Origin of the sequence: Piscibacillus salipiscarius (genome assembly GCF_042685285.1) — a bacterium.
GTDB lineage: Bacteria > Bacillota > Bacilli > Bacillales > Alkalibacillaceae > Piscibacillus > Piscibacillus salipiscarius.
Window position 1 is genome coordinate 57,672 of sequence record NZ_JBHUMZ010000019.1, and the last position, 230,686, is coordinate 288,357.

Genomic DNA, 230,686 nt, shown 5'->3' on the forward strand with positions numbered 1-230,686 from the left:
GCAGGTGAAGTGGCGGGTGGTCTGCATGGAGGTAATCGCCTTGGCAATAACGCCTTATCTGAGTGCCTCGTTTTTGGTGCTCGTGCTGGACAGAAAGCTGCAGCGTACTCACAAAATTCCAATAACATTTCGTTGGAACCATTACATCTAAACCTTAAAGGTGAACATCGCCCGCATGAAATCAAGTCAGAAATTCAAAGAGTGATGTCCGATTATTTTGGGGTGATTCGAACGAGTGAAGAATTAACTACAGCTTTATCAGAGATTAACACCATCAAGCATAAGCTTAAGGATGTGCATATTTCATCTATTAAGCCTTACTCAAGGGAAATCATCGACTACATTGAGGCTACCCATATGACCCTTACAGCTGAAGCAATGACTTTATCGGGCATTCACCGTAAGGAAAGCCGAGGAGCACACTTTAATTCAGATTTTCTAGAACAAATGAGTCCTGCCCACCATATTTTGGTTCGGTTGGGGAACAATCAATTGAAAGTTCTGCATAAGGAGGTCAAGTCTGATGAATCTTCACGTCAAAATTGATCGCGGTTCGCATGTGAGTGAGTACCATGTCAATTGTCCTAAAGTTATGACTGTGTTAAATGTTCTAGAAAAAATTTATCAGGAACATGACCCTAGTATCGCTTATCGTTTTTCATGCCGAACAGGGCTTTGCACAACATGTATGATGATGATTAACGGCAAGCCTGACTTAAGCTGCCAGAAAAATGCTGAAGCCGGGAGTGACGGTTATTTAACATTGGCTCCCCTACCGAAAGGATACACAATACGCGATTTAGTTAAAGAATATTAAGTTTAGTTACTAAGCAGATGATTTTATGTTAAGCCACTTACATTTTACAATTGCATTTGAATAACCTTTGAAGCTACACACATATTAATAACATGAATTTAAAATGAGGTGACAACATGAAAGCAATAGTCATGAATGAATATGGTCATAAAGACGTTTTAAAAGAACAGAAGTTTGAAAGGCCAACTCCTGAAGAGGGACAAGTCATTGTGAAGGTGAACGCAACTTCCATTAATCCAATTGACTGGAAACTACGCGAAGGTTACCTAAAAGATATGGTGCCTTTTGAATTTCCTATTATTTTAGGATGGGACGTAGCAGGCGTCGTGGATGAAGTCGGTGAAGGCGTGAACGATTATCAAGTCGGAGATCAAGTCTTTGCCCGCCCTGAACTGACAAATCGCGGAACATATGCAGAATATACAGCAGTTGACGCTCACTTGCTTGCGAAAATCCCAGAAAACGTAAGCTTTGAAGAAGCTGCAGCAACGCCACTAACAGCGCTAACGGCATGGCAGTGTCTATTTGAACACGGCAGCGTTAAAGAAGGCGACAAGGTGTTAGTCCATGCAGGCTCAGGCGGGGTCGGTTCCTTTGCAATCCAACTTGCTAAAAACGCCGGTGCATATGTCGCAACAACTTGCAGCACGAAAAACGTGGAGCTCGTCAAAGAACTTGGTGCCGATGAGGTCATTGATTACACCAAACAAAACTTTGAAGAAGAATTAACAGACTATGATTTCGTCCTTGACACGTTAGGCGGAGATATTCAAGAGAAAAGCTACAAAATCTTGAAGTCAGGCGGCGAACTTGCGTCAGTTGCTGCACCACCAGAAGAAGAAAAGGCTAATGAGCACGGCGTCAAAGCATTCTTCGTATGGTTAGAACCAAAAGGCGAACAGCTTAAACAAATCGCGAATCAAATGAAAGAAGGTAACCTCAAGGTCATTATTGGCCACCGCTTCCCGCTAACGGAACAAGGAATTCAGGATGCACACGAACTAAGCGAAACCCACCATGCGAAAGGGAAAATTGTTATCAATGTTGAATAAATTTAAGAAGGCATCAAGCTAGAGCTTGGTGCCTTATTTATGGGGAACTAACAAAGCATCCCTTACTTGATCGAGAATTTTTCTTTGAAAATCGGACTTAGTTCACTCCAAACGTCGAACTTATTTCCATCTAAATCTGAAAACACAAAGTTTCTACCTGGATGTCCGCGATCTTCAATTTCTCCAACCTGCACTCCGCGATCTTTTAAATCACTATGTAAAGAACTTAAAGCTTCCAAACCGTTTACTTCAAATGTTAACGAAAACCACTCGATCCCTTTGTAATCTACAAAATTAGCGCTTTGGTTTTCCTCTGATTTGACCAAAAACAGACTCTGATTGGCAAAGTTGATAATGGCTTTATCGTGGTCTTGATAACTCAGTTCCGCTCCTAGCTTTCCAACATACCATTCTATTGATTGTTCGACGTCCATTACAGGTATATAATTCGTACCGACTCTAACCAGCTCTTTCATCATTCTTGCGCCTCCTCAACATCCACTCTTGTATTTAAATCAATTTGAATGCATTCTAGCGTAGGGTTATTTAATAGTTTCATAGCCAGCTTTTCATTGCCGCCCAAAATAGAGAAATCAGAATCGTAATCTGTATACAAACACCAACTTCTCTCATTGTCCCACAAGTAAGTTGGAGAACCCAATCCGGCGCGGTTGCCACTGTTGTACACCTTTAAAACATTACTTAATAACCCGTTATATAGTAGCCCATCCTTGTAGTCTTGCAAATCAGGAACTTCATTTACCAATTTTAAAATGTCGTAATAAAAATGACATTGACCCTGGTCCGTAAATGGCATCAAGACTGAGGTTAGCTCGTAGCAGGATTTCTCATCCAAACTCCCCTCTTCACCTAAAATTAAATATCTCGGATAACCGCCTAGCTTTCTCGCAATTTCTGCTGAACTATACTCTTTCGAATATGTGAGTCCATATTTCTTAGCTAGTTCTCGATGATAGATTCTCTCGCCAATAACAGGCTCAAATGTATCTGAATCGAATTCACTGTATAGCAGCCACTCATCTTGAATACTTAAATCTCGGTAAATTTGGGTGTAGTACTTTAATATAATGACTATACGTATTAGGCAAAAAATTCGAAACTTGAACCCCATTCGATTGATTTAAATCGATCGTTTCGTCCTTAATCCATTGTAGATTCTTTAGAACATCCCCTTCTAACAATTTTATACTCTCCCAAACCGTTTTAATAATTTATATCGATCGACCGTTAAAATGCCTTGCCAATACCGTCTTGAGATGGCAAATTCATTCGGATACTGCCCCCATTCCCAGGAGATATCCCAAATCCCTTCATCAAGCAGATCCTCAATAAAGAAATTTAGATTCTTCTCAATCAGCGAACCAAACTCCTTTGCAAGCGGATCATCAGGACTTTCTACAAAATCTAATGGAAAAGGTTGATAACTTGTCCCCCACTTCGATGGGTCTTGCTCGACGGTCTGTAAAATAAGGTTATCTACTTTTCTACTAACCTCTTCAAATGCGTAACCTGTCTGCTCTTTAAACTGAGCTTGATTAGATTCAAGTAACTTAACCATCTGATTAAAATTGCTAATCTCATGAAAGTCCATGTCTTCTGCACTCATAAGACGCCTGCAAGCCTTAGTAAGCGAATCCCAGCCAACTTGCCAAGCTTCATCTTTTTCGTTAGACCAATGTACTAAGAAAGCGGCTAGCTCTGCACTCGGGTTAAACATCCAGTTATTCTGAGCATCTTCTGAATAGCCCCACCACGGTGCATGAGGGTAGTCGTTGTTTTCTGGTATTACTGATGCCCACATACCAAGGTCCTTATCATACGTGTTGATTAAGTACGAGATCGTAGATTGCACCATGTCGTGATTAGCCCGCACATCCAAATCTATTAAAATTTGCCCTGCAGCCCACGTCGCCATCGCATTCGAGTGTGGCACCCAGAAATCAGGTTCTATACCGTGCCCAAACCCTCCGTCTTCATTTTGAAATGCCTTTAAATGTTTTAAAACCTCATCCTTCGTTCCATCCTCAAACTTATAAGCCCATCTCGCCGCCTCTAAAGGCCTCGCATGACGCTTAATCCATCTAGAAGATACTTCAAAAGCCTTCGTTTTTACATCTAACATAAACTAACCCCGCTATTACTTTTATTTACTAATACATAAGTTCGACAACATTTTATTTAATCCTTTTATCTTGTTTTTAAGCCACACACCCTTCCATCACATTTGATATACTAGCCTTAATACAAGTTATATTTGAAGGTGAAAATATGTTTAAACTACTCATCATTGAGGATGACGAGTCCCTTTTTAATGAAATCAAAGAACGACTTACTCAGTGGTCTTATGATGTTTATGGGATACAAAATTTCGAGAAAGTTATGGAAGAATTTACAGGCATCAAACCAGACTTAGTTGTGATCGACATTCAGCTTCCTAAGTATGACGGGTTTCACTGGTGTCGAATGATTCGCTCGCATTCGAACGTGCCCATTATTTTCCTATCATCACGCGATCATCCAACTGACATGGTTATGTCGATGCAGCTAGGCGCTGATGACTATATTCAAAAGCCGTTTCATTTCGATGTACTCATCGCGAAGGTTCAAGCGACGCTTAGGCGGGTATATAATTACAATACCGATCATGTTCAGCTGAAAACATGGTGCGGGGCCACGATTGATTACGAGAAAAATGAAGTGACTAATGACCAAGGCAGCATTGAGTTAACCAAAAATGAAACATTTATTTTAAAGAAATTAATTGAACATAAAAATAAAATTGTTAGCCGGGAGTCCCTGATTAACAGCCTATGGGAAGATGAACGGTTCATTAGCGACAACACGCTTACTGTAAACGTTAACCGTTTACGTAAGCGACTTGGTGAAATTGGTTTAGGTGATTACATTGAAACGAAAGTTGGACAAGGCTATATCGCGAAAGAAGGAACACCCTAATGTTGATTAAGTTTTTAATCGAACGTATTAGTTGGATTCTAATGATTTTATTCATGCATGGCCTTATTTTATTCATTGCGTATGTAGATTCAGCAATTGCAATTCAATCCATTTTATACTACACATTTTTATCTAACTTAGTGTTTTTGCTCTTTTTCATCATTCGTTATAAACGAGAAACAGACTTTTACAAAAAGCTGAACGACCGGGCTAATTTATTAGATGAATCTGAACTACCTGAACCAAAGTCGCCATTTGAAAAGATTGTGTCACAAAACGTTACGAAACAAACCGAACAATTAAAACAAATCGAATCTAACAACCGAACGAACTTAGAACAGGAAAAAGACGAGTTACTGTCGTGGATTCATGAAGTTAAAACACCTCTAACCGCTATGCAACTCATTATCGACCGAATTGAAGATCAGGCGCTTAAAACCAGTCTAGATTACGAATGGCTTCGGATTCACCTCCTTCTTGACCAACAATTACACAAGAAGCGAATGGCGATTATTGAAAATGACCTTTACATTGAACAAACAAATTTAGAACCAATTATTTATCAAGAAATTAAAAATCTAAAATCATGGTGTATTCATAAAGGAATTGGGTTTGACATTGACTTAAACGAACCTAAAGTATTAACAGATGGTAAATGGCTTGCCTTTATGGTGAGACAGTTACTCTCTAATAGTGTGAAATACAGTGAGAACTCAGATATTCTCATACAAAGTTTTGAACAAAATGGACAGACCAAACTCAAGGTGCAAGATGATGGTCGTGGAATTGATGATAAAGACTTACCACGTATTTTTGAAAAAGGATTTACATCTACGGCTAAACATCAGGATAATTCAGCTACTGGAATGGGATTATATTTAACCGAGCAAGTAGCTAACTCATTAAAAATAAAACTAAATGTCGAGTCTTCAGTAGGAGAAGGATCGACTTTTACACTAACGTTCCCAAAGAAAAATGACTTCGTTCAGATCGCAGGTGACTTATGATTAGATTAATCACATGTATCATCATCTCACAACTTTTATTTGTCACATTAATCCCAGTTTGGGAAGAACTAATTGAATATCTTAATATTCTCGTCATAGCTGTTGCGTGGCTAAGTATCACCACTATCGGTATTATTTTCGGATTGCTTTGGAGTAAAAAGAAAATCAACCTTTCTGTCACGACTGTTCATGTTGGCATGTTATTTTACACAGCAGGCTTAATCATTTTGCTCTTTTTCAGACCAAACGGACCAGGCGCTGACAATATTAATGTCATCCCTTTTGAAACGATTAAACTCTATTTGTCAGGAAACGCCGAGCCCTTAGTCGCTTTATATAACATTGGAGCAAACATTGTCTTAACGATTCCGCTTGGGATCTATTACAGACTCGTTGCTAAAAAACCTAGTCTGTTAACCTTATTGCTCATTGCTGTTTTATCTATTTCTATTATTGAAGTTTCTCAACTCATTTTAGGCCGCGGCAGCATGGATATCGATGATTTAATCCTTAATACAACAGGGTTTATAGTAGGGTACCTTTTAACTCCTCTTATCCAAAAAACGCTTCACATAACACGCATGTGACGAAAATGTCACATGCTTTTTCTAATTGTTAGGTAAAATGAAGGAAAAGAATCCCATACCCCATTTACAATGAATTCAGATGAACGGAAAGGAGTTTTTAACATGAGCCTACTTAAAGCTCACAAAATCCATAAAAGTTACGGAAACAAATTTAACAGACAAGAGGTCTTAAAAGGAATCGACCTCACACTTGAGCAAGGTGAATTCGTTAGTATTATGGGGGCATCTGGTTCAGGTAAAACGACGTTACTTAACGTCCTATCTTCCATTGATCAAGTCAGCCATGGGACGATTGAAGTAGAGGGTAACCTCATCACAAGTATGAAGTCGAAAAAACTTGCGGAGTTTCGTAAGCATCATCTCGGGTTTATATTCCAAGAGTATAATTTACTCGATACATTAACGGTTAAAGAAAATATTTTACTGCCTTTATCCATTCAAAAAGTATCAAGGAAAGAAGCGAGCGAACGTTTTGAATCACTTGCTAATGAATTAGGTATTTTAGATATTCAAGATAAATATCCTAATGAAATATCAGGCGGTCAAAAACAGCGGACATCAGCAGCAAGAGCTTTCATTCATGAACCAAGTATTATTTTTGCCGATGAACCAACAGGAGCACTCGATTCAAAATCCGCTTCCAACTTATTAAATAAATTAAGCGATTTGAATGAAAAACTAAAGGCAACGATCATGATGGTCACGCACGATCCCGTAGCCGCCAGCTACAGTAAACGGGTCATTTTTATAAAAGATGGGCAAATTTATACTCAATTAAATAAAGGCAATGAAGACAGGCAAAGCTTTTTCCAAGACATTATGAAAACGCAAGGCGTATTAGGTGGCGTTCAGTATGAACATTAATCAGCTCATCATTCGTAACCTTAAGAAAAACTTAAGTAACTACTACCTCTACGTCTTTGCCCTAATCTTTAGTGTCACAATTTATTTTGCCTTTGTCACATTACAATACGACCCATCCATGGACCCTGCAACTGGGACGATCAAAGGTCAAGCGGGGGTCAAAGCGGGCTCTGTTGTATTAATCGCAATCGTTGGGATATTCTTGATCTATGCGAACAATTTATTTATCAAAAGAAGAAGTAACGAAATTGGACTTTTTCAGTTAATCGGCATGACTAAAGGACGTATTTTTCGTATATTAAGTATTGAAAATTTCATCCTTTACTTTAGCTCAATGCTAATTGGTATTTTGCTTGGATTCTCAGTTTCAAAATTAATCGTCATGATTGTGTTTAAAATTACAGGCGTTGAAGCTGTTGCGACATTATCATTTTCACAAGAAGCGCTCATTCAAACTATACTTGTTTTTCTAGGCATTTATTTACTAATTATGCTGACGAACTATCTATTTATAAAAAAACAAAGCATTCTAGCTTTATTCCAAGTTCGGTCTTCAACAGAAGTCAAAGTCAAACGTTTGTCTATTTGGCAGGTCATAATAGGAGTCTTAGGCATTGGATTAATCGGAACAGGATATTATGTATCTCAGAAGCTATTTGATCTAGCTTTTTCCTCTATTAATGGAATGGCTTTTGCCATGGCGTTCATTCTAGGTTCCGTCATTATAGGCACTTACTTATTTTACAAAGGATCCGTTGCGTTTATTTTCCAGCTCATCCGAAGACAACATAAAGGCTACCTCAACATCAATAAAGTTATGTCGTTATCTTCCATTATGTTTAGAATGAAATCAAATGCATTATTGCTAACCATTATTACGACTATCTCAGCTCTTGCAATCGGATTTTTAAGCTTAAGTTATATCGCTTATTATTCGGCAGAACAAATGGCAGAAGACTATGTGGTTCACGACTTTGCATTAGTTAATGAAGAATCCGTAGATAAGTTTACAACAGCCTTAGAAAGTAACGATATTGATTACTCTATGAAACAAGTTGAGGTCATTCAGTACGTGGCAGATGCCTCAGACATTCTCGATTTAAATATGGATCAAGATGACGCTATTATGGTTGATCCTAGCCAGTATCAAGTACCAGTCGTTAGTGATGCAGATTTTGAACAAATCAATGTTGAAAAAAATGAAGCACTATTACACGGCTACTCTGATCTTACGATGAGCTTTATGAAAATTAAAGACTCAGGAACTCTAATTTTTAAAGGTCAATCGGAAAAGTTTGAACTTCAGCAAATTGGCCTCAAGCGTGAGCACCTTGTTTCGTCATACTTTAGTGGAGGCGGTTTGCCATTAGCTGTCGTTGATGACTCAACTTATGAAAAACTAAAACAAGACTTAAACCCAGACATCCAAATGAGCACTAAATTGTTCACAGGAATTGATGTAAGCAAAGGTGACTTACAGAAAGCCAATGAATTATACATCAGTCAGAATTTAGAAGAATGGGCTGGCAATGATTCACAACTGAAGTCGAGCCAAGATCAGAAAATGAACATGGGGCTAATCATGTTTATCGTGGGCTTCCTTGGACTGACTTTCCTTGTCACGTCGGGCTGCGTCCTGTATTTTAAACAAATGGACGAAAGTGAAAGCGAACAGCCCAGTTATACAATCTTAAGAAAGCTTGGATTCACTCAGTTTGATTTATTAAAAGGTATTCAGCTTAAGCAATTATTTAACTTTGGCATCCCGCTCGCAATCGGACTTCTGCACAGCTATTTTGCCGTTCAGTCAGGTTGGTTCTTATTCGGATCAGAGTTGTGGACTCCAATGCTCCTCGTCATGGTTCTTTATACAGCTCTATATTCGATCTTTGGCATCCTGTCTGTCATTTATTATCGTAAAATCATCGGCAATGCGCTGTAGCCTGAGGGTTATGAGGAAAAAATTCATTTTATGAGGAAAACGGAACACCCTTGCTCAAAAGGTGTTCCGTTTTTTCTCTTTTTGATATACTTGAGTTTAGTATTTTGCACTGAAAGGAGGTTATCTATGATTAGAAAAATTGAAATCGGCGTTCTAGCTATTGGCCTATTAATCTTTATCTTAGATTATACATATGACGGGTTTACACTTTCAGACACGAACTTATTCTTACTCATTGCTGTCGTTACAGGTGTATCCGCACTATCGGCATACAAAGAAGGTAAAAAATCGTTCAGTTATATCTACTTTCTGTTCTCTTCACTTTGTCTTGTCACCTTTATTGTTTTGATATTAAATTAACTTCACAAGTCCGGCCGCGACTTAAAACCGGCATCACTTTATTCTTCGTCCACACACCAAGGGCTATAGAAATAACCAATTCTATAATCCGAATGAGTTCATGATCAATCCCAACCAAAGGATGAATTAATGAAAACATAATTAAATATATAAACGTAAACAACGCTATTAAAAATGAATTAAGAAAACAAATCATGTTAACCACCTCATACATGATTGTATCACAGAGGGATTACGCTGCCTTCCAATACGTCTTGAAACCATTATTGATTAAGCGACCCTTCTTTGGTACCTGGGTCATAATCAAATAAACATTCAGCATGTCGACACATGAAGCGATCGCATTAAACAAAATGAGTACCTTCATAAGTGGAGTCAGCATACCTACTAAACTTAAAACAATTGGCAATAAGATTGATAGAACGATAAACGGCGCAAATGAGATCACCAAGAATCTAGACCTTGAAATAATATCCTCTGTTAAAACAAACCCTGCCTGCCAGGTAATCCCGATATAAGTTTTCTTAGACTTTATAAAATGAGGTACAAAGATTAAATGAATAAGTTCATGTACCACAATCAAACCAAGTAGCCATAATAAATGACTCCCATTAATACTGATTGTGACACTTGAATCTGTAACCCCAAAATCTTTAAGTGACAAACCAGAGGTAGCTTCTATAACGACCCAACAAATAATTAGATTAATCAGCATGAAAGGAATGGACAAAAGTGAAGCCAACCCTATACTTTTTGGCTCCTTAAGTGGTGTCCACTTGTCCCCAATTAATTCCTCATCAAATGTTGGGTCTTCTTTCGGTAAACCAAATTTTATTTTCAATTGAGATCGTCTCCCTTAGGATATCTTTAATCAATTATACGAACAGGAAAACCAATAAGTTTCATAGAAGTAAGACTAAAAGAATCTGAAAGGAGATTGTCTATGAAAAATATTGGAGATCAAATACAATTTGACATCTACAAAAACATGAGAAACCCAGATCCTGACAGACTTCCCGTTTCATATGAGGAATGGGAAAAGGCAGCACGTCACAAACTGGAAGACGGTCCTTTTTATTACGTTAAAGGTGGTGCAGGTGGAGGCCGTACCATGGATGCTAATGTCTCAAGCTTTAATCGCTGGCAAATCGTACCTAGAATGCTCAACAATGTAGATGAGCGTGACCAATCCATTCAGTTGTTTGGCCAATCATTCCCATCACCTATTTTACACGCCCCAATCGGAACTCAGTCGGTCATTCATAAAGAAGGCGAACTTGGTTCAGCAAAAGCTTGTGCGGAATTAGGCATCCCGTACATTGCAAGCTCTGCCTCAACTTTTCCAATGGAAAAAATCGCAGAAGCTATGGGAGATGCACCTCGTTGGTTCCAGCATTACTGGAGCCGAGACCCGGAAATTGCCGCTAGCTTCGTCAAAAGAGCCGAGGCCTCAGGCTACTCTGCTATTGTGGTCACACTCGATACTCCTATGATGGCATGGCGAGAGGATGATTTACGGAACGTATATTTACCATTTCTCATTGGAGAAGGTGTTGGAAACTACTTCACGGATCCAGCTTTCCTAAGTAAACTCGACCAATCACCTCAAGATGATCCAGAAGCAGCGGTCATGCACTGGACGAAAGTATTCGGAAATACAGGACTTACTTGGGATGACCTAGCTTTTCTAAGAGAACACACCAACTTACCAATCTTATTAAAAGGAATCCTCCACCCAGAAGATGCTGAACTTGCATTAAAATATGGCGTCGATGGAATCATTGTCTCTAATCATGGCGGTAGGCAGGTAGATGGAGCCATTGCAGCCATTGATGCATTGCCGCTTATTACTGATACGGTTCAAGGTCGAATCCCGGTATTAATGGATAGTGGCATTAGGCGTGGTTCCGATATCATTAAAGCCATGGCATTAGGTGCTAAAGCCGTTTTAGTTGGCCGTCCAGCCATGTACGGACTAGCAGTAGATGGTCAACGCGGCGTAAAAGAAGTCTTACAAAACCTTGCAGCGGACCTAGACATTACGTTAGGATTAATTGGGAAGAACTCTGTCAATCAAATTGACGAATCCGTAATTGTTGAAGCACAAAAATTTAGATTGAGGGAATCAGTGAAGTAAGAGGTTAGTAAAATGAAGAAACTCTTTAGTATTACCACGATCATGATTGTCGCCATCATAGGTCTATTTGTTTGGTTTCAAAGTCAGAATCAAACATGGGCATTTGAATATGTAAATTTAGACCATGATAATCTACCATTATCTGAAAAACATGCCCTCACAGTCGCCAGCCGTCATGTAGAAGGGCGTATCAATACTTATCTACCGAATCAGGAGTCACCATGGGACACACCATCTGGAGTAAATTGGTCAGATGAACTACGAGAAGAGATTGATGTCGTAACAGACAAAGAGGATCACTTCGTAGTAGAGTTTAGGCATCGAGGCGACTTTTGTGATCAAAAATTTGTTTATGTTAAGAAAAAGACAGGTCACGTTATAAATGTACAAAATGGTTATAGTAAACACGAAGCCTGTGAATAAACAAACCCACTACGATTGGTGTAGTGGGTTAAATTAATAAGCTTTCTTTTTCAAATGGAAAATATCTTCATCGTGATCCATTAATTTATGTTGAATATACTCGGCCTTTTCGTTTAAACTATCAAGTCCTTTTTTAAGTTGACCTTGTCCTTCTTTTAGTTCATTAATGCTCTCGGTGTTTTGCTCGACTTTCTCAGATAAACCTTTGACTTCGCCTTCTAGACCATTTACCCTTTCAGATAAACCATCGACTTTTCCTTCTAGATCATCTACTCTTTCAGTTAAAACATCAACCTTACCTTCTAGACCATCTACTCTTTCAGTTAAAACATCAACTTTTCCTTCTAAACCTCTAAACTGACCCGACAATTCACGAATGGCTTGCATAATCATATTAAATTGTTGTGTTTCCAATTGAGGTTCCTCTCCTTCAATCGATTTACTAAGAATATTATACAACGGAACCTCCAAAACATAAATAGTTAAAATTCGACATAGACAGGTAGAGCTTCATCATTCAAACAGGCCTCAATTCGCTCTCTAAAGTTTTTATACTCTACCATTTTTAATGCCTCTTCAATCGGAAAAAATCCAACCTCTAAGCTTTCTGGACTCGTTGTTGGCTTACCACCTATTGACTTACACAAAAATAATGTATTGCAAATCGAACGCTCAACATTTTGAAAAATACCACAAAATTTCAAGACTTCAACATCTATACCAGACTCTTCTTTCGTCTCACGAATCGCAGCTTCACGTGGTGACTCACCTTCTTCAACTTGTCCACCTGGCATTTCCCAGCCTCTTAATGGGCCCTTGATTAACAACAATTCATTATGATCATTTAAAACGACCGTTGCTGCAGACACGATGTGCTTCGGTGGGTTCATCATGCTTCCTCCAGTTCCTATGTATGAACTTTTTGCTCAAGACTAAAACCATTCTCGACGTATTCCCGAATCTTTTTCCACTCGCCTTGTTCTTGGCGAAACGTTTCAGCGAATAACAATTTAGAGTTGACTAATGATCCATCCAACTCAAACGTTACTAGGAAAACCGCAACCCCTTCTTGCTGACTATTAATATCAATAAATAGATCTTCAAAGTGCCATTTAGGATTTCTGCCTTCAAACTGCTTGTAAGCCTGATACCAGCCTTCTTTTGCAGCATCAGCACCCCAGTCTGAGACTTCCGCATCGGGATTTGCCCAGCGGACAATTAGATCCTTTGATTGATGGGCTGACATCCTTTCAGCATCCAAGCTATTCCATGATTCACGGTATTCCTTTAAGAAACGTTTAAAATCGTTTAGTAAATTTTGATCCATAAAGATCAACCTCCTATTACTAACAATTCTATTAAAGTAAAAATATTCCTTTGAAATTTAAAAACTACTAAATTCATTAAACTATATCACTTATTTTATGAAGTGAAATACCAGAATCTTCTAAGTCAGTTGTGATGTGCTTTGCAAAATCTAATGCATGGGGCCCGTCTCCATGAATACAAACCGTTTGTGCTTCAATCAATACATCACTGCCTTGAATGGACACTACTTTACCTTCTGTGATCATTCTTTTTACCTGATTAACAGCCGTCTCATGATCTTTAATTAGGGCGTTCTCGTGACGTCTAGACGTTAAAGAACCATCCTCTTGATAGGTTCGGTCTGAGAACACTTCGCTCGCTGTTCTTAAACTTGCTTTTTTACCTGCATTAACTAGTTCACTACCCGGCAAGCCGAATAAAATTAATTCAGGGTCGACTTTGTATACTGCCTCTGCGATGGCTTCAGATAAATCCGCATCTTTCACAGCCATATTAAAGAGTGCTCCATGCGGTTTTACATGCTGAAGCTGACCGCCTTCAGCTTTTACAAATCCATATAATGCTCCAATTTGATAGACCACTAGATCATAAGCTTCCTGAGGCGAGATTTCCATCGGTCTACGCCCAAATCCAACTAAATCCGGCAGTCCAGGATGAGCTCCAATCCCAACATTTTTACCAAGTGCTAAACGCACCGTTCTTCGCATAGTGGCAGGGTCTCCTGCATGAAACCCGCATGCAATATTGGCAGATGTTACATAGTCAAGGATTTCTTTGTCTCGACCCATCTGATAAGCGCCAAAGCTCTCACCCATATCACAGTTTAAATCGATCTTATTCATGTTAGCCCTCCTTTATCTTGTTAAAAACTGAATTCTTAAGCTGAAGAAGTTCTTCTTCTCTTTTAAGAAAATCACGCTGTGCTTCTTCGATATTTACTTCTTTAAAATTTACCGCCATTCCCGGCTTCAGCTGGGCAACCTTTGGCAAATCAGCAGATGCCACTTGCGCAACCTTAGGGTAGCCTCCTGTCGTCTGCCGGTCTGCGAGTAAAATGATTGGCTGACCGTCTGAGGGTAGTTGAACCGTCCCAAAGCTAACCGCTTCTGATGCCAGTTGAATTGGCTGTTCTAATTCGAGAGGTGGACCTTCTAATCGGTACCCCATTCGATCAGACTGTGGAGTAATTTTAAAGGGTTGGTCAAAAAGAGCTTCTTTACTCTTTTGATCTAGTAAATGATACTGCTTTCCTGGAATTACCCGAACTTCAGAATTCTGATTCACATAATTGGTAAACTTAGACGTTACGGCCCAGTTCACTTCATAGAATTCTTCATAAGAGACTTTTGATTCTAACCTTGTAAAAAACATTTGCGAAGTTATAGAAAGTTCCTTTATCTCAAGTTGATCACCTTTTTGAAGCGCGCGTCCATTAAAGCCACCTATACCAGCACGTAAATAAGTTGACTGGCTCCCCATCACCTCATCTACTTTCAGGCCACCAGCAATGGCTAGATAGGCCCTACACCCTGTCTTCGTTCCTTTAAACGATAGAACGCTCCCTTTCTTAACGATGATCGGACGCCACGTTTTAATGGGTTGTCCATTTATTTTCGCTGTTAAATCACCGCCGCAAATCGCAATGAGGTGATCATGTTGAAATTCTAATTCAGGTCCAAGCAAAGTAAGCTCAAGGGTTGCTTCAATTTCCGAATTACCCACTAATAGGTTAGCGATACGATGAGCTAATAGGTCCATGACTCCGCTTGCGATCACACCATACTTCTGATACCCGATTCTTCCTAAATCTTGAACATTCGTAAGGAGGCCAGGCTTTTGAACTTCAATCATTGCTCTGCCTCCTTCTCTAAAAACTCATCATAAGAAATTGGCTTAAACTTAATTTTGTCCCCTGCTTGAAGCAAGGTTGGTGGAGATTGTTCAGGTTTAAAAAGCTTCAATGGCGTTCGTCCAATCAACTGCCAACCTCCTGGGGTCTCAATTGGATACACACCCGTTTGGTTATTCGCAATCCCTACTGTTCCATCTGGAATTTTTAACCTTGGGGATTTTTGACGAGGTGTGGCAATTTGTTGATCCATCCCACCAATAAACGGAAACCCTGGTGCAAAACCCAGCATGTACACTAAATAATCACCATTTGAGTGGAGCTCGATTACCTTACTGGTTGATAAACCATTGTACTCGGCTACATATTCCAAGTCTGGCCCGAACTCACCACCATAGCATACAGGAATATCCACAACTCTAGGTTCGATTTGTTCCTTAACCTTTACATCTGCTAAAAGGACCTTGAGTTGATCACAAACATAATCATATGGTAACTGACCCTCTGCTTGTTTTGATACTTTTAAGATGTCATAAAATACCGTCACCGAAGCGTAAGCAGGAATATATTCAATCACCCAATCAATGGATACTTCTTCAAAATAAGCGACCACCATTTCAACTTTTTGGTGATTCTCTATATTAATACTTTGACCTAACTCAATCACAACAGCCTGGTCACCTAACGGTTGCAGTCGAAAATCCATATTATCTCCCTTTAAAGTCTGAATTTAATGATAATTAATACTAATTATATTCCAATTATTCTACTGATTCAATTTCCTATATCATGTTGGGATATTATCATCCTCAATTGTAAATATATCGACCCCACAAAAAACACCCTAACCACAATTGGTTAAGGTGTACTTAAAAATTCCTTTAGTCGATGTTCAACGCTTTTGACGTCCTGATAACCCTGATTATAAAGTGATGTCAGTTTATTTTTATTCCGCTCAACTCGTCCTACTTTTAATTTCTCTGATGGGCAAATTACAAATACGTTCCCTTTCTTCTCTTCATCAAATATGTACTGAAGCGTTTCGTTATAAACGGCGTGACGTTTTTCCATTGCTTCAATTAACCCTGGAAAATCAGCATATTTCTTTCGTAAATATCGCATAAATGACTGCGGCTTTTTAACATACCCACGATTCCGCGTTAACACGATCACATTCTTTGTATTACCATCCCTTTCCGATTGTTTAATTGGAATGGGGTCTGAAATCCCGCCGTCCATCAAGTACTTTCCGTCAAATTCAACCATTGGCGCGAACATTGGTAGTGAACTCGAGGCCCGAAGTAACGTCACGGCATCTGTTGGATACTCTGATTTTTTATAAAATAATGCCTCACCTGTTTTACAGTCTGTCACCCCAATGACAAACTCCTCATCCGCTTCATAATAAGCATCAAAATTAAACGGCGCGAGCTTATTTGGTAGCGTATCAAATAAAAAGTCCATCCCAAATATCTGCCGCTTCTCAATCCAATTTCTAAGCGATAAATATTCAGGGTGATCCACAAAATCAATGTTGACGGTTCGATTTCGGTCAATTTGCCGCGCGATATAAGACGATCCATTACAAGCACCCGCCGAAACCCCAATCGTATATGGCAGGTATATATTTTGTTCCATTAAATAATGAAGGACGCCTGCCGTGTAAACACCCCGGCTGCCTCCACCTTCTAGCACTAATCCAGTCTGTGTCATGACATCCCCTCTTGTTTTTGTACTACATACGTTACTGCATTTGTTTTTAATAAAATAGGTACACCATTACGTTCTATGTTATATTCTAAAGGTTTAACGAGGTGTTTAACCAGCTTCCAGCCTTTAAAAACTGGATTTAATTCATGAATCATATCATAGGTTGACAGGTTAACTTCTATTAAAGCATCTAAGCTCTCTCCAGTATGTAAATCGATCTCTGTTACCTCAGTATTAATAACTAAGCAAACTAACCCTCCAGGTTTAGTGCCCTTTTCCATATCCGTTAACACTCTCTTTAATGTCAATTCTGAGCTCACATGTTCTAGGCTTGAGACAGCAACCACAAAATCGTAGCTTTGTTCCCTAATTTCAAAACCTTCGATATCCGATAAATAAGGTTCAATGACCTGTTCAACTTCAAACTGTTTGCTATAGCATAGAAGATTCTCAATAGCAGATTCTAATAAATCTACACATACAACTTTCCCTCGATTTGATTTAACAGCTTCGGCAATTGGAATGCTGTTTCGCCCAACTCCAGAACCTAAATCTAAAACATTAGGATTCTCGATCTCTTTTATTTTAGGCAGCATTTCTAAAACAGTCTGGACAGGTTTATACAACCAAGAGCCTTTTTCAAATAACTTATGTTGCTTATAACACTCATCATGGTACTTCTTCTCTTCAGCTCGTATCATATCTACTCTTTTCATAACTTCTCTACCACTCATACCCTTCAGCTTTCAGCATGTCCGTTATGATGTCAACAGGATTGGGCCCTCCTTCGATGTCATACACACGATCCATAATCAGCCGATCTGTCCCTACTTCGATAAAAAACGTCTGGTTCGAATAATGATTCTCCTCAATTTCCTTTTGGTAAGTGAAAACTAACCGAAACCTGGTCTGCATACTTAACTCATTCGTTTGTTTAACCTCAGTCGAATCAATCTTACCGATTAACTCTTGTATAAACGACTCATCAGAAATGGAAAAACCCTTAATAGGCCTAGAAAATTGGCTACTATTCTTACCCTCTCTAAACACTTCGACACTTAATTGTTTAAATGTCAAACTATCATCCACTCGTTCATCAACTAACTCCCCAATAGTTGTATGTTTCTCTGCCTGCACATAAATGTAAAGGCCTAGTACGGATAAAATTACTACCGCAGTAATCACATTCTTCTTCATTTGTTCCCCCTATGTAACAACACCATCTTGCCTGCTGCATACCTGTTTTTGCAAACCCAATGTTTTCCATGAGAATGCATTTTGAATCAGCTCCTTAAAATAATGGTTGTTTACGATTAGTGAATCTTATTAGATAAGGGATAGGTATTATTGTCATGAGTAACATGGCAATAAGAATAAGTAATTGTAACCAAAAATCAATCGGTAGTATCCAAATAAACACAATCGCAATCAAGTCATAAATCAATAAGTAGGAAGTCATTTTAATAGAATCCGATGTCACATATTGCATCTCCTGACAGTTTGGACATCTCTTTTTCCAACCTAAGATGAATAGCAACTCCGACCATTTAAATTGAAAATCACAATTCCAACAAGTTGGTAACTTCATCTAATCACCCCCAACTTAATTATACCATTATATGTAAGAATTTTCAGTTAAGTCGCAAAAGATCATCTGTGAATTTAGGTGATTTTGTTCCCACGAAGAGTTGAATTGTTCGCATTTCACTGAGGTCTGTTCGCATTAGTCGGAGATTTGTTTGCATTTCAGAGAGAATTGTTCGCATCAGACGAGAGACTGTTCACATTTCTCGGAAATCCGTTCATGTCAGACGTGGATTTGTCCGTATTTCGAAAAAATTCACCTTGCAGCACTATACTTCATTAACTATTAGTTTTAAAAACTAAAATTTTTAGCCATGTTTTCTACTAATATGATTTCTTTTATTAATAAAACCCCGGCTCAAGCCGGGGTCTCCTATTAACCTTCTATAATTGGTAAAATAATGTGAGATGCATAATCTGCGCCCATATGAAGCGTTTGGTTAGCATTAATTATTTTAGTTGTATCAAGTAGTGTGTCTCCTGTGTTAGGGTTTGGGTCATACATAGGGAAGTTACTCGAAGTAACTTGAACACGGAGTGAATGTCCTTTCTTAAACACTTGACTGGTTGACCACATATCAATCTCATACTCGTAGACTTCACCCGGTTTAAGTGCACCGTGTATGGTGTTTGTTCGGACGATTCCTTCTGTCACATTAATAGATTTACCGTCTGGTAGTACGTCCGTTAATTTAACCACAAAATCAGTATTCACTACATCTGTTGAAGCGTATAATTTAAACTTAACCGGACCTGTTACTTCAATGTCTTCGCCTAAAGGAGCACTAGTATAAACTAGAACATCCTCTCGCTTTTCAACCTCTCTTTGATCTAATGGTCCCGTATTTATACCATGAATGAATAATGATGGTCCACCTTTTGTCGGAACAGGGTTGTCAGGATCATAAACGTAAGAATCGAGCGCAGACTCTGTCGGTTTGTCAAAACTTAATTGACCGTGATTGTGTAAATACAATGGCTTATAGTTCGTACGCGCTAATGGCCACTCATACTCGCTTCTCCACTCATTTGCCCCCATCACGAATAGTTTAATAGGTGCATCCTCTTCAAAAACCTCAGTCTGGTCATCTTTTAGCCAGTGATCAAACCATTTCAAATGAAGGGATGTGACATCATCAACTCCATCAATTAAGTCCCCAGAGGCTTTAAGACCAAAGTATCGTTCACCAAAGTAAGGAGTGAACACGCCATGTCCCCAAGGTCCAATAATGAGCTGCTGATCGTCCTTTCCTTGCTTTTCTAATTCAGAAAAATTATGAATCGTTGCTTGTAAGAAGCAGTCATACCATCCTGCCATATGAAAACCAGGTACGTTCACATCACCGATCGATGCACGGTCATTTACTGATAACTCACCATAAATATAAGCTTTATACAACTCTTGTAATTCTGGATGTTTCATGACAGGTGACCAGTCTTTAAATGGAAAATGACTGTGCCAATCTAGTATGTGATCTAAGTCTGCAATCAGCTCTTGAGACGTTTTCTGAAAAGTCTCTGAATCTTGTATTCTCTTCAAGTAGTCTGGCGCAACCGAATCTAGCATCCACGTCTCAAGCTTTGCTAGCTCATAGGCACCACCTCGCTTAGATAAATCACGATCAATATTGTGACCTGTAAAAGCTGGGAAAATTGCTTTAAGTGAAGGAGGCTTAGCCATGGCAGCAAACATCTGAGTAAAACCATAATACGACAGGCCGAACATTCCCACTTTGCCATTACTATAAGGAAGAGATGCTGCCCATTCTACAGAGTCATAGCCATCTTCTAATTCTTGTGCGAATGGTTTAAAGTCACCTTCAGAACTAAATCGCCCTCGCACGTCTTGAATGATGACGACATAACCATCCAACGCCATTCGAATTGGATCAATATAACGATGGGAGAAATTTGGTAGATTTTTATTGTAAGGAAGGCGAGTTAACAGAACTGGGTATTCTCCTTCACTCTCAGGCCGATAAACATTTGCATACAAAGTTACTCCGTCCCTAAGCTGACACGGGACATCACGTTCGATAACGACTTGTTCACTCATTAAAATCCCTCCAAGTAGCAAAAGGCCTGCATCTTATGGATACAGACCTTTCATCAAATATTACTTACCTAACATTTTGTTAACTTTATCTTGATTATTATCAATCCACTCTTGTGCAACTTCACGCGGATCTTGTCCATCTTCAATTTTAACAATCATTGCTTCTACATCTTCTAAAGGAATACTCCAGTTTTGTAAGAACTTATATACATCTGGCGCTTTTTCTTTTAAGTCTTTATTTGCTAAAACATGAACGTCAGAAGGTGTAAAGTAACCATAGTCATCTTCAATCACTTTAATATCGAATTTATTAAACATTGTGTGTGGTCTCCAGCCATAGAAAATAACTGGATTATTTTGACTCATCTCTCTTTGAGCTTGAGCTAACATTCCACCTTCTGATGATGTTACAAGCTCTAAGTCAAGATCAGCCTCTTTAATTAAATCACGCATCATTTTAGTCGCACTAGCGCCTTCTTCAATGCCATATATTTTATTACCAAACTCATCTTCACGACCCTTTAAGTCACTTACTTTCTCAATACCTTCCACGTAAGTTGGAATAACTAGACCTGAATCAGCATCTTTATAGCTAATGGAGACTTTTTCGATAGAATCTTTATATTCCTCATATTGATATTGGTGTGCTGGCATCCATGAATCCATGAATACATCTAAATCACCACGTGAAAGCCCAACAAATGTCGAACTTACATCTGCCTGAGTTTCTTCAACTGTATAACCCATTTCTTCAATAATTAGTCCAGCCACTTTAGTCGGTGGTACAGTACTAGTCCATGGCGTTACCGCAAATGTAATTGTTCCTTTTTCCTCAGCTTTATCGCTACCTTCAGCACTGCTACCTTCTTCATTATTAGAACCGCATGCTGCTAATACAACTAGACTTACTGCCATTAATGTTAATATAAACTTTCTCATGTAATCTCCCTCTCCTAATTTATTTATGCTTTACCTTGACCTAACCCTTGAGTGATCCGGTCAAGAACAATCGCTAGTACAACAATTCCTAAACCACTTACTAAACCTAAACCTATGTTCACTCGAGAAATAGCTGTTAAAACAGATGCACCTAGACCTGGCGCACCGATCATCGAAGCGATAACCGCCATCGATAATGACAACATAATCGTTTGGTTAACCCCTGCCATGATGCTTGGAACAGCTAGTGGAAGTTGAACTTTAAAAAGTAACTGACTTTTAGTTGAACCAAACGCACGTGATGCCTCAACAACTTCTTTAGATACACTGCGAATACCTAGATTGGTCATACGAACTGCAGGTGGTGCTGCGAAAATAAACGTCGCAATAACCGCAGGTACACCTCCAAGACCAAATAATAGTACCGCAGGAATTAAATAAACAAAGCTTGGTAATGTCTGCATGAAGTCTAAAACTGGTCGAACCGTGTTTTGTACATGGTTATTAAGTGCACTAAATATCCCAATCGGAACACCGACTACTAATGACACAAATGTTGCCACAATAACAATAGATAATGTTTGCATCGATTGTTCCCATATGTCGACAGATCCAATAAATAGAAAACCTATTACGGTAAAAAACGCCATACCTTTTCCTGCAAATCTCCAAGCAATGATGGCTAAGATTAACGTAAATAATTCTGCAGGTATGAATAAAAGGACATCTGTCACACTATTGATGAAAGCATTCAACCCATTACTCATGGCATCAAATGTATTACTAAACGTCGGCAAAAACCAACCATTTACAAACTCATTCGTCCATTTTTCTAATGGTAAGTAAAAGTAATCCATTAGCTTGTCACCTCAGCTTTCTCTTTTCCAAGAACGAGTCCTGAAAGAATAGAGACTCGAGATACAATCCCTAAGAGTTTACCGTCTTCTACGACAGCAATTGGATACTTAGCATCTGCTGCAACACCGATTAAATCGTTAAGCGGCGTCTCAGGCGTTGTTTGATGGACATCCGTAACTAAAACTTCTTCCATCGAAATATCATTCTTATAAGCATTAATCGCATCATCAATCGTAAGTAAACCTTTAAAGTTATCTTCACGATCTACCACAAAAATACTTGATGCCCCTACTTCCTCCATTTTTCTAACGGCCATACGCGGGCCATCTTTATAAGTCGTTAACACTTCTGGCTTTCTCATAACAGCCTGCGCATCGAGCACCTTAGAACGGTCAACGTCTTTAACGAAATTGCTGACATATTGGTTAGCAGGATTCTCAAGGATTTCTTCTGAAGAACCAACCTGAACAATCTGTCCATCTTTCATGATCGCAATGCGGTCACCTAATTTTAATGCTTCATCTAAATCGTGAGTGATAAATAAGATTGTTTTATCTAATTTATTTTGAAGCTTAAGTAACTCATCCTGCATTTCTTTACGAATAAGAGGATCTAATGCACTGAAAGCTTCATCCATAAGCAAGATATCCGTATCATTCGCAAGTGCCCTCGCTAAACCAACTCGCTGCTGCATACCGCCACTCAGTTCATTCGGGTAGCTATTTTCATAGCCTTTTAAGCCAACATCTTCAATCGACTTCTGTGCTCTCTTTTCACGTTCCTCTTTACCAACGCCTTGTATTTCAAGACCATAAGCAACGTTTCCGACAACTGTACGGTGTGGGAATAACCCGAAATTTTGAAATACCATTCCAAGCTTTTGGCGACGTGTTTCAATTAATTGGTCTCGTTTCATTTTCGTAATATCTTCACCGTCAATTAATACCTCACCATCAGTCGGCTCAATAAGGCGATTAACTAAACGGATTAGGGTAGATTTACCACTACCAGATAGACCCATAATGACGAAGAACTCACCGTTTTTAACTTCAAATGAAGCTTTGTTAACTCCAACAGTGTTACCGGTTTGTTCTAAAATGTCGTCTTTTGAATATCCTTCTTCTAACATTCTTAAGCCCTGTTTTGGATGTGATCCAAAGACTTTTGTTAGATTTTTGATTTCAATATTACTCATAAACATTCTCCTTTTATGTACAAGCAAGAAGGAGAATTACTTCCTGCGAATCCCTATAACTCTCCCTGCCTGTTTCGGTTTTTCTAAATGTTCATGCTCTCTCCAAACGTCATCTATCTTTTCTTGAATAAATGATAAAAATGGCGCAGGCTTTCCTTGACCTTGATCCATGCCCATGAGCATTTGTTCACTTGTTGCGACCAAGTCACCATTTGTGTTTTTCATGGAAAAGAAGGCATGGAGCCTTTTAACATCATGGTCAAGTAACTGCCATTCAACCGTTAACGATTCACCTTGGTGAACCTCATTTAGATAACATAGATGCGTTTCTAATGTAAAAATCGTATATTGTTTTTCTTGAATTACTTCTTCAGTAATGCCGAGGTGGCCCATCAAGGCATCCACAGCACGACTGAATACTTCTGCATACGCGGCGTCATTCATATGGCCGTTATAATCGACCCACTGCTCTATGACGCTTACGTTATATTTAAAGGGGGTAGACATAACTTTCACCTCTTAAGGCCAATAATCTTCAACTAGATCAATCAATTTCACTAAAAATTCATTACGTTTACATTCAAGCTCTGCAACTGAACGATCATCTGCGAAGCTCTCGCATCCGTTAATAACACGCTCTTTAAGTTCATCTGTTAACTCAGGTGCTTCAAGCTTCGTCCAAGGTAATTTTAATGCAGGACCGAACTGTTCAAGCATGTGGCGCATCCCTTGGTCTCCTCCAGCTAAGTGAAATGTCATAAACGGCCCCATCTGAGCCCATCTAAGACCTGCTCCATACGTAATTGCTTTATCTACTTCTTCAGTTGTCGCAATACCGTCATTAACAAGGTGTAACGCTTCACGCCATAGAGCTTCCATTAAACGGTCTGCAATGAAGCCTTCAATCTCTTTATCTATAATCATCGGCTTCATTTGCGCTGATTCATAAATCTTATAGGCTTTCTCAACCGTTTCTTGACTCGTAGACTCTCCGCCTACAATTTCAACTAACGGCAAAATATATACTGGGTTAAAAGGGTGTGCAACGACTATCTTTTCAGGATTTTCTAATGTTTCTTGAAGTACAGTCGGCTTAATGCCTGACGTACTAGAACCTATTACAGCATCTGATTTCGAACTTATATCTATATCTCTTAAAACAGATTGCTTTAGCTCAACACGTTCTGGGACGTTCTCTTGAATTAGGTCCGCATCTTGAACTGCTTCTTCTAAAGTCGAAACAAATGTTAGACGATCCTTAGATGCGCCTTCTTTAAGTCCAAGAGCTTTAACTGATTCCCAAGCACGCTCTACTGTATCTCTGGTTCTTTCTGCCGCTCCTTCAGCCGGGTCAAAAGCGACCACGTCAAAGCCATTTGCTAGAAAACGCGTAATCCAGCCATTTCCGATGACGCCAGTTCCGATGACCGCAACTTTCTTTGATTCACTTGCCATTCGCCTGACCTCCTATTTCCTTAAGTTGTAAGCCTCTCTTGCCTCGGCAGGAGTCATGACTTCAATATTATTTGTGTGTAATTGTTTAACGGCTTGTTCAACGAGTGATTCGTTCGAAGCTAGAACACCTTTCTTAAGGTAGATATTATCTTCTAACCCCACTCGAACGTTTCCACCTAAGAGCGCCGTTTGAGTCACCATCGGAAGCTGCATACGTCCAATACCAAATGCTGACCAATGTGCGTTCTCAGGAAGACGGCTTTTCATATACGAAATTGTCTCAACATCCGCTTCAGCTCCCCAAGGAATACCCAGGCAGAACTGATACATCGGACCGCCATCAATTAAACCTTCTTTAACTAACTGATTCGCAAAACGAACATGCCCCGTATCAAAGCATTCTAATTCCGGCTTAACGCCACTGTCTTGTACTAATTTCGCTTGCTCTCTTAACCAGTCTGTCGGGCTCATGTAAATCATGTTGCCAAAGTTCGTACTTCCGCAATCAAGTGTGCACATCTCCGGCAAAAGCTCCCCAACTGGCTCATGACGTTCAGATGGCGTCTGAATATCTGTTCCATCTCCTCCAGCTGCAGGTGTATCAAGACTTGGAATAAAGTCACCACCACCGCCAGATGTAATATTAATAATCACGTCTGTTTCAGATTCACGAATACGATCCACAATTTCACGGTAATGATCAATGTTATGACTGATACCACCTGTCTCAGGATCACGAGCGTGAACGTGAGCAACTGTTGCTCCAGCCTTCGCAGACGCAATCGCTGATTCTGCAATTTCTTTCGGAGTTACTGGAACGTTTGGATTTTTCGTAGTTGTATCCCCAGCGCCTGTAACCGCTGCTGTAAGCATCACTTTTTGACTCATGCTGAACCTCCTAAATGTTAAAAATCGCGCTACTTATTACTATACCGTACGGACGGTTTTTCAATCCGTTTGTTACTATACCATCTAGACGGTTTAATATCAACACTCTTTTTAAAAACAATTATTTAATCAAGTATTTAAGACATAAAAAAGCCCGCATTTAGCGGGCTTTTAAGCATCAATAATATAAAATTAAAAACTGTATTTACAGTCTAGTTTTCTTCTTTTTTCTTCTTCTCAGCATCTAAATAAAGATCCTGAATCCATTCATGTAGCCGTTTATAAACAGCCTTTTTCTTCTGATCATCGATATTGTAAAGCTCCAATAATTCAGCTAACCAAATCCCATCTGTCGCAAGTCGAATAATCGTCGCATCAATAGGATCTAAACCGTCGTTCTCAATATTCGTCTGCCACTCCTCGTAAGCCTGGTATAGCGGTAACATCAACTTAGGATTAACAGCCTTCGCCGCAAGTAAACCCGCATGCATATCCTTATTCGGATACCCCTGATTAAACGTTACATTTAAGAACGCTCTTGTCCATTTACCACGATCTAACGGGTCATCTTCTACATTCCGAGCAATCTTACTACGATAGTTATGCGCTAAGTGTTCAACCATTCCCTGAACAAGCGCCTCTTTAGAGGGAAAGTGGTACAAAAGCCCACCTTTACTAATCCCAGCCTCTTTCGCAACAGCCTCTAACGTTAAATTAAATATACCTTTTTCACTCACAATTGACGAAGCCGCCTCTAAAATCGCGACTCTCCTTGATTCCTTAGCCAATGTCATCATCCTCAGCCCAAAAGATTAATTCTACTAAAGGTTACTATACTATCTGGACGGTATAGAATTCAATACATACGCAAAAAATAATATAAAAGTATTACACCAATCGTATAACATCATAAACTTATTGTAGCTTTGCAAAGCTTATTTATACTATGTACACGACTTACGTACCTCTATCGTACCACGTTTCATCTTAATTTTCCGTCATTATTGGTAAAATATAGTATTACTATTTTAAAAAAAAAAGCCCAAAACCAACTACGGCTTGGACGTTTGGGCTTATTTGATCAATTAGAAGTTCTACCTAAACTTTTCAGGCTTATCCACTTTCATAGATGACACCTCACCACATTGACTACAAAACGTCAACGTCATGAACGAACTCCCCATGACCTTGTTCAAAGGCGTTACCGCAGTCGTCCCATTCCCCAATCTCCCTTGATTGAACTCATCATTCCCACATTCCTTACAGACTTCTGCCATACAAAATCCCCCTCTTATAAAATTTTATCGGTCGGTTTCTCTGATTTATCTTGCAGTTTTTCTCCAGTCATTGAAAATGATACGGCCCCTTTTCGAAAACTTACGGCCTGTTTTCAAAGATTAACGGCCTCTTTTTGAGATTTATCGGCCCTTTTTTGAAATTTAACGGCCTGTTTTGCCAACTTTTCGGCCCCTTTCTCAATTTTTACGGCCAGTTTGTCTACACATTTATCCAACAGCCCTTCTTGCTAATTGCTGAGTTTAACCTTATGTGGGAAGAAGATGATGACCAACGGAAACATGAGCACAAATAGAACGTCTATATAACCTACTGTCAAAAACCGCTGCGTAGTACTGGATATGTACTGTCGCTCCCCGCAGTTCGCACATTTCTTCCCATCCTTTGACCAAACTCCTGACCAGATATCTTTCCTTGGCCACTGATACTGATAACCATTACATTCCGCCAAAATATTCTTCCCCTAAATTGTCGAAAATCCCATATTTAGATAAACAAATAATACAATGGCAGAGCCCACCGCAAAAGCGAAGTAGTTCTCTTTCCTCGATTCAGAATCTTTCTTACTAATATGAAAGATCACCAGTAGGGCAAAATTAAGTGCATTCATCAATAAAGCGTAAAAAATCACATCAAGAAGTAGATTAGAATGCGGATCTGTCAAGCTTGCACCAAGCAACAACATGAGTATGAAAAACAAATGAGCTGGTAGACTTGCTAAATTGGCAATTAAATAAACGCGTTTAATTGGAATAATCAGCACCTCACTTATTCAAACTTAACCGTACGGCTAATATCAACTCTATATCTAAACGTAATTTTAAGTGTTTCATTGGCAGCGACGGTTTCGTTATACTCTATTTCTCCACTATTGAGCTTTTCATACTTGTGACTTGACTCAACCATTTCCCAGCCTCGCTTATAAATCGAATGGTTAATTTTCATCTGGGCCTCTTCATCTTTATGATTGTTAATGACATACTCATATTCTTTATATTCATAGATTCCGTGTTTATATGCATCCACCTCGCGGCTTTTGCATTCAATATCAAACGCCTGACCAAGGTTCAGTTCAATATCTGTGTTTTTGGCTTGATGGTCAATGAGGTCTTCGCCGATCAGCTCTAAGCTACCATCCTCTTGGTCTTCGTCATAAACTTTGACCTTACCAGCCGGAAAAGGCATACCTAAGTGTTGTTTTTCACCATTATGAAATTTCAGCATGATATCTGCCTTTTCATCGTTATAAGAATACCGATAATACCTCTCAAACGGAACTTCTGCCGCTTCAAATAACGTAATTTGTTTCTCTTGTTGATTCTTCAAAGTTGTTTTCCCTTGAAGAGTGTATAGGTGAAAATCCGAGAAGCTCTTTTCCTCAAAAGCAGGCATTTCAGCATAAGAATATAGTGAATTTTCTTGTACAGGTGGTAATGCGATAACGTCCTCAACTCGATTAACATCACCTGCAATGAGCTTCAAACGAACATTTTCAAAGTTCGTCCCTGACTGATTATGTAGTAACACCCAAGCCGTTAAATCAAACGAGTCCCCATTTAAATGAATCACATAATTCGCTTTCCACTTAAGACCACCAGTCGTATACGTCACATGAACCTCATCAACGTCAGCCTTCTCAACCTCCCAAATCAATGAAGGCTTAATAATGAGTCCATTTGGTAGTTTCGGCAAAGTCAAATTCTCCTCAGGTGGATTTAATATAATCTCTCCAGTCTCAAGGTGCTCAAGTACTAGCCCTTGCTCCGCACTTAAAAGACGATAAAATTCTTTGTGTTTAGACTTTGGGTCCACTAACTGAACCATTTCCCCGATGTACTTCTTAAGCAGCTTCACCTTATCGACCAGATCGTGGTCATAATTAAGCTCTTTAATCTGAAGTCCATCTACTATAATGGAATCCGTTTCAATCTTCTCAGACACATCTTCAAATCGGATTTGAGTCTCTTTGTTATATCCTTCGAACGAACGCTTGTCTTTTACCACTGCGAAGTTCTGGTTATAAACTGTTAACGCTAAATCTTTAGAATCCTGACCTTTAGAAATGAACATGTCTGCACCTCCCATTACTTTCCAATTCCATATTGAAACAGGAAATCCTCTTTTTTATAAAAATACTTGGAGCCAAATTAACTCCAAGTTTTGTTCATTTCATATCCATTGTTTTCATTTGATTTAATTCACGCTCTCTTTTAGATTTTAAAGATGATCTTCCATTTGCCCAAATCGAAAGTAAGATGATTGTTCCTAGAATTATAACTCTTAAAAATTCACCATTAGTTATATCATTTAAACCATATTCTTGTTGCCACAAAATAAAGATACTCACCACATACACTAATGGAATAATGCCACCAAAATATGCATTTTCTGTTCTTGACAGAAAATATTGAGTTGCCACAATAATTAAGGCTATCAACACTCCAATCGTATAACTCACTCACAAATCCCCCTTTTCTTTTCTATACTTATCTATTATTAACTTAGCTGCTTCAAGACTTACCTCATCATCAATAGATAACTTTTTAATAAATTCTACAAACTCATCGTCCTCCCTACTCTCACTTACCTCAATTTTTTGTATCATACGATCTAATCTAAGTCGAACGGTAGGGTAGGAGACATTATATAGTTTTGCAACTTCCTTCAAAGAGCCTGAGTTCATTGTAAACTTCTTAATAAACTCTAGATCTTCATATTCAAGCGCAAGGATCCATTGTGGTACATCTCTAGCTTCCATGTCTGATCCTCCTAAATATTTTATAATATTACATTAACATAAACTTTAATTTTATTAAAGTATTATTTAATATTATTAAACAAAAAACTTGGAGCCTTTAATAATACTCCAAGTTCTAAATCATACTCTATTAATTTTTCGGTGCTAATTCGACACCTTGCCTGATCGCTTCAATTAAACTTTTTTCATCTGTAATACCTTTACCTGCTATGTCACACACAGTTCTATAATCAATGCTTATTCGTATGGTCAGTAAACCGACAATAATATTTAAGCCTGCCTCTATTCAATTTTTACTAACGAAAATCTACTAAACCATCATTAATTGACTTTGTCTGGTAGTATACGTTCTTATATAGATCAAATAACCTTCGATACTTCTCAACATTTTCTGGAATAGGCTTAATCTCATCCTTAACCTCTATTAAATTAGAAGCTCCTTCCAATAGACTTTGATACCATCCGAGTCCATACCCTGCTAGTAGTGCCGCACCCATGCCAGGACCTTGTTCACTTGTCAGTCTTACAATATTAGCATTAAAAATATCCGCTTGAATTTGTATCCACTCTTGATTTTTAGCCCCTCCGCCAATGGAGTAAATTGTGTCTATTGTTTTCCCTCGTTCTCGGAACATCTCTATGGTTTCGTTTAGCGAAAACGTGATGCCCTCCATAACAGCTCTTGCGAAATCTTTTATTTCGTGAGAGCTATCCATTCCGATAAAACTCCCTCGAATCTGAGCATCTGCATGAGGTGTACGTTCTCCGACAAGGTAAGGGGTGAATAATAGTCCTCGACTTCCAACGGGAACTTGATCAACATCAGCTAATAAATCTTCAAAACTTAACTCCTTGGCAAAGGTTTCTTTAAACCAGTTAAGACTGTACCCAGCTGATAAGGTCACACCCATTGCGTAGTATGCTTCTTCCTTACCATGGTTAAAAAAGTGAGCTTTTCCATCATAAGTCGCTGTCGAATCGTCTTCATAAGATAATACGACCCCTGATGTTCCAATACTACACATCGTTTTACCTTCTCCTAATATTCCTGACCCAATAGCCCCACACGCATTATCAGCACCACCAGCAAATACTTTTGTTTTAGCACTCAACCCTGTCTCCTCTACAAACTCTTCATTCAACTGACTAACATATTTGTGTGAGTGGACCAATTCCGGACATAAACTTTCATCAAGACCAACTGCGCTAGCAATTTCAGAACTCCATTCACCTTTATTTAAATCTAGCATCCCTGTTCCCGCTGCATCTGAATAGTCCATATGAATTTGACCAGTCATTCGGTACCTCAAATAATCTTTTGGCAAAACGAACTTCGCTGCCTGTTCAAATATATGAGATTCATTCGACTTCACCCATAATATTTTCGGCAACGTGAACCCTTCCAAAGCAAGATTTTTAGTTAGCTCTATGTATCGTTCCTTACCGACTAAATCATAGATTTCTTGGCATTGTTTAGTTGTTCTCGTATCATTCCATAAAATGGCGTTCCTAAGTACTTGACGATTTTCATCTAATAAGACTAGACCGTGCATCTGTCCGGAAAAACTAATTCCTTCGATTTGTTCACTAGGCACTTGAGCTTGTTTAACTAATTGAGCTAAGGCTTTCTTAGTCCCACTAACCCAATCCTCTGGTTTTTGCTCACTATACCCTGCCTTTTCTTGAATTAATGGGTAATCACAAGAGGACTCCGAAACGACCTCACCTTGCCGATTCACAAGTAAAACTTTTACAGCGCTTGTTCCTAAGTCAACTCCAATGACATAACTCATGTTGATCCCTCCTCTAAAAATGTGAAGGCTAACCCAATTAGGTTAGCCAACATATTAGGCGAATGCCGTTAGTAGATACTGGTTAATCTTTGCTCTGATTTGTTCTACATGATTTGATTTATTTTCAATTTGGTCATGTTCTAACGCATACTCATACAATTTCTTAAAATCTGTTTCTCCATTAACTATGTCTTTGCCAATCCCTTTTTGGTAGCTAGAATAACGGTCGTCAATAATCCCTTCTAGCACTCGATCCTCAAGTAGTTTATGAGCTACTTTGAGGCCAACTGCGAAACTATCCATCCCAGCAATGTGAGCGTGGAATAAATCCTCATCAGCTATAGATCCACGTCTTAATTTGGCATCAAAGTTAAGACCACCTGTACCAAGCCCGCCGTTTTTCAAGATCTCATACATAGCTAAAGTCGTGGAATATAAATCAGTTGGAAATTCATCCGTATCCCAACCTAGAAGTAAATCGCCTTGGTTCGCATCCACCGAACCTAAGAGTCCATTTGCACGTGCATAATGTAGTTCATGTTCAAACGTATGACCAGCTAATGTCGCATGGTTGGCTTCAATATTAAATTTAAAGTAGTCCTCTAATCCATAAGTTCTTAAAAAAGCAAGACCAGAAGCGACATCAAAGTCATACTGATGTTTCGTCGGCTCTTTCGGTTTTGGCTCAATTAAAAATTGACCGTCAAATCCAATTTCTTTAGCATAATCAACCGCCATATGGAAAAAGCGTCCCAAATTATCTAACTCAAATTTCATGTCCGTATTAAGGAGGGTCTCATAACCTTCACGCCCTCCCCAGAACACGTAGTTTTGACCGCCTAATTCTTTACCAATCTCTAAACCCTTTTTAACTTTAGCTGCCGCAAAGGCAAACACATCTGCATTACTAGACGTTGCTGCTCCATGAGTAAAGCGGGGGTGTGTAAACATGTTTGCTGTATTCCACAACAACTGGGTACGGCTATTCTTCATGTATTCTTTAATCATACCTACGATTTCATCTAAGTTATCAAACGTTTCCTTTAATGTATCGCCTTCTGGAGCCACATCAATATCATGAAAGCAAAAGTAAGGAACCTGCATTTTCTCAAAAAATTCAAATGCCGCTTCAACACGCGCCTTAGCACGGTCCATTCCATCCAGGTGATCCCAAGAGCGAACCATCGTACCTGCACCAAATGGGTCTTCACCATTAGCTGTAAATGTATGCCAATAAGCAACGGAGAATCTTAACCACTCTTCCATTGTCTTGTCGCCAACTCGCTCACCTGGATTATAATATTTAAAAGCATATGGATTTTGGGACTGAATACCTTCGTATTTTACTTGTGGAAATTGTTCAAAATAACCCATTACTCATTCTCCCTTTCTATTAAATAAATTTTTCACTAGTTCAAAATTTCGATATAATAGTTAAAAGACTTCTAGAAAATAAAGGGGATTCCAAGCGATGAAACAGTTTATTCAATCAATCTACCAACTGACTAATTGGATTATGAGCCTTGTGTATATGAACCTTTTATGGGCTGTATTCACCTTATTAGGCGGAGTGGTGCTTGGAATACTCCCTTCAACTGTTACGCTTTACGCCATATCTAAAAAGTGGATTCAAGGCGATTATAATTTCAAATTACACCAAGAGTTTTGGAAGCATTATAAGTATGTTTTCTTAACCTCAAACAAACTCATTTTAATCGTACTCCCTCTCATATTAATAGCATTTATTAACCTATTATTTATTGTCGAGCAAGGAGCTTTTCAATTGGTACATCTACCTTTTTGGGGAATCTCTTTCTTAGTTGGCATGACATTGTTATATATCATACCAACTTATAACACTTTTGATCTGCCACTATTAGGTATCTTAAAAAACGCTCTATTCATAATGCTCATCAGTCCGATTCAAAATCTGTTATTACTACTTAGTTTAGGTTCTTTACTTGTCATCTACTATTTCATCCCTGGCATTGCTTTCTTTTTTAATGTTAGTGTCTTTGCCTGGCTCAACACGTTTTTTGTCATGGATGCTACGAAACAAGTTTTGGTGAAAAAGCAATCAGTTTGACTCATCCAACCACAGAATACTTGTCACACCACGCGGATAGTATTTACTTGCGGATATTTCACCATTTATAATTTGATCACTCCAACTCCAAATGGATAAGGTAGGATGAGTTAACCATTGAACATGAGCGCGGTCAGCGGCTTGACCTTTTTCATCCCAAGATAATCCTAATATTTCCCTTGCAATATACTGATTAAGGTAAATCTTACTCAACCAAGAGTTTTGACTTGTTGAAGAAATCTTCCATCCACCATCTTCAAATAGACAGACACCTTTAACTAAAACAGTATTCAGATGACGTTTTAAGGCTTTAATATATTGACCGAACTCACCTTCTTCGCTAACAGCATCTGTATCCCCTATATAGTAAGGGTAAACAAGTCCTTCTATGGCAGGAATAATTCTAGATTGATTGTTTTTCTCGATGACAGCTGGAATGAAGCCTTCGTCAGTCACATGAGATACGATTGTATTTGAGCAATTTAAAGCTTGATCTTGGGCAACTTTTGCCAGTTCACCTTCCTCAAATTGTTCGAATAAATTTTTAAGCAAAACATAAGCAGCCCAAGTTTTACTTGCTAAGTAAATGTTGTTGCGACTTTGCCCTAATGAAATATCTAAACTATCATATGTCGTGATTTCCGCACCATTTTTCGTACGGGAAGAATCTAACCCCATAATACCGTTTCGTTTAAACTCTTCTGGGTGATCACGATTTAATAGGCTTTCTAAGCACTCCTCAAAAACGACCTTTTTATCATTGAACCATTCAACATCATTGGTTTTAATAACATATGTGGCAGCTGACAATACCCAATTAAGCAGCTCTTCATGCGTCATATGAGAAAAGCAACCATCAATGTTATATAACTCATATACTGAATACTCAGGACGAGAAAATGTATTTGCGACGCCCATATCATGAGTAAAACTTCTCCCACCTGGGTGACTTTCATTTGAGTCCGGATATTTGACTTCGTCTACGTAGCTATAACGTTCAACATATAAGTCTAGAACATTTCTCATTACCCACGGATTCATCTTCAGCTCATAGAATAACTGATCAACCGTCAAATCAAATGTATTCATCATGCGGTATTCGCCTTCATTGACCACCCATAAAGGCTTTCCATCTCGTTCTAACAGTTGTGTATTCCCATAGTAACTACGAATAGCGTGCGCCATCATAAATTTCTGATCATTATTTAAGGTAGAAGATTCAATTAATTGATTAGATTCTAAACATCGTTCTTTGAACTCATCAAAATGCTCTAATACATAGCTGGATACATCTTCAATATTATTAAATAACTTTGTGTAATAATATGTTGTATCTAAGCCTACCGTTGCCCAACCATCCCTAAAAAATGAAATACAGATTGGATACGTTGCCACTTCACCAGCAGGAACATCAAATATAAGAGCACCTACTGTTCCAAGCCCAAATGTCCAATTGTCCTCATCACTTTCTAGCAAAATATCTTCCATACTAAAATGCATTGCAGATGTCGCTTGAGAGTCGTTTGTTGAGATGGCTGTCAATCTCCCTTGACCTACACCAACCAACGAACTTGTGTCATCTAATCGTCTCATTGAACTGTACGGATCATTTCCTTCATATCCAAAAAACGCTCGTCTTGGTTTCTTACCATTTCGGTTATCAATCTTAAGTTCAGCAAAAACCGCTGGCACAGTCACCTTCTTAAGCTCATCTTCTGAAGCATGATTAGGCTCTGGAATTGGTTTAGCCTGAGTATAAACCGTAAAAGTTAAATCTCCTGCTTTCCAAGTATCGGACCCTAAGTTAAAATCACGTTTAATCTGATCTTTTTTAAACGCTTTAATGACATCTGGTTTATCTGGGTTAGGATCTGGATTTTCGATATCAAATCTCAGACTCTCATCTTCCTTACCCTCAAAAAATGGAAGAGTATCGTATCGGTTCTCGTCTTCTAACGATTCCAGCCCGATAAACACACTTTTTCGAGGAGGTTTTGCCATCTCTAAATCAAAACCACCGCCTGCTCCTGGGAAACCTAGAGTAAAACTTGCAAAAGACCCAATAGGTGAATGATGTGCATTAAAAAACATATTTTCTGGCATATTTCACTCCTCCTAACCTTTTAAAGCGCCTGCTGATATACCATCAATGATTTTGTTACTGAAAAAGATAAATGCAATTAAAATTGGAATAACACTAATCATTAAAGTTGCACCAATAGCTCCCCAATCTGTCATATACTGACCGACAAAGTTTTGGATTCCTACGGTTAATGTTTTAAAACGATCAGAGCTAATAAATGTGTTAACAAAGACATATTCGTTCCAGTTAAAAATCATATTTATAATTACTGTCGTTGTAATAACAGGTGTTGTTAAAGGCAGAATCACAGTAAAAAACATTCTATTAATAGAACAGCCATCCACAATGGCTGCTTCTTCAATCTCTCGAGGTAATGTGTAGTAAAAACCTAGCAAAATCATCACTGTGATTGGTAGGTTGTAAGCTGTATATGTTAGAACAATTGATAACGGATGGTCGATTAAGTTAACTTCTAAAAACATTTTAAATAATGGAATTAAAGAAGAATGTACTGGTATCATAAGACCTACCATAATAAGCCCTAATACCACACCATTTAACTTCCATTTCATTCTTGTAATCGCAAACGTCGCCATACTTGCAATTAAGATAGTTAATATAATAGAAGACACTGTAATCCAAACACTGTTAAAAAAGTAGACACCAATATTCCCATCTGTCCATACCTTTAAGTAATTCTCCCATTTCGGATCTTCCGGAAGAGCAAATGGAGATTTACCAAAGATTTCGTTAGTATCTTTTAGCGAGAACTTTAATAACCAAACTAACGGATAAATCTGAAAGACAGCCACGATTGCTAAAAATAAATATAGTAAGAAATACAATATTTTACGCATAGTAAAGTTCACTCCTAATATTGAACTTCGTCGTTTTCATGAGAGGTCAGTTTTCTTATGATATACGTCGTGATGAGCGTGATAATCAGTAAGAAGAAAGCTATCGCACTACCATAGCCAAAATTATTACTACTAAAAGCTTCTTTATACATGTAAGAGGCCATAACCTCACTATGACCATTAGGACCGCCACCAGTCATAACCCAAATTAAGTCGAAATACTTTAATGACCCGACAATAGCTAAGACAATGGTGACCTTAATAATCCCAGCAATTAAAGGCAACTTGACCTTAAGTGCGATTTGCAGAGGTGAAGCCCCATCAATACGGGCTGCTTCAATTAATTCATTAGGTACATTCTTTAATGCCGCATAATAAATCAAAATGTAAAAACCAGCGTACTGCCATAAAATTGGTATGAAAATGGCATATAGGACAATCTGTGGGTCAGCTAACCAATCTGGTGTATTCTCTATTCCAAAAAAACCTAAAAAACTATTTAACATCCCATTGGAAGGATGGTAAATCTTCAGCCACAACTGAGCGATAGCTACTGATGATAACAACATAGGAATCAAATAAACTTTCCTTAAAAAATCGCTACCCTTAATTTTAGAATCTAGAATCATTGAAATTAGTAGATAAATAACTAAGCTGGCTGTCGAGAAGACAGCTAATAAAAACGAATGAAAAACACTGTCCCAAAACTTTTTATCCACTAATAATTCTTTATAGTTTTCAAGCCCAATGAAAGTCATTGACCCTATTCCACTCCAATCCATCAGACCATAATACCCAGTCAGTACGATTGGAACGAAAATAAAGACTGAAACCATAAGAAGTGCCGGTAGGATATAGAGAGCAATCATTAATTTGTTCGACATAACTTTATCCATTAGGAATCGCCCTTCTTTTATGTATTAGTGGAAAAGGAACATACCAACTTTGGCATGCCCTTTTCAATATTATTCTTACTCCATCGCTGCCTCATGTTCTTCTGCGAATTCTTCAGGTGATACTTCGTTACCAAACAGTCCCTGAATAAGATCTAGATGTGTCTGAGCTGCATCAGGTGACATTTGAACATCAGCAAATAATGTAATATTACTTGCATTATTTAGGTCATTTAATACATCAATGTACATTTGATGTAATTCAACTTCATCTGTGTCAACTTTTGTTGCTGGAATAACACCCGCATTTGATACAGCATCTTCTCCCCAGTTTTCAACAAAGTACTGAACAAATTCTTTCGCTTCATCTTTAACTTCGGAATTTTCAGATACAAATAACCCAACACCTGGACCACCTACAAAGCTGCTTGGATCTCCGTTTCCATTAACCGTAGGAAACTTGAAATAATCAATTGAATCCCTAACTTCTTGCGGAACATCTTCACTTGTTGTGTAATTAGGAAGATCCCACGAACCAATTAAGTACATGGCAGCTTGTTCATTGATAAACATGCTCTTCGCTTCTTGGTCACCTAATCCGTTATAACCTTTAATGAACGCATTCTTATCAACTAAATTCTGAATTTCTTCAGCTGCACTAACAAAGGCTTCATTCGTAAAGCTTTCATCACCATTAATGGCATCTGTTAATAATGTTGGTCCACCAATTCGATCAGCTAAGTACATGTACCACAATGAACCTGTCCAGGCATCCTTATTTCCTAAAGCAATTGGTGCTACGTCATTTTCCCTTAACACCTCAACGACATTTACGAACTCTTCATAGGTCTTTGGCGCCTCTAACCCATGCTCTTCAAAAATTGCCTGGTTATAAAAGACTGGAGCGATGTTTAATTCTAAAGGCAGACCATAAGCCGTGTCCTCAAAACTATAAGCATCAACAGTACCCGGAACAAATAGGTCACCAAATTCACCATCTAAGATATCGTTTAAGGATGCGAATTGACCTCCTTCAACAAATGGTTCCATGTAACCTGCAGCCCAAGTCATCCCGACATCAGGAAGTTCATCTGATGATGATAATACTTGAACTTTTTCCTTATACTGTTCATTACTTAATACTTCTAAGTCAATCGTTACTCCAGGATTTTCACTTTCGAAACCTTCTATGATGTCGTTAACAATATTGTGATGAGCCGTTGAATTCCCTTCAGGCCATAAATGCATAAATTCAATGACTTTCCCATCACCATTACTTTCCTCTCCCTCATTCGAACAAGCAGTTAACACTAAGAAGCACGACATAATCAAAACCATCAATGAAACCGCTTTCCTTTTCATCCTAAAAAAATCCCCCTTGAAAAAATTCTGAATTTTAACTAAAGTATAACAATACCAACTTAGTTTGTCTAGTGGCTAAACAAAGTTATTTAAATATTTTAAATTTGATAGTATAATAAGCATTAATCAAAGTTGTTAAAGGAGATTAACATGTATAATTTCAGTAGTAAGACGTTTAATCAATATGAAGTCAAAAAGGGAAACAAATCACTAGTGCTTGAGGCAATTAAAAACTATTCCCCCATTTCTCGGGCATCCATTGCAGAAAGAACTCAACTTAATAAAGGAACTGTCTCTTCTTTAGTTAACGAACTAGTGGAAGATAAGATCGTAACTGAAACAGGTCCAGGGCAATCATCTGGCGGCAGACGTCCGATTATGCTTCTATTCAATTCAAACGCTGGCTATTCAATAGGAATAGATATCGGCGTAAATTATTTATTAGGTATATTAACCAATCTAAATGGTGAGATCTTGACTGAAAAGAAAATTACCCTAAACGACCACGATTTTAAAAACGTCATGGCTCAAGTTCGTTCCATTGTTGATCACCTTAAAACTAGTATACAGCCTACTCCTTACGGTTTAGTTGGAATTGGTGTCGGTGTTCCTGGCGTTGTTCACAAGAACGGAACTGTATTATTAGCTCCAAATCTAGGGTGGAGTAACGCTCCATTAAAAGAGCATATGGAAAGTACATTCAAGGTTCCTGTAACGATTGAAAACGAAGCAAATGCTGGCGCATACGGAGAAAAAATTTACGGCGTTGGGAAAGGACACGATAACATCGCCTACATTAGTGCAGGAATCGGTATTGGAGTTGGACTCATTATAAATGGTCAGCTGTACAAAGGTGACAACGGCTTTTCTGGAGAGATGGGGCATATGACCATTGAGTTAGATGGTAAACTGTGCAGATGTGGTAATCGTGGGTGCTGGGAGCTTTACGCTTCAGAACAAACAATTATCGAAAAAGCGATGGAGTCAGGAATTTCAAAAGAAGAAGCAACACTTGAAAATCTCACACATTTAGCAGAACAAGGAAACGCCATGGCTAATCAAATCTTTTCTGATATAGGTGAACTGCTCGGAATAGGAATTACTAATATTATCAACACGTTTAATCCAGAACAAATCATTATCGGTAATCGCTTAGCTATGGCTAACAATTGGATCAAGCCTTCATTGGACCGAAAACTAAAGCACAACTTACTCTCTTTTTTCCATGACGATCTATCGCTTCAATTTTCAACATTAAATAGTTATTCTGCTTCACTGGGAGTCAGTGCTTTTACCATTGAAAATTTTCTAATGATTAGTTTAACGAACGGGACAAATATGACATTTGGGTGGTAAATTATGGAAATCGAACAACGAAACGTTCTCAATAAATGGACGGAGTATACATTGACCAATGACCATGGAATATCAATTAGTCTTTTGAACTATGGTGCCACTATTACCAAATGGTTAGCTCCAGATCAAAACGGAAATCTCAAAAATATTGTTTTAAGTTATGATGATTACGAAATGTATGAAGAGAACCCATTATTTTTAGGGGCTGTCATCGGAAGAGTCGCAGGTCGCATTAAGGAATCAACTTTTTCAATAGGCAATAACACTTATAACCTTGAGAAAAATGATGGTCAACATCACTTGCATGGTGGAAGCAAAGGATTGCACCACCACTTGTGGGAGGCAACGTCTTTCGCAAAAGAAAATGCCGTTAGCGTTAAAATGAAAACTAAAGCAAATAGATCAGAAGACGGATATCCTGGGAATGTTGATATAATAGTGACTTATACGCTTTCAAACGACAATCAATTAACGATTGAATACGAAGGACATCCAAATCAAGAAACACCAATAGCTTTAACTAATCATACTTATTTCAACTTAACGGGCAATGCGAAACAAACGGCCGAGAATCATCATGTAACGTTCACTTCTTCCAAGATGCTTGAACTAAACTCAGACTTAATCCCAACAGGGCAATTACTCGATGCTAGTAATACCTTTGATTTCACCCAAGGTCGGACTTTAAAAGAAGGAATGTTGTCTAAGCATGAACAGCATCAAATAGCTGGTGGAGGCTATGATCACTACTTTATATTTGATGAGAACCCAACTATTCAAGTTGTAGAACCACAATCAGGACGTCGGTTGTTAATCGAGACAAATCAGCCAGGAATGATTTTATACTCTGGAAATAATATTGATGATCAAGTTCAGGTTAATCAACAAACTGGCAAAAAGTATTTAGGTGTATGCTTTGAGACACAAGCACACCCCGCAAGTCTACATGGGGCACCATTACCACCGATCTTGACTTCACAAAGATACTATCAACGAACTACTTATACAGTTCTAACTAGTTAAATAACACTATTACAATTGACTTATTTTTATAAAAACTTTGTTCATCCAATGGACAAATTAAGTTTCGCCAGTATAATGAAAAATAGATTTAGACAGAAAATTTCGATAAACACCTCTCTTCATAAGGGCTACTTTAATATGAAAGGAGGTTTATTTTGCAGCAATAATGTAAGCCCTTTCATAACTTTAAAAGGAGTTGTTTTGATGCACAAAAGGATCAAAAAGACTTTTATAACTACAATGGCTTTAAGTTTAGTACTGCCATTCAGCATGAACCACATCACGACTGCTGATTCTGCACCTCACGGATTAGAGGTTGAACCTTTGAAAGAGCGTTATGAAGATTCATTTGAGATCGGTGCAGCTGTTGAACCATATCAATTAGAAGGAACACATGGCGAAATGTTAAAGCACCACTATAACAGCATTACCGCTGAAAACGTTATGAAGCCCATTAATATCCAACCTGAAGAAGGAAAATTTAACTTTGAAGAGGCGGATAAAATTGTTAAATTCGCAAAGGAAAACGACATGAAGCTCCGCTTTCACGCACTCGTTTGGCACAGCCAAGTTCCAGAATGGTTCTTCTTAGACAGGAAAGGAAACCCAATGGTTGAAGAGACTGACCCTAAACAACGCGAAAAAAACAAAAAATTACTTTTGAAACGACTAGAAAAGCACATTAAGAAAATTGTTTTGCGTTATAGAGACGAAGTAGATTACTGGGATGTCGCTAACGAAGTCATTGATGAATACGCTAGTAATGACAGAGGGTTACGTGAGAGTAAATGGTATCAAATTACTGGAACTGACTACATCAAAACTGCATTTAAAACAGTAAGAAAATACGCTGGAGAAGATGCCAAACTGTATATCAATGATTACAATACACACGCAGGTCAAAAAGCAGATTTACTATATAACCTTGTAAGGGATTTATTAGAACAAGGCGTTCCAATTGATGGAGTTGGTCATCAGTCCCATATACAATTGGACTGGCCACAAACGGATGAGATCATAGAATCAATGGAAATGTTTGCAGAGTTAGGCTTAGATAACCAAATTACAGAATTAGATGTTAGCATTTACGGCTGGCCACCAACTGGAGCTTATCCAACTTATGAAGCTATTCCAGAAGAAGTCCACTTAGCCCAAGCCGAACGGTATAATGAGTTATTCCAAGCTTTTGAAGAACATGATGATATTATTAGCAATATCACTTTCTGGGGAATTGCAGATGACCACACTTGGCTAGATGACCGAGCAGAAAACTATAATGACGGTATTGGTAAAGATGCCCCGTTTGTCTTTGACATTAATTTCAATGTAAAACCAAGTTACTGGTCTATTATAGATTAAGCAAAACCACCCGTGCGAACGGGTGGTTTGATAGTTTATTACTGCTAAGTATAGAGAGAGAATCTAGCACTATTTAATGATTTTTAAATAGTATAAAAGAACACAACTACCGCGACCAACTGAGCTACAAAACTGACCTGCATGTAAATAAAAGCCATCTTGGCATTATCTTTCTTTCTAGCGTAGTGTCGACTAACTAGCCAAGCGACACCTGCTAATAGCACTAATAAAAGAAATAATATCTTCAGTGGTTCCATTTAACATGCCCCCTTTACGAATTTATAGTATATTCTTATTCGCCTTAGGCACTAAATATGGTGGCATTTTTTCTCTAAGTTCCCAGATGAAGAAAGTAGTAAAAACCCCTACTAGTCCTAAATATCAATTATTCATCCCTTATATATTTAAACAACCTATATTCAACAGGGTTTTCTAGCAACATATTCATATGCACAACTGGTATCTCTTTTCCGTGTTTATCCAACATACGATCTTGTATCACGGTAGACTTATCTGGTTTTGCTCTACCTAAATAATAAAAATCCTTACCTTCATCATCATCTTTTTTGATGAATATATGGATATCAAGACCATTCTCTTCAGCTTGTATGATCTTCTGAACTTCTTTGGATTCTAAGGTTCTATTACTACGCGTGTACCATTTGAAAACTTCCGGACTAATTAATTCATCACCATAATCGATACTAGATTCAACGTCTTCTTTGTGGTAAGTAACAAATATTGGGCATGTTCCGTGCTTCACTTTATAACCATAAACTGTGGAACTTTCATCTTGCTCCCAATTTAAGAGTTTACAGGCATCTTTCCTTGAATATTTTTCATATAAAGTAAAAGGCTCATCACAGCGGTACCCTTTTGATTTCTCTTTTGATGTATTCAAAATGTCCAACACTAACTTTCTAAAGTATTCATTGTTATTGATAGCTCTTGAGAGTGTAGAGTTAAGTGTTATAGCTTGTCCATTAAATTCTAAAATGGACTCGCCACCGTACTTTTTAATATCGTTACTCTTGAAAAAGGATAAGCTATATATACTTTTAACGGATTCAATTGAGTCTTGATCTGTCTGACAACCCAGCTCATGAAGTCTATTAATATAGGTACTTTCATTTATCTCACCGCTTCTTATTACTAATTCAAGTAGAGCTATTTCATGAAGTCGTTTACCATTAATCAATTCTTTAGACAACATGGTTAACACTTGATATTCATGTATATCTATAGGCGGCAGATCCTTTTCTTTAACCTTTAATAAAAAGTCATAGTAATTATCATATTTATCAACTATCACCTCTGGATCAATAGAATTGTTCTTCCAAAAGTCAATTAAATAAGGAGTTTCACCTAACTTGTTCTTCAGTTGTTGGAACTCGTCTTTTAGTATTTTTAGTTGTGATAAGTTTTCATTATTAATAGAGTCATAGATTCGTTTCTTAGCAACCTCTTCAAAGTTAATTGTTGACACACCAGTAATGTAACTTGTATCAACTGTTTTACGCCTTATATTATCCTTGTTTTGCGAACGATCCCCAGAGAGGGCAACTGGGATTAGGTAATTCTTTTTGTAATTACCAATAAAATCAATAATTGTGACAAACTCTTTAGTATCATGCTTTCTCAAACCGCGTCCTAATTGTTGGACAAAGATTATACTCGATTGAGTCTGTCTTAACATGACAACTTGGTTAATACTTGGGATGTCTATACCTTCATTAAAAATATCAACCGTTAAAATGTAATCTAACTCTTCATTTTCCAGTTTTTCAACACAATCAAGTCGATATTCTTGTGAATCATCTCCCGTTAGTGCTACCGTTTTTAAACCTCTGTCATTCAACGATTCTGAAAGTTTATTGGCTTCATCTTTTCTGCTACAAAACATTAAACCTCTAACTTTCTTACCTGAATATCCATAGTAATTAACTTTATCTAGTATGTGATCAACCCGCTCATTAGTTACAAGTTTAGCAAGCTGTGTTGTTTCATCAATTGTTTCACCATTAATTTCAAAATCCGTCACACCAAAATAATGAAATGGACAAAGCATATCCTCTTCCAAAGCTTCTTGTAACCGTATTTCATATGCAATGTTGTAATCAAATAACTCATAAATATTAAAATCATCGGTTCTCTCTGGAGTCGCAGTCATCCCCATCAAAAACTCTGGTTCAAAATATTCTATGACTTTTTGGTAAGACTTCGCACCTGCTTTGTGTACTTCATCAACCAATATATAGTCAAACGAACTCGGATCAAGAGAACTTAAAGTTTCATCTTTAGAAATCGATTGAATCGTGGCAAATAAATATCTAGCATTAAGGTCCTTGCTTGAACCACTTAAGAATCCGTAATCCTCGTCTTTACCACCCAATATTGTTCTAAAGTCCTCTTTGGCCTTCTTTAAGATTTGCTCTCTATGAACAATAAATAGCATTCGCTTTGGCGCATATTTTCTTACATCAAAAGCAGATAAAAACGTTTTCCCAGTTCCTGTTGCTGATACGACTAATCCTTTATCATGCCCAGCATCTCTTACTGCTTGAATCTCACTTAATGCAGCAACCTGCATTTTATTTGGTTTTATTTCCATGGATTTCTCAATTGAATTAACTTGATAAGCTTCAGGCAACTCTATGACTTTATCAACATACTCTTCTTTGGACATAGGTTTATACTGCTTCTCATAACTTTCAATCCACTCACTTGTTAGAGGTTGAGCACAATTCCATATCTCCTCAAATTGGTTTTTAAAGTGATTAATTAAATCACCATTATCATAAGAAGTTAGTTTCACATTCCACTCATGGTTAACCTTCAACGCTTGAGCTGTTAAGTTTGAGCTTCCTATGATCAGTGAGTGATACGAGTCATGCTCGAATATGTACCCTTTCGCATGGAAACCTTCCACATCTGTTAGTCGCACCTCAACATTAGTAACTTTTAATAATTCTTTAAAAACTTTTGGTTGATTAAAGTGTAAAAACGTAGATGTGAGGATTTTTCCATTTATACCTTTTCTTTTAAGGTCCAGCAGCAATGATTTCAGTGTTGCTAGACCACTTTCTGTTATGAAAGCAACAGAAAATATAAACGTATTACAGTTCTCTAACTCCTCATGAAACGTAGAAAGAACACTTTCTTTACTCTTTTGATTATTTATTAATAATTGCGGTTCATATCTATTCGTACTCTTTACATTCCGATCTATAAACCCTTTTCTTAAAGAACTTTCAATATCTTTAATCAATTCCTCCATTGCACTATCACCCTCACAAACCTAGTACTTTTCAATTATAAGTTGATCCCGTTCAATTTTCTTTATTGCTGGTATATCTGCAGGTGCCCAGTCCAATTTAGAAAGTTCCTCAGGTTTTAACCATTTAATACTTTCATGTTCTGTTAAAATTGGTTCACCACTAACAAGTTTGCAGTAGTACGTGGTTAAATGGACAATTCCAAAATCATATTCATATACCGTTTGTTCAACCTTTTCTCCTATTTCTACTTCACATTTGAATTCTTCATTAATTTCACGAATCAGTGCATCTTGAGGAGACTCATTTTTTTCAATTTTACCACCTGGGAATTCCCACTTTAATGCAAGGGTCGAGTCAATCCCCCTTTGTGCGCATAAAATATTACCGTCTTTTATAATTACTGCCCCAACCACAAATATGTCTTTTTTCATTTTTATTCCTCCGAACTTAATTAGCAGTTAATACCTTGTCTTATTATAACAAAATGTAAATATTAAGATAAAACAACCATTTTTCCACTGTTTTACCGATTTCAACCCAAATTATGTTAAAATAATGTCAACTTATGTTAGAAGGTGACGTTTATGGCACAGACCGTACCAGAGGTAATTAAACGAACAGCTACAGCTGGTGAGCGTCTATTATTTCATACATTAAAAAATTACTTACCAGACGACTATCTGGTTTACTACGAACCTGAGATTCACGGCAGACGACCTGACTTTGTCATTATAGGCCCTGATCTTGGGTTAATTGTGCTTGAAGTTAAGGACTGGACGTTAGGAACGATTGTCCAGGCGACGAAAGACGAATGGACTATATTTGGAAAAAATCAGCAACAAGCTTTCGAGAAAAATCCATATAAAAAAGCAGAAGAATTCACTTACCATATTATGAACTTCTTAAAACAAGATACGAATCTCATCCAAACTGAAGGCCGCAATATGCATAAGTTAAAATTCCCTTGTGGATATGGGGCTGTCTTTACAAGACTACATACGACTGATATGACAAAGCATTCGTTATACAACGTGATCAGTCCACAATTCTGCCTGGCACGTAATGAAATTGACCCTGACAATGAAGATTTTTCGGAAGAAGTGATAATTGAAAAAATCATTAATATGTTTAAAATTCCATTCAGATTGCGTGAACCTTTAAGTAATGATGATATTAGTGCTATTAGAGGAAATCTACTTCCTGAGGTTAGAATTAGCGCTGACTATCGGGATCCCGTTCCACATCAAGACCAAATACTACTTTCAATGCACAACCTTAAAACGATGGATATTCACCAAGAGAATTACGCAAAAAACATTGGTGATAAAAATAGACTGATTCGTGGTGTCGCAGGCAGTGGTAAAACGCTTATCCTTGCAACCCGCGCAGCCTTATTAGCAAGAGAAAACCCTGACTGGAACATCTTAGTACTATGTTACAACATTTCACTCTCAAGATACCTTCAACAGCTGATCGATATAAAAGTCAAGGAAGTGCAACACGAAGGTGCACAAGCGTCACTATTTGAACCAGACGAAGAACAAACATCTGAAGGTAAAATTGACGTTTATAACTTTCACTCTTTACTTAAAAACAAGCTTAAGGTTAGTGAACAACAACTACCGAATCTAATTGAAACATTAAAGTCTAATAATCAACTAATTGAAAAGTACGACGCTGTGTTAATTGATGAAGGGCAGGACTTTAAACAAGAATGGCTTCAGCTTGTGAGTTATCTCCTAAACCCTAGAACCCAGTCCCTATTATTAGTGGAGGATCGGGCCCAAGAGATTTATAAACGAAAACGTTCTTACGTCCAAGATACAGGACTGAACTTCCGAGGACGATCTAAAATCTTGTCAATCAATTACCGTAACACTCAACAAATCGTTCGTTTCGCATGGGAATTTTACCAAAGAAACTCTACGCTAAAAGACAAAGTTGTGGAACAAGGTTTTGAAGGTGAAATCATAGCACCGAAGACGACGCCTAGAAAAGGGCCCGAGCCATTTATCTATAAAGCTAATAACTTTAAAGATGAAATGCAAAAGGTCACTCAAATTATTAAGAAGTTACACGATAAAGAAAAAGTCCCTTATGATGAAATGGTCATATTATATCGCGTAAAAAGGCTATCATCTAAGGATTATATTGGAACCATCCAACACACCTTAAAGCAACAAGACATACCACACTATTGGATCAGCGAAAGTCCAGAAACTAAACGTAATTACGTCAAAAACGACCAACAAGTCAAAATTAGCACCATCGAATCCAGTAAAGGACTAGACTTCCAAGCCGTTTTCATCGTTAATGTTGATAATATGCCTTTCTTTTTAGAGGAAGATGAGAACCGAGAAGCGTCATTATTGTACATTGCCATGACACGAGCACATAAATTCCTGTCACTCAGTTATTCCGGCGAATCGAAGTTCACAAAGTATTTGGATGAGATAAAAGATGAATTGAAAAAGGAAAAAAAAGATAGTGTGTGAGGAGGTGTTATATGCCTAAATATAACAAACTTATAAGAGACAAGATCCCTGAGATTATGGAGAAGCAGGGATTAAATTATAAAACAAGAGTTTTAAATGATGATGATTACGAACTAGAGATTAAACGCAAGTTATCTGAAGAAGTAAATGAATATTTTGATTCTGAGGAGAACCATAATTCTCTAGAAGAACTGGCAGATGTGCTGGAACTCCTCCATTCACTTTCTGAAATTCATGGCGAAGATATCTATAAAGTTGAAGAAATTAGAAAACAAAAAGCCTTAGAACGTGGTGGGTTTAAAGAAAAAATCTATTTAATAGAGGTTGAAGATTCGTGAGAATTTTTCTACTCCACAAAGTTTAATTTTGTGGAGTAGTTTTCTATTGCTGCTTATAACTAATGGTATAAGACTAACGATTATTAGGCACCCAAATCTCATCAAATCCATTTCGGATAGAATAGTCGTATAGCATTATAATCTTTTTATCTTTATAATTATTTAACACTTTCTTTGACTCATTTACTTTCTCTACTAATTCTTCATTTCGGTCAATGATAGAGTTTAAATAACTCCGTTCAGGCAGTTTATCTCTCTTTGAATTATTACAGTTCCTACATGACAGAACCAGATTCCAAATCTGATCGGACTGAACAAACGACCAAGGGATAAAATGGTCTACTTCAGTTTGACTGTTGCTCTTTGAAAGATCTTTTCCACAATAAAAGCAGCTAGCTTCAAAATAATGAAGCAGGATTTCTTCAAAAGGTTTTAAAGAGCTGCGTTTAGCGATAGTCTCCACTTTTTCTAAAAGATAATTAATATTAGGTACTTCGTTTAACTCTTCAATCATTCTTGCCATATGATAGTTTGTTAGATTTGTCAAAAGTAGCTGGTATCTTAACATAAATTGATGAACAGCAGGTTTAAGCCTGAAGTACTCACGTTTATGGTCAAAAGCATAGAATTGACCTTTTGTATCCCCATACAATGCTCCAAATACATTTGTTTTCATCACTGACTTAATTTTTGACACTAATTTTAATTGGAGCCTATCATTTATTTTATCGAAGCTAAACTCACTTGGTATCGCATGTTTCATCTGAAACTCTAATATGTCAGTGACTGCTTTAGCATTTCCATTACCTCTGTTCTGTTTGACTAAGTCATGGTGAACAACTAAATTCCAATAAACTTTCGTGAAACCGTAAGCTAATTGGTCATAAGTTAATTCGAAATCATCATTAACTTGATATAAATTTTCAATAATAGATTTAATTAATGCGTATTTATACGTTGAAGACTTCACCGATTTAGGAGATAACACTATCGTTAAAATTCTCCAAACATCTTCATCTGTAAGGTACTCTTCATTTAATTCTCCGACCTTTAATTTATGACTCATGTTATCACTCTCAATTTGCGTAAAAATTTCCAATTATTTATTCTGCTTCTATTTTACCACTAGAAAAACCTTTTTCAAAAACCTCCCCCAAACATATAGTCATTTTTCTCTAATACCGTTATACTAATATTTGGAATAGTTAGCAAATATTATTTCGTTAATCGAAAGACTTTTAACTTTTTAATTTAGTGTTTTATATAAATAGGATGAACGAAAGGGCGAACGGTATGAAAAAGGTTAAACAAACCATCATCACCACATTAACAATATTGCTTTCAGCTTGGATTCTATATGGACAGCTAAACGCCAGTTCACAGCCTCATGAAGCTGTAGAAAAGGCTGCTAAAAAGGAAGGTATTCACTTAAATGAAACGGCCATCACGCATTTAGAGGATAATCATGCGTATACATTATATTATACGGATGATTCTTACGGTTTTGCCTTAACGGAGAAAAATATGTTTGGATGGAAGGTCGTGAATTTCATTGAAGGGCTACCACTAACGGAGGCTCTTGCGAATTACGGTTACTCATTCAGTAATGGTGTGATGCACGGGATTGTGACGTCATTTGTCTCAGGTGTTCAAATTGGGGAACAAGGTTCTAACATTCAAAATGTCCCTGGTCAGAACTTACGCGTATGGTATAACGTAAACGTAACACCTGAAGATGCGAAAAGTATAAAATTTATTAGTAAGAATGGTTTGGAGTTTTAATAACTTAAGAAACCGAGGTGAGATTATGTGAGCAAAATTTTGCTGCATTTAGAAGGACTTACGGTACTTGTTATTAGTTTGTACATCTATAATGAACTAGATTTCAGTTGGATCATGTTTATCATTCTATTATTAGCACCCGACCTTGGTATGTTAGGTTATTTAATAAACCCTAAGATTGGTTCCGTGATCTATAACTTATGTCATACTTACCTCACCCCAGCTTTACTACTAGGCGTAGCACTCATTTTTTCATCCTCTTTCATGCTTGCCATTTCCATCATATGGGTTGCCCATATTGGAATGGACCGCGGAATTGGGTATGGACTCAAGTACCCTAGTAGTTTTAAAGATTCACATTTAACTAGAGTTTAGGAGCTTGTTTATGATTCGTTTTCTATCTATTTTCGTCATGTTAGTACAACTAGTGATTATCTATTTCTGGATCTTTGATTGGACCAAGCTCGTTACTACCATCGGCTTGTCCTTTTGGGGCGGGGCTATTATATTAGGCGTGACATTTTATTACTTTGGAAAAGGTAAAATGAAGCGTTTAATTCTATTTACGACTCTGATTACCATTTTCTTTGCAGCTGTTGCTATTTTCATCGAACTTGCGACGAGTTCGATGCCTTAATAATTGCGATGTTACAAACTACGGAGGGCACCATGGACAAGCTTAAAATTGTACAAGTATCGAAAGAGTTCGATGAAGATGCTAAAGCTCATATTTTGGAAGGTTTTTTAGAGCACTTCGGATACATCGATCATTCTCTAAACCCTGATTTAAATTCCATCACCGATTATTACTCGAGACGTGGTTACATATTTCTCATAGGTTTTATTGATCAAGAATTAGTTTGTACAGGTGCTATAACGAAAGAAGGTTCTCATACTGGCAGAATTGAGCGAATGTCGGTTAAGAAAGCCTTCAGAAGGCGCGGACTGGCAAACAAAATGCTACAGCAACTCGAGAGGTACGCATTAGATATGAAATACACTAAGTTAGTTTTAGAAACCAACCAGCACTGGCAAAACGCGATTCAATTCTATCAATCAAATCACTTTATTGAAGAGAAGCGAGACCAACAAAGAATTCATTTTGCGAAGCGCTTAATTCATGTTGAAAATGATTCTTTATAAATAAAGCCATAATATATAAGCTGCCCCAAACATATTCAATAAAGAAGCAATCGTAAACAACGTAACATACTTTTCTTTTTTCATTTTAACCATCTCAATCGCTTGAACACCCATAAACAGTCCTAGCGAAAAATGCATGGCTACTTGGATTGGAGTTACGGCTGTTTTGAGCAGTAATAAGTAAACAAGAGAAGTAGCTGCTAAGAGGAAAGTTACAATCATAAGTACAATGCGTAAAGTTTTGAATGGATTAATGCTTTCACTAATTTTCACTATTAAAACACCTCGTTAGCTAATAATTATTTATTCGTCTTTATACCATCTAACATGGTCATGCCATTATACACTTAAATAACAGTTATCATTGGATTCTCCTTTTGTTTATTAGAGTATAATTTCCCCTAAAAACTACGACTAATGACCTCTCCTCGAAACTCTATAGCATCCCTGACTCTAACTTGTTGTATTTCACCCAATTCATCAACAGGAAACCAATTATAATCAGAATGTTCGTGGCTGAGTCTAATCTCCTCGCTTTCTGGCAATGAACAACGGAACATGGCAACTTGTGAATTGTTAACACTATGATAATAAAAACCAGTTAAAGTCACAGATTGTACTTCTAAACCAAGTTCTTCACGGCACTCGCGATATAATGCCTCATGGATTGTTTCCCCTGGTTCAACACTACCTCCGGGAGTACTCCAGCCCTTATTTCCATAAGTGCGTTTCAATAGGAGCATGTGACCTACTGAGTTTAGGATCCCGGCATGGGCTCCGAAACGATATGTATCATGGTATGCCACCTTAATCACTCCTACTAAACCAATTATAGATATTTCTCTTTATTAATTTCTTCTTTTAAATGAAAGCATTCTTCTAAGTCAATGTCATACACATTTGCTAAACCAATGACATAATAAAGCACATCGTATAATTCTTCTTCAATTGTCCCTTTTATAGAGTCCGACTGCTCTATTCGCTTATTTTTTCGCAAGACCTCAGAAAGCTCACCAACTTCTTCTATTAACTTATGAAAGTAAGTATGCTTTAAATCTGGCTTAAAATCTTTAGCTTTTATATACTTCTGTAAGTCTTTTACTGTAATACTTTCTAAATAGGATTCGTGTTCTTCATCGGAAAACATCTGCCTCACACTCCTACAGTTCATGCTTAAACACATAACTTACTTTATTGTAATCCATTTTTTCTTCATAAAATCTGTGTGCCTCTTCGCGCTGCAAACCTGAAGATAATGCTACACTTTCTAAACCTTGGTCCTTTGCCCATTTATGGACGTAGTTAAGTAGCTTCTCTCCACAACCTCTTGATCGATTATGTTGATCCGTTACTAAATCACAGACCCACACAAACCGGCCGTAATACAGTGTGGTCATGATCTTAAAGCCTGCTACAGCAACAATTTCACCTTGGTCTATTAATGCATACAACTTGTATCGGTCTTTTTCTTTAGCTTCTAACACCAAATCAAGATAACTTTGTTCATCAAGGTGTGTTCTTAGTTGCTTCATAATGGGGTAAGCCTTTAGTATTTCTTCATGTGAATTGAGCTCTTTAATAGTTGCGGAAGTCATAGAGTTCTCCTTTACTTAAAAAATTTCTCCTATTTCTATCCGATTACCATCTGGATCATGAAAAACAGCAATTTTACCCCAATCAAATGTTAATTGTTTATTCGAAAAATCAACGCCAGCTTGATCTAAATCACTTACCACTTGATCTAAAGAATCGACATCAAAACGTAGAACAGTGGGGTTTTGGTCTCTTGTTTTTTCTATACCCAAGCCTACTCCGCCTTGTTCGACCATTAAATAACCTTGTGGAATTTCGAATTTTACAAGTGTGTCTTTTATATTCAATACATTTAATTTTAATACATCTCGATAAAATGAAATGCACTCATCGTATTTTTCAACAAACAAAATTAAACCAAATTCTTTGAAATGCATGTTGTCACTCCTTATTAAGTATCTCAAGTATTGATGGAATCTCGTTTAGGTGGTTTATACAGTAATCTGCTATGACGTCAGTCCACTCTTCACTTTGTTTCCATACGCTAAGCATACCTACATTCTGAGCTGCTTGAACGTCTTTTTCTGGATGATCACCTACAAACATACTTTCATGGGGTTCCACATTTAATTCACGCATCGCTTTATTAAATATTTCTGGATTTGTCTTTTTAATACCTTCCCACTCCGAAATTAGGATGGTGTTAAAGAACTTCTCAATTCCAAGTCCTTTTATGTTATTCATTTGAAACTGCCCTTTTCCGTTGCTGATTAATCCTAGAGTGAGGTTTGTGTTCACTAACTCATCTAACATGGAGGTTAAGTCCTGAAAAGGAATGACGTTGTTTTGAAATTGAGTAATATAATCTTGAAGTAGATCTTCCCAAGTTATGTTGGCAATCCTAAATTCATCCACTAATACTTGATAAACTCGGTCTTTCCAAACATATCCTCGTTGATCTAACTCTATAAATCTATTTATATATGTATCTTTTGGAATGTGATTCATGAATTGTATGTATCGGTCGTACTGATTGTGAATGAAGCTTTTAACAGACTCATCTCGATTCAATAACGTGCCATCTAAATCGAACAGAACAGCTTTTATCATATTGGTACCTCTAAATTTATTCTATATATTTCCAACGTTATTTTAACATAAATAACATATGTACTTTTAAAATTTCATGTGGAGGTTGTGATCTGAAGGAGACTTTTCTAATTTTGATGTCAGACTTTAGCAAGTTCTTTCTTGCTTTATTTGACCCTAAAATTTTTTAATATTACAAAAATGTGAAACAAATGAATCCATCATACGTTATGTAAGTAGAGGAGTTGATAACATGATCAAGAAAAGTTTCGTTTTGCTATCATTCATTTTATTAATAGCTGGTTGTGCCACCAGCGAGGAAAAGAGTATTCAAGACATTGAAAAGTCTATTCAAGAATCTGGTAATGTTAATATACAAATCATTGAACCTGAGGGGTTCGAGGTCAGTGTAGCTAGTGTTCTTGGCCAGCCTGGAGGACAGAAAAATAGAGAAGTTCGTATAGGTTTTGACAACAAGGTATCTGACTCTAAATTAATGTCAGAGGATGAAATTGAGGACAAAGAAGATCAACTGAATATTGATTATATCTATGGGCCATATTCAGACAACCCTAATTTTGAACTTATTTTAACTTCGGAATCGATGCAGACATTAATTGACCCAAACCTAAATTTCGAACCAAAAACCATTTCGGATAGCACGGTACTTTACCAGGAGCGTCCTGCCGACAATTTATTAATCGTTCAGTACCCTTATGAAGGTGGAGTTATTCGCTTAGATGCAACGCTGAGTGATGACGTTTCAAAAGAAGATGTTTGGGGTTACGTGGAAGAGTTATTGGGTGAATATAAGTCTTTAATGGATTAATTTCTAAATAAATAATAGGTTCAATATAAGTTTTACACAAGTTATCCACAATTTAAAACGCTGATTAATTTGTTGGAGAGGTGATTGAAGCAAGAGCATACGAACAGTTGATCTCATCGAAGGGCGTGTGTACCTAACTTAGTTATTAACCCTTAATACTTGTTATTAATTCACACTTGCTTGTTGATAATTCTAATAAACTTGTAGATAAATTCGCCAAACCTGTTGATATATACTGAATATATGTTGATATCTATTTAAAACCTGTTGATAAGTTAAAAAGACGCTTGGGGTCACTTCAACCCCCATGCGTCTTTTTTTATTAACCTAACACAGCACGGTCACTTTCAATCGTTTTACCTCTAATGCGCTGGAACTCATCTAACAAGTTTTGAATCGTTAGCTTTTGTTTTTCTTCGCCTTTTACATCAAAAATCACTTGACCTTTATCCATCATAAACAGACGGTCCCCGAGGTCTAGTGCTTGCTGCATGTTGTGCGTTACCATTAACGTCGTTAGGCCGAACTTCGAAACGACATCTTTCGTAATTTCTGTAATGAGTTCTGCTCGTGATGGGTCGAGTGCTGCAGTATGTTCGTCGAGTAACAATATATATGGTTCAGTAAACGTCGCCATAAGGAGGGACAAGGCTTGACGTTCACCACCGGATAAGAAACCGACTTTGGCGTTCAGTCGATCTTCTAATCCTAAGTTCAAAGTCTCAAGGTATTCTCTAAAGTAATCTTTTCGCTTTTTACTCACACCTGGAACTAAGCGGCGCTTTTTATCTCGCGCGTAAGCCATGGCTAAGTTTTCTTCAATTGTCATAGATGGCGCGGTGCCAGCCATAGGGTCCTGGAATACGCGGCCAACCATTTTCGATCGTTTATATTCTGGTAGATGCGTCACATTCTTCTCGTTAATAAACACCTCACCGACATCTGGAAGAAGACTGCCCGAAACCACATTCATAAGCGTTGATTTCCCTGCTCCGTTACTTCCAATGACCGTTACAAATTCACCTTTATTTAGTTGTAGGTTAATCCGCTGTAAGGCTTTCTTTTCATCTGGTGTGTCTTCATTAAATGTCATAGAGACATCTTCAATTTTAAGCACTGGCTTCACGCTCCTTTTGCTGGGCTAGGGCTGTGCGTTTGGCGATGCGGCGTTTCCTTTCGCGCTGTGCTTGTAAGGCTTTTGGCGCAACTAAAGCTGCGATTACAAGAACTGCTGTGATGAGCTTAAGGTCACTTGACTCAAGGAATTCGACCCTAAGGGCAAGAGTGACGACAATTCGGTAAATAATAGCACCTAAGATGACTGCCAGCGTCACCCTAGCGATTGTCTTTTTACCAAATAGAGCCTCACCGATAATGACGGATGCCAGTCCAATCACGATCATCCCAATTCCCATGTTTAAGTTCGCAAAACCTCCAAGCTGTGCGACAAGTGCACCTGATAAAGCAACAAGAGCGTTTGATAATCCAATTCCAACAATAATCAGGAAGTTCGTATTCGCTGATAAACTGCGAATCATTTTTTGGTTATCACCTGTAGCGCGAATGGCTAGGCCAACTTCTGTTTTGAGGAAATAATCTAATAAGAATTTGATTACCACTGTTACAACAGTCATAACAATTAAAATGGACCATGTGGTTGGAACACGATCTGCACCAAAAAGTTGAAGCATGCCGTTTAAGGCTGAATCCATCCCTGTTCCACCTAAAAACGAATGGATTTGACTAATTAAAGTAGATTCGTTTAATAGCGAAACAGTCGGTTGCCCCATGAACCGTAAATTAATCGAGTAAAGTGCGATCATCATTAGAATACCTGCTAGCAAGGCATTAATTTTACCTGCTGTATGTAAAAGTCCAGTAATGCAGCCAGCTATGAATCCAGCTAAAGCTCCGATTAATGTTGCGAATACGGGTGATACTCCATTTACGATTAACATGGCAGAAATACCTGCGCCTGTTACGAAGCTGCCATCAACAGTCAGGTCCGGAAAGTCCAACACCCGAAAAGATAGGTAGACACCTAGGGCCATGATGGCATAGATCACTCCTGATTCGATTGCACCGAATAATGCGATTAACATAGCGTCCTCCTTCTCGGCTTATGTATGGTTGTAAAGCAGGCCGAGGCCTGCTTTACTTTTTTATTCTGCCGCTTCTACTAACTGCGCTTCTTCATCCCATTCGCTCTTCCATTCAACGGCTTGCTCTTCCGCAGCGCCTTTGTTGATAAACAGCTGAATTTCAGGCGGATATTCTGGCTTAATGTCACTAGGTGATTTTTCACCTTTTAGAATTTGAGCTGCCATTTCACCTGTGCGGTATCCAATTGTGTGATAATCAATTCCAAATGTTGCAAATCCACCTTTTTTAAGTGAGTCAGGCTCGCCGACAATAAGCGGGATATCCTGCTCATTGGCAACACCGACGACACTGTCTAACGCTTCAACAACTGTGTTATCGGTAATAATGTAAAATACGTCAATTTCACTTACTAGTGATTGAGATGCTTGCTGAACTTCTGCTGCGTTCGCAACGGTACGCTCAACGATGGATAGGCTCGTGCCTTCAACGGCTTTTTTCACATCTTCAATTTGTGAAACCGAGTTAGGCTCACCTGCGTTATAGATCATACCAACTGTTGCACCTTCAAAATTTGCATCGATAAACTCGACCGTTTTGCTAATCGCATCAGGGTGTAAATCAGATACACCAGTAATGTTCTCCCCCGCTTCATCCATTGATGGAACTAAGCCCGCATCGACTGGATCTGTAACAGATGTGTAAACAATTGGAATGTCACTTGTTGCATTTAAAGCGCCAAGCGCACTCGGCGTAGAGTTCGCAAAAATTAAATCCACATTATCTGCGACGAAGCCATCTGAAATTGTTTTAACGTTGTTCTGATCCCCTTGGGCACTGCTGAAATCATATTCTACATCAAGACCTGCATCTTTTAACGCCTCTTGGAACCCTTCATATGCTCGGTCTAAAGACGGGTGCTCAACAATTTGAGTCGCACCTACTAAATAAGTTTCACCATCTCCTCCAGACCCACCAGACTGAGATCCACTCTCTTCACCACATGCGGCTAATAGCCCTAAACCTATGACTGCCACACTCATCAACTGAAACATCTTTCTCATAAAATGTTCCCCCTCATTTTTTGATATAAAATGATTCTCTGGCTCGTCACTCAAGTTGTTTAATATAAGATGATTCTATATACCTATCCCAAACTCCTTTTAGAAATGTGAGTTTTTATATTTAAGAGCAACTTGCTCTTGTTTTACTTCTAGGTTACTTTTAACTGCAAAATGCGTCTGGTATGTCTTTTATTTTCTTTGTATGCTGCTCTATTTAGATTTATTTTACATTGAATGCTTCCCTATTTTAGCCCTCTAGACGTTCACCTTTTTTCGGCTTGGTGGTTGATGAATAGCTTGACCTGTTAGGGCTTCAACTGCTTCGAGCAAACCTTCGTCCATACTTGGATGGGCGAAGTTCGGGAACGTGACGTCTTCTTCCTTTGCTGCCATTTCAAGTAACTGTACGAAGTTACTAGATAATTCTATGGCGCCTGCACCGATCATATGAATGCCGAGAACAATTTCGGTGTTAGCATCGCTAATGACTTTAACCAATCCTTCTTTCTGCCCTGATAACATCGCATAGCCGTTCGCTTTCAGTGAGAACTCACCTGTTCGGTATTCAATGCCGCTTTCTTTTGCATCAGATTCGGTCATGCCAACTGATGCTACAGGTGGCGTTGTATGAATAATGGTTGGTAAAAAGGTTAGGTCCACTTCTGGATAGCCTTCTGCGATTGCCTCAGCTGCGACCTTCCCATGCTTAATCGCTTTGACTGCAAGGTTTGGGCCTTCTGCTGTGACATCCCCGACTGCGTATATATCAGGGTTTGAACTTTGCGCCATATGATTAACCACAACACGTCCGTCATCTGCCTGGTCAACTCCGAATCGATTAAGGCCTAAATCTTGAACATTAGGCTGGCGCTCACCACTCGTATATAAGTAAACCGCTTCAATAGATTGAGATTTTCCTTTATCATCCACCAATGAAACTAGTATTCCTTGGTCGGTCTGTTCTGCTGAAAATTCTTCTGCTCCTTTAATGACTTTGACCTTTTTCTTCTTAAATACTCTCATCAGCTCTTTTTCAATTGAGGCATCAAGGCCTAGTGAGTCTGGTAAAATCAACGTCACTTTACTGCCGAACTCTGAATAAACAGATGCTACTTCGAGTGCAAGTTCGTCGCTCCCATATACGATCAAGCTCTCAGGGATTTCTTCAAATTCGTACAATGCGTCTGATAGAATCACGTTTTCTCGCACATCAGATAATTCCCCCGGCAATACAGGCGTGCTTCCGGTTGCGATAATGGCCTTTTTAAATTGATAGATATCAAACTGATGGCCGTTCTCAACCCCAATTTTATTGTCACTCGTAAATGTTGCAGCACCTTGAATCACCTCAACTTGGTTGGCTGAGCACAGTGCTTCAACACCTTTTCGAAGCTGAGTCGTCACTTGATCTTTGTATGCTAAAAGCTTCCCGAGGTCGAGTCCGGATTCTACTAAGTCAAAACCTAAGCTTTCCATATGAGGAATCTCTGATTTTTTCCGTGCAGCATACGCCCAAACTTTAGAAGGAATGCACCCTTTGTTTAAACAAACTCCGCCTAATACGTCTTTTTCGATCAGTGTGACCTTTTGCCCTAACTGCGCTGCACGAATCGCAGCCGTGTAACCTCCTGGACCTCCGCCAATAATGACAAGGTCACGTTCTTCGATCATTTCTCCGACAACCATTTATATCATCTCCAGCATGAGTTTACTCGGATTTTCTATTAAACTTATAAAGCGGTTTGAGAAGGCGACTCCCGTTGCCCCGTCTGCTACCCTGTGGTCAAATGATAATGATAGATTCATCATTTGGCGGATGACGATTTCATCGTGTTCGTTAACAACTGGGCGTTTTTTCGTTTTATGGAACGCAATCAGTGCTGTTTCTGGATAATTAATGATTGGTGTTGCCCCTGTGCTGCCGAGTGGCCCTACGTTACTCATCGTAAACGTGCCGCCCTTGTAATGCTTCGCTTCAAGCTTACCTTCCTGAGCTTTTTTAGTAAGACCTTTAATTTCCTTATGAATCTCCTGAATTGATAACTGACCTGCCCCGTGCAGTACGGGTACAATCAATCCTTCTTCAACATCTGTCGCAAGACCTATATTGTAATCTTTCTTTAGTTTAATCGTTTCGTTTTCTTCATCCAGTTCCGCATTAAAGATTGGGTAATCTTTTAATGCAAAGACTAAAGCTTTAACAAAAAAGGCTGGGACAGATACTGAGATACCGTCTGCTTTCAGTTCTTCACGAAGTTCCATTAGTCGCGTCAAATCCACTTCGTCAAAATGAGTGACGTGCGGAATCGTGTATATTGATTTCGTCATTTTGGTTGCGATCTGTTTGCGCACGCCTCTAAACGGAATTTCATCTGGCTGCGATTCTCTTACCGGCTTTGCTTTCGGTGGCTCTTCCGCTTCTGGTTCCTGATTCATAAATTGATAGACATCTTCCTCCGTCACACGTCCTGACGGGTCCGACGCTGGCACTTGTTCAATATCGATGCCATTTTCACGAGCAATTTTCCTCGTATATGGAGTCGCTAATACTCGATTAACCGTAGTTATCATTCGTCTATTAGTTAACTCTTTTGTTTGAGATGGTGCTGGCGTTTCATCTTGTTTCTTAGTTTGAGCTTCCTCAGCCTGAGTTCCTTCACCTTCAATCATTAAAAGTGTTGTTCCTACTTGTACGGTTTCGCCAACGGGTACAACGATTTCTTTAATGGTTCCGTTTCCAGGTGACGGGAGCTCGGCAACCATTTTATCGGTTTGAACTTCAACAAGTGGCTGGTCCGTTTTAACGGTATCGCCTTCTTTGACGAGGTAATGAACGATTTCACCTTCCGTCATCCCTTCGCCGATATCGTGTAATTTGACTTCTAGCATGCTAGCATCCCCCCTTTAGAAATGGACTGCTTTCTCGATACTTTGCAGCACTCGTTTTGGTGTTGGCAGCTGATGGTCTTCCAGCGCAAAAAATGGCACTGGCACATCAAAGCCTGTTACTCGCTCGATTGGTGCGCGTAAGTATAAAAAGGATGTATCGTTAATGACGGATAAAAGATCATTTCCGAGCCCGCCTGTCGATTGTGCTTCATGAACAATCACGCAGCGACCTGTTTTTTGAACCGACTCCGCAATTAGATCTCGATCAAGTGGGTATAACGTTTTAAGGTCTAATACATCACATGTGATGCCCTTTTGCCCGGCTTGTTCAGCAGCCTGCTTAGCAACTGGGACCATCGCTCCCCATGCAATGATCGTAATGTCGTCACCTTCCCCAATTTTTTCACCTTTGCCAATTTCAACCGTATATTTTCCTTCAGGGACATCCTCGCGCTTAGCCCGGTAACTTCTCATCGGCTCCATGAATATAACTGGATCCGGGTCTTCAATCGCAGCAATTAGCAGTCCCTTCGCATCATATGGTGTCGCTGGACAAACGACTTTAACTCCAGGCATATGGGTAAATAATGCCTCTGCACTATCCGAATGAACCTCTGGCGCGCGAATGCCCGCTCCATATGGCGCACGAATCACCATTGGCACTGAAAAATGCCCCATCGTTTTCATACGGATTCTCGAAACGTGCGTCATAATTTGATCGTAGGCTGGGTAAATAAATCCCATGAACTGCATCTCAGCAACAGGTTTGAACCCATTAACGGCAAGACCTACTGACGTTCCGACAATTCCAGATTCTGAAAGCGGTGTATCTACGACACGGTCTTCACCGAAAACCTCTTGTAGTCCTTCAGTTGCGCGGAACACACCGCCGTTTTTCCCAATATCTTCACCGAGTAAAATCGTTCGCTCGTCTTCTTCAAGCATCGTTTTAAGCGCGTCGTTAACTGCTTGAACTAATGTTAGCTGATTTGTTTTACTCGTTTGATCAACCTTTTGTTCCATTTTTACATCCATTAAGAATCCCTCCCTAGAAGCGCTAGATAGGATTGTTTCTGTTCTGATAGCTGCTTTGGCATGTTTTCAAAAACATGATCGAACAAGTCTTCTGGATTCGGCTTCGGATACTGCTCCATCGCTTCAACGGCTGATTCGACTTCATCAGTTAATTCACGTTCAATTTGCTCAACCCAAGCTTCATCCCAGAAATCGTTATTTTTCATAAAATGCTCTAAACGCTCAACCGGGTTCACCACATCTTCACCTTGACCATCTGGACGATACTTCGTTGGATCATCCGCTGTTGTATGGGCACCCGTTCTCCACGTGACCGCTTCTATTAAGGTTGGCCCTTCGCCATTTCGCGCACGCTGAGCTGCTTTTTTTGTTTCAAAATAAACTGCGAAGACATCATTTCCATCAACTCTTACACTTGGAATATCGTAAGCTAAGCCTTTTTGCGCAATCGTCTTCGAGTTCATCTGTTTTTCAAACGGAACCGAAATCGCGTAACGGTTATTTTGGTTAAAAAAGACCGTTGGCGTTTGGAACACACTTGCGAAGTTTAATCCTTCATGGAAATCACCTTCTGATGTCGCCCCATCACCGAAGAAGCAGAGCGCAATATTATCGGTTCCTTTACGCTTTTCTGCCCAGGCTGAGCCAACTGCGTGCGGGATTTGCGTTGCGATTGGTACCGCTGCTGGAAAAATATTTTTTCCTTCTGGCGGGACACACCCTTCCGCACGGCCATTCCAATACAAAAACGTGCGAACCATGTCAGCGCCAAAAGTTAAGGTCGCGCCATGATCACGGTAAGTCGGGAATACCCAGTCATGTTCACCTAGTGCCATCACGCTTCCGACTTGTGAAGCTTCCTGCCCTTCAAACGGTGGGTACGTTCCAATGCGGCCTTGACGCTGAAGGCTAATCGCTTTTCGGTCAAATATTCTTATCCTTAACATATGACGATAAACCTGTTTAACCAGATCTTCGTTAATGTTCTCCATGCTCGCTTGATCGACAACGTTGCCTTGATCATCCATCACTTTGATGATGGGAAATTGCTCTTCCATCCTGCTTCCCCCTTAGCGTATATTCCACTTCGGTTTATCTGAGCGTGTAAAGAAGCTATTTCGCTTCTCGCGTTTAGCCATTAAGTTATCGCAATACTGATTAGCTGCTTCAACAGTTGAAATGTTTTGCGTTTTGGCTGTTTTATAAACTTCCATCATCGTGTTATAAATCTCTTTTGTTTTAAGTAAAACACGCTCTTTATTAGGTCCATATAGCTCATCGGTTACTTGTATCAAACCACCAGCATTAATAATGTAATCAGGTGCATATAAAATGCCTCGATCAGCAAGTTCGTGTCCGTGTTTTTCTTCAAGTAACTGATTATTCGCAGCTCCTGCAATTGCTTTAAACTTAAATTGCTCTATTGTTGTCTCGTTAATAATTCCTCCAAAAGCACAAGGCACAAAAATATCAGCATCAGCTAAGTAGATGTCATTCGGTTCAACGATGTGCAGTTTACCTGGTAAACCTTTTGCTTCTAATTGAATCGTTTCGATGTTTTCAGTGCTAATGTCTGATGCGTAGACCGTTGCGCCTTCTTCTAATAAACGCTTCGCTACTTTAAAGCCAACTTTTCCGAGTCCTTGAATCGCATACGATACGGCGCTTAGATCTTCATGGTCAAAAAGCATGTGACATGTTGCTTTTAAACCATAGATTACACCTTGTGATGTCGGGATTGACGAGTCTCCACCACCTCCGTATGCTTCAGGAATTCCTGCAATGTTTTTCGTTTCTTTATACGCATGGACGAAATCTTCTAACGTCGTCCCCATATCAGTTCCCGTGTAAAATCGCCCGTTAAGAGAATCAACGAACTGGCCAAATGCGCGGAATAATTCAGGTGATTTATCTGTTTTAGGATCGCCAATAATAACGGATTTTCCTCCACCAAAATCTAAATCAGCCGCGGCACATTTGTAGCTCATACCTTTAGATAGTCTAAGCACGTCTTCTAATGCATCATCAAACGTTTCATAAGGATGCATGCGGCAACCACCAATCGCCGGACCAAGTTTAGTGCTATGTATGGCGATGATTGCTCTGAGTCCTGTTTCCGGATCATTACAGAAAATGACTTGTTCATGCTCCATCATCTTACTCATGAGGTCGTAGCTTTCGTTTCGATCGTTCTTTGACGATGTTTTTAAAAAACTCATAACCATCCTCCTCAATCGGATTTAATTTTTATAAAACTAAACTTCAGGGTGACTTAACTAGTTTGCGGTGAGATTTTTTGTTCAATTAATTCTTTCGGTAAAATGACTTGCTTGACTTCGCCTTTACCGATTAATTGCTCATTATTGTAGGCTTCAACGGATGTGGTTACTTGTGGGTGTTCATATTTCGTAAGTGTTGCTGTTAACGTAACTTTTGAGTTAGCTGGAGCTGCGTCGACGTGCTTGACTTCAACGGCTGCTCCCATACCTTCTTCATGTTCTTCTAAAAATGGCAAAATGATTTTTCGCGAGACCCATTCCATGTGATAAACCATGGCAACAGTTGAATACACAGGATGAACTACTTGCCCTTCAAAGCTCGCAAACATATCATCAGTTACATCGATTTCAATTGTTTCTTGTCTACCAAGATCCATTCCTTGCTTCATGCCATCGCCTCTTTTTATTAAAAATATCAGCTCTAATTAAAGCGCTTACATGATTCAATAAAAAATTTTTATATAACGTTATTACAACGCTATTTTATCATTGCGTCATAAAACAGTCAATTTGATTTTAGAATTTTTAGAATATTAACTCGTTAAGTTAATATTCAGAAGCTCTTTAGCTTTTGCAACCTGCTGAGTCGCTTCATTCATCATGCCTGTTAAAAGCTGCTGAACGGTTGGTACATCTTGAATGAGGCCGCATACTTGACCACCATTTAAGAATCCATTTTCTAAATCACCTTCAAGCGCTCCTTTGCAGTGGTGATCTTCTGAAGTCAAGGTGCGGTAATCATCCTGACTCATGCCGACTCTTTCAAGATCATGTAACCTCTCTGCATAAGGTGTTTTTAAAATTCGGCGAACCTGCCCAACTGAACGCCCGACAATCACAGTGCCTGTTCCATTATCATCAAGTAGCTTTTGCTTATAATGGATATGAAAAGGTGCCTCCTGAGTCGCAATGAGTCTAGTGCCCATCTGAACGCCGTTTGCTCCTAACATAAGTGCAGCAGATAACCCTTTTCCATCACCAATACCTCCAGCTGCGATAACAGGAACACTGACGTTTTCTGCAATTTGCGGAACGAGTGTGAACGTCGTGAGTTCGAGGTTCGAATTGATCCCAGCCGCTTCATACCCTTCAGCTACTAGAATGTCAGCTCCTGCTTCTTCAGCTTTCTTCGCATGTTTAACAGACGCAACTAACGTCATGACTTTGATACCATGCTCGTGAAAAACTGGGATAAACGGAGCAGGGTTACCCGCAGACAGCGACACAACTGGAATGTCATGGTCAATCACTAATTTGACGAGCTCCTTCACATGAGGTGTGACACCAAGGGCAATGTTAATCGCAAACGGCTGATCGGTTAGCTTTTTCGTCTCTAAAATTTTGAGCTCGACTTCCTCAGGCGTCATCGTGCCGCAGCCAAGTGTTCCGAGCCCCCCCGTATTAGAAACAGCTGCTGTTAGCGGGGCATTACTGATATTCCCCATTCCGCCTTGGACAATTGGATATTTAATGTTAATTAAGTCACAAACTGGGTTCATAGTTAGTCCTCCTCGGTTCTGATCAATCACTTACATTCTCAATGATGGTCGCAATCCCCTGTCCGACACCTACGCACATGGTTGCTAATCCATACTTCGTTCCGCGTTTTCGCATTTCGTGAATAAGAGTGGTTAAAATACGAGCCCCACTTGCTCCTAGAGGATGCCCGTAAGCAATTGCTCCTCCGTTAACGTTTACAATCTCTCGGTTCATGCCAATTTGTTTAATACACTCTAATGATTGTGAGGCAAACGCTTCGTTCAATTCGACTAATCCTAAGTCATTTACAGTTAAATTCGCTCGTTTTAACGCTTTAGCCGTCGCACCAATTGGTCCAAGTCCCATTACGGCAGGTTCTAACCCAATCGTTGCTCCTGAGTTGAATTTTGCTAAAGGCTTGAGGTTGAGTTCTTTCGCTTTTTCAGCGCTCATAAGCAATAGCGCAGATGCTCCGTCATTAACTCCTGAAGCATTTCCGGCTGTAATTGTACCTTCGCCGAATATAGGTCTTAAATTTGAAAGCTTTTCTAATGTTGTCGTTGGCCTAGGGTGTTCATCTTGATTGACCACAATTTCATTCCCTTTTCGGTCGTGGTAAACAACTGGAACGATTTCGTCTTTTAACCTACCAGATTCCATCGCTTGCTTTGCCTTCATTTGACTTTCAAAAGCAAATTCATCCTGTTCTTCTCTGCTTATCCCGTACCGTTTGGCGACGTTCTCTGCCGTCTGAGGCATAGAGTCTGAACCATACATGTTTTCTAACTTTTTGTTCGTAAAGCGCCAGCCAATCGTCGTATCAAAAAGCTCTCTATTACCACGCGGAAACTCTTGGTCTGGTTTAGCCATGACTAAAGGAGCCCTCGTCATACTCTCAGTACCACCCGCTATGTATATATCACCATCACCAACCACAATCGCACGTGCAGCCTGCATAACAGCATCCATGCCTGATCCACAAAGCCGGTTAACGGTTACACCTCCGACTTCAACCGGAAGCTCCGCTAATAAAGCAGACATTCTAGCGACATTACGGTTATCCTCACCAGCCTGGTTCGCATTGCCTAAAACCACTTCTTCGATTTCACTTACAGGCACACCGGGCTGCCTTTCTAATAATGCCTTTATGACAATCGCCCCAAGATCATCAGGACGAACATGTTTTAGCCCGCCTTTATAGCGGCCAATCGGTGTTCTGACCGCATCTACAATGACAACGTCTTTCATCGTAATCACGCAACCTTCTTAAGTTATTGAATGTAAATTTTCTATGGGTGTGTTTCACCTTCCTACGGGTGTGTTTCCCAATCCTATTGGCGTAACCTCCACCCAATAGGCGTTAACCCACTTTTTTATCAAAACATGGTCGAGACATAATATGCCTCGACCATTTCATTACTTTAAACCCCGAAAGGATTGAGTGGTTTTGGACCGTAGTAAGATAATACGCTCTTATCTTCCATGTATAAATCAAGTGTTTCAACAGTAAGCTCACGGCCAAAGCCTGATTGCTTATAACCACCGAATGGTGTGCCTGGGAATGCTGAGAATGGGCTATTCACCATAACAATTCCGGCTTGAATTTGGTGCGCGACTCGGGTTGCACGACCTTGGTTTGTCGTCCAAATCGCCGAACCTAAACCGTATTTCGTGTCATTCGCGCGTTTGATGACATCTTTTTCATCAGAGAATTTTTCAACGACCACTACCGGTCCGAAAATTTCTTCTTTTACTGCCTTCATATCAGGTGTGACATCCGTAATGACGGTTGGCTCATACCAATGACCATTTTCAAAGCCTTCAGGATACATCGGCTTTCCGCCTGTCGCAATCGTTGCTCCCTCGTCAATCGCAGACTGAACATAGCCATCAATGACTTCTAACTGCTCTCGGCTAATAATTGAACCGAGATGAGTTCCTTTATTTAATGGGTCGCCAGTTTGGAGCTTCTTCGTCTTTTCAATAAACTTCTCCATAAACTCATCGTAAATATCTTCATGTACGAACATTCGAGAACGTGCTTCACACGACTGGCCTGTGTTGAAGAAAATACCGAATAATGAACCTGCAACCGCTGCTTCCATATCCGCATCTTCAAAAACAATGTTTGGCGACTTTCCACCAAGCTCTAGTGTAATGCGTTTTAACGTTTGAGATGCTTTTTCCATAATATCTTTACCAGTCGGTGTTGAGCCGGTAAACGCGACTTTGTTAATGTCTTCGTGCTTCACTAAGTAATCACCAACAACAGCACCAGAACCTGGAACGGTATTCACAACCCCTTCAGGAACGCCCGCTTCATGACAGATTTCATTTAAGATAATCGCTGTAATTGGCGTAAGGGATGCTGGTTTAATCACCACTGAACACCCAGCTGCGATCGCTGGAGCTATCTTCCACGCCGCCATCATCATCGGGTAGTTCCAAGGAATAATCTGCGCACAAACACCAACAGGCTCTTTATGCGTATAGTTAAAAAATCCATATGGCATGTTGTTCACTTCGCCGCGGTGACCAACAATCGCACCTGCATAAAACTCAAAGTCTTCAATGGATTGGTTGACTTGAACCTGCGCTGCTCCAATTGATTTACCACTATTTAAAACTTCCATTTCTACTAATTCGTTGAAACGTGAACGCATAATTTCAGCAATCTTATTTAACACACGAGCACGTTTGCCGACTGGATATTTGCGCCACTTTCCATTATCGAATGCGTTACGTGCTGCTTGAACCGCTTTTTCCGCATCCTCTTCATTTGCTTTAGCAATAGTTGCAATTGCCTCGCCCTTAGCTGGATCAAAAGTATCGAAAGTCTCACCTGAACTGCTCTCAACTCGCTCTCCATTAATAATCATCGAGTAATGATCACGCTTCATGTCTCCTACTTGTTTAATCGCTTCTTTAGTCATTTCCATGATTGATTCACTCCTTTACTATTTTCCGATAAATGTTGGTTTTCGCTTCTCCTTAAACGCCTGAACGCCTTCGTGATGATCCTCTGAAAGGCCCGCGATCCTCTGTGCAAATGCTTCTTTTTCTAAGAATTCATCGAACGACTCATTCATGCTATCGATCATGTACCGTTTAACGAGTTCAATTGACTTTGTCGGCATACTCGCTAAATGTTGCGAGAAAGCGTCTACCTTTTCATCCCACTCATCAGGCTCGATTAGTTCCGTCGCTAAACCAAAGTCATAAGCTTCTTCCCCTGTAATTGGTTTACCTAAAATCGTGACTTCCATCGCTTTCGCGTAACCAATCAACCTTGGAAGTAAATATAAAAATCCAGAATCTGGAACCAGGCCAATTCCTACAAAAGCGCTAACAAACTTAACGTTTGGCTGAACCAACCTGAAATCTGCTGCTAAAGCAAGGCTCATACCAGCACCTGCTGCTGTTCCGTTAACCGCAGCTACAATCGGTTTCGGCGTAGCCTTGATCGCCTTCATCATGGGATGATAACGAGAACGCAAAAACTCAGCATGGTTCGTATCGTCACCAACGTCTTGTAAGTCCTGACCCGAACAAAAGGCCTTTCCTTCCCCCGTAATCACAATGCACCTTATGTCATTGCTTTTATTTGCAACCTTCAGTGCTTTCGTAATCTCTTTATTCATGACTTCAGTAATAGCGTTGTACGCTTTTGGCCTGTTCAGTGTAATCGTTGCCACACCTTGATTTTCACTGTACTTAATCGTTTCAAATTCCAACCGCTACACCCCCTTAAAGTGTGGAGGTCGTTTTTCAGCAAAAGCTTTCATGCCTTCAGTTTGATCTTGTGAATCAAACGTTAAGTAAAAATTCTTCCGTTCTAGCTTCATCCCCTCTATTAAAGGTAAGTCTTCGGCTGCTTTAACCGATTCTTTAATGAGGCGGAGCGATATAGGCGCCTGTTTTGTTAGTTGATGAGCGACCCGCATCGTTTCTTCCTCAACGAGCTCAGGTGCAATCACCCGGTTAACAATGCCCATTTCGTTCGCTTGCTTCGCGGTCATTGACTCACCTAACCAAATCCACTCAAGAGCCCTTCTTGACCCGATTGCTTTGGTTAAAAGTTGTGTGCCACCAGCACCAGGCATAACGCCTAACTTCACTTCAGGGAACCCAAACTTTGCTTCTTCACCCGCGATTATCATGTCACAGTGAAGTACAAGCTCAAACCCGCCACCTAAGGCAAACCCGTTAACTGAAGCTAAAATTGGTTTGTTAATGAGCTGTATTCGGTCCCAGACGGCAAAAGGATCTGCAAGTTCTAATGATAGAGGGGATTCGTTCATCATCTCTTCAATATCAGCGCCTGCCGCAAAGACTTTTTGATTTCCTTTCACCACAATGACTTTTACTTTTTCATCACGGTCGTACATCTCAAGTGTTTCAACGATCTCATCTACCATTTGCCGGTTCAGTGCGTTTAACACGTCAGGGCGGTTGAGTTGAACCACCCCAACTGAGTCTTCAATGTACGCATTAATGTACTTTTTCGACATTGACTTCTTCACCTATGACAAGTGTGACGAGATCACCGGCAAATTGCATAACGTCTTTTCCTGATGCTTTTCCTTCGTCTGTTTTCATGGCAGTTTGTAGGGATTCGTGGTCGTCGTAGAACATCTCGCATAGCAAGTAGTAATCGGTTTTACCCATTGGCGAGCCGACGATTTTAGTAACTTTCATGTCGCGTAGGCCCGGGATTTTTTGTGTGAGTGGTGTGTGTGTGTTGAAGTAGTGCTCATCGAACTTCTCCGGATCTTCCGGTTGTTTGTAAATCGCGATTAATTTAACCATTTGAAAAACTCCTTTATTATAGTCTTATTTGAGAAATCCACTCCCTTTCCGTGGGCGAACCGCGAGCCTCCTCGGGCTCATGCCCTGCGGGGTCTCACCTGGTTCGCTGTTCCCACAGGAGTGTCGTGGATTTCTCACCTTTTTAAACAAAAACCGTTCTCCTTAACTTCCTACATTAATCAATACACATAATCCACAACTGGTTTCATGGCTTCGAATGGGTTGCGGCAACTTGTGCAGTAGAGAATGCTGCGGCATGCGGTTGGACCGAATACGTTTTCCATTGATGTATAGTCCGAGCCGCAATACGGACAGTCAACCGTCCATTCTTCACCAGGTTGGTAGTTCTCTGGTGGCGGAGCGACTCCGTGTTTTTTGAGCTGCGTTTTGCCTTCATCTGTAATGGCGTCAGTAGACCACTTTTCTTCAAATGAAAAGTGAACCTCACAGTCCGATACCCAAGGCAAATCACCAACTGCCTTTTGAACATCTCGCTTAATAAAATCTAAAGCTGGGCATCCTGCAAAAGTCGGAACCATCGTGATTAACACTTGGCTTCCAATCACCTTCACGTCGTGCACCATTCCAAGGTCAAACACGCTAACAGACGGCAATTCTGGGTCGTCTACTGTTTTTAACACAGCTTCGATTTCCTTAAGATGTTGATTCACTCCATCTCACCTCCTACCAAACAGCATCTTTGTCACTTTCATACACTTCAGCTAAAATCTCTAAAGCTTGGTTTAAGTCTGGCGTGTGATCACCATCCCTCCCGCTTCCATACTTCTTGCCAAAGTTTTTCGCTGGCAGTTCTGGTATGGTTTTGGATAACTCTTCTAACCAGCGCTCTCTTAAGGTGTCTTCACTCACCACAATTCCTAAGTGCTCAAGCTCCGCTGCATGTGCTCCTAGTTCAAACACATCGCCGCACTGTTCCCACGCTTCTTCAAGTCTTTCTTGCAATCTATTTCGGGCATCATCAGTCGATTGATAGAGTTGTTTAAACCAAATTCTCCAGTGAGCTAAATGATATGGCTGTTCCATTAATACTTTTCCAGCGACATTCGCAAGCGGTTTATACGAACCTTTTGTAATCGCTTCCAACTTAACCTTTTTAAAAGATTCATAGAAGAAGTTACGAACAACCGTCAAGGCCCAGTCGTAATAAGGCTCTTCTGTATAGTGGCCTTCACCATTTTTCTTCTCAAAGTAAATGGCATTCTTTCGTTCTTCAGGCTTACGCTCATGGGCAAGGAAATCCGCTTCTTGATCCCCTAACTCTTCTAGTAGATTATAAAACATCAGCGCGTGGCCCATCGTGTTTTGCGTAATTGAGGAGAACGCGACATCTTCTTCAATGTGAGGTGCTAACCCGAGCCATTCAGACCCGCGGAAAGAGATCAGAAAATCATCATCAGCGAGTTGGTATAACAAGTCTTTTAATGCGTTCAAGTAAGTTTGATCTTGCTTTGCTGCTTCTGCTGATTCCATCATTTCTTCTTCACCTCTTTCCAAGACATAATTTCCTTCTCATCTAACATGCCTTGTTCTTTTTCCTTCCACTTTTGTCTTAAATAACCGTAACCTTTTGTTCTACGGTAATCTTTATTGTCTAAGCGCTTTGTCCAGTTCATGCGCTCTTCACTCGTCATCGCCCGGATGTTATCGCGTTTTACCACCCAAACATCTAATACATCTTCTCGGCGCATAAAGTTCTCCATGGCCATAGATAGAGCCATTTCTTCATTTGGCGCAAGAAGGCTAAATTGATGCTGGATCGGTGCTTTCACACTTTTTTTACTAAACACTTCGTATTCTTGATAAAAACTCGTCTCGTTTGTCTCTTCCAATCCCCTCGCTCCTTCCTAAGAACCGATCGCTTCTTTTGATAACGCCTGACGCACCCAGCGGTTATTCTCGTAAGCTACTTCTCTTAGGCGTAAGCGTTCTTTTGATCTTGGACCTTTATTTTTAATTATTCGTTTAAACTCATCCCAATCAGGCTGCTGATAAACCCAGCGCTCTTCTTTTTCATCGTAGTGTACCGTCTCATCTGGCACCGTTAATCCTAGTGAAAAGACCCGTGGTAAATACTTATCTAAGAAAGCCTGGCGCAGCTCCTCATTATTACTTTTACGAATCTTGTATTTAATCATAATGTCCTGCTTTGATGATCCTGTTGTATCAGCTGATGCCGGGCCGAAAAACATGAGTAGTGAAGGCCACCAGCGATTGAGTGACTCTTGTAAAATAGCACGCTGATGCTCTGTTCCTTCTGCTAAAGCCATAATAATCGCCTCACCATGCTGCGCGTGAAAAACTTCCTCTTGGCAAATCCGCTGAAGTGCTCGTTGGTACGGGCCGTATGAAGCATCTAGCATATTCGTTTGAGATATAATCGCTGCTCCATCCACTAACCAGCCAACCATGCCGGCATCTGCCCATGTTTTCGTTGGCATGTGAAAGACATTATGAAACTTTAAATCTCCTGATAATAGATCTTCCATAAGGTCTTTACGTGTCTTGCCATAAGGCTTCATGAGATCCTCTGCGACACGAAGCAGTAACTGTCCGTGTCCCATTTCATCCTGCACCTTTGCCATAATGCCTAGCTTCCGCTTCATCGTAGGAGCTTTAGGTGTCCACTCTTTCTCTGGAAGCGCTCCCATAATTTCGCTAATGCCATGCATGGATATCAGTTTAATTAAAGCAACACGGTATTCCTCTGGCATCCAGTCATCCGCTTCAATCTTCTCCCCCGCTTCAATTCGTTCCATAAAGCGATCATACTTCTCTTGATCATCACGCGGACCATCTGTTGGACCATACTCAATGTAATGATACATATAGTCACCTCATATCATACGTTTATTTAACGTAATCGTATCAAATCGTTATACATTATTCAATAAGATTTTTTAATTTTCAAACATTTAATTCTTTAGTCACTAAAGTTTATGTTGTCATAACATGTGTCATTCGTGCATTTCTTTAAAATAAATGCGTGAATAATTTATTTGTTTATAGTAAACTAGTCTCAAATTGATACAAATGAAGAACGGAAAGGATCATCAGAAATGGACAAACAGTTTAACACACGGTCTATGATTTTTACGTTATATGGAGACTATGTCCGCCATTACGGGAGCGTGATCTGGATCGGTAGTTTAATAAAATTATTAAAAGAATTCGGGCACAATGAACAGGCCGTGCGCGCAGCTATCTCTCGTATGAGTAAGCAGGGGTGGGTAAAATCTGAGAAACGTGGTAATCGAAGCTACTATTCTTTAACTGAACAAGGAAAAGCACGCATGGAAGAGGCCTCAAAACGCATCTATAAATTCGAGTCCCAAAAGTGGGATGGATACTGGCGTATGCTAGTCTATAATATCCCAGAAAATAAACGCAGTTTGAGAGACGAACTTCGTAAAGAGCTTGTTTGGAGTGGATTTGGAAATCTATCAAATAGCTGCTGGATTACCCCTAACCCACTTGATGAACAAATACATAGGTTAGTTGATAAGTATGAGATTGCGGATTACATTACCTATTTCAAATCGACGTATGAAGGTATGAGCACACCGCAGAGCTTAGTCGATAAATGTTGGGACCTAGAGGATGTCAATCAAAAGTATTCTGATTTCATTAAGGAATATAGCGAGAAGTATTATATTGATAAAAACTTAATCGAAAAAGGTGCGATCAGTGACGGGGCATGCTTCGTAAAGTGCGCTTCTCTCGTTCACCAATACCGGAAATTCTTATTCATTGACCCAGATTTGCCTGAGGAATTACTTCCTAATCAATGGTTAGGAAATTCAGCCGCGACATTGTTTAATGACTATCATGATTTGCTTCAGCCTCGTGCGACTCAGTTTTTTGAAAGTGTGTTTGAATAGAACTGTCGTTTAGCGGTGCTCGATTATCGTTTCGGGAACCAAGAATATAGTTTAATAAATCTCGTCTCGTAATTAGATAATAAAATGAAAAAATAGATAATAAAACTTCGATTTTAGATAATAAATATTAAAATCAGATAATAAACTACCGATTCTGGATAATAAAAACAAAATTTAGATAATAACCATAAAGCCCAACCACTCAAGGTTGGGCTTTTACCTTACTTAATTCTTTCAAATACTTCTGGGTCTTGAAACTCACGACCCTTATTGGCATAAGTATTAATCGTCTCTTCAATCATTTCTAGATCCTGATCGGTTAGATCACGCACAACTTTACCTGGTGAACCGAGCACGAGTGATCGTGGTGGAATAACCTTGCCAGATGGAACCAAACTGTTCGCACCGATAATAGAATACTCACCTATCTCAGCTCCATCTAAAACAGTTGCTCCCATACCTACAAGTACACCTTTTTTAAGTGTACAGCCATGCACAATGGCGTGTGACCAATGGAAACCTCATCCTCCATGGTTAATGGAAACTGTTCGTATAAATGGCACATCGAGTTCTCCTGAATATTACAACGCTTGCCAATTCGAATGGGGCCCTCATCACCGCGGATGGTAACGTTGAACCACACACTGGAACCTTCGCCTATTTCAACATCTCCAATAATCTTAGCATCATCTGCGATAAACACTGAGTTGTGAATTCGTGGGGACTGGTCTTTGTAACGATAAATCATTTTACCCCTCCCGTTTAGTTTCTATTTTTAATATAACATAAATTAAATAATGCGTTTTAAAAGCATAATATCTGTAACCTTTAAACCCATCAATCGACTAAACTACTGGAGGGATTCCAATGAAACGATTATGGCTTATAATCGCAACCACCTTCTTGATGGCCTGCCACCAGTACCCTGGTGAGGGTTATGAAGGTGCCTTAACCGTAAATCAAGTCCTTGAGTTAAACCCCGATGCTAAATATTTTGAATTTAATAACCGAGTATACACAAAGGTGAACTGGGCTAAGGATCTTCAGTTAACTAAATGTGAACAAATTGGAGAAATCGAAAAGGGTATGTCAAATCATTTACCAATTGGTACTAAAATTTTCGCCCCCAAAGAGAGGCGTGATCTTTTAATAGTAGAACAAAATGGAGTGCAACATTACTACCTGGTTGCTTATGGAGAGTAATTATATAGATATGAATCAACATTACATAAGAAGTCCCATTAAAACAATCCAATGTAACTGCACTAAAGAAAATTAGCCCTACCTTATTGCATATCTAAAATTTTATGTTATAGTTTCCTAAAGGAAACATTCGGTCTCAAATGAAACTTTTATGTAAATATAAGCACGCTTTTTAAATAATAGGCATATCATTAAATTAGATTTTGCAGTTACTTTTTTTTAGTCAAAAAGTTTCCTAAAGGAAACATATTGTCCACCATGAAAGTGTAATTAGAACAGGAGGAACCAACTATGACAGAGAACTTATTACTTGCTTTTGGGCTAACATTGATGGCGGGGCTTGCAACAGGTATCGGCAGCCTGCTTGCATTCTTAACCACCACCACAAACACGAAGTTTTTATCATTCACACTTGGATTTTCTGCCGGGGTGATGATTTACGTATCGATGATTGAAATATTTTTTAAGGCTCAAGAATCACTAGTAGCTGCGATGGGAGAAGTCCAGGGTAACTGGCTAACAGTTGCAGGATTTTTCGGAGGAATCTTACTGATTGCTCTAATTGACCATTCTATCCCGAAACAAGGAAATCCACATGAATTGAAGAAAGTTGAAGATATGAATAAAGAACCAAAAGACCCTGCCTTACTTAAAATGGGGACTTTCACAGCTATTGCGATTGCAATTCACAACTTTCCTGAGGGGATTGCGACATTCACTTCTGCTTTGCAAGACCCTGCGCTAGGACTTGCGATTGCTGTAGCAATTGCGATTCATAATATTCCCGAGGGAATCGCTGTCTCCGTTCCCGTTTATTACGCAACTGGCAGTCGTAAAAAAGCCTTTAAATTATCGTTTTTATCTGGCTTATCAGAACCAATCGGAGCATTAGTTGCGTTTTTAATTTTGATGCCGTATTTAAATGACATTATGTTCGGGATTATTTTTGCTGGAGTCGCAGGGATTATGGTGTTTATTTCTCTTGATGAACTACTTCCAGCCGCTAAAAAGTATGACGAAACTCATGTATCAATTTACGGAGTCATTAGTGGAATGGCTATTATGGCCTTAAGTATTTTATTATTTATTTAAAAACTTGTCCGTTTAATCTAAAATAAAGATAAAGAGATCGTTAAAGGAGGAAGCTGTTTGGCTACAACACCCAACATGGAGGATTACTTAGAGATTATCTATTTGATGTTTGAAGAAAAAGGCTACGCACGCGCAACCGATATAGCAGAACACCTAGATGTCCTACCTTCCTCTGTGACTAAAATGATGAAACGATTGGATCGTCAAGGTCTTGGCGTTTATGAAAAATATCGCGGATTTGTCTTAACGTCAAAAGGCAAAAAAATAGCTAAAGACATCGTGGATAAACACCAGACTCTTGAAGATTTTTTCCGTGTGTTTGAAATAGATTCTGAAAATATTTACGAAGAAGTAGAAGGGATTGAGCATCATATCGGAAAAGAAACGACCTTCTGCATTTCATCGCTCATTCGCTTTTTCGAGGATCACCCAGAGATTAAAAAACAATATTTCAAATATCGCGAGGATTTAGATGATTGATTGGACTATCACCATGGATGCCAACAACTCATGGTGAGCTTTATAAAAAACACGAAGGTGAATTTGTCGACCTAGGACCAGCTTATGAAGGTGCAAAAATTGGTTTAGCCGTTCCAGCTTATATGGATGTCAAGTCTCTTAAAGACTTTGAACCTGCGGAATAATTAAGTAGTTTCTATATTAAAAACTCCTCTTTTTACGAAACGGAAAGAGGAGTTTTTATATTTATCGATTTTTAGAAGGCGCACCTGGTGGATGGTAAAAAGGCGGAACCTTTAACCAGCCACGTTTTCGCATTAAACTTTTTGCCTTCATACCTAACGATAATTTATCAATATGAAACTTTAAAAACATAAGGCCAACATCCGTCCTCACACTTTGACTTGCAGAGCCACTACATAAATTACTCGCATATACAAAATTAATACTGAGGGTATTCATAATTTCATTCTCCGTCATTCTAGCACCCTCTGGCACAGCTTCTGGTTCTGATTTCGGTTTATGTTCAGGAGCTGCAGGAAGTGTAACTCCCTCATCAATCATAAAGCTTCGCAGTTCTTTTTTATGAGAGTTAGCTACTTTCAAAGCTTCATTCACAAAGTCAACAACTTCTTTATTTTTTGTCATGTTTAAACTAATTTCTTCATAAACAATAATACTTTCAACGAACGCAAGGTAAGTCCAGCATGCCATTGCTTCGCCTACATGTATATCTTCTTTTTCACCATCTGTTAAACTCTTTAACGTGTGTAAGGAGGCTTCAATCCATTTCGGAAAATTATTTCCCACCTACGTTCACCTCTACTCAAATTTAGTTAAAATTATTTTTTACTAAATGAGTAGAAATATTCTTCCTTAAGTAAAACGTGTGACAAGCGCTACTAAAATCAATAAAATTAAGCCGATATAGATCAGGGTTTTCATACGATCCACTCTGAACTTCTCCTTTTTTTATTAGCATGCGCTACGTCACTCTAGATTATGTTACTGAGTAAAGTTTTCTGGCATAACTACTGCCACAACTGATCCTGAAGCGACTTTTTCTTCCCCAGCAAAAACATCAATATCCGTTTTAAATTTATGTTCCCGAACTTCTTCAACTTTTCCCACAGCTTTTAAGACCTTTCCTTGAGGTGTTGGTTTTGTGAATTTAATTTCTAAAGAAGCTGTCACAAACCTTGGAGCATCCACTCCGTCACCTGGTTCATTCCCCTTTTTGCGATGAAGTGCTAATGAAGCTGAACCTGTCCCGTGGCAGTCCATGAGAGATGCAAGAAACCCTCCATAGACAAACCCAGGAATAGCCGTGTATTTCTTATCAGGCTCATAATATGTAACGGTCTGATCTCCTTCCCAGCCAGTTCTAAATTGATGCCCTTCTTCATTTAGCCGTCCACACCCGTAGCAATGAGCAAAACTGTTCGGGTAATCATCTTGAATCGCATGTTTAATATGTGTCACCTGAATCCACCTCTGTTTTTTAAATTTTTCTATAATTTTAGATTATCATACATCGTATAGCTGTGCATGAGGTCTTGAGATTAGGTCAAAATACAATTAAGACAGCTTAAGGAGCCTTATTTATGGATGAAACTTTAAAAGAAACATTGATTGTACTTGGAAGAATTATAACGATCTTGCCACTTTTATTATTGGTCACGATTTTTATGGGGAAAAGAGCAATAGGTGAGCTCCCTATATTTGATTTTTTAATTGTCATTTCACTCGGCTCTTTAGTAGGTGCGGATATAGCTGACCCATCCATTGAACATTTATACACAGTCGTTGCACTAATCGCAATTGCTATGTTGCAAAGGTTAGTAGCTAAACTCAAAATAATGAACCGAAAAATTGGCCGCTACCTAACTTTTGAACCTACCGTAGTAGTCCAAGACGGCAAGCTGTTAAATCAAAATCTAAAACGCATTCGCTACTCAATTGATAACATCCTTCAGCTGCTAAGAGAAAAAAACGTGTTTGACCTAAATGATGTCCAAACAGCCATCATCGAATCTGATGGAAGTTTAAGTGTGTTATTAAAACCATCAAAAAGGCCCATTACAATTGAAGATATGCAGCTTGATGGAGGCCAGCCTAGCATATCATTACCTGTCGTTATGGAAGGGGAAATTTACACAAGTATTTTAAAATCATTTAGTTTGAATGAAACGTGGTTAAAAGAAGAACTGGCTAAGCGTGGTATTTTAGATGTACAGGAAGTTTTTTATGCCGCTATTAACTATGATTTAGAACTTCACATTTCTCTTAAAAACGAGAAAGGATTATATGTTCCAAGGTTTTATCATTAGACCCTAAAGATTTTATGATTTTAGCTACAACTTCAATAAAAATAAAATTTATGGGACATCAGAAACCTTTTATGAGACATTTGTAAACGAAATGCGGAATCGATTTTTGTCGAAAAGGGGCATTAGACTTAATTTATAAGACATTAAAGCCGATTTATAGGACATTTCGGCAAATATATGAGACATTGCATTAGAAAAAGCTTTTGCACCCAACATAGGCGCAAAAGCTCACAGAAATTAATATGCCTTTTTCGGCGCCCACTGACTTTCCTCTTCTGGTAGTAAATCTATGAATGACCACATACCACAGAATGAATCTCCTGGGCCGAATGGAGCTGATGAGTATTGATAAATCTGACCATCTTCGTCTTTTTTCAGAATGGATACGCCAGGCTGAGGTGCACCATCTGAAGTTTCAAAACCTAATGCTTGTTTGAATTTAGATTGTGCAGTAGAAACTAGTTTAAATCGCCACTTACGCTGATCCGCAAATTCAGCCATGACATCAGGTTCGTCGGATGAAGCCAAAACAACCGGCGCCACGCTTTCTAAATGGTGAAGGATTCCATTGATTTCATCCGCCCAAAGCATACAATAATTACAAGACTTACCCATATTCTGAATAACATATAACGTGTCAGCATCACCAAATAGCTTATCGACCGTCACTTTGTTACCTTCCCTGTCCAGTAACTCATAATTATCAATGACCACTTTTCCCTCTTGCTTCATCAGCTCAAATAATTCCTTCTTTTTAGCAGCCAACTCTTCGTGAAGACTATTAATCCTCTGTTCTAAAGTACCCGCATCAGACATTCCCATACCTCCTAAAATATTTGTTATGTTTTAATTCTACAAAGATATGGAAAAACCTCTTATTGCTATGTGCAATAAGAGGTCTTTTTTAACAGAATGAATCTTTTGGTTTTGGTACGGATAATCCGAATAGTGGTCTTAGATATAATGCGATAAAAGTACCGGCTAAAGCCATGATTCCCCATACATAACCGTGTAAACTAAATGAAGCAATACCGCCGAAGTAAGCACCAATATTACAACCAAAGGCTAAGCGTGCGCCGTAACCCATTAGTAGACCACCAATGATTGCTGCCGTCACATTTCCTTTAGTAAGGTTAGAAAACTTAAATAAACCTCCTGCAGCTGACGCTAAGAAAGCACCTAAAATAACACCAAAGTTTAACACAGTTGTTGAATCCGCAAATATAGATGCTTCTAATGCCTGAGCATTAGCACCTTGCCAGTAGCTCCAGCTAGCGACGTCAACCCCAAAGAAGCTTGCTGCTTTAGATCCCCATAAGGCAAATGCCGACGTAATGCCCCATGGATTGCCTCGCGTCATAAGTGTTAACGCGTTTAACACAGCAAGCGCGATCGCAGCTGCAAATAGAGGCCAAGAACCACGGAAAATACGTTTCCAACCTGATGTTGTTGGTAGTGGCGCCATTTTCGGAGCCTTTTTCTTACGTTCTACGACAAGCGTAATCCAGGCAATTAATCCAAATAACGCAATCGACACAGCCCAGGCACCTCCGTACCCTAGACCAGTTGATGTCGCAATTGAGAAAGCTTCCATCGAAGGCAGCTCCTCTGTCCAAAATGGTAAATGCGCAGCTCCTACCGTTGCACCTACGATGAAAAATAGTAACGTGATGAGCATCACCGTACGCCCGCCACCAACAGCGTATAGCGTACCAGATGCACAACCGCCACCTAGCTGCATGCCGATTCCGAACATGAACGCACCAACTAATACGCTAATCCCTACAGGTGCGACATAGCCGGCTGCACCTGTTCCAAAGAACGAAAGGCCAAATGCCAAGATTGGAGCAAACAACGTTACGGCCACTCCAAGCATCAACATATGTGCCCGAAGTGCCTGACCGTTTCCAACCGATGCAAGGCGGCGAAAGGCTGACGTAAAACCAAATCTAGCATGGAATAGCGTGTAGCCTAGTAATAAACCAAGTATTAATAGTACGGGCTGCATGGATGATTGGGTCATCATCAAATACACCATAAGTATAGCTGTAACAGCTAACCCACCTATGATTAATTTAGTTTGCGGTTTATTTAAACCTGTGTCTTTAGCTTTCACAGGATCTTTAACTTCGTTGACAGGCTGTACTCTTGTTGTTGTCGCCATATTAATTCTCCTTTTTCTGATAAATTTTGTCGGAATTAATGACATACATTATCATATTAAGGATTGAACGCTTTGTCAAAGGAAAAACTTACAAACTATCAAAATGACTTTCTCTAGTACTCATTAACCATATTATTTCGATTAACGAACTATCATACTATAGTAATACTCCCTCTTAACAGCTTAGTATAATCACTTTTCCCAGTTGTGATTGCTTTATTTCTAACACTAAAGTGCTATTATTTTAATTTTCTAAATATAATAATAAATCATCATGACAACCTAATTCTTCCAATCTATAATATCTATTAACTATAGATTGGGAGGGGTTATTTTATGAAAATGCGTAAAGCAACATCCGTTGTCTTAGCATCAACGTTAATTTTGGGTGGTTTTCAAACAAGCCACGCACTCATCCAAGGAGATGTACAAGCTCCGAATGTTATGGCACAACAACAAACGAAAGACTTTAAGGATCATGTTCCTATCTTTGTTAAGGAAATGCAGAAAGAACGCTTTTCAAAGAGTAGCGTTAAAAATGCCAAAGCCTATTTAAACAAGCATAAAGATAAACTTAATATAGAGAGCGCTCAGCAGGAGCTCCAGGCTAAAAACGTTGAAAAAGACGAACTAGGCATGACGCATATCCGATTTAATCAGGAGAAAAATGGAATACCAATTGAAGGCACCGAAGTCATCGTTCACTTTAACAAACAAAACGAAGTTGTCGCTGCGAATGGTCATGTCAGCCAAGATACGGACGTTAATCAATTAAATACGAACCCAAAACTATCTGAAGGAAAAGCTATTGATATTGCGAAAACAAGTGTCGAAGCACCAGACCAATTAAAATATGAACCAAGATCTGAACTAGTCATTTATCCATTTGAAGGGGAGCAATATCTAGCTCATAAAGTAAACGTGACGTTCTTATCGGACGAGCCAGGTAACTGGTTTGTGTATGTCGATGCACATACAGGAGAAGTCATCGATCAATTTAATGCATTACACCCACTAGAAGAATATAAAATGGAAGATCACACAGGAGTTGGAACAGGTGTTCACGGTGAACTTCGAGGAGATTTACACATGTCTCGAGTTAAAGCAGATGGAGACAGCACTCATTTCATGCTTGCCGACCACTCCCATGAGGGCCTAGAAGGCATTCTAACATATGATTATAAAACAGGTGAGCTCGTCACCAATAACAGTGCAGCTTTCAACAGTGAGGAAGATGCACCAGGAGTTGATGCGCATTATAACTCCGAACAAGTATATGATTACTATAAAGAAGAACACGACCGAAACTCTTTAGATGATGAAGGAATGGCCATCGTCTCTTACGTTAACTTTGGAAACAACTACAACAATGCCTTTTGGAACGGGCGTAACATGACTTACGGTAATGGAGATGGTGACTTTATGGTTCCGCTATCTGCTGGACTTGATGTCGCCGCACACGAGATGACTCATGGCGTTATTTCGAATACGGCTAACCTGGTTTATAGAGGTCAATCAGGTGCGTTAAACGAGTCGTTCGCAGATATTTTCGGAGCTATTATTGATGATGAAAACTGGGAGTTAGGTGAAGATATTATGGGACCTGGTGCTGTTGAAGACGGACGAACTGCACTTCGTAGCCTAAGTGACCCAAGTAAATTCCCAGTTAACGAGGCCTATGTGCCATATGGAAATGGTGACGGTATGTATCCATCACATATGGATGAATTTTATGATTTACCTTGGTACCTTGATAATGGAGGCGTACACATTAACTCATCCATTATTAACCATGCCGCGTATTTAACCGCACAGGAAATCGGACGAGAAGCGTTAGGTAACATTTATTATCGTGCTCTTGTTCATTACCTAACACCAAACTCTAACTTCCAAGAGGCTCGCCAAGTCATTGTTCAGTCGGCAATTGACTTATACGGTGAAGGAAGCGAAGAAGCCCAAGCGACAGCAAGTGGCTTTGATCAAGTTGGGATTAATGAAGAATAAATAAAATGAAGCCTTCGCAGGTGTGCGGAGGCTTTATTCATAATGATACTGCCAATTAAACTATTTGTTACAACCATTAATTCTTATTATCTGAATCAATATCTCTATACCTTTTTTTATATTGATAATAATGAACTGTCTCTTCAGTTTCAAAAGAATATTGACTCCAAGAATTATTCAATTCTTGAGTTTCATCTGTAATAACCAACTTAATTTCTTCTGGTTCTAATTTCATAATATGAGACTCTATAACCTCTAGTTCCTCTTCTTGCCTATTAAAAACTCTAAAACTTAATTGCACTTCTTTTGATTGATCGAAATTATTTTTAACATAAAATACATTTGCATAGCTATCACAAGTATACCTTGGTCGAGTGCTTTCTGCTCGCAAACAATTGCTTTCTGAAGAAGCTAAAATAACAGCAATATCCTCATCTTTCTCATTCAACTTTTCATAGGCAAAATTGAGATCTCTAACGTATTTCATTTTCTCTCCAGCAGGTAGAAACCAAATTATAATGGTCAGCATGACTAACATGAATACCCCTATGAATTTCCACATTAGGGTAGGATTATGGTAGTGTGTTCTTCCTACTTTTAAAGTAGTTATGATATTGGCTAAGGAGAAAACTCCTCCAATAATTAAAACCGTTATTAAAGCTATACTTGCAGAATGAAGGTTGATGAAGATTGGGATGTTATATCTAATGTTTAAATATATTGCATGGATTAAAACTAATAATGCAAGAGTTAAAAAGAGCTTTAATGGCCCTTTCCACTTAACTTTGGCTATTTTACCTCTTTTATAGTCTACAACCGAGAATAATAACCAAATTAGTGGTACGGTTGTAATTAAAATAACAAGTAAAACCATTAACATATTTATTTACCCCTAAACTCAAACTAAACATTTGAATTATATTCTTTATTCTTAATTGATTCTAGATGCCTTTTTCTCATAGTAGGTACTCCTGTCGCTAATACAACAGCTGTAATTAAAGAAGCATTTGAAGCTGTACCATTAATTAATTCAACAAGCGTAACAGGTATATAGATACCGTATGTGAAAATCATTAAAAACAGATAAAGTCGTCTAATACTTTTTTCGGATTTAAACATATTTACACCTCAATTAGATTTTTTAAAACTTATATATTCTCCTACTAACTAAATTTCTTCTTCTTCAAACTCAATATCATATTCTTCTTCAAACTCTACAATCTTGTTTTCTACTTCTTGAGTTAATTCATCAAACTCTACCATTAATTTATCGATTTCTTTTGAAGCTTCGTTAGCTTCTTCCTCAGTCATTTCACCATTAGCCAACTGACCTAATATATCCACTTCAAGTTTCATAGCTTCATGCCAAGCAGTTATTTGTTTCTTTCGTAAATCATGATACTCTTTTACACTTTCTGATTCCGGGTCCTTAGATTCAAGGTTAGTTAGCATTTTCCCAACAAGGTCGGGTAACTCTTTCTGAATCTCATAACTCTCTTCTACAGTTGCAGCTGTTTCTGTTTGTTGTAGGACTTCTTCAATTTCATTCAGTACTTCATCGTTAAACTCAGTTAAATCATTATGGTAACTAATAATCTCTTCCTGCTCCTCAGAACCGCTACATGCAGCTAATACTAATGATAATAACAGAACTAACACTGAACCCTTCATTAAATTCTTCATTCAAATTCGTCTCCTATTCTTCTAAATTAATTGTTTTTGGATTTCCCCATATATCCTCTAAAAAATCAATTTTAGGTCCTGAGGAGTTTTGATACACATTATCTTGAAAATTCTCAATAATATTGCTATATGTTGTGGCCGTAAACTCTTTAGAAGCCTTTACATGAAATCTATTATTCTTAATTTCCAGTTGAGCATCTTCTAATAGTCCATCGTTCTTTTGAATAGTACGTTTAATACTTCTAATGACTTTTTGTTTATCCACTCTACTTTCCAAGAATCCCTCAAGTTCAACTCGATAGTCTGAGCTATTTAATTCTTCATTTAAGACCTGATCAAATGCTTCTATTTCTATCTCTCTTAAAGACCATCCAACATATCCACCTGAGGTTTCTAGATGTTCTTTACGGTTAGAGACTTTTTCTTCAAAGTCTTCGAAAAAAGCATGTAAAGCTCCTTCTAATGTTTCCTCTTCATACTCGTCGATAGCGTTTCTTACCTCTTCGTAAAAAACACTAGTCGCGACCATACTCGCTTGTTGTGCAATGGAAGCAGATTTTTCCTTCGTCGCAAACACACTTCCTAAATTTAGAACAAAGACGAACAACACCATATTTATTATAAGAAGGCCTAATACAAATATCGCAATGTTTCCACGTTCATTATTCAATATCTTCTTCATCACTCAATCACCCTACTATGAGCTTCAGCTGTAAAATTAATCGTAGGCGTTTGTGTTCCAAAAATTTGTTCCGGTAAGAAAATCAAACGAATACTTGCATTAACCGTCGTCGAGAACTCTCTACTTGTAGTGTCAGTTCTACTAATTATTCCTCCTAGATAATTAGTAGAGTCTAGGATTGATTCAGCTGCGATTTTCGCTTCACTGTTATTTTCTGTAACAGAATACACCTTTGCATACTCATTTGCTGCTGATTGCGCTACAATCACACCATGAACACTCACGATGAACTGAATCATGATTGCTAGTAGGATAAAAGCTAATGGAACAATCCCTAAAAATTCAATTGTCGCCGAACCTTCTTCAGATTTAATTTTATTCATTAGCTATTATCCTCCTTAATTGGTTATAGATTTCAAGTGTCTTCATTTCTGCTAATTAAAATATTGTAATAGGCCTGTAGGGTACCTTAATTCTTTTATTGTTTCTATATTCGATTTCCTTTGCCTTTCAATGTGTTCTTCAATATAAGCTGCTATATATTCATCTCTGTTACTTATGTTTGTTGTATCTATTTGAGTAACTTCATTTAATTCACTTATCATTTTTTCCTTATCTTTAGTAAATTCAGAGACATATCGTCTAACCTCATCTGTAAACAATTCTGGCTTATCTTTAATTACTTGTTCTAGGTCTTTAAAATAGTCTACAGAATCAATGGATAAGTTGATTTGTTGATTCTGTATATAATCTAACTCTGCATTCATCTCTAACACTGCATCTACATCTTCCGCTTCATAGATATTATTAGGTTCTTTTGATTGGATAAAGTCATTAAATCGCTTCATTAAGTTAGACAATTGATCTTGCAAATTGAGCATTTCTTTCAACATATTAATTAAAGCATTAATAATACCCTGCTCTTTTTCTGTTAGGTTTCCTTCTAGTAATGTTTCCAAGTGTGTTCTCGTTTTTTGAAACCCTATCATATTTATATTTTTTCTGTACGTGCCATGCCTTTTGGTAGAAGAAATTCTCGAGACTAAAAGCACATAAGATTCAAAAGCCTTTAAGTACTCATCTTTATCTATGTGTTGATCATCCACCGAAAAAAACACTCCGCCCGTATCTTTCCCAAATCTACTATAAAAGGCCATATGATATAAGTTTCCATTATAAGATAATTTTTTATCATCGACCCATGAAGTTTCAAAAAGCTTTTTATGCTGTTTTACTATTTTTTTTACTGCTGGTTGCGAATACAAAAGATCACCCTTTCTCAATTTATAAAACTAAGCCCTTAATAACAATCAAAATTCCTAGCCTTACATTTTAATTTACTTAAATACCTTTGTTGCATCTCTTTATAGCTATCTTTAAATGCTCGGATATGCTCTTCTCTCATGAAGTCTTCTTGATCATCAAAGTAAGTAATCTTACGTATTTCTCGCTCAAGTCTATCTTTGCTTTTTGAAAACTCCTTAATATACCTTCTAACTTCAGCAGTAACATAACCTCTTAATAGGTTATTAGAATGTAACTCATCATAAATTATTGTAAATTCATCACAAGTATTAAGTTCATTGTTTAGCTGTTGGAATTGTATATAATCTAACTCTGCCAAAATAGTTTGTATGTGATCAACATCTTCTGGGAAAAACCGATTCCCATCTACTTCACGTTTTTTCTTCATAAATGATTCATACTCTTCTACAAGTTCAATACACTCTGTCTGTAAATTCAAAGTACTAGTAATTGTATTTAAACACTTATCAAAAACTGGTTTATTAATCGTGCCGGTATCCCTAGCAATGTCTTTCAAGAAAGATTTTGTCTTTTCGTAAGCGATCATATTTATATTTTTTCTTTCTGTGCCATTTCTTTTAATACTTGAAGCGTTAGTTAGAAAATAAACTAGTAGCTCAAAGGCTCTATGGTATTCCTCTTTAAAAGCGTTATCAGGTGATGTTAGTATCATTTCTGTGTCTTTTTTGAATCTTCTATAAAAAACAAAGTAAAAATCTTTCCCATTCAATTGAAGAAAGTTAGGGTTAATCGTGTACTTTTCAAAAACTTTTTTATACTTTTCTGCTTCTTTAATTATCTTTTGAGGAAACATCTTTTCACTCCTACAAGTTGTGAGTGATTAGTCAAGGTTTCTTATGTCTTCCTTCAAGCCTTGAAGATAAGTTCGTTGCATTTCATTATATCTTTCTTTGACTTTATCTATATGTTCTTCCTTTGTTAACTTATCTTGTTCTTTAAAATAAGTAATTTTTTGAATTTCTTGATGCAGTACCTCTTTATCCTTTGAAAATTCTTTTATATACCCTTTAACTTCTGGTGTTACATATTCTTGCACTCTACTATTAGTGTTTAAATCTTCATTGATATAGGAGAAATCATCAAAACCTTTTATAGAATTACCCAATTGTTTATACTGTATATAATCTAATTGAGCTAAAATAGATTGTACAAAATCTACATCATCAGGAAAGAATCTATTATTATCCTCACCACGCTTTTTATTAATGAATGAATCATATTGATCCACTAAATTAATTACTTCCTTTTGTAAATTCAAATTTATTGTTAAGATATTGTAGGTATTCTCATAATACGGTTTTATATCTTCGTTCAAAACATTTCTGTCTAATACTTCCTTTAGAAAAGCCTTTGTTTTTTCAAATCCTACCATATTAATTTTTTTTCCTTGAGTTGCCGTTATCAACTATACTAGCACCATTATTTAAGAGGAATACTAAGTATTCGAGTGCTCTATTATAATCTGCTTGATCGGCTTCATTTGTTGTCGCAGATACAATTAATTCGCTTTTTTTGCTATAAAAACGAGTAAAAAATACTAAATAAAAATCGGTACTATTTAAGTGAAGATAAAAAGGGTGAACCCAGTATTTTTCAAATAGCTTTTTATGTTTTTTTGCTTCTTGTAATACCTTTAACGGAAACATTATACTTCTCCTATCACTCCATTAACTACAGCATTTATAACCAGCTAATACTTAATTGTTTTGTTTTTACATGACCTCTAATAACCCTTTTGGATACCTTAAGTCTTTTAGTAAGCCTTTATTTAGTTCTCTTTGTCGATCAACATGCTCTATTATATAAGCATTAATATAATCTTCTTTACCATTAATATTTGATGTGTCTATTTGTGTAACCTCTTTTAGGTTTTTTATCATTTTTTCCTTATCCTTAGTAAACTCAGAAACATATCGTCTAACTGCAGTTGTAAACATGCTTGGTTTATTCTTAATAACCTCTTCAAGTTGTTTAAAGTAGTCAACCGAATCGATAGATAAATTACCTTGTTGATTTTGTATATAATCTAGCTCCGCATTCATCTTTAATAAAACATCTACGTCTTCGGGGTGATAAATGTTATTGGGTTCTTTTGACTTAAGGAAACTATTAAATCGATTCATTAAATCTGATAGCTGGTCTTGCAAATTAATCATTTCCCTTAACATATTAATCAATATGTCCATAAGTTTCTTTTCATCTTCAATAAGACTTTCACGTTTTAATAATGCTTTTAAGTGAGCTTCTGTATTTTCAAAACCAATCATACTTGCTTTGTTTTTATAATTTCCGTGTTCCTTGGTAGAGTTTGTTCTAGTTATTAGAAGCACGAATAACTCAAATGCTTCTAAGTACTCTTCCTTAGTAATATTTTCATCGTTTGGTGTGAAAATGATTCCACCGTTGACAGTGTTATACTTCTTATAAAACACTTTATGGTAAATGTTACCTTTATAAGAAAGCTTTTTATCGTCAAGCCAATATGTCTCAAAGAGTTTTTTAAACTGTTTAGCTTTTTGTTCTACTATTAAAAGAGAATCATCATACATAGGAAATCATCCGCGCCATTTAAGAAAACCAACCTTTCACTTTACTGATGGCATTACTAGCCTTATCTTTAGCACCATTCCACATAGATTTTGCAGTTTCTTTAACGCTACCTTTCCAACGTCTCGCTATAGCTCCAGTTGCCTTTGATCCAAGCCACACTACGGCTCCAGTTGCTACCATTCCAGCACCTACTAACTGCCCTCCAGGAACTGCAGAGGCTATAACACCAGCATTCATCAAGGTACTACCTACACCTTCACCAACTTTAGCACCTGCAGCTGTGAGTTCAGATCCAGTAGCACCTGAACCACTTAAGTCGTTAAAATTGGCAATACTCCCTGCAGTATCCAATATTGAAAATCCTGTCCCCACTGCAGCCCCTGCAATATTCAATTTAGTTAGAGCACCAAAAGTAGGTGAGGAGGCGGTAATACTTGCAGCCGATCTCAGATCACCGATTCCACTAGTGGTTTGTGTAACATTTTGAATATCTCTAAATTTCTTTATTCCCTCTACACCTAATGCTACTTTTTCTCCAGTTTCATAAGCATCAAAGAATGCATGACCATCATACTTAAGTTTTAATCCGTTTATTAAAAGATTGGTACGAAATCCTGTAACTGAACTTAGGCCAAACTTCGAAGTTCCGCCAGCTTCTACTATGGCTTGATGTTTTAGAAAATCACCAGCAAGCTCGACTTGACCTAAGACCACATCTTTAGCTACATACTTTCCAACTTTATAACCATCACTCTGTAAAAAATCATTTAAGTTCCACGAGTCACCAGTTGTTAATTTACCTGTAGTTTCAATACCACTGAATGGAGCACCCGTTATTCCATTTAACACCCACGGATTACCTTGAGTCCCAGTTCCGTTAAACCCACTCTGTAACCATGGATTTCCGGTTGTTACAGAGCCATTAAATCCATTCTGCAACCATGGGCTTCCCGTTGTTCCGGAGCCATTAAAGCCATTCTGAGACCATGGATTAGCTAAGTATCCGTTTGCTGTCCAACCTTGTAAATGCCATGGCAGGGTTTGCCACTGGTTACCAGGATTGAAACTCTGCATGGGATTACTATTCCAGCCTTCACCTTGTGTTCCTTCACCATTCCAAGTTTCGCCTTCTGTCCCGTTGCCTTCCCATGGATCACCTTCCCACTGTAAGTTCGACCCATCCCAAGTCTTACCTTCCCATGGATCGCCTTCCCATGTATCTCCTGTCCACGGGTTACCAGACCAAGAGTCTACCGCAAAAGCAACAGGAGTAAATAATGGGTAAAACGCAATAATCGCAACGATTAAAGAAACAAAAACTCTCTTTAATTGTCTAAACACATCTACACCCCTATCTCACTTTTTTCACCGCTAACGTCAAAGGTCTCCAGTTGCTCACGCCATTTAATGATTAGCGATGTCATCCACATAATTAAAAATGGAAAAAACAATAGATTGATTGTCATCTGGGTGATCATCTGTGCTGCAAATGATGATGTTATATTAAATAATTGGTAAGTAACAAAAATACCAAATAATAACTCAACCATCCCTAAGAGAAACAGCATTAAGGATATTTTAAGAAAGCGCTTTTTACCAATACGAAAACCTTCCTTAAATGATTTCCAAGTAGACTTCTCATCAAAAATGCTTAAATAAGGCACCGGGAAGACTAATGCTAGTAAGATTAATCCCGGAAGTAAAAATAACATAAAGCCAATGGTCGTCAGAAATGCGGTGATGCAGGCAAATATGAAAACCGTGAACCCGTTCGCTAAAAAAATGAAGATTGAATTTCTTAAACTGTGGTCTTTACCCATATGTTCGTTGTAAACAAATCGTATATATGGAGTTTGCGCATATAAAAATAACAACAACGTCAAAAAACCATTATAGATATCTGCAACTGAATAAATTGAAAAGCTTGGTGTTATAGCATATATGTAGTTCGTTGCAAACGAGTGTATGAGAAGTAAAGGCAATGTTGTAGTGAGCATGAGTACTAATATTTGTTCAAACTTACCAGTATATAATTCCCATGTATTTTTTAAAGGGTGATCCATTTTAACCTCTCCAACTTTTCGCTAGACTTTTAGCTTAATAGACTTCCTACTGTTTGCTTTCTTCCATCAGTTCATCTAGACGATTTATCGTTTTTTCATATTCTTCTTCCATTAGGCTTTTAAGCTCTTCAAATTTATTATCATTAAACTCCGATAGTTTATTTGACCTATCATCTATAAGCTGTTTTAGCTCGTTCTCAGTTTCTTCATCAATTTGTTCAGTTTGAACCAAGAGTTGTATGGCGCGGTTATATAATCTACTTTCACGATTAACAAGGTCACGAAACTCTGAGGAAATATCATTTAGCTCATTGTTTTTATCGATTTTGTCCCAGTTAATGTCTGTTTTCTCTAATGCACTCCAAATATTATTACCCGCTTCACGAACGGCTTCATTTATATTTTTAAGGGCAGCATCGACTAAACCTTCACCGGATTTAACATTAGTGAATTCACCACCGCCCGCTTCAGCTACTGCCTTTAATTGTTGTTGGGCCTCATTCCCAACATCAAAGCCAATGATATTCACAGCTGTTGCAATTCCTGAATCATGTAAGTTCCTTGCGGCTTTGACAGGGTCTCCTCCACAGGTCTCTTCCCCATCACTTATGATATAGACTGTATTTTCCACATCATCATTAGAATTTTCTAATAAATCCTTTTCTGCAGCCTCTATGGATGCTGCTAAAGGAGTCCAACCAACAGGTTTAAACTTGGATAAAGCCTTATCAAATTTTTTACTGTCATAGTGATTTAATGGGTAAACAACTTCCGTACTAGAACATGACAGCTCTTGATCTGCATCTCTACTACTTCCCTTGTGTCCATATACTCTAAGCATTATTTGCGCGTCTTTAGGTAACTCGGAGACAAACTCTTTCAAAGCTTTTTTGGCAGATTGCATCTTAGTCTCACTACCAACATAAGCACCCATACTGCCACTTGCATCCATCAATAATGCTATATGTTTTCTTTTTTCTTCTGACTCTTCACTTTCTTCAGCGCTAGCCCCCTCAGGTGCTCCTTCAATCGAGAACGTCGGATCAAAGTTTTCATATTTATTTAATGGCGAACTGTAGTCGGCTGCTGTTAACTGTGTTAAGAAAGCGTATATCTCATCCGGTGTGGCTTCATCTGGGAGTTTTTCAACCTTCTGTTTTAACTCTGCTTCTTTAACCTCTTCCATTAAAAACAATTCTCCAGGTCCTTCTTTAATCATCCCTTCTGCATCAGTTGCTGCCACTGGTACATCAATAGATTCTCCTGCAACGTCTTCTTGATTTTCCTCATTTGAAGATGCATCATGCGATTCATTAGAACAACCAGTTATCAATATAAGTAAGATAATTGAAAAGCTTACCCAACTCTTAAACAAACTCATTGAACTCATCTCCCAAAGTTATGAACCATTTATATCTGGATACCTTAAACTTTTTACCATATTTGCGGATAACGTAATAAGTTTAAACTATCATTTACCCTTTGATTCAATCCCTCTCTATAATAAGTGTTCCATTTTTCATAAATAGTTTCATAAGTATCTACACTTGTTATGTTAATGTTCTTTGTAATTTTATTTATTGAATTATTCAATTCATCATAAATAACATCAGTAATCATACTTTTTAAAATTTTATTATCAAAACTTATTTCAGCTTCATCGAACACTTCTCGATGCTTATAAACAAAATCGAAATCTTTACTATTTTTAAAACGAGTATGCAACTGTTTGTATTGTATTAAGTTAAACAAAGGCAGATATTTAATGAGTATTTCAAGATCATTATTACTGAAAAAACCTTTATTATTTATTTCTTCTAGCAAACTATTAGCTTCTTTCCATCTTTCTTCGAATTCTTCCTGTAGTTGAAACATGTCATTTAAAACTTCATATGCATTTTGGAAAATTTCCCTTTGATTTGGATCCAATATATCTAGACTAAGAACCTTATTTAAATAGTTTTTTACGGTCGAGTGTGAGTTTAGCTCAACCTGTGTTCTTTCACTTAAATTTTTGATGTTGTTAACAGTCACTGCAAACATCATATGAGCAGTAAACACATTTTTAGCTTCATCTTTACTAGTATGTCCGTTTGGATTAATTAGCGCATAACCTTTAACATTTCCTATTAATATATTTTTGTATAAAACATAGTAAAATGTTTCTTCGCCATTACAGAATGCACACGGGTTAATTTTTATCTTCTCTAAACCTTTTTTATAATTCTTGCTTAATTTATTTACTCTGTTATACATATCCAATAGAAATCACCACAGTTATTCTAGTTTCACACGAATGTTTATATTTAAGAAAATAACCCTTTAACTTTACTAAAGGCTTTGGTAATTGAGCTCTTAGTAGAATCAACAACTTTTTTGCCAATACTTTTTGAGGTACTTAAGATATCACCTTTCCAATTGCGTGAAAATAATTGTACCCCTTTAGATATACCATAAATTCCCGTACCAATAGCAGCTATTCCAAGGCCTAACGCCTGGCCCCCAGGGATAGCCATCACTAAGGCTCCTGTACTAGCAATTGTTTCACCTACATTAGCACCTATCTCTGCTCCAGCAGTAGTTTTAACTGTGCTTTTTGCACCTTCACTTAATTGTAAAAATGCTTTTATACTCTCACCAGTTTTATAAGCAGACACAAAAGAATTCAACCCTGCTATACCAGCATTAAACTTAGATAGCGCCCCCATACTGGCCCAAGTCTTTTTAACGTTTTGAAAGTCCGCATTTTGTAATAAGTCCTTAGCAGATTGCTTCACTAATGAGCTGTATTTATTTAAACCTTTTCTATTTAATTCATCGGACATACTTACATCTGTACTATCTACAGCTAGTGCTTTAATTTCTTTTACAGAATTAAAAGCTTCATAACTATTAGATGCAGTATCATAAATGTTGACAGCTGTATTATTATCATCTAATAATAACTTGGAGCCATTAAGGGCAATATTATTAGCAAACCTTCCTAAACTAAGTTTGCCATCAGATAATCCAAATGGGTTATCTGATAAATTTATACTGCTGTATATTAGACCGTTTAATATAAAGTCTGCTGATTTAAAAGCACTACCTTCATAGAAAGCTATCGAGTAACCAGCCCTGCTGTTCCAATGGTTTAATTCACTATCACTAATACTTAAACTAGAAAAACTTCTAGTCATTAATTGATTCCCATATGGGTTCCAGGGAGAACTAGGCGGCACACCAAACTCTGTTCCATTGATTTTCGTATCAGTTTCTTCGCCTTCCCACTGAAGATTAGATCCATCCCAAGGTTTACCTTCCCATGGATTTCCTTCCCATGTATTACCAGACCATGGACTAACAGCGTGGAGAGCCGGAATTAATAATGGAGATAACGTTATATACAATTGATAAAATAACACTCTTTTTGAACCACTTTTTCATCTAACCACCCCGTAAATTTAATTTTCGGGGTATTTAACGCTATCTTTATAAGTGTTTGATATCACTCTTCTGATGTTTGGGATTTATATTTTTGTTCAACCATTTTTTTAGCTTCCTGTAACGATTTTTCACTGATTTCTTCCATATCTTTTTCAAGTTGGTTTCCTGTTTCTTCGATTTTTTCCATAACTGTACTAATTCTGTTTTTAAGTTCCTTGCTTTGTTCATAAGTTATGAATTCAATTTCCTCTAATACATCAGCAAAGCTATGCAAATTATTATCTACGCCTAATGTAGTGAAATACCAATCGTTACTTATACCAAGGATGTCAAAGTAATTATCGGTTTCCTGAACTTCTATGTCATACATAGCATCATCTTTCCATTGATTCCATGACTCTAACACCTTCTCAGCTCTATCGAACTCTTTTTGTAGTTCTTCCTCATTACTTGCAGAAGCGAAGATTCCACCAGAAACTTCGGCCATCATCTCGAGTTGTTTTTGTGCTTCGGCATCCGTTTGGAAACCAATGATGTTGATAATAGGCTGAGCATTAGACTTAGATAGTTCTTTTGCTACAGCTATAGGGTCTCCATCACATGTTTCGATCCCATCACTTACTACATAAATTAAATTGGTATTCTTTTTAGCATCAAATTGACTTAGTGCTTCTTGCGATTGTTTTAGAGCGTCCGCTAAAGGGGTCCATCCCATTGGTTTGAATTGATTTAAAGATTTTTTGAATTTATCTTCATTGTAAATATTAAATCCATATACCTGTTCAATCGCATTACATGACATTTCTTTATCACTATCTGCTCCTGTCCCTTTGTGCCCATAAACTCTAAGAGACACGTTGGCTTCTTCAGGAACTTCGGACAAGAATTCTTTAATAGATTTCTTAGCTACATCCATCCTAGTTCCATTACCAGCTGGATTCGCCATTGATCCACTCGAATCTAATATAACTTCAACATTATAATTCTCTTTAAAATGAAACTTAGTATCTGGTAAGTCAGGGTTACCAAAGGAAGCAAACTCCCACTTTTTTATTACATCCTCAGGATTTGGATAATCCTGAGCCACTAACCAGTACATTTTTCTTAAAAACCTCTCATATTCTTCATCAGTTGGGTTTTTACTCATCGGGCCAACGTCTTGCATAGCTTCTTTTATCTCTTGATCTAGATCATAAATACTATCTGCGTTTGCAAATCTACCTGGTGATTGACTAGCCAGCCCTTCCACATTCGTTGGAATTGGGTCAAGTTCTTCTAGTGTTATTTCAGGCTCTTCATCTTGACTTTCTTTAACATCCTCTGTCTCATTACTCTCTTCTTGGTCTTGATCAGAAGTAGTTACAGTTTCATTCTCAATTTCAGGGTCAGAATCTTCAGGATGAGGCTTGGTGCTATCACTGTTACTACAACCTGAAATGAATAACACTATTAATAGAACATACAATGGTTTAAGTTTCATCATTACTACCTCTTTATTAAAAACTAATCATCCTGTGTGGTTTGTTTATTATATTTCTCTTCAACAATTTTTCTTGCTTCTTCTAAATTTTTATCTCTTAACTCTTCGAGATCTTTTTCAAGTTGATCAACTGTAGAATCTATCTCACTTATTACAGTATCTATTCTGCTTTTCATTTCAGAAAGTTGATCAATTGTGAAAAAACCTAAATCTTGGGATACATTTACTACCGCTTTCATTTGATTACTTGTCGACATCGTTGTAAATGACCACTCATTATGAAGCCCCATAATGTCGAAGCTACTATTGACTCTTTTTGCCTCTAGATCTTGCATAGCATCATCTTTCCAGTCTTTCCATGCGTCTAATACTTCTTCTGCACGCTCGAACTCCTCTTGTAGTTCTTCTTCATTGCTTGCTGAAGCAAAAATACCGCCAGAAACTTCGGCCATCTTTTCGAGTTGTTTTTGTGCTTCGGCATCCGTTTGGAAACCAATGATATTGATAATCGGCTGAGCATTAGACTTAGATAACTCTTTTGCTACGGCTACAGGGTCCCCATCACACGTTTCGATTCCATCACTCACAACATAAATTAAATTCGTATTCTTTTTTGAGTCAAATTGACTCAAGGCTTCTTGCGACTGTTTCAAGGCATCCGCTAAAGGAGTCCATCCCATTGGTTTGAATTGATTTAAGGATTTTTGGAATTTGTCTTCATGGTAAGTATTAAACCCATATACCTGTTCAATCGCATTACACGACATCTCCTTGTCACTGTCTGCTCCTGTTCCTTTGTGCCCATAAACTCTAAGAGATACGTTTGCTTCTTCAGGAACTTCGGATAAAAATTCTTTAATAGATTTCTTAGCTACATCCATCCTAGTTCCATTACCTGCTGGGTTAGCCATGGATCCACTCGAATCTAAAATAATTTCAACATTATAATTCTCTTTAAAATGAAACTTAGAATCTGGTAAATCCGGACTTCCGAAAGATGCAAACTCCCACTTTTTAATAACATTCTCAGGGTTAGGATAATTTTCTTTTACTAGACTATAAATAAAACGCAAGTACTTCTCATATTCTTCATCAGTAGGGTTTTCACTCATTGGACCTAACTGATTCATTTCCTTCTTAAGTTCATCTTCTAAATCATATACACTTTTTGGGTCAGCAAACTTTCCGCTGGTTTGTTTAGCTAAACCTTCAACATCTGTTGGTATGGGTTTAAAGTCATTTAAAGTCAAGCCTTCTTCTGCTTCTGCTGCTTGTTTATCAGCTGCTTTTTCTTCTGTTTGATTCTCATCATTTTGGGGTTCGCTTTCACTGTTTTCAGTTTTCGTCTGGTCATTATCACTATCTGAATTTTTAGGAGTATCATCTTCTTTATTACAACCTGTAAATACTATTAAAATAATCAGAATTAATGTTAACCAACGCATTTTTTTTGTCATATTTTAAAAATCCCCTGTTCTAGTGCAAATTTAGTATCCAGTAAGCATATTGAATACTATTAATTTCCTGACCCTATTTTTTCAATTAAATTCCCAAACTTAGTTACCAAAGTATCACCAAATTTCCCCTCACTAAACGCTTGCGAAATCACTCCTACTAAAATCACAATTACTGCCGCAATACCAATCCACTCTAATGTCTGTGAACCTCTTTCATCCTGCTTAAAACCTTCCACCTTGTTCATCATTCTAGTGTACATACCTACTAAAAAGTTCATTTAAAATTCCTCCTTATATTTTTTAAAATAAATTAAATATGCTATTATCACCCATCAACATATTCATGATCATTAGCCCTGCAATGATCAGTATGGAAACGGGTGCTATTAAAAAAGTTGTCACTAAGGTTACTTTTGGCGATGCCTTAGCAGCAAGTTCTTTTACCTGTTCTTGCCTAATTTGTCTAAGGTCATCGGCTTGCACTTTGAAGGTTTGGGCTATCGGAATTCCTAGTTGCAAACCTTGAATTAACCCCTTAATTAAAGATTGGAATTCATCATTATCATTCCGTTTAAGTAATTCTCTGTAAGCTTTCTCTCTTGGAACACCTAAATCAATTTCTTGGTTGAACCTTGAGAATTCTTCTCTGATTGGCCCATCAAAGTGAAGGATGACTTCTCTTAATGCCTGGTCCAGACTCACACCAGCTTGCAAACTTGTGCTAATCGTATCCATAAAGTCTGGTAAGTCACGTCTAATCGCTTGCTGGCGTTTTTTTACTTCTCTTCTAATCAAAATAATTGGTAAAAAATAACCAAGCACTGGGTTAAACACCAACATATATTGAGAAAATGGTAGCCCTATTAGAACGGCAAGAACCCCTGAAATAAAACCGATTATTAATAGAAAAATCTTTAAACCTTGAAATCTAGCAACTGTCAGTTTTAAAGGGTTCCCTGATTTTCTGAGCCATTCTTCTACCATGAAATTTTCACTAAAGAAGTTAATGCGCTGTCCTAGATCAGAAAATTCATCTGCATACTTTGTCATGAATTGAAAGAGTTCAGCTCTTCTATTTTTCTTTTTCTCTCTTTTCTCGAACGGGTCTGTATCTGTTACATCCGATACATGATCTAGCACGTCTCGTTTATTATTCAGAAACGACCAATAATGCTTTAAAAAGAGCAATGTACAAAACCAAAACGCTATTATTGAGAGTATGATTAATGCATCCATAGGCTACACCTTTATATCCGTAATTTTTCGTATGAGAACAAACGATAGAACAATTGATCCAACGAATAGGAAGAGCATGACGAGTCCGAACCCCGACCAAAGTGGATCAATGAATCCCTCGATGACGTTGTTCATAACGAGTAACAAAAATACTGGAAGAGCTGGAACGATAAATGAAATATATTTTTGTTCAGATGTCATGGTTTTGATAATTTGGTTTAATACTTTGCGATCTTCGAATGTATTGGCCATTGTTTCAAGTGTGAGAGCGAGATTTCCGCCTGTTTTCTTCTGAATTAATAGAGTTGCTATAAAGAGATTAAAGTCTCGTGATTTATTTCTTTTCTGAACTTCTCTAAGTGCTCTGTCTAATGTGACTCCCATTTTGAGTTCATTAGAAATTCTTTTGAATTCTGCTCCTGCTGGTCCGCTTAATTCTCTTGCGACTATGTCGATTCCCTGGTTGACCGTTAAGCCTGACCTCGCTGCGTTACCGAGTAACCTACATACTTCACTCAGTTGCTCATTAAACCTTGCTTCGTAACTGTTTTTTCTAAAATAGAATAATAGATAGTTAGCAATAAATAAGAGTAATATTGGAAGAAGCAAGCTGACTTTAAGCGACATGCCAAATATAGAAGACATCATGACAAAGAGTGCCATGTAACCAACAATTAAGATTCCGAGATATTCAGAAGGTAAAAGTTTCAAATTCGCATTATGTAGTTTATCTTTGAGGGCTTGGGAGGACTCTCTTTCATCAAAGCGATCTCCCCATTTACTGATAAAACTTTTACGTTCTTCTTCTGGAAACCATTCTTTTACTTTCATATTCCATTCTTTCTTTTGAGACCTAAACCCTAGGAAATAGTAGCCAGCCATAAGCAAGGATAAAATAGCTAAGCTATAAAGTATAGACACTGCTATGTTCATCGCTATAAACCTCCCTCGTCTCAAAGAAAGATGGGCTGATTTCAATTCCATGAACTCTTAAATGTGGTAGACATTTAGGTATAATACCAGTTGGTGTAAATTGGCCAATAACGTTGCCTTCTTCATCCATACCAGTACGTTGGAATTTAAATATGTCTCTTACTTCGATTTTCCCACTAGCTGTTTTTTCAACTTCTGATATATTCATGATTTTACGTGTACCATCTGTTAACCTTTGAACTTGAACGATATAATCTAGAGCTCCCGTAATGTAATCTCGAATAACTCCTGTTGTTAAATCCATTCCTGCCATAATAACCATGCCTTCCACACGATTAATAGCATCAATTGGCGTATTAGCGTGAACGGTTGTGAGTGAACCTTCGTGACCTGTATTCATGGCTTGCAGCATATCAAATGCTTCAGGGCCACGGACCTCACCCACGATGATTCGGTCTGGTCTCATTCTTAGAGAGTTTTTAACCAATTGTCTAATGGTGATTTCGCCTTCACCTTCAACGTTTGGCGGGCGAGCTTCCATTCCAACTGCATTCGGCCTTTCTAACCTTAACTCTGCTGAATCCTCAATGGTAATGACACGTTCTTTTTTCGGGATGGATTTTGCTAAGGCATTGAGGAGTGTCGTCTTACCACTACCCGTTCCTCCAGAGATTAGGACGCTTAGTTTTGTTTTGGTTATGGCTTGCATGAATTTAGACATCTCATCAGTAAATGTCCCAAATTCCTGTAGATCATCCATTGTAAACGGAGTTTTACGGAATTTTCTTACTGACAATAGTGTTCCGCCTAAGCTAATGGGATTAATAACTGCATTCACACGACTACCATCTGGTAATCTAGCATCGACCATTGGTGAACTCTCATCAATACGTCTACCAAGTGGCGCTACGACCCGGTCAACAATGTGACGAACGTGATCTTCATCCTTAAAGGAGACATTTACTCGTTCAAGTTGACCCCGTCTTTCCACGTATACTTCATTAGGGGCATTGACTAGTATTTCTGTTATATCCTCATCTTTTAGTAAAGGTTCCAGTGGTCCAAAACCAACACTTTCATCAATTAACATTGAAAGCATTCGTTTTTTATCTTGCTTAGGGATGACTACTTTTTCTTCAGACATAAACTGGTTAACCAGTCGCTCAATTTTTAAACGTTTATCAGAATCACTTAAACTTGTAATTTGTTCAAGGTTCACCTCAGTTAGTAAACGAGATTTATAGTGTTCGACCAATTCTTCAATATAGCCGAAATTTGATCGGACGTTGGACTCCAGTTCGTTCTCTAACTTTTCTTTTGATTCCCTTTGAAAAAGCGACATACTTTCACCCCTTTCACACTATTTCAGCATAGAGTTAACCCATTTATGTATGTCTTTAGAAAATGGCGTTAACTTCTTTTCTTTAGGTTCTTTACGTAACGGTTCACCATGATTAATTTTGGCTTGAATGTTTTTATAATCTCTTCTAATTTCTGCTGCTACTGGGTAAGATACGAATCGTTCCAAGTCTTTCTTTGTTAACTCTGTATCCTTGCTTTTCATATTAATCACGACTTCCAGTTTTTCTTTAGTATTAATGCCTAGTCGTGTAAATAGGCTTTCCACACTCTTTAACACGCGCATTGATACGGTATTAACATCCATTACATAATAGATTCGATCCGATTCTTCCAATGCCATTAACGTCTTTTCATCCATCCAGTTTGGTAAATCGATAACGATGAAATCAAAATTTCGCTTACTTGCTCTAATTAGCCTTAAAACAAAATCTTCAGTAATTTTTTCTGCCATCTCAGCATCTTTAGGACTAATTAGAACATTTAATTCAGAATGTGATTCTCGTTCTGATACATTTCTGATGTGGTGTTCCCCTAGTTCATTAATAACTGGAAGTAAGTCGATGATGGTACGGTTACTTTCGATACCAAGATAAGTTTCAGCCCCGCCGTATTGAAGATTGAGGTCAATAAACAATACTTTACCAGTTGACTCAAGCTTTAGTGTTTGTGCGTAAGTTGCACTGATTAACGATTTGCCTGTTCCTCCAGAACCACTATAAAATGCAAAAACCTTCCCGCCACCTCGTTTAAAACCTTCTGACTCGTTTATAGATAAATCTCTTCTAGCATAATCTTGCGCTAGTTCTTCGAGCCTTTCCTTGAGAATGAGTTCTTCACCAGGTATCACATAAAAATCTGTGACACCTAGACGGTTTAAACTTCTAAGCAAATCAAAGTCTTCAACTCCATTGACGCAAACAACTGAGGCACTTGGAAACTCTGCTAATGCTGACTGAACTAAGTCAACTGTTGAATCATCTTGATTAGCGACTATGATAATTTGAGCATGGATCTTCTTAAAATCATTTATCGATACTTCTAATAGGTTAAAAGATTCACTGATTTGTTGACGCAGTGTATCTTTAAGTTCTGTATGATTTCCAATTACGTAGAGATCGTTAACTTTACTCATAAGGCTCCTCCAACGACTATTATTCTATTCTTCACTTGAATCATTTTGATTGGTTTCTTCTTGGCTTTTTTCTTGGTTCGATTCGTTATTATTCTGTTCATTGTTCGTTTGTTCACTTTGTTCGCTTGATTCATTTTCCTCACTTGACTCTTCACCTTCAGATTGTTGCTGAGGTAGTGAATCTTGTATGTTTTTACCAACACTTGCCCTAACAATCCTTAGGCTATCAGCATAATTCTGTAAATGAATTAGTTCGGTAACTCTATCAAATGGGATTTCAACACGTGCTGCTAAGAAGTTATTAGTCTCATCATCTTTTGACGTTTGGATCACATTAACATTTTCCATAAATACTTCTGTGACAGGTTCATTATTAAATTCATGTGATACAACGATATCGACTCGATCTCCTGGAGCGAGTGCTTCATCGAAAAAGATTCGTTCAGATTGTATGAGTGTGATTAAACGTGTATTCTCACTAGTTATAGCTGATGCTTCTTTTAACATCGTGTCGGTTATAATATCGCCTTCTGTTAATGGGACTAAAGATACCATGTTTGTTAGTTGAGACTCTGAGGTTATGTAATCATCTCTTAAATATCTTTGCGGGATTTGTTCTGTAGTAACATCTGAGGCTGTGATAATCTTTCTTGATGCAATGTCTCCGTTTGCTTTATAAACCGTTACAAACGTCCCTAAATCTTCGTTTAAAGATTGGACCTTCTGGAGTATCAAGTAGCCTGATGTAGCTGCTAGGATAATAGCTAATAATAGAAATATGAGTGCTTTTCGTTTCGATTCCAGCATGACTTTTGACCTTCTTTCTGCTTTGCCTCTTTTAGACTATTATGTTTTTTCCAAATAAAAATACCTTGAATTCAAGATAACCTTAGAGTAACAAGGGATTGACAATTTCTTTAACTATCATGTTACCAAAGTAGGAATATTTTTCTATAAATCTAATTCCCCAATTACTCATAACTATAAACGGGTCTTTTGGACTATTTTTCCTTTTCTTTTCAAATTTTATAGTTAAATAGTATTGTTTTTCTGTTAATTTTAATAAATGTTTAGTTACTTTATGTAAGTTTATATAAAAAAAGCCCCAACTGATTGTTTATAAACAACACAATTGGAGCTATATATTAATTGGTTTTCTCTGTCTGTTCCTTATAGGCCATTACGGTATTCATTTTATGGTTACGAACTTCAAGCTCAATTACACTAAAATCTTCTTTGTTTCTTAACATCTGTATAATAGATTCATGTTCTTCAATTGACTTCTTCGCTCTTTTCGGATGAAACGTTGAGCCCGTCACCCTGATCGAATCTATTTTCCGCCATGTATCTCTTATGGATTTAACTAAATATAAATTGGGGCAGCTTTTGTAAATTTCATCATGAAACTGACGGTTCGCATCCCCAAATTCGGCAAAATCAAACTCTTCAAGTGCTTGTTCCATTTGGTGGTTAATTTTTTCTAATTGAATCAGTTTGTCTTTATCCATGAAGTCCTTGCTTAAAGCTGTTGCGTAGCCTTCCAAAACAGCTAAGACTGATAACGTTTCAATATACTGACTGTCATCAATAGGTGTTACGACAGGGCCGATGTTATTTTGATATTCAATCAGCCCTTCTGCTTCAAGTTGGCGAACCGCTTCACGTATCGGAATTGCGCTTGTTTCTAATTCTTTAACTAATTGATTGATGACAATGCGCTGACCTGCTACATAAGTTCCTTCTAATATTCTTGATTTCATATAATTATACGCTTTTTGTTTCTTGTTCATACTGCACTTCTCCATTGATTAGCTAGATTTTGTTAAATAGTCTACTCCTAATATACCAAAAAGTGAATGGTGAGTTCTATTTATTCATCATATCTGGTAGAACGGTTACTAAATCAGGTATTACAATAAGAACTGCAACGCAAATAACCATTGCCACAATCATCGGCATGACACCTTTGAATATGGTCTGTATTGGAATGTGAGGTGCAGCCCCTTTAATTACATAGACACTGATACCAATTGGTGGCGTTAACGAACCAATGTTAATAGCCATAACCATGATAATTCCAAACCAAATGCCATTAAACCCTAGTTCAGTAATGATCGGATATACAATTGGAAGAGTTAAAACAATTAATGATAATCCTTCTACAAAGCAACCAAGTAAGAATAAGGCTAGTAAGATAAAAACTAGAATAATATAATTGTTTAACTCAAGGCTACCTACAAATGATGTTAGTTCTTGCGGTATTCTACTGATCGTTATAAACTGCCCGAACAAGGTCGCGCCGATTAGTATAAGGAATATGTACGCTGTTAACCTTACTGATTCATTAAACGAATCCAAGAACCTTTTCCAGTTAAGTTTTTTACTGATCAGTGCAACTAAAATGGAACAGAAAGCACCTACACCTGCGGCCTCGGTCGGGGTGAAGAAACCAGCATAGATTCCTCCTATTGTAATTAAGAAAAGAAGTAGGAATGGCCAAATTTTGGCTACTGATTTAAATTTTTCACTAAAGGATACTTTTTCTGTTCGAGCAGGTGCCAAGTTTGGCTTTCTCGAAACTAGAATAGCAATAGTTATCATAAACAAGATGACTTGTAAGATCCCCGGAATAATACCTGCTATTAGCAATGCACCAATTGGTTCTCTAGTCAGAATTCCATATAATATTAAAATGACACTAGGTGGGATTAATATTCCTAACGTTCCTCCTGCAGCAACACAAGCAGTCGAAAGACTAGATTTATAGTTATACTTTTCCATTTCGGGAAGAGCTATTTTTGAAACAGTTGCCGTGGTCGCATTAAGTGAACCTGATATAGCAGAGAAAATACTTGAAGTTCCGATTGTTGCCATAGCTAGACCACCACGAAGGTGACCAACCCAATGGTCGACAGCTTTGTATAAATCACTTCCAATACCAGTGTTTGATAAGACCATCCCCATTAAAATAAATAATGGAATTACACTCAAGGAATATGACGAAGCTGTATCAAAAGGTGTACGGCCCAATTGAGAAAAGGCCACATCCCATCCTCTAATCATACTGGTCCCAATAAACCCGACTATAATTAGAGATATACCTACTGGGATTTTCAACATAAACAATATAAGTAAAACAACAATACCTATAACACCTAACATCTCAGCTGTAATCATTTTCTTATCACCTTCTGTCTATACCTAAGAGCTAAAACGACTGCCACTAACGCAAACATAACAGTTCCAATCACACTAAATACTGCAAATATAAACATCGGTAACTCTATATCACCAGTTACAGTGTTTGAGTCTAATAGTCTTTGTGCATTGTTCCACATACTCCATGAAATCAAGATCATTAATATTGCAATAACCACATTAATAATTATTTCAACGACATACTGCAATTTTTCAGGAAATTTCTCAACAACAAAATCAACTGTTATATGTTCTTCATTTAGATGTGTGTAAGCAATACTTGCGAAAATAACAACGATTAACCCTACTTCTACTACATCTACCGTTCCTGTGATAGGTGCTTTAAAGAATTTACGACCTATGACATCGAGCGTCACCATTAACGCCATTATAAATAAAACAAATTGGGCCACATATTGTAGCCCTTTGCAAACGAGTCTCACTATTTTTTCCACAGTGAACACAACCTTTTAATTGTATTACTCTTTAACTTCTTCTTTTAGCTCTTTCGCCCGTTCATATATCTCTTGACCTGGAAGCCCTTCTTTTTCCATATCTTGAATCCAGCCTTGTGTTACATCTTTTAAGGCGTCCTTCCACGGCTTAAGTTGTTCATCTGTTAGCTCAATGAATTCTGCACCGTTTTCTTTTGCTAATTCTTTACCTTTTTGACCGTCAACATCAAATACTCTACCTGCTTCAGCTGAACGTTCTTCGCCAACTAAGCCCTTCAATAACTCTTGATCGCTTTCGCTTAAATTGTTGTACGTATCCTTATTCATAACCGAGAAGAATGGGGTAGCTGAAAAGTTACCAACGGTTATATATTTTGCAATCTCATGAAAACTGTAATTATATAAGGTTTCTAAAGGAACCATTGCTACATCAACTGTGCCTCTTTCTAAAGCTTCGTATACATCACCCATAGGCATTGACACAGGTGCAGCTCCAAGCGATTCTAAAATTTTATTACCTAGTGGAGATGGCGATCTTACTCTCAATCCTTCTAAGTCTTCTGGTGACTCAATTTTATGATCAATACTAATTAGTTGGGCTGGTTCAGCTGTAAATAAAAATAATGGCTCTGTTTCGTTATGTTCTTCTTGTATTTCAGGGAATTCTTTGTATAGATTCCATAGAATTTTAGAGCCATGCTCGGCTGTTTCGGCTAAGAATGGTAATTCTAAAACTGAAACCGAAGGAAAACGACCTGGTGTATAACCATAAACACTTAATGCAATATCGGCTTCACCTGTAACAGCCATATCGTATTGTGATCCAGCATCACCTAAGGCATTAGCCGGATATAATTCGTATGTAATTCTTCCATCTGTTTCTTCATTCATTGTGCTACCGATATCTTCAAATACTTGCGTTTGAATAGGGTGTTGTCCTGGTAAGAAGTGAGAAATAACTAGGTTCTGTTCCCCTCCCTCTCCTGAGGATCCATCTGCACTTTCAACACAAGCTGAAAGCAATGTCATCAACAATAAACTCGTAATCACAACCAATAGACGCTTCATATTTTCTCCCCCAATTCGTATTGTTAACGCTTTCATATTCTTACTTACTGTAATTATATATAAAATAATATATAATTTCAATAATATATTTAAATATTAAAATAATTTAGTTATTTCAAAAACTGATAAATAAAGAGGTGCTCTAAAACACCTCTTTATACCACTTGGTAACTCCCATATTTACCACTAAAAAAAGCTAAAGGACTACCATCTGTTAGTTTCAACTCTAGTACTTCCCCAATAAATAAAGTGTGATCACCAGCTTCGACACTTTTATCTACTTCACATATGACTGATGCTAATGAGTCTTGGATAATAGGAATCCCATATACCTCATCAAAGCTTACGACATCTGGATTGTCTTTTTGTCCTGCAAAATGCATCGAGACTTCTTTTTGTTCGTCTTTTAAAATGCTAACAGCAAACTTCCCAGATTCTTTGATATAATCTAGCATTTTTGCATTATTGTCGATTGATATTGTAATGAGCTGAGGATCTAATGATACTGACATAAATGCATTTGCTGTCATCCCATGTGTTTGATCATTTACTTTAGTTGTAACGATCGTTACCCCCGTTGCAAATTTTCCCATTGCATCTCGAAATGTACGGTTCTTCATCTGTTTGCCTCCTTCATATCAAACTTTTCGTTTATGGCTCTATAAAACTTAATTTCAGCATACTGTTCACAAAGTAACTTCTTACCAAACGTTTCTAAAAAATGGCCATCTGATGAATGACTTGTTTTCTTATAGATAGCTGGTATTTTATTTTTCCCTTGTATAATCATTACGTCGTAGTAGGTATCTTTTAGACAGTTTAAATAATCAGGTACCTCTAGCTTATAGACACCTTCTTTCTCTGTTGATTGAACAACTGGTTTAATAGAATATTGATTCCCTAAATAATACGGAATCATCTCAACCGCACCACTACTAATCAATTCTCTTATTCTAGTTGAACTTATTTTTTCATTATTAACTTTTTTCTTATCGATCACTGATAATTGATAGTCATACTGATCTTTTAATTCTCCTAGTAACTTGGCATTACCTGATGCTTTAAAACCGAATGTAAAATCAAATCCCACAACGACATGTTTAACAGTTAGTTTACATATATAGTTCTCTATAAAGTCCTGAGGTGAAAGAGAAGCGAAATCCATATTAAACGGTACTATATATAATCGTTCAACTCCGAGTGATTTCAACTTATCGATCTTTTCCTCAAGTGTCATAATATATTTGATGGAACCTCTACCTTTAATGACTTCATTTGGGTGAGGGGTAAAGGTCATCGCAGAAAATGTTAGATTGTTTCTCTTAGCTTGTTTATTCGCTTCATTTAAAAGCTCTTGATGGCCTAAATGAACACCATCGAAAAAACCAATGGCCATTGACTGAGGTGACATCTCTAAAAAATCCTCTTTATACTGTAAATACACCATTTCCATCTTGGAATACCTCCAGTCGAACTAAACTTTTAGCTCTTGCTGTTCTGGGTTAAACCATGTGTTAGATGTCCAACCATTCAAATCATAGTCACTTAAAGCATCATCTACAAATTGTTTAAACAGGTTCATTTGACCATTAGATTCTGCGATCTTCAAGTTATCTAAACGTATCGCATCCTGATTACCAGCATAATTAATCTCATAAAGTTCATTTCTTCCACCAAATTCAGTTCCTATTGCATCCCAAACCATTTTTAGTAATTTCACTCTCTCTTCAGCTGAAATACCTCCAGACCCTTTATAATACTGGTCAAGATATGGGCGTAGTTCAGGGTTTAAAAAGTCTTTAGAACTTGATGGCAATTGTATTAAACCTCCTGCGACAACTTGTTCAAAAACTTCTTTAACTTTAGGCCAAACCATCGGGGCAAATGTACGATAAGCTGTAGCATACGTTTTATTAGGTAAGACGTAGCCTCCTGGGGCCTCTTCAGGATCAGTTGCCATTGCAGTTGAAATAGACCAGAACATATTTCTCCAGGCAATGACTTCACCAATTGCGGCCTGAACTCCTCTAAAGTTATTTGAGCCTGCAGATTCAGTCGCTTTCATTAACAATCCGACCATGAAATCCAGTTTTACTGCAAAACGTGTGCAGCCTTGGAAGGTATAGCGGTTTAACCAACCTGTTTGAGGTCTAAAACCATTTGTAATCTCAATATTTTTATAGGTTAAAACGTCTTCCCAAGGAATAAAAACATTGTCTAAAACGATAACTGCGTCATTTTCGTCAAATCGACTTGAAAGTGGATAATCAAAAGGTGATCCAGCTTTAACGGCAATTTCTTCATATGATTGCCTGCTGATGACTTTAAGACCTTGTGCATTCATTGGAACAAAGAATATTAAAGCGTGACTATCGTCACCTGGCATTAACGGCGCAAAATTAGCTACAAAGTTATAATGCGTTAATGCAGCTGATGTACCTACCATTTTGGCACCGCTTACAATTATGCCATCATCACGCTCCTCAACTGCACGAACAAAAACGTCTTTATTTTTTTCAAGAGGTTCACTTCGATCCAATTGAGGATTCACAATGGTATGATTACAAAACGGAACTTCAATTTGGCCTTTCTTATACCAACGTCTTGCATTGTCCTCAAAACCTTCATAGAAATCTGCAAAAGGGCCGAGTGACCCTAAAAATGCGGCTTTATAATCAGGAGTTCTGCCCATAAAACCATAACTAAGCTTAGACCATTCTGCCATCGCGTCGCGTGCTTCCAATAATTCTTTTGAATTTCTTGCCGCTTTGAAAAATTTATGTGTTTTCGTACCATAGTCTGAATCTGTTGTTAAAATGTCTTTCTTATCAGGAGCATGTAAAGCATCATATAATAAAGAAACTGATTTAGCTGCATTTCGATAAGCAGGGTGCGTCGTTACATCTTCAACTTTTTCACCGTTTAAATATACTTCACGGCCGTCTTTAAGACTTTCTAGATATTCTTTACCTGTGTACATCCGATAACCTCCTAAATATTTAGAAAATTCTAATTAAAGGTTATCAAATAAACACCCTTCATTCTACGACATAAAATGTTCAAGTTAGGTCATTTAATCAAACAGAAATTGTCTAACCTATAATTCGAGTTCACCCTCACTTATTAAAAATTGCAAAGTGATGTAAAGTTGATGAGTGATTTCTGGGTTGCGTAAGTTATGTCCAGTAAGTTGTTCAATTCGTTTAACTCTATAACGAAGTCCACTCAGTGATAATGATAAGTCTCTCATGGTCTGCTCTAAGTTCCCTCCATTAGATAAGAACACATATAATGTTTTAAGGAGTTCACTTGAATGATGTTCTGCATGATATATAGGGTCTAGGAGTTGTTTAGCCTTAAATCTAACCGCATCTTTATTTGAAGAATCTAGTAACAGTCCAATGACACCTAGTTCGTCAAACTCTGTTACTTTGTTATGACCTTTTGTCATTTGCAAAGCCACCTTAGCTTCATGGTATAGATGGCTGGCTTGTTCAATTTGGTTATCTATTGTGCTAATTCCTATTGAATAACTTAATTCGGGTTCAGCTTGCTTTAAGTAACTAATAAGTGAGGAGAACTTTTCATAAGGTTCAGATTGAACCAGAACAATGATTTCACTTCCTTTTTGACCAATCAGTATATCTTTAGATTTTTTAAAATAGTCTCTGACCCAACTAATTAAACGATCATTTAATAGTAAATCGTGATCCTCAGCAGTCTGGATGTTTGAATATTTTAGAATGGCGATTTGAAATGGTTTGCTTAAGTCAATGCTTATAAAGGACCCACGTTTTAATATTTCTTGTTTAGTTAATGCTTGACCCGAAATAATCTGTTCTAAAAATTGACCTTTTACGCGTTCTGTTGCTTCAAACGCATTTTTCTCATTTAATAAATATAAAGAACAAACAGTTGCTACCCTTTCTAATATCATTTGGTCGGCCTTTGATAATTGCACTTGATCTTCCTGAATGAATGAACAGTAACCTAAAAGTTGTTCTTTTAAATAAATAGGAGTGACCATCCTGCAATGACTTCTTGTTTCTATGATCTCTGTTTGATCGTATTTTTCTACTATCTCATGTTCATAAATTTCTATAAGTCTGTCTTCCTGAATTCCTGAGTAAGCTATCGGATTAAAATGGACATCTTCTATTAATAATGGCACTTTCGTTTCATTATGTACGACACTCGCCATGTCTTGGAGGTCACTACCGTTAGCAAGTTCATCTGTTAGCAGTTTATGAATATGAAAACTACGAGATATAATGTTTTGTTCTTCAATTAGTTGTTTATACGTTTTTTCTAACTCTTTTACGATAGCTTGATCTTGGTAGTATCTTAGCTCCTCCTTAATATCTTCCCCCCACTCTTGCAGGGTTTTTCCTACATAAGAACAATGGGAGTCTCCCATTCCTTTACAGCTTACTTCTTTAAAGTAAACGGACTTTTGACAGATTTCAGAGTAATACCCACTTGCATAACCAACTAGTGTGTGACATACCGGAGAATTCGAGCAGCCAAACTGTTTAATGTATTCTTCAGCCTCATATGAATTTAGCCATTTACCTTCGACATGTATACATTGAACAGATTGATCTGAATTATAGTCAATACTAAAATGAGTTCTAACTACCTCTGTATAACCACGCATCATATGCAAAGTGGGGCCTTTTTTTAAATGATTCTCTAGTGATAGCTTGTGATTTTTCTTCATTTTTTTAGCGTCATTGACTCCTAAGTTCCATCCATATCGAATCATAAACCCTTTCATTCTCGACTCTGAAATGTTTTCTGATAAATCTTTAACCAAAGTTCCAAATACTGAAGGAGAAGTCAAGATCATACGTTCACCATCAACCATAATCTCTCCACGTTTATTAGATGTCATCTCAAGTTTATTATTACCCAAACTCAAACTCCCCCTATTCTTAATTGGCTGGCAAGAAATTGTGAACTTTCAACTTTATAAATAAAAATAAAATAATCGGTATTATAATTAAAAACAGTGATGATACTCCATACATCTCGGCAAAACCTAAGCTCTTTACGATAAAACCTAGCATCACTGAACCTATCGCCATCCCTAAATCCATGCCTGTTAAGAACATTACATTTGCAGTACCCCTCTTCTCTGCTGAAACTGTACTAACCGCGAACGCTTGCAGAGTAGGGTGCATAACTCCGTATGCGAATCCGTAAAATGCTCCCGCAACAACTAAAAAACCAATCGAGTCTACGGACATTAATATAGCTAAGCCTAAAAACCCTGTTAGACTCGAGATGTAAATAAGTTTAATTCCATAACCACGATCGAATAATGAACCAGCGAAAAGCCTAGCTCCGATTATTAGTGCAACAAATGAAACAAAAAACCAAGTGATTTGGTCCTCTAAGTTTATTTCTCTACCTAAACCTTCTATAAAATTGAAAACACTACTAAACGTTATACATAACAAAAACATAAGCGCGCAAGGCAGTATAGCCCGCTTATCAAACAACATTGTTAATTTATTATTTAAGGACTTTTGAGTTGCTGGGGTCTGAAAAGACTTTACGAAAATTAAGAACACAAGCATTAATACTACCAATATTGTAGTCACGATGATTACTGTATTGAACGAACTAGAATGGAATAACATTATGGCAAGCGCCGGACTTAAACTAGCACCTAAAGTCGTAGCTAATGCAAAATAGTTAAATCCCTTCCCTGTTTGTTTGGTTGGGATTATATATGAAACTTGTGTGGCTAAGATCGTGGAAATGATACCAAAATTGACTCCTTCGATGAATCTAATTAAGAGTAAAAAATAAATAGACTCCCGATCATAGCTCAACATAAGGCATATAAATAATAGAATGAGATTCAATATGATTGTTTTTCTAAAATTAATATTCAAAATATACAAGGATAAAACAAATCTAGTTACGATCGCGGCGGACATAAATGCAGTTAACATTAATCCTGCAATGGTAGGATTATTTGAAAAGCTCATGACATAAATAGGAAACACTGAATTAATAACATGTATCGAAAGAAAAAATAGAAGTGTGATAGAAATGATAACGATATATTGTGGTGTCCAGAGCTTACTGTTAGTCATGATCATAACCTACTCTCAAACATTCTTTATATGTATAAAAAGAAGCGGATTTTCATCCACTTCCCTATAACCCTAACGAAATATATTTCGTCTCCAAGTATTCTTCTATGCCGTAATACCCACCTTCACGACCTAATCCACTTTCTTTGAAGCCACCAAAAGGAGCTTGTGGTGTCGATGGTGCACCATCATTTAATCCGACGATTCCAAAGTGTAGGGCTTCGCTAATTCGGAAAGCGCGGCTAATGTTTTCAGTAAATACATATGATGCTAAACCGAACGGAGTCTGATTCGCACGCTTGATCACTTCATCTTCAGCTTGAAAAGTAGTGACTGGTACTAGTGGCCCGAAGGTTTCATCATTCATGCACACCATGTCGTCATTTACATTTGATAGAACAGTTGGCTCAAAGTAGAACCCTTTGTTATCCTCGATTTTGGATCCACCTATTTCAAGTTTCGCACCTTGATTGACGGCATCCTGAACATGTTCATCTACTTTCTTCATTGCATCTTCATCAATTAATGGGCCAATGTCGGTTCCGTCGTCTAAGCCGTTGCCTACTTTTAGCTGTCTCACTTCTTCTTTTAATAGTTCTAAAAAGTCTTGTTCGACTGATTCATGTACATATACACGGTTAGCGCAAATACATGTCTGACCTGCATTTCTGAATTTCGACTGAATAACACCCTTAACGGCTTTCTTTAAATCAGCATCTTCCATGACAATTACTGGAGCGTGACCACCAAGTTCTAGCGACACTTTTTTCATCGTGTTAGCCGCATCACGCATAAGTAACTTCCCTACTTCCGTTGATCCTGTAAATGTCAGTTTGCGAACTCTGGAGTCATCTGACCAGGCTTTTCCGATTTGACTCGAACTACCTACAACTATATTGATGACGCCTTTAGGAATGCCTGCTTTTTCAGCAAGTTCTACTAGTTTTATAGCCGTTAGCGGTGTTTGAGTAGCTGGTTTAAACACAACGGTACAACCTGCTGCTAATGCTGGTGCCACTTTTCTTGTGATCATGGCAGCCGGAAAATTCCACGGTGTAATCGCAGACACCACGCCGACTGGCTGCTTTTGAACCAAGATTCTTTTGTTTGGATGTGAGGCAGGGATAATGTCACCATAAATTCGCTTACCTTCTTCGGCATACCATTTAATAAAACCATTCGCATACTTTACTTCACCGATGGCTTCTTTAAGAGGCTTACCTTGTTCTTCCGTCATGAGCTTACCTAACGTTTCCCTCTCATCGTCTATTAATTGATGCCAAGTTTCTAAGTATTGTCCTCGTTCTTCCGCTGTTAACTTTGACCAACTTTCTAAAGCCGCTTCTGCAGCATCAACAGCTTTAACGGCATCATCCTTTCCCGCTTTAGGTACCTGAGCAATCACTTCCTGGGTTGCAGGGCTCACGACATCTATTTTGTCTAGGTCCTGACCAAACCACTTTCCATCAACATAAAGCTCATATAACTTCGTCAATTCTCTCACCCTTTCTTTTTATAACGTTCATGAATATTATTTTTCTTATAGGTCGGAAACGTAAATTCATAGAGTTCTAGTGAAAAAGCTAAGTACCGTTCATCAAATAAATGACCGAGTTCTTTGGTAACAACATTATAAATCTCATCACAGAGTAATTTCTTCTCATCATCAGTTCGCCCCGTGCCGAGCTTAAGCGTACCGTGAATAAAGGCATCATTCTCTTCCCCATCTGCAACAACATAATGAGACAGTTCAATAGCTCTTGATCTTAGGCCTCCGATTGGAACGATATGGTCATGTTTAAGAAGTGCTTGATTGATTTTTAATAAAAGGCTTGATACGTCGATCTCTTCTTTTAGGTTATTCGTATATTCTAAAGTGAAATGCGGCATGGGATCACCCTCCTTCTGCCTTATTCGCCTACAATCGTATTGACCAGTCTTCCGATTCCTTCTACTTCCGTTACGACTTCGTCTCCTACTTTCGTGTCTACCGAACCTTTTGGTGTCCCTGTTAAAATTAGGTCACCTTCATTTAATGTCATAAAACTACTTAAGTATTCGATTAACTCGGCCACACCTAAAATCATGTCTTTTGTGGAGCCTTCTTGAGTTTTTTGACCATTCACAAACGTTCTAAGCTGCAGGTTCATAGGGTCGTCAATATCATCCTTCTCAACCATCCATGGACCAACCGGCGTGCAGCCATCACGGTTCTTCACTCTTAAGTTCGGGCGAAAATAGTTTTCTAGATAATCACGAATCGCATAGTCATTAGCGATGGTGTAACCTTTGACGTAGTCTAATGCATCTTCTTTGTTGACATTCTTAGCACTTTTCCCAATCACAACTGCGAGTTCACACTCGTAGTGCATAAACTCGACATCATTCGGTCTAACAGTTTTTCCAAGGTGACCGTTTACCGTATTTTTACCTTTAAAGAATACAAGCGGTTCTGGTAAGGGACTCGTAAATGAAAGTTCCTTGGCGTGATCAGCATAATTTAATCCAAGCGTAAAAATCGTTTGCGGTTCTACGGGTGCTAACCATTCGACTTCCTGTTCATCAAGTAATCTACCATCCCGTAATTGTACTTTCCCATCAACTTCAACGACATCGTGCACTCTTGATTCATACATTACCCTACCGTACTTCATCTGCACTCACCTCACGTGTATAAACATCGCTCTCTTTTACGACGTCATGTTCTAAAAAACCTACGTGTTCAACTTCAATTTTTACTCGGTCTCCTAGCCTCGCATACGGCTGATGTTCGGGAACCCCTACAAGCAGAACATCTCCTTCATATAACGTCATAAACTCAGTCACGTCTTCTAATAATTCAGGAATAGTTCGAATTAGATTATTTGTATTGTTTTCTTGTTTTAACTCACCGTTTACCCACACTTTAGTGGTTAATTGGTGCGGATCTTTTATTTCATCCCGTTTAACAATCCACGGCCCAATTGGGCAAAATCCATCTCTTGCTTTTTGCTTAATAGCTGGCCTGTAAACACTTGCAAAAGGCAAACTGACATCATTAACGACCGTGTAGCCCTCAATGTAATCAAGTGCGTCTTCAGCTTTAACCTTTGTCGCCGTTTGTCCAATGACTAACCCTAATGCAGCTCCAATTTGAACTTGCTCTTCTCCCTCAGGTAATGGAATGGGCTTCTGATGCGACGAAAATGTATTAACAGGTTTAATATAAAGAACCGGTGCCTCAGGCGGTTTTTGGTATGGCTTTTCATCCATTTCGGGTTTTAATAGCTCATATTCCCCTTTATAGTTGAGGACCGTTCCGTATAATGTACCTGATATGGGATTATCAAATGTTAATTGATTTATAGAATAGTTTTGGCCATTTAGTATCACTTGTGAGTTATCTAAATCTAATTTGCCTTCTTTTATTTGAGGAAAGCCTTGAAGCTTGAATTTTATGCGTGTCATTGAATGATCACCTCTTTCACATTATGTAAAAACATTTGAGGTAAGCAGGCTAACCTTAGCCAGCTTACCTAATAGTTTAAATTAATTTATAATCCTTTAGCGTCTGACGAATATCATCTTGAATACTTTCAGATGGTAGATCCATCGGCAATCTTAAGACAGGTTCAATTTTACCCATCATACCTAATGCCGCTTTAACTGGCGCAGGGTTGGTATCTTTAAATAACACGTCATTTAATCGCATCAATTCATAATGTAATTCTTGCGCTCTTTTTACGTCACCATTAAACCATGCATCGTGCATTTCGGCCACTTTCTTTGGCTCAACGTTCGCTGTTGCACTAATGGAACCTGCTCCGCCTATTGCTAGCATTGGATAACAAAGTAGCTCGATTCCAGAGAATAATAGAAAATCTCTTCCGCAATTCAGGAGCACTCGGTTAACATGTTCAAAGTCCTTATTCGATTCCTTAACACCTATAATATTTGGGCAATCCTTCGCAAGCTTAGCTAACGTTTCAACCTCTAAGTTTTTCGCGGTACGACCCGGTATGTTATAGACAATAATCGGAATGTCTACTGAATCCGCTACGGTTTTAAAATGCTTATAAAGCGCCTGTTGATTTGGCTTATTGTAATATGGAACGATTACCATCGCAGCATCTGCGCCCATTTCCTGCGCTTTCTTTGTTAAGTACATCGTCTCATCGTGGTTGGTTGACCCTGTGCCAGGCGCAAAAGGCACACGACCATTAATCGTTTTAGCTGCATTTTCCATAACTTGAACGCGCTCTTCAATCGTTAATGAACTTGGTTCCCCAGAGGTTCCTGTTACTGAAATAGCATGCGTCCCATTTTCTAACTGGTACTCGATCAGTTCTGATTGTTTTTCAAAATCAACTTCATAATTCGATTTAAAAGGGGTAATAACGGGCGTAATAGACCCTCTTAATTTCTGCTTAATCTCTTCATATTGCTTTGACATACTTAATCCTCCTAACTAGTGTTAAATCATAAATTGAGGTTTGGTCTTTTTAAGCTTCGGCTCACCTGTTTCAACCGGCTCTTCCGTGTGGACATCTAAAACAATCGACGCTTCATCAAACCAGCTATCAGGCGCTTCATGTCCCCAGAACGTTTGACGTAATGGGTCATTTAAGTCCCACTTAATTGGTTTAAAATCAGGATCACTGGTTAAATAATCTCCATTGTAGAGTTCAATGCGGTGACCATCAGGGTCTCTTAGGTATAAGAAAAAGGCATTTGATAAACCGTGCCTACCTGGTCCACGTTCAATGTTTTTCGCATAGCCCATTGAAGCTAAAACGTCGCAACCATCGATTAAACTCATTGGATCTTTCAACCAGAACCCAATGTGGTGTAAACGCGGGCCAACTCCGTTCATAAACGCCACATCATGTACACTCGGCTTACGATGAAGCCATGCTGCCCAAATTTGTTCTTGATCATCAACGGTATATTCCGAACAAGCAAAACCTAAGTTATTAATGTAATAATCATAATTTTCTTGAACGTTTGTTACGGCACAGTTAAAGTGATCAATGCGTTGTACTTTGGCACCTTTATATAAGTCATAGCGTTGTAGTAGCCGATCAACTGAATCCATCTCAGCATAAAACTCTACAGGCAAACCTTGAGGGTCTTGAATGCGGAAAGAACGACCCAAAGCGTGCTGAGTTCCTTTTTCAAGCCATCTAACTTTTGTGCCTTCGTTTTCGAAGTAGTTTGCTAGTTTATCGAGATCCTCATCTGAATAAACCTTATAGCTCATGACTTCAAGCACAGGTTTTTCACGCTTTTTTAGGAGTAAACTATGGTGATTGTGTTCTTCAAGTCCTCTTAAAAAAACGCTTTCAGAATCAAGTTCAGTAACGATAAAGCCTAATGCTTCATAAAATTCTTTTGAACGCTCTAAGTCAGTTACGTGTAAAACGGCACGGCCACAACGAATAATATTTGAATTCATAACACTTTCTCCTTCCCTGTTTTTATTTACCAAACTGCGGAATATGATGGTCTTTGACTGAAACATGAATAATCTGAGTCTCAGTATAAAATTCGAATGCGTAAAAGCCACCTTCACGGCCAATCCCACTATGTTTAGAGCCACCAAATGGCGTACGTAAGTCACGAACATTTTGTGAGTTCACCCACAACATCCCTGCATCAATGGCTTGAGCAACTCGGTGACCACGCTGAATATCTTTAGTCCAAACGTACCCTGCAAGACCATAACGGACATCGTTGGCTTTTTCGATGACTTCTTGTTCATCTTTAAACGTCATAACGGCAATGACAGGTCCAAAAATTTCCTCTTGGACAACTCGCATATTTTGATCAGCATTTAAAAGTAACGTTGGCGCAACGTAATTTCCTCTACTAAACTCTTCAGGGACCTTTCCACTATAAACCTCACAGCCTTCTTCTTTAGCAAGGTCAATGTAACCTTTAACATTATCGTAGTGATTACGATGCACTAATGGGCCAACTTGAGTGTCAGGGTCCATTGGGTCACCGACACGAATGTTATCAACACGTTGTTTAAGTTTATTAATGAAATCATCGGCAATATCTTCATGAAGATAAACTCTAGAGTTAGCCGTACAACGCTCACCATTAAAGGAGAATACTCCCCATGTACATGCGTCTAGTGCACGCTCTAAGTCAGCGTCATCAAAAATAACAATTGGCGACTTCCCGCCTAACTCCATCGAGAATTGTTTTAGTGCATCTGCACCATTTTTCATAATTTCTGAACCTGTCGTTGTTTCACCTGTGAATGAAATTAACGGAACATCTGGGTGTCTAACTAAAGCAGCACCCGCCGTTTCACCATATCCGTGAACGACGTTAAATACACCTTTTGGTAGACCTGCTTGATCAATCACTTCAGCAATGCGGTTGGCCGAAAGTGGCGACCACTCAGCTGGTTTTAATACGACTGTATTACCTGTTGCTAATGCCGGGGCGATTTTCCAAGTTTCAAGCATAAATGGCGCATTCCAAGGTGTAATAAGACCTGCCACACCAACGGGCTTGCGCACCGAGTAATTAATAAATTCATCATCAACTTGATAAGCTTCACCGTACAGGTGACTTTTGACCATATCCGCATAAAATCTAAAGTTTTTAGCTGAACGGGCTATCATTTTTCTCGTCTGACTAATTGGTAAACCTGTATCATACGACTCTAGCATCGCGATCTCTTCACTATGTTGTTCAATTAAATCACCGATTTTGTAAACGTAATCCAAACGCTCATCTAGTTTAAGCTGGCCCCACTCACCGTGAAAGGCATCATTAGCAGCAGCTACAGCTCGGTCGATATCCGATGCATCCCCTGATGCTACTAAATTAATTTTTTCATTTGTGTAAGGACTTAAGTTTTCGAAAGTTTCCTTGCTGCTAGCTTCGACAAACTCACCGTTAATGTACACCGAAATATCGTCGAGTTTCTGTTGTGCTGGTGCTTGATATTGAGTCACACGATCCTCTCCTTTTAATTGTTTGACAATTCTAACTATTATTTAAGTGTATTATATATGAAATTATATATGATTTCAACTTTTTGTTTAGTTATTAAGTAGTGCGAATAAGTTGGGCATAAGAGTTGAGCGCAGGTGACGACTCCAGGTCGGCTAAAAGCAGCCACCGAAAGCGAATTACAATATATGCAAGGAAAACTAATTAACATAAAGAAATGCCCAGCTCAAGCGGGTGTTTAGATTAGAATCCCGCTTAATGCTAGAGCATTTCCTTTTCACTTAAACAGGTTGATAACTCCCATACTTACCTTCAAAAAAGGCTAATGGGTTCCCGTCTGTTAATTTAATTTCTAACACTTGACCGATAAATAACGTGTGGTCACCAACTTCAAATGATTCTGCGACATTACACACAACGGCTGCAAGGGCATCGCGAATAACAGGAATCCCACTAATATAATCAAATTCAACAACACTTGGGTCATCTTTTTGCCCAGCAAAATGCATGGAAACTTCCTTCTGTTCATCCGTTAAGATGCTAACAGCGAACTGACCTGACGCCTTAATTCGCTCATACATTCTGGCGTTATGATCAATTGAAATAGTAACTAGCTTTGGATCTAATGATACGGACATAAACGCATTAGCGGTCATGCCATGAGTATCATCACCGACTTGTGTTGTTACAATCGTGACACCTGTTGCAAAACGTCCCATCGCATTACGAAATGTACGATCATCCATTGTCATCCTCCTCAGTCAGTTTTTATACGTTCAGTTTATTGCCAATGGCACTTGGTCTTGCGATATCTTCACGCTTCAAGAAATCTTTAACCATGTCTTTGTATTTTTCTTTATCATACTGATCAAAATAAGCCATCCCCATTTTGACCGGATCTCCGAAGAAGTAATATTCGTAATGAGTTTGGCGGCTACCAAAGGCACTCATTGTTAAATCCCAAGCTAAGCGGAAAATTTGAACGCGTTCAAAGCCTTCCACATTTTTACCTTGCATAGCGCGGTGTAAAATCGGTCCAATTTCTTCTGAGTTGAAGTCATCGTAGCTTGGAATACCCATCATGCCTGAAGCACCAAGGATTCTTAAAATTTCAGCTAATCGAGGGTACACTCTTGGGTACCAGTTACGAGCTGCATTTAACGCTTCAAAGTCTGGAGTCATCACACCCCACTGGTCCAGTTTAGCGTTGTGTTCAGCACGGAATAAATGGGATTTCATGTTCTCTAACGTCAGCATAATTTCAGTACCCTTGTCTTTGACATGCTGGAATCCATCAATTCCAATCGAGTCCATTAATGTTAATACAACACCTAATAAGAACTCTGTTTTAGCAATGTCTTTTGCTACTACCTGATGCGTCATGTGTACAACTGCATTTGTTTCAGCAAAAGCCCTGTTACAAATGGTTGAATCTTCTAATATAAAAATACGATCCCAAGGGACTAGCACATTGTCAAAGGCAACAATCGTATCTCCTTCTTCAAATTTAGAGCCTAACGGGTGATCATAGCTGTTTTTACCATAATCAAACGTCTCACGACTTAAGAATTTTAAGCCTGGCGTATTATTTGGAATCGCAAAAGCTAATGAATATGGATCATCTTTTTCTCCAGCTTTTTTTACTGTTGAAGGAAACACCATAATTTCATCCGTAATACCACCTTGAGTTGCAAGTAGTCTAATGCCATCCACAACTACGCCGTCATCGTTTTTCTCAACAACATGTAAGGCGACATTGGCATCTTTTTGTTCAGCCTGAATTTTTGCCCGGTTAACCTGCGGGTGGATTAATGTATGCGTTAAGCTTATGTCATTCTCTCTTGCGTACTCTGCATACTTTCTAGCATTTTCAGCGAATAGTGGATTACTTTGACCGTAAAATTCATAGGCTGCTTCCATCGTCATGACTTCTGCATTTAAGTAGTCTGGAGATCGTCCCATGACACCTTTTGTGAAGTCTTGCCACTCCATAATCGCTTCCCTTCGTTCGATTAAGTCGTCAATCGTTTTTGGAAGCATAAACGTTTTACTGACTAAATCGCCTGTCGTCGGGGATTTATACAACATTTTTTCTGGTTTTTCGTGTTGAATATCGTAAAGTTTAGCCATTGATTGGACAACGTTTTTGAAGGCAGGATGTTCCGTCACGTCCTCTACACGTTCTCCTCCGATATAAACATTGTTTTTAGCTTTTTTAAGTCGTTCGATATACTCTTTACCCGTTTTTGCTGGCATAAGATCTCCTCCTCAAAACTTTGTAAGCGCTTTTAATACTTTATATTTTGAATATTAGCACGACTTTTGGTATATTAAAAATATCAATTATGTTATATATCTATATAAAAAATATATGGGAGCTGAGTTAATCGATGGATTTCAAACGTTTAAAGTACTTCCATACGATTGCAATAGAGGGTCAAATTACGAAAGCCGCAAAAAAACTTCACATTCAACAACCTCCCCTAAGCAAAAGCCTCAAAGACCTTGAAAACGAACTAGGAGTGACTTTGTTTGACCGTCAATCTCGCAAACTTGTTTTAACTGAAGCAGGTGAAGTTTTATTTAGAAAAGTAGAAGCAATTTTTTCGCATATGGATGATGCTGTAACAGAAGTTCGGGATGTAGGAGAAGGTTATGCTGGCCAGCTTGCGGTCGGCTGTGTTAAAACTTGCTTTTCTTATATTCCAGACAAACTTAATTTATTTAGGTCACAATTCCCAAACATTTCGTTCAGGTTAAAAGAGGGCGATTCTTATACTCTAGCTGAACATCTATTGAATCATGAACTTGACTTCGCCATCATAAGACTCCCATTAGACCTTGAACCTTTTGACTACCTGCACTTACCCGATGAAAATTACGTAGCTGTTTTACCAGAGGAATGGAATGAGCTCCATGATGCGTCTATAACGATGCAGCAATTATCAGAACATCCATTGATGTTATTGCACCGCATTAAAGGGGTAGGCCAATACGAAGTGATTTTAGATAAATTTAAAAGGCGAGGACTAAATCCTAACATTATATTGGATTGTCCAGATGTGGATATGATTCTAGATTTGGTTCGCTCAGGAGTTGGTGGAACCATAATTCCAGAATCGACTTATCACCATAAAAATGTTAGCGGGATTAACATGTTAAAAATTGAAGATGAGGAAATCCCGTCTAAATCAGCAATTATTTGGTCAAAGGATCGTTATTTAACGAAAAGTGCAAGGCGTTTTATTGATATGTTTGAAATGGATACAGCTCAAATAAAAATATAACCACACACAAGGGATTCGTTCACCCTTGGGCGCGGCTTAAACTTGACGTAAAATCATTAAAACTTGACGATTATTTTGAAAAACTTGACGTAAATCTCTAAAAAGTTGCCGATACAATTAAAAAACTTAACGATAACTTGCGAAAAGTTGACGTAAATTCTGCAAAAGTTGACGTAAACCTACCAACCAATCTTATCTAAATCTACAAAAGTAGGAATTAAAGAGTCATCATAAACGTCTCTAATATGGTTCGCTACTTCTTCTGTTTGATAAATGTCTACGATTTTCTGGTACGTTTCATTGTCCGCTTCACTCGACTGCGCGGCAATGATATTAATGTAAGGTGTCGCTGTGTCGTCCTCGACAAAGATTGAATCGTTAACAGGGTTGAATCCCGCTTCAACAGCTACCCCATTATTAATGACAGAGATTGCAACATCCGGTAATACTCTTGGTGTTTGAGCTGCCACGACAGGTTCAAACTTGAGATTTTTCGGGTTTTCTTGAATTTTATCTATGGATCCATTCCCGTCAAAACCTTCTGGAAGTCCGATCAAACCAGCCTTTTCTAGTAATAGCAAGGCGCGTCCCATATTCGTCGCTTCTTTTGGAAGGGCTACGGATGCTCCTTCTGGAATCTCTTCAACACTTTTGTATTTTTCAGAGTATATCCCCATTGGCGCAATGAGCGTTGCCGCAATCGGCTCTAAGTCTAAATTACGCTCTTCAATAAATGCATCAAAGTAAGAAACCGTTTGGAAAGCGTTAAGGTCAATATCTCCGTCAGCTAATGCTAGATTTGGTCTAACATAATCCGCAAATTCTACTAACTCTATTTCTATGCCTTCTTCAGCAGCTAGTTCTTTTACTTTTTCCCATATAGGAACACCAGAACCGTTTAACCCTACTTTAACTGTATCATCTGAATCAGACCCTGAACCGCACCCTGCTAAAACAATTGCCGATATTATTAATGCTAGTGTGATGTTAATTAATTTTTTCATGAATGTTTCCCCCTAAAGTTATAATCTTCGTAGTTTTTTTGATAAAAAGTTTCCAATCATTTGAACGAATTGCACAAGGACAACGAGTAGTACGACCGTCACAATCATAATATCTGTTTCAAACCTCTGATAACCGTATGCAATCGCTAAGTCACCGAGGCCACCGCCTCCAACGAAGCCAGCCATAGCTGAAGCCCCAACTAGTCCGATTGTTGCAATCGTTAAATTTAAAGTAATTGAGCTTAATGCTTCAGGTATTAGAACTCGATAAATAATTTGCCAGTTGGTCGCACCCATCGCTTGAGCCGCTTCAACCACACCTGTATTCACCTCAAGCAAACTACTTTCAACTAGTCTTGCGACGAATGGTGCTGAGAAAAACACAAGCGGAACGACAGCCGCCGCAGTCCCAATAGATGTTCCTACTATGAATCTAGTAACTGGCAAAATGGCAACGAGTAAGATAATGAATGGGACTGACCGAAATATGTTTACAATGACATTGAGTACATTAAAAACAGGTCCATTTTCTATAAGCCCACCCTCTCGAGTAACGACTAACGCAATGCCGAGTGGTATTCCAATTAAACATGCTAGAGCTAGAGATATAAACACCATTAGTAACGTTTCATTTGTTGCTTCAGCAATTCTTGGCCACATTTCAATAATATTAACGTCCATCTGACTTCACCTCCTGGATGATCACTTGTTGTTTGATATATTCTAATGCTCTTTGGATCTCATCATCATCACCTTGGAATTCGACGATTAAATTCCCGAACGGTGAGTCCTGAAGTTCCGTAATTTGGCCGTAAAGCACGTTCACTTCTAAGTCAAATTGTTTCGCTACATTGGATAAAACCGGCTGACTTGCTGATCCGTCCGTGAACGTCACACGGTAGATATAGCGTGTTTCAACTTGGTCTAAAATAGATTTTGGTATTTCGTCATTCATCACTGTCTGAACAAATTTTTGTGTTGTCGGATGTTTTGGTTGTGAAAATAGGTTAAAAATCGATCCCGCTTCAACCACTTTTCCATCCTCCATCACGGCTACTCGGTCACAAATTTCCTTAATAACATTCATCTCATGCGTAATTATTAAAATAGTTATGTTGTATTCATCACGAACTTTTTTTAATAAATTAAGAATGGATTTTGTTGTTTCAGGATCAAGAGCAGATGTTGCTTCATCACAAAGTAAAATACTTGGCGATGTCGCTAAAGCTCTAGCAATTCCGACGCGCTGCTTTTGCCCGCCAGATAACTGGTCAGGATAATGATTCGCGCGGTCGCTTAAACCAACGAATTCGAGTATTTCATTGACCCTTTCTTTGACTTTTCTTTTCGGTGCCCCAGCAAGCGTAAGTGGAAATGCGACATTGTGAAACACCGTTTTCGTCTCGAGTAAATTAAAATGTTGAAAAATCATTCCGATTCCGCGCCTAATGCTACGAAGTTTTCCTGATGATACTTGAGACATATCTTGGCCATCAATTAAGACTTTTCCAGAACTCGGTCGTTCTAATTGGTTCACAAGCCTAACTAACGTACTTTTACCTGCACCACTGAAGCCAATCACGCCAAAGATTTCACCTTTTTGAACCTCTAAATCTACCTGATTAACCGCCTTAAATGATGTTCCTTCGTGGTCAAATGACTTGGTGACTTGATCAAATCGAATCATCTATGTACCTCCTAAACAGTAAAAAACCCTCTCCCCTTATCCAATAGGAATAAGAAGAGAGGGTTGCCATCGTGTATGTAGCCCAGCTCTTCTTATCTTTCAAGCATTCACGACATACTTGCTGGAATTGGCACAGTGTCTGATCGTCATCAGACCCGCTGCCGAGGTTTCAAAGGGCCAGTCCCTCCACCTCTCAGGATAAGAAGAATATATATTTCGGTTTTCGTTATTTAATTTGTGATGTTATCCATCATAATCTGAATTTTAATCACTGTCAATATTTTTTTAAAAATTATGTCGAAGCTATTCCGTTTGGGGTATACCAACAACAAGGATATCTACCCCGTTTTTCAGTTGATCTACCCCATTTAAAAATATATCTACCGTGAAATTTGTCGACGGAGTAAAAAACGCTTTTTAATCCACCCTATATAGCGAGATACTAACCGAAAGATAAAAAACTCCGCTCAGTGCGAAGTTTTTTCTAGTATTTATTTACTCTTAGAGAGATAATCTACAATTCCCATGGCGCATACTTGAAGATCTAAGCTTAAATACTTATAAACCGTATGGCTGCTTGGTATGTTGTGTTCAACTAGATGCGTTGTGACAATATTGCTTAAACCATCTTCTACAAGTTTAGTTTTTTCTTCAAAAGAAGCATTAGGATGATCTTCAAAAACCTTTTCCCCAACCCCAACAAAACGCGGTAACCAAAAACGGATTTGTTCATACACATGTTTCGGGTCTCGAGACCTACCGAAGTGACCGAAATATATTTGATCCACATTTAGGTTTTCAATTTTCTTAAGTGATTTTAGCATAGCGTCAGGGTCGAATTGATTTGGTGATGTCGATGGTAAAACAAAGTTTAGCCCTTCTGCTTGAGGATAGTGAACCCCTATCGTATCACCAGTAAAAATGCCGTTACTTAATGAATCATGGATACTTAAGTGATGCTTAGCATGACCAGGAGAGTCGTAGAACGTAAGCACTCTTCCTCCTATATCTAGTGTGTCACCCTCACCCTTCTCCACTAAACGTTCTTCAGGAACAGGTACGATTGGATCAAACAGTTCATCAAACTGATCACCATAGACTGCCTTAGCCCCTGCAATTAATTTCGCCGGGTCTGCTAGGTGCCTTTTACCTTTTGGGTGAACGTAAACTGTCGCATTTGGACAATGTTCTAAAAAGAGCCCTACACCGCCCGCATGATCTAAATGAATGTGAGTTACAATAATGTGCTTTACATCTTTAGGGTCAAGATTTAAATCTTCAAGCCCTTTTAACAAGTGAGGAACAGACGGGCTCGCACTCGTCTCTACAACCGTCAGTTCATCTGCGTGTAAGACGTAAGCCCCCGTACGTTCTGGCATACTTAAATCATATAAATCTATCAACGTCATATCATTACCTAAATCAATTGGATGTGTCATAATAACCTCCTGTTTGTTTAGTTCTCTATTAAACCTACTTCGATTTATAATAGAAAAAACCTTCTTTTTTTAATTTCAGATAGTAGTATAATAACGATAAAAAGGACTGAAAAATATGGAATTTATTAAAGATCATGTATTCTCAGAGGAGCGATCAATCTCATACACGCTATTAAAACAAAAAAGCCACAAACTTGCTATTGTATTGCCTGGCGCTGGGTATACAAGTCAGGCCCCATTACTTTATTATTCTACTGGTTTGTTTGTGAGTAAGGGGTTTGACGTTCTTCATGTGAATTATTCATACTCGGAAAATCAGCTTAAACAAATAGGTGCTGAAGGGTTGGGCCAAGATGTCAAACGAGTCATTAATCAAGTTGTTCAATTTTACGATGAAGTGATGGTTTGCTCTAAATCATTAGGAACTCTAGCTTTATCTCAAATTGTAGATGATTATAAACCCCAACTGTGCATCTGGCTTACCCCACTTCTGCAAAGGGACGATGTTTTCCATTGTCTTAAAATTAGTGAATTTGCAGGCCTTGTTGTTATTGGAGACCAAGACCCTTGTTATATAAAAGAACGCTATTCTGAATTAGAGCATAACCCTAACTTAAATATGACTCTAGTGAGTGGGGCTAATCATAGTTTGGAACTACAAGACAAGCACCCCACTGAGTCTATCAACATCTTAAAAAAATACCTTGCTCAATTAGAAGGAATACTAAATGCCTAATTATTTGACCTGTTTGGTTTAAAAACTTAAACTAAAATAATAGTAATTTTGGTAAAAGGAGTGATCGTATGGCTACAGAACGCCAACAATTCTTCGAAAAATTTAATGAAGCGTTCATGACGGGTGATCTTGAGTTTATTTTAAACAGTGTAACAGATGATGTACGATGGGAAATGGTCGGCGATGACATGATCGTAGGTAAAGAAGCACTTAAAGAGGCTTTAGGTGGTATGAACACGAATGACACGTTTAAATTAAACATTCATCATACGATCACTCATGGAACAGCTGCCTCTGTGAATGGTGTGATCACCTTCACTACCAATGAAGGCGAAGATAAAAAGTACGGCTTTTGTGACGTTTATCAGCTCAACAGCTTTAAATCCGGGAAAATTAAAGAGCTTACATCCTATGTAGTTGAAATGGATTAACAAAAAGGCTTTTGCGAGGTTTCGCGAAAGCCCTTTTTATTGAAACTGGAATTGTGACACAAAATCTATAAATTCTGCTTCTAACGTATGATCGTATTTCGTGATAGCATATGTACTTACAATTGGTAATTTTAATTCAGGAAGATCTACTTGCACAATCCTGCCCTCCAGCACTTCCCTTCTAATGGTTGACTTCGGTAAAAAAGACACCCCAAGTCCACTAACAATGAATCGTTTCGTAATATGGTTCTGCGATACTTTCATTGTTTTGGTGCGTGGGAAAAGCGTCTGAATATCAGAAAGTAATGACTCCCAATAAACGGGATGATTGTGCGTTAGAAGGTAATAATCCTGTAGAACGTGCTCTGCCATTAGCCCAGGCGCCACCTCAGCATCGAACCCATCATGTGGTACGCAAAGAACAACTGGATCATCGTAGAGCTTATGTTGATGCAGCTGATCATCTTTAGTTTTTTGTAAAGTAAATCCGATATCAACCTATTCACTCATTACAGCATCATCAATTTGATTAGACTCCATAATTTCCACAGAAATTTCAACTTCAGAGTGATTCTCTAAATACTTCTTCAAAACAAAAGGCATGATCGTGTCAGCTATGAGTGGCGAGATGGCAAGTTTTAGACTTTTTCTATAGCCTTGCGCATACGACTGAATCTTCTTCAGCCCTTCTTGGTGTAATTCGAGTAATTGACGTGCTTGTTTTAAATAGATTCTTCCTTCTTCTGTTAACCGAACAAATCGTTTCCCACGTTCTAAAAGCGACACACCGAGTTCTTTTTCAAGAGACTTGATATGAACGGTCACTGTTGGCTGGGAGACATATAAAGCTTCAGATGCTTTTCGAAAATTCCCTAATTCCGCTACCGTGACAAACGTCTTCATCCATGATAGTTCCATATTTCGCACCTACCATTAATATTTTTAATTAAATTAATTAAATATATTTAATTTTATTAATTAATATTACATCATATACTAAAAGTAGACAATGTAAGGAGGTATGAAGATGATCTATAAAGGACTAAAGGGAGTTGTGTGCACAGAAACGAAACTTAGTAAAATTGATGGAGAGCGCGGGAAACTCATCTATGCTGGTTACTCAGCTAAAGACCTTGCCATATCTCGTTCATTCGAAGAAGTTGCATACTTATTTTGGTACGGTCAGTTACCAAATGAGAAAGAATTTAAATGGATTCAGGATCAATTTAAGGACAATCGAGAATTACCGTTTCATTTAAAAAACATCATCAAAAGCTTGCCACCATCACTAGAGATGCTTGATGTACTAAGAACTGCCATTTCAGCTGTAGAAGTAACATCTAATGAGAGGCCTTCTATTGACGATTCGATTAAGCTTACTTCTCTTATTCCAAGTATAATCGCTTATCGTTTGCACGCATTAGGAGTTAGATCATTTCCAAGTATACAACGTGATTTAAATCATGTGGCTCACTACTATTACATGGTGACAGGAAGGGAACCTAAGCAAGAATATATTAAACCACTTGAAACGTATATGATTTTGACCATGGAACACGGGTTAAACGCATCAACCTTTTCAGCCAGAGTCACAACTTCAACCGAATCTGATTTAGCATCTAGTATCGCATCAGCTATTGGCACAATGAAAGGTCCGTTACATGGCGGTGCACCGAGCGGGGTTATAGAATTCTTGAATGAGGCTTCTCAATCTGACGATATTTCAGATTTAATTCGGCATAAAGTTAAAAGTGGGGAAAAGCTCATGGGCTTTGGTCACAGGGTCTATCAAACATTGGATCCACGCGCTATGGCTTTAAAACAAATCGTTCATGAAAATCAGAAAGCTGACAAGTGGTTTGAGTTAGCGTTGAAAGTAGAACAAGTTGCGATTGATGTACTAGCTGAACTAAAACCCGGAAGAAACCTTTATACGAATGTAGAATATTATGCAGCCGCCGTCATGAAAGCTCTAGACATTGATTCATCGTTGTTCACTGCTACTTTTACAGCTAGCCGAATAGTTGGTTGGACTGCCCACGTAATAGAGCAACGGCAAGATAACACCATTTTTAGACCAAAAGCTAAGTACGTAGGACCAACATTATAGAAAGCTTACCTGCAGGTTCACATGTTTTTCCTGCAGGTTTTTTTGAGTTTACCTGCAAGTTTTAATCTTTCTTTTAAAACAATTTGAATCTAATTTCAGACGATTATTAAACTTTTAGATAATTATACATATTTTTCTGTTACAATTGTGTTAAATTGGGAAAAAAGGATAATATAGGATTAAGGAAACTAAAACTGAGGTGGTTCCATGTCCATTAAGCTTGATTTAACAGACTTAGAACGTCGTAAACTAAGAAGTGCCAAGATTAAGATTGCGGATCTTCATTTGCTCCGTCCTGATGAATTAGCTAAAGCCATTCAGTGCACTGCTGAAAGGGCTAGGTTTTTGACTGGTCTAGCGACGTTCCAGCAAATCCCTTCCATTGGTTACCGAATGGCTTATAACTTAGTTTACTATTTATACATCTACACTCTACACGAAATTAAAGATCATGATCCCCAAGAATTGTTTGATTGCCTGGAGCAACGAGCAGACGAGAAAATTGATCCATGCGTTGAGGATCAGATTCGTTGCGTTGTTTACTACGCCAACCACCCAGATAGCACCAAACAATGGTATGATTTCACCGAGCAACGTAAAGCTGACCGGCTAGCTTAATTAAAGAATTTTACTTAAGAATGATTGAGTACGTGGGTTTTGTGGGTTATCAAAGATTTGATTCGGATCGCCTTCTTCCATGATGACACCTTCGTCCATAAAGAATACGCGATCGCCAACTTCTTTCGCGAAGCCCATTTCGTGTGTTACAACAACCATTGTCATACCTTCATTAGCTAAATCTTTCATAACTTCTAGCACATCACCAACTAACTCCGGGTCTAATGCAGAAGTAGGCTCATCAAATAACATGACTTTTGGGTCCATCGCGAGTGATCTCGCAATCGCGACACGTTGCTTTTGCCCACCTGATAAGCTTTCTGGATAAGCCTCGGCTTTATCACCAAGACCCACTTTTCCTAATAACTTAGCTCCGTATTGTTTAGCTTCCGCTTCAGGCATGCCTTTAACTTTAACAGGTCCAAGCGTCACGTTTTCTAAAACCGTTTTATGTGGGAATAAATTAAAGTGCTGGAACACCATTCCGACTTGTGAACGCACTTTATTGATATCCACTTTGGGATCCGTTAATACATCTCCGTCAATTTCAACTTCTCCAGAAGTCACATCTTCTAATAAATTTAAACAACGTAAAAACGTACTTTTACCTGAGCCAGAAGGTCCAATAACGCATAATACTTCTTGAGATTTTATTTCCGCATCGATCCCCTTTAGTACTTCATTGTCACCAAACGATTTGTGTAAGTCTTTAACGGTAATCATTTATACATCAAGCTTCCTTTCTACATTACGTAAAATAATTGATGTTGGAATGGTAATAATTAAGTAAAAAATACAAACCATGATTAATGTTTCAAAAATTTCAAAGGTTGAATTATAATACTGTTTTGCCATATAAAGTACTTCACCAACAGCAATTACCGAGAATAATGATGTATCTTTTAAACTGATAATGAACTGGTTTCCTAAAGGTGGAATCATACGTTTAAAAGCTTGTGGCCAAACGATATAACGCATTGTCTGTTTCTCTGTTAACCCAATGGCACGGCCTGCTTCGTGTTGTCCCTTGTCTATTGAGTGAACGGCACCACGCACAATTTCTGCAATATAAGCACCGGCATTTAACGTAATGGCGATAATCGCAGATGTTAATGCGCCAATATTAACAGCTGTTAACCCATAGTAAATGAATAACACCTGAGCTAAGATCGGAGTACCTCTAATTACCTCTACATAAACGGTACTGATCCATCTAAAAATATTGATTTTAGAAAGTCTTCCAAGCCCTGCAATGGAGCCCAAAATAAAACCAAGGAAAACACCCACTACGGTGATATATAAGGTTAATTGAATACCTTCCCATAAGTAGGGAAGTGATCTATAATAAGCTGAATCTAAAAAGCTTTCTATCATTGTTGTTAGATCTCTCCCTTTTTATAAACTATGTCTAACAAATTTTTCTTCTTAAATAGGAAAAATAGCGTAACAAGGTAAAACTTGTTACGCCTTGATTTCTGTTAGTCTAAGTGGTTATTCTTTTGGCGGTGCTTCACCAAACCATTTTTCGTAAATTTCTGCATAAGTTCCGTTTTCTTTCACATTAGCTAAGCCTTTGTTAATAGACTCAAGTAATTCAGGGTTTGAATCCTTTGGCATAGCAATACCATAAGGTTGACCTTCTAATACATCGCCAACAGTTTTCAGGCTGTCTGAAGCTTGTTCTTTAATATAAAACTGAACGTTAGGTAAGTCATATAACACCGCGTCTAAACGACCACGCTCAAGATTCATATAAGCTGTTACGATTTCAGGATAAGCTGTAATCTCTGCATCAGTGTTGTCTTGTAGATAACTCTCACTTGTTGACCCTTGACGAGCCCCAACGTTTTTACCTGATACATCTTCAATTGATTCAATATCTGAATCTTGTGGAACAGCTAAAATTAAACCAGAATCATAGTAAGAGTCTGAGAAATCAATGAATTCCTTACGTTCTTCTGTGATTGAGATTCCAGCAATACCTATGTCGTGTTTACCTGATCTCATTGAAGCTAGAAGTCCATCAAATTGCATTGTTTGGAATTCAACTTTAAACCCTTGATCTTCCGCAATAGCTCTCAATAATTCAATATCGAACCCTACCATTTCACCTGTATCTGGGTTCTTATACTCAAATGGTTTGAAGTTAGCATCAGTTGCGACTGTGTATGTAGGCGTTTCTTCGCCACTACCACCGTCACCACTATTACCACTATCTCCATTACTTCCTTCACTTTCTGATGTACCGCATGCGGCTAATACACTAATCATAAAAGCCGCTATTAATAACAACATAAACTTTTTCATGTCCAAAATTACCCCCTGAAGTTTTTAATCTTACTATTAATATATTTTCTCATGTTCACAAATAATTCGAAATTCAGATAATTCATGAAAAAATTGAGTTATTTAACATCTAGGCGAGTTTATTCCACTAGAACTCTTTCATTTATACAATATCTAATAAATAAGTCCTAAAACTTAAAATCCTTCCAGATTTAGTCCCTCTAGTTAGCGATAATGGTTTATTTAAAACTCTTAGAAACTATAGGAGTATATTTTTTATTAGATAAATAGTATTGGTTCAATATAATTAAAATTTAATCATACGAAAAATCACTATTCAATTTCGCACAATGTTTGTTAACCTATAATTAAATAGAGGTTAACAATAGGAGGAGATCTTATGAATTATCAGAGTAAAAATCTAAAAATTTTTATCAATTGTGTAGTTTTTGCAGTCATAACTGCTGTTTTAGCCCAAGTTGAAGTTCCTCTACCGTTAGTCCCGATTAGCGGACAAACACTTGCCGTCGGGTTAACAGCAACTATACTAGGAAGCAGCCAAGGTGCATTAGCTATGATTTGTTATGCTACACTTGGTGCTATTGGTTTGCCAGTATTTGCAGGGTTTAATGCAGGAGCAGAGGTTCTAACTGGACCAACGGGAGGATACATTATAGGTTTCATAGTTGCAGCCTTCTTAATGGGGTACATACTTGAGCGCACATCATTCCGGCTAACGATGGCAATGGTGGCTAACACCGTTGGAATGGTGGTCATTTTACTGTTCGGTATGATTCAACTGAAATATGTTACTGGTTTAGGCTGGGGTGAAGCTCTTGATGCCGGAGTCTACCCGTTCATTGTGGTAGGTCTGATTAAAGCCTTCCTCGCAAGCTGGATTGGTATAGCTGTAAGAAAAAGGCTAGTTCAATCCCGATTGATCAATCCTTCTGAAAAAGCTGCAGCATAAAAACAAAAGGCCTGAGTTTATAATAATTAGTTTTAACTTCATTTAATAAATTCTATAACTCTAATATTTAAAGTCCTTCCAGATTCAAATCTGGAAGGACTCTTTTTATTAATCTATTACGGATTTTACAAATTTAAGTTTTTGATCTGCGTACGACTTAACATCATTCACGTATTGCTCCGCTAAATTCACTTTCAACCGTTCATATTCTTTAGCTAATTGTGGGTTGTCATTTAACCGGTCTCTGAACTGTAAATGCTCGTGCCACCACTTACCGTCATACTCTACAACATGCAAGAAGTGCGTTTTTATATAATTCTCCTCTTCAATCTTAGGAAATTTGGCAAAGACTACTTTATCTTTCACCTCTTGCTTTTTTAACCTGAAATATTGACCTTCTTGCATTGTTCTCATCTCTAAATCCTTTGCGTTGTCTAATGGTTTAAGACTGACCATGATGTCTACATCGGTTTTGCCTTAATTCCATAAATCGCTGTACTTCCAATGTGCTCAATACCATCTATGTGTTTACCAACTAGCGACTCTAATAGCGCTTTTTCTAGCTGAAAGTTTTGCTTCCATTCTGGGTTGTGTGGAACTAACTTCACTTCATCTTTTTGTAAACCTAACACAAAATCCCTCCCCATATGGTATCTCTCTATGGTAAAGGGGTACAGGCAAAAATAGTAGTCTAAATTTTCTTTAAAATTTATGGTATAATAGAATTGTAAAATGATTCATGTTCTCTTGTAATGACCTTCGCTGTTTAAGGGTCATTTTTTCCTCTTCCTATCGGCTGATCCCTCTTTTCCCAAACGCTTTCGCTTCTTTTATGGCTTCACTTATAAAAAACTTATGAATCAATTCGTTCATATTAATCCAGACACCCATTTTCCACGATTTGCTAATCTATGGTTAACAATATACAATGTTAATCATTATCTGAAAATAACATACCATTGTCTTATACATATCTTGGAGGGATTAAATTGAATAAAGCATTATTTTATGGCTTAGTTATGTCACTAATTGCTATAGTTGCTGGACTGGTGACAACTAGTTTAGATTTGACGTTTTTAGTTAGTGGAGTATGCGGAGTTGGGGCTTTATTATTTTCTGGTATGCTAACGGGTGCATTTGTGAGTGGCGACCGAAACCGGGCCAATTATCATGCATCGACCAATGAAAGCAAGCAAGATCGTCATAACTTGATGGTCAATGCCTTATGGTTTTCCTTACCTAATATTGTGACTGCTGCTGCAACCCTCGGTATATACTTAAGTTTCAATTAAGGAGAAAATATGAACATTAGACCCGTTACACAACAAGAATACGAATTTATTAATGAATTGTGTGAATTAAGTTACCATAAACCTTCGCAATGGATTGGATATCCGAGGGTTGAGAGCGTGGATGTTTTAAAGGCTGAGGTTAGCGAATATAACAACACGGTTGATAACTGCGTTAAGGTAATTGAACATCAATTGAAACCTATTGGGTTTACAGGTTATTTACATGAAGTTGGTGATGACGAAGCTTATATCATCGGACCCGTATTTCTAGAAACTTACCATACTATTAAAAACGTCAAAGAAATACTAACAAAACTTCAGATGGAGTCGCCTTTTAATCTATTAAGAATAACAACACCTTCAAATAATACCGTAACTAATGCTGCTATTGATGGGCTATGTTGGAAGCAAACTAGTCAGCAACTAGAAATGGTCTATGAATTAAACCAATATGAAAGTTCAGACCACCATCTAGATGTAAAACCCATAGAAGACCAACTGATTCCTGATGTGGCAACACTTTTTGAAAACGTATTTAATTGGCACGAATCCCAAAATCAATTGAAGCATTATTTGAATGAGTTTGGAATGGATGCGGCTTGCATTTTCGAAGGAGAGAAGCTTAAAGGCGCGATCCTTTGGGATGCTGTTGAAGAGACTAACTTTGTTAGATTAGAAGATGTAGCCGTTGTGCCTGAAGCTAGACGACAAGGTATTGCGACAAAATTGATTGAACACGTCATACAAGACGCATCTTCTCAATCAAAAGAGGATATATTTTTAGCCGTTGATTTAGATCACGTAAATGCAATTAAACTTTATGAAAAAATTGGATTCAAACGTAATATGATTAATGTTTCATATGAAATAAAGTCCTAGACCACCAAACACGTTCTAGGACTTTTTCTATTAATAAACTTTCTTTCGAGTTAAGGCTTGATTTAATGTACTATACGATTCCATCTTTTCAAATCGAACACCTAGATTGACCATTGTTTGAGCAACCTCAGGACGAATTCCGACTAATACGGCGTGCGTTCCGACTAGCTCCATCGATTCAACTATTTTAAAAATGTGACTGGCTACCATTGTGTCAATAACTGGTACCGCTGATAAATCAATGAAAAGCTGAGATAAATCCTGGCGGTTCGCTTCTGAAAGGGCAGTATTAAGTAAGATCTCTGCTCGCTCAGTGTCCACATTACCAACAACGGGTAACACTGCGGTTCCATTTCCTAATGGAACGACAGGTGCTGATAAGACTAAGAAATTGTCATGAGCTTCTTGAATTTTTGATTTATAAGAATCAATAAAAGCTGAAGTAAATGAGCGAATGCCTTCATCCATAAGCGGATCTAACCTATGTATTAAAGCAAAGACTGTTGATGCAGAGAAGTTTTGCTCTATGACAAAAGATTCGACTTCGTTCCAAATAGTTAATCTTAAGAAAGCAACTCTATCTAACACACTGGATAATTCAGCTCCATTTTCAATAGCCCAGTGACCTGTATTTTGTCCCCACCTAGTCATTTCGTTAAGGCTATCATCATAAGCATGACAAGCTTTAGCAAAAAAACCAACTAACTCGGCCCGAAGCTCTAGTGCTTCTGCTGTATCCTCTTCTTCAGATTTCATATTTCTGGCAATATTATACTTATTCTCCTCTAACATGTCTCCAACTTGGAGGACCTCTTGTTTAACCGATTGAGTCATTCTTGTACCACCTTTAACTATGATTACTTAATTATAAACGAAATTTCCACAATAGAAAATAGACGACCCATTCATGAGTCGTCTATTTTATTCTCCAGATGAATCGTGGCCACCTGAGTCACCACTACCAGATGAAGAATCACCCTCTACGTCTAGCTCTATATTAACATTTTCGCTTTCCTGCTGGTCATCACTTGATGTGTTAAACATCGGAAATACATAATAAATTAAGAAAAATAGAATTAGTACGGTGATGATTAGAATTGATATCCATTTTATAGCTGTCGCTCCTGTACGATGCGGTTCTTCATGCCTTATACGTTGTTCTTCTCTTCTTTCATCAACCATGTTAACCCTCCTTTTTGAGTGTTGTTAAACAGTTCCCCATTAATATTTTTTCTAAACATTTCGTAAAAGGAGTAAAGCACATTAGCCCAACTTTTTGAATACTTTAGCTATGAGGAATAAAGGAGGATTAGTAATATGAATTATCAAAAAAACCCTAAAAAACATTCTTACTATAAGAATGAGAGCTTTTTAGACCAACCAAAGATGAATTACCCCTATATAAACACTAACTCTAAACTTATGTCCCAGCAATTAGACCACCATAAGAAAAACATGTTCGATCTATGTCAAAAACATCATTTATATCTCGTACAAGTAGAAACAGTTGATGGTCAAACCTTTGAAGGGATTGTTGATGAGTTTGACGAAGATGGCGTGACTTTGCTCGTACCTTCTGGGGAAAATGAACGCGGAGATGGCTTTGATGATGTTGGATTTGGGCCTGGTCCAGGATATGGTATGGGGTATGGTTATGGACCTGGGTTTGGTTCACCTTATGGGTACGGATACCCTAGGAGATTCCGCAGGTTCAGACGTTACCGCTATCCATTTTTTAACTTAAACCGAATTTTCTTTCCATTCTTTTTCTAAACACATGGTAACAACCCATGCAAGCCCGCTGCTTCTATCATTTAATGATAAGAGGCAGCTTTTTTATTTAACAAGAGAAATCCCCATTCCAAAATTGGGCAAGCACTAGGTTGTCTGCCTATATTGATCCCTTAAGGAGGGAGATTATGAATGATTTTATTGTATATAAAGCAATTGGCGATTCACTAACAGTTGGAATTGGTAATTACTTCTCAAAAGGCTTCGTCAATCGCTATGCCCAAAGAGCTGTTGAAACACTACAAGTTCCAGTTCGTACAGAGGTTTTTGCTAAAAATAAAATAACAAGCGGAGACTTATTATATAGAATACAAGACGAAAAAGTTCAATCACGACTCATGACGGCAAACATCATAACTATTACTGCAGGAGGAAACGATTTACTTCAGGCTAACAGAACATTTATGTATACCTATGACCCAAGCGTTTTTGATGAAGTAACAGTAGAGTTTTACCAAAACATGGCATCGATCCTATCAGAAATACATTACTTAAAATCACTGCATCCTACTCCTTATATGATACGACTAATCGGTCTTTATAATCCCTTTCCACACCTTTCATATAGTGATTTCTGGGTGCAACGGTTTAATAACATTTTGTTATCTTTCAGAGATGAACGCACGCAATTTGTTGATATTTATTCTTACTTCATATATGGCGGGGAGCACTTATTTAATTTTGGCAGGCTTCACCCGAACAAGTACGGGTATGAAGTTATCGCAGAAGCAACGGCCTCGTGTGGGTTTGAACCACTTAAACAGGAAATCGAATCTAATCAAAAATGAAAACTCCACGGCCGAACTAAGCCGAGGAGTTTTCTTACGATTGACAAGAACCATCGTCACAGTATTCAGTTTTAGCTTGGTTATTGAGAACTTGAATTTTTGGCTGTTTTTTCTCTTCTTCGTGTACTTTTGATAATACATCTAAAAATACGTCAGTCGGCTGCGCCCCAGATACTGCGTATTTTTCATTGAATACGAAGAAAGGAACTCCTTGAACTCCAATTTGAGATGCGTCATGCTGATCTGCTTGAACCTTTCGTTTATACTTAGCTGATTCTGCAATTTCAAGCGCCTCTACTCGGTTTAAACCGACCTCTTCGGCTAAATCCACTAGCACCTGATGATCTCCTACATCTTTACCTTCTGTAAAATAAGCACGCATTAAGCGTTCCATCATGTCATACATTTTACCTTGCTGATTAGCAAAATGGCTTAATCGATGAGCATCTTCAGTGTTAGTAGGAATAACCTGATCAAAGTTAAAGTCCAAACCTACTGTTTTCGCTTGTTCAGCCATTTGATCATTCATCCGTTTTCCTTCTTCATATGGCACACCATACTTAGTTGCTAACATTTCATGAATATCTGAATGACCACCTTTTTCAGCATTAGGGTCTAATTGATAACTTCTAAAATGAATTTGAATATTTTCCTGTCCAAATTGTTTCATGGCTTCTTCAAGACGTCTTTTGCCGATATAACAAAACGGGCATACAACGTCTGACCAAATTTCAATCTTCATATGACGACCTCCAACATTTTGCATCAGGGTCATTATTATATATTTCAATCTGAATTTCAATCAATGTGCTTTATTTCGAATTAATATGTCTCGAATCGTTCTCCTTAAGGTTTAATGCTTTTTTCCGATGAACAAACAATCGATTAAGCCCCTTATATAATAAGAATGCGGCTGCCATAAGTACCATTAAGGTTACAACATACATCATCATTTCCACCGCAAATCACCTCTTTTTGTACCTTATTCATAATATTGTACGTATGTAATCTTATAATTGCAAAACTATTGACTCGGGAGGATAAGCCCCTTTTTTGAAATCATAGATGATTTGCCAGGACTCTTGGTAGAAAATAAAAAACCTGACCCTTCATTAAGGATCAGGTTAAGACTCAGATTGTAGTTCTTTATTTTCTTCTTCTGTAAATGCTCTTGAACGGGTAAGGAACCGTTTACCTTCAACACCTTCTAATGAAAACATGCCGCCTCTACCATCAACCACATCTATTATGAGCTGCGTATGCTTCCAATATTCAAACTGGTTTCGGTGAATGTAAAATGGTGCTCCACCTATTTCACCCAAATAAACATCTTGATCACCAACAATGAGGTCGCCATCAGGGTAGCACATGGGTGAGCTGCCATCACAGCATCCGCCAGACTGGTGAAACATGATCGGGCCATGTTTTCCTTTCAATTTTTCTATTAGTTCTAAGGCAGCATCCGTTGCGGTTACTCGTTGAACCATTTTATCCCGCCTTTCTTTTGAAAAAAGGAAGCCCATTCAAGAGGCTTCCCCTTTACTATTATATTCGTTCAGCCTTAGAAAAATCCTAATTTCTGAGGGCTGTAGCTAACCAGTAAGTTCTTCGTTTGCTGATAATGACTTAACATCATCTTATGGTTTTCACGGCCAACACCTGACATCTTGTAACCACCAAATGCTGCGTGTGCTGGATAGTCATGGTAGCAGTTTGTCCAAACACGGCCAGCCTGAATACCACGGCCAAAACGATAAGCTTTATTAATGTCACGTGTCCATACGCCAGCGCCTAAACCATAAAGTGTGTCATTGGCGATTTCCATAGCCTCGGCATCGTCTTTAAACGTTGTGACAGACAATACTGGACCAAAGATTTCTTCCTGGAAAATTCGCATTTTATTATGTCCTTTAAATACTGTTGGCTTAACGTAGTAACCATCTTTCATGTCACCTTCTTGTATGTTTTGCTCACCACCGATTAAACACTCAGCACCTTCTTGCTTACCGATATCTAAGTAAGATAAGATTTTCTCTAATTGTTCGCTTGATGCTTGAGCTCCCATCATCGTATTAGGATCTAACGGGTTTCCTGTATTAATTTCTGCAACACGCTTTAATGCACGCTCCATAAATTCATCGTAAATATCCTCATGGACTAGTGCACGAGACGGACACGTACAAACCTCACCTTGGTTAAGCGCAAACATAACCAGGCCTTCTATCGCTTTATCTAAGAAATCATCATCCTGATCCATCACATCTTTAAAGAAAATGTTTGGTGATTTTCCACCTAATTCAAGTGTTACTGGGATTAAGTTTTGTGACGCATACTGCATAATTAAACGTCCTGTGGTCGTTTCACCTGTAAAGGCAACTTTATCAACCCGAGGATTTTGGGCTAGAGGTTTACCCGTTTCTAGGCCAAAACCATTGACGATATTAAGGACACCTGCAGGAACTAAGTCTTCTATTAATTCCATTAAGACTAAAATAGATGAAGGTGTTTGTTCAGCTGGCTTTAATACGACACAGTTGCCAGTGGCCAACGCTGGAGCTAATTTCCACGTTGCCATAAGTAACGGGAAGTTCCATGGAATAATTTGTCCTACTACTCCTATTGGCTCATGAAAGTGGTATGCCACTGTATCATTATTAATCTCACCAAGAGACCCTTCTTGTGCTCGAATAGCGCCAGCAAAATATCTGAAGTGGTCCACTGCAAGAGGCAAGTCTGCATTGAGAGTTTCACGAACTGATTTCCCGTTCTCCCATGTTTCTGCAACCGCAAGCATTTCTAAATTCTCTTCGATACGATCAGCAATTTTATTTAGCATATTCGCACGTTCTGCAACAGATGTCTTGCTCCATTCTTCCTTAGCTGCATGTGCTGCATCTAATGCTAGCTCAACGTCCTCTTTTGTCGAACGAGGAATTTCAGTAAAAGTCTTACCTGTTACAGGCGTTACATTTTCAAAGTACTGACCATTAACAGGTGGTGTCCACTTCCCACCAATATAGTTTTCATAACGGTCCTTAAAATTTACAACAGCTCCATCTGTGTTTGGAAAAGCATACGTCATCATTATTCCTCCCTTTTTAGTATCAAAGACTAACCCTCAACACAAATGTATGCGCTTTCAATATTTATGTATTTTATGACAGAGTTAGACTTCTTTCTCACTATTTTAACAAAACTTAACTAAAAATTCAAAATTTTTAGTTTAATAATAGAACAAGCTTGTCCTACTAATTATACTTATGCTTCAACTCTTGAACTATGACTTTTTATCGGTAAGTCTACTAGATTAGTAATAAATTGTTTTAGGGCATTTCCTCCTATTAATGGGCCTTAGTTTCTCATGTTTGGTCCTTTAATTGAATGCAATGGTCCCTTTTTAGAAAAGTATGGTCTTTAAAGGTAGTTTTTTAGGCCTAGAATTTAGAATAATAGTCCTTTGTAATAAAAAAAGCTGACCTCACGTCAGCTTTTGATTACGTTCAATATTTTACTTATCTTTGCATGTTTTTCCGGGGATTCATCTAGATGTTTCCACAACAAATCTCCGTTCTCATCAAAAATAAGAGTTGCTCCTTGAATGTAGACATCTTGACTGGTCATAGATTTCTTCACAAACTTAGCCTGTTTTTCATCTTTAGGAATGATGTTTTTAAGCCTCCGAGTAATCACGCCTAAGGCTACTTTTGATAGTAATATAATCTTTGCTGGTCTTTTCGCTTTAATCGCTTTAAATGCTTGTCGGTCGGGATCGCCTACAATTTCAAATGGATACGGACCAAATGCATCTAGGAACTGTTTAATAAACGATGCCTTTGATGGTGCAACGGCGACAATCTGATAACCTTCACTTTCAATTTCTTCATACTGCTCACGCAACTGCGCGAGTAATTGGCGGCAAATTGGTCAACCAAGGTGACGTGTGAATACTAAGATAGTCTTTTCGTTTCGGATTAACTCGTTAAGTGTCGTTGTTCCGTTTTGAGTTTGAACCTCATAGTTAAGCTCCAATAACATGCCCCTCCCTTGTTTTCACTAATAATATATAACTTAGCACAATTAACAGCTGACTGACGAGGATGATCGTTGCTAGTGGTAAAATCGTGCTTGTTCCAAATACACCTACAATTGGTGCGACAGTGGCTCCGAACACGAACTGGAATAAGCCAAGTAGAGCCGATGCACTTCCTGCGTTCCGATCTTGCGTCTGCATCGCTAAAGATAAGCTCGTTGGGTTCATCATACCTGTACTTGATGTAATGAAAAATAAACCGATAATTACAAATATAAGTCCCCCGTCAAAAAATGCGGCCGAAACGAGTGTCGTACCACCTGTTAATGCCACTAAAAACCCAATAACTAAAAGCTTTTCTTCATGCACTCGGTCTGATAGCCTACCAACAACTTGACTCATGGTGATAAACCCTAGTGCATTTAATCCAAAAATCATAGAGTAAGCTTGCGGGGACAACGCAAAAATGTCCTGCAAAATAAATGATGACCCTGAAATGTAAGAGAACATGGCTGCAGCCGCAAAGCCTTGTATAAACGCAAAACCCATGTAACGGCGATGCTTCATTAACTTCACAAAAACCTCAACGGTACTCCTAAGGCCGCCTTCAGAACGTTCCTTTACAGGCAATGATTCCTTTAATTTTATGATTGCGAGTGCCGTTAATATGATCCCAGCAACTGATAGAATAGCAAATAAGCCTCTCCAACTAGTAAATAATAAAATTTGTCCACCAATCATGGGTGCTAAGATAGGCGCCAAACCCATTACTAAAACTAATAAAGAAAACATTTTCGTTAATTCAGATCCCGAATATAAATCACGAATAATCGAACGAGATATAACAATCCCACCAGCACCTGAGAATCCTTGAACAAACCTGGCCGCAACAAGCACCCAAATGTTAGGTGCAATCGCACAAACAACTGATGCTATGACATATATTCCTATGGCAATGATGAGCGGCTTTTTCCTTCCAAAAATGTCACTAAGTGCCCCAATGACAAGCTGTCCGAATGCAATTCCAAGCAAGCTTGTGGTTAAACTTAACTGAACTAATGACGGTTCAGTTTTTAACCCTTCTGCTAATTTAGGAAAAGCAGGTAAATATAAATCTATCGTTAACGGAACAAGCGCCGTAAATGCACCTAATAACAGAATTAGTCTCAAGTGAGAAGATCTTGATGCCATGAATTACACCTCTCTTTTATTGTCATAACGCTTATCCTATAACATTTTAAAATAAATTTAAAGTTTACTGTTTACTTTTAAAAACGAGGTGTATATACTGTGTATATAGATATAAACAGTATAACAGCCTGAGGATGTGAAAGAAATTATGTGGCAAAAGGCGCTAGATTTAGCATTATTTGAATGGAAAATCAAATTGACCAACAGGTTATTAATACAATTTATTACATTAATCACGCTTTTCGTTTATATGATAACCGTATTTAATGATGCACACTTTGAAGAACCAATACTAATATTCGAAATGTTGTTCATAGCATTTCTACTTTTGGGATACGGTTGGTCTACACCGATGGAATTTCAACTCCAAAGAATTAACGAAAATCATTATGCCTCTCCGGTGTTATTTATGTTACAGAATTTACCGATCAATAAAAGTACATTAATTAGAAGCCGCTTCTTATTATTTTATTTAAACTTAGCACCATTACTTATATTATTGTTCATACTATTTTATATTTCACCTGCGATTAGAAACGTTATGACACCTTATTCTTATTTTGTATTTTCCTTATTTTGGATTAGTTTTTCACTAAGTTTCGGCTCTTTTTTACCTGCGAGTGATATAAGAACTCGGCAGATGACCCAAGGAAAACTTCTATTCTATATCTTTAGTTTTATAGTATTCATTTCATTGATTACTCAACTTGGAGATTTCGTTTATGGAGGAAGTTTTATAAACTTAATTATCTATTTATCCAATCATGATCCATTTTGGTTAGCCTTATTTTCAATCACACTTATTCCATTAACTTTAGTTTTTTGGGTTAAATATCTTCAAAAGAAAATATCAAAAGAAGACTATGACTTATCTTAATAAGGAGGATTAAATATGTGGAAGGAAGCTATTAATCTCGCTTTGTTCGAGTGGAAAATTGACTGGTTTAATCGAATCTTACACCAAATTTTATTACTAGCCGCATTACTTGTTTTCAGTTATGCCACTTATGAATCCATAATAGATGATGGTGGCTGGGGGTTAGATGTCATTTACTTTGCTTTTTTCGTTTGGGGATTTGGTTGGTTGACTCCAAAGGATTTCCAGTATCAAAAGGTTAGCTCTCACACTTATGCATCACCAGTGTTTTTTATGTTACACAAATTACCGATTCAAAACAGTACGTTAATTAAGAGTAGATTTATCATTTTCTATATCAACGCTTTACCGATTTTGGTTTTATTTTTTATAGGTTTATACTTTTTACCTATTCTTAAGAATGTCTTTACAATTGAAGGGTACTTAGCTTTTGCACTTATGTGGGCTAGTTTAGGATTAAGCCTTAGCGCCATCTACCCTGCAAGTGATTTAGGGGATCGCAATGTCACAAACAGTAAATTGATTTTTATTTTCATAGGTATATGGATTACATTATCCATTTTGATAATACCGACTTATATTTTTTACGATGATGGGTTAATTAATCTAACAATTGATATAGCCAATCAGTGGCCACTAGTTGTATCAATTATCTCAGTACTAATCATACCGGTTTCGAATTGGGCTTGGATTAGATATGCCAATTCTAAATTGAAATTAGAAGACTTTGAATTATAGGAAGGAGTGGGCGACTTGGAATTACCTATTAAATTATCCGAGCAATCTAGAGAACCAATCTATCACCAGATTGAACATCAAATTAAAGCCTTGATTGCTAGTGGACAATTAGAAGCTGGCACGTCACTCCCTTCCATTCGCGCTTTATCAAAAGACTTGGAGGTGAGTGTCATTACAACGCGGAGAGCTTATCAAAATCTAGAATATGAAGGCTTTATTAAGACTTTACAAGGAAAAGGCACGTTTGTTGCTGATATTAATGTTTCGTTAAAAAAGGAAATTAAAGAGGACACGGTTGCTAATGCACTGCGTAAAGCTATTGGGACCGCATACCAGCATAACTACTCTAAAAAAGAAGTTAAACGTTTATTTAATCAATTACTAGACGAAAGTGAGGGAGAATCGTGAGTTATTCAATTGAAGTTAAGGATCTTCAAAAAACAAGAGATGATTTTGAGTTAGGGCCATTTAATTTAAATATAGAACCTGGTTTAGTAACGGCTTTAGTTGGTAGTAATGGTGCTGGAAAAAGTACACTTCTTAAAACAATCATGAACTTAGTGAAACCTACCTCTGGAGATATTCGTATATTAGGAAGTTATGTTAATCATACTGAGTCTTGGAAACAAGACATTGCCTATTTACCACAAAACAAGTTAGGGCATGACCCTTTTAATGGAATGCAGTTAAAAGAATTAGTGTCATCACTTTACCCTAATTGGGATGAAGCACTTTTTAAACGAATAGTTAAAGATCTCGATGTCAATCTTAAGAAAAATTTTAAGAATTTATCACCAGGTGGACAGCAAAAGCTTGCACTAGCCTTGACCATTCCAAGAAATGCGCCAATCATAATTTTAGACGAACCGACTTCACACATCGACATTGTATCTAAAACCATTCTTTTAGATTTGTTAGCAGAGTGGATGGAGGACGGTGAACGCACCCTCATTTTAGCGACTCACCAAGTTGAGGATATCCGAAAGCTTGCCGATATGGTTGCGATCATGAAAGACGGTAATCTTTTAGCTTATAAAGATAAGGAAGCCCTCATCGAAACATATACTCAATATTGGATGGTAGACCCACTTCCAACCGAAAGTCTACCAGGTGAAGTAAGACGAAAAGGAAGCAAAACGGTTATTACGAATGATGAAACTGAGTTAGAAGATTATTTAAGTCAACATCAATTGAAGTGGTTAAACAAAGAAACACTTAATCTAGAAAATACGATCTCATTGATGTTAACAAAATAAATAAGAATAAGGGGAGAGAGAGAGTTGGAAAAAGCCTTAAGCGTTAAGAACATACAAAAGTCATTTAAAAGCACAAAGGTTTTAAAAGGAATTTCATTCGATGTGCATAAAGGTGAAATTATGGCTATTCTTGGTCCTAATGGTGCGGGTAAATCCACAACCATTCGGAACATTATGGGAATTATGTATCCTGATGAAGGAAACGTTACTTTCCACGGACATAATGGAAGTGACATCCCGCGTCATAAAATCGGTTATTTACCGGAAGAACGTGGCCTCTATAAAAATGTAAAAGTGATGGATGTACTTCTTTATTTTGCGAGTTTAAAAGATTATCCAAAAGAAAAAGCTAAAAAACGTGCCCTCTATTATTTAGAGAGACTTGGATTAAAAGGTAAAGAAAATGTCTCGGTTGAAGAACTGTCTAAAGGGATGGGGCAAAAAGTTCAATTTATCGGGTCGATTATACATGAACCAGAGCTTTTAATATTAGATGAACCGTTCTCTGGATTAGATCCTGTGAGTCAGGATGTTTTCAAACATGAAATTAAAGAGCTTGCCAATAATGGAACGGCCATTTTACTAAGTTCTCACCAAATGAATCTTGTTGAAGAAATGTGCGATCGCTTATTTATGATTAATAAAGGTGAAAAAGTCATATACGGCTCAATGGACGATGTCAAAAGAGAATACGCTAACTTTAAATGTACGATTCGTGGCAGAAATGAAGTGGCAACACTTGAAGGGCTTCCAGAAGTCACACGAGTTGAACAAAGTGGTGATATTTCAGTATTGTATTTAACTCACGATGTTCAAGCGACAAACTGGTTAAAACAGCTCCCAGAGTCACTTGACGTACAAGAGTTATCCGTTGACCGCGTGTCCTTACATGAAATTTTCGTAGATATTGCAACAGACCAATCATTAGCTGAGGAAGTAGGTGCTACCCATGCGTAATAGTATTAAAGTTGCTAAGTGGGAATTTAAGCGTAACGCAAGGAACAAATCGTTTATCATTTCATTATTTTTAACACCTTTACTATTTGTGATTTTTGCAACAGCACCAACCTTTTTAAGTAACTTAGGTGATGAAGAAGAAAAGGCTACCACGGTTTACTTTAATGATCAAGTTGGGGTGTATGAAGCAATCCAACCTGTCATTTCTGAAGGTGATTTTGTTTCATGGGAAGTTATCGAAACGGATAATGGGCCTGAGCAAATGAAGAAAACGCTTAGTGAAGAAGAAGACGCTGCGTACATTCAAATTAGCGAAGACACGTTAAATACCGGTACTGTCAGGTATATGGTTGGAGATGACGTCGATCAATCGTTTAAAAATGAGATGAATGTTTTACAGCAGCCAATTAAGCAAGCACAGCTACAAATGGCTGGATTATCGACTGAACAAATGCAATTAGTTCAGCAGCCAGTAAATTACGAGGAAGCAAGTGTTAAGGAAGAGACTGAAACTATTCCAATGGAAGAGGCTGGTGGATTCCCGTATGAGCAGGCTATTCCTAGCATTTTTGCAGGGCTTGTCTTATTCTCAATTGTGATCTCAGGTATGATGATCTTCCAAAGCGCTTCACAAGAAAAGAAAGATAAAGTCGCCGAAATTATATTGTCGTCAGTAACAGCTGTTGAACTAATGCAAGGTAAGATCTTGGGGTATTTCAGTCTCGGGCTTCTACAAGTAGGTGTGTGGATTGCACTTGTTACACCCTTTGCACTTTGGAAACTTGATGACATTCCAGTCCTTGAATATTTATTTGTACCAGAGACATTGTTGTTACTAGTGATTGCGATATTAGGGTACTTGTTATTTGCGGCACTATTTGTAGGACTTGGAGCAACTATAGAAGATGCTTCTACTAGCGGTAACTTCCAAGGGTTAGTGATGATGTTACCATTCATTCCATTCTTCTTAGTCGCACCTATTTTCAGCAATCCGAGTGGAATAATAGCACAGATTGCTACGTATATACCGTTTACGTCACCAGCTGTCATGCTCATGCGATTAGCTGTATTAGATGAGTGGCCTTGGGTTGAAATTTTAATTGGTCTTGCGATTCTAATCGTGAGTATTTGGATCTTCATGAAGCTAGCGGGTAAGATCTTCCAAGTGGGAATTTTAATTTATGGTAAAAATGCTACACCACAAGAGATATGGAAATGGTTAAGAGCATAGAGTAGAATATGTAATAAAAAAACGCTTACAAAAGCAACTGCATGTGTTAATTAATAGTATATTAGGAGGTGAAATAATGAATACATGTGAAAGTTGTCAAAGTTCGTTGTCTGGTAGCGACTTAACTCTTCCTTGGGAAGACGGAGATAATGCTTATGCATACGTAACATGCCGACACTGTGGACATGAGAATATTAAAGAAGGTTTTGGTGAAGATGATTAAAATTCTACATTGTCTATAACTCTAAACTGTTAAAATGTTTTTATTAACGAAGCGTTTCCAATGAATTATGTTTATCAAGAAATAAGTTTCTTAAAATATTATCCATACAAAAAGTACCATAGAACAGTAGTCTATGGTACAGATTTTATACTTTCTTAATCTTTTAAAAAGAAATGCCCTCCCTTTCCGCAGGCGACAGCTGGAGTTTGAGGCGTTTCTTTTTTTATTTATTCTATAAAACTCTTATCAACTAAATTTGTTAAATCTGGTTTTTCGTCTAAGAATCCTAAGTCATGTGAAGAGTTTGCGAAATCTTGAAGTACTTCTCCATTGACTTCATACGTGAATGTGATACGCTCCCATGCACGGTCAATGACCTCACGAGATAACTCTTGGTCTGTAATTTCTTTGATCTTATCTATTGCAATCGTTTTTGATTCATCTGGATTGTTTTGAATAAACTCTGTCGCTTTCTTGTGTGCATCTACAATGCTTTGAACTAGTTCAGGATCATTTTCTATTAACTCATTAGATGTTACGAAAACAGCTGCTGGTAAGGTTTCACCATATGCAACATCAGGTGTATCAATTAACACTTCACCCGTTCCCTGTTCCTCAATAAATGATGCCCAAGGTTCTGGAACAGTAGCCGCATCGACATTCCCCGTTTTAAACATGCTAGAATAAGTAGCTGGTTTACCTGTTACGTGCTTCATCTCACCACCAACACGGTCAGATGTCATTCCATATTCACCTTTCATTAATGCTTCAAACTGAACATCATGTGTACAACCAACACGTGGTGAAATAAATGTTTTTCCTGCTAAGTCTTCCGGAGATTCAATCCCAGCATCTGGGCGTGCCATGATGACAGTACCACCTGTTGATCCAGCGGCAACGACACTTACTTTAGCCCCGCTTGTAAAATGATTCATTGCAGGTCCTGGCCCTACAAGTCCTGCCTCAATATCTCCCGTTTCAAGAGCTGTCATAAACGCTGATCCGTCAGGAAAATATTGATATTTCACTTCAGTACCATCAGGTAACGTCTCTGAATATAAATTCTTCTCTTCAGCCACCATGCCGGCTACGTGGTTAATGTTTGGAAAATAGCCAATAGTGACGGTATCATTCGAACCATTTTCAGCACTGGAACTACCGCATGCAGCTAATACCACACCCACTAGTAATACCATGCCTAACGTTAATATTTTTTTCATTTATAAAAACTCCTTTTTATGATTTTAAAAGTCCCCAACGTTTTAGGACATTTTTCTCTAATTTAGAAAAGACTAATTGATCCACTAATGCACCGATGACACCAATAATGATAATAATTCCAATGACTTGATCCATTTTGGCAAAATCAGATGCGAATTGTAACGAGTAACCAAGTCCTGGCCCATTACTTAATAATTCCCCTGCCATCAGAGCTCTCCAGCTGAATGCCCAAGCGAGTCTGATTCCAGTCATGTAATACGGGATACTTGCTGGGACTTCAACTCGGTAGAATAATTCTGGTCCTTTTGTTCCCATAGTTCTTGCAGCCCTTACTAGCTGCGGTGGTACGTTATGAATAGCAGACCTGACGTTTAGGGCCATCACAAATGTTCCGCCGAGCACAACAACGAAAATAACCGCAAATTCAGTAAAACCAAATAACATTAAGGATAACGGGACCCATACGATACTCGGAATACTTTGAAGGGCGATTAAATACATTCCCGCTGTTTCATCAGCTTGACGTGATTTCCCAAGCAATACCCCAAGCAAAGTCCCTATGATTAGTGCGAGTGACATCCCTATGATTAAGTGTTTAAAACTTGCTCCTAATGCGACTAGTAAACTCCCATCCATAAATCCATCATAAAGTGATTGAAAGACTTTAAAAGGTCCAGGTAAAACAACTTCTGGAAATACCTTTAAGGATACAATAGCTTGCCAGATACCAACGACGACAACTAAAAATGATATACGTTTAATGGCTAATTTCATGATCTAACTCTTCCTTCAACACTTTGTTAATTTCATCTTTAAGCAGTTCCATTACCTGGTTTTCAAGCTCAATCACTTGGGCATCATCACGCTTTCTTGGCCTTGGGAGATCGACTTTAAAATCTGCGATTACTCTGCCAGGGCGCGTACCCATAACGACCACTCGGTCTGATAGCTTAATAGCTTCCTGAATACTATGAGTGACAAACAAAATGGTCTTTTTCGTTTCAAGCCAAATTTTGGTCAGCTCATCATGCATAATGTGGCGCGTTTGTTCATCAAGTGCCCCAAATGGTTCATCCATAAGTAAAACTTTGGGATCCATCGCTAGCGCTCTTGCGATAGCAACACGCTGCTGCATTCCACCAGAAAGTTCATACGTATAATGGTTTTTAAACTTACTTAAATGCACCATTTTAAGGAAATGATTCACGCGCTCCTCTGCTTCTTTTTTTGACAAAAGTTTTTTAATCGGATACATCACATTCTCTTTAACATTTAACCATGGAAACAAGGAAGGCTCCTGAAAGACCATTCCACGGTCTGGGCCTGGCCTTTTGATCTCACTACCTTCTAGAATGATCGCACCTTCAGATATATCTTCTAGACCTGCGATCATCGATAATAGGGTTGATTTACCACAACCGGAAGGGCCCAAAATGGATACGAACTGATTTTCTTCAATAGATAATTTTATATTGGAAAACACTTCGAAACTTCCTTGTTCTTGATCTTTAAATGTTTTACCAACTTGATCTATGTTTAAGAACATCTTTTCACCTAATTTCTAATAATTCCTATAAAATTACTTGGTTTTAGTTACAGTATTAAATTATACAACCGAGACAAGAAATGTGTCAACTTTTTGATTAGTTGGGCAGTCAGCAAATAAAAAAGCCTAGCGTTGAGCTAGACTTTTTTGTCACTTTAAATTGGACTTGAGTTTCGATATTATATTTTTGTTCATTGTAATTAAAGTCAGCATAACCGTATACTTCATAGAACCCTTTTGGAAAGTCGCCATCCATAACCTCTTGGATGAATTCCTTAAATGCACTGGAATCCTGACCAGAAAAACCACCAGAACCATTATATTCCTCTCGTAGTGGCTCTCCCTTTTTCAAAACAGTTGATAACAACGGTTCATTCATTCCATAACCAATTTCATATTCTCTCGTTAGTTCTTTCATTGGGAAGAAAAACGGTGAAGCCGCATGGGTGATTTTAACTTGTGCTTGATCGCCAACATACTCAAGCTCCGCATAAATCTTCACTTCTGAACCGTCTTCATACGCTGCTTTTTCAGTTACTAAACGGTAGATGAAATCGTCTTCTTGAACTTCGCTCTCAGTTCCTATTACCTCGCGCTCGTTCAATTTTCCATCTGAAGGGTCTGTTGATGCCCCGCAGGCTGTGAGCATCACTGCAATCCCAAGTAAAACTAATAACTTTTTCATCCCATCACCTCTATAAACTTAGACGATAACTTAAAAAAATTGTTACAAATGATGCACTTTTTTGGGTGAATACCTATATCTTGTAATATACGACTATGAAGATGAGGTGTTTTAAAATGGGAAACCCAATTGTAACTGGGACCAGCACGAATAATACGGTTTCGGTTAATATTGATTTGTTTCGCTACCCTGTCCGTTACATTAAAGTTTACTTAGGGGGAGATTTGGTCGGCACATTCCACCCTATTTCTGATTTCCATTTAAGAAATCCTGATCATAAACCCGTTAAAGTTGCGCTTATTTTTGCGGATGGTGATAAACATGAAACAGTTATTTTGGGAGGTAAAAAAAGGCAACAAATTCATCGACAAAACTTTCTGCCGGGAGATATCCTGATAGCATCTGACAACTTTGGTGACTTCCCTCCACCTGGGTACATGGGACACTCTGCTCTAGTTCTTAATAATCGAGAAATTATAGAAGCAACAACGTCGATGCCGCAAATTAGGCAATCTACCATTCGTGAATTCGTTGATATTCACCCGAAGTATATGCACTTACGTTGTCTTGACCAAAATGTCGCCAATGAGGCTGTGGCTTTTGCTTATGAATACTTACAAATGTACCATAACAATTTACAAAAAGGCACGGATGTCCCAACGTTTTCATTAACTCCACTTGTTCCACTTGATGACCCATATAATTCGATTTATTGTTCAAAACTTGTATGGCTATGTTATTACTACGGAGCTGGTGTTGACTTAAATAATGATTACTTCCTTTTCTCCCCGGAAGACTTATCGACGTTAGAAAACAGTGAGTACTTTAATGTTATTTTTAAGCATCCGGAGTTTGAGTTTAAACTCAATTCATAATTAGACTTCCCCGGACACAGGGGGATTTTCATGTATTAAAAAGGGCTCTGCCACTATTGGCGAGCCCTTTGATCGTATTAACGATGACTTACTTCTACTTCCATGTCTAATCCATTTGTTGCTTCATCTATAGTTTGAAGGGTTGATTTCTTTCTCTTGAAGAACGAAATAACCTTATCTGCTGCGTATAGTACTAGGAAGGTTAGGAAGACTGTTAAAGATACTAAGATAAGAGATGTTTCCATTACCCTCATCCCCCTTCACTCAAATTTTGTTGTTTATTATGATTTACATGTATATAATACCAAATTTTTCGGTAATTGCAACCTTAACGATTAATTTCTTTAATAAATTTGTGTATTCTCCCATATAGATTCAAATACTCCATATTTAAAATCACTTTAAAGTTATAAAGGATTGAATTTTCTAAAAGTTTTAAAACTGGTTCTCCAGGGGATTGCTAGATTATTTACCTTGTCATTTCCCGGGAAATTTTGTCGAATGATTAAATGATTGAATTACATTATTCTTTGCATTGGAGGCAGAAGAGTTTTTAGGACATTAGAAACCATTTATGGGACATTGGTGATTAATGTGAGGAATCGAACTTTGTCGAATAGGGGTATTCGTCCTTGATTATAAGACATTTAAGACGTATTATAGGACATTTCAGTTAAAATATGAGACATTCGGACATAAAAAAACCAGCCCCTATTAAGGAGCTGGGTCGTTTTATACGTATTGTTCAAAAAATTCGAGCACTCGTTCATAGACTTTAATTTCATTTTCCTTTTTCGAAAAACCGTGTCCTTCATCATCTAATACAAGGTATTCAACCTTGGTGCCTTGTTTTTGTAATGCTTCAACAATTTGATCTGACTCAGCCTTCACAACACGCGGATCTTTAGCGCCTTGTATGACCAGCATTGGCTTAGTCATGGAGTCTAAATAAGTAATCGGCGAGTCTTCAGTGAACTTCTCTTTATCTTTTTCAGGGTCTCCTACCCATTGCTTCATCATTGGCTTCCAGTGTTCTGGAACCGTCTCAACGAAACTAAATAAGTTACTGACGCCGAATATATCAACAACTGCTTTAAAGTATTCAGCGTGCCTACCATGAAGAAGGAGTGCCATATAACCGCCATAGCTTCCTCCCATAAGAAGAATTTTATCTCGATCAGCATAGCCTTTCTTAATTAACCATTCTAAACCTTCAACATTATCAAGGCGTGGTCCGTAACCCCAGTCTCCTTCAATGACTTTCGTAAATTTAAGACCGTAACCGGTTGAGCCCCTGAAGTTTGGTGTAAAGATGCTATAGCCCTGGTAAATTAAGAACTGAAATAACGCTCTAAATGTCTGTCGTTCAGCTGCTTGTGGTCCTCCGTGAGGCCAAAGAATCACATGACCATTATCGTTTTCAGGTTTTGCCTTGAAGAACATCGCTTCAATTTCTGTTCCATCAAATGATGGATACGTGACGACTTCTGGTTCCACCATTTCTTCCTTCGCAACTCCAGGAACACCATAGTTCGTTAAGTTTTCCCACTTTCCATTCGTAAACTTATAGATGTTGGTAGGAACCGTAGCTGATACACCCATGAGATACAAGTTGCCAGATTCAGCAATCTTCATCTGCATGACAACACTGACTGGGAGGATGAGTTCTTCCAATGTGCCGTTACCTAAATCAAAGCGATATAACGTATCTTTGACACCTTTTGAACCACCAATATATAGTGAATTAGTCGACTCATCATATTTAACATCTGTTAGTGAAATGCCATCAAGTTCTTTAACTTTTGAAAACTCTTTTGTTTCAAGGTCGAATTTTGCGAGATACGAAAAATCAGCATTATAAGTTGTGGTGAAGTAAATTTCTGATTCAGATGCATAGGCGAGCCCACTAAATGTATGCTGTTCATCTGTTTCTGGAGTTAAACGCATATGCTCCCCATCTTTGTATACAAAAGCTAACTGGGAAGTATTCGCAAACATTTTCATGTAAGTAAAACTCGTCTCTTCAGGGCTTAACTTAGCGAAATATGTTGGCGCTCCGTCACCTTCTAACACCACTTCTTCTGTATCATTTTCTATATCATACTTATACGTCTTTAAAAATGTCTGGTCTTCTTTGTTAGAGGTATAGTAAATCGTTTTCCCGTCATTAGATAATGACGGCATCATATGACGGTTGCCTTCAGATATCCTAACAGGCTTTAATTCTCCGCCCTTGGTTGGGATGGCGTAAAGCTGAGTATTTTCATCACCATCTTGGTCAGATTCTATCAAAATAAAACGACCTTCTGAATCATATTGAATGGACCCTGTGCTCTGGTTATGAAACGTTAATGGATATGGAAATGTGTTAGGTAGATCCATTGCCCATAAATTATATTTTCCATTTAAGTTTGTAGATAAAACAAGCTGTGATTCATCTGGACTTACACTAAATGACTGAATGCCATACGTTTGAAAAAATTGTTTTACATCTGGTTTGTTAAATTTCATATTATTGAAACCTCCCTTTTAGTCTCTTCTTAAACTTATTCGACATAGAGTCTCAAAATCCTACGGCAATCGAAATGTTTTCGCAGGTGTTTTTATTAGGAAAAATAAGGTAAAATATGGACTAAGAATGGAGGTCTTTGAGTTGAAGAAAATCGTAGGCTTTAGTTTAATGTTAGTTATAATTATCGGTTGTACAACCGACACCTCAGAGGAGCCACTAGAGACCACTAATGAACCTGAAACAGAACATTCGCTTGAGGAAAAAGAAAGCATTGAGCTTGAAGAAAATGTGACGACACTTGCTGAAAAGCTGACAATCCCTTGGTCGATTGCAAAATATGAAGACTCGTTTTATGTGACTGAACGAGGCGGAAAGCTTTTGAGAATTAGTGAGAACGGCCAAATCACCAATCAGGAGCTTAATTTAGAGAGAGAGATTCTACATTATGGTGAGGGCGGACTACTTGGGCTTTTATTACATCCTAATTTTGCCGAGAATAATCATGCTTACATTTATCACACCTATCAGGAAGGGGACCAAATTTTTAATCGAGTCGTTTTGATAGAGAATGACGGTGAAAGCTGGCAAGAAGTAGAAGTGTTAATCGACCAGATTCCGGGAGCACGTTTTCATAATGGCGGGAGAATTGAGTTAGGTCCTGACCGTAAGCTATATATCACAACCGGTGATGCAACGGAGCGCAAGCTTGCTCAAGACCAATCAAGTCTTGCAGGTAAAATATTGCGAATGGATCTTGATGGAACAATCCCTGAAGACAATCCATTTAATGATTCGTATGTTTATTCGTATGGTCATCGTAACCCCCAAGGCATCACATGGGGTGATGATGGCACGATGTATAGTACTGAACACGGTAATAGTGCTCATGATGAGATCAATATCATTGAGCCTGGCAAAAACTACGGATGGCCAGTAATTGAAGGCGATCAAAACGCTGATGATATGAGTCCTCCCCTTTATCATACGGGTAACACAACCTGGGCACCATCTGGAATTGCATACCACAATGGAAAAGTGTATATCGCGGCACTACGGGGATCTCAGATTATTGCCTTCGATACCGAAACGAAGAAACCTACTACCTTTTATGAAAATAGCGGTCGTATGCGAGATATTTGGATCGAGGATGGTTACCTTTATACCATTACAAGTAATCGAGATGGGCGTGGGAACCCAGATCAGACAGATGATCAACTGATTAGAATTAAATTAGAATAGTAAAGTACTCGTGAATAAGCGAGTACTTTTTTGTTTTTGTTTTGTCAGATAATTATAAATTTTTGTTATAATATAGGTAAGTATACATAGAGAGGGGAATGACATCATGCGTGAAGTTGTAATTGTTGAAGCCGTCCGGACACCAGTCGGACGAAGGAACGGAGTATTAAGTGGAGTCAGACCAGATGATTTAGCTGCTCTTACGCTCAAAGAGTTGGTCGATCGAGCGGGAGTTGACCCTGCGATGATTGAAGATGTCATCATGGGCTGTGTTTCACAAGTTGGTGAGCAGGCTTTTGATATCGGGAGAATGGCAGCGTTAATCGCAGGTTACCCAATTGAAGTTCCAGGAACGACGATTGATCGTCAGTGCGGATCTAGTCAGCAAGCCGTTCACTTTGCGTCCCAAGCTATTTTAAGTGGTGACATGGACGTTGTGGTCGCAGCCGGTGTTGAAAATATGTCTCGTGTTCCGATGTTTTCTAATATGCAAGGTACAGACCTTAGCCCTAAGCTAACTGAAAAATATGAAATGATTAACCAAGGATTATCAGCAGAGCGCATTGCTGAAAAGTGGGGTTTTTCTCGTGAACAGTTAGATGAGTTTTCACATGAGAGTCATCAGAAAGCAATAAAGGCTCAGCGTGAAGGTCGGTTTGACCAAGAAGTCTTTCCAGTAGAAGTCACAGTGGAAAACGGAGTTACGCACACGGTTACACTCGATGAAGGGCCAAGACCGGAGACAACACCTGAGAAGTTAGGTGAGCTTAAGACCGTCTTTAAAGAAGATGGGGTCATCACGGCAGGTAATGCGAGTCAGATTAGTGATGGATCTGCAGCATTGTTACTGATGACTCGAGAAAAAGCAGATGAACTTGGGCTTAAGCCTCGTTTTAGAGTTTTAGCTCGTTCTGTGGTTGGCTCGGATCCATCGATGATGTTAACAGGTCCTATACCAGCTACTGAAAAAGTTTTAAAAAAGGCTGGCCTTAAAATTGACGATATTGATTTATTCGAAGTCAATGAAGCTTTTGCTTCTGTGCCATTAGCATGGTTAAAAGAAACAGGCGCTGATCAATCAAAGTTAAACGTAAACGGCGGAGCAATTGCTCTAGGTCATCCGCTTGGCGCTAGCGGTGCAAAGTTAATGACCACACTCGTTCATGAGCTCGAACGTACAGGTGATCGTTATGGCTTACAAACCATGTGCGAAGGTCACGGTATGGCCAATGCAACCATCATCGAGCGCTTGGATTAGGAGGATATTTTATGGAACTGAAAGATCAAGTCGCTTTGGTTACTGGTGGTGCCTCTGGTTTGGGGGAAGCAACTGTACGACAGTTAGTCACTAAAGGTGCCAAAGTTGTGGTCGCGGACCTTCAAAAGGATAAAGAAAACATGTTATCAGAGGAGCTAGGGGAAGAACTAGTTAAGTTTGTCAAAACCGATGTGACTGATGAGTCAAGTGTCAAAGAGGCTTTAGAGGTTGCGAAGGGAATGGGAAATCTCCGAGTTGTTGTCAATTGCGCTGGAATTGGCGCTGCTATGAAAACGGTAGGCAGTAAAGGCATTCATGACCTAGCTACTTTCCAGAAGGTCATTCAAGTTAATCTTGTTGGAACGTTTAATGTAATTAGACTCGCTGCAAATGTTATGAAACATTTGGATGCCAACGATGGCGATGAGCGCGGTATTATTGTAAACACCGCTTCAGTTGCGGCCTATGAAGGTCAGATTGGGCAAGCGGCTTATAGCGCATCCAAAGGTGGGATTGTGGGAATGACGCTACCAATAGCGCGTGATTTATCACCATACGGTATTCGGGTCATGACCATCGCACCGGGATTATTTGATACACCTCTTTTCGAATCGCTTCCGGATAAAGCTAGAGAAGCACTTGGAGCTATGATACCTTTCCCGTCTCGGTTAGGTTACCCTTCTGAGTATGGAAAGCTTGCGATTAGCATTATCGAAAACCCAATGCTTAATGGTGAAGTTATTCGACTTGACGGGGCGATTCGAATGCAGCCGAAGTAATAAAATGAAGGGAACTCGCTTATTGCGAGTTCCCTCTTTTTGAATCTTAACCACTTGTCTATGGGCGTTAATCCGAATGCTATGGGTGTTAGTCATTTTTTATAAACGGAAACCCTCATTTTATGAACGGGTCTTTCGTTTTTATGAACGGTTATTCGATTTTTATAAACGTAACTTACCATATTATGAACGGCTCTTTAACTACCGCTCACCTCTACACCAAATGCTCTTGAAGTTTCTCACGTAATGCATTCTTCTGGAACTTGCCAACCGATGTTTTTGGTAGTTCCTCCATAAAGATGATATCATCCGGAATCCACCATTTCGCAAACTGTGGTTTCAAGAACTCCATAAGCTCTGCCTTATCGACTACCGCACCTGGCTTAAGAACAACGGCTGCAACAGGACGCTCCTGCCACTCTGGATGAGGTACACCGACAACAGCCGCTTCAAAGACAGCATCGTGTGCCATAAGGGCATTTTCTAAATCAATGGTTGAAATCCATTCTCCCCCGCTCTTTACCAGATCTTTCGTACGGTCTGTAATCTTAATCGTTCCTTCTTCATCGATGGTGACAATGTCACCTGTATGAAGCCAACCATCTTTAAAAGCCTCATCAGTCCGATCATCTTTATAATACTCATCTGCAATCCAAGGTCCACGAACGAGAAGTTCACCCATATCTTGACCATTCCATTCAATATCACCATCGTCGTTTACTGCCTTAATTTCAAGACCTGGCACGACACATCCTTGTTTAGCCCGTATCTGAAGTTTTTCTTCTGTCGGTAAGTCTTCCTGATAACTTTTAAGTCGCGACAACGTCACCAGTGGTGTTGTTTCAGTCATTCCATAAGCATGGACAAATGGAATGTTATGTTTCTCTTCAAATGCCCTGATCATACCCATTGGCGCAGCTGATCCTCCGCAAAGGACGGCACGCAGCGAGCTCATATCATATCGCTCTGCATTCGCATCTAATTCTTTAAGTAAACCAAGCCAAATAGTTGGGACGCCAGCTGTAATCGTAACATTTTCAGAGGTGATGAGTTCTGCTAATAGTTCTGGTGTGAATGATGGTCCTGGCATCACTTGAGTTGTTCCAAACCAAGTTGAGGCAAAAGGTAATCCCCATGCATTAACGTGGAACATCGGGACGACAGCCATACACACATCCGCCTCTGATAAACCACCAGAATCCGCTAACCCCATCGCTAAACTGTGAAGTGTAATCCCGCGGTGAGAGTACACGACACCTTTTGGTTTACCAGTTGTAGCTGACGTAAAACACATCCCTGCAGGTGTGTTTTCATCTATGTCTTTTACAAACTCAAAATGCGGGCTAGCTTCAAGTAATAAATCTTCATATGAATAAATCGGGCTTAAGGGCGTGTCAGGTAGCTCTTCATCTGTCATGATGATAAAAGCCTTTACAGTTGGAATGTGATCTTTAATGGCTTCTAAGAGGGGTAGAAACATCGGGTCAACTAATAATACTTTATCTTCAGCATGATTGATAATGTGTGTGATATGTTCTGCTGATAATCGGATGTTGATCGTGTGTAAGACGGCACCCATCCCAGGAATGGCGAAGTAAGCTTCTAAGTGGCGATGGTCATTCCAAGCAAGTGTGGCGACTTTATCGCCTCGTTCTACTCCTAAGTTTTCTAGTGCACTAGCTAAACGTCTTGTCCGTTCTCCGATTTCTTTGTACGTCAATCTGTGAATTCCAGAATGAGTGCGTGAGATCACCTCTTTTTTAGGGAAAAGCTTCTCAGCCCTCTCCATCATTTGACTAATGAGTAATTTACCTTCCATCATATGGACCCTCTCCTTTAATAGTTTATATCACTCGCCGGTATTGACGAGGTTGTTCACACTTTTGGGTCTTGACTTAAGAGGTCAGCATGCTCATTTAATTTCGCTATACGATTACTTTTAGTTAAACTATGGTGACTTGTTTGAACAAATGATTGCCCATCAAGTATATGGACTAAATCACGATCATTAACATAATCATCTTTTAAGACTTCACTAATCTCTAATACAGGAAACAGACAACAGTCATATTGCTTACCGATTTTAATCCAGTCTTGAAAGTCTCTAGCACGAAACAGCCTCTCAATATCTGCATGAATTTCTGGTCGTTTTAATTGATTCGGAAAATCATTTAACCACTGCTTTTCACCTACAGCTTGGCAAACGCTCCAAAACTTATACTCTAAAGCTCCAAGGACCATAAAACGCCCATCTTTTGTTTCATAAATCCTGTAATTAGCATACGAGCCATTTAGCACTGGTATTCCAGACTCAACTCCGGCTATGGATGATAACATCGCATGATTACCCATCATAGAAAAAATGGCGTCAGTCATGGCAAGATCAATATAACTTCCTTCTCCTGTTCGTTCTCTTTTGAAAAGAGCAGACAAAATCGCTTCACTTGCTACCATTCCTCCAATTAAGTCGGCTACAGTCTGAGTCGGCATAACAGGACGCCCACTTTCATCTTTAAATTGACTTAGAAAACCGCTCATCGCAACATAATTTAAATCGTGACTACCTTGGTGAGAGTATGGACTGTTTTGGCCAAAACCAGTAAGCGACAGGTAGATGATATCAGGGTTGATGTCTTTCACCTCTTCGTAACCTAGACCTAATCTGTCCATTACACCTGGTCTGAAGCTTTCCACTACGACATCGGTGTCTTTTAACAGATTATAAACCTTAGAACGACCTTCATCACTTTTAAGATCAATGGCTATACTTTTCTTCCCACGGTTATTCGCAGCAAATAAGGCACCGTCAGCCATTTGCCTGGCTGGGTCGCCATTGGGTGCTTCTACTTTTATTACTTCTGCACCTCGATCCACTAATCTTAATGTCGCAAAAGGTCCTGGTAAATACTGCGAAAAGTCTAATACTCGAATTCCTTCTAGCATGTTATAACCCCATATTCTTAGCGATAATATTTTTCATAATGTCATTGGTACCTGCATAGATCGATGATACTGGTATGTCTCTATAACGCCTTGCGATTTCGTATTCCTCCATATAACCATAGCCACCATGAAGCTGCATGCATGTTGTGGCTACTCTTCTTGCCATGTCTGTAATCCACCATTTCGCCATAGATACCTCAGTGACAACGCTTTCATTTTTCATATGCCTTTCGATCACATCATCTAAAAATGAACGGCCTACACTAATTTCTGTCGCCATTTCGGCCACTTTATGCTGAACCGTTTGGATCTTAGAAATCGGTTTTCCAAACGCTTTTCGTTCTGTCACGTAATCCTTCGTCACCTCAAGCATCTCTTCAGCTGAGACTTGGGCGCTAATGGCGACCGTTAAGCGTTCTTGCTGAAGTTGGTCCATTAAATAATAAAAACCGCTTCCATCATCACCTAGTAAGTTCTCTTTAGGCACTTTCACATCTTCAAAAAATAATTCAGCTGTATCTTGTGAATGAAGTCCAACTTTATCTAACTTACGCCCTCTAGAAAATCCGGGCATGTCTTTTTCAACTACAAATAGACTAATGCCTTTATGCGCAGGTTCTGCCTTAAGGTCAGTTTTAGCTACAACAATAATTAAATCGGCATGTATCCCATTTGTGATAAACGTTTTCTGACCATTTAGCACATAATGATCTCCTTGCTTCATAGCAGTAGTTTTAATCCCTGCTAAATCAGAACCGGCATCAGGTTCCGTCATGGCAATCGCTGTCACATATTCCCCCGTTACGCATTTGGGGATCCAGCGGTTTTTCTGTTTGTCCGATCCATACGTCTCAAAGTATGGTACGACGATATCATTATGTAATCCAAAGCCGACCATTCCCGAGCCGACACGTTCGATCTCTTCGTTAAAAACTACTGAGTAGCCAAAATCTGCATTTAGCCCTCCATAAGCCTCATCGACCCAAGGACATAAAAAGCCATTCTCACCCATTTTAGTCCATAAGTCACGTGGAATTAACCGATTCTCTTCCCACTTATCGAAATATGGACGTACCTCTTGATCTAGAAATTTTTTCAGTGAATCTCGATATAACCTATGATCTTGGTTTAAATACCTTGCTGTCATCCTTTTACTCCTTTATTATTTTAAATTTCTTAATATTAAGATATCATAGTGCGAATGACTGGTAAAGAGGGAGGAATGTCGAAAAAAAGAAAAGCAATGGATCGAATAAAATCCATTGCTTTTCTTATTAAATTCTTAACGAACCGCGAAATCCTCTACTCTTATAATATGACTCTGCTCCATTATGATATGTGAATACTCTTCCGTATCTGCGGTCACCAAATAGAGCCCCGCCAAGCTGCCTGACATCAGAAGGTGTATCAATCCAACTAGACGTTTTTAAATCAAACTCATCAAGTTCTTGCAGGTAGCGATACTCCTCTTCACTTAGTAACTTGATTCCCATTTCTTCTGCTAGTTCACATGCACTGTGATCGGGTTTATGCTTCTTCCTAGACTCAAGTGCAGCTTGATCATAGCAAACACTTCTGCGTCCTTTTGGGCTTTCTTTTGAACAATCTGCAAAAATGTACTCATCTGACTGATCATCGTACCTAATCACATCAGGTTCACCATCCGTTTGTTCCATTTGTTTTAAGGAATGTAGATGATCAGGGTTGTCCCTAAGTTTTTCTTCAATTTCCTTCCACTTGAGATTTTTATGACGATGCATGTTGGCTTCAAAGCGTTCTTTTAAAATTTCTAAAAGATTTTCATACTCTTCACTTGGCAATTTAAATCTCTCCCTTATTAGGTTTTGCTTTATTTTAACATAAGAATTAGCAAGGCTTTACCAAGTATATTTTCATTCAGTAAGACAAAAATATAAGTACGAAACCATTCATTTATAATACGTTACCTTGGAGGTTTCATATGGACATTCAACTATTACAACAACTCGTTGATTCACCATCATTAGTCACCATTAAGTATCATGGAATACCAGTGTATATAGATAGCATTGATGAAGAAAAAGGTACTGCACAAGTTTTCCCATTAGATGACATGGACCATGTTCAAGAGGTTGATATCGATGGGTTATATGAAGATGATCCGGTTCACTTATTCTTTTAAAAACTTCGTTAATGAGCGTCTAATAACGCTTTTCATATAAACCTAAACGAAGGAGGTTTGAAATGGACCGTCTGCGTGCTGAAGAAATCGCAAGCTCCCCAAAGGTTTGTAATGTGCAATACAATGGTAAGCGAGTTTTTATCCAACATGTTGAAGAAGCTCATGATGTTGCACGTGTTTATTATCTCGATGATCCGACAAATGAATTCGAGGTACAGTTAACTAACATTCGCGAAAAAAGATAAACCCGATTGCGCGACTTGGCGCAACCGGGTTTATCCCTTTTATGAGACATTTAATTCGCATATTCGGACTCGAAATTTGTCGAAAGTGGGCATTCGACAAATTTTATGAGACATTAAGAGACGTTTTTGAGACATTAAGCTCAAAATATGAGACATTTATTCGTCTTCTTTCTTCTTTGTGACCATAAATGTCATCGGGTGTTCCTTGCCGTTCATAAGGTGCTGGATATAGTTCGATGTCATATGGTATTGATCTTCAATCTTCTCTGCCAAATGGTGACTGCGTTCATAAATGATTGATCTAAAATTCGTTAATTGTTGATGCATTTTCTCAATTAAAGCTTCCTGGTTTTCAATTTTCTTTGCCATTTCCTGCTGTTTAAGTTCATGGTTTGAAATCTGCTCAGAGATTTTATGCTGAACGTCCATCATCTCATTAAGCTGTAATAACAATTCATCACTTGTATCATCTTGTTTGGTTAATTCATCAATAATATTTTGATTGGATTTATGAATACTTTTAAGCTCTTTTATCAACTGTTCTTTCGCAAATTCTTCTTGTTTCATCCAATCCTCCACTTTCGTTTGTTTTTGATCATACGATGACAAACGCATCAAAGTTTGATGTCTGAACTGATCGTGTGATTGGTGGCGGTTTTCTAAGCTTTTTATCTGATTCAAAATATATTCCTGAGTGTTTTGCTGTCTGTTGTAAAGTTGATTTAATGCATTGTAAGATCGGGTTAAATGTCGATTAACTTTTTGCTGCTCTTTAACAAATTCACTGATACGATCCACCACAACTTGTTCTTGGTTAGGAGCTTGAACAGGCTGCTTTGACCTATAGATATTTGAATCATTATTCATAAAAATCGTCAAGTGATCACTTCCTTTAACTCCTGCTTCTATAACATATGCAAACGCACAAAAAAAGAGTGCCTGTCTTAAGGGCAATTGCCTCAGACAAGCACTCTAATTATTTATGATGCACTAACTTTCTTCTTCTTTTTCGCTTTTTCAATTTGTTTACTTCTAAGTTGTCCGCAAGCAGCATCAATGTCACTACCTTGTTCCACGCGTACACCACAGTTAATATTGTTCTCAAGTAGTGTTTCATAGAACTTCAATATATTTTGCTTACGACTCCGTTCATATGGGTGGTCCGCAACTGGATTATACGGAATTAAGTTGACGTAAGATAAGTGACGTTTATCTTTTAATAATTCGACAAGCTGTTTCGCTTCCTCGACATGATCATTGACGTCATCTAATAAAATATATTCAAACGTAATTCTGCGATTCGTTTTCTCTAAATAATAATCAATTGCCGGCATCAGTTTCTCAAGCGGATACGCTCGATTGATTTTCATAATGCGTGTACGCAGCTCATTATTTGGTGCGTGAATGGATAGAGCTAAGTTGACTTGCATGTTCTCATCTGCAAATTGATATATCTTATCAGCTAAGCCACTTGTTGAAACCGTGATGTGGCGTGCACCGATCGATAAGCCTTTCTGATCATTGACAATACGTAAGAAATCCAGCGTATTATCGTAGTTATCAAAAGGCTCACCAATACCCATAACAACAATGTGGCTCACACGCTCATCCTTACCTTGTGCATCTAAATGATGTTGGACATTCATAATCTGCTCAACGATTTCACCACTTGTTAAATCACGATTTTTACGTAAAATCCCACTTGCACAGAATGAACAACCAATATTACAACCTACCTGAGTGGTCACACAAACTGACAGACCATAATCAAAGCGCATTAACACGGTCTCGATATAGTTGCCATCTTGTAGTTCGAATAGAAACTTAATCGTTCCGTCTTTCGATTCTTGTTTAACCGCTTCATCTAGCGTTTGAACAACATAATGGTCTTCTAAAAGCTGTATGGTATCTTTATTAACATTTTTCATATCTGAAAATGATTTCACACGTTTACGGTAAAGCCAATCCCACACTTGGTCTGCGCGGAAACGCTTTTGACCATTTTCAACGAGCCAATCTTTCAATTGATCATAAGTTAATCCATAAATGGATTCTTTACGCATTGAAAAAAACCTTCCTTTGAATAAGACAAAGATCTTATTAATTTTACCCTCTACCTATACTACTCAATGTTATACGTTCTGACAAGTTGAAAGGTCTTCCAATCACGAGGTTTTCTAAAAAATTAATCATAAAGTCATGCTTGTCTTATTTTTTCATATAAATGAACTAAGTACGTTTGCAGACAAGCTATGCTCTGCATTCGCAAACCGAGTTAAGGAGGGATCTAAATGGTAAAAATAACGACTACACAACTTGTACGTTACTTAGTCGGCTTTGTATTTATCGTTTCCAGTTTAATGAAAGTGGTGGGCAGTGGTTTAGGCGCCTATTTTACGAACCTAGGTTTTCCATCACCAATCACATTCATGTACATCGTAGCTGCGACTGAGATTGTGTTTGGTTTATTAATCATCTTAAACCGTTATGTTAAGCTTTCGACCATACCACTTATGGTTGTTGTTATTGGTGCGCTTGTTGTCACTAAGCTGCCGATGTTACATGAGGGACTGATCAACACGTTATTCCACGCACGTTTAGATATCGTAATGCTTGGCCTTTTATTTTTACTTTATCATCAGTATGACGGTAAGTTATTTAGGCCATAGCCTACCCTACCATACGTCATAAACATAACCTTGTTTGGTCTTCTTACCAACCTTTTTTTCTGTAACTTGTTGGGTGCTTGGATTATATTGATACTTCAACCACCCAACATACCATCCATTTTTAGCGGCTTGTTGCTCTTCCCATAAATTAACGCCGCTCATCCATTCACCAGTTTGATCACCGGGAGGGTTTCCTTGTTTCGGGAAACTTGACCCGTTAGCTGCAATGATGGTACTTCTCGTTAACTTCGCTAACTCTTCAGGAAACTCACTGGATGCAACTCTGCAGCCTGTAAAAATTATCGTACTACCTTCGCAAAACTTCACTTGACCTGTTTGAATCAGCTTTGCTAAGTCACTTAGATATCTCGCATCTTGATGGTCGTATAAACGTTGGTTTAGGTAAAACCCATTAATGTCAGGACCACCAATTTTTACGCCACCTCGGTTTCCATTAGGATCAAACGGCCAAGCATGTGAAAAGATAATGAGTTTTTCGATGCAATCTTGCCCATGATTCGAAAACTCAACTAAATGTTCCAACAGATTCTTACCTGAATTCCACTGCCTTGCATTTTCCCTTCCCACTGAGTTAATCGCCCACGACTGAAACGCTACCTCATCTCTACCTGTTGCAGCTAACGCTAATTTCCTTCGCGCCATTACATTCACCTACTTTTAATTGTGTTATTACTTATATATGCGAATGATGTTGGGCTGTTGAATTAGAGCCTAGCTATGTACTAGCAAGTTTTTGAAATTTACCCAAGTTTCTCTCAACCAATAAAAAAGAGCAGCCTAGACGGCTACTCTCGAGTGATGTTTATAAATTTTCCAAGAAAACTCGAATGACGTCCGCCCCACCGATAAACGTACCGACTGAGCTTCCGATATTCGCCATGACGACAATTAATAAAATTCGTGTTACTTTATTGCGCCAAAATCCTTTAACGGTATGAACATCTTCTGATAATTTTTCAAAATCCGCTACGCTCGGCTTTCTAACCATGGCTTGCGCAAAGCCTGCAAACCAACCCGCTGCGAGCAAGGGATTTAGTGAACTAATCGGAGCTACGACAAAGGCGGTTAAGATCGCAATTGGATGCCCCATCGCGATAGCTACACCAATCGCTGATAAAGAGCCGTTCCACAGCACCCAGGAAATCGCTTGGTACGTTCCTGCTGAAGGATTAGTGATAAACGTGTAGACAATCACAGACAAAATCAGCAGCGGTATTGCCCAGCCGATAATTTTTGGCGTTTTCGATTTTGGTGGTACTTTCGTAAGCTTTTTCAAATCATGCTCACGATAAATTTCCTTCGTAACTCCCGGAACATGAGCGGCACCTAGTACTGCTACGACTTTGTCACCTTTTGCGCTACGGATCTTCTGTGCCAAATATTGGTCGCGTTCGTCAATTAATGGCGTTTTCAATTGTGGAAATGACTCGCTAAACTCTTGTAACACCGAATCTAACATATCTTGAGACTTCATACGTTCTAGATCTTCTTCAGATAAGTCGTCATCACTAAAAATACCGTAGACAATACTCATTAGAAGCTTTAATTTACCCATGAAGCCTAGGTTGCGCCAAATACGCGAGAAAGTAATTTGGATATTTCGGTCGGCTAAGACTAAGTTAGCTCCATGCTCTTCAGCAGAGTCAATCCCTTGAATCATTTCTTGCCCAGGGTTAATCCCAAACTGTTTAGCCATCCTGCTTTGGAATGATGAGATCATCATATTCATCAAAAGCATTGTTGCTTTCTTTTCCTTAATAACCTTAAATATGTCCATATTTTTCCACTTGTTGCCTTCTTTAATGGATTGATAACGTTGTGCATCTAACTCCACGCATATGGAGTCTGGCTGCTCTGCATCAATCACTTCTTTTACTTGCTCAGCGCTTTGTTTTGATACGTGCGCTGTTCCAATTAATATAATTTCTTTACCATCTAATTCAAGACGTGTAATGTTTTCTTCTGACATAAAATAGACCCTCTTAACCTAGAATTTATATCCATATAAAGTTAGTTTATCATTAATTCGGGGTGAACAACTCATTTTTTATTAACTTTTTAATGACATCCTTATATATTATGCAAAAATTCAAATAGGATCCTTCTTATTTATGATAAAATAACGTCAAAAGGAGGAATTCAATGTCGGATTGGTGGAAAATGGCTTGTGTCTATCAAATCTATCCAAGGAGCTTCATGGACTCCGATGGTGATGGGATTGGTGACATTCAAGGGATTATACAAAAATTAGATTACCTGAAAACCTTAGGCATTGACATCATTTGGCTGAGCCCAATTTATGATTCTCCAAATGATGATAATGGATATGATATACGAAATTACTACAAAATCATGCAAGAGTTTGGAACGATGGAAGACTTTAATTATCTGTTAAATGAAATACATAAAAGAGGCCTCAAACTTATGATGGACCTCGTTGTTAATCATACTTCTGACGAACATGAGTGGTTCCAGAAATATGAAGACTTTTATTATTGGCGCGAAAAACCAAATAACTGGAAGTCTGTTTTTAGTGGCCCTGCCTGGGAATATGATGAAGAACGCAGGCAGTATTACTTACATATCTTTTCTAAAAAACAACCTGATTTAAACTGGGAAAACCCGAAATTACGTCAGAGTGTATACGAGATGATGCGCTGGTGGTTAGATAAAGGCGTCGATGGATTTCGGATGGATGTGATTAACTTTATTTCAAAAGACCCTGCCTTACCAGATGGACCGGACGGTGATGGAAGTCCTTACTTTATGAACGGACCTAGAATTCATGAGTTTTTACGTGAGATGAATCAAGAAGTGCTATCAAACTATGATTGTATCACGGTTGGCGAGATGCCTGGTGCATCCCCAGAAGACGCGAAAACTTACACAAACCCTGAGAATCGTGAATTAAATATGATTTTCACCTTTGAACATATGGATTTAGATGGTGGTCCGAACGGTAAATGGGATTTAAAGAAGCTTAACCTAGTTGACCTTAAGGAGAACCTAGAAAAGTGGCAGCATGCGCTACACCAAGTCGGTTGGAACAGTTTATATTGGAATAATCACGATCAACCTAGAATCGTCTCTCGTTTTGGTGATGATGGGGACTACCGAGTTGAATCAGCTAAAATGCTAGCCACTTGCCTACATATGATGCAGGGTACGCCTTATATTTATCAAGGTGAAGAGATTGGTATGACAAACGTTGCCTTTAAGTCGCTTGAAAAATATCAAGATATCGAAACACTTAATATGTACAAAGAAAAGATCGCTGAAGGCTGGAGCCATGATCAAATTATGAAAGCCATTCACACCAAAGGCAGGGACAATGCCAGAACACCTATGCAATGGTCTAATGAGGAGAATGGCGGGTTTACAACGGGAGATCCGTGGATTGATGTGAATCCTAATTATGAGAAGATTAATGCTAACGAGGCTTTACAGGATTCTAATTCTATTTTCTATTATTATCAATCACTTATTGACTTACGAAAACGTTACAACATCATCACAAAGGGCGACTTCAAGCTCATTCATCGCGAGCATCCTGATGTATTCGCATATGAACGTTCGAGTGAAGGTGAGAAACTCGTTGTTTACTGTAACTTCAGTGAAAATGTGCATACGTTTGCATTACCTGATGGTGAGATTTTAATTCATAATTACGACCAGCTTGAAAGTTGCGAACAACTTAACTTGAGACCATGGGAAGCAGTTGTTTTTTATCAAACATAAGGAGGAACAGTGATGAAAGTAATTGGTGTGGATATAGGCGGCACTAAAATTCGTATGGGTGTGTTAGATAGCGATATGACCATTTATAAAGACTACAAAGTGCCGACAAGCTTTCCACTTTATGATTTACTAGAAAAAGAGATTTTATCCATTATAGAAGAATTTCCAGATGTTGAAGCAATCGGCATAGGAACGCATGGTTTTGTCGATTCGAATAAAGGTAGAATCGTCTTTGCGTCAGATCTCCTTCCAGGATGGACAGGCACTGAGGTGAAAGCGCAACTTGAAAAGGCAACAAATAGACGCGTTGAAATTGATAATGACGCGAACGTTGCGGCGTTAGCTGAGGCAAAGATTGGTGCTGCAAAAAAATATAATCGTACTGTTTGCTTAACACTTGGTACAGGTCTTGGTGGCGGAGTAATTATCGATGACTTTGTATTATCGGGAGGTCCTAATGGCGGGGCTGCCGAGTTAGGACATATGACCCTTTTTCCTGGCGGGGCTCCATGTCCATGCGGGCGCAAAGGATGTTTTGAACAATATGTTTCTGGCACAGCCTTACGCAGGCGTATAGAAGAAGCAGGCCTTCCGTACAAGCCAGAGGAACTTTTTACAGCTGAGGACCCAAAAGCCAAACAAGTTATTAAAGAGTTCACCTATGATTTAGCTGTTGTCATCAGCTCTCTGCAAGCTGCTTTTGATATGGAAGTTGTTGTTATTGGAGGGGGCGTCTCCGAGGCGGCTGATTATTGGTTCGACGATCTTCAGGAGCAGCTAAAGCCTATGCTATTAAACCCTATAGATGTCAAAGTTGCTGAGCTAAAAAACGAAGCAGGCATGTACGGCGCGGCGCAGTTAGTATTATAAAAAATAAGTCCTACGACATGTAGGACTTATTTTTTGCACTTATTCTAATACCCTGGCTTTTTTAATAACTTAAAAATGGCCGTTTTGTAGTCTTCTACTCCCGGCTGGTTAAACGGGTTAATGCCTAATAAGTAGGCACTATACGCGCAGGATAGCATGTAGAAATATAATAAATAGCCTAAGTGGTATTCATCCACTTTTTTCACATGCACACCGATTTGTGGAACGCCACCTGATAAGTGCGCTTCTGAAACACCTTTATAAGCCGTTAAGTTAAATTCATGTAGAGACAAGCCTGCCAAGTAATTTAACTGATCAGCATTGTTCTCTTTCTCAAACACCTCAAGGTCTTCCTCAGCTTCATCAACCACAATAAACGATTCAAATAAATTACGCTTACCGTCCTGGATGTATTGTCCAAGCGAATGTAAATCCGTTGTATAGACTACCGAAATAGGGAAAATACCTGTTTGATCCTTCCCTTCACTTTCACCAAACAATTGCTTCCACCATTCTTGTACGAAATTCAGCTTTGGTTCAAATGTAGCAAGCACCTCATTGGTGTAGCCTTGTTCAAACAGTTGATGACGGATCGCTCCATAACGAATCGCTGGATTTTGATCAAGGTCAAATGAGCTAAGCTCATTTTCGGCATCTTTAGCACCTTGAATCAACTGTTCAACATCAAAGCCAGCCGCTGCTATCGGTAAAAGTCCAACCGCAGTAAAAACAGAATAGCGTCCCCCAACATCATCCGGTACAACAAAACGCTTATAGCCTTTTTCTTCAGCTAATGTTCGAAGTGCGCCTTTCTCTGCATCAGTTGTAACATAAATACGCGAATCCGCTTCTTTACCATAGCGATCCTCCATGTACTGCTGAAGGAAACGAAATGCTAAGGCAGGCTCAGTTGTGGTACCTGACTTTGAAATGACATTCAACGCAACCTCTTTGTCCTCCACATAAGCCATCAGCTGCTTTAAATAAGCCCCACTTACCTGATGGCCAGCAAATAACACTTCAAAGTTTGGATTTTTCTCGAAATATGGTTGTAATGCTTCAATGACTGCTTTTGCTCCTAAGTATGAACCACCAATTCCAATCACGATTAATACGTCAGATTTAGAACGGATCTCATCTGCTGTTTGTTTAATATCATTTAAGAAGGGTTCACTTAACCCAGACGGCCAGTCCAACCAACCTAGGAAATCATTACCCTCGCCGTTTTTCGCATATAACCCTTCATGAATGCTTTTTAATGTTTCTTTTTTATCATCTGTTAAAATGTCTTGGACATTACCTGAATATGTAACGTTAATCATAATTACACTGTCTCCTTTCCCTTATGATTATAAAGAAAAAAAGGTGAACTCGCCACCTTATTCCTGTACGCGTTCAACTTCAAAGCCTTGCTTTTCTAATATCGAACCAATATGAGGTTCTAGCGTTAAATGAAGTGCCCCTACAATGACAAAATAAGTTTGTTCCTCACCTGATTCAAGAAATTCCTGAATTTGTTCTGCCATATTATAATTACGATCATCATTGAGTGCGGTCATGTAAGCCTCGGCATCCGGGTTACTCTCTTCTTCCTCTACCATGAGCAAGTCTAGCAGCCCTTTCTTATCCCCTTGGGTGTATAACTCTAACATTTGATCAAGCTCTTCTTTATATTGATCTTGACTCACATCTAACGTTTCTTTTAACATTTCTACCTGATAGTCGTCAGATATTCCGGCAAAAATTCCTAGTTGGTCCTCAACGGTTTCTAACGCTATGATCTCTTTTTGGTCTTCATCTGCTTTATCTAAGAAGTATTGGTCCACTCCATCTGTATATCCAATCTTTTCAACTTTCATTTGCTCAACCAATGTCATGACAAACCATGGTTTAAACTGATTAATCATCTCTATTCCCATACCAAACGTTCCGCTAAACTCATTTTCTATTTGTTTATATACGTCAGTTGAAACATGGTCCTGCAGCGTTGAACCGTCTTGATAACGTGCAAGTTCAGTCGTTACCTGCATCATATTAGTCATGTTGATGTTGTTCATATCAATTTCAGGCACGATGACATCTGTTTGTTGATAAGCCTCCTCAACGTGTTTAGCCATTGGAAAAAAGTCATCCGGCGTTACATGAATGGTTCCTAGCAAATACACCGTTGTCGGACCATTAGATACTTCCCACAGGAACCCTTCTGGCCTCTCTGAACCCTGGGGCTCATCCCCTACCTTCTCTTCCTCAGGTTGCTGCTCATCAGCTTGGGCATTTACTTCTTCTGTTTCAACCTGCACATTCTCTTGTTCAGCGACTTCTGGCCCTGCTTCTTCCGTACAGCCAGAAATAACTAAACATATAACTAAACTTAGAGTCCACAGCACTTTCTTCATAACAGTATATAACTTCCCTTCCAAATCATAGAAATATATATTTACATCTTAACCATTTAGATCATTTTTTTCCATCTATATTTTAATTTAAAGATATCTATTTCATGGTATGTTAATATACTTGTATTAATAATCTATTAAACTGAAAGAGTGGTTTAGCGATGAGCATAGAAAATAAGCCAGGCCAGTTTACCAAGTCACTGCTGCTGACACCAATTCGCCTTTTTATTGAATCGCGATCAGACATCGTGATTGAACGGAATGACACGATAGGACTAAAACCGCCTTATGTCATTATTTCTAATCACGTTAATAACTGGGACCCTCTCTTCCTAAACTGTTATATTGACGAACCTATTTGTTATATCGCTGGAGAGCCGTTATTTAGACACCCCTTACTCAAACACGTCCTTAATTACGCTGGAGCCATTCGTAAGACGAAGTTCACCAATGATACAAGCACCATACGCAATGTATTGAAAGCAAAAAAACATAACAGAGTTATCGGTATATTTCCCGAAGGTAACCGCAATTGGGATGGGGTAAATGAACCCATTATTTATTCCACCGCCAAACTTATTAAACTGTTAAATCTTCCGGTGGTCGTGGCTAAAATTAAAGGAGGTTATCTCAGTCACCCAAGATGGGGAGATGGTCATCGCAAGGGTAAAATAATAATATCGTTTGAGAAGAAATGGGATTATGGTGATTTTAACGACTTAAACATCGATGACATTCACCAGCAGTTAACCGAAGCGATGCATCACGATGAAATGGCTTGGCAAAGCGAGCAACACCTTACATATGAAGCTAGACACCCTGCTCATTACTTAGAACGATTACTATTCATTTGTCCTCACTGTCATACACCAGGTGACCTACATTCTAGCGGAGATCAATTTAAGTGCTTCACTTGCAACTATCAAGTTAAATACACACCATTTGGCACTTTTGAGTCGTCGATTCAGAAAGTTTATTTTAATACACCTCATAAATGGAAAGTATGGCAGGAGTCAGTTATTGAACAACATTTTCGTGATTTTTCATGGAAAAGCGCTTGGGAGACCTGCTTGAAAGATCCTGTAAGGTTATATCGGTCTAACGATAAGAATCCTTTTAAACTGATTGGAGAAGGGACGATCACTTGGCAGGAGCAGCAGTTTATTTTTCAATCGGATCAAAAGGTTATTAATTTCGATTTTACTCAAGCTGAAGGTGTGAATATTCAATTCCACCATAAGCTCGACTTTTTATATGATGGTGATTTTTATCGAATGGTCTTTTATCAACCTAGAAGCTCTGCATACAAGTGGCTACAATTTGCTAAACAAATACAAAAACAAAAGGCGTTAGGAGTTATGGAACATGGATAATACGTGGTTATGGGTGATGGACTTCATCTTTTTATCAGCCCTTATGGTACTAGCAGCCGTCCTTAAAGCACGAATCCCTGCCTTGAGACGTCTCATCATTCCAACGTCCATGATTGCAGGATTTCTTGGTCTTATATTTGGGCCAGAATTAATTGGGCTGTTACCTCTAAATGCCGATTTCCTTGGCACCATGGTTTATCATTTAATGGCAATTGGCTTTATCGCTTTATCATTAAAAGAACGAAGTGTCTCTAGCAATCCAGCTATTCTTAATTCAGGGATGTTAATTGTCTCTACCTATCTCGTACAAGGGATTGTTGGCTTTGGTATTTTCCTATTATTAGTTGAGTGGTTTTATCCAGACTTCTTCCCAGGAATAGGTTTACTACTGCCATTAGGCTTTGGACAAGGGCCTGGCCAAGCATACTCCATAGGTACTCAGTGGGAGGAACTCGGCGTTATTGGCGGTGGCAACTTAGGACTTACAATTGCAGGGATTGGATTTCTATGGGCAACTGTTATTGGCATTATTGTCATGAATATTTTAATTAAACAAAGAAAATTTACAAGAGGAAATTCTAGCGAGGAAAGAATGCCAGTTGTTGAGACGTCAGCACCCGATGAGATTCCACTAAGCGATGCAATTGATAAACTAACCTATCAAATTGCATTAATCGGTCTCATTTATTTGATTACATACTTAACGATTTATGGGTTAGATGTCATCTTAACCCCGCTTGGAACCTTTGGGGCAACGTTAGCACAGTTACTTGTCGGCTTCCATTTCTTAATTGGAAGTTTATACGCTGTATTGTTTAGGGTAGTCTTAAATAAAGTTCAAAGGGCAGGACTAAAACTTGAACATAGCCCGAACAATTTCCTTCTTCAGCGTATCGCTGGTTTTTCGTTTGACTACATGATTACAGCTTCGATTGCAGCCATTTCAATTTATGCGTTACGAGATTATATTGTCCCGGTTTTACTGATCACAACCATTGGTGGCCTGTTAACTATATTATATCTTGTTTGGATTGTTCCACGAATGTTTCCTAAAGATGCGCTTCCAAATACGCTAGGATTTTTTGGAATGCAGACAGGGACGATTTCAACAGGAATGGCGCTAGTCAAAGCAGTCGACCCTTACTTTAAGACGAATACAGCTGATAACTTAGTCATGGGGAGTGGAACCGCTCTTTTATTCGGCTTTCCGCTACTCATCTTACTTAATGTGCCTGTTGTCGGGTACATTCAAGGAAATTCGATAATGTATCTTTACACATTAGGTGGACTCATTTTGTATTTTATATTACTAGCTGGAGCTCTTCTGTTTAGAACTCGAACATAAGTAGTGCCCGGGACTGTTAAGGTGCCCGGGCACTTTTTTATAACGCTTTAACCATACCACCATCTACAATTAATGCTTGGCCAGTTAAATAAGTGTTTGCCTCTGACCCCAAGAATACCGCTACTCTTGCAAACTCTTCTGGTGTACCATATCTACCCATTGGAATAGACGATTTTGCCTTATTTTGAACTTCTTCTAAGGGAATCCCCATAGCTTGTGAATTTGCCTGATCTAACTCTGATAATCGATCAGTCCCAATACGTCCAGGGCCAAGTGTGTTAATGAGTATATTGTGGCGTCCAAATTCTTGTGACAAACTTTTTACCATGCCAGCAATCCCCGCTCGAAACGTGTTAGATAATAATAAGTTATCAATCGTTTGTTTAATGGATGAAGACGCAAAGTTGACAATGCGGCCTGATGGTTGTTTTTTCATATATGGCAAAGCTTCTCGAATTGTACGGATAAAACTAAGTAAATTCAGTTCGAACGCCTTCTGCCAGTCTTGATCGTCAAACTTCTCAAACGTCCCTGCTGGAGGTCCACCTGCATTGTTAATGAGCACATCTATTCTACCAGTTTCATCAACTACTTTCTTGAACAACGCTTTAATATCCCCAGGTCTGGTAATATCACATACTTGATAAAACACTTGGTCTTGTCCACTTTTTGAATGAATTTCATCAACCGCTGTTATCAGCTCACTTTCATTACGACTAGAGATGAACACCGTCGCTCCTTCTTTTGCATATTCTAAAGCTGTAGCTTTTCCCAACCCTTTACTTGCCGCCATGACGACAACCGTTTTCCCTTTTAGTCCTAAATCCATCGTAATCCCTCCTTATTGACACTATGGTTCACATTCGACTGTTGTGAAAATAATCCTGCTTACGAGATTGTCTAGTATTCAAGAAAATCTTCTAGTAAATTTTTAAAATTGGCTAGTATTTTCGCGATTTTGTCTAGTAAACCTTGAATTTTGTCTAGTAAAATTTAAAATTTGTCTAGTATTTAAATAAATTTTCTACATAAAAAAACTCGCCAACTAAAATTGGCGAGCCCTTAATCATGTTAAAATATCAAATTTCCCTATGAGTGGTAAGCGCTTCTTTTCACCCTTGGCAGCATTTAAAATCCCTAAAATCCACAAAACAAAAACAAACAGGTTGCCAAGAGGCAGCACGAATAACCAACCGATAATTGGGACCACTGTACCTACCGTATTTATAATAATAGCTGTTAATAAAAGCAATAGACCCTGATTAGCATGATACATTGCGAACTTAGAATCTTTCGCAGCTAATAGTGGAATAAAAAAGATAAAATAAGCAACAATCCCCATCCCTTTGTTGTCTTCCGCATCTTGATCTACTTCAGGTGTCTCTTTAATGTCTTTCACTTCTTCTTCACTCATCAAAATCATCCTCTCCCAGTTAGGTCGTTTATTCAACCGTATGCTAAGAAAAAGATGTTTATGTGAGAAAAGTCCTAAAAATAAAGGTGCTCCTATACAGGAAACACCTTATCAATTCTTTTGATCAGTTTTCATTGTCTGAGGGGGTTCTTCCATCCAGCCATGGTTGATCATAATTTTTGCTCCTTTATGAGCATAAGCAAATATATCCTGCATGGTTTTAGTTATATCTTTCACCAAATCATTCCGCTGACTAAAGGCTGTACCGAGCGAACTACCACCAATGGCAAAACTACAAAATAATGAGACACAATACATCATGATCTTATCTGAGAATGGTGATGAGGCAGAGCTAGTGACATTTCCTCCAGCTGTTTGCGGGACATGTATATTGCTTTCGAGTAAAATATTTGAAACTGTTTTGATAATCTGTTTGGAAATACCTACTCCTTCTTCAAAATACCGTTTTGTATCTTTTGTATTCGCCACTTGTGAAAACCCTAAAATCATTGTCATTCCAGCTACATTTGATTCTGCTGTATGATATAAGTGAGCAGCCTCCACTGTGTTTAATGGACGTTTTTCTTTAAATGGATTAAATCCACTTAAATAACTGACATCTTGAACAAACTCAACGGATTTAGGGATTTGTGTGTATGGTGAGCGCGTTAGCAGACCTTTTTGAATTAGGTATGTTGTACACTTTTCATAAGTCACTTGAGTAATGGCAGTTAATTCCTTATACATTTGCATGACGTCTTGCCGATAAGTCATATTTAGGTTTAGAGTATGCATTCCCATGCTGATTTCTTTAATAAGTCTTAAAAACATGATGTCAAACCCATTATCATATAGCTTTGGCGCACCAGGGTGAACATCATCTTCTGTAAAACCAACTGGAACAGCCGCACCTTCTTGAGTAAATAAATCTTTAATTTTCTGTTCATATGGTGAAACCTGTTCATAACAATCAACCATGATCTTTTTTGATTGTTCATCATCTGCATGTTCAATGAAATATTCTAACATACGTAGAATCATGGTTTTCTGTTGGAATGTCATCCATAAGACGCCTATTTCAGAAGAAGATAGTTTTGCTTTATCTGGCATATTCAATACCCCCGTTCTAATCCATAGTTTTTCAATTGAGTAGGCAATTATACCAAATTAAATAAAAAAATAGCTCTGCTAAACGCAGAGCCATTCGTTTTATTCATCATCTACTGGATAAACACCATTTTCATCGTGAACTTCCTTGCCAGAGATCGGTGGGTTAAACACGCATACCACACGCATGTCTTCGCTTCCACCGCGAAGTAAATGTTCGTCATGCTCGTCTAAAGCATATAATGTACCAGGTGTGATTTTATGAATCTTACCATCTTTTAGTGTTTCTACTTCACCGTCACCCTCAATGCAATAAACGGCTTCTAAATGGTTTTGGTACCAGATATGAGTTTCTGTCCCAGCTTTAATAACTGTATCATGAACTGAGTATCCCATGTTATCTTTTTTAAGGATTAATCTGCGACTAACCCAGTTTCCGTTTTCAGCATGAACATCTTTTTCAGTTCCGATAATATCTTCTAGTTTTACGACCTTCATTAAGTTTCTCCCCTTTGTCTTAGTTGGTTACTGGTTCTTTTACGGCGGCTTTTACACTCTCTTCAATAATCTCTAATCCTTTTCTTAATGCGTCTTCATCAATGTTAACAGCTGGGAATAACTTAAAGACTTCTCCATCCATACCTGCTGTTTCCATTACAAGACCGCGATTGAACGCTTCAGACGTCACGCGTCCTGCAATCTCTCCATTTTCACATTCGATACCGACCATTAATCCGCGACCTTTAACTTTTCCGTTAAGTTCAGGATTTTCTTCAACAATCTTATTTAAGTAATCTAATGTAATCTTAGATTTTTCTTGAATCGACTCTTCAAAGCTTGAGTCTTTCCAATAATCTAAAGCGGCAGTAGCCGTTACAAACGCGTGGTTATTACCACGGAATGTACCGTTATGTTCACCAGGGTTCCACACATCAAGCTCTGGGCGGAATAATGCAATGGCAAAAGGTACACCATAACCACTTAAAGATTTGGATAAGCAAACGATATCCGGCTTAATACCAGCTTTTTCAAAGCTAAAGAATGTTCCTGTACGGCCAATACCAGCCTGTATATCATCGACAATTAGAAGAATGTCATGTTTCTTACAAATCTCTTCTACTTTCTTAAGCCAATCAAAGCGAGCGGCATTAATACCACCTTCACCTTGAACGGTTTCAACGATCATAGCAGCTGGTAAGTCAACACCACTACCATCGTCTTCTAAATATTGTTCTAAATATTTAATCGAATCAGTCTCATCAACAAACTGATCATATGGCATTGTAACCGTGTGGTTTAACGGAACACCAGCCCCTTTACGTTTAGAAGCATTTCCTGTAACAGATAATGAACCAATTGTCATTCCATGGAAGCCTCTTGTAAAGCTTATAATGTCCGTACGTCCCGTTACTTTACGTGCAAGCTTTAAAGCACTTTCCACTGCGTTTGTTCCTGTAGGACCAGGAAACATCATTTTATAATTAAGGTCACGAGGTTTTAAAATCACTTCATTAAATTTCTCGATAAACTCTGCCTTTGCAGTCGTTGCTTTATCTAATGAGTGAGTAATGCCATCGTCCATAATATACTCAATTAATTTTTCTTTCATTTTTGAATCATTATGTCCATAGTTTAGGGCTCCAGCACCAGAGAAAAAATCGATATACTCTCTCCCGTTTTCATCAAATAACTTGTGCCCTTTTGCTTTAGCAAATACCGTTGGGAAATCACGGCAATAACTGCGTACCTCTGATTCTAATGTTTCAAAGATATCCATATTTGTCTTAGACATTCTTTTCCTCCTTAATATTTATATCCTACCATCATCTTAAGCACGATTATTTTTCAACTGGTCCAATTCTGAAGCGAAGTTCTTCTTCATGCTCATCAGATGGAAATAGATCTTGAGAAAATAGCTCGGATACATCACATTTCGTATTGTTTTTCTTGGCAAAGCCTTTAAATAACGACTCGGAAGCTTTATTTGAAGGTGTCACAGTAGCTTCTAAAAAATTAACGTCTTTACAAACGTCACGGTTGAAAATTTCTTGAAGCATACGTGATGCAATGCCTTTGCCTCGCTGCGATGCATCAACCCCCACTTGCCAGATGAATAAGACGTCTTGTTTTTCTGGAGGTATAAACGCTGTTACGAACCCAACGACTTTGTCATCTTCTTTCGCTACAACACATGTTTCAGAAAAATATTCACACATCATAATGTATTTATAAACCGAATTCTGATCTAACGTTGAGTTACTTACTAAGTTCCACATTCCAGCTCCGTCTTCTGGAGTTGGTTCTTCTAATGTAACAGTATCTAAAGGTTTTAATGTTGCTGCTCCATTTTGATTACTGATAGGTAAGTTCTCCTTTCACGAACGTTTTTTAAACTTACATTTATTTATAATAAGGGGGGCTCGGTTTTTTCTCAATTCAGTTAAATGTTGATAAATCATGATTGATTTGAATTAACCATGGAAAAATAAGGCTTAGTGTAAGGGTCCTTAAAAATCCTTGTTTATTATTAGGTTTTCTTTAAAATATTAAGGATTTAATTATTTTTGTAATAAAATTACATTTATGTGAAGTTACCTTCGACAAAAAATCTCAAAAAAAGAGCAAACCACCCTTCTTCTGAATAGGTGAATTGCCCTTTAAGCCTTTTATTAACGACTAGATCACTAAATTTAAGTCTTTATACCTGCAATAGTTATTGAGTTGTGACTTTTTACTTATACCTCAACGACCAATGATTTATACCAACACTTGTTTCTGCAAATTCCAATGAGGTTCTATAAGGTACAAAATTAACATGATGATTCACTGCATATAACTGGTCAGGACTAACTAAAAATAACCCTAAAGCTTCATTGTAGATATAACGATCAATAGCTTTCGCGTACTCAATAAACTTTTGAGAATTCGTTTCTCTTTCAAACAAATTGTACAAATTATTAAACTCTGGAATCTCAGGTCCAATACGATACGCCCCATCTGCTCCGAAAACTTCTCTGTGGTAAAAAGCAGGCGTTCCTTCTAAAAACAATGTGTTAAGGTCAACAATAAATAAATCAAAATAAGGGTCTAGTTTCTTTTCTGCTAATATATGTCGCCATTTTAATCGTTCCTCATTTGCTATAACCTCTAATTTTACGTTTATTCCTAATATTATGTGCAATTGTCTTGCTACAAGATTACCAATATCATGCAAATCTTCAAATACTGCAATTTTATAAGTATTTGACTCCTCCCAATTCGATTGTCTTAAATGCTTTAATGCTAACGAAGGATTTTGTTCATATGGCATGAGTCCTTCAGGGAAGTCTACAGCCCATGGAGGCGTTAGAGCAGGAATCTTTCTGCCGTAACCATTTAATCCTTCTTTAATTAACTTTTCTCGATTAATGGCATAATTAATAGCCAAACGAAAATGATGATCATGGTGAATTGAATGATATCGGTTAAAAATACCCGTAATCAATTTACGCCCTTTATCCTTAACGAGCTTAGCATACTTAGAGCGCTGGATGTCACTAGCTTTATTTGGTGAAACCTCAGTAACTAAATCAACCTCTCCTTCCGTATGCATGCATAGATGTAAGGCTTGGTCTTGTGTTAGATCATTACGAAACAAAACCTCTTTTAGTAATGGTTTACGGTCTTTATTCCAATAATGAGAATTAGATAATAAAGAAACGATCGGTGTTCGATCTTCTTTAGTCGTTAACCAGGTTAATTGGTCCATATAATCCCCAATCCAGGCCACCTCATTATAGATTGATGAGTAGCCGTCATTTAGTTTAAATGGTCCAGTACCCCACGGGCCTGGTGCATCAAGTACTCACCAATGACCTTCTCCTGAACCTAATTTACGATAACCGAACCCTAAGTATTTCCAAAACAGTAAATTCGCTTGATGTAAAGCTCTAAACTTACCTAATGCCAAGCCCTCAGGTCGTGTAAAATGAAAAATAATATTGTGCTCATTTATGATCTCAACTTCAGAACCATCCGGAAAATTTAGCCATGTACCTGGTGGATGCGGAGCAAACCACCTCTTCTCCTCAATAAAATTCAACTTCGCAATATCTGAATCATACTTCGTCCCATCTTGAAAATAAACATCGGGGTGTAATTGAATGTCCAGAGTGTAAGGATCCTTCCAGTTAAATTTTGTCGCTAGGTTTGAAATAATTGCTCCACCTGTTGATGCCCTCACAAATTCTTCCATCGTATTAAACAGTACACTTAGCCAGTTTAAAGCTGACCAGTCTACCACTTTAATGATGCCACCATGTTGGTTCATAAGCATTCCTCCTTTCTGTAAAAGGTATGTCGGTCTAAGTTTGATTAAGAATAAAATTTAAAATATTAATCAAACTATTTATGATATAAGGAGGAAATCTAATCGTGGAACGTTATAGTCATGATGCACACCTAACTTCAAGTGAAATAGCGAATTTATGGAGTCAATATATGAACGATAGTATGTCGATTTGTGTAATCAAACATTACTTACAGCATGTCAAGGACCAAGAAATTCGTGACATACTTGAATACGCTCTAGAATTAGCCACTGGTCATATTAGTCAGATTACACGGTTCCTTAATGAAGAGAATTTTCCAATTCCATTAGGTTTTACTGAAGAAGATGTAAATTTAGATGCTCCTCCCATTTTCAGTGATAAGTTAGTTATACATTATATGTACATTATGACAGTACACGGTCTCTCCGGTTATGCAGGTTCTTTAAATACATCTATTAGAGATGACCAAGTTCAGTACTTCATATCTTGTAATCAAGAAGCAATGGAACTGTATAGAAGAATCACGAAAACGATGAGAGAAAAAGGCATGATAAATCGACCGCCTGATCTTAATCCACCAGAGGAAGTGACGATGATTCAAAAACAAAACTACTTAAGTGGTGGATGGTTTGGCCCAAAAAGACCGTTAAATGCAGTAGAAGTTTCGGGGATTTACTTTAATATGAAAAAAGATGTCGTCAAAATTTGTATGGAAATAGCATCAAAACAAATGACGTCAAGTAAGGAACTTAGGAATTATTTTGAACGAGGCAAAAAAATATGTGATAAGCAGTACAATGAATTTAGCAAGTTGCTTACTGAAAGTGACCTTCCATCTGCTGTTAAACTAGATGATCAGGTAACAAATACAACGATTCCAGCTTTCTCTGACAAACTCATGCTGTTTCACATCTTAAACCTATTATCAACAGCTGCTGGTTATTATGGGGCTGCACTTGCATTGTCACAACGAAGAGACTTAGGAACGACTTATTTTTCTATGATTATTGAAGTATTAAAATATGCCGAGGACGGAATCAACATTATGATTAAAAATGGCTGGATGGAAGAGCCACCAACGTTTGTTGATCGAGACCGTTTAAGCAAGAAAAAGAAGAAATAAAAAACACCTTCAGGTAGCCATGTGCGGAGTGGCTATGAAGGTGTTTTTTGTCATGTTTACACTTTTACTAATTGTCTCATGGTTCCTTCATTTTCATATTGGCTGTGCCAAGAGAATGCTTTTTCTAGGTCATGTGGAGTATGACCACCCTTTTCAAGAGCTGATTGGTAGTAATCCATCAACTGCTCACGATACATCGGATGGGCACAATTATTAATAATTAGCTCTACACGTTGTCTTGGCGCAAGTCCACGTAAATCTGCGTATCCTTGTTCAGTGACAAGTACATCTACATCATGTTCGGTGTGGTCAACGTGAGATACAAATGGGACAATGCTAGAGATATCCCCATCCTTCGCAATTGACTTCGTTACAAATATAGCTAAACGGGCGTTACGAGCAAAATCTCCTGACCCGCCAATACCATTCATCATATGCGTTCCACGAACATGCGTGGAATTCACATTTCCATAGAGGTCCATTTCCAGTGCTGTGTTAATGGAGATTAACCCCAAACGTCTGATAATTTCTGGATGGTTTGAGATTTCTTGCGGACGCAAGATTAATTGGTTCTTATATCGTTCAAAGTTTCCAAAGACTTCGTTCATCTTAGGTTCAGATAACGTAATGGAACAACAAGATGCAAAATCAACTTTACCTGCATCAATTAAATCAAATACAGCATCCTGTAATACTTCAGAGTAGACTTTTAAGTTTTCAAAATCAGACTCTAGTAAACCGTGAAATACTGCGTTTGCAACAGAACCAATACCTGATTGTAAAGGGGCTAGACTTTTCGTTAATCGCCCTTGTTCTACTTCACTTTTTAGAAAATCAATTAAATGATTTGCCATCACTTTTGTTTCTTCATCAGGTGGTACGATATTAGATGGTGAGTCCGACTGATTAGTAAATATAATTCCTTTAATTTTATCTAAATTGACAAGAATACCTTCTGTGCCTATAGAATCTTCTGGTTTTGTTAAAGGAATAGGTTGTCTGTCACCCTGTTTTTCAGGTGAATACAAATCATGAACCCCTTTTAACTGCTCTGTTTGAGCTAAATTAATCTCTACAATAATTTCTTTCGCATTTTCCGCAAAAATAAGTGAGTTTCCTACAGATGTTGTCGGGATGATTTGACCATCTTCAGTAATCCCTACTGACTCTATAACCGCAACATCGATTTGCTCCATCGTATTTGCTCTAAGCATTTCAGACGTATGAGATAGGTGTTGATCAACAAAGTGAAATTCCCCTTCGTTCATTTTCTTTCTCATGGTTGGATCCGCCTGAAACGGTAAGCGCTTACGTAAAATACCAGCTTCTGCAAAAATTTTATCCACATCAGAGCCTAACGATGCTCCTGTAAAAACATCTACCTTAAACGTAGGTTCACCTTTTGCTCGTTCAACAAGTGCGTATGGAAGGGCTTTCACATCACCGGCACGTGTAAACCCACTTAATCCTAATGTCATTCCATCTTGAATCCAAGACGCAGCAACTTCTGCTGAAACAACACGATCTTTTAAGTCTTTATGTTTAATACGTGAATATCCTTGTTCCATTGTACTCCGCCTTTCTTTTTTTCTGACTATATTGACATTTTATCGTACAAAAAGGCGGCACGACGGCTATTTGGATATAATGACTTTTATTTACGATGAAACAGAAAATTCTCGTATGAAATAGAATGAATTAGAAACCTAATAACCTCCTGAAATAGCTAGAATGTGTTTGACTAACTGGCACGTCTGAGCCATCTGTCATTTTCAACACAAATGTGGAATGAGTATCAGGGTGAATCTCTTTAATGTGATTAATATTAATAATATAAGAGCGATGGCAACGGATGAAACGATCCCTCGGTAAGAAGAAATCGAACTCATTTAGCGTATACTTATGAGTTCCAGTGGTTTGTTCACCAACTACATAAGTGTTTCGATTTTTAGCTTCTATATAGATAATTTCAGAAAATGGTGTGGGTACCCAGCTGTCTTCTTTCTTAATCGTAACGACTGACATGGCATTAGTTAGAGTTGGAAAAATAGCTGTCACGCACCCGGCAACTTCACCATTAACTTCATATGGGACAGCCATACCATAGTAAGGCACACCAAATACATCTCGGTCAATATACTCAGAGACTTTCTGTTTTGTATTTAGTGCTTTATAAGCAATGGTCCCTTCAACAACACAATCTCCAGGTTTAATCTTAAGGTTCACTCGTTTACTCGGCCTGTAATACACATACTTTTCAGTGTCTGATAACGCTATAGAGGTCTCATCTGAAAATAGCTCACTAACTAGATCAATTAATGTTTCAGCGCTCATATTTAACTTCATCTTCTCACCATTTCTTTCTAAAATAGGCTATCAAATAATAAGTAAAGCCCTGTAAAAATTAATAATATATACGTAACGGTTCTAAACAAATCTTGATTTAACTTAACAAATAATTTTTGACCTAAAACTAAGCCCACTAACACAAGAGGTACTGCGATTATACTAGCTTCCCACACTCTAGGGCTTGTACCCGCAAATATTATTTGGACTAATAGACTGACCAAATATATAAAAAGAAAATACGCTAACGTCGTACCTCTTAATCGATCTTTTTTTGTATCCGTACCAGAAAAATAGAGTAATAATGGCGGTCCAGGCATTCCAATACTAGCTGTTAACGACCCTGAAAACCATCCAACCACTAGATCTCTATTTTTTGAACGTCTGATTCTGTACTTTAAAATCAATAACGTGGTTAACACTAATATAACTAAACTCACCAGTAACTTTAGATTTTGAAGGTCCAGCCACAAAAACACCCATATTCCGATAGGTAATCCTACAAAACTTCCCGCGATTAAGCGTTTCATAATTCCAAAATTTATATCTTTTTTTATTTTATATATTAAAGATATTGAGATTAATAAAGATAAAATCAAGTTTATTTGAATTGCCTCTGCCGGTTCAAATAATAAAAGTAAAAACGGTGTAGCCATTATGGAAAAACCAAAACCAGTGCTAGTTTGAAGGATTGATGCGACTACAATTATTATAATAAATAATACGATATCCATTCTTAAACCTCTTCTATGACTTTCATTATGCAACTATACTAACATTCGAATGCATATAAGACACTAAAACCGCATTGATCAGATATGAGAGTTTTTCTTATTAAAGATATTCTGCACACCTTGAGCTAAAACATTAAATGTAAAGATGGTAAACGTCATAGCAAAAGCAGTCCAAAATGGAATCCAAATAGCCAATCTTATATCACGATAAGCATCTGCTAATAGCATTGGCCATGATACAGAAGTGTTTCTAATTTGAAATTGACCAATTTCTACTTGAATGATTTCTTGTGAGATAAAAACGCCGACAAACGCTAGTTGACCCACTAAGAACATCACTTTCCCTAGGTCCGAAACCATATAAACAATTAATTTACCATAAATAAAAGGCAATAAGTAATATCTGAAAACCCTTAGTGCACTAGAACCAACAGAAATAGCACTTAAGATATGCTCCTTAGATGCCGCTTCATCTAAATCAATTTTGATAGATTCAGCAGCTCTACCTACCTCGACCATAGCTACTATCAAAATCATAATCATGACGCGATTCTCCGTAAATAAAAATGGCGGGAGCATAGCAAGTAACAAAACCATGATAATAGTCGGAACATAAGAGAGAAACCCATTGATCCACTTTAAGAACACATGAATTCCTAACCACTTTTTATGCGCTAAAAACGCCAAAGGAATTGCAACAATATATCTCACTAACGTAATTAACACGACGACCATTAACGTTTCTTTTGCACCCATTACAATTAAACTAAGTAAATCACGACCATCGTGATCTGACCCTAACCAGTACTGACCGTTTGGTTCATAAGGGGGTGGAATAGGAATTCCATCATCAGACCATACGTATTGAGTTTCTTCTAGCTCCTGATCAATCCAAGGAAGCTGAGGGCCAACAAATGTTATTAAAAGTAAAATCATTAATAACACTAGTCCAAAAATAAGTACAGCATGTTGTTTAAACCAATTTACCATAGTCATTTGCCCCCCACCTCTTTCTTAGGAACAAACCAATAACGCAAAAGATGAGTGATTAACACTACTAAAAACATCAAGAACAAAAATGGCATCATAAAAGCTAAAGCTCTAACGTCTTCATTACCTAATATGGCACTTAAGAGCTGATACCCCGCCCCATTATAACTTGAGATTTTTTCAATAATTGGCACACTCGATAAAATATACAACATGACCATTTGGCCCTGATTCAAGATTGGTGAAAAGCAATTCCTAACCATATGCCTCATCGCATCAAACTTAGTTAACCCTTTTGAAAAAACGGTCCTCACGTAATCTCGACCCACTTCATTTTCCATTGAAACTACCGTAAATCTAGCCATATGTATGATGGGGTAAATCATCACAGATACTAATGGAATGACAAAACTGTACCATTCTTCATTTCCATATAAACTGAATTTTGGGAGGCCATCTCTCATTGAGATAATTAATAGATATTGAATCGCAATAAATAAGAAAAAATCAGGAATGGAGGCAAAGAGCCATGAGAAAAATGACATAACGTTACCGCTTATTCGTGTTCTTAGATATATTTGGAAGATCCCAATGAACGTACCAACCATCATACTTAAGATAAAAGCAGGCAAAATTACTTTCATACTTCTTACAAAAAAGCGTTCTACTTCACTTAACAAAGGACTACCAGAAGAGGTTTCACCAAACCCCTTTACTTCTTTAACATGATTGATAAAGTCCTGAATCGTCTCATTATACAGTTCTAAAGTAAACGGAAAGTCTGCATGAAATTGAAGTGGACCTACTGGAGTTACTTCTAACTCTCTTGGTAATAACAGTAAAAGCACAAATGAAACAATAATAAACATGAAAATCATTAACTGTTTTAATAGTTGCCATGTCATAGACTTCACCTGCTATTTTTCAAAATATTAAATAAATTATGACAAAATACCTATATAACGTCAACTTGCTTACTAAATTACTTATTAGGGTATATGTAGTATTAATGAAAAAATGAATATTTAAGAGGAGTTTCGAGATGGCGAAGAGAAAATGGTACAAGAAAAAAAGAACATGGATCATTGCAGGAATTTTCATCACAATATACATTGCAACCCTTATCTATCAACAGTTTAAGCCACTTCCAGAGGGGATTTCCTATGAAGGACAAGTTCGCTCATTACACGATGAAGATATTGAATTTCTCTACGATTTAACCTATCAAAAAAATGGACAAGAACATTATGACCAAGAAATATTTGATGAGGTTTATAATATGATTGAAAATGCAGAGGACTTCTTGGTTGTTGACATGTTTATGATGAATGAATCTGCATCTAGCAAAAGAGATTTTCCTAAGATTAGTCAAAAAATAAGCGAAAAAATCATACAGCAAAAGAACGAGCATCCTAACCTTAAAGTTGTGTTTATAACGGATCTCATTAATAAAACTTATAATTCACACCAGGCAGAACACATTAAACCACTCGAAGAAGCTGGAGTGGAAGTCGTTTACACAAAGCTAGATCGTCTGCGTGACCCGAATCCACTATATTCATCTTTCTACCGTATGGGTATACAATGGTTTGGCCAAAAAGGGAATGGCTGGATTATGAACCCTTTCGGAAAAGAGCTACCAGAAGTTACGGCTAGGTCTTATTTTAAGTTATTTAATATTAAAGCTAATCACAGGAAAGTTTTTGTGTCTGAAGACCAAGGTTTAGTCCTATCTGCTAATGCCCATGATGCAAGTGGTTTTCACTCTAATATTGGGTTTAAAGTAAAGGGAAACCTTCTTAAAGACTTAATAGAGTCAGAAAAAGCTGTAGCTGACTATTCAGGAGGAGACCTCTCTACCTTCCCATCGAAAGAACAAATTGAACAAATTAAACCCACTAAATCAACAGGGGATATTAAGGCAAAGGTTATAACAGAACAAAAAATTGAAGTAGCTGCACTTGAAGCAATTGAATCAGCTAAAGAGAACGATCAAGTATGGCTTGGTATGTATTACTTAGCAGACCGTGATATCGTTGATGCTATTAAAGCTGCTTCAAATCGTGGTGTTACACTAAATTTAATCTTAGATCCTAACCAAAACGCGTTTGGTCATGAGAAAACAGGACTACCTAACCTACCAATCGCTCAGGAGTTATTAAACCACGATGATAAAATCAATTTAAAATGGTACAACGTTAATAAAGAACAGTATCATACCAAAATATTATTTGTAAAAAAGGCTAATGAAAGCTTCATTGTAGGCGGATCAGCCAACCTTACCTCTCGTAATATTGATGATTATAATTTAGAAAGCGATTTATCTATAACAGCACCTAATGACAGCGAACTCGTGCATAACGTTGAAGATTACTTCAAACGCATTTGGGAAAATAAAGATGCGCAGTACACTGTAAGCTATGAAGAATATGCTGGAACTTATACGACTGCGAAACGTGCATTATACTACATTCAAAAGATTACCTTATTTACGACCTATTAATACACTGACATTAAACCGAAAAAGTAGCCGACTTTGGTTAAGTAAACTTAACAAGGTTCGGCTACTTTTGATTTAATAAAGTTTTTAGAACTTGAATTATTGAGCTGTATATCCTCCATCAATCACTGTCGCTTGCCCTGTAATACCCTTCGCTTGATCGCTTGCTAAAAACATCATGTAATCGGCAATTTCTTGAACGTCGAGTAATCGCTTTTGCGGTACTAATGGATAAATCACTTCTTCTATTACAGATTCTAATGACACATTTCGTGTTCTGGCTAAATCCTCAAGTTGATTTCTAACAAGTGGTGTATCGACATACCCTGGGCAAATAGCGTTAACCGTGACACCGTGATCCGCCCCTTCTAAAGCTGCTACTTTTGTTAATCCAATCACGCCATGTTTTGCACTGTTATAAGCTGATTTTCCAGCAAACCCAACTAGCCCATTAATGGATGCCATGTTTATAATACGCCCATGTTCTTGTTTTTTCATGATAGGGAAAGCATGCTTGATCGCGACAAATGGTGCAACAAGCATAATCTTCGTCATGCGCTCAAACTGTTCAGTTGGAAAGTCTTCAATCGGTGACACATGTTGTATCCCAGCATTATTGATAAGCACATCTAAGCGCCCATACTGATTAGTTGTTGTATCAATCGCCCTTACGAGTTCGTCTTCATTAGTGACATCACAATAGACCGTCATTCCTTCAAACTGTTTAGACTTAAGCCATTCCTCTACATCTTGTAGCTTCTCCTTGTTTACATCCGTAAAAACGACCTTATTTCCCTTCTTTGCAAACTCTTCTCCTACTCTGAGACCAATCCCGCTAGCTGCACCGGTAATTAAGATAACTTTATTTTTGACCACGCTATTTCCTCCCTTATCCATAACCTTTTATACCTATCATACAACGTCAGACCTTAGACTTCCTAATTAGACACGATTCAACAAAACTAGTAATAAACTTTATCCTATATTTGACAGAATTCTCACGACGGAGTCGATATAATAGTCAAAACAACGAGGATAGGAGTAGAGTTTATGGAGAAAACTGTAAATATTTATCCTGTAAACACTATGGACAAACGTGATCACGAACGTTTATACTTCTATCATTTTATCGGAGGTAACTCTAGTGAAACGGATAGTTTAGTAGAACAACTTCGTGATCTAAAAGAAAGAAAAAATTTATTAATCGGTGTTTTTCGGTTCCCTTTTCGATTTGAAGGTAAAAAGCGCTGGCAAACCGCTACGAAACAATATTTTCTAATGAAAGAATCATGCGATGCTGTTATCTATTTTCAAAGTGATGATTTAATGGAATTAATTGACCAAGACACAACCATACGTGATGCCCAAAATACGTTTAAGTCTATAGAAGATGACAGTATTAGGGCCATTAATAAACTCATTGATGAGACCGGTGAGATGAATATTGATTACCATGACCTTGAGAACTTCATATCAAACTTTAAAGGACCTCTATTTTCCCACACGGTTGAAGGTGAATCATTCGATACACCTTTAAAATACTTAATTGAGAAACCTTATTTACCAAAAGATTTTACTGATGGGGAACAGCTAATGATTAATATTGGCTATACGCAAGATGTTAATATGGAATCATTTCGTCAAATTAATTTAAGGCTTCATGACCTATTCTCAAAAGCCGATCTATTTAAAATTGGGTCATACTTTATTAATGAACCAGGTGAACGATTTAAAATTACGTTAATAGTAAATGGTCTTAAAGATCCTGTCTCTTTACCATTAAACGATAAACCTTCATCCACCTATCATGAGCTTAAGATGAAATGGAAGCGCGGAATAGAAAAAGGGAAAAGGCGATTAAACCTTATAAAAAATTGACCTAAGCTCAGGTCAATTTTTTATTTGAATAACTGATTTACTTTTGAAATAACTGTTTCTATATCTTCTTTAGAAACATCATAATTCGTCACCAAGCGAACAGAGTGAGTACCATAAGAACCTGACTTAATACCTGCTTTCTCTAGCTTCTCAATAAACTGCTCGCTCGTTAAGCCAAGATTTTCTACACTAACTAGAACCATATTTGTTTCGACTTCACTTTCAATTTCAATTCCATCTATATTCCCTAATCCTTCTGCTAGTCGTTTGGCATGATTGTGGTCTTCTTGCAAACGATTTGGCATTTCATTTAAAGCAATAATTCCTGGAGCTGCGATCATTCCTGCTTGGCGCAGTCCTCCTCCTAATCGCTTTCTCCACTTTCTAGCACGTTCAATAAACTCTTTAGGACCAGCTAAAATAGAGCCAACAGGTGCTCCTAATCCTTTAGATAAACAGAACTGAACTGTGTCTACTTGTTCAGCAATTTTATGTACAGGCTCATTCATTGCAACGGCTGCATTAAAAATTCGAGCACCGTCTAGATGAACGGGTATTTTGTACTGATTTGCTACCTTTTTAATAGCTTTCATATTCTCAAGTGGAACAACTGTTCCACCAGCTTTGTTATGCGTGTTTTCAAGGCTAATTAATCCTGTTTCAGGAAAATGAATATCCTCTGGTCGAATCGCTGACGCAACTTGCTTAGGGTCCATTGCTCCACGGTCTCCGTCAATCGTTTTGGGCTGAATGCCTGCTAATGCTGACATAGCTGCTCCTTCATAAACAAAAATATGGGCATTAGCCTCCATAATCACTTCATCCGCAGGTTTACAATGTGTTAATACAGCAATTTGATTCCCTTGTGTTCCACTTGTCACAAATAATGCCGCTTCTTTCCCTAATTTTTCAGCAGCTAGTTCTTCTAAACGATTAATGGTTGGATCTTCTCCATAAACATCGTCACCAACTTCAGCCTGGTAAGCTGCTTTTCGCATAGCTTCTGTTGGCTTTGTGACTGTATCACTTCTTAAATCAATCATCTAAGCCCCTCCCGTCTTTTGTATCATTTTAATACACTCCAAATCTTTTTAAAACTATTGGTTATAAAAGTTTCATACATAGGAAAAATAATCCTAAAGGAGTGTGAACGATGGGCGAACAAGTTAGCAGTCATCATTTTTCGGACTTAACAGCTAATGAAGTATCCAATCTATGGTCTTCTTACTTAAAAAACTCTATGGAACAAAGATTGTTTGAATACTTCTATGCGTCCTGTGAAGATGACCAAACAAGGAAGATTGCAAGTAGAATCATCGAACATGCTAAGTCTACCTTAAAAGAGTTGGATACGATTTTTGATCATGAAAATTTATCAACCCCCCATGCATTTACTGAACAAGATGTAACAGCTGATGCACATAAGGTCTTCTCAGATACGTTTATCTTATACTTTTGTCATGATATCACCATGCTGTCGATGAGTACTTACCCTAGCGCTCTTTCAGACTGCTCTAGGCCAGATATTCGAGAGTTTTTCCAAAAGAGAATAGAAGCATTTCTTAGTCTTCAAAACGATGTCATAAACGTCATGCTTGAAAAAGGGGTTTACTTAAAACCAGCTCAGCTAGAAATGGAAAACGAAGTGGACTTTGTTAGAAGTAAAAAGTATTTAAGTGGTCTATTTACAGGGGCAAGACCTGTAAACGCTCCAGAAATTGCGAACCTTACTCGCATTTCACATCGAGCTCAGTTCTCAAAAATGGTCTTCGTGACGTTTCATAAGTTAGCTCATAAAGTTGAACTGAAAGAACATTTCTCTCAAGGTAGAAACGGAATTGAAAATGTACTTGAATCTCTATCTGAAGTGTTAGAGAAAGAGAATATTCCACTCTCAGCTTCAGGTGATTTTAAAATATCACCAGTTGAAATGTCGCCGTTTTCAGATCGCCTCATGTTGTTCTTCGTCAATACATGTCTTGGAATGTTTTGTTTTCAAATGGTATCCCAGGCATTAAATTCAACCCTACGTTCAGATATTGTTGTTAAATTAACAAAGATTTCAACTAAAATGAGAAAGTACTATTCAGCAGGCTTATTATTAGCTATTAAAGAAGGGTGGTTTGAACAACCACCTAATCCAGTTGATCATAAAGTGTGACACGCCGAATATCTTTTAACATACAATAAACAAAAAGTTATGGGGCGTGTCGGTATGAGTCAATTTAACCCAAACCAACTATTTGTAGAATATAGAGAACAAATTTCTAAAACTAGCCCAATTGTTGGCCGTCGCCATACACTAACCCATTCAGATGTAACTGGTGACTTGTTTTTAACAGTTGGGCCTCAGTTTGCTTACGATCTTATTAATGATATGAGAGATGAAGTAATGGGTGAATTTGTGAAAGTTGGAGATGAGCTTGTTTATCATGCTCACGTATTTATTGGTGGTTTATTCGATGAGGCAACGGCAGCTATTCGTGATCAAATTTTTCGAAGAGAGCTTCCTTTAGCATTAACAGCTATTCGATATGGGGAAAACCCTTTGTTCCAAACTAACCCTTCCCTTGATGAAGTGCCAGTCAAAATTCATTTTAACTCTAGTTATCCTCAGTTTAACACCAGCGAGAACTGGGGAGTTTTTTCAGATTACAAATATGTAGATTAAACCATAACACCATAATTTTTTATAGCCTTTAGCTTTCATCAAGTGCTTGATCCTCTTCAAGCACTTTTTTTATTTCTCATACATAGACAAGAGCGGAATAAACTTTAATAACAATCAATTAGGAGGAATTAGATGAAAGTACTAAGACTAGGCCATGCCATGTATCAATTAACAAGTGAAGGAGGTAAAAATTATCTTATTGACCCTTTTGTTGATATGAATCCCGGCTTCCCAACTCTAATGGACTCAGAGGAATTCTACCAGCAAATTGATGCAATTTTTTTAACTCATGGGCATTTCGATCATACTAGTGGTTTATCTAAATTTGTTGAACATCATTCAGAGGTTACGATTGTCGCTCAATATGAATTAGCCTTAATTTTACTACAGCAAGGGTTTGAAAATGTAATTCCAATTAACCTAGGTGGTTCCGTATCATTTGATGATGTAAAAGCCACTATGGTCCAAGCCGTACATACATCATCGTATAAGGAAACACAGTCAACCCCAATGTATGCAGGAGAATCAGCTGGGTATGTATTTGAATTTAAAGATGATTACACGCTTTACCACTCTGGCGACACTGCCCTAATGTCTGATATGAAACTTATTCAAGATGTTTATCAGCCTGAGATCGCCATACTGTCCTCATCAGGCCATTTCACCATGGGGCCAACAGAAGCAGCCTATGCAGTAGAAAATTTATTAGATGTTAAGTATGTCATTCCTAGCCATACGTTCCCTTCAGAAGAAACGGCTACATCGCCTGATACTCTTAATGCATTACTTGAGCAGTTCCCGGTTGTGGAAAATATGATCGCCAAGGATCATGAACTAGAAAGATTACTTGATAAATATCCTCATACAGAAGTTAGTGTCATTGGGTACGGAGAGGAAAGAGCTTTTGTAAAAAGCAAAAAGCCTAATGCTTAATCATTAAATTATTGTTTGAGTATTCTTCTGAACGGTTATGGTATTAGTACAACCTTACTTAGGAGGGATACTCATGAACTTAATGCGTGCTAAAGAAATTAAAGAAGATCCCAATATGAAAGATGTTGTCTATAACGAAGAATATGTGTATATTGACGATGTGGATGATGAACGTCAAAAAGCGATCATTCATTATTTAAAACGTGATGGTGTTGAATTTGAAGTTGATGTAACTGAGCTAAAAGAGGAATAATAATAGCGCCCACAATAAAAAGTGGGCGTATTTTTTATATAGAGGACCCGAATATGGCGACACTTTGACGGTCAAGATTCATATAATCTTGATCCCATGCTAACGTGTTCAGAACATTACCTAGCGAGTCTGCATTATACCTTCCTGCAATACGTTGATACGCTAACAATTCATAAACCCCATTTGAATCATAATCAACTGGATACAGCCCACTTAATGGATTGACCCAGCCCTCAATAGGATTAATTAGATTGCCATTAGAATCATAAATCTCGTTTAAGTATTCCTGATCGCGGCTGCTAGAAATATCGATGATGTACTGCATTTGGTTTTGCTCACTTAACACTTGAACTTTATAGTCATCTAGATAATTGACTCTATACTGGTACTCATTATTATAAGCATTACCATTAAAAAGCAGGTTCTCTTCATTATTTAAAAAAGAGTATAAATAGGCATAAATCGTCCCCCCACTCCCGCCAGTTGCTATTCGAACCAACACATCGCTAACACCGTCTCCAGTAAAATCTCCTAAAAATAATGTTGGGTCATATCCCGCATTTTCATCTAGCTGAGTTATTGTTAATCTTCCACTCAAACCATCTTGAACAACAAGCGTGATGTCTTGAACAAATGGACTATCAGATGTCATCATACCCATCAAATAAATCTGATCCATTAGTCCATCACCTGTCGCATCACCTTGCGCAAAAGCAACAACTTGAGACCCCTGTCTATTGTTATACATCATATCCACCCCTTCAGACTTACTCCTATATCTTATGGGCAAACGCCAATCCTGCTACTGACAAATTCCCAAAATCAATTAGGTGCATACACTAATTAAAAAGTGGAGGAATTCGTATGTTTTTTAATCATGATGTTAGAAATGTAACGACGCACGAGATGAGCATTAGGCAACAGCCAGTTGTGCAAGAAGTGATGGATCGACTTAGATCTGAACATAACAACTTATACGCACAGCTAACACGTGCTGGTATTTCAAGACGATTTATTGATTATATATTTTATCTAGTTGTGAGCTATACCGTTAACCAAGCGGAAACAGGCCAATCAGCAAGACAAATTTATATACAATTTCAAAGGCAAGTACCTTGGTTAAATCAATTTTTCTTAGCTCATAATGTACCACAAAACTTAGTGGATCGCGTATTAAGGACAGTGATTGAGATTACTCTAGATATAATTAGTGATGACGGTGATGACGATGATGACGATAATCAATGGTCGAGCTGGGAAAACCTTGGTGGTCGATTGACGTCTGCTCCCGCTGTCTCATCTTGGCAAGCTAATCGTCTAGATGTGTTTGCAAGAGGTCAAAATCAAGATTTGATTCATAAATGGTGGGACGGCAGACGATGGAGTGACTGGGAGAGTCTCGGTGGGGTATTGACATCACCACCTGCTGCTGTTTCATGGGGGCCAAATCGCATCGATGTGTTCGTAAGGGGGACTGACCAAAGCTTATACCATAAGTGGTGGGACGGTAATAGGTGGAGCGACTGGGAAAACCTTGGTGGGACTTTAACAAGTGCACCTACTGTCTCATCGCGTCGTTCGAATCAGTTAGATGTCTTTGTTCGAGGCACAAACAACCGCCTTTACAAACGCACTTGGAACGGAACGCGCTGGCAAGACTGGGAAGACTTAGGTGGCAATTTAACATCTCATCCTGCGTCCATATCTTGGGGGCCAAATCGCATCGATGTGTTTGCAAGAGGACAAAATCAAGACTTAATTCATAAATGGTGGGATGGTAACAGATGGAGCGACTGGGAAAGCCTTGGCGGCACATTAGTTGGTGCACCAGCCGCTTCTTCTCGTCGTCCGAACCAAATAGATGTCTTCGTCAGAGGCTCAAACAATCGTTTATATAAGAAAACGTGGAATGGTTCACGCTGGGAAGAGTGGCAAGACCTTGGAGGCAACTTAACCTCTCACCCAGCAGCCGTTTCTTGGGATGAGAATCGTATTGATGTGTTTGCAAGAGGTCAAGGCAATAACCTTTACCATATTTACTGGCAATCTTAGCAAATCAATAAAAATGAAGGCTTTTTGCGCCATAGCAAAAGCCTTCATTTTGTAACTACTCCATCACCGTCTAAGATATCTACCCCAAATTTCACTATATCTACCTCTTTTTAAAATATTTCTACCGCGAAATTTGTCGACGGAGTAAAAAAAGCATTTTTATCTACCCTTTTTAACAAGATATCTAACTATATAAGAAAAGGGCACGGTTTTGAGCTTAAACCATGCCCCATGTTTAATAGTTTTTTTAATCGACATGCCGATCTTCATGTTCCTTCTTAATTTGATGCTTACGAATAAACCACCACATCACGATATACGTCAAGAACAAAAGAATTAAAAAAACAGGTGCCGACAGTACATTTTGAACTTGCATTTACTCACCGCCTCTTATTTTAGGGTATCCAATGGAAACGGGAACATGAGATAAAACAGTATAGCTAACGGAATTGATATAACAATGGCCCGAACAGGTCGTCTATAATGCACGTAAACGACTACAAATAGCGCCGCATTAAGCAAAATATTCATCCAACCATTCCATCCGTTGTCATACACATACATTCCTCTATGAGCAAATAGTGTTTGAATAATCGTATAGAATATGACCCAAGCTGACACATAGATCATCTGTTTAGTTCTATGCTTCGGAAACCTTTGTAAGTAGATCATTAAGCCAATAGGCACGATAAAGAACGTAAAGGCAATATTGATAATGGAGTGACTTAACCACTCCGCCGTTATACCTCTAAACGCCCAGAGTGTGTGATTATAGTAGAGAACATTATATGTTAGATTAATCACCATAAAAAATAAAATGGTTGAATATTGCTGTCGCCATTGTGACCAATCTACAAACTTATAAGCAAAGACTGCCCAAACAATTAATACTAGAATCAAATACATGGCCCAATCTCCTTAGCAGAAATGATACTTACATCTTTGACTTAAACCTGGATCTTTATACTAGAAAAGCTCGGTACTTGAAGGTGTGGTTCAACGTTTATTCAACTGTTAACACAGAACAGGCGATCTGATTTTTATGTAATAATTAAAATATGGGACGTGAAAAGTCGTTTACGGGACATAGAAGTTAAAGTTTAGGCATCGAATTATGTCGAAAATGGTTATTCGACTGATTTTTGAGACATTTTATCAAATTGATAGGACAATTCGGCTTAAATATGAGACATTCAAAAAAAGAGTACCTCAATCATGAGATACTCTAATCATTCATCTTACTTAAGAAGTCACCAAGGAGCTCATCCAATCCTTGATCCTCTTCTGCTTCTTCTTTATTCTCTTCTGTTGCTTCATGTTGCTTTTTTAATAATGCTTCCCAGTTAAACTCTTCCATATCATCATCTGTTGACTCTGGCACTGCTTCTAACGGTTTTGATTCAGATTCCTTAGGTTCTGGTTCTTCTGCCTTCTCCTGTAAATATAGCGCTTCATCTATATCTGTCGAACGACTATTTAATGAAGCTAATAAAGCAGTCGCTCTAACAGGATCATTTAATAGATGATACACAATACTTCCAAGTAAGGCCTCTGAATGTTCGTGCTTAATCCAGTCTCTCTGAGCTTTTGTAAGCTTATTAGGAAGCGGAATAGTAATCGTCTCTCGTTCCCTACTATGATTTTCATTTACTCCTTCTAGTACATATTCTGCTATTTTACTAGAAAAGTTACGTCTCTCCGTCTCCTTTAAATATTGTAGCTCTTTTAAAATGTGATCGGGAGTATCTGATGGAACCCTGAACGAGATGGCTTGTCCACGTTTAATTTCTGTTTGAGGTTTTCTCATACCGTCACCTCACTTACTTCTTAGAGGCCTTTTTCTTTTCTTCTTCTTTCTCTTTAGGTTTCTCATTCTTTTTCAAGTAATCTGCAATTAACTTATAATATGCATTTGCCATCATCCAAATACTTTCATGCTCGTCTTCGAAGAACTCGATATTATAACCATCTAAATTATTGTTTAATGTTTTGATGTATTCTTTTAACACATTTGAACCACCGCCAACAAAGTAACAAATCTCAGTTTGAGAGTTCTTCTGCCATGTGTTGCGTAAGAGACGATATTGCTTTTTGGCTAATTCTAATAAAGTTCGGTCCGTGATGTCATGAACACTCGTCCGGCTACCTTTAACCATAATGTGATTCCGATCATTATTGCGAGTAATGATTTCAACAACATCACGTCTACTATCAAGCTCAACACCATGTTTAGTAAAAATGTCTTCACGAATATTCTCAAGTGATTCAGAGACACCTAAGTTGTAACCTTGAGCTTTGTCATCATCGACTGTGCGATTTTTAATGACTGCTATATCTGTTGATAGACCACCGATGTCCTGGATTAGAATATGTTTATCTATTAAGTCTTTATTGATCACTTTCAAGTCTTTATCCATGACTAGATTAATAAACGCTGCAAAACCTTCAGGGTAAACTTTAACCTCATCAAATTTAATATTAACTTTTAGACCTTGATATTTAGGGGTCACTAAAAATTCAACTTGGTGAACGGAACCCATTAATTTAGAGCGATACCCTGCATCATTTCCTTCCTTAACTTCTCTTAATGGAAGTCCAGTTCCTAATGTGTAATTCGCATCAACAACGTTTTGTTGCTTTTGAAAATCATTTGCTTGAACAGCGTCAAGAGCAATAGATGCAAATAACATAATTAAAGTTTGATCTTCTTGAGACTTACTACTTCCTGGGTCCAATTCTGTTGAATTTGTGCTTTTAGTGGCCAAGTGTCCAACACGATAGATGGCATTGTTTTCTTTCAATGCTGGTGAATGAACTTTAATGTGAAGTCCTTCTAATGGATCTTTCTCATCTAAATCCTCTATACCGATTACAGGGCGGTCTTCAATTTCTCTTGCGATGATATTTGGGATATTGAAGTTATTCTCCAATTGTCCGAAGATTGCCTTTAACGAATCGTTCCCAACATCAACTGCTGCAATTCTTGATTGAGTCATTGTCATCATCCTTTTTTCATAGTATGTAAACCTCTTACTTACAAAGGATATTGGAGATATAAGATGACGACAATGAGCTTTAACAAAACGAAATAAAAACGTAACTTCAGTGAAATAGCGCTTTTTCTGTAAACACTTTTGTGCTCACTGTTTACAATATTGTAAACAACCAACAAAAACAATATGTACACTCTTTTGTTTACAAGTAAACAATATTGTTTTCAAAAGTAAACGTACTGCAAACTTGTAAACATTGTAATAATTTTTCATCATTTAATGAAGCATTGGACCTTGACTTTTCATTCGTCTAACTTCTTGAATGTCATATAATAAATTCACTTTGATCGCTTTCATGTCTTGAGCTACTTTTAAATCATAAGCCACTTCACCCAAATATAAACTTTTTCTTTCTATAATGCCTTCCAACTCTATAAGTTCGTCATGTTTGATCATTTTAATCAAAACTCTCTCTCCGATTAAGGAATCGAACAGATGATGCTGCAGCTCTGGATTCAATTCACTAAAAGGAATAGATTCGTCCTTAAAATGCTCTAAACTCATAAAATCACCCCTTACCTTGAAGTTTTAACAAGGTAAGGGGTTTTTAAAAGGTAAATATTATTGTAGAGCTTCAAAAGCTTTAGTTAATTGCGGAACCATTTGTTTTTTTCGAGAAACGACACCTTCTAACAATACAAGATTCTGTTCAAATGTAACATTAAAGGCATATTCTATAGCTTTATAATCTTCTCCAAAAGCCAATATGATAGAATTACTATTTAGAATATCAGTAATCATTAGAATGGATAGATTTAAACTTTGTTTTTCAGTGTTCTTTTTTAATACTTGCTTTATTTCCTCTTGGTTTCGAAGTATTTCCGCTGGATTAACTACGTTTATTTGTGAGACTTTAACTCGTTTACCACTTAAATTAAAATCTTTAGAATCTAACTCTACTAACTCCTCCATAGATTTATCACTATAGTTTGTTCCTGCTTCTAACATAGATAACCCGTAGTCTTCTAGTTCTACTTTAGCTATTTTAGCTAGTTCCTTGCCAATCTCTATATCTTGATTCGTAGTAGTTGGGGATTTAAAAAGTAATGTATCCGATATTATGGCCGATAACATAAGCCCAGCAACATTCTTTTCTACTGTCACGTTATTTTCTAAGAACAACTTATAAATAATGGTTGCCGTACAACCAACGGGTTCAGCGCGGTAATAAATCGGTTCACTTGTCTCAAAGTTAGCAATTCGGTGATGATCAATGACTTCTATGACTTTTACTTTATCTATATCGATAGCACTTTGCTGCTTCTCATTATGATCTACTAGTATGACTCTTTCTGTTTCCTCTGAAACTCCACTTATCATTCTGGGTGCTTTGGTTTGAAAATATTTTAGTGCATACTTACTTTCCTCATTTAGTTCTCCTAATCTTACGGGTTCTGCTTGTTCGCCCAATTTATCTTTTAAAGTTGCATAAGCAATGGATGAACAAATTGAATCGGTATCTGGATTTTTATGTCCCAACACTAATACGTTACTCATTTAGACACTCCCTTAAAACTCTTTGAGTTCTATTGATATTCGTGATTCTTTCTTTTGTTTCTATCTCCTCGCTATTCTACTAGTTCTCTACACAATTTAGTATAAATCACTCTATTTACCCACGCATTATTCATTACCAAACCATATATAAAACGTAAAGGGAGGTGAATCTTTATGGAAATCTTACTTTTCTCTCTATTGGGCGGTTTGTTCATTTGTGTAATGTTTAGCCTAAGAATGTTAATAGAACACGAAACGGATCAAATCTTAAACACTGTCATGGATGATTATGAACCAAAAACCGAACCTATCTCTATTCCAGCAACAGTACCTCAAAAGTCACCATCTCTAATCTTACAACACTCTAATAAAAATTATAAAGATTAATAGAGCTAATTAATAGATTGAACCAAGTCATTAACTTCTTTCTTCACCAGGATGTTTACCACTAACACTTTAAAAGGGGGTGAAAATAGTGTTTCAAATATTTCTATTCATCCTCACTTTAGGAGTTTTTTTGACAGGGATGTATCTAGTCAGAAACGGTCTATTCAAACTATCAGCCGATAGATTAAAAAACTGGTTAAAAACTCTAACAGATGCTCCCTGGAAAGGGCTTTTGTTGGGGACCGTTGTGACCGCAATTCTACAAAGTAGTTCAGCTGTATCCATTATCGTCATTGGGTTAGTAGCCGGTGGTATGCTTACCTTTTCTCAATCCATTGGCATAATTTTAGGAGCTAATATTGGGACAACTGTAACAACTGAGATTATTACTTTAGAAATAAATTCTTTAATCATACCAATGGCCATTATCGGGGGCGTGCTTCTTTTATTTAAAAAGGATAATTTTCGTTTTACCGGTATGGTTTTAGTTGGTTTATCTGCTGTGTTTGGAGCTATGTGGGGCTTTAAAACACTTGCGGCACCTTTAAAAGAGATGGAATACGTTCATCAGTTATTCCTGAGTTTAGATAACAATCTTTTCTATGCAGTCATCTTTGGTGCCATTGTTACAGCCGTTATTCAATCGAGTACTGCTACAACAGGTATTATGATGGGGTTTATTGCAGCAGGATCCTTAAACCTAGACACAGCCGTAGCTGTAGTATTGGGAGCTAATATTGGGACTTGTGTCGACGCATGGCTAGCTTCCATTGGTAGTGGTAGAGAAGCTAGATTAACAGCTTGGTCTCACATTTGGCTTAATGTACTGGGAGTCCTTTTGTTCTTCCCATTTATAGGATTACTCTCAGACCTAGGAGCCCATTTAGCAGAACGACCAGATGTACAGCTTGCTCATATCAGCGTCATTTTTAATGTATTAAGCTCTTTAATTGCACTTCCATTTGTCAACAAATTCTCTCAACTAATACTGAAGATCCATGACCGAAAAAATTTGCAAGCATAAATGATCAGTTTAAAAAACATCTCCAATCAAAAGGGGGTGTTTTTTAAACTCAAAATGATTAACGGGAAGGAGGATTGATTATTGTGATTTATGTTATTTCGTTTTTATTACTGCTAGGAGCAGCTATATTCGGAACACATTTAATAGGTTCGAGCTTGCTTGATAGTGCCACAGAGTCTATAAAAAATATAATAACAAGACTATTAGATCAACCTTGGAAAGGGTTACTGCTTGGCTTAATAGCCACACTCATTATTCAAAACAGTACTATCATCGTTATTTTAACCGTAGGATTAGTTGCAGCTAGATTATTCACCTTCACGCAGTCGATCGGAGTTATATTAGGTATCAATATCGGTTCGTCCATAACAATAGATTTAATTACCATTAATCCTGGTTATTTCACGATACCGATCATATTGCTTGGAGCGATTTTATGTCTTAGAAAAAATATAAATGTAGTAAAGACTGGATACTCTTTAATGGGTTTCACTTTAGTTATTGGTTCCTTATGCATTATGGATGTCCTGGCAACGGATATGAAGGAAAGTATATTTTATTATGACCTATTTAATAAAATCGACCACTCAAGTTTTATTGCTGTATTAACTGGAATTATTCATACCACATTAGGACAGTCTAACTCTACTATTAACGAAATTGCAACATTGTTCGCTACAGAAAATTTTTATACAGGCATTCCATTAATTATTGGTGCTAACATTGGGACAGGTGTCATGGCTATGATCGCTTCATTAGTTACTATGAAAGAAGCACGCTTAACAGCTTATGCTTACTTGTGGCTGAATATATTGGGAGCCATTTTTATTTACCCCTTTTTGGATTATCTAGTTGAATTAAAAAATATTCTCACTCCTGCTCAAGTAAATATTATGTATAATATCACACTGTCTCTAATTACCCTTCCTTTTGTGAAATATTATAGTAGTTTCATAGATAGAATCTATCACTGGAGACAAAAATCACCTATGTAAATTATAAGAAGGCCGTCGACTACGACAGCCTTCTTATAAAGCTTTTACTTAACGTTGGGTATGAGAAAGCAACCTTTGATTTCATGAAATGTTATTCCTAAACTTGTACATAATCAAACTTTATCTGGGTCATATAACCAATGATCCCCCTAGTCTAGGGGGATCACGTCATACGACCCTTTTTAATCTTCAATGAACTCGATCATATCAATTTTATCGCATACTGCTACGAATCTGCTTTTTTTATGATTAGTAAAAGTAGCTAAGCCTGTACTAATGTCATAACTCTCAAATACTTCAACCCCTGATACATCTTCACCATTCATCATTAATTCTTTTACTCGTGTGCCAGGCTGTGCTTCTGACAACACCATACAAATCGGATTTCTCACCTTAAACCCTCCTTCTAATTGCAGAGTTAGTGTATTATATTAAATATTTACAAACTATGTATGTGTGTTTATTAATAAAGCTATTAAAATATGTCTTTGTCTTGTAAATTTAGTAGAATTATTTTTTCATAAGAAAAGAGAGGCAATAAACCTCTCTTAAAACCTCCCTGAACGAAAGATCGAATAAATTAACCATGTAACCATTAATACAGCAATCACAAATCCAATTTCTACAGCTGGAATATCCCAAAGCAATGATGATTGACTTCCAATCGCTGAACCTATAATTAACCCAACCATGATTAAACTAAAAGATAAAAGCACAATACTAAACGATAATCTATTACTAACTGTATCGAGTTTTGAGAAAAAATGTTCAGCTTTTGGAATCGATATTTCAATAGGTATTTTTTTATTTTTAGCAATATGACTCAGCTCTCTAATGACTTCCGGCATATCCTCAATCACATCGCCATATTCATCAATCTGATCATATAAACTTTTAGCAAGCCGTTTCGGGTTATACTTTTCACGAATAAGGTCTCTTCCAAACGGTTCAGCAGCTTCGATAATATCAAATTCAGGATCTAATTGTTCTATTAATCCTTCTAACGTTAAGATGGTTTTTCCAACCAGTGATAAATCTGATGGAATCATGATTTGATGCTTATTTGCGATTGAAAACAAATCTGTTATTGACTGCCCCAAGCTCAGTTCGCTTAATGGAACTCCGTAATATTTAATCATAAACCGGTCGATATCACCACTAAGTTCATGAATATCTACATCCTCTGGAGCCACCCCCATTTTAAAAATCGCTTTGATCATATCGTCTGAGTCCTGCTTAACCATTGCCATGACTAGAGAAGCCAAATGCATTCTCATTTTAGATGACAATCTTCCCATTAGACCGAAATCCATCCAGGCGATTCGTTTTTCAGACTCTGCAAAAATATTACCAATATGAGGGTCAGCATGAAAATAACCATCTTTAAAGACTTGGTAAAATAACGTGTGAACGACACGATCAGCTAACCATTTTAAATCAAATCCTTTTTCCTTTAATTCATCAAGCTGATCGAGTTTGATTCCTTCGATAAATTCCATGGTTAACACTTGCTTGGTTGTATAGTCCCAATAAATTGAAGGTATTTTAACCGTTTCGTCTTCCTCAAATTGCTGCGCCATTAGATCAGCATTTCGCCCCTCTGTCATGTAGTCAAGTTCATCTATGATCGCCTTAGTAAATTCCTCTACTACTTCAACGACTTGGTACTGTTTTGCCCATTCAAAACGTCTCTCCGCACGTTCAGCTAACTCATGTAGAATCTCTAAATCCGTATGTATTTGCTTATCCACACGCGGACGTTGAACTTTAACAGCTACATGTTCACCTGATTTTAACTTTGCCTCGTGGACCTGACCAATCGATGCGACTCCTAAAGGGATAGAGTCAAACTCTTCAAAGGTTCCATCAACATTCCCACCAAGTTCTTTTTCTATAATTTGTACCACGTCTTCAAATGAGATTGGTGAGATCTCATCTTGTAAGTATGTTAACTCATTTATAATATCTTTAGGAATAATGTCAGGACGCGTACTCGCCATCTGACCAATTTTGATAAACGTTGGGCCTAGTTCTTCTAAGAAGGCCCGAATACGCTTGCCAAGTGACTTCGTATGCTCCTGATCTCGCCTGACATATAACCGGCGAGGTAATGAGAATACCTGATCTAACCCGAGCTCTTTCACTATAAATCCTAATCCGTTACGTGAAAAAGCTGCAGCAATTTCTCGATACCGGTTCATATGCCTCATTTGTTTCCTTAACAAGAACATCCCTCCTCTCTACTCTTCTTTATTAACTTGCTCCTCAAGCTTTTCTATTCGATCTTCAAGTGCTTGAGCGGTTTCTTTTGTTGGAACCTCTAATTCATCCAAATAAGTTTTTAGCTGTCTTTTAATTTTTTCGTCGAACTGCTTTTGACTTTCTTCACCTTTCATTCTCAAATCTTTTAAAAGATTATTTGACTCCTCTTTTGATAGCTGCCCTTTTTCAACTAACTCATCTAACACTCGTTCCGCTTGATCCTTACTTGCAGAGGCTAACCCTAATCCGACAGATAAACCTTTTTTAAATAAATCTCTCATGAGAACTCCTCCTCGTACGACTTATTCTTGTTAGAAGTTTACCCTTAACGAACAAATTAGAAACAGGTCGGGATTGCCCCGTGGTGAAGTTTCTAGTATTTGAAAAAACTTTCTAGTAAATTTTTGATTTTGTCTAGTATTTTCACGGTTTTGTCTAGTAAAATCTCGAATTTGTCTAGTATTTACTCAAGAGTAATGGCGAGCAAAATAAAAAAAGCTTTTGCGCCGCATCTGCGCAAAAGCTTTATATTACCGTTAACCTATAACTGTTTGTTCATCTTCTTGTTCTTTTGATTCACCATTATCGAGATTTAGTGCTCTGGCTGTCGTTGCATGCACTTCCTCAAGTAATTGTGGATGATCCATTAAGACCTTGCCATATGAAGGAATCATTTCTTTTAATTTTGGCTCCCACTCTTCAATATGATTTGGGAAGCAATTTTCTAATATCTCAAGCATGACATTTACAGCTGTTGAGGCCCCTGGTGATGCACCAAGTAATGCAGCAATGGAACCGTCAGCCGAGTTGACCACTTCTGTACCGAACTGAAGTGTACCCTTACCACCTGCGTCCGTCTCTTTAATGACCTGAACGCGCTGACCAGCGACAACGATCTCCCAGTCTTCCGTTTTTGCATTAGGGATAAATTCACGAAGTGCTTCCATCCGTTTTTCCTTAGATTGCATGACCTGTTGAATGAGATATTTCGTTAATTTCATTTCTTTAACGCCTGCTCCAAGCATATTAACCACATTACTTGGTCTAACTGACGTGAAGAGATCTAAGTTTGAACCTTCTTTTAGGAACTTAGGCGAGAACCCAGCAAAAGGCCCGAATAATAAAGTTCGCTTTCCATCTATAAATCTTGTATCCAAATGCGGCACAGACATAGGTGGTGCGCCAACTGGTGCTTTCCCATAAACTTTAGCATGATGCTGCTTAACCACTTCAGGGTTGTTACAAACCATAAATAATCCACTAACAGGGAAACCGCCAACACCTTTACCTTCAGGAATACCAGATTTCTGAAGTAGATGTAGGCTTCCGCCACCAGCGCCAATAAATACAAATTTGGCATTAACCAGTTCGACTGATCCACTATCAACGTCTTTAACCTTAACATCCCAAGTACCATTACTTAATCGGTTTAAATCCTCTACTTGATGACGATAATTAAGCTCAACATTTTGACTTTCCAAATGGTCAAATAGCTTACGAGTTAACTCGCCGAAATTAACATCTGTACCTGAGTCAATTTTCGTTGCAGCGATTGGCTCATCCGACTTACGATTTTTCATAATTAGAGGAATCCAATCCTTAAGCTGTTCAGGGTCATCTGAGAATTCCATACCTTTAAAAAGGGGATTGCTTGTCATAGCCTCATAACGTTTCTTTAAAAAGTTAACATTATCTTCTCCTCTGACCATACTCATGTGAGGTAAAGCTTTGATGAATTCTCCTGGATCTTCAATGAGACCTTTGTTAACCAAGTAAGACCAAAACTGTTTAGAAACTTGGAACTGTTGATTAATTTTGACTGCTTTAGTTAAATCGATCGTTCCATCAGACTTCTCATTTGTGTAATTTAATTCACAAAGTGCTGCATGGCCTGTCCCTGCATTATTCCATTCGTTCGAGCTTTCTTCGCCCGTTTTACCTAACCGCTCATAAACTTTAATATCCCAATTAGGTGCGAGCTCCTTTAGAAGAGACCCTAAAGTCGCACTCATAATACCTGCACCTATTAAAATAACATCTGTTTGTTTTTGTCCGCTCATACTAACCTTCCTATATCTTAGATTTGTATGTCCTACAAATATATTTGGATAAAAGTGTCCAGCTACTATTATATAATAGAATTTGTTGATTTTAAAGTGTCGGTATTTTTTGTTATTACCGTCTTTTTTGTAATACGAAATGCATTTCCTTGATATTTTATTGAACAATTTTGTTATTTGTTGACAAAGTTCGACAAACCTATAATAATAACTAATGTTTGATTGTAATTATTACAGATAGGTACGTAAATTTCCCCGTAAATGTGGGTAGGCTATCTATTAGAAAAATATCAAGGAGGAATTAAGTAATGTCTTTAATCGGAAAAGAAGTAGAACCATTTAAAGCACAAGCTTACAAAAACGGAGATTTCATCGAAGTTACAGAGGAGGATTTCAAAGGTCATTGGACAGTTGTTTGCTTCTATCCTGCAGACTTCACATTCGTTTGCCCAACTGAGCTTGAAGATCTTCAAGAACAATATCCTAAACTTCAAGAACTTGGAGTAGAAGTATTCTCTGTTTCAAGAGACTCACATTTCACACATAAAGCATGGCACGATACATCTGAAAAAATCGGAAAAATTACTTACGGTATGATTGGGGACCCAGCTCACATCTTATCACGTAACTTTGACGTATATGTAGAAGATTTAGGCCAAGCAGACCGCGGCACATTCATCATCGACCCAGACGGTGTTATTCAAGCAGTAGAAATTAACGCTGAAGGTATTGGCCGTGATGCAAGCACATTAATTAACAAAATCAAAGCAGCACAATACGTGCGCAAAAACCCTGGTGAGGTTTGCCCAGCTAAATGGGAAGAAGGGGAAGAAACTCTTAAACCTAACTTAGACTTAGTAGGAAAACTTTAAGCTTTAAGGAGAGGGATTACACATGGCACTTGATGCAGAAATTAAGTCCCAATTAGATCAGTACTTGCAGCTACTAGAGGATGACCTTGTGCTCAAAGTAAGTACTGAATCTGACCAAAAATCAGAGGAAACTCAAGCACTAGTTGATGAACTAGCTGCCATGTCATCTAAAATATCTGTTGAAAAAACTCAATTAGAGCGTACACCTAGCTTTAGTGTGAATCGTGCAGGGCAAGACTCTGGCATCGCATTCGCTGGTGTACCTTTAGGGCATGAGCTCACATCACTTGTATTAGCACTCTTACAAGTAAGTGGTCGTCCGCCTAAAGTTGATGACAGCATTGCTGAACAAATCAAAGAACTCGATGGTGAGTATCACTTCGAAACGTACGTCAGCCTCTCATGTCATAACTGTCCTGATGTTGTACAAGCTCTCAATATCATGAGTGTGTTAAACCCTAACATTTCTCACACGATGGTTGATGGTGCTGTGTACAAATCAGAAGTTGAAGAAAAAGACATTATGGCCGTACCAGCTGTTTACCTTAACGGCGAGCCATTCAGTAATGGACGCATTACGATTGAAGAAATTTTAGCTAAATTAGGTAAAAGCCTAGATGCTGATGAGCTATCAAATAAAGATCCTTATGACGTTCTAGTTGTCGGTGGTGGTCCTGCAGGTGCGAGTGCTGCTATTTACTCATCACGCAAAGGAATCCGTACGGGTATGGTCTCCGAACGTCTTGGCGGACAAGTTTTAGATACATTAAGTATTGAAAACTTTATCAGCGTTAAAGGCACGGAGGGACCAAAGCTAGCTGCAGCACTTGAAGAACATGTAAAAGACTATGACATAGACATCATGAACCTGCAACGCGCTAAAGGCTTAGAAAAGAAAGATCTTTTCGAGTTAGAGCTTGAAAATGGTGCTAAACTTAAGAGTAAAACGCTCATCGTTTCAACTGGTGCACGCTGGCGTGAGATCGGCGTTCCTGGTGAAGCTGAGTTTAAAAATAAAGGTGTTGCTTACTGTCCTCACTGTGATGGCCCGCTTTTCGAAGGAAAAGATGTAGCCGTCATCGGTGGAGGTAACTCAGGTGTTGAAGCTGCGATTGACCTTGCAGGGATTGTCAATCATGTCACACTACTTGAATACAATTCTGAACTTAAGGCCGACGAAGTGCTTCAAAAACGCCTTTACAGCTTGCCTAACGTAACTGTCTTAACAAATGCCAAAACTTCAGAAATCACTGGTGATGACAACGTCAACGGATTAAAATATGTCGATTTAGAATCAGGTGACGAAAAGCATGTCGAACTAGCTGGTGTTTTCGTTCAAATCGGTCTTATTCCGAACACTGACTGGTTAGGAGATCTAATCGACCGGAACAAAATTGGTGAGATTATAACTGATAAACGGGCTGCGACGAACATTCCAGGTGTTTTCGCAGCAGGTGATTGTACCGACAGTGCCTATAATCAAATCATTGTTTCAATGGGTGAAGGTGCAACGTCTGCTTTATCAGCCTTTGATCATCTCATCAGAAATTAATTTCCATCACTACCTTGCAGATGCGGGGTAGTGATTTTTTTGCGAAAGCGTTAGATAAAAGGTAGATATTTTCTAGAATAGGGTAGATAAACTCAAAATAGGGGTCGATAAACCCATGCCCCTCCCAATCTTTTTAAAAATCGTAAAACCCTGTATTAGATAAGTTGAACATGTTAGGATAATATATAGATTAAGTATTGAATATTAGGAGTGAAGACCATGAACGAAAATCACTTTAACCAAATGAAAACAAAAGGCGGATTTATTGCGGCTCTTGACCAGAGTGGTGGCAGTACACCAAAAGCTCTTGCGGCATATGGCGTAACAGAAGATCAATATACAAACGAAGATGAAATGTTCGACCTTGTGCATCAAATGAGAACGCGCATTATTACATCACCAGCGTTTAGCTCAGACAAAATTATCGGTGCAATTCTTTTCGAACAAACAATGGACCGTGAAATTGAAGGGAAGTATACAGGCGATTATCTTGCAGAAAAAGGTGTTGTACCTTTCTTGAAAGTAGATAAAGGTCTTGCTGATCAAGAAAATGGCGTTCAAATGATGAAGCCCATTCATGATTTAGACGAAACGCTTCGCCGAGCTAATGAACGTAAAATGTTCGGTACAAAAATGCGTTCTGTCATTCATGAAGCGAATCAAGAAGGTATTAAAGCAGTTGTTGACCAACAATTTGAAATCGGTAAACGCATTATTGAAGCTGGCCTTGTGCCAATTATCGAGCCTGAAGTCAACATTAACAGCCAAGATAAAGAACAAGCTGAAGAAATGTTAAAAGAAGAACTTCTTAAGCATCTAAATGAGTTGTCAGATGATCAGAACGTGATGTTAAAGCTTACTATTCCAACAAAAGCTAATCTTTATAAAGAATTAATTGACCATCCTAATGTGGTTCGTGTGGTAGCTCTATCTGGTGGTTATTCACGCGAAGAAGCTAATGAAAAGCTTAAAGATAATGATGGTTTAATTGCGAGCTTCTCTCGTGCATTAGCGAGTGACTTACACGTCAATCAATCTGATGAAGAGTTCAACGAAAAGTTACAAAAAGCTGTTAATTCAATTCATGATGCTTCAGTAAATAAAAATTAAAATTTAAATAATTTAAAACCCGTACAATGGTAGTGTATTACACTAATCCTTGTACGGGTTTCTTTTATAAGCGTTGTCAAAATACTTCGCTTACGAAAGGCACAGCTTCAACTTTCACATTCGGTTTAGGTGATTTTTAGTTCGTGCTGTTCTGCGACGAACTGGACGGTCTCACTCTTCTTCAACTAACACCTACGCCCCCAATTATAGAAAAAGCGACTGTTCTTAATAATCAATCGCCTTATTCGTTTAAAAAACTTACTCAATAGAATTTTTAAAATAGATTAGATTATCTGTCCATTCTCCAAATTCGAAAATAAACCCTTTTCTTGTACATTCATACTTCATCCCAACACTCTCTGCTAAATTGATTGAAGCAGAATTATCTAAATTGATATGGGCTTCTATACGGTGGAATTTTAAATAATTAAAAGCAATATTAAGTGCTTCCTTTACCGCTTCGTTACCGTACCCTTTTCTCCAATACTGATTATGGATTGAGTATCCTATCCTACCCCATTGAAAGTCATCTCTTTCTATAGTTGAAAAATCCACCATACCTAAATGTGTACCGTCTTCCTTTCTAAACACACCAAATACATATGCAGTGTCTGTAAGTGCTAACTCTTGTTGTTTATCTACCAGATTATGAAACCATTCCAGTGTGCACTCACTCATATCTATTTTTCCTTTATCGTGGCGAAATTGAGATGGATAACGGTTTTCAAATTCATTCAGCCAATTATCATAATCGGCTTTCTGTAATGGTCTTATTACTAATCTTTCTGTTTCTGAAACAAGCTTAAATTTTTCTTTTGTCAATTTCAATGTGACATCTCCTCTGTATAGACTTTTTTCTAAATACAAAACCTGCTTTGTTAACTTGATTTAGTTTATATGCCATCAGACATCACACCTTTCTGTATGTAATATAAGTAAAAAACTACTATTAATTTGAACTATGCTTTGTAGAACATTCTTTAACTTATTTTACCATATAAATGTTAATCTCCCTAAAATTCACTAAATATATATAAAAAGTAGTTCAATTATGGGTATAAAAGTGCAATTTTGTACTCCAAAACTGAACTACTAAGATTAACAATTTGTAATTTTATTTATTGACTGTTAATTACTTCTTACCTCACTCTTTATTTAACGTAAACACGATATCTTTTGTATTTTTAGAAATGGCGCCTGCGTCATTGTTAAAGATCTCCGATTTGTTTTCCTCAGACGGTTCAATATGAATGTTGAATTGATTTTCCCCATCTTGAAGCGTCACTTCATGTGTCCAGGACATATCATCATTAACTGTAACAGTCTCACCGTTGATCGTTAATACACCCTCTTTAATCGCATTTCCACTTAAAGTTACTGTATCTTCACTTACGTTTTGTCCACTTGAATGCGATGTCACGACAACTGGTTGATCAACCCAGCGTAAAATGGTGTCCTCAACGACCATTTTATTATTACCCTGATTCTCAACGACAATTTGAAGGTCTGTTCCTTCCGCACCGTAACCATAATAACTAATGTCATCATCATTTGGATCCTCTGGTGTATGGTCGGCTAAACCTTCACGATCCCACGAACCATCACGTACATATTTGTACGTAATTACTTCACCAACTTGCGCCTCAACCGTGTACTGCCAATCTGGTGTGACGGCCCCAGCACGACTCATCTCCCATGCACTCGTATTCCAACCATTCATACTATTAGGAATGGTTAACGTTGCATCGAGTGGCGTGTATTCTGGCGCACTCACTTTAAATGTGACATCAACAGTTACTAACTGAGGTGTAACAGAAACTTCATTCGATTTCACCACATTCCCGTACTGATCAAATAACGCGATGACGTATTGGTAAGTCTCTTCATTCACCACATTAATATCTCGGTAATCTCTAACATCTGTATCCCATAGCTTTTTCACGAGTTCACCATTACGATAAATCCCGATCATGTATGGGTCTTGTTCATTCTCAACCGACCACGAGAGATTCACTTGACCGGATTCCTGAAGTGGCTGTTCAAGTGTAACTGAATCGGCAGGAGGAGTCGTGTCTTCACCCTTACTCATGCTAAACGTCTGTACATCTGTATAAATATATTCTCTGCCTTGATCGGTTGTAAAAGCATAGCGGTACTCATATTCACCCGCATCAATTGGTAAAAACTCTGCTTCAAACACATTAGATAATGAATCTTGGCCGGTATACTGAGCTGGTACGTCCACCCAAGCTGAATCCCCTAACCTATACTGAAGTATTGCATCTAACCCTTCAGCTAAATCATCATTTGTATAACCTTCAATAAGTAGTGATGCTTCAACTTTCTTAGAATTAGCAAGATCTATGGTACTGTCACTCAACTGAGTAAGATGTGTCACGTCATAATACGTCAATGGTATATGCGGAATAACCTTCTCTGTTTGCACCACATCTGATTCATTACCGTGATCATCCACTCGCGTGACACCAAAATAGTATGCACGCCCATTGTCTAAGCCGTCAATGACCACCTCTTGCTTAGTTGTTTCAGCAACTTTCTCATAAAGTGTGCCAGCTATATTGGTCTGATAAACACTGTAAGTGCCTTTCTTTCCTTTCCAGCTTAGGGTAACCTGACCTTCCCCTTCTTCTGCGTCTAATTTCGCAACCGAGTTAACTTCCTTTACTTGAGCAGGCTTAGAGACTAACATTCGCCCGCTCATTGGTGGTAACACCACTTCAAGCATTCCATCCTGAGTCGTCACTTTATATGGCTGGTCAAGCTCATCAATGAACTGAACACCATTCAATGCAAAGTCACTCGTATCGATTGTTACGACTTTTTCTTCATTTGAACGATTCATAACCACAATCCCATATTTCTTTGCATGTTGACGGCCATATGCCATCACATCATCTTTAGCATATAAATGTGAAAGTGATCCTTTCTTAAATAACGCTTGATTTTCCTCACGAATATCACCTAAGGTTTGGTAATGCTTAATTAGATCATCATCTTCACTACCCCAAGGATATGTGCGGCGATCATCAGGGTCTTTAGAACCTGTAACCCCTGCTTCATCACCATAATAAACTGTAGGCGCACCAGCATACCCATATTGGAAGATGGCAGCTAACTTTAACCGTTTTAGTCCAAGTTCATGGTCATAGTTTGGATCGTCCTCTGCTCGCTCATACGATTCAGAACCATTACCCAGGACATAAACCGCTCTAACGGTATCATGAGACCCCATTAGGTTCATAAGGTTATAGAATGCTTCCTTAGGATAATCCTCCTGAACAGCCATCAATTGCTCCATCGCTTGTTCCTCTTTACCATTACGTAAAAAGTCAATAACAGCCCCTCTAAAACGATAGTTCATGACAGAGTCATATAAATCACCTAGGAAATATTTTGATGCATCATCCCAAATCTCGCCCAATATTAACGGGGATCCACCTTGGTCTAACTCGATTTGTTTAAGTTCATCTCTAAATTCTCTCCAAAACTCAGGGTCAACCTCATTTGCGACGTCTAATCTCCAGCCAGATCCGCCTTGGTTTAACCATGATTTGGCAACAGAATCATCCTCATACATAATGTAATCTGCAAACTTCTCATTATTTAACTCAGATTGATAAGGTACGACATCACCTGGAATAGAAGCTATTTCTGGTAGACTATCGAATCCCCACCATCCTTGATAATCATAACGTTCGGTTGGCTGACCAACATCTACCTTGGTGTTCTTTATGTTAAACCAGTTATGGAAGCCATAAGGACTAAACACTTGTCCATCTTCCTTAAACTCTTCTTCAGTTTGAGCTTTCGCTTCTTCTTCAGTCATGCCTTCTTCATTCATTAAGTCATAAATTCGAGACCAGTACTCATAAGCCCCAACGGTTTCATACTTTCCATAACGGTCAAAGTAAATCGAATCATCACCTACATGGTTAAACACTCCATCTAAAATTAAGTGCATGCCACGTTTTTTCAGTTCATCTGTAAATGCCTTAAATTCCTCAGGTGTTCCAAACATGGGGTCAATCGATTTATAATCGGTAGCATCGTATTTATGATTCGATGCTGCGTGTGAAATTGGATTTAAATAGATGGTATTCACACCTAGTGACTCAATATAATCTAATTTTTCTTGAATTCCTTTAATGTCTCCTCCATAAAAATCATTACTCCAAATACCATCGCCATCGTAACCAGATGTACCTGCTAATCTCGGATTATCAGGGAGCTCTCCCCAATCCTGGTATTCAATTGGTTCATCACCACGCGCATTCGACTTCGCATCGTCATTTTCCGGGTTTCCATTATAAAAACGGTCTGGGAAAATTTGATAAACCACAGCTTCTTTCATCCAGTCAGGCGTCTCGTATTCTGGGTCATAAACAGTCAGCTGGAATAATTCATTGACCGTATCGCCAGATCGACCTGCTTGGCCCTGCTGAGCGTCTTCTCCGTACTCTTTAACCACTTCTCCATCATAAGCGATGAATTTGTAACCATGAACGCCCTTTTCACTCGGAGTCCAAGTAGCCTCCCAAAAATCTAAGTCTTTCCCGTCCACGGTTGTCCAACCAGACTCGGTCATAGGGACCACTTCTGAATCACCTGTTGTGTAGTTCTTCACATGTAAATTAGCCTTCTCTAAATCCCCTTTTGCAGAAGCTAGACGAAGTGTTACCGCCTCCCCTGCTTTAACAGCACCGAAAGGGTCTCGGTATGTTTCGTCCCATGTATTATGAAAAAGAGAAGCTTGATCAATCTCATCTTTGTTCGAATTTAAATTTGTATAAACTTCTTTTGTCTCATGATTATAATAAAACGTAATGTCTTGAGGACGTTTTAAATTAAGACTTGCATTACTGCTAGGATATTCCTCCCCCCAACTATCACCTAGCGCTATCTTATACTCATAATCACCTTTAGGTACTTGAGAGGTAAACTCATAAATATTATCATAGTCCTCATCTGTTAATAAGGCCGTAGAAGTACCAGGGGACCACTCATCACCAGCATCGATTACTGGCTGCAGATTCCCAACTAAACGAGGTTGTTTGTCTTCTGTGATTGTTGTTACCACATGACTTTCATCGTTATAGACAAACCGAACCGTTGTCTCTTCTTCTAACGATAACGTCATGTTAGATCCGTTTTGCTCTCCATTTGCACCGTAATTCTCATCCCAGCCCCCATTGATCGCAATTTTATACTCGTATGTACCGGCTGGTAGTGTTTTCTCTAGATAATAATGACCATTTTGAGCATTGTTCATTTGAAACTCACTTGATGACGGATTCCAATAAGTCGGATCTCCATCGGAACCAAAACTACCAACTAAGAAGACATCACGTTCATCAGCATTAATAGACTGATGACTGAAAAGACCACTTAGAGGTTGAAACAACATCAATAAAATAGTCATGTAAACTAAAGTTTTTGTTTTATAAAGTCTCATAAACTCGCTCCTTTTTTTAGTTTATGCAAACGTTTGCACAAACGATAAAAATAAAAGATGCATCCAAATCCATGCAACCGCTTTCATTATTGTACTAAATTTTCAGATTTTTTAAATAGGACTTTAGTTTGGTTTTGTATTCGTTTATTAATCTATTAAATAGGATAAACAACTATAGTAAGGAGGAATTCGATGTTAGCTACAATTGCTTGGATTTCTATTATTATAGGTATTATTTCAGCTATATGGATATTAATAGATATTATTCGTCATCCACAGATGATGGCGATTATGAATATTGTTTGGCCAGTGAATGGATTATTTTTCGGGCCATTTGCGATTTGGTTTTACTATAAATGGGGTGTTTTAAAATCTAAAAATCGTGATTTAGAAGATCACCGGGGACAAGGAGCAACAGTATTTATGTCAACCAGCCACTGTTCATCTGGTTGTGTATTAGGTGATGCCTTTGGTGTGCCGCTTGTTGCCATAACGGGCTTAACAATAGCTGGTTCAGTTTTGTTTGCCCATTACTTAGTGGAATTCATATTAGCATACTTATTTGGAATCGCCTTTCAATACTTTGCGATTTACCCAATGCAGAAAAGCAAAAATAAGATGAAAGCAATTAAACAAGCCATTAAGGCCGACTCATTGTCATTAATCGCATTTGAAGTCGGAATGTTTGGCTTCATGGCACTCGTTCACTACGTCTTATTTGCACAGCCGCCTAAACCAACTACAGCGACATACTGGTTTATGATGCAAATCGCTATGATTCTAGGCTTTCTAACAAGCTACCCTGCTAACTGGTGGTTGGTCAAGAAAGGCATTAAAGAAGCAATGTAATTCTTTCGGTTCAACTATCATTTTGGATAAACAACACTTCCATTACTTTCTATAATCGGCATAGCTCCCCACTTCCCTAACTCATGATCGACAAACCGTGCTTCCCTATCAGGGTTAGGGATGATATGGGTGACGCTAAAATCATTTGCCTTTAAATAATTACTAATAATCAATCGATGACATCTCGATGGATGACGTTCTGAGCACATTAAGACGACTTTACCATGACTAGATGCTGCCTTCAGCTCATCAATCCCCTGCTTAAACTCTTCAGTTAAGGAATAATCCGCATAGTTATGGAACGACCGATTTTGCCAGCCTGAGTTAAGCTCTTCTCCGACCTGTCCTGATAATTTCCTGCGGCCACCAAGCTTTTTAAAGTGCTGATATTTTAAGCCTGCTTCATCAAGCCAGGACCTTAACTGATTCTTGTTAAATTGAGGGTTCTTTCTGCTTCCTGGTAATGAGCGTACATCAGCTACAATTTTTACTTCTGCAGCTTTTAATAATTGTAAAAATTGTTGTTTTGAATGATTGTAATGACCTACTGTAAAAAATTCCATGATTACACTTCTCTCCAATGGTTTTATTATATGTATACCCATATTAATAGAAATTTTAAAAGATTTATTTTTAATAAAATCACATAAGGGTATAAATGAAATAGGAGGGATTATATTTGAGTAAAAAAATTGGTTTCGTTGGACTAGGTACTATGGGATTTCCGATGGCTATTAATTTGAAGAAGGCAGGGTTTGACGTCATTGGTTATGATGCTTTTAAAGGAGTTTATGAAAAAGCAACATCAGAGGGTATCACCATGGTAGGCACATTAAAAGAAGTAGCCGAACAAGCAGATGAAGCGATTATCTCTATGGTTAGGGATTATAAACAAAATGTAGAGATTATTTTCAATGATAATGGCCTGCTATCCGCGCAGCCAAAGGAAAAAACAATCATTGTGATGAGTACACTTGACCCTGACACCATGAATCAACTAAGCCAAAAAGTTGAGCAAGAAAGTAACTTTACTTTGATTGACGCTTCTGTAAGCGGCGGAGCTTCAGGGGCTAAAGATGGCACTTTATCCATAATGACATCTGGACCAGAAGAGATCGTTAAGTCATTCCAACCATACTTTGATGCTATAGGCTCAAAAACATTCTATTACGGTGAAAAAACTGGTAATAGTCAAGCTGCTAAACTGATTAATAATCTAATTCTTGGAATTAATATGAATGCCGTAGCTGAAGGTCTTAAACTCGCGGAGAACTATAACCTACCTCAAGAGGAGTTACTAGAATTATTCAAAGTTAGCACTGGTGATAGTTGGGTTGTGAGGAACTGGAATGACATCTCTGAATGGACCGCTGAAACAGCGTTGGATGTTTTACAAAAAGATTTAATGTCAGCTTACGATCAAGGAGTTAAACATCATGTATCTCTACCCTTTAATGCCTTAGCATCTACCCTTTTATTTGATTCAATGGGTAAAGAAAAAGGCAATTCAAATTCTTAATCCCCTAATTAAGGTCTGTTCTAAAGGTAGACACCATACTTTTAGAACACCCTTAATACATATTACTTATTCCATCCTATACTTTCATTTCTCTCTTTTTCACATATTAATACTAAACAAATTCCTATTATTGAATCTACATAGTCTATTTTTCTTACAAAAGAATTTTGAAAAATAGGAAAAATTGTGGTTTTAACTCCTAACTGTTTGTCTTATACTGATAAGCAACACTTTTACAGTGTAAAACATAAAAGTAATACAGGAGGGAACGGTTTTGCGAAAAATATTCATGTTAATGATCAGTATCATTCTATTATTCTCCATGTTTGCAACACCAGCACTCGCAGCCAAGAATCACCCGTCAACTGAAGGCAATACAAACATGTCTAGCATTTTAACCTACGAGGATATGATTGACGAACTAGAGAAACTTGAAAAGCGAAGCAATGGTGACCTACAAGTTCAAACACTTGAAGAACTAGGGTATGAACATAATAAAAGTGAACAAAACCGTGATTTGTATGTAGCTAAAATTGGAAATGGTCCAGAAAAGGTTTGGATTCAAGGTCGCATTCATGGTAACGAACCATACGGAACAAAATCAACACTACAACTCCTGAAGATGTTAGTTCAGAATTCGTCATCAACATATCAGGAAATATTAGATGAACTAACTCTATATGTCATTCCGATGTACAACCCTGATGGAAGCGAAATGAACATTCGCCATTCAGAATTAAGTGATACCGGAGAGAGAATTGATTTGAACCGTGATTGGACATTGGAGGGTTTTAAAGCGGCTGAATCAAAAGCATGGTATAGCTTATGGGCAGATATTGAGCCTGACTTTGGTATTGACATTCACCATCAAGGGTTAAAAGAAGATTCAGAGACTGGTGACGCCGTAACCATGTCACTTGGTGTCTCATTAGCACCTAATGGACCTACCCTTCCTAATATTAAAAATGGACTTTATAACGATGTCACTAGACAAGCTCAAGTTTATGTCTATGACTCTTTAAAAGATTATGGATACACCAATGTCGATCGTTACACAGTAGGAAGTAGCTCAAGTGGTTTCTCTGAGATTGATATCCATGGCGGAGTCGTCTCAGCGATGATGCTAGGGCTTAACTATAATGGCCTAAACGAAGATCATCACAGTCATCCAGCAGTATTCTTTGAAACATCCGGAAATACTCGTGATGGGAACTTAGGACAACGTGGCCGTGGACACAATATCAAGCAGAACGTCCTTGGCGTTAAAAATCTACTTCACGGATTAGCAACAAATGAAGTGTACAATGTTGACCCTGAACGCTGGGGTGAGATTCCTCGCCCTGAGATTGAAGGGTATTATACAGATCATTCAGGGTTTATACCAATGAAAAAATAATTAACTAATAAAGACCGCTTCCAAGGTGTATTTTAGGCCTTGGAAACGGTCTTTTGTTATTTCTTCATCTCACTTTTTCAATTAATTCTTTATAATCCTCTCTCACACTTTGTTTGAGCCGATTTTGAGTATAGTTCTCATATTATTCAATAGCTATTACCTTTCCTGAATTCTCAAGGATCTCTCTTTAACTAATGAATTTATTAACCCAAACTTTCATGTACATATTCTTTATATCCATATATTATAATTAACTGGACGGAATAAAATCTAATTAGTATACAAGTTTCTTAATTATTTGTTAATTCCTTGTCACATTTCCCAACCTTTTTCGTCTTGAGTTATAAAGAAACATTTAGGAGGTTATCTTATGACTCAAAATTGGGATATTATCATTGTTGGTGGGGGATTAGCAGGATATGTTGCAGCCAATTATTTAGCGAAAACCAATTTAAATATTTTAATTTTAGAAAAAGGGAAAAGTGTTGGTGGGAGGGCTAGAACAAAAAAGGTGAATCAACAGTATTTCAATCTTGGCCCCCACGCCCTTTATAGAAAAGGAAAAGCCAAGCCAATTCTCGAAGAATTAGGTATTCACATTTGTGGCAAATCACCCAAATTAGGTGGCATATTAATTGAAAACAATATTGAATATGTTGCCCCATTCTCTCCTTTACAACTTTTTACAACTCGTCTATTTCACACAAAGGAACGTAGAGAGTGGATCGCAGTTCTTTTTAAATTGATGAGTATAAAGCCTGAAAATTTAGCGCAGCAGACATATCAACAATGGGTCATGCAAGTCGCCCATTCTAAAATAGTTAAGTCTTTACTTTATACCCTTGGAAGACTAGCAACCTATTGTCATGCACCTGAAAAAATGAGTGCAAAAGTAACTGTATCGAGTATTAAAAAAGCTATGGGTGGTGTACTTTACCTAGATGGCGGATGGATGACGATGATTGGTCAACTTCATCATAGAGCCATTCGTTCGGGTATTCACGTTCAACCACATACTTTTGTTAAAAATATTGAACCCACACAACAGAACCAAATTAAATTAGACCTTTCTGATGGCAGAGAAATTTTAGGGAAAAATGTACTTTGTACTACTGGTCCTCATGAATTAAATGATATGTTAAGTAAAAAGATGGCATTTCCTCAAAGAAACTTTTTCACTCAGATGATACCTGTTAGAGGGGCAACATTAGATGTTGCTTTAAAACAACTTCCAAAACAAAAACGACTTTTCGCTATGGACACCACTAAACCTCTCTATTATTCAGTGCATTCAGGCTATGCCCGCCTTTCTGAAGATCCAATGAACGCCATTCTTCATGTATTTAAATATCATCATCCGGATGAGCACATAGATTCAACAATCACTAAAAATGAGCTTGAATTATTCCTAGATAAGTTACAGCCAGGCTGGCAACAGTATGTGATTTCAAAGCGTTTTATACCTAACATTACGGTCAATCAACGCTTACCGCAAATTGGGAATGAACGCATGCTACAAAGTTCTAAAACAGGATTTCCAGGATTATATATAGCTGGGGACTGGGCATCGCCCGACTCTATTTTAGCGGATGGAGCAATATGTAGTGGAAAACAAGCAGCTGAAGAGATCATTTTAAACGAAAAGAGGAAGAACCATGCAAATAACGAATGAAGATTACCAGTTATTTAAACCATTGTTATTTTCATTAGGTTATCGTATGTTAGGCTCAGTAGCAGAAGCTGAAGACATGGTCCAAGAAACGTTTCTAAAAGCTTATCAAATAGATGAGGAAAGAGTAAAGAATAAAAAAGCTTATCTCTGCAAAATCATGACTAACCTCTGTCTTGATTTATTAAAGTCTGCATGGTACAAACGAGAAAAATATGTGGGACCATGGAACCCAGAGCCATTATTACTAGAGAAATTACATGCATTAGACCCAAGTGAAAAGGTAATCCAAAAAGAGGGATTAAGCATTGCTTATTTACGAATGATGGAACATTTAAAAGCAGACGAGCGAACAGTTCTCCTTTTAAGAGAAGTATTAAATTTCTCATACTCAGAAATCGCTAATAATATTAAAAAGAGTGAGGAAAACTGCAGGAAAATTTTTAGCAGGGCTAAGCAGAAGATCTCAGTTGTGGAAGGCGAGAGTCTAAACTATGAGGAGAACAAATCAATAATTGATCGCTTTATAGAAGCATTCCAAATGGAACATACAGATACATTATTAGAACTAATTTCAAACAATGTTACTTTATATTCTGATGGCGGAGGGAAAGTTACAGCTGCGATTCGCCCAATTACTTCCGTTACCAACGTTTTGGCCTTATTATATGGAATCATAAAGAAAGCCCCTAATGACCTTTATTTTAGAGTGAATAGTGTCAACTATCAACCAGCAATCGTAATATACATTAATGGCAAATTCCATAGTATAATTAGTTTTTATATTAGTGACAAAAAAATAAGTGAAATTTATTTAACAATGAACCCAGAGAAATTACATGTTTATTAAAAATATAAAAATTGTAAGGGAAGATTTATACCTAAATTGATCATTATCCATCCTATCTCTGAAAACGCATGTGTAACTAGCTGCTACAGCATCAGGTACACACAACTAAAATTTTGAAAAAACACCTTTCCAACAACTATAAATTGCTGCTAGAAAGCTGTTTTTCTAATTTCATAATATAGTATCTTTAAATATTTAATCATTAATTTTTAGAATAGGTTTAATCACTGAACCCTTCTCCGATTCTTCAAAAGCCTTATTTATATCATCAAACTCATAGTACTTTACCATTTTGTCAAATGGGAATTTGCCCTCTTTATAATAAGAAATCATTTGCGGAATAAACTCCTGTGGTACCGCATCGCCTTGGCTAGTACCAATGATACTGTTTCCTCCTAATGCTAAGATCTCTAGAGGAAGCTTAAACCCATCATCTGTTACAACTGTCGCTAGTTTTCCAAACGTATCTAATGATAAGATAGCCTGTTCAATAACCGCATCCACACCAGTACTATCGAGTATATTTCCTACTCCTGATCCAGTGATTTCTTGAATTTTTCCTGCAATATCTACATCTTTACCACTTTTGATCGTAGCTGTGGCACCTAGCTCTTTAGCTAGTTCTAAACGGTTATCATGTAGGTCTACTGCAATAATGTTTTTACAGCCAGCAATTTTAGCAGCCATAACCCCACTTAATCCAACAGCACCAACACCAAAGACGGCAATAGAACTACCCGCTTCAGGTTTAAGTACGTTTAACACCGTACTAGCTCCAGTTTGCAACCCGCAGCCCAGTGGAGCAGCTAAAGCTAAATCAATATCCTTATCAATTTTTACAACATTTCGTTGGTGGACAAGGGAATAGGTCGCAAATGAAGATTGTCCAAAAAATCTAGAAACCAACTTATTAGTATCTTGATCAATATGACTACTCAAATTAAGTTCAGCATAATTTCTACAATGTGCAGGGTGACCAGAAGTACAATTATCACATTCACCGCAACTCGCAAATGACACAACAACATGGTCTCCTTTTTGAAATTCTGTCACTTCAGATCCCACTTCTTCAACAACCCCAGCACCTTCATGGCCAAGAACTGATGGTGGATCAACCATACCTGTGTCTCTACCTGAGACATCCGTATGACAGATGCCAGACGCCACGACTTTTATTAAGACATCATTCGAGCCAACTTCGGGTAACTCTACGTCAGTCATCTTAAAAGGTTTTCCTGTTTCAGGTGTTACGGCAGCTTTAATTTTCATAGTTATGTTCTCTCCTTTTTAAAAATTAGTATCTGCTTTCTTATGACAAATTATTAAAGCTATGTGTGCTTAACTTTCCTAATATCTTCCCAAGTTACGTTAAGTGCAAACCTAATAATTTGTGACAAACATTGATGGTTAGAATGTCGCTTTCCCAAGTATAGATTTCTTCACCTTTTCAAAAGCTATTCATAACTGAACAAAGGAGGCTTTAGAAGATGAGCAAAAACCCTAAAGGTCCAAAACAACAAAAAGAACCTAATTTACCTAAAAGTCCAAAGCAACCATATGGCGAACCGATGCAAGGCTCACACAAAGTAAAACAGCAGAATCATTCGAGACAAAATCAAAAATCGGATCATGATTTGTAGAGTTTTAATTAGAATAAAAAGGTTCAAAACGCACGAATCCCCGTATCACGGTAATGTCATACGGGGATTGTTTTTTGTAAGTTTGGCACAACTATACTAAATGTAATAGATAAGATAACATCGAAAATTAATTATTGAATATTCTTCTTCAGCAGATACTCAATTTTATTATCCGCTCTTGACAATACTTGTTTTATTTCTTTTATTTGTTGTTCTTTTTGAATAATTTGCTTTTGCTTATTTCGGAAAACCTCTTTTATTTGTTTAAGATTTTGAATCTCCTCATTTGTCATTTCTTTATTTTCATCAGTATCATTTGACCAATCTAAGAGCATCTTGATTTCCTTGAGGGAAAAACCTATATCTTTTAATTTGACAATTATTTCAACTACTTCGATGTCTTGTTCATTATAATCCCGATGATGTTTTTCTATCTTTGGATGTAGCAGGCCAATCTTTTCATAATAACGTATGGCGTCTTTACTGAGACCTGTGAATGATGCAATCTGGCTAATCTTCATGACAATTCACCTTCTATACAATATAGTTATAAACCAGTAATACTAGTATGACATGGAATATGAACCGAATAATATGATGACTGTATGTAAGTTTCCTCTTAGTCAATATCCCTTCTGTAATCGATAATATATGCATTATTATAAATAAGACGATTAGCATAATAATCATACTATTCTTATTTGGAGTAAATAAATTGATTAACATGCTAATAGACACAACCACAAAGAATACTGAACGAAACTGAACCTCATTTTCTTTCAATTGAATAATTCCTGCCATTCCAGTTAATATTGCATATAAACTTATTAATACATAAATAACAATAACCATGTCTTATACCCCCACCTTTTATTACTACCACTTTAAAAGATGGAGTTAACTCCATGTCAATATTTTATTAATAAAATAAGTTTCAAATGTTAAATTCTGAGAAAAGTAACTTTTAGTTAATCAGAACTTACAATTAAAACAATATTTCCAGTAGATAAGGTAAAAAGACTCAATAGAAACTTCTTTACTTGCTAACAACTTTTTTGAGTACTTTCATTATTACTTATAACGAATCCTCCCTATATTAATTTGAAAAAATAAATCTACACTTTAAATCCTAACCATTTATCACTTATGATACGGTTCATTCCTCATAATTTTA

Annotated in this window: 251 protein-coding genes, 2 pseudogenes and 1 riboswitch (2 of these 254 only partly in view); of the genes and pseudogenes, 77 read left to right on the plus strand and 176 right to left on the minus strand. The window is 38.0% G+C overall.

Going from position 1 to position 230,686, the window contains the following annotated elements; genetic code table 11:
* From ACFSW4_RS07195 to ACFSW4_RS07205, 3 genes are all read left to right on the plus strand, one after another.
* On the plus strand, positions 1-546 hold the 3' end of the coding sequence (locus ACFSW4_RS07195) for an L-aspartate oxidase (protein WP_377328371.1). 1,077 nt of this gene lie to the left of the window's left edge; only the last 546 of its 1,623 coding nucleotides appear in the window; the start codon falls outside the window, past its left edge; its stop codon occupies positions 544-546.
* Complete coding sequence (locus ACFSW4_RS07200; RefSeq protein ID WP_054752367.1) at positions 524-817, plus strand: 2Fe-2S iron-sulfur cluster-binding protein; 294 nt, start codon at positions 524-526, stop codon at positions 815-817. The genes ACFSW4_RS07195 and ACFSW4_RS07200 overlap by 23 nt, the downstream gene beginning before the upstream one ends.
* 116 nt (positions 818-933) lie before the next feature.
* A complete protein-coding gene (locus tag ACFSW4_RS07205) occupies positions 934-1,869 on the plus strand; it encodes an NADP-dependent oxidoreductase (protein WP_377328373.1) in 936 nt (311 codons plus the stop codon).
* A gap of 62 nt (positions 1,870-1,931) precedes the next feature.
* On the opposite strand, the gene ACFSW4_RS07210 is transcribed toward ACFSW4_RS07205, so the two are convergent.
* From ACFSW4_RS07210 to ACFSW4_RS07220, 3 genes are all read right to left on the minus strand, one after another.
* Entirely contained in the window at positions 1,932-2,348 is a 417-nt protein-coding gene (locus ACFSW4_RS07210; protein WP_377328375.1) for a VOC family protein, read from the minus strand.
* Positions 2,345-3,001, minus strand: coding sequence for a hypothetical protein (locus tag ACFSW4_RS07215; protein ID WP_054752369.1), 657 nt, complete (start codon positions 2,999-3,001; stop codon positions 2,345-2,347). The genes ACFSW4_RS07210 and ACFSW4_RS07215 overlap by 4 nt, the downstream gene beginning before the upstream one ends.
* 72 nt (positions 3,002-3,073) lie before the next feature.
* A complete protein-coding gene (locus tag ACFSW4_RS07220) occupies positions 3,074-4,012 on the minus strand; it encodes a hypothetical protein (RefSeq protein ID WP_377328377.1) in 939 nt (312 codons plus the stop codon).
* Between the two features lie 146 nt (positions 4,013-4,158).
* On the opposite strand from ACFSW4_RS07220, the gene ACFSW4_RS07225 reads away from it, so the two are divergent.
* From ACFSW4_RS07225 to ACFSW4_RS07250, 6 genes are all read left to right on the plus strand, one after another.
* Positions 4,159-4,845: a response regulator transcription factor gene (locus tag ACFSW4_RS07225; protein WP_054752371.1), complete on the plus strand. Its 687-nt coding sequence runs from the start codon at positions 4,159-4,161 to the stop codon at positions 4,843-4,845.
* Positions 4,845-5,852 (plus strand): sensor histidine kinase, encoded by a 1,008-nt coding sequence (locus tag ACFSW4_RS07230; protein ID WP_377328379.1) that lies wholly within the window; start codon positions 4,845-4,847, stop codon positions 5,850-5,852. Before ACFSW4_RS07225 ends, ACFSW4_RS07230 begins: the two co-directional genes overlap by 1 nt.
* Positions 5,849-6,439, plus strand: coding sequence for a VanZ family protein (locus ACFSW4_RS07235; protein ID WP_377328381.1), 591 nt, complete (start codon positions 5,849-5,851; stop codon positions 6,437-6,439). Before ACFSW4_RS07230 ends, ACFSW4_RS07235 begins: the two co-directional genes overlap by 4 nt.
* Before the next feature lie 102 nt (positions 6,440-6,541).
* The gene (locus ACFSW4_RS07240; RefSeq protein ID WP_054752375.1) at positions 6,542-7,303 is read left to right on the plus strand and encodes an ABC transporter ATP-binding protein; all 762 of its coding nucleotides are present in this window, start codon (positions 6,542-6,544) and stop codon (positions 7,301-7,303) included.
* Entirely contained in the window at positions 7,293-9,245 is a 1,953-nt protein-coding gene (locus tag ACFSW4_RS07245) for an FtsX-like permease family protein (RefSeq protein ID WP_377328383.1), read from the plus strand. The genes ACFSW4_RS07240 and ACFSW4_RS07245 overlap by 11 nt, the downstream gene beginning before the upstream one ends.
* A 126-nt stretch (positions 9,246-9,371) precedes the next feature.
* A complete protein-coding gene (locus ACFSW4_RS07250) occupies positions 9,372-9,605 on the plus strand; it encodes a hypothetical protein (protein ID WP_377328385.1) in 234 nt (77 codons plus the stop codon).
* Between the two features lie 232 nt (positions 9,606-9,837).
* Here the strand turns inward: ACFSW4_RS07250 and ACFSW4_RS07255 are convergent, their stop codons facing one another.
* The gene (locus tag ACFSW4_RS07255; RefSeq protein WP_054752381.1) at positions 9,838-10,446 is read right to left on the minus strand and encodes a DUF3267 domain-containing protein; all 609 of its coding nucleotides are present in this window, start codon (positions 10,444-10,446) and stop codon (positions 9,838-9,840) included.
* A 102-nt stretch (positions 10,447-10,548) separates the two neighbouring features.
* Here ACFSW4_RS07255 and ACFSW4_RS07260 point away from each other — a divergent pair, with 102 nt between their 5' ends.
* Both ACFSW4_RS07260 and ACFSW4_RS07265 read left to right on the plus strand, forming a co-directional pair.
* Positions 10,549-11,742, plus strand: coding sequence for a lactate 2-monooxygenase (locus tag ACFSW4_RS07260; RefSeq protein WP_377328387.1), 1,194 nt, complete (start codon positions 10,549-10,551; stop codon positions 11,740-11,742).
* Positions 11,743-11,754: 12 nt separating this feature from the next.
* Complete coding sequence (locus ACFSW4_RS07265; protein ID WP_054752383.1) at positions 11,755-12,165, plus strand: hypothetical protein; 411 nt, start codon at positions 11,755-11,757, stop codon at positions 12,163-12,165.
* 33 nt (positions 12,166-12,198) lie between these two features.
* Here the strand turns inward: ACFSW4_RS07265 and ACFSW4_RS07270 are convergent, their stop codons facing one another.
* The 26 genes from ACFSW4_RS07270 to xylA all read right to left on the minus strand — a co-directional run bounded on the left by ACFSW4_RS07270 (position 12,199) and on the right by xylA (position 33,249).
* Entirely contained in the window at positions 12,199-12,579 is a 381-nt protein-coding gene (locus ACFSW4_RS07270) for a hypothetical protein (RefSeq protein WP_279401372.1), read from the minus strand.
* A 68-nt stretch (positions 12,580-12,647) separates the two neighbouring features.
* Positions 12,648-13,055, minus strand: coding sequence for an NUDIX hydrolase (locus ACFSW4_RS07275; RefSeq protein WP_377328389.1), 408 nt, complete (start codon positions 13,053-13,055; stop codon positions 12,648-12,650).
* 17 nt (positions 13,056-13,072) lie between these two features.
* Positions 13,073-13,492 (minus strand): nuclear transport factor 2 family protein, encoded by a 420-nt coding sequence (locus ACFSW4_RS07280; protein WP_054752386.1) that lies wholly within the window; start codon positions 13,490-13,492, stop codon positions 13,073-13,075.
* A 76-nt stretch (positions 13,493-13,568) separates the two neighbouring features.
* Positions 13,569-14,336, minus strand: a complete 768-nt coding sequence (locus ACFSW4_RS07285; RefSeq protein WP_377328391.1) for a LamB/YcsF family protein — start codon at positions 14,334-14,336, stop codon at positions 13,569-13,571.
* A 1-nt stretch (position 14,337) separates the two neighbouring features.
* Positions 14,338-15,345 carry a 5-oxoprolinase subunit C family protein gene (locus tag ACFSW4_RS07290; protein WP_377328393.1) on the minus strand — a complete coding sequence of 336 codons (1,008 nt, stop codon included), beginning with the start codon at positions 15,343-15,345 and terminating at the stop codon, positions 14,338-14,340.
* Positions 15,342-16,049 carry a 5-oxoprolinase subunit PxpB gene (gene pxpB, locus ACFSW4_RS07295; protein WP_377328395.1) on the minus strand — a complete coding sequence of 236 codons (708 nt, stop codon included), beginning with the start codon at positions 16,047-16,049 and terminating at the stop codon, positions 15,342-15,344. Before pxpB ends, ACFSW4_RS07290 begins: the two co-directional genes overlap by 4 nt.
* A gap of 152 nt (positions 16,050-16,201) precedes the next feature.
* The gene (locus ACFSW4_RS07300) at positions 16,202-17,056 is read right to left on the minus strand and encodes a patatin-like phospholipase family protein (protein ID WP_377328397.1); all 855 of its coding nucleotides are present in this window, start codon (positions 17,054-17,056) and stop codon (positions 16,202-16,204) included.
* The gene (locus ACFSW4_RS07305; RefSeq protein ID WP_377328399.1) at positions 17,053-17,769 is read right to left on the minus strand and encodes a class I SAM-dependent methyltransferase; all 717 of its coding nucleotides are present in this window, start codon (positions 17,767-17,769) and stop codon (positions 17,053-17,055) included. Before ACFSW4_RS07305 ends, ACFSW4_RS07300 begins: the two co-directional genes overlap by 4 nt.
* A 7-nt stretch (positions 17,770-17,776) precedes the next feature.
* Positions 17,777-18,250 carry a hypothetical protein gene (locus ACFSW4_RS07310; protein WP_377328401.1) on the minus strand — a complete coding sequence of 158 codons (474 nt, stop codon included), beginning with the start codon at positions 18,248-18,250 and terminating at the stop codon, positions 17,777-17,779.
* A 94-nt stretch (positions 18,251-18,344) separates the two neighbouring features.
* The gene (locus ACFSW4_RS07315) at positions 18,345-18,641 is read right to left on the minus strand and encodes a TIGR04104 family putative zinc finger protein (RefSeq protein WP_054752389.1); all 297 of its coding nucleotides are present in this window, start codon (positions 18,639-18,641) and stop codon (positions 18,345-18,347) included.
* 372 nt (positions 18,642-19,013) lie between these two features.
* Positions 19,014-20,693 (minus strand): CocE/NonD family hydrolase, encoded by a 1,680-nt coding sequence (locus tag ACFSW4_RS07320; protein WP_054752391.1) that lies wholly within the window; start codon positions 20,691-20,693, stop codon positions 19,014-19,016.
* Positions 20,694-20,753: 60 nt separating this feature from the next.
* The gene (locus ACFSW4_RS07325; protein WP_054752393.1) at positions 20,754-21,632 is read right to left on the minus strand and encodes a glycine betaine ABC transporter substrate-binding protein; all 879 of its coding nucleotides are present in this window, start codon (positions 21,630-21,632) and stop codon (positions 20,754-20,756) included.
* Positions 21,633-21,655: 23 nt separating this feature from the next.
* Positions 21,656-22,489 (minus strand): ABC transporter permease, encoded by an 834-nt coding sequence (locus ACFSW4_RS07330; protein ID WP_377328403.1) that lies wholly within the window; start codon positions 22,487-22,489, stop codon positions 21,656-21,658.
* Positions 22,489-23,685 (minus strand): quaternary amine ABC transporter ATP-binding protein, encoded by a 1,197-nt coding sequence (locus tag ACFSW4_RS07335; RefSeq protein WP_377328405.1) that lies wholly within the window; start codon positions 23,683-23,685, stop codon positions 22,489-22,491. The genes ACFSW4_RS07330 and ACFSW4_RS07335 overlap by 1 nt, the downstream gene beginning before the upstream one ends.
* 36 nt (positions 23,686-23,721) lie before the next feature.
* Complete coding sequence (locus tag ACFSW4_RS07340) at positions 23,722-24,192, minus strand: thioesterase family protein (RefSeq protein ID WP_377328407.1); 471 nt, start codon at positions 24,190-24,192, stop codon at positions 23,722-23,724.
* A 12-nt stretch (positions 24,193-24,204) separates the two neighbouring features.
* Positions 24,205-25,140 (minus strand): L-carnitine dehydrogenase, encoded by a 936-nt coding sequence (locus ACFSW4_RS07345; protein WP_377328409.1) that lies wholly within the window; start codon positions 25,138-25,140, stop codon positions 24,205-24,207.
* Between the two features lie 12 nt (positions 25,141-25,152).
* Positions 25,153-26,028 carry a BKACE family enzyme gene (locus tag ACFSW4_RS07350; RefSeq protein WP_054752395.1) on the minus strand — a complete coding sequence of 292 codons (876 nt, stop codon included), beginning with the start codon at positions 26,026-26,028 and terminating at the stop codon, positions 25,153-25,155.
* 212 nt (positions 26,029-26,240) lie between these two features.
* Positions 26,241-26,816, minus strand: coding sequence for a TetR/AcrR family transcriptional regulator (locus ACFSW4_RS07355; RefSeq protein WP_054752397.1), 576 nt, complete (start codon positions 26,814-26,816; stop codon positions 26,241-26,243).
* Positions 26,817-27,122: 306 nt separating this feature from the next.
* Positions 27,123-27,305: a hypothetical protein gene (locus ACFSW4_RS07360; protein WP_054752399.1), complete on the minus strand. Its 183-nt coding sequence runs from the start codon at positions 27,303-27,305 to the stop codon at positions 27,123-27,125.
* A gap of 482 nt (positions 27,306-27,787) precedes the next feature.
* The gene (locus ACFSW4_RS07365; RefSeq protein ID WP_054752402.1) at positions 27,788-28,087 is read right to left on the minus strand and encodes a hypothetical protein; all 300 of its coding nucleotides are present in this window, start codon (positions 28,085-28,087) and stop codon (positions 27,788-27,790) included.
* Between the two features lie 5 nt (positions 28,088-28,092).
* Positions 28,093-29,394, minus strand: coding sequence for a DUF4139 domain-containing protein (locus ACFSW4_RS07370; RefSeq protein ID WP_279401375.1), 1,302 nt, complete (start codon positions 29,392-29,394; stop codon positions 28,093-28,095).
* Between the two features lie 94 nt (positions 29,395-29,488).
* Positions 29,489-29,782 carry a hypothetical protein gene (locus ACFSW4_RS07375; protein ID WP_377328411.1) on the minus strand — a complete coding sequence of 98 codons (294 nt, stop codon included), beginning with the start codon at positions 29,780-29,782 and terminating at the stop codon, positions 29,489-29,491.
* Complete coding sequence (locus ACFSW4_RS07380) at positions 29,783-30,082, minus strand: DUF2089 family protein (protein ID WP_377328413.1); 300 nt, start codon at positions 30,080-30,082, stop codon at positions 29,783-29,785.
* 130 nt (positions 30,083-30,212) lie between these two features.
* Positions 30,213-30,368, minus strand: coding sequence for a 4-hydroxythreonine-4-phosphate dehydrogenase PdxA (locus tag ACFSW4_RS07385; protein WP_377328673.1), 156 nt, complete (start codon positions 30,366-30,368; stop codon positions 30,213-30,215).
* A 10-nt stretch (positions 30,369-30,378) separates the two neighbouring features.
* Entirely contained in the window at positions 30,379-31,875 is a 1,497-nt protein-coding gene (gene xylB / locus ACFSW4_RS07390; protein ID WP_377328415.1) for a xylulokinase, read from the minus strand.
* 54 nt (positions 31,876-31,929) lie between these two features.
* Entirely contained in the window at positions 31,930-33,249 is a 1,320-nt protein-coding gene (gene xylA / locus ACFSW4_RS07395) for a xylose isomerase (RefSeq protein WP_377328417.1), read from the minus strand.
* A gap of 97 nt (positions 33,250-33,346) precedes the next feature.
* On the opposite strand from xylA, the gene ACFSW4_RS07400 reads away from it, so the two are divergent.
* Entirely contained in the window at positions 33,347-33,961 is a 615-nt protein-coding gene (locus ACFSW4_RS07400; protein ID WP_377328419.1) for a YesL family protein, read from the plus strand.
* On the opposite strand, the gene ACFSW4_RS07405 is transcribed toward ACFSW4_RS07400, so the two are convergent.
* From ACFSW4_RS07405 to ACFSW4_RS07420, 4 genes are all read right to left on the minus strand, one after another.
* Entirely contained in the window at positions 33,953-36,064 is a 2,112-nt protein-coding gene (locus tag ACFSW4_RS07405) for a glycoside hydrolase family 52 protein (protein WP_377328421.1), read from the minus strand. The two genes, ACFSW4_RS07400 and ACFSW4_RS07405, sit on opposite strands and share 9 nt — an antisense overlap.
* Before the next feature lie 12 nt (positions 36,065-36,076).
* Entirely contained in the window at positions 36,077-36,901 is an 825-nt protein-coding gene (locus ACFSW4_RS07410) for a carbohydrate ABC transporter permease (protein ID WP_377328423.1), read from the minus strand.
* Positions 36,902-36,915: 14 nt separating this feature from the next.
* The gene (locus ACFSW4_RS07415; protein ID WP_377328425.1) at positions 36,916-37,797 is read right to left on the minus strand and encodes a carbohydrate ABC transporter permease; all 882 of its coding nucleotides are present in this window, start codon (positions 37,795-37,797) and stop codon (positions 36,916-36,918) included.
* Between the two features lie 75 nt (positions 37,798-37,872).
* Positions 37,873-39,156, minus strand: a complete 1,284-nt coding sequence (locus ACFSW4_RS07420) for an extracellular solute-binding protein (RefSeq protein WP_054752410.1) — start codon at positions 39,154-39,156, stop codon at positions 37,873-37,875.
* A 150-nt stretch (positions 39,157-39,306) separates the two neighbouring features.
* Here ACFSW4_RS07420 and ACFSW4_RS07425 point away from each other — a divergent pair, with 150 nt between their 5' ends.
* The 3 genes from ACFSW4_RS07425 (at position 39,307) to ACFSW4_RS07435 (ending at position 42,894) form a co-directional block, all read left to right on the plus strand.
* Complete coding sequence (locus tag ACFSW4_RS07425; protein WP_377328427.1) at positions 39,307-40,512, plus strand: ROK family protein; 1,206 nt, start codon at positions 39,307-39,309, stop codon at positions 40,510-40,512.
* Between the two features lie 3 nt (positions 40,513-40,515).
* Positions 40,516-41,535 (plus strand): aldose epimerase family protein, encoded by a 1,020-nt coding sequence (locus ACFSW4_RS07430; RefSeq protein WP_377328429.1) that lies wholly within the window; start codon positions 40,516-40,518, stop codon positions 41,533-41,535.
* A 204-nt stretch (positions 41,536-41,739) separates the two neighbouring features.
* Positions 41,740-42,894, plus strand: a complete 1,155-nt coding sequence (locus ACFSW4_RS07435) for an endo-1,4-beta-xylanase (RefSeq protein WP_377328431.1) — start codon at positions 41,740-41,742, stop codon at positions 42,892-42,894.
* An 83-nt stretch (positions 42,895-42,977) separates the two neighbouring features.
* Here ACFSW4_RS07435 and ACFSW4_RS07440 read toward each other — a convergent pair whose 3' ends face one another.
* From ACFSW4_RS07440 to ACFSW4_RS07450, 3 genes are all read right to left on the minus strand, one after another.
* Positions 42,978-43,151: a hypothetical protein gene (locus ACFSW4_RS07440; protein ID WP_279401379.1), complete on the minus strand. Its 174-nt coding sequence runs from the start codon at positions 43,149-43,151 to the stop codon at positions 42,978-42,980.
* A gap of 128 nt (positions 43,152-43,279) precedes the next feature.
* Positions 43,280-46,171, minus strand: a complete 2,892-nt coding sequence (locus ACFSW4_RS07445; protein ID WP_377328433.1) for a DUF3427 domain-containing protein — start codon at positions 46,169-46,171, stop codon at positions 43,280-43,282.
* A gap of 21 nt (positions 46,172-46,192) precedes the next feature.
* A complete protein-coding gene (locus ACFSW4_RS07450) occupies positions 46,193-46,603 on the minus strand; it encodes a (deoxy)nucleoside triphosphate pyrophosphohydrolase (protein WP_377328435.1) in 411 nt (136 codons plus the stop codon).
* 153 nt (positions 46,604-46,756) lie between these two features.
* Here ACFSW4_RS07450 and ACFSW4_RS07455 point away from each other — a divergent pair, with 153 nt between their 5' ends.
* Positions 46,757-48,667 carry a 3'-5' exonuclease gene (locus tag ACFSW4_RS07455; protein ID WP_377328437.1) on the plus strand — a complete coding sequence of 637 codons (1,911 nt, stop codon included), beginning with the start codon at positions 46,757-46,759 and terminating at the stop codon, positions 48,665-48,667.
* An 11-nt stretch (positions 48,668-48,678) separates the two neighbouring features.
* Entirely contained in the window at positions 48,679-49,005 is a 327-nt protein-coding gene (locus ACFSW4_RS07460; RefSeq protein WP_054752418.1) for a nucleoside triphosphate pyrophosphohydrolase, read from the plus strand.
* Between the two features lie 73 nt (positions 49,006-49,078).
* Here ACFSW4_RS07460 and ACFSW4_RS07465 read toward each other — a convergent pair whose 3' ends face one another.
* A complete protein-coding gene (locus ACFSW4_RS07465; RefSeq protein ID WP_377328439.1) occupies positions 49,079-50,071 on the minus strand; it encodes an HNH endonuclease signature motif containing protein in 993 nt (330 codons plus the stop codon).
* Between the two features lie 227 nt (positions 50,072-50,298).
* Here ACFSW4_RS07465 and ACFSW4_RS07470 point away from each other — a divergent pair, with 227 nt between their 5' ends.
* From ACFSW4_RS07470 to ACFSW4_RS07485, 4 genes are read left to right on the plus strand one after another with little or no spacing between them, the layout of a single operon-like run.
* Positions 50,299-50,787 carry a hypothetical protein gene (locus tag ACFSW4_RS07470; RefSeq protein ID WP_054752421.1) on the plus strand — a complete coding sequence of 163 codons (489 nt, stop codon included), beginning with the start codon at positions 50,299-50,301 and terminating at the stop codon, positions 50,785-50,787.
* A gap of 27 nt (positions 50,788-50,814) precedes the next feature.
* Entirely contained in the window at positions 50,815-51,162 is a 348-nt protein-coding gene (locus ACFSW4_RS07475; protein ID WP_377328441.1) for a DUF4260 domain-containing protein, read from the plus strand.
* Positions 51,163-51,172: 10 nt separating this feature from the next.
* Positions 51,173-51,424: a hypothetical protein gene (locus tag ACFSW4_RS07480; RefSeq protein ID WP_377328443.1), complete on the plus strand. Its 252-nt coding sequence runs from the start codon at positions 51,173-51,175 to the stop codon at positions 51,422-51,424.
* A gap of 32 nt (positions 51,425-51,456) precedes the next feature.
* Positions 51,457-51,930, plus strand: a complete 474-nt coding sequence (locus ACFSW4_RS07485; protein WP_377328445.1) for a GNAT family N-acetyltransferase — start codon at positions 51,457-51,459, stop codon at positions 51,928-51,930.
* Here the strand turns inward: ACFSW4_RS07485 and ACFSW4_RS07490 are convergent.
* The 6 genes from ACFSW4_RS07490 to ACFSW4_RS07515 all read right to left on the minus strand — a co-directional run bounded on the left by ACFSW4_RS07490 (position 51,925) and on the right by ACFSW4_RS07515 (position 54,573).
* Positions 51,925-52,203, minus strand: a complete 279-nt coding sequence (locus tag ACFSW4_RS07490) for a hypothetical protein (protein WP_054752427.1) — start codon at positions 52,201-52,203, stop codon at positions 51,925-51,927. The genes ACFSW4_RS07485 and ACFSW4_RS07490 overlap by 6 nt on opposite strands.
* A gap of 128 nt (positions 52,204-52,331) precedes the next feature.
* Entirely contained in the window at positions 52,332-52,736 is a 405-nt protein-coding gene (locus tag ACFSW4_RS07495; protein WP_054752430.1) for an NUDIX hydrolase, read from the minus strand.
* 23 nt (positions 52,737-52,759) lie between these two features.
* Complete coding sequence (locus ACFSW4_RS07500; protein WP_279401382.1) at positions 52,760-53,077, minus strand: MazG nucleotide pyrophosphohydrolase domain-containing protein; 318 nt, start codon at positions 53,075-53,077, stop codon at positions 52,760-52,762.
* A 13-nt stretch (positions 53,078-53,090) separates the two neighbouring features.
* Positions 53,091-53,525, minus strand: coding sequence for a GNAT family N-acetyltransferase (locus tag ACFSW4_RS07505; RefSeq protein ID WP_377328447.1), 435 nt, complete (start codon positions 53,523-53,525; stop codon positions 53,091-53,093).
* A gap of 15 nt (positions 53,526-53,540) precedes the next feature.
* Positions 53,541-53,900, minus strand: coding sequence for a VOC family protein (locus ACFSW4_RS07510; protein WP_377328449.1), 360 nt, complete (start codon positions 53,898-53,900; stop codon positions 53,541-53,543).
* Positions 53,901-53,904: 4 nt separating this feature from the next.
* Positions 53,905-54,573 carry an HAD family hydrolase gene (locus ACFSW4_RS07515; RefSeq protein WP_054752432.1) on the minus strand — a complete coding sequence of 223 codons (669 nt, stop codon included), beginning with the start codon at positions 54,571-54,573 and terminating at the stop codon, positions 53,905-53,907.
* Positions 54,574-54,805: 232 nt separating this feature from the next.
* Here ACFSW4_RS07515 and ACFSW4_RS07520 point away from each other — a divergent pair, with 232 nt between their 5' ends.
* Positions 54,806-55,381: a hypothetical protein gene (locus ACFSW4_RS07520; protein ID WP_279401384.1), complete on the plus strand. Its 576-nt coding sequence runs from the start codon at positions 54,806-54,808 to the stop codon at positions 55,379-55,381.
* Between the two features lie 322 nt (positions 55,382-55,703).
* Here ACFSW4_RS07520 and ACFSW4_RS07525 read toward each other — a convergent pair whose 3' ends face one another.
* The 19 genes from ACFSW4_RS07525 to paaA form a co-directional block, all read right to left on the minus strand.
* Positions 55,704-56,498, minus strand: a complete 795-nt coding sequence (locus ACFSW4_RS07525; RefSeq protein WP_377328451.1) for an ABC transporter ATP-binding protein — start codon at positions 56,496-56,498, stop codon at positions 55,704-55,706.
* Positions 56,491-57,483 (minus strand): ABC transporter permease, encoded by a 993-nt coding sequence (locus tag ACFSW4_RS07530; RefSeq protein WP_377328453.1) that lies wholly within the window; start codon positions 57,481-57,483, stop codon positions 56,491-56,493. Before ACFSW4_RS07530 ends, ACFSW4_RS07525 begins: the two co-directional genes overlap by 8 nt.
* 60 nt (positions 57,484-57,543) lie before the next feature.
* Positions 57,544-58,545 carry an ABC transporter substrate-binding protein gene (locus ACFSW4_RS07535; protein WP_054752438.1) on the minus strand — a complete coding sequence of 334 codons (1,002 nt, stop codon included), beginning with the start codon at positions 58,543-58,545 and terminating at the stop codon, positions 57,544-57,546.
* Positions 58,546-58,800: 255 nt separating this feature from the next.
* A complete protein-coding gene (locus ACFSW4_RS07540; protein WP_377328455.1) occupies positions 58,801-60,231 on the minus strand; it encodes a dihydrolipoyl dehydrogenase family protein in 1,431 nt (476 codons plus the stop codon).
* Positions 60,232-61,434: a dihydrolipoamide acetyltransferase family protein gene (locus ACFSW4_RS07545; protein ID WP_377328457.1), complete on the minus strand. Its 1,203-nt coding sequence runs from the start codon at positions 61,432-61,434 to the stop codon at positions 60,232-60,234. It abuts the gene before it with no gap.
* Between the two features lie 15 nt (positions 61,435-61,449).
* Positions 61,450-62,469: an alpha-ketoacid dehydrogenase subunit beta gene (locus ACFSW4_RS07550; protein ID WP_377328459.1), complete on the minus strand. Its 1,020-nt coding sequence runs from the start codon at positions 62,467-62,469 to the stop codon at positions 61,450-61,452.
* On the minus strand, positions 62,469-63,527 hold the full coding sequence (gene pdhA, locus ACFSW4_RS07555) for a pyruvate dehydrogenase (acetyl-transferring) E1 component subunit alpha (RefSeq protein ID WP_377328461.1): 1,059 nt from the start codon (positions 63,525-63,527) through the stop codon (positions 62,469-62,471). Before pdhA ends, ACFSW4_RS07550 begins: the two co-directional genes overlap by 1 nt.
* Positions 63,528-63,539: 12 nt before the next feature.
* Positions 63,540-64,688 (minus strand): Leu/Phe/Val dehydrogenase, encoded by a 1,149-nt coding sequence (locus tag ACFSW4_RS07560; RefSeq protein ID WP_377328463.1) that lies wholly within the window; start codon positions 64,686-64,688, stop codon positions 63,540-63,542.
* 53 nt (positions 64,689-64,741) lie between these two features.
* Positions 64,742-65,137: a thioesterase family protein gene (locus ACFSW4_RS07565; protein ID WP_054752440.1), complete on the minus strand. Its 396-nt coding sequence runs from the start codon at positions 65,135-65,137 to the stop codon at positions 64,742-64,744.
* 144 nt (positions 65,138-65,281) lie between these two features.
* Positions 65,282-66,247 carry an NAD(P)H-dependent flavin oxidoreductase gene (locus ACFSW4_RS07570; RefSeq protein ID WP_054752441.1) on the minus strand — a complete coding sequence of 322 codons (966 nt, stop codon included), beginning with the start codon at positions 66,245-66,247 and terminating at the stop codon, positions 65,282-65,284.
* Between the two features lie 22 nt (positions 66,248-66,269).
* The gene (locus ACFSW4_RS07575) at positions 66,270-67,475 is read right to left on the minus strand and encodes a thiolase family protein (RefSeq protein WP_054752533.1); all 1,206 of its coding nucleotides are present in this window, start codon (positions 67,473-67,475) and stop codon (positions 66,270-66,272) included.
* A gap of 173 nt (positions 67,476-67,648) precedes the next feature.
* On the minus strand, positions 67,649-69,166 hold the full coding sequence (locus tag ACFSW4_RS07580) for an aldehyde dehydrogenase family protein (RefSeq protein WP_054752443.1): 1,518 nt from the start codon (positions 69,164-69,166) through the stop codon (positions 67,649-67,651).
* A gap of 18 nt (positions 69,167-69,184) precedes the next feature.
* Entirely contained in the window at positions 69,185-69,961 is a 777-nt protein-coding gene (locus tag ACFSW4_RS07585) for an enoyl-CoA hydratase/isomerase family protein (protein WP_054752445.1), read from the minus strand.
* 3 nt (positions 69,962-69,964) lie between these two features.
* Entirely contained in the window at positions 69,965-70,738 is a 774-nt protein-coding gene (locus ACFSW4_RS07590; protein ID WP_377328465.1) for an enoyl-CoA hydratase/isomerase family protein, read from the minus strand.
* Positions 70,719-71,036 carry an EthD family reductase gene (locus tag ACFSW4_RS07595; RefSeq protein ID WP_377328467.1) on the minus strand — a complete coding sequence of 106 codons (318 nt, stop codon included), beginning with the start codon at positions 71,034-71,036 and terminating at the stop codon, positions 70,719-70,721. The genes ACFSW4_RS07590 and ACFSW4_RS07595 overlap by 20 nt, the downstream gene beginning before the upstream one ends.
* Positions 71,037-71,215: 179 nt before the next feature.
* Positions 71,216-71,707, minus strand: coding sequence for a 1,2-phenylacetyl-CoA epoxidase subunit PaaD (gene paaD / locus ACFSW4_RS07600; protein WP_377328469.1), 492 nt, complete (start codon positions 71,705-71,707; stop codon positions 71,216-71,218).
* A 13-nt stretch (positions 71,708-71,720) separates the two neighbouring features.
* Entirely contained in the window at positions 71,721-72,551 is an 831-nt protein-coding gene (gene paaC, locus ACFSW4_RS07605; RefSeq protein ID WP_377328471.1) for a 1,2-phenylacetyl-CoA epoxidase subunit PaaC, read from the minus strand.
* Positions 72,527-72,886, minus strand: coding sequence for a 1,2-phenylacetyl-CoA epoxidase subunit PaaB (gene paaB / locus ACFSW4_RS07610; protein ID WP_377328473.1), 360 nt, complete (start codon positions 72,884-72,886; stop codon positions 72,527-72,529). Before paaB ends, paaC begins: the two co-directional genes overlap by 25 nt.
* A 15-nt stretch (positions 72,887-72,901) precedes the next feature.
* Positions 72,902-73,882: a 1,2-phenylacetyl-CoA epoxidase subunit PaaA gene (paaA, locus tag ACFSW4_RS07615; protein WP_054752449.1), complete on the minus strand. Its 981-nt coding sequence runs from the start codon at positions 73,880-73,882 to the stop codon at positions 72,902-72,904.
* A 231-nt stretch (positions 73,883-74,113) separates the two neighbouring features.
* On the opposite strand from paaA, the gene paaX reads away from it, so the two are divergent.
* A complete protein-coding gene (gene paaX, locus ACFSW4_RS07620) occupies positions 74,114-74,935 on the plus strand; it encodes a phenylacetic acid degradation operon negative regulatory protein PaaX (protein WP_054752450.1) in 822 nt (273 codons plus the stop codon).
* Between the two features lie 221 nt (positions 74,936-75,156).
* Here the strand turns inward: paaX and ACFSW4_RS07625 are convergent.
* Positions 75,157-75,683: pseudogene (locus ACFSW4_RS07625) on the minus strand (gamma carbonic anhydrase family protein).
* A gap of 119 nt (positions 75,684-75,802) precedes the next feature.
* On the opposite strand from ACFSW4_RS07625, the gene ACFSW4_RS07630 reads away from it, so the two are divergent.
* From ACFSW4_RS07630 to ACFSW4_RS07645, 4 genes are all read left to right on the plus strand, one after another.
* Positions 75,803-76,138: a hypothetical protein gene (locus ACFSW4_RS07630; protein WP_054752452.1), complete on the plus strand. Its 336-nt coding sequence runs from the start codon at positions 75,803-75,805 to the stop codon at positions 76,136-76,138.
* 291 nt (positions 76,139-76,429) lie between these two features.
* Positions 76,430-77,230: a zinc transporter ZupT gene (gene zupT, locus ACFSW4_RS07635; RefSeq protein ID WP_377328475.1), complete on the plus strand. Its 801-nt coding sequence runs from the start codon at positions 76,430-76,432 to the stop codon at positions 77,228-77,230.
* A gap of 57 nt (positions 77,231-77,287) precedes the next feature.
* Positions 77,288-77,710: a transcriptional regulator MntR gene (gene mntR, locus ACFSW4_RS07640; RefSeq protein WP_377328477.1), complete on the plus strand. Its 423-nt coding sequence runs from the start codon at positions 77,288-77,290 to the stop codon at positions 77,708-77,710.
* Positions 77,707-77,874: a glycine betaine ABC transporter substrate-binding protein gene (locus ACFSW4_RS07645; RefSeq protein ID WP_377328479.1), complete on the plus strand. Its 168-nt coding sequence runs from the start codon at positions 77,707-77,709 to the stop codon at positions 77,872-77,874. Before mntR ends, ACFSW4_RS07645 begins: the two co-directional genes overlap by 4 nt.
* A gap of 61 nt (positions 77,875-77,935) precedes the next feature.
* Here the strand turns inward: ACFSW4_RS07645 and ACFSW4_RS07650 are convergent, their stop codons facing one another.
* Both ACFSW4_RS07650 and ACFSW4_RS07655 read right to left on the minus strand, forming a co-directional pair.
* On the minus strand, positions 77,936-78,499 hold the full coding sequence (locus ACFSW4_RS07650) for a DUF3231 family protein (RefSeq protein WP_377328481.1): 564 nt from the start codon (positions 78,497-78,499) through the stop codon (positions 77,936-77,938).
* Between the two features lie 195 nt (positions 78,500-78,694).
* Positions 78,695-79,171 (minus strand): PaaI family thioesterase, encoded by a 477-nt coding sequence (locus tag ACFSW4_RS07655; protein ID WP_054752456.1) that lies wholly within the window; start codon positions 79,169-79,171, stop codon positions 78,695-78,697.
* A gap of 122 nt (positions 79,172-79,293) precedes the next feature.
* Between ACFSW4_RS07655 and ACFSW4_RS07660 the strand changes: the two genes are divergently transcribed.
* Positions 79,294-80,019: a DUF421 domain-containing protein gene (locus tag ACFSW4_RS07660; protein ID WP_054752458.1), complete on the plus strand. Its 726-nt coding sequence runs from the start codon at positions 79,294-79,296 to the stop codon at positions 80,017-80,019.
* Positions 80,020-80,256: 237 nt separating this feature from the next.
* Here the strand turns inward: ACFSW4_RS07660 and ACFSW4_RS07665 are convergent, their stop codons facing one another.
* Positions 80,257-80,835, minus strand: coding sequence for a DUF899 family protein (locus ACFSW4_RS07665; protein WP_054752459.1), 579 nt, complete (start codon positions 80,833-80,835; stop codon positions 80,257-80,259).
* An 88-nt stretch (positions 80,836-80,923) separates the two neighbouring features.
* Positions 80,924-82,183: a YeeE/YedE family protein gene (locus ACFSW4_RS07670; protein WP_377328483.1), complete on the minus strand. Its 1,260-nt coding sequence runs from the start codon at positions 82,181-82,183 to the stop codon at positions 80,924-80,926.
* A gap of 336 nt (positions 82,184-82,519) precedes the next feature.
* Here ACFSW4_RS07670 and ACFSW4_RS07675 point away from each other — a divergent pair, with 336 nt between their 5' ends.
* Positions 82,520-84,187, plus strand: a complete 1,668-nt coding sequence (locus tag ACFSW4_RS07675) for a M4 family metallopeptidase (RefSeq protein WP_377328485.1) — start codon at positions 82,520-82,522, stop codon at positions 84,185-84,187.
* 76 nt (positions 84,188-84,263) lie between these two features.
* On the opposite strand, the gene ACFSW4_RS07680 is transcribed toward ACFSW4_RS07675, so the two are convergent.
* The 41 genes from ACFSW4_RS07680 to hpaB form a co-directional block, all read right to left on the minus strand.
* The gene (locus ACFSW4_RS07680) at positions 84,264-85,067 is read right to left on the minus strand and encodes a hypothetical protein (RefSeq protein WP_054752465.1); all 804 of its coding nucleotides are present in this window, start codon (positions 85,065-85,067) and stop codon (positions 84,264-84,266) included.
* Between the two features lie 23 nt (positions 85,068-85,090).
* Positions 85,091-85,306 carry a hypothetical protein gene (locus ACFSW4_RS07685; RefSeq protein ID WP_054752467.1) on the minus strand — a complete coding sequence of 72 codons (216 nt, stop codon included), beginning with the start codon at positions 85,304-85,306 and terminating at the stop codon, positions 85,091-85,093.
* A gap of 48 nt (positions 85,307-85,354) precedes the next feature.
* On the minus strand, positions 85,355-85,870 hold the full coding sequence (locus tag ACFSW4_RS07690; protein WP_054752469.1) for a hypothetical protein: 516 nt from the start codon (positions 85,868-85,870) through the stop codon (positions 85,355-85,357).
* Between the two features lie 13 nt (positions 85,871-85,883).
* A complete protein-coding gene (locus ACFSW4_RS07695) occupies positions 85,884-86,552 on the minus strand; it encodes a Tad domain-containing protein (protein WP_377328487.1) in 669 nt (222 codons plus the stop codon).
* Positions 86,552-86,935 (minus strand): TadE family protein, encoded by a 384-nt coding sequence (locus tag ACFSW4_RS07700; RefSeq protein ID WP_054752475.1) that lies wholly within the window; start codon positions 86,933-86,935, stop codon positions 86,552-86,554. Before ACFSW4_RS07700 ends, ACFSW4_RS07695 begins: the two co-directional genes overlap by 1 nt.
* 51 nt (positions 86,936-86,986) lie before the next feature.
* Positions 86,987-87,658 (minus strand): hypothetical protein, encoded by a 672-nt coding sequence (locus tag ACFSW4_RS07705; RefSeq protein ID WP_377328489.1) that lies wholly within the window; start codon positions 87,656-87,658, stop codon positions 86,987-86,989.
* Positions 87,659-87,852: 194 nt separating this feature from the next.
* Positions 87,853-88,671: a hypothetical protein gene (locus tag ACFSW4_RS07710; RefSeq protein ID WP_377328491.1), complete on the minus strand. Its 819-nt coding sequence runs from the start codon at positions 88,669-88,671 to the stop codon at positions 87,853-87,855.
* Positions 88,672-88,698: 27 nt separating this feature from the next.
* Positions 88,699-89,283 carry a hypothetical protein gene (locus tag ACFSW4_RS07715; RefSeq protein WP_377328493.1) on the minus strand — a complete coding sequence of 195 codons (585 nt, stop codon included), beginning with the start codon at positions 89,281-89,283 and terminating at the stop codon, positions 88,699-88,701.
* Positions 89,252-89,524 (minus strand): hypothetical protein, encoded by a 273-nt coding sequence (locus ACFSW4_RS07720; protein WP_377328495.1) that lies wholly within the window; start codon positions 89,522-89,524, stop codon positions 89,252-89,254. The genes ACFSW4_RS07715 and ACFSW4_RS07720 overlap by 32 nt, the downstream gene beginning before the upstream one ends.
* Positions 89,525-89,590: 66 nt before the next feature.
* Positions 89,591-90,427, minus strand: coding sequence for a hypothetical protein (locus ACFSW4_RS07725; RefSeq protein ID WP_377328497.1), 837 nt, complete (start codon positions 90,425-90,427; stop codon positions 89,591-89,593).
* 19 nt (positions 90,428-90,446) lie between these two features.
* A complete protein-coding gene (locus ACFSW4_RS07730; RefSeq protein WP_377328499.1) occupies positions 90,447-91,769 on the minus strand; it encodes a hypothetical protein in 1,323 nt (440 codons plus the stop codon).
* 2 nt (positions 91,770-91,771) lie between these two features.
* Positions 91,772-92,491 carry a hypothetical protein gene (locus ACFSW4_RS07735; RefSeq protein WP_054752496.1) on the minus strand — a complete coding sequence of 240 codons (720 nt, stop codon included), beginning with the start codon at positions 92,489-92,491 and terminating at the stop codon, positions 91,772-91,774.
* 46 nt (positions 92,492-92,537) lie between these two features.
* Positions 92,538-93,872, minus strand: a complete 1,335-nt coding sequence (locus tag ACFSW4_RS07740) for a VWA domain-containing protein (RefSeq protein ID WP_377328501.1) — start codon at positions 93,870-93,872, stop codon at positions 92,538-92,540.
* 53 nt (positions 93,873-93,925) lie between these two features.
* Positions 93,926-94,753: a hypothetical protein gene (locus ACFSW4_RS07745; RefSeq protein WP_377328503.1), complete on the minus strand. Its 828-nt coding sequence runs from the start codon at positions 94,751-94,753 to the stop codon at positions 93,926-93,928.
* Between the two features lie 44 nt (positions 94,754-94,797).
* Complete coding sequence (locus tag ACFSW4_RS07750) at positions 94,798-95,895, minus strand: hypothetical protein (protein ID WP_377328505.1); 1,098 nt, start codon at positions 95,893-95,895, stop codon at positions 94,798-94,800.
* 83 nt (positions 95,896-95,978) lie between these two features.
* The gene (locus ACFSW4_RS07755) at positions 95,979-97,397 is read right to left on the minus strand and encodes a VWA domain-containing protein (protein ID WP_377328507.1); all 1,419 of its coding nucleotides are present in this window, start codon (positions 97,395-97,397) and stop codon (positions 95,979-95,981) included.
* Between the two features lie 23 nt (positions 97,398-97,420).
* Positions 97,421-98,854, minus strand: a complete 1,434-nt coding sequence (locus ACFSW4_RS07760) for a VWA domain-containing protein (protein WP_377328509.1) — start codon at positions 98,852-98,854, stop codon at positions 97,421-97,423.
* Between the two features lie 59 nt (positions 98,855-98,913).
* On the minus strand, positions 98,914-99,132 hold the full coding sequence (locus tag ACFSW4_RS07765; RefSeq protein WP_054752514.1) for a Flp family type IVb pilin: 219 nt from the start codon (positions 99,130-99,132) through the stop codon (positions 98,914-98,916).
* Between the two features lie 22 nt (positions 99,133-99,154).
* Positions 99,155-100,090 carry a type II secretion system F family protein gene (locus ACFSW4_RS07770; RefSeq protein ID WP_377328511.1) on the minus strand — a complete coding sequence of 312 codons (936 nt, stop codon included), beginning with the start codon at positions 100,088-100,090 and terminating at the stop codon, positions 99,155-99,157.
* A gap of 3 nt (positions 100,091-100,093) precedes the next feature.
* On the minus strand, positions 100,094-101,023 hold the full coding sequence (locus ACFSW4_RS07775; protein WP_279401393.1) for a type II secretion system F family protein: 930 nt from the start codon (positions 101,021-101,023) through the stop codon (positions 100,094-100,096).
* The gene (locus ACFSW4_RS07780) at positions 100,995-102,365 is read right to left on the minus strand and encodes a CpaF family protein (protein WP_054752516.1); all 1,371 of its coding nucleotides are present in this window, start codon (positions 102,363-102,365) and stop codon (positions 100,995-100,997) included. Before ACFSW4_RS07780 ends, ACFSW4_RS07775 begins: the two co-directional genes overlap by 29 nt.
* Before the next feature lie 18 nt (positions 102,366-102,383).
* Positions 102,384-103,517 (minus strand): AAA family ATPase, encoded by a 1,134-nt coding sequence (locus ACFSW4_RS07785; RefSeq protein ID WP_054752518.1) that lies wholly within the window; start codon positions 103,515-103,517, stop codon positions 102,384-102,386.
* A 24-nt stretch (positions 103,518-103,541) separates the two neighbouring features.
* On the minus strand, positions 103,542-104,324 hold the full coding sequence (locus tag ACFSW4_RS07790) for an SAF domain-containing protein (RefSeq protein WP_377328513.1): 783 nt from the start codon (positions 104,322-104,324) through the stop codon (positions 103,542-103,544).
* A 338-nt stretch (positions 104,325-104,662) separates the two neighbouring features.
* Entirely contained in the window at positions 104,663-105,307 is a 645-nt protein-coding gene (locus ACFSW4_RS07795; protein WP_369404827.1) for a GntR family transcriptional regulator, read from the minus strand.
* Positions 105,308-105,383: 76 nt separating this feature from the next.
* Positions 105,384-106,691 (minus strand): TRAP transporter large permease, encoded by a 1,308-nt coding sequence (locus ACFSW4_RS07800; RefSeq protein ID WP_377328675.1) that lies wholly within the window; start codon positions 106,689-106,691, stop codon positions 105,384-105,386.
* On the minus strand, positions 106,691-107,170 hold the full coding sequence (locus ACFSW4_RS07805; protein ID WP_054752526.1) for a TRAP transporter small permease: 480 nt from the start codon (positions 107,168-107,170) through the stop codon (positions 106,691-106,693). The genes ACFSW4_RS07800 and ACFSW4_RS07805 overlap by 1 nt, the downstream gene beginning before the upstream one ends.
* Before the next feature lie 24 nt (positions 107,171-107,194).
* Positions 107,195-108,238: a TRAP transporter substrate-binding protein gene (locus ACFSW4_RS07810; protein WP_377328515.1), complete on the minus strand. Its 1,044-nt coding sequence runs from the start codon at positions 108,236-108,238 to the stop codon at positions 107,195-107,197.
* A 155-nt stretch (positions 108,239-108,393) separates the two neighbouring features.
* Positions 108,394-108,858 (minus strand): flavin reductase family protein, encoded by a 465-nt coding sequence (locus ACFSW4_RS07815; RefSeq protein ID WP_377328517.1) that lies wholly within the window; start codon positions 108,856-108,858, stop codon positions 108,394-108,396.
* Complete coding sequence (locus ACFSW4_RS07820; RefSeq protein WP_377328519.1) at positions 108,855-109,691, minus strand: hypothetical protein; 837 nt, start codon at positions 109,689-109,691, stop codon at positions 108,855-108,857. The genes ACFSW4_RS07815 and ACFSW4_RS07820 overlap by 4 nt, the downstream gene beginning before the upstream one ends.
* A gap of 21 nt (positions 109,692-109,712) precedes the next feature.
* A complete protein-coding gene (locus ACFSW4_RS07825) occupies positions 109,713-111,218 on the minus strand; it encodes a 4-hydroxyphenylacetate 3-hydroxylase family protein (RefSeq protein ID WP_377328521.1) in 1,506 nt (501 codons plus the stop codon).
* A 117-nt stretch (positions 111,219-111,335) separates the two neighbouring features.
* Positions 111,336-113,153, minus strand: coding sequence for a XylR N-terminal domain-containing protein (locus ACFSW4_RS07830; protein ID WP_377328523.1), 1,818 nt, complete (start codon positions 113,151-113,153; stop codon positions 111,336-111,338).
* 19 nt (positions 113,154-113,172) lie between these two features.
* Entirely contained in the window at positions 113,173-114,345 is a 1,173-nt protein-coding gene (locus tag ACFSW4_RS07835) for an MFS transporter (RefSeq protein ID WP_377328525.1), read from the minus strand.
* 64 nt (positions 114,346-114,409) lie between these two features.
* Positions 114,410-115,840, minus strand: a complete 1,431-nt coding sequence (locus ACFSW4_RS07840) for an NAD-dependent succinate-semialdehyde dehydrogenase (protein WP_377328527.1) — start codon at positions 115,838-115,840, stop codon at positions 114,410-114,412.
* 5 nt (positions 115,841-115,845) lie between these two features.
* Positions 115,846-116,235 carry a 5-carboxymethyl-2-hydroxymuconate Delta-isomerase gene (locus ACFSW4_RS07845; protein WP_054752725.1) on the minus strand — a complete coding sequence of 130 codons (390 nt, stop codon included), beginning with the start codon at positions 116,233-116,235 and terminating at the stop codon, positions 115,846-115,848.
* 20 nt (positions 116,236-116,255) lie between these two features.
* Positions 116,256-116,999, minus strand: coding sequence for a fumarylacetoacetate hydrolase family protein (locus tag ACFSW4_RS07850; RefSeq protein WP_054752727.1), 744 nt, complete (start codon positions 116,997-116,999; stop codon positions 116,256-116,258).
* On the minus strand, positions 116,986-117,792 hold the full coding sequence (locus tag ACFSW4_RS07855) for a fumarylacetoacetate hydrolase family protein (RefSeq protein WP_054752729.1): 807 nt from the start codon (positions 117,790-117,792) through the stop codon (positions 116,986-116,988). The genes ACFSW4_RS07850 and ACFSW4_RS07855 overlap by 14 nt, the downstream gene beginning before the upstream one ends.
* Positions 117,793-117,868: 76 nt before the next feature.
* Positions 117,869-118,777, minus strand: a complete 909-nt coding sequence (gene hpaI / locus ACFSW4_RS07860) for a 2,4-dihydroxyhept-2-ene-1,7-dioic acid aldolase (protein WP_054752731.1) — start codon at positions 118,775-118,777, stop codon at positions 117,869-117,871.
* Between the two features lie 21 nt (positions 118,778-118,798).
* Positions 118,799-119,779, minus strand: coding sequence for a 3,4-dihydroxyphenylacetate 2,3-dioxygenase (gene hpaD, locus ACFSW4_RS07865; protein ID WP_377328529.1), 981 nt, complete (start codon positions 119,777-119,779; stop codon positions 118,799-118,801).
* Between the two features lie 22 nt (positions 119,780-119,801).
* Positions 119,802-121,298, minus strand: a complete 1,497-nt coding sequence (gene hpaE, locus ACFSW4_RS07870) for a 5-carboxymethyl-2-hydroxymuconate semialdehyde dehydrogenase (RefSeq protein WP_054752735.1) — start codon at positions 121,296-121,298, stop codon at positions 119,802-119,804.
* A 279-nt stretch (positions 121,299-121,577) separates the two neighbouring features.
* Positions 121,578-122,042, minus strand: a complete 465-nt coding sequence (locus ACFSW4_RS07875; RefSeq protein ID WP_377328531.1) for a flavin reductase family protein — start codon at positions 122,040-122,042, stop codon at positions 121,578-121,580.
* A 22-nt stretch (positions 122,043-122,064) separates the two neighbouring features.
* A complete protein-coding gene (gene hpaB, locus ACFSW4_RS07880; RefSeq protein WP_377328533.1) occupies positions 122,065-123,552 on the minus strand; it encodes a 4-hydroxyphenylacetate 3-monooxygenase, oxygenase component in 1,488 nt (495 codons plus the stop codon).
* A 134-nt stretch (positions 123,553-123,686) separates the two neighbouring features.
* Here hpaB and ACFSW4_RS07885 point away from each other — a divergent pair, with 134 nt between their 5' ends.
* Positions 123,687-124,583, plus strand: coding sequence for a LysR family transcriptional regulator (locus tag ACFSW4_RS07885; RefSeq protein ID WP_377328535.1), 897 nt, complete (start codon positions 123,687-123,689; stop codon positions 124,581-124,583).
* A 179-nt stretch (positions 124,584-124,762) separates the two neighbouring features.
* Here the strand turns inward: ACFSW4_RS07885 and ACFSW4_RS07890 are convergent, their stop codons facing one another.
* From ACFSW4_RS07890 to ACFSW4_RS07905, 4 genes are all read right to left on the minus strand, one after another.
* Positions 124,763-125,587 carry a MetQ/NlpA family ABC transporter substrate-binding protein gene (locus tag ACFSW4_RS07890; protein ID WP_054752741.1) on the minus strand — a complete coding sequence of 275 codons (825 nt, stop codon included), beginning with the start codon at positions 125,585-125,587 and terminating at the stop codon, positions 124,763-124,765.
* Positions 125,588-125,605: 18 nt separating this feature from the next.
* Positions 125,606-126,268, minus strand: a complete 663-nt coding sequence (locus ACFSW4_RS07895; RefSeq protein ID WP_054752743.1) for a methionine ABC transporter permease — start codon at positions 126,266-126,268, stop codon at positions 125,606-125,608.
* The gene (locus ACFSW4_RS07900) at positions 126,258-127,274 is read right to left on the minus strand and encodes a methionine ABC transporter ATP-binding protein (protein ID WP_054752745.1); all 1,017 of its coding nucleotides are present in this window, start codon (positions 127,272-127,274) and stop codon (positions 126,258-126,260) included. The genes ACFSW4_RS07895 and ACFSW4_RS07900 overlap by 11 nt, the downstream gene beginning before the upstream one ends.
* An 89-nt stretch (positions 127,275-127,363) precedes the next feature.
* Positions 127,364-127,479, minus strand: a riboswitch (SAM riboswitch).
* Between the two features lie 286 nt (positions 127,480-127,765).
* A complete protein-coding gene (locus ACFSW4_RS07905; RefSeq protein ID WP_377328537.1) occupies positions 127,766-128,713 on the minus strand; it encodes an MBL fold metallo-hydrolase in 948 nt (315 codons plus the stop codon).
* 115 nt (positions 128,714-128,828) lie between these two features.
* Between ACFSW4_RS07905 and ACFSW4_RS07910 the strand changes: the two genes are divergently transcribed.
* Both ACFSW4_RS07910 and ACFSW4_RS07915 read left to right on the plus strand, forming a co-directional pair.
* Positions 128,829-129,449, plus strand: a complete 621-nt coding sequence (locus tag ACFSW4_RS07910; RefSeq protein WP_377328539.1) for an alpha/beta family hydrolase — start codon at positions 128,829-128,831, stop codon at positions 129,447-129,449.
* Between the two features lie 68 nt (positions 129,450-129,517).
* On the plus strand, positions 129,518-129,880 hold the full coding sequence (locus ACFSW4_RS07915) for a nuclear transport factor 2 family protein (RefSeq protein ID WP_054752747.1): 363 nt from the start codon (positions 129,518-129,520) through the stop codon (positions 129,878-129,880).
* Positions 129,881-129,916: 36 nt separating this feature from the next.
* On the opposite strand, the gene ACFSW4_RS07920 is transcribed toward ACFSW4_RS07915, so the two are convergent.
* Both ACFSW4_RS07920 and ACFSW4_RS07925 read right to left on the minus strand, forming a co-directional pair.
* Positions 129,917-130,372 (minus strand): substrate-binding domain-containing protein, encoded by a 456-nt coding sequence (locus ACFSW4_RS07920; protein WP_369404856.1) that lies wholly within the window; start codon positions 130,370-130,372, stop codon positions 129,917-129,919.
* 6 nt (positions 130,373-130,378) lie between these two features.
* Entirely contained in the window at positions 130,379-130,798 is a 420-nt protein-coding gene (locus tag ACFSW4_RS07925) for a LysR family transcriptional regulator (RefSeq protein WP_279401442.1), read from the minus strand.
* A gap of 109 nt (positions 130,799-130,907) precedes the next feature.
* Here ACFSW4_RS07925 and ACFSW4_RS07930 point away from each other — a divergent pair, with 109 nt between their 5' ends.
* On the plus strand, positions 130,908-131,990 hold the full coding sequence (locus ACFSW4_RS07930) for a citrate/2-methylcitrate synthase (protein ID WP_377328541.1): 1,083 nt from the start codon (positions 130,908-130,910) through the stop codon (positions 131,988-131,990).
* A 207-nt stretch (positions 131,991-132,197) separates the two neighbouring features.
* The gene (locus ACFSW4_RS07935; protein WP_377328543.1) at positions 132,198-132,608 is read left to right on the plus strand and encodes a helix-hairpin-helix domain-containing protein; all 411 of its coding nucleotides are present in this window, start codon (positions 132,198-132,200) and stop codon (positions 132,606-132,608) included.
* Here ACFSW4_RS07935 and ACFSW4_RS07940 read toward each other — a convergent pair whose 3' ends face one another.
* The 3 genes from ACFSW4_RS07940 to ACFSW4_RS07950 form a co-directional block, all read right to left on the minus strand.
* Complete coding sequence (locus ACFSW4_RS07940; RefSeq protein ID WP_054752749.1) at positions 132,609-133,331, minus strand: amino acid ABC transporter ATP-binding protein; 723 nt, start codon at positions 133,329-133,331, stop codon at positions 132,609-132,611.
* On the minus strand, positions 133,332-133,982 hold the full coding sequence (locus ACFSW4_RS07945) for an amino acid ABC transporter permease (protein ID WP_377328545.1): 651 nt from the start codon (positions 133,980-133,982) through the stop codon (positions 133,332-133,334).
* Between the two features lie 117 nt (positions 133,983-134,099).
* Positions 134,100-134,915: a transporter substrate-binding domain-containing protein gene (locus ACFSW4_RS07950; protein WP_377328547.1), complete on the minus strand. Its 816-nt coding sequence runs from the start codon at positions 134,913-134,915 to the stop codon at positions 134,100-134,102.
* 379 nt (positions 134,916-135,294) lie between these two features.
* Here ACFSW4_RS07950 and ACFSW4_RS07955 point away from each other — a divergent pair, with 379 nt between their 5' ends.
* On the plus strand, positions 135,295-135,864 hold the full coding sequence (locus tag ACFSW4_RS07955; RefSeq protein WP_054752752.1) for a biotin transporter BioY: 570 nt from the start codon (positions 135,295-135,297) through the stop codon (positions 135,862-135,864).
* 108 nt (positions 135,865-135,972) lie between these two features.
* Here ACFSW4_RS07955 and ACFSW4_RS07960 read toward each other — a convergent pair.
* A pseudogene (locus ACFSW4_RS07960) lies at positions 135,973-136,511 on the minus strand (GrpB family protein).
* A gap of 342 nt (positions 136,512-136,853) precedes the next feature.
* Here ACFSW4_RS07960 and ACFSW4_RS07965 point away from each other — a divergent pair.
* Positions 136,854-137,156, plus strand: a complete 303-nt coding sequence (locus ACFSW4_RS07965; RefSeq protein ID WP_054752754.1) for a DUF5316 domain-containing protein — start codon at positions 136,854-136,856, stop codon at positions 137,154-137,156.
* Between the two features lie 9 nt (positions 137,157-137,165).
* Positions 137,166-138,035: a GNAT family N-acetyltransferase gene (locus tag ACFSW4_RS07970; RefSeq protein WP_377328549.1), complete on the plus strand. Its 870-nt coding sequence runs from the start codon at positions 137,166-137,168 to the stop codon at positions 138,033-138,035.
* 30 nt (positions 138,036-138,065) lie between these two features.
* Here the strand turns inward: ACFSW4_RS07970 and ACFSW4_RS07975 are convergent, their stop codons facing one another.
* The gene (locus ACFSW4_RS07975) at positions 138,066-138,869 is read right to left on the minus strand and encodes an STAS domain-containing protein (RefSeq protein ID WP_377328551.1); all 804 of its coding nucleotides are present in this window, start codon (positions 138,867-138,869) and stop codon (positions 138,066-138,068) included.
* A gap of 87 nt (positions 138,870-138,956) precedes the next feature.
* A complete protein-coding gene (locus tag ACFSW4_RS07980) occupies positions 138,957-139,217 on the minus strand; it encodes a hypothetical protein (protein ID WP_054752763.1) in 261 nt (86 codons plus the stop codon).
* Positions 139,218-139,352: 135 nt separating this feature from the next.
* Between ACFSW4_RS07980 and ACFSW4_RS07985 the strand changes: the two genes are divergently transcribed.
* Both ACFSW4_RS07985 and ACFSW4_RS07990 read left to right on the plus strand, forming a co-directional pair.
* On the plus strand, positions 139,353-139,808 hold the full coding sequence (locus ACFSW4_RS07985; protein WP_377328553.1) for a hypothetical protein: 456 nt from the start codon (positions 139,353-139,355) through the stop codon (positions 139,806-139,808).
* 146 nt (positions 139,809-139,954) lie between these two features.
* On the plus strand, positions 139,955-140,614 hold the full coding sequence (locus tag ACFSW4_RS07990) for a GDSL-type esterase/lipase family protein (protein WP_377328555.1): 660 nt from the start codon (positions 139,955-139,957) through the stop codon (positions 140,612-140,614).
* A 34-nt stretch (positions 140,615-140,648) separates the two neighbouring features.
* Here the strand turns inward: ACFSW4_RS07990 and ACFSW4_RS07995 are convergent, their stop codons facing one another.
* The 6 genes from ACFSW4_RS07995 to ACFSW4_RS08020 all read right to left on the minus strand — a co-directional run bounded on the left by ACFSW4_RS07995 (position 140,649) and on the right by ACFSW4_RS08020 (position 145,835).
* Complete coding sequence (locus ACFSW4_RS07995) at positions 140,649-141,356, minus strand: DsbA family oxidoreductase (protein WP_377328557.1); 708 nt, start codon at positions 141,354-141,356, stop codon at positions 140,649-140,651.
* A gap of 70 nt (positions 141,357-141,426) precedes the next feature.
* Positions 141,427-141,573: a hypothetical protein gene (locus tag ACFSW4_RS08000; protein WP_279401451.1), complete on the minus strand. Its 147-nt coding sequence runs from the start codon at positions 141,571-141,573 to the stop codon at positions 141,427-141,429.
* Between the two features lie 165 nt (positions 141,574-141,738).
* Positions 141,739-142,101 (minus strand): DUF779 domain-containing protein, encoded by a 363-nt coding sequence (locus tag ACFSW4_RS08005; protein ID WP_377328559.1) that lies wholly within the window; start codon positions 142,099-142,101, stop codon positions 141,739-141,741.
* Between the two features lie 74 nt (positions 142,102-142,175).
* Positions 142,176-143,696, minus strand: a complete 1,521-nt coding sequence (gene exaC / locus ACFSW4_RS08010) for an acetaldehyde dehydrogenase ExaC (protein WP_054752767.1) — start codon at positions 143,694-143,696, stop codon at positions 142,176-142,178.
* 401 nt (positions 143,697-144,097) lie between these two features.
* Positions 144,098-144,535: a peroxiredoxin-like family protein gene (locus ACFSW4_RS08015; RefSeq protein ID WP_279401486.1), complete on the minus strand. Its 438-nt coding sequence runs from the start codon at positions 144,533-144,535 to the stop codon at positions 144,098-144,100.
* Between the two features lie 97 nt (positions 144,536-144,632).
* Complete coding sequence (locus ACFSW4_RS08020; RefSeq protein ID WP_377328561.1) at positions 144,633-145,835, minus strand: multidrug effflux MFS transporter; 1,203 nt, start codon at positions 145,833-145,835, stop codon at positions 144,633-144,635.
* Positions 145,836-145,983: 148 nt separating this feature from the next.
* Between ACFSW4_RS08020 and ACFSW4_RS08025 the strand changes: the two genes are divergently transcribed.
* From ACFSW4_RS08025 to ACFSW4_RS08055, 7 genes are all read left to right on the plus strand, one after another.
* Positions 145,984-146,712 (plus strand): hypothetical protein, encoded by a 729-nt coding sequence (locus ACFSW4_RS08025; RefSeq protein WP_377328563.1) that lies wholly within the window; start codon positions 145,984-145,986, stop codon positions 146,710-146,712.
* 15 nt (positions 146,713-146,727) lie between these two features.
* Positions 146,728-147,450, plus strand: a complete 723-nt coding sequence (locus ACFSW4_RS08030; protein ID WP_377328565.1) for a hypothetical protein — start codon at positions 146,728-146,730, stop codon at positions 147,448-147,450.
* 15 nt (positions 147,451-147,465) lie between these two features.
* Positions 147,466-147,858 carry a GntR family transcriptional regulator gene (locus ACFSW4_RS08035; protein ID WP_377328567.1) on the plus strand — a complete coding sequence of 131 codons (393 nt, stop codon included), beginning with the start codon at positions 147,466-147,468 and terminating at the stop codon, positions 147,856-147,858.
* Entirely contained in the window at positions 147,855-148,706 is an 852-nt protein-coding gene (locus tag ACFSW4_RS08040) for an ABC transporter ATP-binding protein (protein WP_054752776.1), read from the plus strand. Before ACFSW4_RS08035 ends, ACFSW4_RS08040 begins: the two co-directional genes overlap by 4 nt.
* Before the next feature lie 24 nt (positions 148,707-148,730).
* Positions 148,731-149,663 (plus strand): ABC transporter ATP-binding protein, encoded by a 933-nt coding sequence (locus ACFSW4_RS08045; protein ID WP_054752778.1) that lies wholly within the window; start codon positions 148,731-148,733, stop codon positions 149,661-149,663.
* On the plus strand, positions 149,656-150,894 hold the full coding sequence (locus ACFSW4_RS08050; RefSeq protein WP_377328569.1) for an ABC transporter permease: 1,239 nt from the start codon (positions 149,656-149,658) through the stop codon (positions 150,892-150,894). Before ACFSW4_RS08045 ends, ACFSW4_RS08050 begins: the two co-directional genes overlap by 8 nt.
* A 76-nt stretch (positions 150,895-150,970) precedes the next feature.
* Positions 150,971-151,117: a hypothetical protein gene (locus ACFSW4_RS08055; RefSeq protein ID WP_279401457.1), complete on the plus strand. Its 147-nt coding sequence runs from the start codon at positions 150,971-150,973 to the stop codon at positions 151,115-151,117.
* Between the two features lie 227 nt (positions 151,118-151,344).
* On the opposite strand, the gene ACFSW4_RS08060 is transcribed toward ACFSW4_RS08055, so the two are convergent.
* From ACFSW4_RS08060 to ACFSW4_RS08075, 4 genes are all read right to left on the minus strand, one after another.
* Positions 151,345-152,337 (minus strand): ABC transporter substrate-binding protein, encoded by a 993-nt coding sequence (locus ACFSW4_RS08060; protein ID WP_054752779.1) that lies wholly within the window; start codon positions 152,335-152,337, stop codon positions 151,345-151,347.
* Positions 152,338-152,353: 16 nt separating this feature from the next.
* On the minus strand, positions 152,354-153,112 hold the full coding sequence (locus ACFSW4_RS08065) for an ABC transporter permease (RefSeq protein ID WP_377328571.1): 759 nt from the start codon (positions 153,110-153,112) through the stop codon (positions 152,354-152,356).
* The gene (locus tag ACFSW4_RS08070) at positions 153,096-153,884 is read right to left on the minus strand and encodes an ABC transporter ATP-binding protein (RefSeq protein WP_377328573.1); all 789 of its coding nucleotides are present in this window, start codon (positions 153,882-153,884) and stop codon (positions 153,096-153,098) included. Before ACFSW4_RS08070 ends, ACFSW4_RS08065 begins: the two co-directional genes overlap by 17 nt.
* A gap of 109 nt (positions 153,885-153,993) precedes the next feature.
* Entirely contained in the window at positions 153,994-154,569 is a 576-nt protein-coding gene (locus ACFSW4_RS08075; RefSeq protein WP_054752781.1) for a hypothetical protein, read from the minus strand.
* A gap of 116 nt (positions 154,570-154,685) precedes the next feature.
* Here ACFSW4_RS08075 and ACFSW4_RS08080 point away from each other — a divergent pair, with 116 nt between their 5' ends.
* On the plus strand, positions 154,686-155,444 hold the full coding sequence (locus ACFSW4_RS08080; protein WP_054752783.1) for a hypothetical protein: 759 nt from the start codon (positions 154,686-154,688) through the stop codon (positions 155,442-155,444).
* 77 nt (positions 155,445-155,521) lie between these two features.
* Here the strand turns inward: ACFSW4_RS08080 and ACFSW4_RS08085 are convergent, their stop codons facing one another.
* Together ACFSW4_RS08085 and ACFSW4_RS08090 are read right to left on the minus strand one after the other, a co-directional pair.
* On the minus strand, positions 155,522-155,689 hold the full coding sequence (locus tag ACFSW4_RS08085; protein ID WP_279401458.1) for a hypothetical protein: 168 nt from the start codon (positions 155,687-155,689) through the stop codon (positions 155,522-155,524).
* A gap of 487 nt (positions 155,690-156,176) precedes the next feature.
* Entirely contained in the window at positions 156,177-157,955 is a 1,779-nt protein-coding gene (locus ACFSW4_RS08090; RefSeq protein ID WP_377328575.1) for a S9 family peptidase, read from the minus strand.
* Between the two features lie 142 nt (positions 157,956-158,097).
* On the opposite strand from ACFSW4_RS08090, the gene ACFSW4_RS08095 reads away from it, so the two are divergent.
* From ACFSW4_RS08095 to ACFSW4_RS08105, 3 genes are all read left to right on the plus strand, one after another.
* Positions 158,098-159,195, plus strand: coding sequence for a PQQ-dependent sugar dehydrogenase (locus ACFSW4_RS08095; protein WP_377328577.1), 1,098 nt, complete (start codon positions 158,098-158,100; stop codon positions 159,193-159,195).
* Between the two features lie 106 nt (positions 159,196-159,301).
* A complete protein-coding gene (locus ACFSW4_RS08100) occupies positions 159,302-160,453 on the plus strand; it encodes a thiolase family protein (protein WP_054752785.1) in 1,152 nt (383 codons plus the stop codon).
* 11 nt (positions 160,454-160,464) lie between these two features.
* The gene (locus ACFSW4_RS08105) at positions 160,465-161,232 is read left to right on the plus strand and encodes a 3-hydroxyacyl-CoA dehydrogenase (RefSeq protein ID WP_054752786.1); all 768 of its coding nucleotides are present in this window, start codon (positions 160,465-160,467) and stop codon (positions 161,230-161,232) included.
* Positions 161,233-161,446: 214 nt separating this feature from the next.
* On the opposite strand, the gene ACFSW4_RS08110 is transcribed toward ACFSW4_RS08105, so the two are convergent.
* The 4 genes from ACFSW4_RS08110 to ACFSW4_RS08125 all read right to left on the minus strand — a co-directional run bounded on the left by ACFSW4_RS08110 (position 161,447) and on the right by ACFSW4_RS08125 (position 165,995).
* Positions 161,447-163,054, minus strand: a complete 1,608-nt coding sequence (locus ACFSW4_RS08110; RefSeq protein ID WP_377328579.1) for a long-chain fatty acid--CoA ligase — start codon at positions 163,052-163,054, stop codon at positions 161,447-161,449.
* A gap of 53 nt (positions 163,055-163,107) precedes the next feature.
* Complete coding sequence (locus tag ACFSW4_RS08115; RefSeq protein ID WP_377328581.1) at positions 163,108-164,175, minus strand: CaiB/BaiF CoA transferase family protein; 1,068 nt, start codon at positions 164,173-164,175, stop codon at positions 163,108-163,110.
* A 1-nt stretch (position 164,176) separates the two neighbouring features.
* Positions 164,177-165,322, minus strand: a complete 1,146-nt coding sequence (locus tag ACFSW4_RS08120) for an acyl-CoA dehydrogenase family protein (protein WP_377328583.1) — start codon at positions 165,320-165,322, stop codon at positions 164,177-164,179.
* Between the two features lie 127 nt (positions 165,323-165,449).
* On the minus strand, positions 165,450-165,995 hold the full coding sequence (locus tag ACFSW4_RS08125; RefSeq protein ID WP_279401464.1) for a DUF4256 domain-containing protein: 546 nt from the start codon (positions 165,993-165,995) through the stop codon (positions 165,450-165,452).
* Between the two features lie 140 nt (positions 165,996-166,135).
* On the opposite strand from ACFSW4_RS08125, the gene ACFSW4_RS08130 reads away from it, so the two are divergent.
* Together ACFSW4_RS08130 and ACFSW4_RS08135 are read left to right on the plus strand one after the other, a co-directional pair.
* Positions 166,136-166,336 carry an H-type small acid-soluble spore protein gene (locus tag ACFSW4_RS08130; RefSeq protein WP_054752790.1) on the plus strand — a complete coding sequence of 67 codons (201 nt, stop codon included), beginning with the start codon at positions 166,136-166,138 and terminating at the stop codon, positions 166,334-166,336.
* A gap of 62 nt (positions 166,337-166,398) precedes the next feature.
* Complete coding sequence (locus tag ACFSW4_RS08135) at positions 166,399-166,581, plus strand: H-type small acid-soluble spore protein (protein ID WP_377328585.1); 183 nt, start codon at positions 166,399-166,401, stop codon at positions 166,579-166,581.
* Between the two features lie 156 nt (positions 166,582-166,737).
* Here ACFSW4_RS08135 and ACFSW4_RS08140 read toward each other — a convergent pair whose 3' ends face one another.
* Together ACFSW4_RS08140 and rlmN are read right to left on the minus strand one after the other, a co-directional pair.
* Positions 166,738-167,460 (minus strand): hypothetical protein, encoded by a 723-nt coding sequence (locus ACFSW4_RS08140; RefSeq protein WP_054752792.1) that lies wholly within the window; start codon positions 167,458-167,460, stop codon positions 166,738-166,740.
* 101 nt (positions 167,461-167,561) lie between these two features.
* Complete coding sequence (gene rlmN, locus ACFSW4_RS08145; RefSeq protein ID WP_377328587.1) at positions 167,562-168,644, minus strand: 23S rRNA (adenine(2503)-C(2))-methyltransferase RlmN; 1,083 nt, start codon at positions 168,642-168,644, stop codon at positions 167,562-167,564.
* A 228-nt stretch (positions 168,645-168,872) separates the two neighbouring features.
* Between rlmN and ACFSW4_RS08150 the strand changes: the two genes are divergently transcribed.
* The gene (locus ACFSW4_RS08150; RefSeq protein WP_054752794.1) at positions 168,873-169,250 is read left to right on the plus strand and encodes a DoxX family protein; all 378 of its coding nucleotides are present in this window, start codon (positions 168,873-168,875) and stop codon (positions 169,248-169,250) included.
* 6 nt (positions 169,251-169,256) lie between these two features.
* Here the strand turns inward: ACFSW4_RS08150 and ACFSW4_RS08155 are convergent, their stop codons facing one another.
* Positions 169,257-169,913 carry a hypothetical protein gene (locus ACFSW4_RS08155; protein WP_377328589.1) on the minus strand — a complete coding sequence of 219 codons (657 nt, stop codon included), beginning with the start codon at positions 169,911-169,913 and terminating at the stop codon, positions 169,257-169,259.
* A gap of 160 nt (positions 169,914-170,073) precedes the next feature.
* The gene (locus ACFSW4_RS08160) at positions 170,074-171,240 is read right to left on the minus strand and encodes a TraB/GumN family protein (RefSeq protein WP_377328591.1); all 1,167 of its coding nucleotides are present in this window, start codon (positions 171,238-171,240) and stop codon (positions 170,074-170,076) included.
* A gap of 173 nt (positions 171,241-171,413) precedes the next feature.
* Here ACFSW4_RS08160 and ACFSW4_RS08165 point away from each other — a divergent pair, with 173 nt between their 5' ends.
* Positions 171,414-173,009 (plus strand): glycoside hydrolase family 13 protein, encoded by a 1,596-nt coding sequence (locus ACFSW4_RS08165; RefSeq protein ID WP_377328593.1) that lies wholly within the window; start codon positions 171,414-171,416, stop codon positions 173,007-173,009.
* A 12-nt stretch (positions 173,010-173,021) separates the two neighbouring features.
* Positions 173,022-173,879: an ROK family protein gene (locus ACFSW4_RS08170; RefSeq protein WP_377328595.1), complete on the plus strand. Its 858-nt coding sequence runs from the start codon at positions 173,022-173,024 to the stop codon at positions 173,877-173,879.
* A 44-nt stretch (positions 173,880-173,923) separates the two neighbouring features.
* Here the strand turns inward: ACFSW4_RS08170 and ACFSW4_RS08175 are convergent, their stop codons facing one another.
* Both ACFSW4_RS08175 and ACFSW4_RS08180 read right to left on the minus strand, forming a co-directional pair.
* Positions 173,924-175,201, minus strand: a complete 1,278-nt coding sequence (locus tag ACFSW4_RS08175) for a glucose-6-phosphate isomerase (RefSeq protein ID WP_377328597.1) — start codon at positions 175,199-175,201, stop codon at positions 173,924-173,926.
* Positions 175,202-175,258: 57 nt separating this feature from the next.
* The gene (locus ACFSW4_RS08180; RefSeq protein ID WP_377328599.1) at positions 175,259-176,275 is read right to left on the minus strand and encodes a TraB/GumN family protein; all 1,017 of its coding nucleotides are present in this window, start codon (positions 176,273-176,275) and stop codon (positions 175,259-175,261) included.
* A gap of 161 nt (positions 176,276-176,436) precedes the next feature.
* Between ACFSW4_RS08180 and ACFSW4_RS08185 the strand changes: the two genes are divergently transcribed.
* Complete coding sequence (locus ACFSW4_RS08185; protein WP_054752805.1) at positions 176,437-177,648, plus strand: lysophospholipid acyltransferase family protein; 1,212 nt, start codon at positions 176,437-176,439, stop codon at positions 177,646-177,648.
* Positions 177,641-178,993 carry an S-layer homology domain-containing protein gene (locus ACFSW4_RS08190; RefSeq protein ID WP_377328601.1) on the plus strand — a complete coding sequence of 451 codons (1,353 nt, stop codon included), beginning with the start codon at positions 177,641-177,643 and terminating at the stop codon, positions 178,991-178,993. The genes ACFSW4_RS08185 and ACFSW4_RS08190 overlap by 8 nt, the downstream gene beginning before the upstream one ends.
* A gap of 37 nt (positions 178,994-179,030) precedes the next feature.
* Here the strand turns inward: ACFSW4_RS08190 and ACFSW4_RS08195 are convergent, their stop codons facing one another.
* The 8 genes from ACFSW4_RS08195 to ACFSW4_RS08230 form a co-directional block, all read right to left on the minus strand.
* The gene (locus tag ACFSW4_RS08195; protein ID WP_054752807.1) at positions 179,031-179,822 is read right to left on the minus strand and encodes an SDR family oxidoreductase; all 792 of its coding nucleotides are present in this window, start codon (positions 179,820-179,822) and stop codon (positions 179,031-179,033) included.
* 237 nt (positions 179,823-180,059) lie between these two features.
* Entirely contained in the window at positions 180,060-180,407 is a 348-nt protein-coding gene (locus ACFSW4_RS08200) for a DUF4870 domain-containing protein (protein ID WP_377328603.1), read from the minus strand.
* 111 nt (positions 180,408-180,518) lie between these two features.
* Positions 180,519-181,517: a DUF3231 family protein gene (locus tag ACFSW4_RS08205; protein WP_377328605.1), complete on the minus strand. Its 999-nt coding sequence runs from the start codon at positions 181,515-181,517 to the stop codon at positions 180,519-180,521.
* 99 nt (positions 181,518-181,616) lie between these two features.
* Positions 181,617-182,012, minus strand: a complete 396-nt coding sequence (locus ACFSW4_RS08210; protein ID WP_377328607.1) for an ectoine synthase — start codon at positions 182,010-182,012, stop codon at positions 181,617-181,619.
* A 19-nt stretch (positions 182,013-182,031) separates the two neighbouring features.
* On the minus strand, positions 182,032-183,306 hold the full coding sequence (gene ectB / locus ACFSW4_RS08215) for a diaminobutyrate--2-oxoglutarate transaminase (protein WP_377328609.1): 1,275 nt from the start codon (positions 183,304-183,306) through the stop codon (positions 182,032-182,034).
* Between the two features lie 46 nt (positions 183,307-183,352).
* Positions 183,353-183,874: a diaminobutyrate acetyltransferase gene (ectA, locus tag ACFSW4_RS08220; protein ID WP_054752809.1), complete on the minus strand. Its 522-nt coding sequence runs from the start codon at positions 183,872-183,874 to the stop codon at positions 183,353-183,355.
* Positions 183,875-184,245: 371 nt separating this feature from the next.
* Positions 184,246-185,262 carry an ABC transporter substrate-binding protein gene (locus tag ACFSW4_RS08225; protein ID WP_377328611.1) on the minus strand — a complete coding sequence of 339 codons (1,017 nt, stop codon included), beginning with the start codon at positions 185,260-185,262 and terminating at the stop codon, positions 184,246-184,248.
* A gap of 96 nt (positions 185,263-185,358) precedes the next feature.
* A complete protein-coding gene (locus ACFSW4_RS08230) occupies positions 185,359-185,823 on the minus strand; it encodes an ABC transporter substrate-binding protein (protein WP_279401467.1) in 465 nt (154 codons plus the stop codon).
* A 104-nt stretch (positions 185,824-185,927) separates the two neighbouring features.
* On the opposite strand from ACFSW4_RS08230, the gene ACFSW4_RS08235 reads away from it, so the two are divergent.
* The gene (locus ACFSW4_RS08235) at positions 185,928-186,947 is read left to right on the plus strand and encodes a DUF3231 family protein (RefSeq protein ID WP_377328613.1); all 1,020 of its coding nucleotides are present in this window, start codon (positions 185,928-185,930) and stop codon (positions 186,945-186,947) included.
* A 56-nt stretch (positions 186,948-187,003) separates the two neighbouring features.
* Here ACFSW4_RS08235 and ACFSW4_RS08240 read toward each other — a convergent pair whose 3' ends face one another.
* From ACFSW4_RS08240 to ACFSW4_RS08260, 5 genes are all read right to left on the minus strand, one after another.
* On the minus strand, positions 187,004-188,515 hold the full coding sequence (locus tag ACFSW4_RS08240; protein WP_377328615.1) for an acetyl-CoA hydrolase/transferase family protein: 1,512 nt from the start codon (positions 188,513-188,515) through the stop codon (positions 187,004-187,006).
* A 130-nt stretch (positions 188,516-188,645) separates the two neighbouring features.
* Positions 188,646-189,281, minus strand: a complete 636-nt coding sequence (locus ACFSW4_RS08245) for a LytTR family DNA-binding domain-containing protein (RefSeq protein WP_054752887.1) — start codon at positions 189,279-189,281, stop codon at positions 188,646-188,648.
* A gap of 29 nt (positions 189,282-189,310) precedes the next feature.
* On the minus strand, positions 189,311-190,027 hold the full coding sequence (locus tag ACFSW4_RS08250) for a sulfite exporter TauE/SafE family protein (RefSeq protein WP_377328617.1): 717 nt from the start codon (positions 190,025-190,027) through the stop codon (positions 189,311-189,313).
* A 78-nt stretch (positions 190,028-190,105) separates the two neighbouring features.
* On the minus strand, positions 190,106-191,023 hold the full coding sequence (locus ACFSW4_RS08255) for a peptide ABC transporter permease (RefSeq protein ID WP_377328619.1): 918 nt from the start codon (positions 191,021-191,023) through the stop codon (positions 190,106-190,108).
* Complete coding sequence (locus ACFSW4_RS08260) at positions 191,020-191,922, minus strand: ABC transporter permease subunit (RefSeq protein ID WP_054752821.1); 903 nt, start codon at positions 191,920-191,922, stop codon at positions 191,020-191,022. The genes ACFSW4_RS08255 and ACFSW4_RS08260 overlap by 4 nt, the downstream gene beginning before the upstream one ends.
* 137 nt (positions 191,923-192,059) lie before the next feature.
* Between ACFSW4_RS08260 and ACFSW4_RS08265 the strand changes: the two genes are divergently transcribed.
* Entirely contained in the window at positions 192,060-193,520 is a 1,461-nt protein-coding gene (locus ACFSW4_RS08265; RefSeq protein WP_377328621.1) for a phospholipase D family protein, read from the plus strand.
* 96 nt (positions 193,521-193,616) lie between these two features.
* On the opposite strand, the gene ACFSW4_RS08270 is transcribed toward ACFSW4_RS08265, so the two are convergent.
* Positions 193,617-194,393 carry a 3-hydroxybutyrate dehydrogenase gene (locus ACFSW4_RS08270; protein WP_054752828.1) on the minus strand — a complete coding sequence of 259 codons (777 nt, stop codon included), beginning with the start codon at positions 194,391-194,393 and terminating at the stop codon, positions 193,617-193,619.
* Between the two features lie 174 nt (positions 194,394-194,567).
* Between ACFSW4_RS08270 and ACFSW4_RS08275 the strand changes: the two genes are divergently transcribed.
* Entirely contained in the window at positions 194,568-195,395 is an 828-nt protein-coding gene (locus ACFSW4_RS08275) for a cell division protein FtsZ (protein ID WP_377328623.1), read from the plus strand.
* 20 nt (positions 195,396-195,415) lie between these two features.
* Here the strand turns inward: ACFSW4_RS08275 and ltaE are convergent, their stop codons facing one another.
* Positions 195,416-196,438, minus strand: coding sequence for a low-specificity L-threonine aldolase (gene ltaE, locus ACFSW4_RS08280; protein WP_377328625.1), 1,023 nt, complete (start codon positions 196,436-196,438; stop codon positions 195,416-195,418).
* Between the two features lie 110 nt (positions 196,439-196,548).
* Here ltaE and ACFSW4_RS08285 point away from each other — a divergent pair, with 110 nt between their 5' ends.
* From ACFSW4_RS08285 to ACFSW4_RS08300, 4 genes are all read left to right on the plus strand, one after another.
* A complete protein-coding gene (locus ACFSW4_RS08285) occupies positions 196,549-197,556 on the plus strand; it encodes a DUF3231 family protein (RefSeq protein ID WP_377328627.1) in 1,008 nt (335 codons plus the stop codon).
* 54 nt (positions 197,557-197,610) lie between these two features.
* Complete coding sequence (locus ACFSW4_RS08290; RefSeq protein ID WP_377328629.1) at positions 197,611-198,066, plus strand: staygreen family protein; 456 nt, start codon at positions 197,611-197,613, stop codon at positions 198,064-198,066.
* A gap of 132 nt (positions 198,067-198,198) precedes the next feature.
* Positions 198,199-198,999 (plus strand): metal-dependent hydrolase, encoded by an 801-nt coding sequence (locus ACFSW4_RS08295; RefSeq protein ID WP_377328631.1) that lies wholly within the window; start codon positions 198,199-198,201, stop codon positions 198,997-198,999.
* 73 nt (positions 199,000-199,072) lie between these two features.
* Positions 199,073-199,252 (plus strand): H-type small acid-soluble spore protein, encoded by a 180-nt coding sequence (locus ACFSW4_RS08300; protein WP_377328633.1) that lies wholly within the window; start codon positions 199,073-199,075, stop codon positions 199,250-199,252.
* 34 nt (positions 199,253-199,286) lie between these two features.
* Here ACFSW4_RS08300 and ACFSW4_RS08305 read toward each other — a convergent pair whose 3' ends face one another.
* Positions 199,287-200,000 carry a hypothetical protein gene (locus ACFSW4_RS08305; RefSeq protein WP_054752833.1) on the minus strand — a complete coding sequence of 238 codons (714 nt, stop codon included), beginning with the start codon at positions 199,998-200,000 and terminating at the stop codon, positions 199,287-199,289.
* 116 nt (positions 200,001-200,116) lie between these two features.
* Here ACFSW4_RS08305 and ACFSW4_RS08310 point away from each other — a divergent pair, with 116 nt between their 5' ends.
* Positions 200,117-201,304, plus strand: a complete 1,188-nt coding sequence (locus ACFSW4_RS08310) for a sialidase (protein ID WP_377328635.1) — start codon at positions 200,117-200,119, stop codon at positions 201,302-201,304.
* Between the two features lie 247 nt (positions 201,305-201,551).
* Here ACFSW4_RS08310 and ACFSW4_RS08315 read toward each other — a convergent pair whose 3' ends face one another.
* The 6 genes from ACFSW4_RS08315 to ACFSW4_RS08340 form a co-directional block, all read right to left on the minus strand.
* The gene (locus tag ACFSW4_RS08315) at positions 201,552-201,680 is read right to left on the minus strand and encodes a hypothetical protein (protein ID WP_279401474.1); all 129 of its coding nucleotides are present in this window, start codon (positions 201,678-201,680) and stop codon (positions 201,552-201,554) included.
* 14 nt (positions 201,681-201,694) lie between these two features.
* The gene (locus tag ACFSW4_RS08320) at positions 201,695-202,210 is read right to left on the minus strand and encodes a CBO0543 family protein (protein ID WP_377328637.1); all 516 of its coding nucleotides are present in this window, start codon (positions 202,208-202,210) and stop codon (positions 201,695-201,697) included.
* Between the two features lie 319 nt (positions 202,211-202,529).
* Entirely contained in the window at positions 202,530-203,111 is a 582-nt protein-coding gene (locus ACFSW4_RS08325; protein WP_054752835.1) for a hypothetical protein, read from the minus strand.
* A 13-nt stretch (positions 203,112-203,124) separates the two neighbouring features.
* Positions 203,125-204,300 carry a ParM/StbA family protein gene (locus ACFSW4_RS08330; protein ID WP_054752888.1) on the minus strand — a complete coding sequence of 392 codons (1,176 nt, stop codon included), beginning with the start codon at positions 204,298-204,300 and terminating at the stop codon, positions 203,125-203,127.
* A gap of 273 nt (positions 204,301-204,573) precedes the next feature.
* Positions 204,574-204,861 (minus strand): hypothetical protein, encoded by a 288-nt coding sequence (locus tag ACFSW4_RS08335; protein WP_054752836.1) that lies wholly within the window; start codon positions 204,859-204,861, stop codon positions 204,574-204,576.
* 57 nt (positions 204,862-204,918) lie between these two features.
* The gene (locus ACFSW4_RS08340; protein ID WP_054752838.1) at positions 204,919-205,854 is read right to left on the minus strand and encodes a manganese-dependent inorganic pyrophosphatase; all 936 of its coding nucleotides are present in this window, start codon (positions 205,852-205,854) and stop codon (positions 204,919-204,921) included.
* Between the two features lie 174 nt (positions 205,855-206,028).
* Between ACFSW4_RS08340 and ACFSW4_RS08345 the strand changes: the two genes are divergently transcribed.
* From ACFSW4_RS08345 to ACFSW4_RS08355, 3 genes are all read left to right on the plus strand, one after another.
* Positions 206,029-206,241, plus strand: a complete 213-nt coding sequence (locus ACFSW4_RS08345) for a hypothetical protein (protein ID WP_377328639.1) — start codon at positions 206,029-206,031, stop codon at positions 206,239-206,241.
* Between the two features lie 88 nt (positions 206,242-206,329).
* Complete coding sequence (locus tag ACFSW4_RS08350; RefSeq protein WP_377328641.1) at positions 206,330-207,265, plus strand: Na/Pi symporter; 936 nt, start codon at positions 206,330-206,332, stop codon at positions 207,263-207,265.
* A gap of 83 nt (positions 207,266-207,348) precedes the next feature.
* Positions 207,349-208,260, plus strand: a complete 912-nt coding sequence (locus ACFSW4_RS08355; protein ID WP_377328643.1) for a Na/Pi symporter — start codon at positions 207,349-207,351, stop codon at positions 208,258-208,260.
* A gap of 182 nt (positions 208,261-208,442) precedes the next feature.
* Here the strand turns inward: ACFSW4_RS08355 and ACFSW4_RS08360 are convergent, their stop codons facing one another.
* The 4 genes from ACFSW4_RS08360 to ACFSW4_RS08375 form a co-directional block, all read right to left on the minus strand.
* Positions 208,443-208,652 (minus strand): hypothetical protein, encoded by a 210-nt coding sequence (locus ACFSW4_RS08360; protein ID WP_377328645.1) that lies wholly within the window; start codon positions 208,650-208,652, stop codon positions 208,443-208,445.
* A gap of 156 nt (positions 208,653-208,808) precedes the next feature.
* On the minus strand, positions 208,809-210,485 hold the full coding sequence (locus ACFSW4_RS08365; RefSeq protein ID WP_377328647.1) for an ABC1 kinase family protein: 1,677 nt from the start codon (positions 210,483-210,485) through the stop codon (positions 208,809-208,811).
* A 15-nt stretch (positions 210,486-210,500) separates the two neighbouring features.
* Entirely contained in the window at positions 210,501-210,803 is a 303-nt protein-coding gene (locus ACFSW4_RS08370; RefSeq protein WP_054752841.1) for a phasin family protein, read from the minus strand.
* A gap of 255 nt (positions 210,804-211,058) precedes the next feature.
* On the minus strand, positions 211,059-212,582 hold the full coding sequence (locus ACFSW4_RS08375; protein ID WP_054752846.1) for a malate:quinone oxidoreductase: 1,524 nt from the start codon (positions 212,580-212,582) through the stop codon (positions 211,059-211,061).
* 308 nt (positions 212,583-212,890) lie between these two features.
* On the opposite strand from ACFSW4_RS08375, the gene ahpC reads away from it, so the two are divergent.
* The 3 genes from ahpC (at position 212,891) to ACFSW4_RS08390 (ending at position 216,116) form a co-directional block, all read left to right on the plus strand.
* Positions 212,891-213,454, plus strand: a complete 564-nt coding sequence (gene ahpC, locus ACFSW4_RS08380; RefSeq protein WP_054752848.1) for an alkyl hydroperoxide reductase subunit C — start codon at positions 212,891-212,893, stop codon at positions 213,452-213,454.
* Between the two features lie 22 nt (positions 213,455-213,476).
* A complete protein-coding gene (ahpF, locus tag ACFSW4_RS08385) occupies positions 213,477-215,006 on the plus strand; it encodes an alkyl hydroperoxide reductase subunit F (protein ID WP_377328649.1) in 1,530 nt (509 codons plus the stop codon).
* Between the two features lie 219 nt (positions 215,007-215,225).
* Positions 215,226-216,116 (plus strand): fructose bisphosphate aldolase, encoded by an 891-nt coding sequence (locus ACFSW4_RS08390; RefSeq protein WP_054752849.1) that lies wholly within the window; start codon positions 215,226-215,228, stop codon positions 216,114-216,116.
* 258 nt (positions 216,117-216,374) lie between these two features.
* On the opposite strand, the gene ACFSW4_RS08395 is transcribed toward ACFSW4_RS08390, so the two are convergent.
* Together ACFSW4_RS08395 and ACFSW4_RS08400 are read right to left on the minus strand one after the other, a co-directional pair.
* Entirely contained in the window at positions 216,375-216,944 is a 570-nt protein-coding gene (locus ACFSW4_RS08395; protein ID WP_054752851.1) for a GNAT family N-acetyltransferase, read from the minus strand.
* A gap of 316 nt (positions 216,945-217,260) precedes the next feature.
* Entirely contained in the window at positions 217,261-221,589 is a 4,329-nt protein-coding gene (locus ACFSW4_RS08400) for an alpha-amylase family glycosyl hydrolase (protein WP_377328651.1), read from the minus strand.
* 192 nt (positions 221,590-221,781) lie between these two features.
* On the opposite strand from ACFSW4_RS08400, the gene ACFSW4_RS08405 reads away from it, so the two are divergent.
* Positions 221,782-222,438, plus strand: a complete 657-nt coding sequence (locus ACFSW4_RS08405; RefSeq protein ID WP_054752861.1) for a DUF4396 domain-containing protein — start codon at positions 221,782-221,784, stop codon at positions 222,436-222,438.
* Between the two features lie 17 nt (positions 222,439-222,455).
* On the opposite strand, the gene ACFSW4_RS08410 is transcribed toward ACFSW4_RS08405, so the two are convergent.
* A complete protein-coding gene (locus ACFSW4_RS08410; protein ID WP_054752863.1) occupies positions 222,456-223,001 on the minus strand; it encodes a DUF488 domain-containing protein in 546 nt (181 codons plus the stop codon).
* Between the two features lie 116 nt (positions 223,002-223,117).
* Here ACFSW4_RS08410 and ACFSW4_RS08415 point away from each other — a divergent pair, with 116 nt between their 5' ends.
* From ACFSW4_RS08415 to ACFSW4_RS08430, 4 genes are all read left to right on the plus strand, one after another.
* Positions 223,118-223,957: an NAD(P)-dependent oxidoreductase gene (locus ACFSW4_RS08415; RefSeq protein ID WP_377328653.1), complete on the plus strand. Its 840-nt coding sequence runs from the start codon at positions 223,118-223,120 to the stop codon at positions 223,955-223,957.
* 274 nt (positions 223,958-224,231) lie between these two features.
* Positions 224,232-225,353, plus strand: coding sequence for a M14 family zinc carboxypeptidase (locus ACFSW4_RS08420; protein ID WP_279401479.1), 1,122 nt, complete (start codon positions 224,232-224,234; stop codon positions 225,351-225,353).
* A 370-nt stretch (positions 225,354-225,723) separates the two neighbouring features.
* Entirely contained in the window at positions 225,724-227,025 is a 1,302-nt protein-coding gene (locus ACFSW4_RS08425; RefSeq protein ID WP_377328655.1) for a phytoene desaturase family protein, read from the plus strand.
* On the plus strand, positions 227,009-227,872 hold the full coding sequence (locus ACFSW4_RS08430) for an RNA polymerase sigma-70 factor (protein WP_377328657.1): 864 nt from the start codon (positions 227,009-227,011) through the stop codon (positions 227,870-227,872). The genes ACFSW4_RS08425 and ACFSW4_RS08430 overlap by 17 nt, the downstream gene beginning before the upstream one ends.
* Positions 227,873-228,067: 195 nt before the next feature.
* On the opposite strand, the gene ACFSW4_RS08435 is transcribed toward ACFSW4_RS08430, so the two are convergent.
* Complete coding sequence (locus ACFSW4_RS08435; protein ID WP_054752867.1) at positions 228,068-229,141, minus strand: NAD(P)-dependent alcohol dehydrogenase; 1,074 nt, start codon at positions 229,139-229,141, stop codon at positions 228,068-228,070.
* 218 nt (positions 229,142-229,359) lie between these two features.
* Here ACFSW4_RS08435 and ACFSW4_RS08440 point away from each other — a divergent pair, with 218 nt between their 5' ends.
* On the plus strand, positions 229,360-229,512 hold the full coding sequence (locus ACFSW4_RS08440) for a small acid-soluble spore protein P (protein ID WP_054752869.1): 153 nt from the start codon (positions 229,360-229,362) through the stop codon (positions 229,510-229,512).
* A gap of 131 nt (positions 229,513-229,643) precedes the next feature.
* On the opposite strand, the gene ACFSW4_RS08445 is transcribed toward ACFSW4_RS08440, so the two are convergent.
* The 3 genes from ACFSW4_RS08445 to rlmH form a co-directional block, all read right to left on the minus strand.
* Positions 229,644-230,033 (minus strand): MerR family transcriptional regulator, encoded by a 390-nt coding sequence (locus ACFSW4_RS08445; protein WP_054752876.1) that lies wholly within the window; start codon positions 230,031-230,033, stop codon positions 229,644-229,646.
* Between the two features lie 13 nt (positions 230,034-230,046).
* A complete protein-coding gene (locus tag ACFSW4_RS08450; RefSeq protein WP_377328659.1) occupies positions 230,047-230,364 on the minus strand; it encodes a hypothetical protein in 318 nt (105 codons plus the stop codon).
* 288 nt (positions 230,365-230,652) lie between these two features.
* Positions 230,653-230,686, minus strand: the final stretch of a protein-coding gene (rlmH, locus tag ACFSW4_RS08455; RefSeq protein WP_377328661.1) for a 23S rRNA (pseudouridine(1915)-N(3))-methyltransferase RlmH. The gene runs 446 nt beyond the window's last position; only the last 34 of its 480 coding nucleotides appear in the window; its start codon lies off the right edge, out of view — the gene reads right to left on this strand; it ends in the stop codon at positions 230,653-230,655.

Excerpts from the sequence above, each read along its gene's own strand:
- ACFSW4_RS07200 (WP_054752367.1), top strand. The coding sequence starts at position 524 with ATGAATCTTCACGTCAAAATTGATCGCGGTTCGCATGTGAGTGAGTAC.
- ACFSW4_RS07205 (WP_377328373.1), top strand. The coding sequence starts at position 934 with ATGAAAGCAATAGTCATGAATGAATATGGTCATAAAGACGTTTTAAAA.
- ACFSW4_RS07210 (WP_377328375.1), bottom strand. The coding sequence starts at position 2,348 with ATGATGAAAGAGCTGGTTAGAGTCGGTACGAATTATATACCTGTAATG.
- ACFSW4_RS07215 (WP_054752369.1), bottom strand. The coding sequence starts at position 3,001 with ATGGGGTTCAAGTTTCGAATTTTTTGCCTAATACGTATAGTCATTATA.
- ACFSW4_RS07220 (WP_377328377.1), bottom strand. The coding sequence starts at position 4,012 with ATGTTAGATGTAAAAACGAAGGCTTTTGAAGTATCTTCTAGATGGATT.
- ACFSW4_RS07225 (WP_054752371.1), top strand. The coding sequence starts at position 4,159 with ATGTTTAAACTACTCATCATTGAGGATGACGAGTCCCTTTTTAATGAA.
- ACFSW4_RS07230 (WP_377328379.1), top strand. The coding sequence starts at position 4,845 with ATGTTGATTAAGTTTTTAATCGAACGTATTAGTTGGATTCTAATGATT.
- ACFSW4_RS07235 (WP_377328381.1), top strand. The coding sequence starts at position 5,849 with ATGATTAGATTAATCACATGTATCATCATCTCACAACTTTTATTTGTC.
- ACFSW4_RS07240 (WP_054752375.1), top strand. The coding sequence starts at position 6,542 with ATGAGCCTACTTAAAGCTCACAAAATCCATAAAAGTTACGGAAACAAA.
- ACFSW4_RS07245 (WP_377328383.1), top strand. The coding sequence starts at position 7,293 with ATGAACATTAATCAGCTCATCATTCGTAACCTTAAGAAAAACTTAAGT.
- ACFSW4_RS07250 (WP_377328385.1), top strand. The coding sequence starts at position 9,372 with ATGATTAGAAAAATTGAAATCGGCGTTCTAGCTATTGGCCTATTAATC.
- ACFSW4_RS07260 (WP_377328387.1), top strand. The coding sequence starts at position 10,549 with ATGAAAAATATTGGAGATCAAATACAATTTGACATCTACAAAAACATG.
- ACFSW4_RS07265 (WP_054752383.1), top strand. The coding sequence starts at position 11,755 with ATGAAGAAACTCTTTAGTATTACCACGATCATGATTGTCGCCATCATA.
- ACFSW4_RS07275 (WP_377328389.1), bottom strand. The coding sequence starts at position 13,055 with ATGAACCCACCGAAGCACATCGTGTCTGCAGCAACGGTCGTTTTAAAT.
- ACFSW4_RS07280 (WP_054752386.1), bottom strand. The coding sequence starts at position 13,492 with ATGGATCAAAATTTACTAAACGATTTTAAACGTTTCTTAAAGGAATAC.
- ACFSW4_RS07285 (WP_377328391.1), bottom strand. The coding sequence starts at position 14,336 with ATGAATAAGATCGATTTAAACTGTGATATGGGTGAGAGCTTTGGCGCT.
- ACFSW4_RS07290 (WP_377328393.1), bottom strand. The coding sequence starts at position 15,345 with ATGATTGAAGTTCAAAAGCCTGGCCTCCTTACGAATGTTCAAGATTTA.
- pxpB (WP_377328395.1), bottom strand. The coding sequence starts at position 16,049 with ATGGATTTTCGACTGCAACCGTTAGGTGACCAGGCTGTTGTGATTGAG.
- ACFSW4_RS07300 (WP_377328397.1), bottom strand. The coding sequence starts at position 17,056 with ATGACACAGACTGGATTAGTGCTAGAAGGTGGAGGCAGCCGGGGTGTT.
- ACFSW4_RS07305 (WP_377328399.1), bottom strand. The coding sequence starts at position 17,769 with ATGAAAAGAGTAGATATGATACGAGCTGAAGAGAAGAAGTACCATGAT.
- ACFSW4_RS07310 (WP_377328401.1), bottom strand. The coding sequence starts at position 18,250 with ATGAAGAAGAATGTGATTACTGCGGTAGTAATTTTATCCGTACTAGGC.
- ACFSW4_RS07315 (WP_054752389.1), bottom strand. The coding sequence starts at position 18,641 with ATGAAGTTACCAACTTGTTGGAATTGTGATTTTCAATTTAAATGGTCG.
- ACFSW4_RS07320 (WP_054752391.1), bottom strand. The coding sequence starts at position 20,693 with ATGAGTGAACAAGTCGTTATCGAACGTGATGTCCCGTGTCAGCTTAGG.
- ACFSW4_RS07325 (WP_054752393.1), bottom strand. The coding sequence starts at position 21,632 with ATGAGAAAGTTTATATTAACATTAATGGCAGTAAGTCTAGTTGTATTA.
- ACFSW4_RS07330 (WP_377328403.1), bottom strand. The coding sequence starts at position 22,489 with ATGGATTACTTTTACTTACCATTAGAAAAATGGACGAATGAGTTTGTA.
- ACFSW4_RS07335 (WP_377328405.1), bottom strand. The coding sequence starts at position 23,685 with ATGAGTAATATTGAAATCAAAAATCTAACAAAAGTCTTTGGATCACAT.
- ACFSW4_RS07340 (WP_377328407.1), bottom strand. The coding sequence starts at position 24,192 with ATGTCTACCCCCTTTAAATATAACGTAAGCGTCATAGAGCAGTGGGTC.
- ACFSW4_RS07345 (WP_377328409.1), bottom strand. The coding sequence starts at position 25,140 with ATGGCAAGTGAATCAAAGAAAGTTGCGGTCATCGGAACTGGCGTCATC.
- ACFSW4_RS07350 (WP_054752395.1), bottom strand. The coding sequence starts at position 26,028 with ATGAGTCAAAAAGTGATGCTTACAGCAGCGGTTACAGGCGCTGGGGAT.
- ACFSW4_RS07360 (WP_054752399.1), bottom strand. The coding sequence starts at position 27,305 with ATGGCAGAAGTCTGTAAGGAATGTGGGAATGATGAGTTCAATCAAGGG.
- ACFSW4_RS07370 (WP_279401375.1), bottom strand. The coding sequence starts at position 29,394 with ATGTTCATTTCTAAAGGTCAGGATTCTAAAGATTTAGCGTTAACAGTT.
- ACFSW4_RS07380 (WP_377328413.1), bottom strand. The coding sequence starts at position 30,082 with ATGGAAGCTAGAGATGTACCACAATGGATCCTTGCGCTTGAATATGAA.
- xylB (WP_377328415.1), bottom strand. The coding sequence starts at position 31,875 with ATGAGTTATGTCATTGGAGTTGACTTAGGAACAAGCGCTGTAAAAGTT.
- xylA (WP_377328417.1), bottom strand. The coding sequence starts at position 33,249 with ATGGGTTATTTTGAACAATTTCCACAAGTAAAATACGAAGGTATTCAG.
- ACFSW4_RS07400 (WP_377328419.1), top strand. The coding sequence starts at position 33,347 with ATGAAACAGTTTATTCAATCAATCTACCAACTGACTAATTGGATTATG.
- ACFSW4_RS07405 (WP_377328421.1), bottom strand. The coding sequence starts at position 36,064 with ATGCCAGAAAATATGTTTTTTAATGCACATCATTCACCTATTGGGTCT.
- ACFSW4_RS07410 (WP_377328423.1), bottom strand. The coding sequence starts at position 36,901 with ATGCGTAAAATATTGTATTTCTTACTATATTTATTTTTAGCAATCGTG.
- ACFSW4_RS07415 (WP_377328425.1), bottom strand. The coding sequence starts at position 37,797 with ATGGATAAAGTTATGTCGAACAAATTAATGATTGCTCTCTATATCCTA.
- ACFSW4_RS07420 (WP_054752410.1), bottom strand. The coding sequence starts at position 39,156 with ATGAAAAGGAAAGCGGTTTCATTGATGGTTTTGATTATGTCGTGCTTC.
- ACFSW4_RS07425 (WP_377328427.1), top strand. The coding sequence starts at position 39,307 with ATGTATAATTTCAGTAGTAAGACGTTTAATCAATATGAAGTCAAAAAG.
- ACFSW4_RS07430 (WP_377328429.1), top strand. The coding sequence starts at position 40,516 with ATGGAAATCGAACAACGAAACGTTCTCAATAAATGGACGGAGTATACA.
- ACFSW4_RS07435 (WP_377328431.1), top strand. The coding sequence starts at position 41,740 with ATGCACAAAAGGATCAAAAAGACTTTTATAACTACAATGGCTTTAAGT.
- ACFSW4_RS07440 (WP_279401379.1), bottom strand. The coding sequence starts at position 43,151 with ATGGAACCACTGAAGATATTATTTCTTTTATTAGTGCTATTAGCAGGT.
- ACFSW4_RS07445 (WP_377328433.1), bottom strand. The coding sequence starts at position 46,171 with ATGGAGGAATTGATTAAAGATATTGAAAGTTCTTTAAGAAAAGGGTTT.
- ACFSW4_RS07450 (WP_377328435.1), bottom strand. The coding sequence starts at position 46,603 with ATGAAAAAAGACATATTTGTGGTTGGGGCAGTAATTATAAAAGACGGT.
- ACFSW4_RS07455 (WP_377328437.1), top strand. The coding sequence starts at position 46,757 with ATGGCACAGACCGTACCAGAGGTAATTAAACGAACAGCTACAGCTGGT.
- ACFSW4_RS07460 (WP_054752418.1), top strand. The coding sequence starts at position 48,679 with ATGCCTAAATATAACAAACTTATAAGAGACAAGATCCCTGAGATTATG.
- ACFSW4_RS07465 (WP_377328439.1), bottom strand. The coding sequence starts at position 50,071 with ATGAGTCATAAATTAAAGGTCGGAGAATTAAATGAAGAGTACCTTACA.
- ACFSW4_RS07470 (WP_054752421.1), top strand. The coding sequence starts at position 50,299 with ATGAAAAAGGTTAAACAAACCATCATCACCACATTAACAATATTGCTT.
- ACFSW4_RS07480 (WP_377328443.1), top strand. The coding sequence starts at position 51,173 with ATGATTCGTTTTCTATCTATTTTCGTCATGTTAGTACAACTAGTGATT.
- ACFSW4_RS07485 (WP_377328445.1), top strand. The coding sequence starts at position 51,457 with ATGGACAAGCTTAAAATTGTACAAGTATCGAAAGAGTTCGATGAAGAT.
- ACFSW4_RS07500 (WP_279401382.1), bottom strand. The coding sequence starts at position 53,077 with ATGTTTTCCGATGAAGAACACGAATCCTATTTAGAAAGTATTACAGTA.
- ACFSW4_RS07505 (WP_377328447.1), bottom strand. The coding sequence starts at position 53,525 with ATGACTTCCGCAACTATTAAAGAGCTCAATTCACATGAAGAAATACTA.
- ACFSW4_RS07510 (WP_377328449.1), bottom strand. The coding sequence starts at position 53,900 with ATGCATTTCAAAGAATTTGGTTTAATTTTGTTTGTTGAAAAATACGAT.
- ACFSW4_RS07515 (WP_054752432.1), bottom strand. The coding sequence starts at position 54,573 with ATGATAAAAGCTGTTCTGTTCGATTTAGATGGCACGTTATTGAATCGA.
- ACFSW4_RS07520 (WP_279401384.1), top strand. The coding sequence starts at position 54,806 with ATGATCAAGAAAAGTTTCGTTTTGCTATCATTCATTTTATTAATAGCT.
- ACFSW4_RS07530 (WP_377328453.1), bottom strand. The coding sequence starts at position 57,483 with ATGTTAATCGCATTATTCGGTGCAATCGAATCAGGAGTGATCTATGCC.
- ACFSW4_RS07535 (WP_054752438.1), bottom strand. The coding sequence starts at position 58,545 with ATGAGAAAGATGTTTCAGTTGATGAGTGTGGCAGTCATAGGTTTAGGG.
- ACFSW4_RS07540 (WP_377328455.1), bottom strand. The coding sequence starts at position 60,231 with ATGGTTGTCGGAGAAATGATCGAAGAACGTGACCTTGTCATTATTGGC.
- ACFSW4_RS07545 (WP_377328457.1), bottom strand. The coding sequence starts at position 61,434 with ATGCTAGAAGTCAAATTACACGATATCGGCGAAGGGATGACGGAAGGT.
- ACFSW4_RS07550 (WP_377328459.1), bottom strand. The coding sequence starts at position 62,469 with ATGGATGTAAAAATGGAACAAAAGGTTGATCAAACGAGTAAAACAAAT.
- pdhA (WP_377328461.1), bottom strand. The coding sequence starts at position 63,527 with ATGGAAGAGCAATTTCCCATCATCAAAGTGATGGATGATCAAGGCAAC.
- ACFSW4_RS07560 (WP_377328463.1), bottom strand. The coding sequence starts at position 64,688 with ATGAGTTTTTTAAAAACATCGTCAAAGAACGATCGAAACGAAAGCTAC.
- ACFSW4_RS07565 (WP_054752440.1), bottom strand. The coding sequence starts at position 65,137 with ATGAAGCAAGGAATGGATCTTGGTAGACAAGAAACAATTGAAATCGAT.
- ACFSW4_RS07570 (WP_054752441.1), bottom strand. The coding sequence starts at position 66,247 with ATGAACCCAGTTTGTGACTTAATTAACATTAAATATCCAATTGTCCAA.
- ACFSW4_RS07575 (WP_054752533.1), bottom strand. The coding sequence starts at position 67,475 with ATGAAAGACGTTGTCATTGTAGATGCGGTCAGAACACCGATTGGCCGC.
- ACFSW4_RS07580 (WP_054752443.1), bottom strand. The coding sequence starts at position 69,166 with ATGGAAATGACTAAAGAAGCGATTAAACAAGTAGGAGACATGAAGCGT.
- ACFSW4_RS07590 (WP_377328465.1), bottom strand. The coding sequence starts at position 70,738 with ATGTCGAAAAAGTACATTAATGCGTACATTGAAGACTCAGTTGGGGTG.
- ACFSW4_RS07595 (WP_377328467.1), bottom strand. The coding sequence starts at position 71,036 with ATGGTTAAATTAATCGCGATTTACAAACAACCGGAAGATCCGGAGAAG.
- paaA (WP_054752449.1), bottom strand. The coding sequence starts at position 73,882 with ATGTATCATTACATTGAGTATGGTCCAACAGATGGTCCGCGTGATGAT.
- paaX (WP_054752450.1), top strand. The coding sequence starts at position 74,114 with ATGGACAAACAGTTTAACACACGGTCTATGATTTTTACGTTATATGGA.
- ACFSW4_RS07630 (WP_054752452.1), top strand. The coding sequence starts at position 75,803 with ATGAAACGATTATGGCTTATAATCGCAACCACCTTCTTGATGGCCTGC.
- zupT (WP_377328475.1), top strand. The coding sequence starts at position 76,430 with ATGACAGAGAACTTATTACTTGCTTTTGGGCTAACATTGATGGCGGGG.
- ACFSW4_RS07660 (WP_054752458.1), top strand. The coding sequence starts at position 79,294 with ATGGATGAAACTTTAAAAGAAACATTGATTGTACTTGGAAGAATTATA.
- ACFSW4_RS07665 (WP_054752459.1), bottom strand. The coding sequence starts at position 80,835 with ATGTCTGATGCGGGTACTTTAGAACAGAGGATTAATAGTCTTCACGAA.
- ACFSW4_RS07670 (WP_377328483.1), bottom strand. The coding sequence starts at position 82,183 with ATGGCGACAACAACAAGAGTACAGCCTGTCAACGAAGTTAAAGATCCT.
- ACFSW4_RS07675 (WP_377328485.1), top strand. The coding sequence starts at position 82,520 with ATGAAAATGCGTAAAGCAACATCCGTTGTCTTAGCATCAACGTTAATT.
- ACFSW4_RS07680 (WP_054752465.1), bottom strand. The coding sequence starts at position 85,067 with ATGTTAATGGTTTTACTTGTTATTTTAATTACAACCGTACCACTAATT.
- ACFSW4_RS07685 (WP_054752467.1), bottom strand. The coding sequence starts at position 85,306 with ATGTTTAAATCCGAAAAAAGTATTAGACGACTTTATCTGTTTTTAATG.
- ACFSW4_RS07690 (WP_054752469.1), bottom strand. The coding sequence starts at position 85,870 with ATGAAGAATTTAATGAAGGGTTCAGTGTTAGTTCTGTTATTATCATTA.
- ACFSW4_RS07695 (WP_377328487.1), bottom strand. The coding sequence starts at position 86,552 with ATGAAGAAGATATTGAATAATGAACGTGGAAACATTGCGATATTTGTA.
- ACFSW4_RS07700 (WP_054752475.1), bottom strand. The coding sequence starts at position 86,935 with ATGAATAAAATTAAATCTGAAGAAGGTTCGGCGACAATTGAATTTTTA.
- ACFSW4_RS07710 (WP_377328491.1), bottom strand. The coding sequence starts at position 88,671 with ATGTTTCCTCAAAAGATAATTAAAGAAGCAGAAAAGTATAAAAAAGTT.
- ACFSW4_RS07720 (WP_377328495.1), bottom strand. The coding sequence starts at position 89,524 with ATGTTTCCGTTAAAGGTATTACAAGAAGCAAAAAAACATAAAAAGCTA.
- ACFSW4_RS07725 (WP_377328497.1), bottom strand. The coding sequence starts at position 90,427 with ATGTATGATGATTCTCTTTTAATAGTAGAACAAAAAGCTAAACAGTTT.
- ACFSW4_RS07735 (WP_054752496.1), bottom strand. The coding sequence starts at position 92,491 with ATGGATCACCCTTTAAAAAATACATGGGAATTATATACTGGTAAGTTT.
- ACFSW4_RS07740 (WP_377328501.1), bottom strand. The coding sequence starts at position 93,872 with ATGAGTTTGTTTAAGAGTTGGGTAAGCTTTTCAATTATCTTACTTATA.
- ACFSW4_RS07755 (WP_377328507.1), bottom strand. The coding sequence starts at position 97,397 with ATGAAACTTAAACCATTGTATGTTCTATTAATAGTGTTATTCATTTCA.
- ACFSW4_RS07760 (WP_377328509.1), bottom strand. The coding sequence starts at position 98,854 with ATGACAAAAAAAATGCGTTGGTTAACATTAATTCTGATTATTTTAATA.
- ACFSW4_RS07765 (WP_054752514.1), bottom strand. The coding sequence starts at position 99,132 with ATGAACTTTTTAGTAGGTATGTACACTAGAATGATGAACAAGGTGGAA.
- ACFSW4_RS07770 (WP_377328511.1), bottom strand. The coding sequence starts at position 100,090 with ATGGATGCATTAATCATACTCTCAATAATAGCGTTTTGGTTTTGTACA.
- ACFSW4_RS07775 (WP_279401393.1), bottom strand. The coding sequence starts at position 101,023 with ATGAACATAGCAGTGTCTATACTTTATAGCTTAGCTATTTTATCCTTG.
- ACFSW4_RS07780 (WP_054752516.1), bottom strand. The coding sequence starts at position 102,365 with ATGTCGCTTTTTCAAAGGGAATCAAAAGAAAAGTTAGAGAACGAACTG.
- ACFSW4_RS07785 (WP_054752518.1), bottom strand. The coding sequence starts at position 103,517 with ATGAGTAAAGTTAACGATCTCTACGTAATTGGAAATCATACAGAACTT.
- ACFSW4_RS07790 (WP_377328513.1), bottom strand. The coding sequence starts at position 104,324 with ATGCTGGAATCGAAACGAAAAGCACTCATATTTCTATTATTAGCTATT.
- ACFSW4_RS07795 (WP_369404827.1), bottom strand. The coding sequence starts at position 105,307 with ATGAACAAGAAACAAAAAGCGTATAATTATATGAAATCAAGAATATTA.
- ACFSW4_RS07810 (WP_377328515.1), bottom strand. The coding sequence starts at position 108,238 with ATGAAGCGTCTATTGGTTGTGATTACGAGTTTATTGTTGATGACATTG.
- ACFSW4_RS07815 (WP_377328517.1), bottom strand. The coding sequence starts at position 108,858 with ATGAAGAACCGTACATTTCGAGATGCAATGGGAAAATTTGCAACGGGG.
- ACFSW4_RS07820 (WP_377328519.1), bottom strand. The coding sequence starts at position 109,691 with ATGGAAATGGTGTATTTACAGTATAAAGAGGATTTTTTAGAGATGTCA.
- ACFSW4_RS07825 (WP_377328521.1), bottom strand. The coding sequence starts at position 111,218 with ATGTACACAGGTAAAGAATATCTAGAAAGTCTTAAAGACGGCCGTGAA.
- ACFSW4_RS07835 (WP_377328525.1), bottom strand. The coding sequence starts at position 114,345 with ATGACTAACAGTAAGCTCTGGACACCACAATATATCGTTATCATTTCT.
- ACFSW4_RS07845 (WP_054752725.1), bottom strand. The coding sequence starts at position 116,235 with ATGCCGCATTTCACTTTAGAATATACGAATAACCTAAAAGAAGAGATC.
- ACFSW4_RS07850 (WP_054752727.1), bottom strand. The coding sequence starts at position 116,999 with ATGAAGTACGGTAGGGTAATGTATGAATCAAGAGTGCACGATGTCGTT.
- ACFSW4_RS07855 (WP_054752729.1), bottom strand. The coding sequence starts at position 117,792 with ATGACACGCATAAAATTCAAGCTTCAAGGCTTTCCTCAAATAAAAGAA.
- hpaI (WP_054752731.1), bottom strand. The coding sequence starts at position 118,777 with ATGTCAAAGCAATATGAAGAGATTAAGCAGAAATTAAGAGGGTCTATT.
- hpaD (WP_377328529.1), bottom strand. The coding sequence starts at position 119,779 with ATGAATTCAAATATTATTCGTTGTGGCCGTGCCGTTTTACACGTAACT.
- ACFSW4_RS07875 (WP_377328531.1), bottom strand. The coding sequence starts at position 122,042 with ATGGATGATCGTACATTTCGTAATGCGATGGGACGTTTTGCAACAGGT.
- hpaB (WP_377328533.1), bottom strand. The coding sequence starts at position 123,552 with ATGCCAGCAAAAACGGGTAAAGAGTATATCGAACGACTTAAAAAAGCT.
- ACFSW4_RS07885 (WP_377328535.1), top strand. The coding sequence starts at position 123,687 with ATGGATTTCAAACGTTTAAAGTACTTCCATACGATTGCAATAGAGGGT.
- ACFSW4_RS07890 (WP_054752741.1), bottom strand. The coding sequence starts at position 125,587 with ATGAAAAAATTAATTAACATCACACTAGCATTAATAATATCGGCAATT.
- ACFSW4_RS07895 (WP_054752743.1), bottom strand. The coding sequence starts at position 126,268 with ATGGACGTTAATATTATTGAAATGTGGCCAAGAATTGCTGAAGCAACA.
- ACFSW4_RS07900 (WP_054752745.1), bottom strand. The coding sequence starts at position 127,274 with ATGATTCGATTTGATCAAGTCACCAAGTCATTTGACCACGAAGGAACA.
- ACFSW4_RS07905 (WP_377328537.1), bottom strand. The coding sequence starts at position 128,713 with ATGACACATCCAATTGATTTAGGTAATGATATGACGTTGATAGATTTA.
- ACFSW4_RS07910 (WP_377328539.1), top strand. The coding sequence starts at position 128,829 with ATGGAATTTATTAAAGATCATGTATTCTCAGAGGAGCGATCAATCTCA.
- ACFSW4_RS07915 (WP_054752747.1), top strand. The coding sequence starts at position 129,518 with ATGGCTACAGAACGCCAACAATTCTTCGAAAAATTTAATGAAGCGTTC.
- ACFSW4_RS07925 (WP_279401442.1), bottom strand. The coding sequence starts at position 130,798 with ATGGAACTATCATGGATGAAGACGTTTGTCACGGTAGCGGAATTAGGG.
- ACFSW4_RS07930 (WP_377328541.1), top strand. The coding sequence starts at position 130,908 with ATGATCTATAAAGGACTAAAGGGAGTTGTGTGCACAGAAACGAAACTT.
- ACFSW4_RS07935 (WP_377328543.1), top strand. The coding sequence starts at position 132,198 with ATGTCCATTAAGCTTGATTTAACAGACTTAGAACGTCGTAAACTAAGA.
- ACFSW4_RS07940 (WP_054752749.1), bottom strand. The coding sequence starts at position 133,331 with ATGATTACCGTTAAAGACTTACACAAATCGTTTGGTGACAATGAAGTA.
- ACFSW4_RS07945 (WP_377328545.1), bottom strand. The coding sequence starts at position 133,982 with ATGATAGAAAGCTTTTTAGATTCAGCTTATTATAGATCACTTCCCTAC.
- ACFSW4_RS07950 (WP_377328547.1), bottom strand. The coding sequence starts at position 134,915 with ATGAAAAAGTTTATGTTGTTATTAATAGCGGCTTTTATGATTAGTGTA.
- ACFSW4_RS07955 (WP_054752752.1), top strand. The coding sequence starts at position 135,295 with ATGAATTATCAGAGTAAAAATCTAAAAATTTTTATCAATTGTGTAGTT.
- ACFSW4_RS07970 (WP_377328549.1), top strand. The coding sequence starts at position 137,166 with ATGAACATTAGACCCGTTACACAACAAGAATACGAATTTATTAATGAA.
- ACFSW4_RS07975 (WP_377328551.1), bottom strand. The coding sequence starts at position 138,869 with ATGACTCAATCGGTTAAACAAGAGGTCCTCCAAGTTGGAGACATGTTA.
- ACFSW4_RS07980 (WP_054752763.1), bottom strand. The coding sequence starts at position 139,217 with ATGGTTGATGAAAGAAGAGAAGAACAACGTATAAGGCATGAAGAACCG.
- ACFSW4_RS07985 (WP_377328553.1), top strand. The coding sequence starts at position 139,353 with ATGAATTATCAAAAAAACCCTAAAAAACATTCTTACTATAAGAATGAG.
- ACFSW4_RS07990 (WP_377328555.1), top strand. The coding sequence starts at position 139,955 with ATGAATGATTTTATTGTATATAAAGCAATTGGCGATTCACTAACAGTT.
- ACFSW4_RS07995 (WP_377328557.1), bottom strand. The coding sequence starts at position 141,356 with ATGAAGATTGAAATTTGGTCAGACGTTGTATGCCCGTTTTGTTATATC.
- ACFSW4_RS08005 (WP_377328559.1), bottom strand. The coding sequence starts at position 142,101 with ATGGTTCAACGAGTAACCGCAACGGATGCTGCCTTAGAACTAATAGAA.
- exaC (WP_054752767.1), bottom strand. The coding sequence starts at position 143,696 with ATGACGTATGCTTTTCCAAACACAGATGGAGCTGTTGTAAATTTTAAG.
- ACFSW4_RS08020 (WP_377328561.1), bottom strand. The coding sequence starts at position 145,835 with ATGGCATCAAGATCTTCTCACTTGAGACTAATTCTGTTATTAGGTGCA.
- ACFSW4_RS08025 (WP_377328563.1), top strand. The coding sequence starts at position 145,984 with ATGTGGCAAAAGGCGCTAGATTTAGCATTATTTGAATGGAAAATCAAA.
- ACFSW4_RS08030 (WP_377328565.1), top strand. The coding sequence starts at position 146,728 with ATGTGGAAGGAAGCTATTAATCTCGCTTTGTTCGAGTGGAAAATTGAC.
- ACFSW4_RS08050 (WP_377328569.1), top strand. The coding sequence starts at position 149,656 with ATGCGTAATAGTATTAAAGTTGCTAAGTGGGAATTTAAGCGTAACGCA.
- ACFSW4_RS08055 (WP_279401457.1), top strand. The coding sequence starts at position 150,971 with ATGAATACATGTGAAAGTTGTCAAAGTTCGTTGTCTGGTAGCGACTTA.
- ACFSW4_RS08060 (WP_054752779.1), bottom strand. The coding sequence starts at position 152,337 with ATGAAAAAAATATTAACGTTAGGCATGGTATTACTAGTGGGTGTGGTA.
- ACFSW4_RS08065 (WP_377328571.1), bottom strand. The coding sequence starts at position 153,112 with ATGAAATTAGCCATTAAACGTATATCATTTTTAGTTGTCGTCGTTGGT.
- ACFSW4_RS08070 (WP_377328573.1), bottom strand. The coding sequence starts at position 153,884 with ATGTTCTTAAACATAGATCAAGTTGGTAAAACATTTAAAGATCAAGAA.
- ACFSW4_RS08075 (WP_054752781.1), bottom strand. The coding sequence starts at position 154,569 with ATGAAAAAGTTATTAGTTTTACTTGGGATTGCAGTGATGCTCACAGCC.
- ACFSW4_RS08080 (WP_054752783.1), top strand. The coding sequence starts at position 154,686 with ATGGGAAACCCAATTGTAACTGGGACCAGCACGAATAATACGGTTTCG.
- ACFSW4_RS08085 (WP_279401458.1), bottom strand. The coding sequence starts at position 155,689 with ATGGAAACATCTCTTATCTTAGTATCTTTAACAGTCTTCCTAACCTTC.
- ACFSW4_RS08090 (WP_377328575.1), bottom strand. The coding sequence starts at position 157,955 with ATGAAATTTAACAAACCAGATGTAAAACAATTTTTTCAAACGTATGGC.
- ACFSW4_RS08100 (WP_054752785.1), top strand. The coding sequence starts at position 159,302 with ATGCGTGAAGTTGTAATTGTTGAAGCCGTCCGGACACCAGTCGGACGA.
- ACFSW4_RS08105 (WP_054752786.1), top strand. The coding sequence starts at position 160,465 with ATGGAACTGAAAGATCAAGTCGCTTTGGTTACTGGTGGTGCCTCTGGT.
- ACFSW4_RS08110 (WP_377328579.1), bottom strand. The coding sequence starts at position 163,054 with ATGATGGAAGGTAAATTACTCATTAGTCAAATGATGGAGAGGGCTGAG.
- ACFSW4_RS08115 (WP_377328581.1), bottom strand. The coding sequence starts at position 164,175 with ATGCTAGAAGGAATTCGAGTATTAGACTTTTCGCAGTATTTACCAGGA.
- ACFSW4_RS08120 (WP_377328583.1), bottom strand. The coding sequence starts at position 165,322 with ATGACAGCAAGGTATTTAAACCAAGATCATAGGTTATATCGAGATTCA.
- ACFSW4_RS08130 (WP_054752790.1), top strand. The coding sequence starts at position 166,136 with ATGGACATTCAACTATTACAACAACTCGTTGATTCACCATCATTAGTC.
- ACFSW4_RS08135 (WP_377328585.1), top strand. The coding sequence starts at position 166,399 with ATGGACCGTCTGCGTGCTGAAGAAATCGCAAGCTCCCCAAAGGTTTGT.
- rlmN (WP_377328587.1), bottom strand. The coding sequence starts at position 168,644 with ATGCGTAAAGAATCCATTTATGGATTAACTTATGATCAATTGAAAGAT.
- ACFSW4_RS08150 (WP_054752794.1), top strand. The coding sequence starts at position 168,873 with ATGGTAAAAATAACGACTACACAACTTGTACGTTACTTAGTCGGCTTT.
- ACFSW4_RS08155 (WP_377328589.1), bottom strand. The coding sequence starts at position 169,913 with ATGGCGCGAAGGAAATTAGCGTTAGCTGCAACAGGTAGAGATGAGGTA.
- ACFSW4_RS08160 (WP_377328591.1), bottom strand. The coding sequence starts at position 171,240 with ATGTCAGAAGAAAACATTACACGTCTTGAATTAGATGGTAAAGAAATT.
- ACFSW4_RS08165 (WP_377328593.1), top strand. The coding sequence starts at position 171,414 with ATGTCGGATTGGTGGAAAATGGCTTGTGTCTATCAAATCTATCCAAGG.
- ACFSW4_RS08170 (WP_377328595.1), top strand. The coding sequence starts at position 173,022 with ATGAAAGTAATTGGTGTGGATATAGGCGGCACTAAAATTCGTATGGGT.
- ACFSW4_RS08175 (WP_377328597.1), bottom strand. The coding sequence starts at position 175,201 with ATGATTAACGTTACATATTCAGGTAATGTCCAAGACATTTTAACAGAT.
- ACFSW4_RS08180 (WP_377328599.1), bottom strand. The coding sequence starts at position 176,275 with ATGAAGAAAGTGCTGTGGACTCTAAGTTTAGTTATATGTTTAGTTATT.
- ACFSW4_RS08185 (WP_054752805.1), top strand. The coding sequence starts at position 176,437 with ATGAGCATAGAAAATAAGCCAGGCCAGTTTACCAAGTCACTGCTGCTG.
- ACFSW4_RS08190 (WP_377328601.1), top strand. The coding sequence starts at position 177,641 with ATGGATAATACGTGGTTATGGGTGATGGACTTCATCTTTTTATCAGCC.
- ACFSW4_RS08195 (WP_054752807.1), bottom strand. The coding sequence starts at position 179,822 with ATGGATTTAGGACTAAAAGGGAAAACGGTTGTCGTCATGGCGGCAAGT.
- ACFSW4_RS08200 (WP_377328603.1), bottom strand. The coding sequence starts at position 180,407 with ATGAGTGAAGAAGAAGTGAAAGACATTAAAGAGACACCTGAAGTAGAT.
- ACFSW4_RS08205 (WP_377328605.1), bottom strand. The coding sequence starts at position 181,517 with ATGCCAGATAAAGCAAAACTATCTTCTTCTGAAATAGGCGTCTTATGG.
- ACFSW4_RS08210 (WP_377328607.1), bottom strand. The coding sequence starts at position 182,012 with ATGAAGGTCGTAAAACTAGAAGATATTATCGGAACTGAAAAAGATGTT.
- ectB (WP_377328609.1), bottom strand. The coding sequence starts at position 183,306 with ATGTCTAAGACAAATATGGATATCTTTGAAACATTAGAATCAGAGGTA.
- ACFSW4_RS08225 (WP_377328611.1), bottom strand. The coding sequence starts at position 185,262 with ATGGACCAATTAACCTGGTTAACGACTAAAGAAGATCGAACACCGATC.
- ACFSW4_RS08230 (WP_279401467.1), bottom strand. The coding sequence starts at position 185,823 with ATGAACCAACATGGTGGCATCATTAAAGTGGTAGACTGGTCAGCTTTA.
- ACFSW4_RS08240 (WP_377328615.1), bottom strand. The coding sequence starts at position 188,515 with ATGGAACAAGGATATTCACGTATTAAACATAAAGACTTAAAAGATCGT.
- ACFSW4_RS08245 (WP_054752887.1), bottom strand. The coding sequence starts at position 189,281 with ATGAGCGCTGAAACATTAATTGATCTAGTTAGTGAGCTATTTTCAGAT.
- ACFSW4_RS08250 (WP_377328617.1), bottom strand. The coding sequence starts at position 190,027 with ATGGATATCGTATTATTTATTATAATAATTGTAGTCGCATCAATCCTT.
- ACFSW4_RS08255 (WP_377328619.1), bottom strand. The coding sequence starts at position 191,023 with ATGACTATGGTAAATTGGTTTAAACAACATGCTGTACTTATTTTTGGA.
- ACFSW4_RS08260 (WP_054752821.1), bottom strand. The coding sequence starts at position 191,922 with ATGACATGGCAACTATTAAAACAGTTAATGATTTTCATGTTTATTATT.
- ACFSW4_RS08265 (WP_377328621.1), top strand. The coding sequence starts at position 192,060 with ATGGCGAAGAGAAAATGGTACAAGAAAAAAAGAACATGGATCATTGCA.
- ACFSW4_RS08275 (WP_377328623.1), top strand. The coding sequence starts at position 194,568 with ATGGAGAAAACTGTAAATATTTATCCTGTAAACACTATGGACAAACGT.
- ltaE (WP_377328625.1), bottom strand. The coding sequence starts at position 196,438 with ATGATTGATTTAAGAAGTGATACAGTCACAAAGCCAACAGAAGCTATG.
- ACFSW4_RS08285 (WP_377328627.1), top strand. The coding sequence starts at position 196,549 with ATGGGCGAACAAGTTAGCAGTCATCATTTTTCGGACTTAACAGCTAAT.
- ACFSW4_RS08290 (WP_377328629.1), top strand. The coding sequence starts at position 197,611 with ATGAGTCAATTTAACCCAAACCAACTATTTGTAGAATATAGAGAACAA.
- ACFSW4_RS08295 (WP_377328631.1), top strand. The coding sequence starts at position 198,199 with ATGAAAGTACTAAGACTAGGCCATGCCATGTATCAATTAACAAGTGAA.
- ACFSW4_RS08300 (WP_377328633.1), top strand. The coding sequence starts at position 199,073 with ATGAACTTAATGCGTGCTAAAGAAATTAAAGAAGATCCCAATATGAAA.
- ACFSW4_RS08305 (WP_054752833.1), bottom strand. The coding sequence starts at position 200,000 with ATGTATAACAATAGACAGGGGTCTCAAGTTGTTGCTTTTGCGCAAGGT.
- ACFSW4_RS08310 (WP_377328635.1), top strand. The coding sequence starts at position 200,117 with ATGTTTTTTAATCATGATGTTAGAAATGTAACGACGCACGAGATGAGC.
- ACFSW4_RS08315 (WP_279401474.1), bottom strand. The coding sequence starts at position 201,680 with ATGCAAGTTCAAAATGTACTGTCGGCACCTGTTTTTTTAATTCTTTTG.
- ACFSW4_RS08320 (WP_377328637.1), bottom strand. The coding sequence starts at position 202,210 with ATGTATTTGATTCTAGTATTAATTGTTTGGGCAGTCTTTGCTTATAAG.
- ACFSW4_RS08325 (WP_054752835.1), bottom strand. The coding sequence starts at position 203,111 with ATGAGAAAACCTCAAACAGAAATTAAACGTGGACAAGCCATCTCGTTC.
- ACFSW4_RS08330 (WP_054752888.1), bottom strand. The coding sequence starts at position 204,300 with ATGACTCAATCAAGAATTGCAGCAGTTGATGTTGGGAACGATTCGTTA.
- ACFSW4_RS08335 (WP_054752836.1), bottom strand. The coding sequence starts at position 204,861 with ATGAGTTTAGAGCATTTTAAGGACGAATCTATTCCTTTTAGTGAATTG.
- ACFSW4_RS08340 (WP_054752838.1), bottom strand. The coding sequence starts at position 205,854 with ATGAGTAACGTATTAGTGTTGGGACATAAAAATCCAGATACCGATTCA.
- ACFSW4_RS08345 (WP_377328639.1), top strand. The coding sequence starts at position 206,029 with ATGGAAATCTTACTTTTCTCTCTATTGGGCGGTTTGTTCATTTGTGTA.
- ACFSW4_RS08370 (WP_054752841.1), bottom strand. The coding sequence starts at position 210,803 with ATGAGAGATTTATTTAAAAAAGGTTTATCTGTCGGATTAGGGTTAGCC.
- ACFSW4_RS08375 (WP_054752846.1), bottom strand. The coding sequence starts at position 212,582 with ATGAGCGGACAAAAACAAACAGATGTTATTTTAATAGGTGCAGGTATT.
- ahpC (WP_054752848.1), top strand. The coding sequence starts at position 212,891 with ATGTCTTTAATCGGAAAAGAAGTAGAACCATTTAAAGCACAAGCTTAC.
- ahpF (WP_377328649.1), top strand. The coding sequence starts at position 213,477 with ATGGCACTTGATGCAGAAATTAAGTCCCAATTAGATCAGTACTTGCAG.
- ACFSW4_RS08390 (WP_054752849.1), top strand. The coding sequence starts at position 215,226 with ATGAACGAAAATCACTTTAACCAAATGAAAACAAAAGGCGGATTTATT.
- ACFSW4_RS08400 (WP_377328651.1), bottom strand. The coding sequence starts at position 221,589 with ATGAGACTTTATAAAACAAAAACTTTAGTTTACATGACTATTTTATTG.
- ACFSW4_RS08405 (WP_054752861.1), top strand. The coding sequence starts at position 221,782 with ATGTTAGCTACAATTGCTTGGATTTCTATTATTATAGGTATTATTTCA.
- ACFSW4_RS08410 (WP_054752863.1), bottom strand. The coding sequence starts at position 223,001 with ATGGAATTTTTTACAGTAGGTCATTACAATCATTCAAAACAACAATTT.
- ACFSW4_RS08425 (WP_377328655.1), top strand. The coding sequence starts at position 225,724 with ATGACTCAAAATTGGGATATTATCATTGTTGGTGGGGGATTAGCAGGA.
- ACFSW4_RS08430 (WP_377328657.1), top strand. The coding sequence starts at position 227,009 with ATGCAAATAACGAATGAAGATTACCAGTTATTTAAACCATTGTTATTT.
- ACFSW4_RS08435 (WP_054752867.1), bottom strand. The coding sequence starts at position 229,141 with ATGAAAATTAAAGCTGCCGTAACACCTGAAACAGGAAAACCTTTTAAG.
- ACFSW4_RS08440 (WP_054752869.1), top strand. The coding sequence starts at position 229,360 with ATGAGCAAAAACCCTAAAGGTCCAAAACAACAAAAAGAACCTAATTTA.
- ACFSW4_RS08445 (WP_054752876.1), bottom strand. The coding sequence starts at position 230,033 with ATGAAGATTAGCCAGATTGCATCATTCACAGGTCTCAGTAAAGACGCC.
- ACFSW4_RS08450 (WP_377328659.1), bottom strand. The coding sequence starts at position 230,364 with ATGGTTATTGTTATTTATGTATTAATAAGTTTATATGCAATATTAACT.